This is a genomic window from Mycobacterium sp. IDUB_28 (genome assembly GCF_055419285.1).
Genome location: NZ_JBVAXK010000001.1, coordinates 60,513 through 269,887, shown reverse-complemented (window position 1 = coordinate 269,887; position 209,375 = coordinate 60,513). Strand labels below are relative to the sequence as shown.

The 209,375-nt window shown below is 66.4% G+C and carries 184 protein-coding genes and 3 pseudogenes; 108 read left to right on the top strand and 79 right to left on the bottom strand.

Annotated elements, in window-relative coordinates:
- Positions 1–93: 93 nt before the first annotated feature.
- The 3 genes from mshC to ACZYZ9_RS01245 are packed head-to-tail and all read left to right on the top strand — an operon-like array spanning position 94 to position 3,439.
- The gene (gene mshC, locus ACZYZ9_RS01255) at positions 94–1,329 is read left to right on the top strand and encodes a cysteine--1-D-myo-inosityl 2-amino-2-deoxy-alpha-D-glucopyranoside ligase (protein ID WP_463824427.1); all 1,236 of its coding nucleotides are present in this window, start codon (positions 94–96) and stop codon (positions 1,327–1,329) included.
- Between the two features lie 24 nt (positions 1,330–1,353).
- On the top strand, positions 1,354–2,256 hold the full coding sequence (locus ACZYZ9_RS01250) for an SDR family oxidoreductase (protein WP_463824426.1): 903 nt from the start codon (positions 1,354–1,356) through the stop codon (positions 2,254–2,256).
- Positions 2,257–2,260: 4 nt separating this feature from the next.
- Positions 2,261–3,439: an FAD-dependent monooxygenase gene (locus tag ACZYZ9_RS01245; protein ID WP_463824425.1), complete on the top strand. Its 1,179-nt coding sequence runs from the start codon at positions 2,261–2,263 to the stop codon at positions 3,437–3,439.
- A gap of 2 nt (positions 3,440–3,441) precedes the next feature.
- Here ACZYZ9_RS01245 and ACZYZ9_RS01240 read toward each other — a convergent pair whose 3' ends face one another.
- The gene (locus tag ACZYZ9_RS01240; protein WP_463824424.1) at positions 3,442–4,332 is read right to left on the bottom strand and encodes a PAC2 family protein; all 891 of its coding nucleotides are present in this window, start codon (positions 4,330–4,332) and stop codon (positions 3,442–3,444) included.
- 350 nt (positions 4,333–4,682) lie between these two features.
- Here ACZYZ9_RS01240 and metH point away from each other — a divergent pair, with 350 nt between their 5' ends.
- The 5 genes from metH (at position 4,683) to ACZYZ9_RS01215 (ending at position 11,633) form a co-directional block, all read left to right on the top strand.
- Positions 4,683–8,474 (top strand): methionine synthase, encoded by a 3,792-nt coding sequence (metH, locus tag ACZYZ9_RS01235; RefSeq protein WP_463824423.1) that lies wholly within the window; start codon positions 4,683–4,685, stop codon positions 8,472–8,474.
- Between the two features lie 73 nt (positions 8,475–8,547).
- Positions 8,548–8,829, top strand: a complete 282-nt coding sequence (locus tag ACZYZ9_RS01230; RefSeq protein WP_463824908.1) for a phosphoribosyl-ATP diphosphatase — start codon at positions 8,548–8,550, stop codon at positions 8,827–8,829.
- A 2-nt stretch (positions 8,830–8,831) separates the two neighbouring features.
- The gene (gene hisG / locus ACZYZ9_RS01225; RefSeq protein ID WP_463824422.1) at positions 8,832–9,677 is read left to right on the top strand and encodes an ATP phosphoribosyltransferase; all 846 of its coding nucleotides are present in this window, start codon (positions 8,832–8,834) and stop codon (positions 9,675–9,677) included.
- A gap of 106 nt (positions 9,678–9,783) precedes the next feature.
- Positions 9,784–10,266 carry a DUF4126 domain-containing protein gene (locus tag ACZYZ9_RS01220; RefSeq protein ID WP_463824421.1) on the top strand — a complete coding sequence of 161 codons (483 nt, stop codon included), beginning with the start codon at positions 9,784–9,786 and terminating at the stop codon, positions 10,264–10,266.
- Complete coding sequence (locus ACZYZ9_RS01215; RefSeq protein WP_463824420.1) at positions 10,263–11,633, top strand: FAD-containing oxidoreductase; 1,371 nt, start codon at positions 10,263–10,265, stop codon at positions 11,631–11,633. The genes ACZYZ9_RS01220 and ACZYZ9_RS01215 overlap by 4 nt, the downstream gene beginning before the upstream one ends.
- Positions 11,634–11,712: 79 nt before the next feature.
- Here the strand turns inward: ACZYZ9_RS01215 and ACZYZ9_RS01210 are convergent, their stop codons facing one another.
- Both ACZYZ9_RS01210 and ACZYZ9_RS01205 read right to left on the bottom strand, forming a co-directional pair.
- The gene (locus ACZYZ9_RS01210) at positions 11,713–12,510 is read right to left on the bottom strand and encodes a thioesterase family protein (RefSeq protein ID WP_463824419.1); all 798 of its coding nucleotides are present in this window, start codon (positions 12,508–12,510) and stop codon (positions 11,713–11,715) included.
- The gene (locus tag ACZYZ9_RS01205) at positions 12,507–13,358 is read right to left on the bottom strand and encodes a RecB family exonuclease (protein ID WP_463824418.1); all 852 of its coding nucleotides are present in this window, start codon (positions 13,356–13,358) and stop codon (positions 12,507–12,509) included. The genes ACZYZ9_RS01210 and ACZYZ9_RS01205 overlap by 4 nt, the downstream gene beginning before the upstream one ends.
- A gap of 84 nt (positions 13,359–13,442) precedes the next feature.
- Here ACZYZ9_RS01205 and trmI point away from each other — a divergent pair, with 84 nt between their 5' ends.
- The gene (trmI, locus tag ACZYZ9_RS01200) at positions 13,443–14,285 is read left to right on the top strand and encodes a tRNA (adenine(58)-N(1))-methyltransferase TrmI (RefSeq protein ID WP_463824417.1); all 843 of its coding nucleotides are present in this window, start codon (positions 13,443–13,445) and stop codon (positions 14,283–14,285) included.
- A gap of 21 nt (positions 14,286–14,306) precedes the next feature.
- Here the strand turns inward: trmI and ACZYZ9_RS01195 are convergent, their stop codons facing one another.
- Positions 14,307–14,603 (bottom strand): DUF503 domain-containing protein, encoded by a 297-nt coding sequence (locus ACZYZ9_RS01195; RefSeq protein ID WP_463824416.1) that lies wholly within the window; start codon positions 14,601–14,603, stop codon positions 14,307–14,309.
- Positions 14,604–14,609: 6 nt separating this feature from the next.
- Complete coding sequence (gene lppK, locus ACZYZ9_RS01190) at positions 14,610–15,224, bottom strand: lipoprotein LppK (protein ID WP_463824415.1); 615 nt, start codon at positions 15,222–15,224, stop codon at positions 14,610–14,612.
- Between the two features lie 283 nt (positions 15,225–15,507).
- Here lppK and arc point away from each other — a divergent pair, with 283 nt between their 5' ends.
- On the top strand, positions 15,508–17,337 hold the full coding sequence (arc, locus tag ACZYZ9_RS01185; protein WP_463824414.1) for a proteasome ATPase: 1,830 nt from the start codon (positions 15,508–15,510) through the stop codon (positions 17,335–17,337).
- 17 nt (positions 17,338–17,354) lie between these two features.
- Here arc and ACZYZ9_RS01180 read toward each other — a convergent pair whose 3' ends face one another.
- A complete protein-coding gene (locus ACZYZ9_RS01180; protein ID WP_463824413.1) occupies positions 17,355–17,996 on the bottom strand; it encodes a hypothetical protein in 642 nt (213 codons plus the stop codon).
- A gap of 9 nt (positions 17,997–18,005) precedes the next feature.
- Positions 18,006–19,166: a hypothetical protein gene (locus tag ACZYZ9_RS01175; RefSeq protein ID WP_463824412.1), complete on the bottom strand. Its 1,161-nt coding sequence runs from the start codon at positions 19,164–19,166 to the stop codon at positions 18,006–18,008.
- A gap of 191 nt (positions 19,167–19,357) precedes the next feature.
- On the opposite strand from ACZYZ9_RS01175, the gene dop reads away from it, so the two are divergent.
- The 11 genes from dop to ACZYZ9_RS01120 all read left to right on the top strand — a co-directional run bounded on the left by dop (position 19,358) and on the right by ACZYZ9_RS01120 (position 31,299).
- On the top strand, positions 19,358–20,854 hold the full coding sequence (dop, locus tag ACZYZ9_RS01170) for a pup deamidase/depupylase (RefSeq protein WP_463824411.1): 1,497 nt from the start codon (positions 19,358–19,360) through the stop codon (positions 20,852–20,854).
- Between the two features lie 115 nt (positions 20,855–20,969).
- Complete coding sequence (locus tag ACZYZ9_RS01165; RefSeq protein WP_065049939.1) at positions 20,970–21,164, top strand: ubiquitin-like protein Pup; 195 nt, start codon at positions 20,970–20,972, stop codon at positions 21,162–21,164.
- Positions 21,161–22,027: a proteasome subunit beta gene (gene prcB / locus ACZYZ9_RS01160; protein ID WP_463824410.1), complete on the top strand. Its 867-nt coding sequence runs from the start codon at positions 21,161–21,163 to the stop codon at positions 22,025–22,027. The genes ACZYZ9_RS01165 and prcB overlap by 4 nt, the downstream gene beginning before the upstream one ends.
- Positions 22,024–22,785, top strand: a complete 762-nt coding sequence (prcA, locus tag ACZYZ9_RS01155; RefSeq protein ID WP_463824409.1) for a proteasome subunit alpha — start codon at positions 22,024–22,026, stop codon at positions 22,783–22,785. The genes prcB and prcA overlap by 4 nt, the downstream gene beginning before the upstream one ends.
- Positions 22,786–22,904: 119 nt before the next feature.
- A complete protein-coding gene (gene pafA, locus ACZYZ9_RS01150) occupies positions 22,905–24,263 on the top strand; it encodes a Pup--protein ligase (RefSeq protein WP_463824408.1) in 1,359 nt (452 codons plus the stop codon).
- A gap of 80 nt (positions 24,264–24,343) precedes the next feature.
- Entirely contained in the window at positions 24,344–25,342 is a 999-nt protein-coding gene (locus ACZYZ9_RS01145; RefSeq protein WP_463824407.1) for a helix-turn-helix transcriptional regulator, read from the top strand.
- Positions 25,339–26,307 (top strand): helix-turn-helix transcriptional regulator, encoded by a 969-nt coding sequence (locus ACZYZ9_RS01140; protein WP_463824406.1) that lies wholly within the window; start codon positions 25,339–25,341, stop codon positions 26,305–26,307. Before ACZYZ9_RS01145 ends, ACZYZ9_RS01140 begins: the two co-directional genes overlap by 4 nt.
- Positions 26,308–26,398: 91 nt before the next feature.
- Positions 26,399–26,650 carry a Sec-independent protein translocase subunit TatA gene (gene tatA, locus ACZYZ9_RS01135; protein ID WP_463824405.1) on the top strand — a complete coding sequence of 84 codons (252 nt, stop codon included), beginning with the start codon at positions 26,399–26,401 and terminating at the stop codon, positions 26,648–26,650.
- 118 nt (positions 26,651–26,768) lie between these two features.
- Positions 26,769–27,629: a twin-arginine translocase subunit TatC gene (gene tatC, locus ACZYZ9_RS01130; protein ID WP_463824907.1), complete on the top strand. Its 861-nt coding sequence runs from the start codon at positions 26,769–26,771 to the stop codon at positions 27,627–27,629.
- A gap of 107 nt (positions 27,630–27,736) precedes the next feature.
- Entirely contained in the window at positions 27,737–30,478 is a 2,742-nt protein-coding gene (locus ACZYZ9_RS01125; RefSeq protein ID WP_463824404.1) for a DEAD/DEAH box helicase, read from the top strand.
- Between the two features lie 92 nt (positions 30,479–30,570).
- Positions 30,571–31,299 carry a DUF4333 domain-containing protein gene (locus tag ACZYZ9_RS01120; protein ID WP_463824403.1) on the top strand — a complete coding sequence of 243 codons (729 nt, stop codon included), beginning with the start codon at positions 30,571–30,573 and terminating at the stop codon, positions 31,297–31,299.
- 3 nt (positions 31,300–31,302) lie between these two features.
- Here ACZYZ9_RS01120 and ACZYZ9_RS01115 read toward each other — a convergent pair whose 3' ends face one another.
- Complete coding sequence (locus ACZYZ9_RS01115) at positions 31,303–32,259, bottom strand: 5'-3' exonuclease (protein WP_463824402.1); 957 nt, start codon at positions 32,257–32,259, stop codon at positions 31,303–31,305.
- A 41-nt stretch (positions 32,260–32,300) separates the two neighbouring features.
- Between ACZYZ9_RS01115 and ACZYZ9_RS01110 the strand changes: the two genes are divergently transcribed.
- Positions 32,301–33,428: a M24 family metallopeptidase gene (locus ACZYZ9_RS01110; RefSeq protein WP_463824401.1), complete on the top strand. Its 1,128-nt coding sequence runs from the start codon at positions 32,301–32,303 to the stop codon at positions 33,426–33,428.
- A gap of 156 nt (positions 33,429–33,584) precedes the next feature.
- Here the strand turns inward: ACZYZ9_RS01110 and ACZYZ9_RS01105 are convergent, their stop codons facing one another.
- The 4 genes from ACZYZ9_RS01105 to ACZYZ9_RS01090 form a co-directional block, all read right to left on the bottom strand.
- On the bottom strand, positions 33,585–34,367 hold the full coding sequence (locus ACZYZ9_RS01105; RefSeq protein WP_463824400.1) for a DUF5631 domain-containing protein: 783 nt from the start codon (positions 34,365–34,367) through the stop codon (positions 33,585–33,587).
- A 2,062-nt stretch (positions 34,368–36,429) separates the two neighbouring features.
- The gene (locus ACZYZ9_RS01100) at positions 36,430–37,389 is read right to left on the bottom strand and encodes a hypothetical protein (protein ID WP_463824399.1); all 960 of its coding nucleotides are present in this window, start codon (positions 37,387–37,389) and stop codon (positions 36,430–36,432) included.
- A gap of 115 nt (positions 37,390–37,504) precedes the next feature.
- Positions 37,505–39,808 (bottom strand): putative alpha/beta hydrolase, encoded by a 2,304-nt coding sequence (locus ACZYZ9_RS01095; RefSeq protein ID WP_463824398.1) that lies wholly within the window; start codon positions 39,806–39,808, stop codon positions 37,505–37,507.
- Positions 39,809–39,819: 11 nt separating this feature from the next.
- Entirely contained in the window at positions 39,820–40,134 is a 315-nt protein-coding gene (locus ACZYZ9_RS01090) for a DUF2563 family protein (RefSeq protein WP_463824397.1), read from the bottom strand.
- Between the two features lie 202 nt (positions 40,135–40,336).
- Here ACZYZ9_RS01090 and ACZYZ9_RS01085 point away from each other — a divergent pair, with 202 nt between their 5' ends.
- Positions 40,337–41,791, top strand: a complete 1,455-nt coding sequence (locus tag ACZYZ9_RS01085; RefSeq protein ID WP_463824396.1) for a PI-PLC domain-containing protein — start codon at positions 40,337–40,339, stop codon at positions 41,789–41,791.
- A 12-nt stretch (positions 41,792–41,803) separates the two neighbouring features.
- Here ACZYZ9_RS01085 and ACZYZ9_RS01080 read toward each other — a convergent pair whose 3' ends face one another.
- On the bottom strand, positions 41,804–42,214 hold the full coding sequence (locus ACZYZ9_RS01080; RefSeq protein WP_463824395.1) for a F420-dependent biliverdin reductase: 411 nt from the start codon (positions 42,212–42,214) through the stop codon (positions 41,804–41,806).
- Positions 42,215–42,249: 35 nt separating this feature from the next.
- Between ACZYZ9_RS01080 and ACZYZ9_RS01075 the strand changes: the two genes are divergently transcribed.
- Genes ACZYZ9_RS01075 through ACZYZ9_RS01060 form a run of 4 tightly spaced genes read left to right on the top strand, consistent with a single transcriptional unit; the run spans position 42,250 to position 45,651 of the window.
- The gene (locus ACZYZ9_RS01075) at positions 42,250–42,999 is read left to right on the top strand and encodes an SDR family NAD(P)-dependent oxidoreductase (protein ID WP_463824394.1); all 750 of its coding nucleotides are present in this window, start codon (positions 42,250–42,252) and stop codon (positions 42,997–42,999) included.
- Positions 42,996–44,168 carry a precorrin-6y C5,15-methyltransferase (decarboxylating) subunit CbiE gene (cbiE, locus tag ACZYZ9_RS01070; RefSeq protein WP_463824393.1) on the top strand — a complete coding sequence of 391 codons (1,173 nt, stop codon included), beginning with the start codon at positions 42,996–42,998 and terminating at the stop codon, positions 44,166–44,168. Before ACZYZ9_RS01075 ends, cbiE begins: the two co-directional genes overlap by 4 nt.
- A complete protein-coding gene (cobM, locus tag ACZYZ9_RS01065) occupies positions 44,165–44,914 on the top strand; it encodes a precorrin-4 C(11)-methyltransferase (RefSeq protein ID WP_463824392.1) in 750 nt (249 codons plus the stop codon). Before cbiE ends, cobM begins: the two co-directional genes overlap by 4 nt.
- Positions 44,914–45,651 carry a cobalt-precorrin-6A reductase gene (locus ACZYZ9_RS01060; protein ID WP_463824391.1) on the top strand — a complete coding sequence of 246 codons (738 nt, stop codon included), beginning with the start codon at positions 44,914–44,916 and terminating at the stop codon, positions 45,649–45,651. Before cobM ends, ACZYZ9_RS01060 begins: the two co-directional genes overlap by 1 nt.
- Here the strand turns inward: ACZYZ9_RS01060 and ACZYZ9_RS01055 are convergent.
- The 3 genes from ACZYZ9_RS01055 to cobG are packed head-to-tail and all read right to left on the bottom strand — an operon-like array spanning position 45,648 to position 48,844.
- Positions 45,648–47,120 carry a precorrin-2 C(20)-methyltransferase gene (locus ACZYZ9_RS01055; RefSeq protein ID WP_463824390.1) on the bottom strand — a complete coding sequence of 491 codons (1,473 nt, stop codon included), beginning with the start codon at positions 47,118–47,120 and terminating at the stop codon, positions 45,648–45,650. The two genes, ACZYZ9_RS01060 and ACZYZ9_RS01055, sit on opposite strands and share 4 nt — an antisense overlap.
- Entirely contained in the window at positions 47,117–47,743 is a 627-nt protein-coding gene (locus ACZYZ9_RS01050; protein ID WP_463824389.1) for a precorrin-8X methylmutase, read from the bottom strand. Before ACZYZ9_RS01050 ends, ACZYZ9_RS01055 begins: the two co-directional genes overlap by 4 nt.
- Before the next feature lie 9 nt (positions 47,744–47,752).
- Entirely contained in the window at positions 47,753–48,844 is a 1,092-nt protein-coding gene (gene cobG / locus ACZYZ9_RS01045) for a precorrin-3B synthase (RefSeq protein ID WP_463824388.1), read from the bottom strand.
- 71 nt (positions 48,845–48,915) lie between these two features.
- Between cobG and ACZYZ9_RS01040 the strand changes: the two genes are divergently transcribed.
- Positions 48,916–49,590, top strand: a complete 675-nt coding sequence (locus ACZYZ9_RS01040; protein ID WP_463824387.1) for an alpha/beta hydrolase — start codon at positions 48,916–48,918, stop codon at positions 49,588–49,590.
- Positions 49,591–49,672: 82 nt separating this feature from the next.
- On the top strand, positions 49,673–51,064 hold the full coding sequence (locus tag ACZYZ9_RS01035; protein WP_463824386.1) for an FAD-dependent oxidoreductase: 1,392 nt from the start codon (positions 49,673–49,675) through the stop codon (positions 51,062–51,064).
- Between the two features lie 33 nt (positions 51,065–51,097).
- Here ACZYZ9_RS01035 and ACZYZ9_RS01030 read toward each other — a convergent pair whose 3' ends face one another.
- Complete coding sequence (locus ACZYZ9_RS01030) at positions 51,098–51,931, bottom strand: SDR family oxidoreductase (protein ID WP_463824385.1); 834 nt, start codon at positions 51,929–51,931, stop codon at positions 51,098–51,100.
- A gap of 354 nt (positions 51,932–52,285) precedes the next feature.
- On the opposite strand from ACZYZ9_RS01030, the gene ACZYZ9_RS01025 reads away from it, so the two are divergent.
- Positions 52,286–52,609, top strand: a complete 324-nt coding sequence (locus ACZYZ9_RS01025) for a hypothetical protein (RefSeq protein WP_463824384.1) — start codon at positions 52,286–52,288, stop codon at positions 52,607–52,609.
- A 257-nt stretch (positions 52,610–52,866) separates the two neighbouring features.
- Here the strand turns inward: ACZYZ9_RS01025 and ACZYZ9_RS01020 are convergent, their stop codons facing one another.
- The gene (locus ACZYZ9_RS01020; protein ID WP_463824383.1) at positions 52,867–53,163 is read right to left on the bottom strand and encodes a CDGP domain-containing protein; all 297 of its coding nucleotides are present in this window, start codon (positions 53,161–53,163) and stop codon (positions 52,867–52,869) included.
- A gap of 111 nt (positions 53,164–53,274) precedes the next feature.
- On the opposite strand from ACZYZ9_RS01020, the gene cobN reads away from it, so the two are divergent.
- The gene (cobN, locus tag ACZYZ9_RS01015; protein WP_463824382.1) at positions 53,275–56,850 is read left to right on the top strand and encodes a cobaltochelatase subunit CobN; all 3,576 of its coding nucleotides are present in this window, start codon (positions 53,275–53,277) and stop codon (positions 56,848–56,850) included.
- Between the two features lie 18 nt (positions 56,851–56,868).
- Here cobN and ACZYZ9_RS01010 read toward each other — a convergent pair whose 3' ends face one another.
- Genes ACZYZ9_RS01010 through ACZYZ9_RS00995 form a run of 4 tightly spaced genes read right to left on the bottom strand, consistent with a single transcriptional unit; the run spans position 56,869 to position 60,657 of the window.
- Positions 56,869–57,672: an SDR family NAD(P)-dependent oxidoreductase gene (locus ACZYZ9_RS01010; RefSeq protein ID WP_463824381.1), complete on the bottom strand. Its 804-nt coding sequence runs from the start codon at positions 57,670–57,672 to the stop codon at positions 56,869–56,871.
- Between the two features lie 15 nt (positions 57,673–57,687).
- Complete coding sequence (locus ACZYZ9_RS01005) at positions 57,688–58,329, bottom strand: TetR/AcrR family transcriptional regulator (RefSeq protein WP_463824380.1); 642 nt, start codon at positions 58,327–58,329, stop codon at positions 57,688–57,690.
- Entirely contained in the window at positions 58,313–59,458 is a 1,146-nt protein-coding gene (locus ACZYZ9_RS01000; protein ID WP_463824379.1) for a sulfotransferase family protein, read from the bottom strand. Before ACZYZ9_RS01000 ends, ACZYZ9_RS01005 begins: the two co-directional genes overlap by 17 nt.
- Positions 59,455–60,657, bottom strand: coding sequence for a DUF1214 domain-containing protein (locus ACZYZ9_RS00995; RefSeq protein ID WP_463824378.1), 1,203 nt, complete (start codon positions 60,655–60,657; stop codon positions 59,455–59,457). Before ACZYZ9_RS00995 ends, ACZYZ9_RS01000 begins: the two co-directional genes overlap by 4 nt.
- Positions 60,658–60,780: 123 nt before the next feature.
- On the opposite strand from ACZYZ9_RS00995, the gene ACZYZ9_RS00990 reads away from it, so the two are divergent.
- On the top strand, positions 60,781–61,170 hold the full coding sequence (locus ACZYZ9_RS00990) for a PPOX class F420-dependent oxidoreductase (RefSeq protein ID WP_463824377.1): 390 nt from the start codon (positions 60,781–60,783) through the stop codon (positions 61,168–61,170).
- A gap of 15 nt (positions 61,171–61,185) precedes the next feature.
- On the opposite strand, the gene ACZYZ9_RS00985 is transcribed toward ACZYZ9_RS00990, so the two are convergent.
- On the bottom strand, positions 61,186–61,878 hold the full coding sequence (locus ACZYZ9_RS00985; protein WP_463824376.1) for a dienelactone hydrolase family protein: 693 nt from the start codon (positions 61,876–61,878) through the stop codon (positions 61,186–61,188).
- A 73-nt stretch (positions 61,879–61,951) separates the two neighbouring features.
- Here ACZYZ9_RS00985 and ACZYZ9_RS00980 point away from each other — a divergent pair, with 73 nt between their 5' ends.
- From ACZYZ9_RS00980 to lnt, 3 genes and pseudogenes are all read left to right on the top strand, one after another.
- On the top strand, positions 61,952–62,437 hold the full coding sequence (locus ACZYZ9_RS00980) for an FxsA family protein (protein WP_463824375.1): 486 nt from the start codon (positions 61,952–61,954) through the stop codon (positions 62,435–62,437).
- 9 nt (positions 62,438–62,446) lie between these two features.
- The gene (locus ACZYZ9_RS00975) at positions 62,447–64,051 is read left to right on the top strand and encodes an amidohydrolase (RefSeq protein ID WP_463824374.1); all 1,605 of its coding nucleotides are present in this window, start codon (positions 62,447–62,449) and stop codon (positions 64,049–64,051) included.
- 184 nt (positions 64,052–64,235) lie between these two features.
- A pseudogene (lnt, locus tag ACZYZ9_RS00970) lies at positions 64,236–66,739 on the top strand (apolipoprotein N-acyltransferase); the annotation flags it as partial.
- Between the two features lie 16 nt (positions 66,740–66,755).
- Here lnt and rbpA read toward each other — a convergent pair.
- Positions 66,756–67,091 (bottom strand): RNA polymerase-binding protein RbpA, encoded by a 336-nt coding sequence (gene rbpA, locus ACZYZ9_RS00965; protein ID WP_149655556.1) that lies wholly within the window; start codon positions 67,089–67,091, stop codon positions 66,756–66,758.
- Positions 67,092–67,260: 169 nt separating this feature from the next.
- Here rbpA and ACZYZ9_RS00960 point away from each other — a divergent pair, with 169 nt between their 5' ends.
- From ACZYZ9_RS00960 to ACZYZ9_RS00945, 4 genes are all read left to right on the top strand, one after another.
- The gene (locus ACZYZ9_RS00960; protein WP_463824373.1) at positions 67,261–67,611 is read left to right on the top strand and encodes a hypothetical protein; all 351 of its coding nucleotides are present in this window, start codon (positions 67,261–67,263) and stop codon (positions 67,609–67,611) included.
- 355 nt (positions 67,612–67,966) lie between these two features.
- Positions 67,967–80,407 carry a type I polyketide synthase gene (locus tag ACZYZ9_RS00955; RefSeq protein ID WP_463824372.1) on the top strand — a complete coding sequence of 4,147 codons (12,441 nt, stop codon included), beginning with the start codon at positions 67,967–67,969 and terminating at the stop codon, positions 80,405–80,407.
- Between the two features lie 10 nt (positions 80,408–80,417).
- Positions 80,418–82,961: a PEP-utilizing enzyme gene (locus ACZYZ9_RS00950; protein ID WP_463824371.1), complete on the top strand. Its 2,544-nt coding sequence runs from the start codon at positions 80,418–80,420 to the stop codon at positions 82,959–82,961.
- A 49-nt stretch (positions 82,962–83,010) separates the two neighbouring features.
- Positions 83,011–84,585, top strand: a complete 1,575-nt coding sequence (locus tag ACZYZ9_RS00945; protein WP_463824370.1) for a PE family protein — start codon at positions 83,011–83,013, stop codon at positions 84,583–84,585.
- A gap of 4 nt (positions 84,586–84,589) precedes the next feature.
- Here the strand turns inward: ACZYZ9_RS00945 and ACZYZ9_RS00940 are convergent, their stop codons facing one another.
- Entirely contained in the window at positions 84,590–85,222 is a 633-nt protein-coding gene (locus ACZYZ9_RS00940) for a TetR/AcrR family transcriptional regulator (protein WP_463824369.1), read from the bottom strand.
- 93 nt (positions 85,223–85,315) lie between these two features.
- Between ACZYZ9_RS00940 and ACZYZ9_RS00935 the strand changes: the two genes are divergently transcribed.
- Positions 85,316–86,527 (top strand): cytochrome P450, encoded by a 1,212-nt coding sequence (locus ACZYZ9_RS00935; RefSeq protein WP_463824368.1) that lies wholly within the window; start codon positions 85,316–85,318, stop codon positions 86,525–86,527.
- Positions 86,528–86,530: 3 nt separating this feature from the next.
- Here ACZYZ9_RS00935 and ACZYZ9_RS00930 read toward each other — a convergent pair whose 3' ends face one another.
- Positions 86,531–87,181: a hypothetical protein gene (locus tag ACZYZ9_RS00930; protein ID WP_463824367.1), complete on the bottom strand. Its 651-nt coding sequence runs from the start codon at positions 87,179–87,181 to the stop codon at positions 86,531–86,533.
- Positions 87,182–87,259: 78 nt separating this feature from the next.
- Between ACZYZ9_RS00930 and ACZYZ9_RS00925 the strand changes: the two genes are divergently transcribed.
- Genes ACZYZ9_RS00925 through ACZYZ9_RS00915 form a run of 3 tightly spaced genes read left to right on the top strand, consistent with a single transcriptional unit; the run spans position 87,260 to position 91,304 of the window.
- Positions 87,260–88,765, top strand: a complete 1,506-nt coding sequence (locus ACZYZ9_RS00925) for a carboxylesterase/lipase family protein (RefSeq protein ID WP_463824366.1) — start codon at positions 87,260–87,262, stop codon at positions 88,763–88,765.
- 5 nt (positions 88,766–88,770) lie between these two features.
- Positions 88,771–90,789: a DUF7064 domain-containing protein gene (locus ACZYZ9_RS00920; RefSeq protein ID WP_463824365.1), complete on the top strand. Its 2,019-nt coding sequence runs from the start codon at positions 88,771–88,773 to the stop codon at positions 90,787–90,789.
- A 26-nt stretch (positions 90,790–90,815) separates the two neighbouring features.
- Positions 90,816–91,304, top strand: a complete 489-nt coding sequence (locus ACZYZ9_RS00915) for a gluconokinase (RefSeq protein ID WP_463824364.1) — start codon at positions 90,816–90,818, stop codon at positions 91,302–91,304.
- Here ACZYZ9_RS00915 and ACZYZ9_RS00910 read toward each other — a convergent pair.
- The gene (locus ACZYZ9_RS00910; RefSeq protein ID WP_463824363.1) at positions 91,273–92,352 is read right to left on the bottom strand and encodes a DoxX family protein; all 1,080 of its coding nucleotides are present in this window, start codon (positions 92,350–92,352) and stop codon (positions 91,273–91,275) included. The genes ACZYZ9_RS00915 and ACZYZ9_RS00910 overlap by 32 nt on opposite strands.
- 109 nt (positions 92,353–92,461) lie before the next feature.
- Between ACZYZ9_RS00910 and pncA the strand changes: the two genes are divergently transcribed.
- From pncA to ACZYZ9_RS00855, 11 genes are all read left to right on the top strand, one after another.
- Positions 92,462–93,022 carry a pyrazinamidase PncA gene (pncA, locus tag ACZYZ9_RS00905; RefSeq protein ID WP_463824362.1) on the top strand — a complete coding sequence of 187 codons (561 nt, stop codon included), beginning with the start codon at positions 92,462–92,464 and terminating at the stop codon, positions 93,020–93,022.
- Positions 93,022–93,819, top strand: coding sequence for a nuclear transport factor 2 family protein (locus ACZYZ9_RS00900; RefSeq protein WP_463824361.1), 798 nt, complete (start codon positions 93,022–93,024; stop codon positions 93,817–93,819). The genes pncA and ACZYZ9_RS00900 overlap by 1 nt, the downstream gene beginning before the upstream one ends.
- Before the next feature lie 127 nt (positions 93,820–93,946).
- Positions 93,947–94,771, top strand: a complete 825-nt coding sequence (locus ACZYZ9_RS00895; protein WP_463824906.1) for a DUF3097 domain-containing protein — start codon at positions 93,947–93,949, stop codon at positions 94,769–94,771.
- Between the two features lie 75 nt (positions 94,772–94,846).
- Positions 94,847–95,371, top strand: coding sequence for an OsmC family protein (locus ACZYZ9_RS00890; RefSeq protein WP_463824360.1), 525 nt, complete (start codon positions 94,847–94,849; stop codon positions 95,369–95,371).
- A gap of 9 nt (positions 95,372–95,380) precedes the next feature.
- Positions 95,381–96,448 (top strand): acyl-CoA dehydrogenase family protein, encoded by a 1,068-nt coding sequence (locus ACZYZ9_RS00885; RefSeq protein ID WP_463824359.1) that lies wholly within the window; start codon positions 95,381–95,383, stop codon positions 96,446–96,448.
- Position 96,449: 1 nt separating this feature from the next.
- Positions 96,450–97,037 (top strand): RNA polymerase sigma factor, encoded by a 588-nt coding sequence (locus ACZYZ9_RS00880; protein WP_463824358.1) that lies wholly within the window; start codon positions 96,450–96,452, stop codon positions 97,035–97,037.
- Positions 97,034–97,291 (top strand): hypothetical protein, encoded by a 258-nt coding sequence (locus ACZYZ9_RS00875; RefSeq protein WP_463824357.1) that lies wholly within the window; start codon positions 97,034–97,036, stop codon positions 97,289–97,291. Before ACZYZ9_RS00880 ends, ACZYZ9_RS00875 begins: the two co-directional genes overlap by 4 nt.
- A 66-nt stretch (positions 97,292–97,357) precedes the next feature.
- The gene (locus ACZYZ9_RS00870) at positions 97,358–98,224 is read left to right on the top strand and encodes a universal stress protein (RefSeq protein ID WP_463824356.1); all 867 of its coding nucleotides are present in this window, start codon (positions 97,358–97,360) and stop codon (positions 98,222–98,224) included.
- 76 nt (positions 98,225–98,300) lie between these two features.
- A complete protein-coding gene (gene fdxA, locus ACZYZ9_RS00865; protein ID WP_463824355.1) occupies positions 98,301–98,645 on the top strand; it encodes a ferredoxin in 345 nt (114 codons plus the stop codon).
- Positions 98,646–98,660: 15 nt separating this feature from the next.
- A complete protein-coding gene (locus tag ACZYZ9_RS00860; RefSeq protein ID WP_463824354.1) occupies positions 98,661–99,548 on the top strand; it encodes a universal stress protein in 888 nt (295 codons plus the stop codon).
- 41 nt (positions 99,549–99,589) lie between these two features.
- Positions 99,590–99,778, top strand: a complete 189-nt coding sequence (locus ACZYZ9_RS00855; protein WP_463824353.1) for a hypothetical protein — start codon at positions 99,590–99,592, stop codon at positions 99,776–99,778.
- Positions 99,779–99,790: 12 nt separating this feature from the next.
- Here ACZYZ9_RS00855 and ACZYZ9_RS00850 read toward each other — a convergent pair whose 3' ends face one another.
- Positions 99,791–100,468, bottom strand: a complete 678-nt coding sequence (locus ACZYZ9_RS00850; RefSeq protein WP_463824352.1) for a PAS and ANTAR domain-containing protein — start codon at positions 100,466–100,468, stop codon at positions 99,791–99,793.
- A gap of 115 nt (positions 100,469–100,583) precedes the next feature.
- Entirely contained in the window at positions 100,584–101,030 is a 447-nt protein-coding gene (locus ACZYZ9_RS00845; protein WP_463824905.1) for an Hsp20/alpha crystallin family protein, read from the bottom strand.
- A gap of 140 nt (positions 101,031–101,170) precedes the next feature.
- Here ACZYZ9_RS00845 and ACZYZ9_RS00840 point away from each other — a divergent pair, with 140 nt between their 5' ends.
- Positions 101,171–101,494, top strand: coding sequence for a MerR family transcriptional regulator (locus tag ACZYZ9_RS00840; protein WP_463824351.1), 324 nt, complete (start codon positions 101,171–101,173; stop codon positions 101,492–101,494).
- A gap of 5 nt (positions 101,495–101,499) precedes the next feature.
- Here ACZYZ9_RS00840 and ACZYZ9_RS00835 read toward each other — a convergent pair whose 3' ends face one another.
- Complete coding sequence (locus tag ACZYZ9_RS00835; RefSeq protein ID WP_463824350.1) at positions 101,500–102,960, bottom strand: aminotransferase class I/II-fold pyridoxal phosphate-dependent enzyme; 1,461 nt, start codon at positions 102,958–102,960, stop codon at positions 101,500–101,502.
- A gap of 74 nt (positions 102,961–103,034) precedes the next feature.
- Between ACZYZ9_RS00835 and ACZYZ9_RS00830 the strand changes: the two genes are divergently transcribed.
- The 5 genes from ACZYZ9_RS00830 to ACZYZ9_RS00810 all read left to right on the top strand — a co-directional run bounded on the left by ACZYZ9_RS00830 (position 103,035) and on the right by ACZYZ9_RS00810 (position 105,880).
- Positions 103,035–103,661, top strand: coding sequence for a flavodoxin family protein (locus ACZYZ9_RS00830; protein WP_463824349.1), 627 nt, complete (start codon positions 103,035–103,037; stop codon positions 103,659–103,661).
- 40 nt (positions 103,662–103,701) lie between these two features.
- A complete protein-coding gene (locus ACZYZ9_RS00825) occupies positions 103,702–104,241 on the top strand; it encodes a DUF1360 domain-containing protein (protein WP_463824348.1) in 540 nt (179 codons plus the stop codon).
- Positions 104,242–104,266: 25 nt separating this feature from the next.
- Positions 104,267–104,683 (top strand): ChaB family protein, encoded by a 417-nt coding sequence (locus ACZYZ9_RS00820; RefSeq protein WP_463824347.1) that lies wholly within the window; start codon positions 104,267–104,269, stop codon positions 104,681–104,683.
- Between the two features lie 124 nt (positions 104,684–104,807).
- Positions 104,808–105,179: a hypothetical protein gene (locus tag ACZYZ9_RS00815; protein WP_463824346.1), complete on the top strand. Its 372-nt coding sequence runs from the start codon at positions 104,808–104,810 to the stop codon at positions 105,177–105,179.
- A 5-nt stretch (positions 105,180–105,184) separates the two neighbouring features.
- Positions 105,185–105,880, top strand: a complete 696-nt coding sequence (locus ACZYZ9_RS00810) for an HAD family hydrolase (RefSeq protein ID WP_463824345.1) — start codon at positions 105,185–105,187, stop codon at positions 105,878–105,880.
- Between the two features lie 67 nt (positions 105,881–105,947).
- Here ACZYZ9_RS00810 and mbp1 read toward each other — a convergent pair whose 3' ends face one another.
- Complete coding sequence (gene mbp1 / locus ACZYZ9_RS00805) at positions 105,948–106,181, bottom strand: microaggregate-binding protein 1 (RefSeq protein WP_463824344.1); 234 nt, start codon at positions 106,179–106,181, stop codon at positions 105,948–105,950.
- 292 nt (positions 106,182–106,473) lie between these two features.
- On the bottom strand, positions 106,474–108,276 hold the full coding sequence (locus ACZYZ9_RS00800) for a thiamine pyrophosphate-requiring protein (protein WP_463824343.1): 1,803 nt from the start codon (positions 108,274–108,276) through the stop codon (positions 106,474–106,476).
- Between the two features lie 130 nt (positions 108,277–108,406).
- On the opposite strand from ACZYZ9_RS00800, the gene ACZYZ9_RS00795 reads away from it, so the two are divergent.
- On the top strand, positions 108,407–108,580 hold the full coding sequence (locus ACZYZ9_RS00795; protein ID WP_463824342.1) for a DUF3349 domain-containing protein: 174 nt from the start codon (positions 108,407–108,409) through the stop codon (positions 108,578–108,580).
- Between the two features lie 34 nt (positions 108,581–108,614).
- Here the strand turns inward: ACZYZ9_RS00795 and ACZYZ9_RS00790 are convergent, their stop codons facing one another.
- From ACZYZ9_RS00790 to ACZYZ9_RS00780, 3 genes are all read right to left on the bottom strand, one after another.
- The gene (locus ACZYZ9_RS00790; protein ID WP_463824341.1) at positions 108,615–109,952 is read right to left on the bottom strand and encodes an acyltransferase family protein; all 1,338 of its coding nucleotides are present in this window, start codon (positions 109,950–109,952) and stop codon (positions 108,615–108,617) included.
- 83 nt (positions 109,953–110,035) lie between these two features.
- On the bottom strand, positions 110,036–110,809 hold the full coding sequence (locus ACZYZ9_RS00785) for an acyl-[acyl-carrier-protein] thioesterase (protein WP_463824340.1): 774 nt from the start codon (positions 110,807–110,809) through the stop codon (positions 110,036–110,038).
- On the bottom strand, positions 110,802–112,193 hold the full coding sequence (locus tag ACZYZ9_RS00780) for an NAD(P)-binding protein (RefSeq protein ID WP_463824339.1): 1,392 nt from the start codon (positions 112,191–112,193) through the stop codon (positions 110,802–110,804). Before ACZYZ9_RS00780 ends, ACZYZ9_RS00785 begins: the two co-directional genes overlap by 8 nt.
- 94 nt (positions 112,194–112,287) lie before the next feature.
- Between ACZYZ9_RS00780 and ACZYZ9_RS00775 the strand changes: the two genes are divergently transcribed.
- From ACZYZ9_RS00775 to ACZYZ9_RS00765, 3 genes are read left to right on the top strand one after another with little or no spacing between them, the layout of a single operon-like run.
- Positions 112,288–113,121, top strand: a complete 834-nt coding sequence (locus tag ACZYZ9_RS00775) for an enoyl-CoA hydratase-related protein (RefSeq protein ID WP_463824338.1) — start codon at positions 112,288–112,290, stop codon at positions 113,119–113,121.
- Positions 113,118–114,014 (top strand): alpha/beta hydrolase, encoded by an 897-nt coding sequence (locus ACZYZ9_RS00770; RefSeq protein ID WP_463824337.1) that lies wholly within the window; start codon positions 113,118–113,120, stop codon positions 114,012–114,014. Before ACZYZ9_RS00775 ends, ACZYZ9_RS00770 begins: the two co-directional genes overlap by 4 nt.
- Positions 114,011–115,693, top strand: a complete 1,683-nt coding sequence (locus ACZYZ9_RS00765) for a tetratricopeptide repeat protein (RefSeq protein WP_463824336.1) — start codon at positions 114,011–114,013, stop codon at positions 115,691–115,693. The genes ACZYZ9_RS00770 and ACZYZ9_RS00765 overlap by 4 nt, the downstream gene beginning before the upstream one ends.
- On the opposite strand, the gene ACZYZ9_RS00760 is transcribed toward ACZYZ9_RS00765, so the two are convergent.
- Positions 115,694–117,943 (bottom strand): molybdopterin-containing oxidoreductase family protein, encoded by a 2,250-nt coding sequence (locus ACZYZ9_RS00760; protein ID WP_463824335.1) that lies wholly within the window; start codon positions 117,941–117,943, stop codon positions 115,694–115,696.
- A gap of 99 nt (positions 117,944–118,042) precedes the next feature.
- On the opposite strand from ACZYZ9_RS00760, the gene ACZYZ9_RS00755 reads away from it, so the two are divergent.
- Together ACZYZ9_RS00755 and ACZYZ9_RS00750 are read left to right on the top strand one after the other, a co-directional pair.
- A complete protein-coding gene (locus ACZYZ9_RS00755) occupies positions 118,043–118,945 on the top strand; it encodes a hypothetical protein (RefSeq protein ID WP_463824334.1) in 903 nt (300 codons plus the stop codon).
- A 79-nt stretch (positions 118,946–119,024) separates the two neighbouring features.
- Positions 119,025–120,674: a PPE family protein gene (locus ACZYZ9_RS00750; RefSeq protein ID WP_463824333.1), complete on the top strand. Its 1,650-nt coding sequence runs from the start codon at positions 119,025–119,027 to the stop codon at positions 120,672–120,674.
- Between the two features lie 11 nt (positions 120,675–120,685).
- Here the strand turns inward: ACZYZ9_RS00750 and ACZYZ9_RS00745 are convergent, their stop codons facing one another.
- The 5 genes from ACZYZ9_RS00745 to ACZYZ9_RS00725 form a co-directional block, all read right to left on the bottom strand.
- The gene (locus tag ACZYZ9_RS00745; RefSeq protein WP_463824332.1) at positions 120,686–123,592 is read right to left on the bottom strand and encodes an MMPL/RND family transporter; all 2,907 of its coding nucleotides are present in this window, start codon (positions 123,590–123,592) and stop codon (positions 120,686–120,688) included.
- Positions 123,589–124,017 carry an MmpS family transport accessory protein gene (locus ACZYZ9_RS00740; RefSeq protein WP_463824331.1) on the bottom strand — a complete coding sequence of 143 codons (429 nt, stop codon included), beginning with the start codon at positions 124,015–124,017 and terminating at the stop codon, positions 123,589–123,591. Before ACZYZ9_RS00740 ends, ACZYZ9_RS00745 begins: the two co-directional genes overlap by 4 nt.
- A gap of 185 nt (positions 124,018–124,202) precedes the next feature.
- On the bottom strand, positions 124,203–124,811 hold the full coding sequence (locus ACZYZ9_RS00735; RefSeq protein ID WP_463824330.1) for a TetR family transcriptional regulator: 609 nt from the start codon (positions 124,809–124,811) through the stop codon (positions 124,203–124,205).
- A gap of 52 nt (positions 124,812–124,863) precedes the next feature.
- Positions 124,864–126,015 carry an AAA family ATPase gene (locus ACZYZ9_RS00730; protein ID WP_463824329.1) on the bottom strand — a complete coding sequence of 384 codons (1,152 nt, stop codon included), beginning with the start codon at positions 126,013–126,015 and terminating at the stop codon, positions 124,864–124,866.
- Positions 126,016–126,078: 63 nt separating this feature from the next.
- On the bottom strand, positions 126,079–127,752 hold the full coding sequence (locus ACZYZ9_RS00725; protein ID WP_463824328.1) for a PecA family PE domain-processing aspartic protease: 1,674 nt from the start codon (positions 127,750–127,752) through the stop codon (positions 126,079–126,081).
- Between the two features lie 309 nt (positions 127,753–128,061).
- On the opposite strand from ACZYZ9_RS00725, the gene ACZYZ9_RS00720 reads away from it, so the two are divergent.
- The 6 genes from ACZYZ9_RS00720 to ACZYZ9_RS00695 all read left to right on the top strand — a co-directional run bounded on the left by ACZYZ9_RS00720 (position 128,062) and on the right by ACZYZ9_RS00695 (position 136,049).
- The gene (locus ACZYZ9_RS00720) at positions 128,062–129,087 is read left to right on the top strand and encodes an AbrB family transcriptional regulator (protein ID WP_463824327.1); all 1,026 of its coding nucleotides are present in this window, start codon (positions 128,062–128,064) and stop codon (positions 129,085–129,087) included.
- Between the two features lie 150 nt (positions 129,088–129,237).
- Complete coding sequence (locus ACZYZ9_RS00715) at positions 129,238–130,260, top strand: TauD/TfdA family dioxygenase (protein WP_463824326.1); 1,023 nt, start codon at positions 129,238–129,240, stop codon at positions 130,258–130,260.
- 121 nt (positions 130,261–130,381) lie between these two features.
- Positions 130,382–133,672, top strand: coding sequence for an MMPL family transporter (locus ACZYZ9_RS00710; protein WP_463824325.1), 3,291 nt, complete (start codon positions 130,382–130,384; stop codon positions 133,670–133,672).
- Positions 133,673–133,811: 139 nt separating this feature from the next.
- Positions 133,812–134,174, top strand: a complete 363-nt coding sequence (locus ACZYZ9_RS00705; protein ID WP_463824324.1) for a hypothetical protein — start codon at positions 133,812–133,814, stop codon at positions 134,172–134,174.
- A gap of 24 nt (positions 134,175–134,198) precedes the next feature.
- Positions 134,199–135,215 (top strand): CobW family GTP-binding protein, encoded by a 1,017-nt coding sequence (locus ACZYZ9_RS00700; protein WP_463824323.1) that lies wholly within the window; start codon positions 134,199–134,201, stop codon positions 135,213–135,215.
- 12 nt (positions 135,216–135,227) lie between these two features.
- The gene (locus ACZYZ9_RS00695; RefSeq protein ID WP_463824322.1) at positions 135,228–136,049 is read left to right on the top strand and encodes an acyl-CoA thioesterase; all 822 of its coding nucleotides are present in this window, start codon (positions 135,228–135,230) and stop codon (positions 136,047–136,049) included.
- Between the two features lie 61 nt (positions 136,050–136,110).
- Here ACZYZ9_RS00695 and ACZYZ9_RS00690 read toward each other — a convergent pair whose 3' ends face one another.
- Entirely contained in the window at positions 136,111–136,890 is a 780-nt protein-coding gene (locus ACZYZ9_RS00690; RefSeq protein WP_463824321.1) for a hypothetical protein, read from the bottom strand.
- 979 nt (positions 136,891–137,869) lie between these two features.
- On the opposite strand from ACZYZ9_RS00690, the gene ACZYZ9_RS00685 reads away from it, so the two are divergent.
- From ACZYZ9_RS00685 to ACZYZ9_RS00675, 3 genes are read left to right on the top strand one after another with little or no spacing between them, the layout of a single operon-like run.
- Positions 137,870–138,199 (top strand): AAA family ATPase, encoded by a 330-nt coding sequence (locus ACZYZ9_RS00685; RefSeq protein WP_463824320.1) that lies wholly within the window; start codon positions 137,870–137,872, stop codon positions 138,197–138,199.
- On the top strand, positions 138,141–139,736 hold the full coding sequence (locus ACZYZ9_RS00680) for an ATP-dependent nuclease (protein ID WP_463824319.1): 1,596 nt from the start codon (positions 138,141–138,143) through the stop codon (positions 139,734–139,736). The genes ACZYZ9_RS00685 and ACZYZ9_RS00680 overlap by 59 nt, the downstream gene beginning before the upstream one ends.
- Positions 139,720–141,507 (top strand): UvrD-helicase domain-containing protein, encoded by a 1,788-nt coding sequence (locus ACZYZ9_RS00675; protein WP_463824318.1) that lies wholly within the window; start codon positions 139,720–139,722, stop codon positions 141,505–141,507. The genes ACZYZ9_RS00680 and ACZYZ9_RS00675 overlap by 17 nt, the downstream gene beginning before the upstream one ends.
- Positions 141,508–141,865: 358 nt before the next feature.
- Here the strand turns inward: ACZYZ9_RS00675 and ACZYZ9_RS00670 are convergent, their stop codons facing one another.
- Positions 141,866–142,276, bottom strand: coding sequence for a PIN domain-containing protein (locus ACZYZ9_RS00670; RefSeq protein WP_463824317.1), 411 nt, complete (start codon positions 142,274–142,276; stop codon positions 141,866–141,868).
- Positions 142,273–142,500, bottom strand: coding sequence for a FitA-like ribbon-helix-helix domain-containing protein (locus ACZYZ9_RS00665; RefSeq protein ID WP_463824316.1), 228 nt, complete (start codon positions 142,498–142,500; stop codon positions 142,273–142,275). Before ACZYZ9_RS00665 ends, ACZYZ9_RS00670 begins: the two co-directional genes overlap by 4 nt.
- Positions 142,501–142,846: 346 nt before the next feature.
- On the opposite strand from ACZYZ9_RS00665, the gene ACZYZ9_RS00660 reads away from it, so the two are divergent.
- Entirely contained in the window at positions 142,847–143,086 is a 240-nt protein-coding gene (locus tag ACZYZ9_RS00660) for a hypothetical protein (protein ID WP_463824315.1), read from the top strand.
- Positions 143,087–143,956: 870 nt separating this feature from the next.
- Here the strand turns inward: ACZYZ9_RS00660 and ACZYZ9_RS00655 are convergent.
- The 6 genes from ACZYZ9_RS00655 to ACZYZ9_RS00630 form a co-directional block, all read right to left on the bottom strand.
- Complete coding sequence (locus ACZYZ9_RS00655; RefSeq protein ID WP_463824314.1) at positions 143,957–144,382, bottom strand: PIN domain-containing protein; 426 nt, start codon at positions 144,380–144,382, stop codon at positions 143,957–143,959.
- A 310-nt stretch (positions 144,383–144,692) separates the two neighbouring features.
- Complete coding sequence (locus tag ACZYZ9_RS00650) at positions 144,693–144,893, bottom strand: hypothetical protein (RefSeq protein WP_463824313.1); 201 nt, start codon at positions 144,891–144,893, stop codon at positions 144,693–144,695.
- Between the two features lie 259 nt (positions 144,894–145,152).
- On the bottom strand, positions 145,153–145,464 hold the full coding sequence (locus ACZYZ9_RS00645) for a type II toxin-antitoxin system PemK/MazF family toxin (RefSeq protein ID WP_463824312.1): 312 nt from the start codon (positions 145,462–145,464) through the stop codon (positions 145,153–145,155).
- The gene (locus tag ACZYZ9_RS00640; RefSeq protein WP_463824311.1) at positions 145,454–145,687 is read right to left on the bottom strand and encodes a hypothetical protein; all 234 of its coding nucleotides are present in this window, start codon (positions 145,685–145,687) and stop codon (positions 145,454–145,456) included. The genes ACZYZ9_RS00645 and ACZYZ9_RS00640 overlap by 11 nt, the downstream gene beginning before the upstream one ends.
- A gap of 352 nt (positions 145,688–146,039) precedes the next feature.
- On the bottom strand, positions 146,040–146,504 hold the full coding sequence (locus tag ACZYZ9_RS00635) for an SRPBCC family protein (protein WP_463824310.1): 465 nt from the start codon (positions 146,502–146,504) through the stop codon (positions 146,040–146,042).
- Positions 146,505–146,585: 81 nt separating this feature from the next.
- Positions 146,586–147,410, bottom strand: coding sequence for an alpha/beta fold hydrolase (locus ACZYZ9_RS00630; protein ID WP_463824309.1), 825 nt, complete (start codon positions 147,408–147,410; stop codon positions 146,586–146,588).
- Between the two features lie 76 nt (positions 147,411–147,486).
- Between ACZYZ9_RS00630 and ACZYZ9_RS00625 the strand changes: the two genes are divergently transcribed.
- The gene (locus tag ACZYZ9_RS00625; RefSeq protein WP_463824308.1) at positions 147,487–148,074 is read left to right on the top strand and encodes a TetR/AcrR family transcriptional regulator; all 588 of its coding nucleotides are present in this window, start codon (positions 147,487–147,489) and stop codon (positions 148,072–148,074) included.
- A gap of 1 nt (position 148,075) precedes the next feature.
- Here the strand turns inward: ACZYZ9_RS00625 and ACZYZ9_RS00620 are convergent, their stop codons facing one another.
- Positions 148,076–148,369, bottom strand: a complete 294-nt coding sequence (locus ACZYZ9_RS00620) for a hypothetical protein (RefSeq protein ID WP_463824307.1) — start codon at positions 148,367–148,369, stop codon at positions 148,076–148,078.
- Between the two features lie 159 nt (positions 148,370–148,528).
- Here ACZYZ9_RS00620 and ACZYZ9_RS00615 point away from each other — a divergent pair, with 159 nt between their 5' ends.
- Positions 148,529–149,992 carry a biotin carboxylase gene (locus ACZYZ9_RS00615; RefSeq protein WP_463824306.1) on the top strand — a complete coding sequence of 488 codons (1,464 nt, stop codon included), beginning with the start codon at positions 148,529–148,531 and terminating at the stop codon, positions 149,990–149,992.
- An 11-nt stretch (positions 149,993–150,003) separates the two neighbouring features.
- Positions 150,004–151,170, top strand: a complete 1,167-nt coding sequence (locus ACZYZ9_RS00610) for a serine hydrolase domain-containing protein (RefSeq protein ID WP_463824305.1) — start codon at positions 150,004–150,006, stop codon at positions 151,168–151,170.
- Positions 151,171–151,217: 47 nt separating this feature from the next.
- Here the strand turns inward: ACZYZ9_RS00610 and ACZYZ9_RS00605 are convergent, their stop codons facing one another.
- Positions 151,218–153,218 (bottom strand): PE domain-containing protein, encoded by a 2,001-nt coding sequence (locus ACZYZ9_RS00605; protein ID WP_463824304.1) that lies wholly within the window; start codon positions 153,216–153,218, stop codon positions 151,218–151,220.
- Between the two features lie 243 nt (positions 153,219–153,461).
- On the opposite strand from ACZYZ9_RS00605, the gene ACZYZ9_RS00600 reads away from it, so the two are divergent.
- On the top strand, positions 153,462–154,025 hold the full coding sequence (locus ACZYZ9_RS00600) for an FKBP-type peptidyl-prolyl cis-trans isomerase (RefSeq protein ID WP_463824303.1): 564 nt from the start codon (positions 153,462–153,464) through the stop codon (positions 154,023–154,025).
- Here the strand turns inward: ACZYZ9_RS00600 and ACZYZ9_RS00595 are convergent.
- Positions 153,984–154,463 carry an SRPBCC family protein gene (locus ACZYZ9_RS00595; RefSeq protein WP_463824302.1) on the bottom strand — a complete coding sequence of 160 codons (480 nt, stop codon included), beginning with the start codon at positions 154,461–154,463 and terminating at the stop codon, positions 153,984–153,986. The two genes, ACZYZ9_RS00600 and ACZYZ9_RS00595, sit on opposite strands and share 42 nt — an antisense overlap.
- Before the next feature lie 91 nt (positions 154,464–154,554).
- Here ACZYZ9_RS00595 and ACZYZ9_RS00590 point away from each other — a divergent pair, with 91 nt between their 5' ends.
- From ACZYZ9_RS00590 to ACZYZ9_RS00580, 3 genes are all read left to right on the top strand, one after another.
- On the top strand, positions 154,555–155,508 hold the full coding sequence (locus ACZYZ9_RS00590) for a GGDEF domain-containing protein (protein WP_463824301.1): 954 nt from the start codon (positions 154,555–154,557) through the stop codon (positions 155,506–155,508).
- Between the two features lie 65 nt (positions 155,509–155,573).
- Positions 155,574–156,497 carry a class I SAM-dependent methyltransferase gene (locus ACZYZ9_RS00585; protein ID WP_463824300.1) on the top strand — a complete coding sequence of 308 codons (924 nt, stop codon included), beginning with the start codon at positions 155,574–155,576 and terminating at the stop codon, positions 156,495–156,497.
- 81 nt (positions 156,498–156,578) lie between these two features.
- The gene (locus ACZYZ9_RS00580) at positions 156,579–157,427 is read left to right on the top strand and encodes an aldo/keto reductase (RefSeq protein WP_463824299.1); all 849 of its coding nucleotides are present in this window, start codon (positions 156,579–156,581) and stop codon (positions 157,425–157,427) included.
- A gap of 16 nt (positions 157,428–157,443) precedes the next feature.
- On the opposite strand, the gene ACZYZ9_RS00575 is transcribed toward ACZYZ9_RS00580, so the two are convergent.
- The 5 genes from ACZYZ9_RS00575 to ACZYZ9_RS00555 all read right to left on the bottom strand — a co-directional run bounded on the left by ACZYZ9_RS00575 (position 157,444) and on the right by ACZYZ9_RS00555 (position 165,675).
- On the bottom strand, positions 157,444–158,679 hold the full coding sequence (locus ACZYZ9_RS00575; RefSeq protein WP_463824298.1) for an osmoprotectant NAGGN system M42 family peptidase: 1,236 nt from the start codon (positions 158,677–158,679) through the stop codon (positions 157,444–157,446).
- Between the two features lie 102 nt (positions 158,680–158,781).
- A complete protein-coding gene (locus ACZYZ9_RS00570; RefSeq protein WP_463824297.1) occupies positions 158,782–159,858 on the bottom strand; it encodes a M42 family metallopeptidase in 1,077 nt (358 codons plus the stop codon).
- Positions 159,859–161,361 (bottom strand): glucose-6-phosphate dehydrogenase, encoded by a 1,503-nt coding sequence (gene zwf / locus ACZYZ9_RS00565; RefSeq protein ID WP_463824296.1) that lies wholly within the window; start codon positions 161,359–161,361, stop codon positions 159,859–159,861.
- A 44-nt stretch (positions 161,362–161,405) separates the two neighbouring features.
- Positions 161,406–165,332, bottom strand: coding sequence for an ATP-dependent RNA helicase HrpA (gene hrpA, locus ACZYZ9_RS00560; RefSeq protein WP_463824295.1), 3,927 nt, complete (start codon positions 165,330–165,332; stop codon positions 161,406–161,408).
- A 28-nt stretch (positions 165,333–165,360) separates the two neighbouring features.
- Positions 165,361–165,675, bottom strand: a complete 315-nt coding sequence (locus tag ACZYZ9_RS00555) for a hypothetical protein (protein ID WP_463824294.1) — start codon at positions 165,673–165,675, stop codon at positions 165,361–165,363.
- A 117-nt stretch (positions 165,676–165,792) separates the two neighbouring features.
- Here ACZYZ9_RS00555 and ACZYZ9_RS00550 point away from each other — a divergent pair, with 117 nt between their 5' ends.
- Positions 165,793–166,434, top strand: a complete 642-nt coding sequence (locus tag ACZYZ9_RS00550; RefSeq protein WP_463824293.1) for a cutinase family protein — start codon at positions 165,793–165,795, stop codon at positions 166,432–166,434.
- A gap of 7 nt (positions 166,435–166,441) precedes the next feature.
- Here the strand turns inward: ACZYZ9_RS00550 and ACZYZ9_RS00545 are convergent, their stop codons facing one another.
- The 3 genes from ACZYZ9_RS00545 to ACZYZ9_RS00535 all read right to left on the bottom strand — a co-directional run bounded on the left by ACZYZ9_RS00545 (position 166,442) and on the right by ACZYZ9_RS00535 (position 169,246).
- Positions 166,442–167,794 carry a PPE family protein, SVP subgroup gene (locus ACZYZ9_RS00545; protein WP_463824292.1) on the bottom strand — a complete coding sequence of 451 codons (1,353 nt, stop codon included), beginning with the start codon at positions 167,792–167,794 and terminating at the stop codon, positions 166,442–166,444.
- Positions 167,795–168,000: 206 nt separating this feature from the next.
- On the bottom strand, positions 168,001–168,435 hold the full coding sequence (locus ACZYZ9_RS00540; protein ID WP_463824291.1) for a hypothetical protein: 435 nt from the start codon (positions 168,433–168,435) through the stop codon (positions 168,001–168,003).
- A 1-nt stretch (position 168,436) separates the two neighbouring features.
- The gene (locus ACZYZ9_RS00535; protein ID WP_463824290.1) at positions 168,437–169,246 is read right to left on the bottom strand and encodes a 1-acyl-sn-glycerol-3-phosphate acyltransferase; all 810 of its coding nucleotides are present in this window, start codon (positions 169,244–169,246) and stop codon (positions 168,437–168,439) included.
- 310 nt (positions 169,247–169,556) lie between these two features.
- On the opposite strand from ACZYZ9_RS00535, the gene ACZYZ9_RS00530 reads away from it, so the two are divergent.
- The 3 genes from ACZYZ9_RS00530 to ACZYZ9_RS00520 are packed head-to-tail and all read left to right on the top strand — an operon-like array spanning position 169,557 to position 172,622.
- The gene (locus tag ACZYZ9_RS00530) at positions 169,557–170,813 is read left to right on the top strand and encodes a glycosyltransferase family 4 protein (protein ID WP_463824289.1); all 1,257 of its coding nucleotides are present in this window, start codon (positions 169,557–169,559) and stop codon (positions 170,811–170,813) included.
- Positions 170,807–171,565: a class I SAM-dependent methyltransferase gene (locus ACZYZ9_RS00525; RefSeq protein WP_463824288.1), complete on the top strand. Its 759-nt coding sequence runs from the start codon at positions 170,807–170,809 to the stop codon at positions 171,563–171,565. The genes ACZYZ9_RS00530 and ACZYZ9_RS00525 overlap by 7 nt, the downstream gene beginning before the upstream one ends.
- Complete coding sequence (locus ACZYZ9_RS00520) at positions 171,552–172,622, top strand: prenyltransferase (protein ID WP_463824287.1); 1,071 nt, start codon at positions 171,552–171,554, stop codon at positions 172,620–172,622. The genes ACZYZ9_RS00525 and ACZYZ9_RS00520 overlap by 14 nt, the downstream gene beginning before the upstream one ends.
- Here the strand turns inward: ACZYZ9_RS00520 and ACZYZ9_RS00515 are convergent, their stop codons facing one another.
- The 3 genes from ACZYZ9_RS00515 to ACZYZ9_RS00505 all read right to left on the bottom strand — a co-directional run bounded on the left by ACZYZ9_RS00515 (position 172,623) and on the right by ACZYZ9_RS00505 (position 174,622).
- Positions 172,623–173,279, bottom strand: coding sequence for a class I SAM-dependent methyltransferase (locus ACZYZ9_RS00515; RefSeq protein ID WP_463824286.1), 657 nt, complete (start codon positions 173,277–173,279; stop codon positions 172,623–172,625).
- A gap of 94 nt (positions 173,280–173,373) precedes the next feature.
- The gene (locus ACZYZ9_RS00510; protein WP_463824285.1) at positions 173,374–173,652 is read right to left on the bottom strand and encodes a hypothetical protein; all 279 of its coding nucleotides are present in this window, start codon (positions 173,650–173,652) and stop codon (positions 173,374–173,376) included.
- Positions 173,653–173,758: 106 nt separating this feature from the next.
- Positions 173,759–174,622, bottom strand: coding sequence for a cyclopropane mycolic acid synthase family methyltransferase (locus ACZYZ9_RS00505; RefSeq protein WP_463824284.1), 864 nt, complete (start codon positions 174,620–174,622; stop codon positions 173,759–173,761).
- 233 nt (positions 174,623–174,855) lie between these two features.
- Here ACZYZ9_RS00505 and ACZYZ9_RS00500 point away from each other — a divergent pair, with 233 nt between their 5' ends.
- Both ACZYZ9_RS00500 and katG read left to right on the top strand, forming a co-directional pair.
- Positions 174,856–175,290 carry a Fur family transcriptional regulator gene (locus ACZYZ9_RS00500; RefSeq protein WP_463824903.1) on the top strand — a complete coding sequence of 145 codons (435 nt, stop codon included), beginning with the start codon at positions 174,856–174,858 and terminating at the stop codon, positions 175,288–175,290.
- Between the two features lie 35 nt (positions 175,291–175,325).
- Positions 175,326–177,563 carry a catalase/peroxidase HPI gene (gene katG / locus ACZYZ9_RS00495; RefSeq protein WP_463824283.1) on the top strand — a complete coding sequence of 746 codons (2,238 nt, stop codon included), beginning with the start codon at positions 175,326–175,328 and terminating at the stop codon, positions 177,561–177,563.
- 62 nt (positions 177,564–177,625) lie between these two features.
- Here katG and ACZYZ9_RS00490 read toward each other — a convergent pair whose 3' ends face one another.
- The gene (locus tag ACZYZ9_RS00490) at positions 177,626–178,408 is read right to left on the bottom strand and encodes a DUF1906 domain-containing protein (protein WP_463824282.1); all 783 of its coding nucleotides are present in this window, start codon (positions 178,406–178,408) and stop codon (positions 177,626–177,628) included.
- A gap of 37 nt (positions 178,409–178,445) precedes the next feature.
- Positions 178,446–179,249: an enoyl-CoA hydratase-related protein gene (locus ACZYZ9_RS00485; RefSeq protein WP_463824281.1), complete on the bottom strand. Its 804-nt coding sequence runs from the start codon at positions 179,247–179,249 to the stop codon at positions 178,446–178,448.
- A 222-nt stretch (positions 179,250–179,471) separates the two neighbouring features.
- Between ACZYZ9_RS00485 and ACZYZ9_RS00480 the strand changes: the two genes are divergently transcribed.
- From ACZYZ9_RS00480 to ACZYZ9_RS00460, 5 genes are all read left to right on the top strand, one after another.
- The gene (locus ACZYZ9_RS00480; RefSeq protein WP_463824280.1) at positions 179,472–180,167 is read left to right on the top strand and encodes a cutinase family protein; all 696 of its coding nucleotides are present in this window, start codon (positions 179,472–179,474) and stop codon (positions 180,165–180,167) included.
- Between the two features lie 1,022 nt (positions 180,168–181,189).
- A complete protein-coding gene (locus ACZYZ9_RS00475) occupies positions 181,190–181,489 on the top strand; it encodes a PE family protein (RefSeq protein ID WP_463824279.1) in 300 nt (99 codons plus the stop codon).
- 30 nt (positions 181,490–181,519) lie between these two features.
- A complete protein-coding gene (locus ACZYZ9_RS00470) occupies positions 181,520–182,710 on the top strand; it encodes a PPE family protein (RefSeq protein WP_463824278.1) in 1,191 nt (396 codons plus the stop codon).
- A 24-nt stretch (positions 182,711–182,734) separates the two neighbouring features.
- Positions 182,735–183,919: a PPE family protein gene (locus tag ACZYZ9_RS00465; protein ID WP_463824277.1), complete on the top strand. Its 1,185-nt coding sequence runs from the start codon at positions 182,735–182,737 to the stop codon at positions 183,917–183,919.
- A 63-nt stretch (positions 183,920–183,982) separates the two neighbouring features.
- On the top strand, positions 183,983–184,786 hold the full coding sequence (locus ACZYZ9_RS00460) for a glycoside hydrolase family 16 protein (protein ID WP_463824276.1): 804 nt from the start codon (positions 183,983–183,985) through the stop codon (positions 184,784–184,786).
- An 11-nt stretch (positions 184,787–184,797) separates the two neighbouring features.
- Here ACZYZ9_RS00460 and ACZYZ9_RS00455 read toward each other — a convergent pair whose 3' ends face one another.
- Both ACZYZ9_RS00455 and ACZYZ9_RS00450 read right to left on the bottom strand, forming a co-directional pair.
- Entirely contained in the window at positions 184,798–185,847 is a 1,050-nt protein-coding gene (locus ACZYZ9_RS00455; RefSeq protein WP_463824275.1) for a M48 family metallopeptidase, read from the bottom strand.
- Positions 185,848–186,000: 153 nt separating this feature from the next.
- The gene (locus ACZYZ9_RS00450; RefSeq protein WP_463824274.1) at positions 186,001–186,207 is read right to left on the bottom strand and encodes a hypothetical protein; all 207 of its coding nucleotides are present in this window, start codon (positions 186,205–186,207) and stop codon (positions 186,001–186,003) included.
- A gap of 257 nt (positions 186,208–186,464) precedes the next feature.
- Here ACZYZ9_RS00450 and ACZYZ9_RS00445 point away from each other — a divergent pair, with 257 nt between their 5' ends.
- From ACZYZ9_RS00445 to ACZYZ9_RS00435, 3 genes are read left to right on the top strand one after another with little or no spacing between them, the layout of a single operon-like run.
- A complete protein-coding gene (locus ACZYZ9_RS00445; RefSeq protein WP_463824273.1) occupies positions 186,465–187,469 on the top strand; it encodes an NADP-dependent oxidoreductase in 1,005 nt (334 codons plus the stop codon).
- An 11-nt stretch (positions 187,470–187,480) separates the two neighbouring features.
- The gene (locus ACZYZ9_RS00440) at positions 187,481–188,377 is read left to right on the top strand and encodes a haloalkane dehalogenase (protein WP_463824272.1); all 897 of its coding nucleotides are present in this window, start codon (positions 187,481–187,483) and stop codon (positions 188,375–188,377) included.
- A gap of 14 nt (positions 188,378–188,391) precedes the next feature.
- Complete coding sequence (locus ACZYZ9_RS00435) at positions 188,392–188,811, top strand: nitroreductase family deazaflavin-dependent oxidoreductase (protein ID WP_463824271.1); 420 nt, start codon at positions 188,392–188,394, stop codon at positions 188,809–188,811.
- Between the two features lie 156 nt (positions 188,812–188,967).
- Here ACZYZ9_RS00435 and ACZYZ9_RS00430 read toward each other — a convergent pair whose 3' ends face one another.
- The gene (locus ACZYZ9_RS00430) at positions 188,968–189,873 is read right to left on the bottom strand and encodes an NAD-dependent epimerase/dehydratase family protein (RefSeq protein ID WP_463824270.1); all 906 of its coding nucleotides are present in this window, start codon (positions 189,871–189,873) and stop codon (positions 188,968–188,970) included.
- Between the two features lie 137 nt (positions 189,874–190,010).
- Here ACZYZ9_RS00430 and ACZYZ9_RS00425 point away from each other — a divergent pair, with 137 nt between their 5' ends.
- Together ACZYZ9_RS00425 and ACZYZ9_RS00420 are read left to right on the top strand one after the other, a co-directional pair.
- On the top strand, positions 190,011–191,714 hold the full coding sequence (locus tag ACZYZ9_RS00425; RefSeq protein ID WP_463824269.1) for a sensor histidine kinase: 1,704 nt from the start codon (positions 190,011–190,013) through the stop codon (positions 191,712–191,714).
- Positions 191,696–192,379 carry a response regulator gene (locus tag ACZYZ9_RS00420; protein ID WP_463824268.1) on the top strand — a complete coding sequence of 228 codons (684 nt, stop codon included), beginning with the start codon at positions 191,696–191,698 and terminating at the stop codon, positions 192,377–192,379. Before ACZYZ9_RS00425 ends, ACZYZ9_RS00420 begins: the two co-directional genes overlap by 19 nt.
- Before the next feature lie 31 nt (positions 192,380–192,410).
- Here ACZYZ9_RS00420 and ACZYZ9_RS00415 read toward each other — a convergent pair whose 3' ends face one another.
- The gene (locus ACZYZ9_RS00415) at positions 192,411–192,737 is read right to left on the bottom strand and encodes a PE family protein (protein ID WP_463824267.1); all 327 of its coding nucleotides are present in this window, start codon (positions 192,735–192,737) and stop codon (positions 192,411–192,413) included.
- 342 nt (positions 192,738–193,079) lie between these two features.
- Between ACZYZ9_RS00415 and ACZYZ9_RS00410 the strand changes: the two genes are divergently transcribed.
- The 4 genes and pseudogenes from ACZYZ9_RS00410 to ACZYZ9_RS00395 all read left to right on the top strand — a co-directional run bounded on the left by ACZYZ9_RS00410 (position 193,080) and on the right by ACZYZ9_RS00395 (position 195,406).
- On the top strand, positions 193,080–193,721 hold the full coding sequence (locus ACZYZ9_RS00410) for a PE family protein (protein ID WP_463824266.1): 642 nt from the start codon (positions 193,080–193,082) through the stop codon (positions 193,719–193,721).
- A gap of 58 nt (positions 193,722–193,779) precedes the next feature.
- Positions 193,780–194,040 carry a hypothetical protein gene (locus tag ACZYZ9_RS00405; RefSeq protein ID WP_463824265.1) on the top strand — a complete coding sequence of 87 codons (261 nt, stop codon included), beginning with the start codon at positions 193,780–193,782 and terminating at the stop codon, positions 194,038–194,040.
- A 19-nt stretch (positions 194,041–194,059) separates the two neighbouring features.
- Positions 194,060–194,458, top strand: coding sequence for an NYN domain-containing protein (locus ACZYZ9_RS00400; protein WP_463824264.1), 399 nt, complete (start codon positions 194,060–194,062; stop codon positions 194,456–194,458).
- Positions 194,459–194,525: 67 nt separating this feature from the next.
- Positions 194,526–195,406 (top strand): annotated as a pseudogene (locus tag ACZYZ9_RS00395) (NAD(P)H-dependent flavin oxidoreductase).
- A 6-nt stretch (positions 195,407–195,412) separates the two neighbouring features.
- On the opposite strand, the gene tpx reads toward ACZYZ9_RS00395, so the two are convergent.
- Positions 195,413–195,910 (bottom strand): thiol peroxidase, encoded by a 498-nt coding sequence (gene tpx / locus ACZYZ9_RS00390; protein WP_463824263.1) that lies wholly within the window; start codon positions 195,908–195,910, stop codon positions 195,413–195,415.
- Between the two features lie 109 nt (positions 195,911–196,019).
- Here tpx and ACZYZ9_RS00385 point away from each other — a divergent pair, with 109 nt between their 5' ends.
- Both ACZYZ9_RS00385 and ACZYZ9_RS00380 read left to right on the top strand, forming a co-directional pair.
- Positions 196,020–196,970 (top strand): GlxA family transcriptional regulator, encoded by a 951-nt coding sequence (locus ACZYZ9_RS00385; protein WP_463824262.1) that lies wholly within the window; start codon positions 196,020–196,022, stop codon positions 196,968–196,970.
- A gap of 28 nt (positions 196,971–196,998) precedes the next feature.
- Complete coding sequence (locus tag ACZYZ9_RS00380) at positions 196,999–197,736, top strand: DJ-1/PfpI family protein (protein ID WP_463824261.1); 738 nt, start codon at positions 196,999–197,001, stop codon at positions 197,734–197,736.
- Here the strand turns inward: ACZYZ9_RS00380 and ACZYZ9_RS00375 are convergent.
- Positions 197,733–198,209, bottom strand: coding sequence for a nuclear transport factor 2 family protein (locus ACZYZ9_RS00375; RefSeq protein ID WP_463824260.1), 477 nt, complete (start codon positions 198,207–198,209; stop codon positions 197,733–197,735). The genes ACZYZ9_RS00380 and ACZYZ9_RS00375 overlap by 4 nt on opposite strands.
- Positions 198,210–198,228: 19 nt before the next feature.
- On the opposite strand from ACZYZ9_RS00375, the gene ACZYZ9_RS00370 reads away from it, so the two are divergent.
- Positions 198,229–198,996, top strand: coding sequence for an SDR family oxidoreductase (locus ACZYZ9_RS00370; protein ID WP_463824259.1), 768 nt, complete (start codon positions 198,229–198,231; stop codon positions 198,994–198,996).
- A gap of 9 nt (positions 198,997–199,005) precedes the next feature.
- Here the strand turns inward: ACZYZ9_RS00370 and ACZYZ9_RS00365 are convergent, their stop codons facing one another.
- The 5 genes and pseudogenes from ACZYZ9_RS00365 to ACZYZ9_RS00345 all read right to left on the bottom strand — a co-directional run.
- The gene (locus ACZYZ9_RS00365) at positions 199,006–199,773 is read right to left on the bottom strand and encodes a YqjF family protein (protein WP_463824258.1); all 768 of its coding nucleotides are present in this window, start codon (positions 199,771–199,773) and stop codon (positions 199,006–199,008) included.
- Between the two features lie 4 nt (positions 199,774–199,777).
- The gene (locus ACZYZ9_RS00360) at positions 199,778–201,631 is read right to left on the bottom strand and encodes a fatty acyl-AMP ligase (RefSeq protein WP_463824257.1); all 1,854 of its coding nucleotides are present in this window, start codon (positions 201,629–201,631) and stop codon (positions 199,778–199,780) included.
- Between the two features lie 47 nt (positions 201,632–201,678).
- Positions 201,679–202,956 carry a lipase LipD gene (lipD, locus tag ACZYZ9_RS00355; RefSeq protein WP_463824256.1) on the bottom strand — a complete coding sequence of 426 codons (1,278 nt, stop codon included), beginning with the start codon at positions 202,954–202,956 and terminating at the stop codon, positions 201,679–201,681.
- 62 nt (positions 202,957–203,018) lie between these two features.
- On the bottom strand, positions 203,019–204,140 hold the full coding sequence (locus ACZYZ9_RS00350) for a serine hydrolase domain-containing protein (RefSeq protein WP_463824255.1): 1,122 nt from the start codon (positions 204,138–204,140) through the stop codon (positions 203,019–203,021).
- 35 nt (positions 204,141–204,175) lie between these two features.
- A pseudogene (locus ACZYZ9_RS00345) lies at positions 204,176–204,328 on the bottom strand (lysophospholipid acyltransferase family protein); the annotation flags it as partial.
- Between the two features lie 233 nt (positions 204,329–204,561).
- Here ACZYZ9_RS00345 and ACZYZ9_RS00340 point away from each other — a divergent pair.
- Entirely contained in the window at positions 204,562–205,026 is a 465-nt protein-coding gene (locus tag ACZYZ9_RS00340) for an SRPBCC family protein (RefSeq protein WP_463824254.1), read from the top strand.
- Between the two features lie 92 nt (positions 205,027–205,118).
- On the opposite strand, the gene ACZYZ9_RS00335 is transcribed toward ACZYZ9_RS00340, so the two are convergent.
- Together ACZYZ9_RS00335 and ACZYZ9_RS00330 are read right to left on the bottom strand one after the other, a co-directional pair.
- Complete coding sequence (locus ACZYZ9_RS00335; RefSeq protein WP_463824253.1) at positions 205,119–206,276, bottom strand: LLM class flavin-dependent oxidoreductase; 1,158 nt, start codon at positions 206,274–206,276, stop codon at positions 205,119–205,121.
- 266 nt (positions 206,277–206,542) lie between these two features.
- Complete coding sequence (locus ACZYZ9_RS00330) at positions 206,543–206,986, bottom strand: hypothetical protein (protein WP_463824252.1); 444 nt, start codon at positions 206,984–206,986, stop codon at positions 206,543–206,545.
- Between the two features lie 676 nt (positions 206,987–207,662).
- On the opposite strand from ACZYZ9_RS00330, the gene ACZYZ9_RS00325 reads away from it, so the two are divergent.
- The coding region (locus tag ACZYZ9_RS00325; RefSeq protein ID WP_463824251.1) for a PPE domain-containing protein at positions 207,663–209,375 on the top strand (1,713 nt) is incomplete at its 3' end.

Genomic DNA, 209,375 nt, shown 5'->3' with positions numbered 1-209,375 from the left:
TGGGCTGCATCGTCGCCACGCGGGGTCTGATTGCGCGCCTCCTTCTCAGCCCGCTGCGCGGGCTGCATCGTCGCCACGCCTAAAGTACGAGCCATGCGGTCGTGGTCTTCTCCGCCGGTCCCGGCCCTGCCGGGACGCGGCCCCGAGCTGCGGCTCTATGACACCGCCGACCGTCAGGTCCGACCGGTAACCCCCGGCCCGAAAGCGTCCATGTACGTGTGCGGCATCACGCCCTATGACGCCACGCATCTGGGCCACGCCGCCACCTACCTCTCCTTCGACCTGATCCACCGGCTGTGGCTCGACCTGGGCCACGATGTGCACTACGTCCAGAACATCACCGACGTCGACGACCCGCTGTTCGAGCGCGCCGACCGCGACGGCGTCAACTGGCGCGATCTCGGCGACCGGGAGACCGAGCTGTTCCGGCAGGACATGACCGCGCTACGGGTCCTGCCGCCGCACGACTATGTCGCAGCCACCGAAGCGGTCGCCGAGGTCGTGAAACTCGTCGAGAAGATGGTGGCAGCCGGCGCAGCCTACGTCGTGGACGGCGAGTACCCCGACGTCTACTACCGCGCCGACGCCACCCTGCAGTTCGGCTACGAGTCCGGCTACGACCGCGACACCATGCTGGAGCTGTTCGAACAGCGTGGTGGCGACCCGCACCGCCCCGGCAAGACCGACGAACTCGACGCGCTGCTGTGGCGCGCGGTGAGGCCCGGCGAGCCGTCCTGGCCCTCGCCGTTCGGGCCGGGCCGCCCGGGCTGGCACGTCGAGTGCGCGGCGATCGCCCTGAGCCGCATCGGCAGCGAACTCGACATCCAGGGTGGCGGCAGCGATCTGATCTTCCCGCACCACGAGTTCACCGCCGCGCACGCCGAATGCGTCACCGGTGAACGCAGATTCGCGCGCCACTACGTGCACGCCGGGATGATCGGCTGGGACGGGCACAAGATGTCCAAGAGCCGCGGCAACCTGGTGCTGGTCTCGAAGCTGCGAACCCAGGGGGTCAACCCCTCTGCGGTGCGGTTGGGCCTGCTGGCCGGCCATTACCGTGCCGACCGATATTGGAGCCAGGCGGTGCTCGACGAAGCAGAGAGTCGCCTGAACCGTTGGCGCTCGGCGACCGTGCTGCCCGCCGGGCCCGACGCCGCCGACGTGCTGGCCCGGGTGCGCCGCTACCTGGCCGACGACCTCGACACCCCCAAAGCGGTTGCCGCACTTGATGGTTGGACCACCGACGCGCTCGACTACGGCGGCCACGACGAGGCGGCGCCAGGATTGGTGGCGACCGCGGTGGACGCCCTGCTGGGAGTGGACCTGTAAGTCCGCGATGGTACGTTTTCGGCCATGACTCGGGTGCAGGGCACAGTGCAGGACAAAGTCGTTCTCATCACGGGCGCCGGGCGGGGGATCGGCGCGGAAGTCGCCCGTCGCCTGCACCGCAAAGGCGCCAAGCTCGTGCTCACCGATCTGGGTGAAGAAGAGCTGACGACGATCGCGAGCGAACTCGGCGGGGACGAGCGGGTGCTGACCGTGGTCGCCGACGTGCGGGACCTGCCGGCGATGCAGGCGGCCGTCGCTCAGGGAGTCGAGAAGTTCGGCGGCATCGACGTGGTCATGGCCAACGCCGGCATCGCCAGCTACGGGTCGGTGCTCAACATCGACCCCGAGGCCTTCAAGCGGGTGATCGACGTCAACCTGCTCGGCGTCTTCTACACCGTGCGCGCCGCCCTGCCGGCCATCATCGACCGCCGCGGGTACGTGCTGGTCGTCTCGTCGCTGGCGGCGTTCGCCGCCGCGCCGGGGATGGCCGCCTATGACATGTCCAAGGCCGGCAACGAACATCTGGCCAACGCGTTGCGCTTGGAGGTCGCGCCGCTCGGCGTCGCCGTCGGTTCGGCGCATATGTCGTGGATCGACACCGCGCTGGTCCGCGACACCAAGGGCGATCTGCCCGCGTTCGGCGAACTGCTCGCCAAATTGCCGTTCCCGCTGAACAAGACGACCTCGGTCGACAAGTGCGCCTCGGCGTTCGTCAAAGGCATCGAAGGCCGCAAGGACCACATCTACTGCCCGGAATGGGTCGCGGGATTCCGGTGGCTCAAGCCGGTGTTGACCACCCGGCTCGGCACCCTGCCGACCAGCCGGGCCGCGGTCGAGGTGGTGCCCAAGATGGACGAGCAGGTCGCCGCGCTCGGGCGTTACACCAGCGCCTACACGCAGGGTCTGGAGAAACCGCCGAATCCATGACGCCGTGAAGGTCATCATTTGCGGTGCCGGCATCGCCGGGCTGGCCGCGGCAGAGCGCATGTCGAGCCTGGGCGCCGACGTCGTCGTGCTGGAACGAACGCCCGAGCCTGACGAGCGGGGCTACCTGATCGACTTCTATGGCGCCGGATACGAGGCTGCCGAGGCGATCGGCGTGCTGCCCGCCGTCAAAGACGTCTCCTACCGCATCGACGAGGCCACGCTGGTCGATGAGCAGGGTCGCCGGCGGGCCGACCTGCCGTACAACCAGATCGCCAAGGCGCTCGGCGGCCGAGTGTCCAGCATGTTGCGGGCCGACTTGACCAGCGTGTTGCGCGGCAATCTGCCCGAGGCCGTCGAGGTGCGTTTGGGCACCTCGCTGTCCGCGGTGACCGACAACGACGACGGCATCTCGGTGACGCTGGACAGCGGGGAGCAGCTGGTGGCCGATCTGCTGATCGGCGCCGACGGCATTCACTCGACGGTGCGGGCGATGGTGTTCGGGGCCGAGTCGGATTACCTGCGCTATCTCGGATTTCACTGCGCCGCTTTCGTGTGCGACGCCACCGACATCGGCCGTCAGGCCGATGTCGAGCAGATCGTCCTGACCGACACCCTCGAACGCCAGCTGGATACCTTCTTTCTTCCGGACGGTCGCGCCGCAGTGTGCGGGACATTCGCCGCTGCCGACCCGACGCTGGCCGACGACCCGCGCGGCGTCGTCCGGGAGAAGTTTGCCGGGATGGGGTGGTTGGTGCCGGCGATTCTGGACCGTTGCCCACCGTCGGAGCAGATCTACTACCAGGCGGCCGCTCAGGTCATCATGCCCCGCTGGAGCAAGGGCCGCGTGGTGCTGATCGGTGATGCTGCCGCCGCGGTCTCACCGCTTGCCCCGCACGGCCCGTCGCTGGCGGTGGCCGGGGCCTACGTGCTGGCCGAGCAGCTGCGCACCACCTCCACGGTGGAGCGGGCGCTGGACTTCTACGAGAAGCTGTGGCGGTGGGTGGTTGAGGATAAACAGAAGGTCACCCGCGATACCGGCTGCTGGACGCTGCCGACCTCGCGTCGCGTTGCGTTGCGGTTCACCGCACGCCCACTGATCAACCGGTTCATCTCCACAGCGCTGGCCGGCGAACCGACGACCGTCGTCGCGATGCTGCGCCGGGGCACGACTGAGCCCGACTGAGGCTAGCGCCCGAATCCCGGCCGGCGCCGCTTCAGATACCGCTCGAATTCGGCGGCCAGCGCGTCGCCGTCGATCTGGCCGAGCGCCTCGTTGACGTCCACGGCGGCGTCGCCGTGCTGTTCGAGCGACTGCACGTATTCGGCCAGTTCCTGGTCGTCGGAGGCCATCTCGGTGATCTCCCGCTCCCACGCCTCGGCCTGCGCGGGCAGGTCGGCCAGTGGCACCTCGACGTCGAGCACCTCCTCGACGCGGTGCAGCAGCGCCACCGTCGCTTTCGGATTGGGCGGGTGGGACACGTAGTGCGGCACCGCCGCCCAGAACGTGACGGCCGGGATACCGGCCGCGACGCAGGCGTACTGGAAGACGCCGGCGATGCCGGTGGGCCCCTCGTAGCGGGTTTCCTCCAAGCCGAACAGCCGCGCCGACTCCGACGAATATGCCGCCCCCGAGACCGGCACCGGCCGGGTGTGCGGCGTGTCGGCCAGTAGGGCGCCGAGGATCACCACGGTGTCGACGTTGAGCTTGTCGATCACCGCCAGCAGTTCGTCGCAGAAGGTGCGCCACCGCATGTTCGGCTCGACCCCGGACATCAGCACGACGTCGCGGTCGCTGTCAGGGGGGCGGCAGTGCGAAATCCGCATCGCCGGCCATTCCAGCTCCCGGGTGACGCCGTCGACCTGGCGGATCACCGGCCGGTTGACCTGGTAGTCGTAGTAGGCCTCGTCGTCGATCTCGACGATGGGAGCGGCGTCCCAGATGTCGAACAGGTGAGCCACCGCGTCGCTGGCCGCGTCACCGGCGTCGTTCCAGCCTTCGAACGCCGCCACCACGACGGTGTTCTGCAGGCGCGGCAGCGTGTCGCCGCCGTCCTGGTCACCGTCGGGAAGTGTCATCCAGTCAGCCTAACGGCGTTGCGGGTGCCATACCGATCCGGACGTGCGGTGCGCCGGGACCGATCGCCTTAAGCGAGGATGGTCCTGCTGCGCTGAGCGCCTCCACATGTGCGGCAAATCAGCCCTCAGACCGGCATTGTGAGGACGCTCGTGGCGGAAATAGCTGCGACGGTGAGCTGGTTGACCCTGGTGACAACGACATTGCCGATAAGATCCGGGTCGGGTCTAGCTGGGCGTCCAGATGTCGGAAGACCGACGTAGACTTGCCGGGTCGAGAGGCGTTGCAACGGAGTCCGGGGTCAGCACCGGCCATCCGCCACGCTCGGCAGATCTCAAGGACGCCTTCCGCTGTGGAAGGAACGTACGTGAACGCCGCTCAGTCGAACAACGCCGCGTCGAACATTTTCGAGCCGAACATCCGCCCGGACTGCACCGACGAGCTGGCGGCCGCCCTGCGCCAGCGGATCCTGGTGATCGACGGCGCGATGGGCACGGCGATTCAGCGCGACCGCCCGGACGAGGCCGGATATCGCGGCGACCGGTTCACCGAGTGGCCGACCGCTCTGCAGGGCAATAACGACCTGCTCACGCTGACCCAACCGCAGATCATCGAGGGCATCCACCGCGAGTACCTCGATGCGGGCGCCGACATCCTGGAGACCAACACCTTCAACGCGAACGCGATCTCGCTCGCCGACTATGACATGGCGGACCTGAGTTATGAGCTGAACTACGCCGGTGCGGCGCTGGCCCGCAAAGCCGCTGACGAGTTCAGCACGCCGGACAAGCCCCGCTACGTGGCTGGTGCCATCGGCCCGACGACGCGCACCGCGTCGATCTCGCCGGACGTCAACGACCCCGGCGCCCGCAACGTCTCCTACGACGAGCTGGTGGCCGCCTACCTCGAATCGGCCAACGGCCTGGTCGACGGCGGTGCCGACCTGCTCATGATCGAGACGATCTTCGACTCGCTGAACGCCAAGGCGGCGGTGTTCGCGGTCGAGACACTGTTCGAGGAACGTGGTCGCCGCTGGCCGCTGATCATCTCGGGCACCATCACCGATGCCTCTGGGCGGACCTTATCCGGGCAGGTCACCGAGGCGTTCTGGAACGCGATCAGGCACGCCAGGCCCATCGCGGTCGGCCTCAACTGCGCCCTGGGTGCGCCGGAGATGCGGCCCTACATCGCCGAGGTGTCGCGGATCGCGGACACGTTCGTCTCCTGTTACCCGAACGCCGGCCTGCCCAACGCCTTCGGCGAATACGACGAGTCCCCGGAGCGCCAGGCCTCCTACATCGCCGAGTTCGCCGAGGCCGGGCTGGTCAACCTGGTCGGTGGCTGCTGTGGGACGGCGCCGCCGCACATCGCCGAGATCGCCAAGGTGGTCGAGGGGAAATCCCCGCGTGAGGTGCCGCAGATCCCGGTGGCCACGAGGCTGTCCGGGTTGGAGCCGCTCAACATCACCGACGATTCCCTGTTCGTCAACATCGGTGAGCGCACCAACATCACCGGCTCGGCCCGGTTCCGCAACCTGATCAAGGCCGAGGACTACGACACCGCCCTGTCGGTCGCCCTGCAGCAGGTCGAGGTCGGTGCGCAGGTCATCGACATCAACATGGACGAGGGCATGATCGACGGCGTCGCCGCGATGGACCGGTTCACCAAGCTGATCGCCGCCGAACCAGACATCAGCCGCGTGCCGGTGATGATCGACTCCTCCAAGTGGGAGGTCATCGAGGCCGGCCTGAAAAACGTGCAGGGCAAGCCAATCGTCAACTCGATCTCCATGAAGGAGGGCGAGGAGAAGTTCATCCGCGAGGCACGGTTGTGCCGCAAGTACGGCGCGGCCGTCGTCGTGATGGCCTTCGACGAACAGGGGCAGGCCGACAACCTCGAGCGTCGCAAGGAAATCTGCGGGCGCGCCTACCGGATCCTGACCGAAGAGGTCGGCTTCCCGGCCGAAGACATCATCTTCGACCCGAACTGCTTCGCGCTGGCCACCGGCATCGAGGAGCACGCGACCTACGGCATCGACTTCATCGAGGCATGCGCCTGGATCAAAGAGAACCTGCCCGGGGTGCACATCTCCGGCGGCATCTCGAACGTGTCGTTCTCGTTCCGCGGCAACAACCCCGTGCGCGAGGCGATCCACGCGGTGTTCCTGTTCCACGCCATCAAGGCCGGCCTGGACATGGGCATCGTCAACGCCGGCGCCCTGGTGCCGTATGACTCGATCGATCCCGAGCTGCGGGACCGGATCGAAGACGTCGTGCTGAACCGTCGCGAGGACGCCGCCGAGCGGCTGCTGGAGATCGCCGAGCGGTTCAACAAGACGGAGAAGTCCGAAGACCCGAAGGCCGCTGAATGGCGCAGCCTGCCGGTGCGCGAGCGGATCACGCACGCCCTGGTCAAAGGTATCGACGCCAACGTCGACGACGACACCGAAGAGCTGCGTGCCGAGATCGCCGCGGCAGGTGGTCGCCCGATCGAGGTGATCGAGGGCCCGCTGATGGACGGCATGAACGTCGTCGGCGACCTGTTCGGCGCAGGCAAGATGTTTCTGCCCCAGGTGGTGAAGTCGGCCCGGGTGATGAAGAAGGCCGTGGCCTACCTGCTGCCGTTCATCGAGCAGGAGAAAGCGGACTCCGGGGCCGCCCAGGATGGAAAAGCCGGCAAGGATACCAACGGCACCATCGTGATGGCGACCGTCAAGGGTGACGTGCACGACATCGGTAAGAACATCGTCGGAGTCGTGTTGCAGTGCAACAACTTCGAAGTGATCGACCTCGGGGTGATGGTGCCCGCCGAGAAGATCCTGGCCGCGGCGAAGGAGCACGACGCCGACATCATCGGGCTGTCCGGATTGATCACCCCGTCGCTGGACGAGATGGTCAACTTCGCCGTCGAGATGGAACGCGAGGGGCTGGAGATCCCGCTGCTGATCGGTGGTGCGACCACCTCGCGCGCGCACACGGCAGTCAAGGTCTCACCGCGTCGCAGTGGACCGGTGGTCTGGGTCAAGGACGCCTCCCGGTCGGTGCCGGTCGCCGCCGCGCTGCTCGACGACAAGCAGCGACCGGCCCTGTTGGAAGCCACCGAAAAGGACTACGCATCGCTGCGCGAACGGCACGCTCAGAAGAACGAGCGCCCGACGCTGACCCTGGAGAAGGCCCGCGCCAACCGGACGCCGATCGACTGGGACGGTTACACGCCGCCGGTACCCGCCGCGGGCCTCGGGGTCCGCGAGTTTCTCGATTACGACCTCGCCGAGCTGCGCGAATACATCGACTGGCAGCCGTTCTTCAACGCCTGGGAGATGAAGGGCCGGTTCCCCGACATCCTCAACAACCCGGCCTCGGGTGAGGCGGCCCGCAAGCTCTACGACGATGCGCAACAGATGCTCGACACCCTGATCAAGGAGAAGTGGCTGACCGCCAACGGGGTGATCGGCTTTTTCCCGGCGAATGCAGTCGGGGACGACGTCGAGGTCTACACCGACGACACCCGTACCGAGGTGCTGACCACGTTGCACAATCTGCGTCAGCAGGGTGAGCACCGCGACGGCATCCCCAACCGGTCGCTGGGCGACTTCATCGCCCCGAAGGAAACGGGTCTGCGCGACTACGTCGGCGCCTTCGCCGTCACCTCCGGGCTGGGCGGCCAGGAAAAGATCATGGAGTTCAAAGAGGCTCTCGACGACTACAGCGCAATCCTGCTGGAGTCGATCGCCGACCGCCTCGCCGAGGCGTTCGCCGAACGGATGCACCAGCGGGTCCGCGAGGAATTCTGGGGATACCAGCCGGATGAGCACCTGGACAACGAGGCGCTCATCAGCGAGAAGTACCAGGGCATTCGGCCCGCCCCCGGTTACCCGGCCTGCCCGGAGCACACCGAGAAGGTGACGCTGTGGAAGCTGATGGACGTCAAAGAACGCACCGGCATCGAACTCACCGAGTCGATGGCGATGTGGCCCGGTGCCGCGGTCAGCGGCTGGTATTTCTCCCACCCGCAGTCGCAGTATTTCGTGGTCGGCCGGATGGCCCAGGACCAGGTCGCCGACTACGCCAAGCGCAAGGGTTGGACCCTGCGGGAAGCCGAGCGCTGGCTGGCCCCCAATCTCGGCTACAACCCGGAGGACTGAACTTGGGCGAGCAGACGCAAAAGCGCCCTTAAACCCGGCGTATCGGGTGCTTTTGCGTCTGTTCGGCACGGACGTGGAACAATCGCTGGCCGTGAAGACCTTCGAAGATCTGTTCGCCGAACTCGGCGAACGCGCCCGCACCCGGCCGGCGGGCAGCGCCACCGTGGCAGCGCTGGACGCCGGCGTGCACGCGCTGGGCAAAAAGATCTTGGAGGAGGCCGGCGAGGTGTGGCTGGCTGCCGAGCACGAACCCGACGCGGCGCTGGCCGAAGAGATCAGCCAGTTGCTGTACTGGACGCAGGTATTGATGATCGCCCGCGGCCTGTCCCTCGATGACGTCTACCGGAAGCTGTGAGCATGCTGCGCGTGGCGGTACCCAACAAGGGCGCGTTGAGCGAACCGGCCGCCGAGATCCTGTCTGAGGCCGGCTACCGCCGACGCACCGATCCCAAAGACCTGACCGTCATCGATCCCGCCAACAACGTCGAATTTTTCTTCCTGCGGCCCAAGGACATCGCCATCTACGTCGGTTCCGGGGAACTCGACTTCGGCATCACCGGACGCGATTTGGCGCTGGACTCCGACGCGCCGGTGCGGGAACGGCTGGCGCTGGGCTTCGGGTCGTCGAGGTTCCGCTATGCCGGCCCGGCCGGGCTGGACTGGACGACGGCGGATCTGGCGGGCAAGCGCATCGCTACCGCCTACCCCAATTTGGTGCGAAAAGATCTGGCCGACAAAGGCATTGATGCCACTGTCATCAGACTCGATGGCGCCGTGGAGATTTCCGTGCAACTGGGAGTTGCCGACGCCATCGCCGATGTGGTGGGCTCCGGACGCACCCTGAGCCTGCATGATCTGGTGGCTTTCGGTGAGCCGCTGTGCGATTCGGAAGCGGTGCTGATCGAACGCGCAGACAGCCAATCCGGCGCTGCCAGTGACCAATTGATCGCCCGGGTGCAGGGCGTGGTGTTCGGTCAGCAGTACCTGATGCTCGACTACGACTGCCCGCGCTCGGTGCTGGACAAGGCGACCGCGATCACCCCGGGTCTGGAGTCGCCGACCATCGCCCCGCTGGCCGACCCGCAGTGGGTCGCGGTCCGCGCGCTGGTGCCGCGCCGCGACGTCAACGGAATCATGGACCAGCTGGCCGTGATCGGGGCCAAGGCGATCCTGGCCTCAGACATCAGGTTCTGCAGATTCTGACCCGCTGCCCGGACATTAGCTGTGCTAGCGTCCCGCTGGAACCCGTGCATCCACGGAAGTCCGGCCGCCGTATCCAGGCGCTACGTCTGTCCCAGGAGGGATTGCTGTGACGCAAGTTACTGTCCTGCTGCTGGCCATGCTCATCGGTGTCGTGGCGGGTCTGCGATCCCTGACGGCGCCTGCTGCGGTCAGCTGGGCGGTGGCGCTGAGCTGGCTCAACCTGACCGGAACCTGGGCTGCCTGGGTCGGCAACCTGGTGACCGTGGTGATCCTGAGCCTGCTGGCAGTCGCTGAGCTGGTCAACGACAAACTGCCCAAGACGCCGCCACGCACCGCGACACCGGTGTTCGCGGTCCGGCTGATCACCGGCGGGTTCGCCGGCGCGGTCCTCGGCACCGCGTGGGGGCACAAGTGGGCGGCTCTGGGGGCCGGCATCGTCGGGGCCGTGCTCGGCACCATCGGCGGCTACCAGGCCCGGCGCGCGCTGGTGGCCAAGAACGGCGGCCACGACCTGCCGATCGCCCTGCTCGAAGACGCGGTTGCCGTGCTGGGCGCGTTCGCCATCGTCGCCGTCGCGGCAGCTTTGTGACGCAGACGTTCGACGCGATCGTCATCGGCGCCGGCCAGGCCGGACCGCCGTTGGCCGGGCGGCTGACCGCCGCCGGACAGCGGGTCGCAGTCATCGAGCGCCAGCACGTCGGCGGCACCTGCGTCAACTACGGCTGCATCCCTACCAAGACCCTGGTGGCCAGCGCCCATGCCGCGCACCTGGCGCGGCGTGGCGCGGAATACGGAGTCGGGACCGGACCGGTCACCATCGACATGGGCAAGGTCAAGGCCCGCAAAGACGACATCATGCTCAAGGACCGCCACGGCGTCGAATCCTGGTTGGACGGCATGAAGGGCTGCACCGTCTTCCGCGGACACGCACGATTCGAGGATCCGCACACCGTGCGGGTCGGGAACGAACTGCTGCGCGCCGACCGGATCTACCTCAACGTCGGCGGCCGCGCGGTGGTGCCGGACATCCCCGGCCTGGCGGAAGTCGACTACCTGACCAATGTTTCGGTGCTCGATCTCGACACGGTGCCCGAGCATCTCGTGATCGTCGGCGGTAGTTACATCGCGCTGGAGTTCGCGCAGATGTACCGCCGCTTCGGTGCCCGGGTGACCGTCGTCGAGCGGGGGCCGCGGTTGGCCGCCCGTGAGGACGAAGACGTGTCGGCGACCATCCGCGAGATCCTGGAAGCTGAAGGCATCATCGTCGTCACCGGCGCCGACGGTGTACGAGTCAGTAAGCGCGACAACGGATTTGAACTCACGTCGAGTGCCGGTGCCGATGCGATCGCGGGGACTCATCTACTGATTGCGGTGGGCCGCCAGCCCAACACCGACGAACTCGGCCTAGACGCGGCCGGTGTGCAGACCGACGCGCGCGGCTACATCGAAGTCGACGACCAACTCAAGACCAACATCGACCACATCTGGGCGCTGGGGGACTGCAACGGCAAGGGTGCTTTCACCCACACCTCCTACAACGACTTCGAGATCGTAGCCGCCAACCTGCTCGATGACGACTCCCGCAAGGTCAGCGATCGCATCACCACCTACGCCCTCTACATCGACCCGCCGCTGGGGCGCGCCGGTATGACCGTCCGGCAGGCCCGCGACTCGGGCCGCACGGTGCTGGTCGGCAAGCGGCCGATGACGCGGGTCGGCCGGGCCGTGGAAAAGGGTGAGACACAGGGGTTCATGAAGATCGTGGTCGACGCCGACACCGACGAGATCTTGGGCGCGGCGATCTTCGGTGTCGGCGGCGACGAGGCCGTGCACTGCGTCTTGGACGTCATGTCAGCCAAAGCGCCGTACACCACGCTGTCGCGCACCATGCACATCCATCCGACGGTCAGCGAACTGATTCCCACGGTGCTGCAGGAGTTGACGGCGCTGGACTAGGGGCCCTGCAGGTCAGATCCCGGCACCGCACGGCCCGCGCCGCCGGTGGCTGAGAGAGGCCAGCGCCTGCGCCGCTGCGCTATCGCCGTTGGATCAACAGCGTCTGCGCGGAGGTGCCGATGAATCCCGCGATATCGAAGATCTCGCCCGTGGTCACCCCGGCGCCGTCCGGGCCGACGGACGCGCGGGCACGCAGCGCGAAGTCGTTGCCGACGGGCAGTCGATGCAGATGCACCACGGTGTCGGTGTTCATGAACGCGAATTCGCCTGGATCCAGAATTTTGCCGACCCCGTTCGCGCAGTCCACCACGGCGGCGAGGCGCTGCAGGGCCGTCGTCTCCTCGGCGTCGACGATGCGCACGATCGGACTGAACCAGGACAGCGCCTCGGCGCCGTCGTCCACGCGCTGCGGGCGCCAGGTGATCGCATCGAAATAGCCCCCGGCATCGGCGAATACGTCCGGGACGGGCTGGGCGGGACCTTCTGGTACCGGCGGATAGCGGTCCGAGGCGGCGTCGGCGGTGTCGGATACCGCGATCAACCACGCGGACAGGCGCGCGACGGCGCGGGTGGAGCCATCCGTCCGGTCGACGTGCATCTCAGCCGACATCATCGCCACCCGCGATCCCGGCCGCTGCATCCAGGCGCGGGCACGCACCGGGGCGACCGGGATTGCGCCCAGAATGTCCAGGCTGAGTCGGCCGATTCGCAAGCCTGATCCCGCCGAGAGTTCTTCCACCAGCTTGGTCAGCAGCGCCATCGGCGGAGACCCGTGCTGCAGATCCGGCCCCCAGTTGCTGCGCGTGAATTCCGTCGATTCAAACCGTTCATCGCCGTCGCCGAGTCGGGGTAGACGGCGGTAAAAGCTGCCGCTCATGCCGCCGGTTCGGTCGGCCAGCCCGGGTAGGGCGGCGGGGTGCCACCGAAGGCTGGGCAGTGCACCTGGTGGGCACACCAGTTGCACAACCGCGATGGGCTGGGCCGGAAATCGCCTGTCTGGCCGGCAGCTTGGATCGCGCGCCACATCGCCATCAGTGTCTTCTCGAATCGCAGCAGTTCGTCACGGTCCGGCGTGTAGTCCAGCAGTTGACCGTCGGCGAGGTAGATCAGCCGCAGCCGGGTAGGCAGCACGCCACGCGAGCGAAACAACGCCACCGCATAGAACTTCATCTGGAACATGGCCTTGAATTCGGCCAGGGCGCGCGCTTCCGGCGGCGCCTTGCCGGTTTTGTAGTCGACCACGCGCAGCTCACCGGTGGCAGCGACGTCGATCCGGTCGATGTAGCCGCGCAGCAAGGTGCCGTCGGCCAGTTCGACCTCGACCCGCTGCTCGCAGCACTGCGGGTCGAAACGGGTCGGGTCCTCGAGCCGGTAGTAACCCGCCAGCAGCGCCCGCGCCTCGTCGAGCAGCTGGGTCCGCTGATCGGGTTCCAGTCCGGCGAGCAGGTCTGGCTCGCGGGCCAGCACCTGCTCCCACGCCGGCTCGACCAGAGCGCTGGCGGTCTGCGGATCGCGCTGCCCGGCGGGCAAGCCGTACAGCCGCTCCAAGGCGGCGTGCACCAAGGACCCGCGCAGCTGGGGTGTGGACGGCGCCTCCGGTAGCCGGTCGATCGCCCGGAACCGGTACAGCAGCGGGCACTGCTTGAAGTCCGCAGCCCGCGACGGGGACAACGCCGGCCGCGAGCTGTGCGCAACCGGCGGGGCAGCCGCCAGCTGATTGGTCATATTCGCAGCTTATGACCGGCCTACGACAAATCGTGGTCAACCCCGATAAACGTGGTCGGCGAGTCGACTGGCACGCTGGACGGCGTGTCAGCCACCGGTCCGTTCACTGTCGGCGAGCGCGTCCAGCTCACCGACGCCAAGGGCCGCCACTACACCATCACGCTCACGCCGGGCAGCGAATTCCACACTCATCGCGGCCGCATCGCCCACGACACGATCATCGGCCTGGAGCAGGGCAGCGTGGTCAAGTCCAGCAACGGCGCGCTGTTCCTGGTGCTCCGTCCGCTGCTGGTCGACTACGTCATGTCCATGCCGCGCGGACCGCAGGTGATCTACCCCAAAGACGCCGCCCAGATCGTGCACGAGGGCGACATCTTTCCCGGCGCGCGGGTGCTGGAAGCCGGCGCCGGTTCCGGTGCCCTCACCCTGTCGCTGCTGCGGGCGGTCGGCCCCCGAGGGCAGGTCGTGTCCTACGAGCAGCGCGCCGACCACGCCGAACACGCCCGGCGCAATGTCGGCAGCTACTACGGCGAGCTGCCGGACAACTGGCAATTAATCCTCGGTGACCTCGCCGATTCCGACTTGCCCGACGGATCCTTCGACCGCGCGGTGCTGGACATGCTGGCGCCGTGGGACGTGCTCGATGCGGTGTCGCGACTGGTGGTCGCCGGCGGCGTGCTGGTGATCTACGTCGCCACCGTCACCCAGCTCTCTAAGACGGTGGAGGCGGTGCGCGCCCAACAGTGCTGGACCGAACCGCGGTCCTGGGAGACGTTGCAGCGCGGCTGGAATGTGGTCGGGTTGGCGGTGCGGCCACAACACACGATGCGCGGGCACACCGCCTTCCTGATCGCGATGCGCCGCTTGGCGCCCGGCACGGTTGCGCCGATGCCGCTGGGTCGCAAGCGCGAGGGTCGCGACGGCTGATCGGCAACAGACCGAGCTGGCCTAGTCGTCGTCGCTGCGGTGCAATCCTCTGCGCGCCGAGAGCAGCTCGAATTCCGGGTGTGCCGCGACCAGCCGTTCGGCCCGGTCGAGAACGTCGAGCGCATGCGCCCGATCGGCCGACACCACCGCCAACCCGATCCCCGCGCGACGATGCAGATCCTGTGACCCGGTCTCGGCGGCGGACACGCTGAACTTGCGGTGCAGTTCGGCGACGACCGGGCGGATCACCGAGCGTTTCTGCTTGAGGGAGTGCACATCACCCAACAGCAGATCGAATTCCAGCCAGCCGATCCACACGGTGCGCTACGGCGTCGGCGACGGGCTGGCGGGCGGCGCGGGTGCCGGGCTGGGGTCTGAGCCGGGTACCGGGGGAGGCCCGGGCGGCGGCGGCGATGTCGGGGGCAGCGTTCCCGCATTCTGCATGGCCAACAGCATCTCCGCGGTCTTGCGTGACAGCTGCCATCCGCCCTGGAACGGGGTGAACTCCATCGGGAAGGTGAACTCGCGGTGCTGCGGGTTGGCGGTGGTGACCACGACGGTGGCCATCGCGTTCGACGGGTTCTGACTTGACCAGGCGATGTTGTTGGCGACGAACGTCATCGGCAGGTAGCCGCCGTCACGTGCGGCGGTGGTGAAACGGTCCAAGGCGCCGACGGTATCCGGACCGGAGCCCTGAACAAGATTCAACTTCTCGGCACCAGGCACGGCTGGATCGGCAAGCCGAACCAGGATGTCGCTGAGAGCTTCGGGCGCGGGCAGGGGAGCGGTCGGCGGGGCGGCCGGTGCGCTCGACGAGGCAGCAGGCAGCGACGAATCGTTGGCGCCCATATTCTTTGCGGTGTCATGCGAACAGCCGGCTATCGCGACCGCCGCTGTGACGAGGGCGGCGCTCAGTGTTACGCGGACGTTGCGGGACATTCGTTTGCGGGCGCGGTTATCGCCGATAAGTGGGTAACCACCGGAATGAAACGTAAGTCACATCCGGGCTTGCGCAGCCTGTCGTCGCATCGATAAGAATGCCTGTGGCTAGGGATTTCGTCGTCACAGAAGTCCTTTCGCGCGGCCCGAGTAGAACCCGAGATTACCAGCGTGACCCAACTTGTAACTTTTCAAGGGCATTTGACTGCGCACATCATTCGCGGTTGGCCGGTAGCTTGGATGTATCCGCCACGCCATTCCTGGTGCGGGAAAGGAGCGCAACATGGGTGACTCAGAGCGTTCTGAAGCATTCAAGAACCCCCGCGATATCCCCCTGTCCAGCGAAGATGCTGCCGAGTTGGAACAGTTGCGTCGTGAAGCAGCAGTGCTGCGCGAGCAACTGGACAACGTAGCGGCCCATCAGAGCTCCACGCGCACGGCCCGCGACGTCCATCAACTCGAAGCCCGTATCGACTCACTCGCCGCGCGCAATTCCAAATTAATGGAAACTCTTAAAGAGGCTCGCCAACAACTGCTGGCGCTGCGCGAAGAAGTGGACCGGTTGGGGCAGCCGCCCAGCGGTTACGGCGTGCTACTCGGCACGCACGAGGACGAGACCGTCGACGTGTTCACCTCGGGTCGCAAGATGCGTCTGACGTGCTCGCCGAACATCGACACCTCGTCGATGCGGAAGGGCCAGACCGTCCGGCTCAACGAGGCACTGACCGTGGTCGAGGTCGGGACGTTCGAATCGGTCGGTGAGATCTCCACGCTGCGTGAGGTGCTCAACGACGGGCACCGGGCGTTGGTGGTCGGCCACGCTGACGAGGAGCGCATCGTCTGGCTGGCCGAACCGCTGGTCGCTGAGGACCTGCCCGAAGGGCATCCCGACGCCCTCAACGACGACAGCCGGCCCCGCAAACTGCGGCCGGGTGACTCGCTGCTGGTCGACACCAAAGCCGGCTACGCGTTCGAGCGCATCCCGAAGGCCGAGGTCGAGGACCTGGTGCTCGAAGAGGTGCCGGATGTCAGCTACTCCGACATTGGTGGTCTGACCCGTCAGATCGAGCAGATCCGTGACGCCGTCGAGTTGCCGTTCCTGCACAAGGATCTGTACCGCGAGTACGCGTTGCGTCCGCCCAAGGGTGTGCTGCTCTATGGCCCGCCCGGTTGCGGTAAGACCCTGATCGCCAAGGCGGTGGCAAACTCGCTGGCGAAGAAGATGGCGGACCTGCGTGGGGACGACGCCCGCGAGGCCAAGTCCTACTTCCTCAACATCAAGGGCCCCGAACTGCTCAACAAGTTCGTCGGCGAGACCGAGCGGCACATCCGGCTGATCTTCCAGCGGGCCCGGGAAAAGGCCTCCGAGGGCACCCCGGTGATCGTGTTCTTCGACGAGATGGACTCGATCTTCCGCACCCGCGGCACCGGCGTCTCCTCGGACGTCGAGACCACCGTGGTGCCGCAGTTGCTGTCCGAGATCGACGGTGTCGAGGGACTCGAGAACGTCATCGTGATCGGCGCCTCCAACCGCGAGGACATGATCGACCCGGCCATCCTGCGGCCCGGCCGTCTGGACGTGAAGATCAAGATCGAGCGCCCGGATGCCGAAGCGGCACAGGACATCTTCTCCAAGTACCTGGTGGACACGCTGCCGGTGCACGCCGACGACCTCGCCGAGTTCGAGGGCGACCGCGGTGCCTGCATCCGGGCGATGATCGAGAAGGTCGTCGAGCGGATGTACGCCGAGATCGACGACAACCGGTTCCTGGAGGTCACCTACGCCAACGGTGACAAGGAAGTCATGTACTTCAAGGACTTCAACTCCGGGGCAATGATCCAGAACGTCGTCGACCGGGCAAAGAAGAACGCGATCAAGTCGGTGTTGGAGACAGGCCAGCCGGGTCTGCGCATCCAGCACCTGCTCGACTCGATCGTCGACGAGTTCGCCGAGAACGAGGACTTGCCCAACACCACCAATCCCGATGACTGGGCGCGGATTTCGGGCAAGAAGGGTGAACGGATCGTCTATATCCGCACCCTGGTCACCGGCAAGTCGTCGAGCGCGTCGCGGGCCATCGATACCGAGTCGAACCTGGGTCAGTACCTGTAGCCCAGGCGCGTTCAGACTCAGGTCACCAGCGAATAGCTGTTGGTCAGGTCATCCTGCAGTACCTGAGCGGCTTGGGTGGTGGTGTCGACGCGCAACTCGTCGGAGAGCACACGCGAGTGATACGCCCAGCCCGTCGGCAGGTTGAGTCGCTCGCCAAGCTTGGGCAGATCCGCCCGCGACAGGTTGGGGTCGGCCACCTGGCTCCAGGTTTGCATCACCCACTGCCGGCCGTGCGGGTCCTGAAGTTCATAGATCTCCTGGCCAGCGTCGAAGACGAACACTGTGTTGCGGCTCACCTGGTTGACGGTGTACGGCGACGGGTTCATCGACGAGAGCAGCACAGTGGCCTGCAGCAACATGTCGATGCCCCCGAAGGTCTTGATGATCTGCATTCCCGCAGAGGGCTTCTCGATGCTGTTCATCAACCAGTAGCGCGGACCGTTGAGTAGCGCAGTGGCCGCACCGTTTTCGGTTGCGATGGCGTGAGCGTCCAGAGCCGACCAGAGCTCGGCCGGACAGTCGTTGAGCGGGAAGCTGTTGTAGACGGTGGCTTGCGGACCCGCCTCGCCGGGGGTTACGAGAAGTACTTCGCCGTAACGCTTCCCGGACAGGTCACCCGCGGCATGGCGGGATGTGGAACTCGATTGTGGGGCTGACACAGGGTGAACCTAATCACCCAGCTCACCAGCGTCAATCATCGGCGTAGTCGCTACCGGACCGCGATACCGGCCACGCGCCACCAGGGCGGCACGCAGGTCGGCGATCAGCGGGTCGACGAACGTCGCGCGGTAGTCGTCGTCGCCGGCCGCGCGGGCGCTGACGTACATGAAGGTCAACGCCCCCAGGAATAAGCACAAATGAGTCAGCGAATCAGGCACGGGAACCGTCAGGTTCAGAATCGTCGAGTTGGCCTCGGTGGTGCGGGCCCACTCTTTGAGCAGGGCCGGAGTCAGCACGATCAAACCGAGGACCACATAGATCCCGCTAGTGAGCGCCGCGACCACCGTGATCTGGGTCAGTTGCGAGGCGACCAGCACGAAAACTACGTTGACGCGCTCAATCCTGCTCAACGCGGGTGCGTTCGGCGGGTCCGGCATCGCCGCAAAGGGCGTGTCGGCTAGGCGTTCTGCCTCGTCGGTGACCCCGGTTGGCGAGCGCAGCATTGGCCGGATACGTTCTGCGGTCGCAGAGACCACGAACGCGGCGGAGATGCCGACCAAGAACACCACTGCGAGCGCCAATCGGCCGCCGGTGATGGTCGCCGACATCAGCCAGACATTGCCATTGAAGAAGACCAGGGTGGTCAGCAGAACTACCGGCAGCGCCCGAACTGCGAGGCCGCCGATCGTGGTGAGGTGCGACAGCGTCATGCGGGCCGACCAACCGGCGACGGACCCGACCCCGAGTCCGGTCAACAGCATCAACACCGCGGCGGTGCCCGCAGCGTTGCCGAGATGCTGCGGTCCGTTCTGGAGAGCAATCACGATCCCCACCAGCGCTGTAGACACCGTCGAGGCCGTCGCGCGTCTACGACGGTCCGCCATCCGCGACACCAGCCAACCGACGACCGCCATCGCCACCGGGGCCAGTCCGAGGAGCGCCAGTAGGAAGAAGTCCCGAGGGGTGAGCTGTCCTTCGATCACGATGTGCTCCGGGTCCGCGACGAACAGGATCGGCAGAGTCCAACAGTGCAGCGTGGCGTAGGCCGCCAACATCGGCGCCGACCGCGACCAGAGTCGTCGCCACCGCCCGCGTGTCGTCAGCACCGACGGCAGACCGCGCTGCAAGAACCAGCTTTCCGCCTGGTCCGTGGCCGATGATGGGCTCATGGCGGGTCACAGTAGCCGTTCACTCTGCGCGCAGGGTGCGGCTTACTCGCACTTTGTCGCCCTAGACGCAGAGCCAACGGCGGGGGAGCAGCCCCCGCAGGGGCTGCATCGTCGGCGGGCTCGGCTTGATTGCCCGCCTCCTCACCAGCCCCCGCAGGGGCTGCATCGTCGGCGGGCCTAGGCTTCAAGGCATGCAACGGATTATCGGGACGGAGGTCGAGTACGGCATCTCCTCGCCGTCGGACCCGACCGCCAACCCGATCCTCACCTCGACCCAAGCCGTTCTGGCCTATGCCGCGGCCGCCGGCATCCAGCGCGCCAAACGTACCCGCTGGGATTACGAGGTCGAATCGCCGCTGCGCGACGCGCGTGGGTTCGATCTGAGCCGCTCGGCCGGACCGCCACCCGTCGTCGATGCCGACGAGGTCGGCGCGGCCAACATGATCCTGACCAATGGGGCCCGGCTCTACGTCGACCACGCCCACCCGGAGTATTCGGCGCCGGAATGCACCGACCCGATGGACGCGGTGATCTGGGACAAGGCCGGCGAACGGGTGATGGAGGCGGCCGCACGGCATGTCGCCAGCGTGCCCGGTGCCGCGAAACTGCAGCTCTACAAGAACAACGTCGACGGCAAGGGTGCGTCCTACGGGTCGCACGAGAATTACCTGATGTCGCGGCAGACGCCGTTCTCGGCCATCATCGCCGGCCTGACGCCGTTCCTGGTGTCGCGACAGGTGGTGACCGGATCCGGGCGCGTCGGCATCGGCGCCTCCGGTGATGAGGCCGGCTTCCAGTTGTCGCAACGGTCGGACTACATCGAGGTCGAAGTCGGCCTGGAGACCACCCTCAAGCGCGGCATCATCAACACCCGCGACGAACCGCACGCCGACGCCGACCGGTACCGACGGCTGCACGTCATCATCGGTGACGCCAACCTCGCCGAGACCTCGACCTACCTGAAGCTGGGCACCACCGCCCTAGCGCTGGACCTGATCGAGGAAGGGGTCGACCTCAGTGACCTGGCCCTGGCGCGCCCGGTGCACGCCGTGCACGCGGTCAGCCGCGACCCGTCGCTGCGTCAGACCGTCGCGCTGGTCGACGGTCGCGAGTTGACGGCCCTTGCGCTGCAACGGATCTACCTCGATAGGGTCGCCAAGCTGGTCGACAGCCGCGACCCGGATCCCCGTGCCTCGCACGTCGTGGAAACCTGGGCACACGCACTCGATCTGCTCGAACGGGACCCGATGGAGTGTGCCGAGCTGCTGGACTGGCCGGCCAAGCTGCGGCTGCTGGAAGGGTTTCGCCAGCGCGAGAACCTGAGCTGGTCGGCGCCGCGGCTGCACCTGGTGGATCTGCAGTACTCCGACGTGCGATTGGACAAAGGCCTGTACAACCGCCTGGTGGCGCGCGGATCGATGAAGCGCCTGGTTAGCGAGCATCAGGTGCTCGAGGCGGTGGACAACCCCCCGACGGACACCCGCGCATACTTCCGCGGCGAGTGCCTACGCCGGTTCGGGGCCGACATCGCCGCGGCCAGTTGGGACTCGGTGATTTTCGACCTCGGCGGTGACTCGCTGGTACGGATCCCGACGCTGGAGCCGCTGCGTGGCAGCAAAGCACATGTGGGGGAGTTGCTGGATTCGGTGGACAGCGCCGTGGAGCTGGTGGAACAGCTGACGCGGTGACCGGTTGACGGCGTGGTCAGACCGACGAAATGTCGGGGCCGACCGGTAGGGTAGAGAAAAGTCAACGGGCGAATGGACACCCGCCCGAAGGGCGTATGACGAGCAGGAGGCGGCGATGGCGCAGGAGCAGACCAAACGCGGCGGTGGCGGCGGCGATGACGACGACGTCACCGGTGCGGCGGCCGCTGGCCAGGAACGCCGCGAGAAGCTGACCGAGGACACCGACGATCTGCTCGACGAGATCGACGACGTCCTGGAGGAGAACGCCGAGGACTTCGTGCGGGCATACGTCCAAAAGGGCGGCCAGTGACCTGGCAGTCGCCCGATCGCCTACCCATCAACTCAGCACTTCCCGGATCCTCAGGCATAGACCTGTCGTCGTTTGCTGACTTCCTGCGCCGCCAGGCACCGGAGTTGCTGCCCGTCGGGATCACTGGTGCCTCGCTCGGCGACCAGCTGCCGCACGGCACCACCATCGTCGCGCTGAAGTATCCGGGCGGAGTCCTGATCGCCGGAGACCGGCGATCCACGCAGGGCAACATGATCGCCGGGCGCGACGTGCGCAAGGTCTACATCACCGACGACTACACCGCCACCGGCATCGCAGGCACCGCGGCGATCGCGGTCGAATTCGCCCGCCTCTACGCGGTCGAACTCGAGCACTACGAGAAGCTCGAAGGCGTGCCGCTGACGTTCGCCGGCAAGGTGAACCGGCTGGCGATCATGGTGCGCGGCAACCTGCCCGCCGCCATGCAGGGCCTGGTGGCGCTGCCGCTGCTGGTCGGTTACGACATCCATGCCGCCGACCCGGAGTCAGCGGGTCGCATCGTGTCCTTCGACGCCGCCGGCGGCTGGAACATCGAAGAGGAGGGCTACCAGTCGGTGGGCTCGGGCTCGATCTTCGCCAAGTCGTCCATCAAGAAGCTGTATTCCCAAGTCGCCGACGCGGATTCGGCCCTGCGGGTCGCGGTCGAAGCGCTCTACGACGCTGCCGACGACGACTCCGCGACGGGCGGTCCGGACCTGGTCCGCGGCATCTATCCCACCGCGGTCACCATCGACGCCGACGGCGCGATGGAGATCCCGGAGCGCCGGATCGCTGAACTCGCGCGCGGTGTCATCGAAAGTCGTTCGCGCGCTGATACTTTCGGCCCCGATGGCGGTGAGAAGTGAGCTTCCCGTATTTCATCTCGCCCGAACAGGCGATGCGCGAGCGCAGCGAGCTCGCCCGCAAGGGCATTGCCCGCGGACGCAGCGTGGTGGCTCTGGCCTACGCCGGTGGCGTGCTGTTCGTCGCGGAGAATCCCTCGCGATCGCTGCAGAAGATCAGCGAGCTGTACGACCGGGTCGGTTTCGCCGCGGCCGGCAAGTTCAACGAGTTCGACAACCTGCGCCGCGGCGGCATCCAATTTGCCGACACCCGCGGCTACGCGTACGACCGTCGCGATGTCACCGGCAGGCAGCTCGCCAACGTCTACGCCCAGACGCTGGGCAGCATCTTCACCGAGCAGGCCAAGCCCTACGAAGTGGAACTGTGCGTGGCTGAAGTCGCCCACTACGGCGAGACGAAGGCCCCGGAGCTCTACCGGATCACCTACGACGGGTCGATCGCCGACGAGCCGCATTTCGTGGTGATGGGCGGCACCACCGAACCGATCATCAACGCACTCAAGGAGTCGTTCGCCGAGGAAGCCGAGCTGCCCGACGCCCTGCGGATGGCGGTGGAAGCGCTGCGCGCCGGCAGTGCCGACTCCAGTAGCAACGGCCAGGCCAGCGTAGGTGTGGCCAGCCTGGAAGTCGCGATCCTCGACGCCAACCGGCCGCGGCGGGCGTTCAAACGCCTCACCCGGTCGACGGTGGAAAGCCTGCTGCAGGACGGCGAGCCGGAATCGGACAGCGCTGCAGAGTCCGAAGGCGAGTCCCCCGAGTAGGCGCGGCATCGGAGTGCGCCGCGGGTCTGCCGGAAACAGGTCCGACGCGTCCGGTCACAGTTGCGGCACAGGCGCGGCTTGCTGACTGCAGCGGTAGGACAGCAAGTACCCTCGATAACGTGCAGCGACGAATCATGGGCATCGAGACCGAGTTCGGTGTCACCTGCACCTTCCACGGGCATCGTCGACTCAGCCCGGACGAGGTGGCCCGCTATCTGTTCCGCCGCGTGGTGTCGTGGGGACGCAGCTCCAACGTGTTCCTGCGCAACGGCGCCCGGCTCTACCTCGACGTGGGCAGTCACCCCGAGTACGCCACCGCCGAATGCGACAGCCTGGTGCAACTAGTCACCCACGACCGCGCCGGCGAATGGGTGCTGGAAGACCTGCTGGTCGACGCCGAACAGCGGCTCGCCGACGAGGGCATCGGCGGCGACATCTACCTGTTCAAGAACAACACCGACTCCGCGGGCAACTCCTACGGCTGCCACGAGAACTACCTGATCGTGCGCGCCGGCGAATTCTCCCGCATCTCCGACGTGCTGCTGCCGTTCCTGGTCACCCGCCAGCTGATCTGCGGGGCCGGCAAGGTGCTGCAGACCCCCAAAGCCGCGACGTTCTGCCTGTCCCAGCGCGCCGAACACATCTGGGAAGGTGTGTCCAGCGCGACCACCCGCAGCCGGCCCATCATCAACACCCGCGACGAACCGCACGCCGACGCCGAGAAGTACCGCCGTCTGCACGTCATCGTGGGTGACTCCAACATGTCCGAGACCACCACCATGCTCAAGGTCGGCACCGCCGCGCTGGTGCTGGAGATGATCGAGGCGGGGGTGGCGTTCCGGGACTTCTCCTTGGACAACCCGATTCGCGCCATCCGCGAAGTCAGCCACGACGTCACCGGTCGCCGCCCGGTCCGGCTGGCCGGCGGCCGTCAGGCCAGCGCGCTGGACATCCAGCGGGAGTACTACAGTCGCGCGGTCGAGCACCTGCAGAACCGTGAACCCAACGCGCAGATCGAGCAGGTCGTCGACCTGTGGGGCCGCCAGCTCGACGCCGTGGAGAGCCAGGACTTCGCCAAGGTGGACACCGAGATCGACTGGGTCATCAAGCGCAAGCTCTTCCAGCGCTACCAGGACCGCTACAACATGGAGTTGTCCGACCCCAAGATCGCGCAGCTCGACCTGGCCTACCACGACATCAAGCGCGGCCGCGGTGTCTTCGACCTGCTGCAACGCAAGGGTCTGGCCACCCGGGTCACCACCGACGAGGAGATCGCCGACGCGGTGGACCACCCGCCGCAAACCACCCGCGCCCGGCTGCGCGGGGAGTTCATCAGCGCAGCCCAGGCTGCCGGTCGTGACTTCACCGTCGACTGGGTGCACCTGAAGCTCAATGACCAGGCGCAGCGCACGGTGCTGTGCAAAGACCCGTTCCGGGCGGTCGACGAGCGGGTGAAACGACTCATCGCGAGTATGTGACCGAACCCGGCGCTACTCGAACCTGCGCATAAGCTCGCGCCCGCGCATGAAAAGGAGTCGAGGCATCTAACCTAGGACGGATGCCCACTTCGAAAGTCGAACGGCTGGTCAACCTCGTGATCGCCCTGCTGTCCACGCGCGGCTACATCACCGCCGAGAAGATCAGGTCCAACGTCGCCGGCTACTCCGAAAGCCCCACCGCCGAAGCGTTCTCGCGGATGTTCGAGCGGGACAAGAACGAGTTGCGCGACTTGGGCATCCCGCTCGAGGTCGGCAGAGTGTCCAATCTGGACCCCACCGAGGGCTACCGCATCAACCGCGAGGCCTACGCGCTGCCGGAGGTCGAGTTGACTGCCGCCGAGGCGGCGGCGGTCGCGGTCGCCACCCAGTTGTGGGAATCGCCGGAGCTGATCACCGCCACTCAGGGCGCCCTGCTCAAGCTGCGCGCGGCCGGTGTGGAGGTCGATTCCGGTGCCCCGGTGGCCATCGCCTCACCGCCCGGTGTTCCCGGCCTGCGGGGCTCGGAAGACATCCTGGGAATCCTGTTGGCGGCCATCCAATCTCGGCAGGCCGTCCAGTTTCCGCACCGCCCGTCGCGCGCCGAACCGTTCACCACCCGCACGGTCGAACCGTGGGGCGTCGTCACCGAGAAAGGCCGCTGGTATCTCGTCGGGCATGACCGGGACCGCAACGCCACCCGCACGTTCCGACTCTCGCGGATCGGTCCCGGCGTCACGCCCATCGGGCAGCCCGGCGCGGTCACCGTGCCCGAGGATGTTGATCTTCCCGGGATCGTGGCCGCCGCCGTCGCCGAAGCGCCGACCGGCGCGCAGGCCAGCGTCTGGGTGGCCGACGGACGCGGCACCGCATTGCGGCGCACCGGCAGGCCGGTCGGCCCGCAGCGACTGGCCGGCCGCGACGGCGACGTGATCGAGATCGACATCGGATTCAGCGACCGACTGGCCCGTGAGATCGCCGGTTATGGCGCCGACGCGATCGTGTTGCAGCCGCAATCGCTGCGCGAGGATGTCCTGGCGCGGCTCCGGGCGGCGGCCGCTGTGGCGGAGGCGCCGGCGTGACCCAACTGTCCAACCGGCTGGTGCGACTGCTGAACATGGTGCCCTACCTGATGTCGAATCCGGCGATCACCAAAGCCGAGGCGGCCGCCGAACTCGGCGTGTCCGACAAGCAGTTCGAAGCCGACCTCAACCAGCTCTGGATGTGCGGTCTGCCGGGCTATTACCCCGGCGACCTGATCGACTTCGAGTTCTCCGGCGACACCGTCAAGGTGACGTTCTCGGCGGGAATCGACCGGCCGCTCAAACTGACGTCGCCGGAGGCAACCGGGCTGTTGGTGGCATTGCGCGCGCTGGCCGACATTCCCGGCGTCGTCGATCCGCAGGCAGCGCGCAGCGCGATCGCCAAGATCGCCGCGGCGGCCGGCGCCGTCGGACATGAGGACACCGTGTCCGCGGTGGAAAAACCAGCGCCGGTGGAGAGCCGCGCCGCAGCGGTCGTACGTGCGGCCATCCGCGACGGACATGCGCTGACCCTCGACTATTACGCCGCCTCGCACGACTCGCTGACCCAGCGGACCGTCGACCCGATCCGGGTGCTGCTGATCGGCGGCCACAGCTACCTGGAAGCGTGGTCGCGCGAGGCCGAGGGGGTCCGACTGTTCCGGTTCGACCGCATCGTCGACGCCACCGACCTGGGTGAACCCGCCTCGCCGCCGGAACCGGCACGGCAATCGCCGCCGGACACCTCGCTGTTCGACGGCGACCCGTCCTTGCCGTCGGCGACGCTGCTGGTGGCGCCGTCCGCGTCGTGGATGTTCGAGTACTACCCGTTGCGGGAGGTACGCGAACACTCCGACGGCTCCTGCGAGGCGACGATGACCTATGCCTCCGACGACTGGATGGCGCGGCTGGTGCTGGGCTTCGGATCCGAGGTCAAGGTGCTGGCGCCAGAGTCGCTCGCGTCCCGGGTCCGATCCGCCGCGGAGGCGGCCATCGCGGCCTACCAGGCCGCTGAACTCGGCTGATGCCGGTCGCGCCGACGGCGCGCAGCGCGCGTGTCCCGGTGCGGCAGCCGTACTGCGGTAACATCAGGGCCAACGTCTGGAGGTAATCAAAGTGGGCAGTCTTCAACCGTGGCACTGGCTAATCCTGGCCGTTGTGGTGATCGTGCTGTTCGGTGCCAAGCGGCTCCCCGATGCAGCGCGCTCGCTGGGCAAGTCGCTGCGGATCTTCAAGTCCGAGGTCCGCGAGATGCAGAGCGAGAACAAGACCGACGCCGCCATCGAAAACCCCACGCCGGTGCAGTCGCAGCGCGTCGAACACCCCGCGCCCGCGGAGCAGGGTCACACCGAGGCGCGGCCGGCCTAGCCCGGCGGCATTCTGACCGAATGTGGTGAAAGGTGCCAGGGCCTCAGCGCGCGCTCTCGGTCCGCTGAGACGGCTGAACCCGCGTAACCGGCGCAGCCGGGTCAATCCCGACGCGACCATGTCGCTGGTCGACCACCTCACCGAACTGCGGGCCCGGCTGCTGGTTTCGCTGGGCGCGATCGTGGTTACCACGGCGTTCGGATTCATCTGGTACTCCCACCCGATCTTCGGGGTGGAGAGCCTGGGCGAATGGCTGCGCCAGCCGTACTGCGCACTGCCGCAATCGGCGCGCGCCAGTATCAGCGCCGACGGGCAATGCCGGCTGCTGGCCACCGCGCCGTTCGACCAGTTCATGCTGCGGCTCAAGGTCGGGATGACGGCCGGAATCGTGGCCGCCTGCCCGGTGTGGTTCTACGAGCTCTGGGCGTTCATCACGCCCGGCCTGTACAAGAAGGAACGCCGGTTCGCGGTGGCGTTCGTGATCCCGGCAGCGTTTCTGTTCGTCGCCGGCGCGTTTCTGGCCTATCTGGTGTTGTCCAAAGCGCTCAGCTTCCTGCTGACGGTCGGCAGCGACGTGCAGGTGACCGCGCTGTCGGGCGACCGGTACTTCGGCTTCCTGATCAATCTGTTGGTCGTATTCGGGGTCAGCTTCGAATTTCCGCTGCTGATCGTGATGCTCAACTTCGCCGGTGTGCTCACTTATGAACGGCTCAAATCCTGGCGGCGCGGCCTGATCTTCACCATGTTCCTGTTCGCCGCGGTGTTCACCCCGGGCTCCGACCCGTTCTCGATGACCGCGCTCGGACTGGCGCTGACCGTGCTGCTGGAGTTCGCCATCCAGATCGCCAGACTGCACGACCGGCGTAAAGCCAAACGCGAAGCCGCCGCCATTCCCGACGACGAGGCATCGCCAATCGACAAGCCCGAGCCGATACCCGCGCCGTCGGTGATCGGCGGAAGTCATGACGACGTCACTTAAGCACCCACGCGCCACCGTTGCGGCGCCCAGCGCCCCTAAATGTGCGACAAAAGGGCATTTTGACCGCCAATTTGGGGACGCTCGCGCAAGCCCGGCAAGGTGGTGGGGTGACTGATCTGCCCGAGTTGGCCCGATTCAGCGCCGAACTGCCCTTTGCCCTCGACGATTTTCAGCGGCGGGCCTGTGGCGCGCTGGAGGGCGGCCACGGCGTGCTGGTCTGCGCGCCGACCGGCGCCGGAAAAACAGTGGTCGGGGAGTTCGCCGTGCACCTGGCGCTGGCCGCCGGCGGCAAATGCTTCTACACCACCCCGCTCAAGGCGCTGAGCAACCAAAAACACTCGGACCTGACGGCCCGCTACGGCAAGGATCGGATCGGGTTGTTGACCGGCGACGTGTCGGTCAACGCCGATGCCCCGGTCGTCATCATGACCACCGAGGTGCTGCGCAACATGCTCTACGCCGATTCGGCTGCGCTGCAGGGGCTTTCCCACGTGGTGATGGACGAGGTGCACTTCCTGGCCGACCGGATGCGCGGGCCGGTGTGGGAGGAAGTCATCCTGCATCTGCCCGACGAGGTGCGGGTGGTGAGCCTCTCCGCGACGGTCAGCAACGCCGAGGAGTTCGGCGGCTGGATTCAGACGGTGCGCGGTGACACCACCGTGGTCGTCGACGAGCACCGGCCGGTCCCGCTGTGGCAGCACGTCCTGGTGGGCAAACGGCTGTTCGACCTGTTCGATTACCGGTCGCAGGGCCCCAAGGACAAGCCGCACGTCAACCCCGAGCTGTTGCAACACATCGCGCATCGCCGCGAGGCCGACCGGATGTCGGACTGGCAGCCGCGCCGGGGCCCACGCGGTGGCCCGGCGCGCGGTGGGGGACGACCCAGGTTCTACCGCCCTCCCGCGCGGCCGGATGTGATCGCGTCCCTGGACTCCGCCGGGCTGCTGCCCGCCATCACTTTTGTCTTCTCCCGGGTCGGCTGCGACGCCGCCGTCCAGCAGTGCCTGCGATCACCGCTCAAGCTGACCACCGAAGCCGAACGGGCCCGCATCGCCGAGGTCATCGACCACCGCTGTGGCGACCTGGCCGACGCCGACCTGGCCGTCCTGGGCTATTACGAGTGGCGCGAAGGTCTGCTGCGCGGCCTGGCCGCCCATCATGCGGGGATGTTGCCCGCCTTCCGCCACACGGTGGAGGAGCTGTTCACCGCTGGCCTGGTCCGGGCCGTCTTCGCGACCGAGACCTTGGCGCTGGGCATCAACATGCCGGCCCGCACGGTCGTGCTGGAGAAACTGGTCAAGTTCAACGGTGAGCAGCACGTACCGCTGACGCCGGGGGAGTACACGCAGCTGACCGGCCGGGCTGGCCGCCGCGGCATCGACGTGGAAGGCCACGCGGTGGTGCTGTGGCACCCGGATGTGGAACCGTCGGAGGTCGCGGGGTTGGCCTCGACCCGTACCTTCCCGCTGCGCAGCTCGTTCGTGCCGTCGTACAACATGACGATCAACCTGGTGCGTCAGCTCGGGCCCGACGAGGCGCATCGGCTGCTGGAGCAGTCGTTCGCCCAGTATCAGGCCGACCGATCGGTGGTCAGCGTGGTGCGCGGCATCGAACGCGGCAAGAGCATGCTCGACGAGATCGCTGCCGAGATCGGCGGTCACGATTCAGCAGTCCTGGATTACGCCCGGTTGCGCGCCCAGATCAGCGAGCTGGAACGTACGGCGGCGCGGGCTTCTCGGCTGCACCGCAGGCAGGCGGCCAGTGATGCGCTGGCCGCGCTGCGTCGCGGCGACATCATCACCATCAACCACGGCCGCCGGGGCGGGCTGGCCGTGGTGCTGGAGTCCGCTCGTGACACCTCCGACCCGCGGCCGCTGGTCCTGACCGAACACCGTTGGGCGGGGCGGATCTCGTCGGCCGACTACACCGGGGCCACGCCCCCGGTCGGTTCCATGACGTTGCCCAAGCGGGTCGAGCACCGCCAGCCGCGGGTACGACGGGATCTTGCGTCCGCGCTGCGGGCCGCCGCCGAGGGGCTGACGGCTCCTTCGGGGCGCCGCGCGAAGGAGAACGCGCATTACGATCCGGAGCTGACGGCGCTGCGCGAGCAGTTGCGCCGCCACCCGCTGCACAGTTCTGCAGGTCTCGAGGAGCAGGTCCGCCAGGCCGAGCGCTACCTCCGGATCGAACGCGACAATGCGCAGTTGCAGCGCAAGGTGGCCGCCGCCACCAATTCGCTGGCCCGCACGTTCGACCGGATTGTCGGACTGCTCACCGAGCGGGAGTTCATCCGCGGCCCGGCAACCGATCCCCAGGTGACCGACGACGGCCGGCTGCTGGCCCGGATCTACAGCGAGAGCGACCTGCTGGTGGCCGAGTGCCTGCGCACGGGTGCCTGGGCCGGCCTGAAGCCGCCCGAGCTCGCTGCGGTGGTGTCGGCAGTGCTGTTTGAAACCCGCGGCGGGGACGGTCCTGGCGCGCCGTTCGGCACGGATGTACCGACCCCGGCGTTGCGCCAGGCGTTGATGCAGACTGCTCGGTTGTCGACGGCGTTGCGGGCCGATGAGCAGACCCACCGGATCGCCCAGAGCCGCGAACCCGACGACGGTTTTGTGCGGGTGATCTACCGCTGGGCGCGCACCGGCGACCTGGCCGCGGCACTGGCCGCCGCCGACGCCGCGGATGCTGGAACACCGTTGTCAGCAGGGGATTTCGTGCGCTGGTGCCGTCAGGTGCTCGACCTGCTGGACCAGGTTCGCAATGCGGCCCCGGACCCCGATGTGCGTGCCGCCGCCAAGCGCGCTATCAATGACGTTCGGCGCGGCGTCGTCGCAGTTGACGCCGGGTAGGCTAGGCCGAGCTACGGTTACATCCGGACGTGATCGACACAGGACTGGACGGCCCAACGCGTGGCCAGGACAAACCGGACTGAGGAGTAACGATGAGTGGACCAGACCCGAGGTGGCAGCAGCCCGGCCAGGGCTCCTCGGACCCGACGGTGGCCGGGTCGCCCTGGCAGCAGCAGCCGGGTCAGGACGCGACCTGGCACGCGCAGTCCTACCCTGCCGCCGAATATCCCGCCGGATACCAGCAGCCGGCCGAGCAGGCCTACCCCCAGCAGCAGTACGCCCAACCCGGGTACGATCCCAACTCGCAGGCCACCCAGTTCGGCGGGACTCCGCAGTACGACCAATCCCAGTACGGGCAGCCCCAGTACGGGCAGGCTGCTCCGTACGGTCAGCCCCAGTACGGCCAGCCGGGTCAGCCCGGCCAATACGGACAACCCGGCCAGTACCCGGGCCAGCCCTCGCCCTACGGCCAGCCCGGCCCCAAGCGTTCCAAAGGCCTCATTTTCGGTGTGGTCGGCGGCATCTTGGCGCTGCTGATCGTGGTCGTCGGCATCCTCGGGTTTGTCGCGCCCGGTTTCTTCGTCACCACCACACTGGACGTCAACAAAGCCAACACTGGCGTGCAGACGATTTTGACCGACGAAACCAATGGTTATGGCGCCAAGAACGTCAAAGACGTCAAGTGCAACGGCGGATCCAACCCGACCGTGAAGAAGGGCGGTACCTTCGACTGCACGGTCAGCATCGACGGCGCATCCAAGCGCGTCACGGTGACCTTCCAGGACGACAAGGGCACCTACGAGGTTGGCCGGCCGCAGTAGCGGCTACGACGGCAGCCCGTCGAGCGCTTTCTGCAACCGGCCCACCGAGGAACCGACGCGGTATTCGGTCGCCAGCTCAGCAGTGCGTTTGGGATCGGCTGCGTGCAGGGGCAGCTTGTCGTTGCGCGTCGACAGTGTGATCGGGGCGTCGGTAGCGACCCGCACCACCTTTTCTGCTGCCGTGATGTAGTCGGTGGCGTCGCGCAGTTTGGTGCGCACTCCCTTGGCCATCTTGGACTTGGGGTCCGCCGCGGCAGCCATGAGTCGCTCAAGTGACCCGTACTGGGCCAGCAGGGTGGCGGCAGTTTTCTCGCCCACCCCGGGCACACCCGGCAGGCCGTCGGATGGGTCCCCACGCAGCAGCGCGAACTCGGCGTAAGCGGGCCCGGCCCGGTCCACCGGAACGCCGTACTGGTCTGCGACCTGTTCGGGCCCGAACAGGGTGGCGTTCTTCAGGCCGCGACCGAGGTAGAGCACCCGCACCGGCACCGGCTCCTCGGACACCACCTGAAGCAGGTCCCGGTCCCCGCTGACCACCACCACTGGATCATTGCGTTCCTTGGCGGCCAAGGTGCCCAGCACGTCGTCGGCCTCGAACCCGGGCGCGCCCGCCGTCGCGATCCCGAACGCGTCCAGCAACTCCATGATCATGTCGACCTGCGGAGTCAGTTCGTCGGGCACTTCCTCGACGTCGGGTTCACCCGCCGGCTCCTCCTGAGCCACCCGATGAGATTTGTACGACGGGATCAAATCCACCCGGAACTGGGGGCGCCAGTCCAGATCGAGGCACACCGCGAGCCGACTCGGCTTCTGTTGGGCGATCACCGCAGCCATCGAATCGATGAAGCCGCGAACGGCGTTGACTGGGCGGCCGTCCGGGGCTTTGATCGACGACGGCAACCCGTAGAAGGAACGAAACCACATGCTGGCGCCGTCCAGCAGCGCTAGGGGGGCGGGCATGCGGATCATCCTGCCAGGTTGCCCGGTTAGCCTGACTGACCATGGACTCTCACCGATTCGACGCCGGGGTGTATGCCCGTCGGCTGGAGGCCGCCGCCGGGTTGGCCGCCCGGGCAGGTCTGGCCGGCCTGGTGATCACTCCGGGTTACGACCTGAGGTATCTGCTGGGCTCGCGCGCAGAGACATTCGAGCGGCTCACCGCCTTGGTGCTGCCCGCGCTCGGTGACCCGACGGTGGTGTTGCCGCGGTTGGAGCTTGCAACGCTGAAGGATTCCGCAGTGCTGGAAATGGGCTTGCGGGTCCAGGACTGGGTCGACGGCGACGACCCGTATCGGTTGGTGAGCGAGGTATTCAACGTCGCTCCCGCCGCGGTGGCGGTCACCGATTCGATGCCCGCATTGCATCTGCTGCCGCTGGCCGGTGCGCTGGGCGTGATGCCGGTGCTGGCCACCGATGTGTTGCGCGAGCTCCGAATGGTCAAGGAAGAGGCCGAGATTGACGCGTTGCGCAAGGCCGGCGCGGCGATCGACCGGGTGCATGCCCGGGTGCCCGACTTCCTGATACCCGGCCGGACCGAAGCCGACGTCGCCGCCGATATTTCCAAAGCGATTGTCGCCGAGGGGCATTCAGATGTGGCGTTTGTCATCGTCGGGTCCGGGCCGCACGGCGCCGATCCCCATCACCGGTATTCGGATCGCGAGTTGGCGGTCGGAGACATCGTGGTCGTCGATATCGGTGGCACCTACGAGCCGGGATACCACTCCGATTCGACGCGAACCTACAGCATCGGAGAGCCCACTTCGGAAGTGGCGGAGCAATATTCGTTGCTCCAGCGAGCTCAGCGTGCGGCTTTCGACGTTGTCCGGCCAGGGGTGACCGCAGCGCAGGTCGATGCGGCAGCGCGTGATGTGCTGGCTGAGGCCGGACTCGCGGAGTATTTCGTGCACCGCACCGGGCACGGTATCGGGCTGTGCGTGCACGAGGAGCCCTACATCGTCGCCGGCAACGATCTGCCGTTGGCCGCGGGGATGGCGTTCTCCATCGAGCCGGGCATCTACTTTCCGGGTCGGTGGGGTGCGCGGGTGGAGGACATCGTGGTGGTCACCGACGACGGTGCGATGTCGGTCAACAACCGTCCGCATGAGTTGATCGTGGTGCCGGTGGACTGACTCGGCGCCCCGGTCGGGCGGTCAACGTCCCTGCGTCGGTGCAGGATTGGCACGGCGGCGCTGATTTTCGCCGGCTAGCCAGGTAGCACAGCAGGGCGAACTTGCGATAGCCGGGACGGAACTCGTCACGGGTCCGACCGGTCCGTGGTTTGGCTGCTAACTGTCGGCGGTCGGTCTGCCGGCCAGGAACCAGGCGAGGTGGTAGTTCGCGATGGTCTTGTTGTCGCTGATGAGCGCTTCGATTGCCGCCAGCAGTTGCCAGTTGCCGACGGCGTGGGCATCGATCTTGTCGGGGTAGCCGTCGAGCACTTGGGAGCTGATGGTGTTCAGGTGCTGGTGTAGCAGGTCAACCTCGGAATCAAGCACACCTGTGCCCGCCGAAGCCGCCTTGGCCAGTGTGTGAGCAAGTCGCGGCAGCCCGTCGCGCCATTGCGTGGCCTGGCACAACTCCCAGCCGAGATCGGTGATGTCGGGCGCAGATCGGGGCCGCGTCGACGTTGCTGGGGGATCGCCGTCGTCGCATGCAACATGATGGATCGGTGTGTAGCTGGCGACGACGGTGACGTCACCGAGCAGGGCTTCCAGGTTGCGGCGGCGCCGGGCCGGAGTCAGCAGCGTCACCGCGGAAGGCAGGTCGATACTCGGCGGGACCCATCCGCTGGCCAAATCCGTTGTCAGCACAGTGGTTTGGTCGGCGCGGTCGCCGGCAGCCCAGGCCAGGCGAGGTTGTTGACGCGCGACCGAGTTGACCAGGCGCTGCAGTCTGGCTCGGGCGGCGGCGTCGGCTGACGCCGCGCCGACGGCAGCTCCGGTGGCGGTGGCAGCGACAGCGTGGGCCGCGACCCCGGTTCCCGGCGACGGCGGGGGAGTCGCTGGGCTGGTGCTTTGGCGTACGACCGCAGGCTGGCCCGCGCCAGACTGGCCCGCCGATGGGTTCACCGGCGCCGAGCTCGGCGTCGCCGGCAACGGTGGCGGCACGCTCGAAGGCGCGGGCGGGGCGAGGTTAGTCGTGACCGGGGGCCGTAGGTCAGCACCGTAGGAGGGAAGTGGCCCGACGGGCTGCGGCGTGACGGCGGGTGCCACCGCAGGTGCGGCGGCGACTATCTGCGGGGCCGGCGAGGGTCCTTCGGAGACGGTCGGGTGGTGAACCGGTGGGGGCGAATCCGTCACTGGAACATGTACCGGCGCGTTGGAGACTGCTGCGGGAGTCGTTGACACGGGATGGGTGAAATGCGACTCCGCTGACGTGGTTGGAGTCGACGGCATCGCGTGTACCGGTGGGGAAATCGGTGCGCCAGTTTCGAGACCCCTATTGAAGCTTTGGGCGAGTTCGGAGGGGGAGAGAGCTGGTGACGGAGTAACGCTGGGCATACGAGAATCGATGACGGCGCTTGGGGTCGGTGTTGAAAGGGGCTGACCCACTAGCAATGGTGTTGAAGACGTAGACGCACGGGGCGCGGGCGTCGCGGCACCACCTGTTGGTCCTGCAGTGGCAGCCGGCGAAGGGGTTGCGAGCCGACCCGATACGGGACTGAACTGGGGTTGCGTCCGAAGGTTTCCGGGCACATTTGTGTGCTCGCTATGCAGCGGTGGGTGGGCGCCGCTGGGAAGATGGCTATCCGCGAGATGACCCGGTAGCCGGACTTCCTCTCGAATCCCGGTCTCGAAAGACGATCCGGGCGGCGCCGTCGGATGGTCTGAAGCATTGCCGGGCAAATTGGAATGGCCGGGTTGTTTGTTAAGCATAGCCCGTACTTGGTCCTCAACCTCTCGATGATCAGTAGGTTGTCGGAACATTTGGCTAACGTCGATTCCTTGAGTTGATGCGAATGCGCGGGCTGATTGATTGGAAGCATCTGCATCTAAGATATGCTGGATTCCCTCCAGTAAGTTGCTACCATATTTGGCTGCTGAGAGATTTGCCTGCTCGCGATATTGCTCAATGATTGCGACGATCGAAGCGAGTTTAATGCCAGTTGGTTCTTTGGACTCTTGGACCTGTTTGATTTCTTTGTTGCCTTCTTCTGCCAAGGTAATTAAAGACTGACGAAGGCTCTGCATACTGTTGTAAGCTGTGCTATACGCCCTTTCCTTCACGGCATTCTTTTCTTCGATGCACCGAGCGTGCATCTCTCCGAGGCGAAATTCTTCGCGTAGGTAATCAATAGTTAAACCGCTTTGCTGCGCTAATGATTCCAGTTGGGCCTTGCGCATCCTATTAGCAAAGTCGGAAAAATTGTTCTTGAGTGTCTGCCGATTAGATCTTGCATTTTGCAACGTTAACATTTCGTGTTCACTAGGCCACTGGTCGCCGACGAGAAGATAAGACCATTCCCCCGGTGGCAAGTCGGTCACTTGCAGAGTCCATCGATCTTCGACGAAAGCCGGTCTACTGATTGGCGCGTCGGCTCGACATCGGAATCGCGAGCGTCTGCAAGATAGCTAATCGCGAGTTCTTGATAAGCCTCCGCAATCGAGTGCATCGCCTCTGCTAGCTCTGCATCTGTGGCGGGCTCTGCTGCGAGCTTCGAAAGGAGGTAGCGACTGCCCACCTCGAGTGCCTGTCGGGAGCTAGTAGCAACCGCGAGGCCAGCGGTAGGGTCATCACCCCCATCGCGTGCACCTACTACCGCAAAAGCTTGATGCACCTTCGCATACGCAGCGCATACCTTCCCCTTCGCATCCGCTACCTGTTGACTCGAATACGTCGGCGCCGGAGGCGGCTTATACGGAGCAGGAATAGGACGCAACCAGGCTGCAATAGCGACCCCGATCGCAACCAGTGCGATCACGAGTGACACCAACGCGGGCCACCGCGACGGCGGACGAAGTGGAGAGGCGACCACGGGCCACGGCGGTGGCACTGGCTGCGGAGGAGGCACATTCGACACGCGTGGATCGTATCGTCCATCAGAAATTCCGCCAGTCAGACTTTGCCCGACCAGACAAAATAAGCCTGTGAACACCGAATCAAGGACCCCGCAGCATTTGCTGAAGAATCTCAGCGGCCGGAATCGGCGCCGTCGTTGCGCTTGTCGTCGGGCAGCAGGATGCGTCGAGTCGGCACCGGCTTGCCTTCGACATGCTTGACCACCGCTGGTCTCGGTGGCGGCGCGGTGATGCGTCCCTGCACGGGCGCCCCGTTTTTCACCGTCGGCCCTACGATGCGTTTGGTATCGGGCTTGGCGTCACTGCCGCTGTTGGCGGCGCCCTGCATGGCGCCCGGCGGCATCATCGGCATCGCGCCCATCCCCCCACGCGGACTTGCCGCAGGTTCGGCCGGGGGCGTCGCCACCGGCGACGCGGCGTGGGAGGACGCCGGCACGGTACCGGCCGACGGTGTTGGCGGTGGGCCGAGCATCGCCGTCGGCGTGGTTCCCTCAAGACCTGCGCCGCCACCTCCGCTGGCGCCACCACCGGCCCCGGCGGATCCACCACTGCCACCGCCGAATTCACCGTCGGCGTCCAGCATGTCGGCGGGCTCGGTCTCGCCCAGATGCGAACCTTGCTGCTGCATCATCCCCATTCCGGCTTGCATGGCCTGCTGGCCAGCCTGGGCGAGCTGGGAGGGAATCTGGCTGAACGGTTGCAGCAAGCCTCCCAGCGCGCCTGCTATACCGCCGGCGATACCGGATGCCATCTGCGGCATCTGCTGCAACATCTGCGACATCTCGCCCTGACCGCCGACGCCGGCCAGCTGCGCAGCCGCCTGTTCTTCATTGGCTGGGAACTTGGCCAGTGCTTCAGATGTCTTTGCCTCGCGCTCGGCGTGCCCGGCCAGAGCTTCACCATTGTCTTCGGCATCACCGGCGTTGGCCGCTGCACCCAATGCGCGTAACAACTGGCTGATTTTCGAGCTCCCACTCGCCAACTGGTCAGGCGTGATCATGGGCGGAGCCGGTATCCCCAGCAGCTGGGAAAGCTGCTCGAGGATGATCCGCAGCTGGTCGTCCCCGCTCATCACGTCCTCCCATTCATGACGCGTCCCTGCGCGACCGGTCCAGCGAGCCGGCCAGGCGACCGGCTCCCGGAGATCGGGTGATGGTATCGCCTGACAGCACGTCGAGTTAGTCAGCTCAGCGTGGAGCTAGCGGGGTCGGTTCGGCGACGACGGCGTTGTAGCGGTTCATCATGTGCTGGTCAGGTACGACGGGCGCGGGCGCCGCCGGGTCGTGACCGAAGCTCTGGTTGAACAAGTTCACCAATGCCTGATTGAGCACGTGGTCGTACTCGTCGGCGCTCAAACCGCCTATCACGCCGGCCAATTCGTCCGGTGTGCCGATATGTCCGTTCACCAGGTATGCGTCTGGAACGGGGACGTGTTGTCCAGAAGCGATGAGAGCGTTGAGAATTTCTCGGTCAGCCCTCCCAATGGACATCAACGGCACCGACGGATTATATGAACTCGATGGCTGGGGTGCCTCACCCAACACATCACCTTCGACTATCCCGCCCAGGATGTTTACCGCAGCACCACCAATCGTTCCGGCGGGCGTCAAACCCACTGCGGTACTCGCAACTTTGAGTCCGGCTTCGTACGCGGTCTTTCTAAAGTTATACTCGGTCCGCTGGGCGGCGTCCTCCGCGATTTGATGATTAACTACTTGGGCCTGAACCGCGTTGTGAATGCCGGTATCCACCAGTCCGCGCAACGCCATCGCCGAGCCCAATTGAGTGTTGTAGCTGTTCATATTCGGTGCATGGCTGACGAGATCTCTGGCGTAGGCAGCTTCGGCCAGCAGCGCGTGCTGTTCGGCGGCACCGTTGAAATAGTTGGAAGCTGTTTGGTCGGTGCTCAACACGGAGAAGATTCCTTTTGCGATCGGCATCCGTCCGTTCTCGATGTCACCGATCGCATCGACAGAATTGCCGAATTCGACCAAACTGCCCGGAATTCCGGCGATATTGTTCACGTAGGGTGCCAGCCCGTGCGCCATGCTCTGCACCAAGTCCGGATTGATCTCGCCGACAGTGTGCCCACCGGCAAGGTGGAGCAAGTCCGTTGAGTGGGTCCCGATATACACGCCGTACGCCCGCGCCGTCTCGCCCGCAAGTCGGGCTTCTGGTCCCTGTGCGGCGCCTTGCACCCATTCGAACAGAGATGCAGCACTTTTGCCGCGGTCCAGCCAGGGGTGGCTGGTGAGGTTGTCGAGAAACACGTTGCCCTCAGGGCTGACCACCATGTTGTGCACTATTTGATGATCCGGCGCGACCAAGGCAAGGATTTTGGTGACGACGACGTCTTCATATTTGTCTAAGCCGTCTCTCATCACCGACGCGGCGTGCTGCAGCATGATTGCGTCAAAGCCCGTGTTCGCCCGTAACTTGGGGTCTCCCGCGCTGGCTATCTTGGTTATCCGCTCCAGCACGAAAGGGTTCCATCGGCCGCGAAGCAGAACGTCAGACGGTAACAGAGCGGTCGGCAGGAGGTCCGTATTGCCTTCGACTATTTCGGTACCCTGCACCGCGCCAGGTTTTAGTTCGGTTCGCGGAAACTTCAACCCAGGCGTGCTCATGAGTTGCCAGGAGTTGGCAATCAGTTTCCCCTGGTCACCGAGGTGGCAGAAGGCAGCGTGAAATGCCTCGATCGTCATCCCATTCTGCTGAGCCTGCAATTGACTGAGCACAGACGCCTGCTCGGGCGTGAGCGGCGCCTTGCCGGCCCGTTGTTCTTCTGTGATCGAGTCCAGGATGTCGTTAATCCGCGTCGCGGCCTGGAGGTCACCGGCTAGGGCGGCGTGAACGTCGCGCTCAGCCTGCTCGGGCGTCTCGATGTCGTGCCCATCCCATGCCGCTACGGGTGCCGCATCGTAGCCATCTTCGGACCGCATCTTGTGGGTCAAGTGTCGCAACACATCTGAGTACCGATCCCGGATGAAGTTAATTTCACGCAGCGCGTTGTTGATGCCGCAGACGGCTTGCCCTATGAGGTCGTTGATGGCGTCAGTAGGCAGCCGCAAATCCCACGGGGGCCAGCGGCCGGTCAACGCATGATTGAGTGTTTCACCAAACTTGGGGTCAATTCTTTCCAACTGCTGCTCCAGTGCGGCGATCCGCGCGGCGGATGCACGCTGCGCTTGAGCTAGAACGGCCGCCAGCTGCTCGAGGTCGACGGCAATCTTGGGTAGTTGCGACGCCTGCAACTTGAGTGACTTGGTGACACGCCGGACCTCGTCCGCGTCGTTGATCGGGTGCTCACCGTTCTTGCGGTTCCAGGCCTCTTCAAAACGTCGCCGCGCTTCTTCGAATGCGGCGTCCGCCTCTTTAGTCGATTGGCCCGCCTCGTGAAATGCCTTTGCCAGATCCGAAATCTGTGCCGGACTACCGCGCTGCAGGGTTTGATCGACCGCCCAGGGATCACCATCGGCTCTGGCAATCAATCCTTGAACGTCTAGGTATCGTAAGTGCACCGCACTGCCCTGATCCGGCTGGCATTGTCGCTATCCATCTCGGCGAACCGGGTCGCGGCGACTCGTGCATTCGTGCCGACTGATGCCAGAGTCTCCCGATGGTTCAACAGCATTCGGCCATGACGATCCTGCGCCGAGGACGCGACGTGATGAAATGCATCCGCAGCGGCAAAATCACCGAACATCAGTGCCGTCAGCGACCCCTGCGCCAGGTGGTTTCCGGCGCGGTGTGCATGCTGACCGGCATGCTGAGATTGGTCGCCCCCGGAGTGCAGTAACCCGTTGTCGACGAACACAGATTCTCCTCTCGGTCCGGTCAGTAGTTCGATATCGCCACGGCAACAACAGATCCGCCTCAGATGCTCGCGACGTTAATGTCGGGCCGACCGGCTCGCAATTCACCTCGGGTCGCTGCCTCGTCACGAGGCGGTTGCAACACTCACACGACTCGACAACATTTCTCGTCCCCTCCAACGCCACCGTGCAAAGGTTGCGCGCATGCCCAGCGCCCCGTGGCTGAAATGTGCGGTCGTGTTGAGTGCGTTGGTGTTGACGTGGGCAAGCACTCCCGCGGTGACAGCTGACGTCAACGACGTCCCTAATCCGCCGTCACCGACTGCACCGTGCAACGCCATCAGCCCGGTTGCGTTTCCGTGCGTGGGGACCGGAAAGTTCGCTGACGCCGTTGCCGCCGAATGCCGTCGCATCGGGGTGTCCGACAATTTGTGCCGAGTTCCGCTCGCCCACAAGGTGACTCAAGCCGCAACGCTCGCCTACCTGCAGTCCTGGGTCCATCGCACCGCGCAGTTTCAGTATGCGTTGGGTGACTCGGTCCCGTTCGGTAGCGCACAGTGGATCGGCACCCACAATTCCTTCAACAGCCTCGCAGATCAGTTCACCCCGTCGCACGCCGACTCCAATCAGCAGCTGTCGATGCCCCAACAGCTCGACATCGACGTCCGGGCAATCGAATTGGACCTGCACTACATCCCCCAGATCAATCAACTCGGCGGTCGTGGCGTGGCCGTCTGCCACGGTCGTCCGGCAAGTCAAGCAAACCTGGGTTGCACCACCGAACCGTTGCTGACCCAGGTGTTGCCAAGCATCACGGCCTGGCTCAATGCCCACCCGAACGAGGTCGTCCTGATCATCGTCGAGGACCAGTTGCAGGACCCGACGGCGTACGCGTCGGCCTTCGACACCCTGGACCGAGAGTTGCGCCGTCCCAACGGAACAAGCCTCATCTATCCGCCGAACCCCGCCGACATCGGTCCCACCGGCTGCGCGCTGCTTCCCCGCTCGATCTCGCGCAACGATGTGCGCGCCGCGGGTGCGCAGGTAGTGCTGGTCAGCGGCGGGGTCTGCGCGCCGGCGCTGGGCACCGTTGTCTTCAACTGGCAAGGCGAAGAGGTCGAGAGCGGCAAGACCTCTCTCTACCAGCCCTACCCGGCGTGCGATGGCACCTATGGGCCGTCGGTCTATGCGAGCAACATCGTGCGCTACTACGAGGACTCGACCTTCATCTCGGCGCTGGTCAACCCGACCACACCGCCTAACAATCCGGAGACGATCACCCCGCTGAAGGCGCAGTCGATGACCAATTGCGGTGTCAACTTATTCGGTTTCGACCAGCTGTTGCCCGAGGACGGACGCATCCAGGCGACGCTGTGGAGCTGGGCCCACGAAGAGCCGCGTGTCGGTGCCGGCCAGTGCACGCTGCAAAGAGCTGACGGGCGCTGGGTTGCAGCACCCTGTACGGACCCGCATCCCGCGGCATGTCGATCCGCAGCGGGCAGTTGGTCGGTGACGGCGACAGTGCCGTTCACCGGTGCCGCGGCAGCCTGCTCCGGGATGAGTTCGACGTTTGCGCTCCCGCGAACCGGAGTGCAGAACTCCCGGCTGCATGCCATAGCCGGATCCGGCGGTGGAGCGTGGGTGAACTACAGCTTCTGAGACTCGCGAGGGCTATTCGCTTCGGTCCAGCAATTCTGAGGAGCCGAGCACTCGCTCCACCTGAACCTCGATGACGACCCGTCGCGGATTGGCCCGCGGGGTGCGATAACGCTGCGCGTAGCGCAACTCGGCGTCGCGAATGGCGTCGATGTCCTTGTTCACGACGGACCGGCCCTCCAAGGACAGCCACCGGGCCCCGTCGACCTGGCTGAGCACGGCTACGCCGCCGCGCTCAGCGTTGACGGCCTTCTGCGAGCCGCCGGTGGTGATGACCCGCGCGATGTGGGTCTTGGGGTCGAACGTGAAGCCCACCGCGACCACATGCGGGGAGTTGTCCGCTCGCAGGGTGGTCAGCATGGCCAGATGACGTTCGGTGAGAAACGCCAGCGCATCATCGGTGAGGCGGGTCGTGGTCTTGGCCATCGCCCTTCACGCTAGCGCAGGCCATAATCACAGCCGTGGACGACACGGGCGTTGGGCCGATAGTAATTTTCGGCGGTCGCAGCGAGATCGGCGCTGAACTCGCGCGGCTGTTGGCCTCCGGCAAGCCCGTAGTGCTGGCCGCTCGCCACGCTGACCAGCTCGCTGAGCAGGTCGCCGCGCTGCGCGACGCCGGCGCCACCGCCGTGCACACCACAGAGTTCGACGCCGACGACCTGACCGCACATGGCCCGCTCGTCGACTCGATCGTCACCGAACACGGCCCCATTGGCACCGCGGTGCTGGCCTTCGGCATCCTCGGGGACCAGTCCCGCGCCGAAATCGACGCGGCGCATGCGGTCGCGATCGCGCACACCGATTACGTCGCCCAGCTCAGTCTGCTCACCCATCTGGCGGTGGCGATGCGTCGCGCCCAGCGCGGGGAGCTGGTGGTGTTCTCCTCGGTGGCCGGGGTGCGGGTCCGGCGCGCCAATTACGTGTACGGGTCGGCCAAGGCCGGCCTGGACGGCTTCGCCAACGGCTTGGCCGACGCCCTGCACGGCACGGGGGTGCGGTTGTTGATCGCGCGGCCGGGCTTCGTCATCGGGCGGATGACGCGGGGGATGACGCCGGCGCCGCTGTCCAGCACCCCCGAACAGGTTGCCGCCGCCACGGCGAAGGCTCTGGCCAAAGGTCGCCGCAGCGTCTGGATCCCGTGGGCGTTGCGTCCGATGTTCTTTGTGATGAAGCTGCTTCCGCAGTCCGTGTGGCGACGGATGCCCCGATGATCACGGTGGTCGGCATCGGCGCCGACGGCATGTCCGGCCTCTCGGCAGCTGCTAAAGCTGAATTGACAAGGGCCACAGTTATTTACGGATCGAAGCGGCAGCTCGATCTGCTCGACGACACCATTGCCGCGGCGCGCCGCGAGTGGCCGTCCCCGATGCTGCCCGCGCTGCGGAGTCTGCCCGTGACCGGACCAGACATTCACGTTGTGGCCAGCGGCGATCCGCTGCTGCACGGCATCGGCGGCACCCTGGTCCGCGTGTTCGGCACCGGCGCAGTCCGCGTGCTGCCGCATGTGTCGTCGGTGACCCTGGCGTGTGCGCGGATGGGTTGGAACGTGCACGAGACGGAAGTGATCAGTCTGGTCACCGCGAAGGCCCACACCGCGGTGCGGCGCGGGGGACAGGCGATCGTGCTGTCCAGCAACCGCGACACTCCCCACGCGCTGGCGGTGCTGCTCGACGTGCACGGGCGCGGCGACTCGCAATTCACTGTGCTGCAACAACTCGGCGCACCGCACGAACACCGCCACGACGGCACCGCCCGGGACTGGGCCCGCAACGCACCCCCCGACGTCGACGATCTCAACGTGATAGCCATCCGCTACCTGCCCGACGAACGGACCGCACTGCTGGCCGATGACGCCTTCACCCATGACGGCCAGATCACCAAGCACGGAATCCGGGTGGTGACCCTGGCTGCGCTGGCCCCGGGCCCGGGACAGCGTCTGTGGGACGTCGGGGCGGGATCGGGGAGCATCGCCGTCGAGTGGTGCCGCAGTGGGCCGGGATGCACCGCGGTAGCCTTCGAACTCGACCAGCAGCGCTGCCGCAACATCGAAGCCAACGTCGCGGCCCACGGCGTGCAGGTCGAGGTACGAGGTGAAGCGCCGGCCGCTTTCGGCGGCGCCCCCGAACCGTCGGCGATCTTCGTCGGCGGCGGGGTGACCCGGCCCGGGCTGCTGAACAGCTGCCTGGACCACCTGCCGGTAGGTGGACGTCTGGTCGCCAACGCCGTCACGGTCGAGTCCGAATCCGCGCTGGCGCAGGCACATTCGCAGCGCGGCGGGGAACTGCGCCGCTTCCAGCACTACCACGGCGAACCGCTGGGCGGTTTCACCGGCTGGCGCCCGCAGTATCCGGTCACCCAGTGGTCGGTGGTCAAACGATGACGGTGTATTTCATCGGCGCCGGCCCGGGCGCCGCCGACCTGATCACGGTCCGTGGCCAACGGCTCCTGCAGCGCTGCCCGGTGTGCCTCTATGCCGGATCGATCATGCCCAAAGACCTACTGGGACACTGTCCTGCGGGTGCCAACGTCATCGATACCGGCCCGCTGACGCTCGATCAGATCATCGGCGAACTCGCCGGGGCCGATGCCGCGGGTCACGATGTGGCCCGGCTGCACTCCGGTGACCCGTCGCTGTACAGCGCGCTGGCCGAGCAGTGCCGCCGTCTCGACGCGCTCGGCATCGATTACGAAATCGTGCCAGGAGTACCAGCTTTCGCCGCTGCCGCCGCCGTGCTCAAACGCGAGTTCACCGTCCCCGGCGTCGCCCAGACCGTGATACTGACCCGGGTGTCCACCCTTTCCACCGCCATGCCACCCGGGGAAGACCTGGCCGGCCTGGCCCGATCCGGTGCCACCCTGGTGCTGCACCTGGCCGCCGCGCAGATCGACGTCATCGTTCCCCAGCTGCTCGACGGCGGATATCGACCTCAAACACCGGTAGCGGTGGTGGCTTTCGCCAGCTGGCCGAAGCAGACCGTGTTGCGCGGCACCCTCGCCGGCATCGCCGGGCAGATGCATCAGGTCGGCATCACCAAGACGGCTGTCATCGTCGTCGGCGACGTCCTGGCGGCCGAAGGGTTCACCGACAGCTACCTGTACTCCCTAGCCCGGCGCGAGACCCATTGATGCGGGTGTTGTTACTCGGCGGCACCGCCGAAGGGCGGGCATTGGCGAAGACGCTGCACCCGCAGGTCGACACCATCAGCTCACTGGCCGGACGGGTGCCCGATCCCGCCCTGCCCGTGGGCCCGGTGCGCATCGGTGGATTCGGCGGCACGGACGGGCTGCGCGCGTGGTTGCGCGAGCAGCGCATCGACGCCGTCGTGGATGCGACTCATCCGTTCGCAGCCACCATGACCGCGCACGCCGCCGCCGTGTGCGACGATCTGGGCGTCCCCCTGCTGGTGCTGGCCCGCCCGCCGTGGGACACCGGTGCAGCCACCGTCGTCAATTCCGATGCCGAAGCAGCTGAAGAGGTTGCTCGACAACGGTATTCGCGGGTCTTCCTGACCAGCGGTCGGTCGGCCATCAACGCCTTCGTCAACAGCGACGCGTGGTTCCTGATCCGCGTGGTCACCGCGCCGGACGCGCTGCCGCGTCACCATCAGCTGCTGCTGTCCCGCGGCCCGTATCATCGCGACGACGAACTCGAGTTGATGACCCGCCACCGCATCGATGCGCTGGTGACCAAGAACAGTGGCGGCGAGATGACCCGCGGCAAAGTCGATGCCGCTGCCGCACTTGATATTCCGGTGGTGATGGTGGCCCGGCCGCCGTTGCCCGACGGGGTGACGACGGTCGCGACCGTCGATGCGGCCGCACACTGGGTGACCGACCTGGCCTCGGCTCTCGGCGCCGGCTAACCCGGGTACCGTCGCAGCGTGAAAACTCGGTCACCGTAATCGGTTGATTGCCAACGTGTTTGCGACGACCCGATGATCAGCAGGCAGCGCATGTCGACATCGGCGGGGTCGAGGTCGGCCAGCCGCACCACGCGCACCTGCTCATCGGCCCCAGCCACGTTGCGGCCGATCACCACTGGCGTGCACGGTTGCCGATGTTCGAGCAACAGGTCCCGCATCGCACCGACCTGCCAGGTCCGCGATTTCGAGGCTGGATTGTAGATCGCCAGCACCAGGTCGGCGGCGGCCGCGGCGCGCAACCGCGCGGCGATCACCTCCCACGGTTTGAGCCGGTCTGACAACGAGATCACCGCATAGTCGTGACCCAGCGGAGCACCCACCCGGCTCGCGACCGCCTGCGCGGCCGTCATCGCCGGAATCACCCGGACGTGCACTCCCGGCCAGTTCTCGGCCTCTTCCAGCACCGCGGTGGCCATCGCGAACACACCCGGATCGCCGGAGGACACCACCGCCACCGCGTGACCCTGCTCCGCCAGCGAGCAGGCCAGCCGGGCGCGCGCGGGTTCGTCGGTGTTGTCGCTGGAGTGGTGGCGCTGCCCGTCGCGGACCGGCACCCGATCCAGATAGGTGCGGTAGCCGATCACGTCGCTCGCCGCGGCCAGTTCGCGGCGGCTCTGCGGCGTCATCCAGTCGGTGTCACCGGGTCCCAGGCCCACCACCGCTACGGAGCCGACGGGGCTGCTACGCCGTCGGCCGCCCGGCAGCATGGCCAGCGAGAAGTACGGCACGCTGGTCTCGTCGACCTCAGCGGCGGGCAGCACGCGTTGCCCCGCGGTGCTGGCTCGCTCCACATAGAACGTGTCGCCGAGCTGACCGGAGGCCGAAAGTGCTTCGCGCACATTGTGATACGAACGTCCGAGCTTCAGAATCACCGCAGCGTCGGCATCGGCGAGACGGCGGGTCAGCTCGCCGACCGGCAACGTGCCCGGCAGGATCGAGAGCACTTCGTCCCCGGCCACCAGCGGCGTCGCGACCGCCGCGGAGGCGGCGCTCACCGACGTCACCCCCGGCACGATCACGGCGTCGAACCGTTGGGTCAGCCGGGTGTGCAGATGCATGTAGGAGCTGTAGAACAGCGGGTCGCCCTCGGCCAGCAGCGCGACGTTGCGGCCGGCGGTCAGGTGCGCGGCGATCCGCTCGGTGGCCGCGACGTAGAAGTCCTCCAGCGCGCCCGCATAACCGCCCGGGTGATCGGTGGTCTCGACGGTCACCGGGTAGACCAGGTGTTCCTCGATCTGGCCCGGCCGCAGATAGGGCTCGGCGATGCCGCGCGCGATGCTGCGACCGTGCCGGGCGCTGTGATAGGCGACCACGTCGGCCGCGCCGATCACCCGGGCCGCTTTGACCGTCACCAGTTCCGGATCGCCCGGACCCAGCCCGACACCCCACAGCGTGCCCCGGCCGGTCATTCGCGTTCGGTCGCGATCGCATTGACCGCAGCAGCGGCCATGGCGCTGCCGCCGCGGCGCCCCCGCACCACCAGATACGACATGCCGCGCGGGTTGTCGATCAGCTCTTGTTTGGACTGTGCGGAGCCGACGAAGCCAACCGGCCCGCCGAGCACCGCGGCGGGAGCGGCGACACCGTCGTCGATCAGCTCGAGCAGCCGGAACAGCGCCGTAGGGGCGTTGCCGATCGCGACGACCGCGCCGGGCAACCGATCGGCCCACAGCTGCACCCCGGCCGCCGATCGCGTGGTCTGTGCCGACGCGGCCAGCCCGCTCGCGCGCGGGTCGGCGACCAGCGAAACCACCTCGTTGCCCGCCGGCAGCCGCGCCCCGGTGATGCCGGCGGCCACCATGGAGGAATCGCACAGCACCGGAGCACCGGCGCGCAGCGCGGCGCCGGCCCGCACCACGACATCGTCGGTGAACGCCACGTGCTCAGCGACGTCGACCTGCCCGCAGGTGTGGATCAGCCGCACCACCACCCGCTCGACGTCGGCGGGAAAACGGGTCAGGTCGGCTTCGGCGCGGATGGTCGCGAACGACTGCCGGTAGATCTCCGCGCCGTCGCGGATGTAGTCGAGCACCCGCTCACCTTAAGACCTCAGGACGCGGTAGCCCGTGCCGGTGGCGACCAGCACCTCACCAGCCGGCGGACTGCCGCAGGCTCGTTCGCATCCGACGAAGTGCCGGTGCACGGTGCACGCCTCGTTCAGCGATCCCGCGGCGTCGGCCCGAACATCAACAGAGGAGTGCGCGCAGCCCGGGCTGCCGGTGCACGCGCTGACATTCAGCCACGGGGAGTGCTCATCGAACACCAGGCCCAGCGGAGCCAGCACGCGAACGGCTACCTCTGCCATATCTTCGCTGAGGTCACACACCAGCACCGACCGCCACGGCGTGATCACCAGGGGCGCCTCGATCGCTCCGAGAAACTCCGCCACCCGGGCGGGCAGCGTCCCGAGCGGCACCCCGGCGCCGAGAGCGACCCGGCCGTCGTCCTGGGGTAGCCAACCCACCGGTGGTCTGGTGACCGGCGCGTGTCCCGCCCCCAGCACGACGCCCGGAACCAGATCGGTGAGGTCATCGAGTTCCGTTACACGCCAAGCTTTTTGGCGGATCTGCACAAATCTCAAAGCCACCTCGATCAGCGCCGCGGTGACATCGTCGACGTACATCCCGGTGTCGCGCCCGGCGACCAGCAGCACCGGTCCGTCCTGGGTGACATGCACGCCGACGTCCGCACGCAGCCCGGACACGTCACCGCGGCCATCGTCGAGGCTGAACAGGAAACGCCCACCCAGCCCGGAGAGCCGCGGCTCAGCGCAGATCGCCGCGTCCAGTTCGGCCACCCATGGGCGCACGTCCGCAGCACCACCGAGCCGTCCCGACAACGGCGACGCCACGATATTGCGGACCCGCTCGTGGGATTCCGACGGCAACAGCCCCACATCGGCCACGGCGCGGGCAACCGCGTCAACGTCGGCGATCGCACGCAACTGCACATTGCCGCGCGCGGTCAACTCCAGCATTCCGGAACCGTGTGCACTCGACAGGGCCGCCAGCGTCGTCAATTGATCGGCGGTGATCATGCCGCCGGGCAACCGCACCCGCACCAGCGCGCCGTCGGCTGCCTGGTGCACCTGCAGCGCACCGGGACAGGCGTCGAAGTCGCGCGACCTGGCCACCCGTCTACGGTACGACTCCGGCCGGACTGCGCTGTGGTTTGGAGTCGATCTTTGCGGGCACCCCGCTTCCTGTGCGAACGGTCGAATACGCCCCCGGACGGCTGGCCGACGTGTTCGGTGATCCAGACCAACCCCTCGTCCTGCTGTGGCACGGCATGCAGACCGACGCCAGGGTGGCGGTCCGGCCGCTGGCGGAACTGATCGCCGGCCATGACGCCGCGGTGGTGGCGCCCGACTGGAACTCACACGCAGCGGACGGCGGCCGCACCGATCTGCTGGGATCACTGGATTTCGCGCGCAATCACGGCAACGACGCCAACGGCATCGTGCTCGTCGGGTGGTCGCTGGGCGGCGCTGCCGCGGCCGGTCTGACGATCGACGCGGAGCGCCACGAAGTCGTTATCGCACATACGGTTTGTCTCGCAGGCGCTTTCATCGCCCGGGATCCGATCACCGGCCGGCGGGCCACCGAGGACTTGCCGACCGACCACGTCGGTGCGCCATTCACGTTGCTGCACGGGCGGTCGGACGACGCGGTGCCGGTGACCGCGAGCCGCGAGTTCGCCGCAGCGCTGCAGCAGATCGGCTGGCCAGTGGAACTGGTGGAGATGGACGCCGATCACGGCTCGATCGCCGGGGCCGAATACGACAGCGCCGCCGACCGTTACGTGCCCGGACACGGCGCAGCGACCCGAGCCACGGCCGCGGAGGTCGCGGCTCGCATCGCGGCGACGTTGCGAATATAGGTAGTCGGCTACTCTACGGCCCGCGTCGGGCGCGGCGGACACTTCGAACAGTCCAGCAACGTTCGAGGGTCAGGGGAAGGCGATGGCACATCGGAGTGGTCATGCGGTGGTGTTGGGCGCCAGCATGGGTGGATTGTTGGCGGCGCGGGTACTGGCCGACTGCTACGACCGGGTGACGGTTGTCGAGCGCGACGTGTTGCCGACGGGTCCGCAGAACCGGCGAGGTGTCCCGCAGGGCAAACAGATTCACGCCTGCCTGGCCCGGCTCACGCAGATCCTCGACGAGCTGTTCCCCGGATTCACCGACGAGTTGGTGGCCGCCGGCGTCAGCTACTGGGACGACGGCGACTTCTCCCGCCTCGACACATCGTTCGGGGGACATCGAATGGTCCGATCGGGCATCGTACCGGATGCACCCCGCATTCTGTCCCCGAGCCGGCCGGTGCTGGAACATCATGTGCGACAACGGGTCCGGGGTATCGGCAACATCGTCTTCCAAGAGGCCCACGACGTCATCGGACTGATCGCAACGCCGGACCGGCGCCGGATCACCGGGGTGCGCGTGGTGGACCGCGCCAGCGATCGCGCGACGACGGTGAGCGCTGACCTCGTCGTCGATGCCACCGGCCGCGGCTCGCGAACGCCGGTCTTCCTCGAGCAACTCGGTTACGGACGTCCCATCGAGGACGAGGTGAAAGTGCATCTGGCCTACGCGGGTCAGCGGCTGCGCATCCCGCCCGGATTGCTGACCGCGAACATGATCATGAGGTTCCCCGAGCCGGGGCAACCGCGGATGTTCGGTCTGGTCAAGTACGAGGACGACACCTGGATGATCGGCGCTGGCACCATGACGGGAGTCGAACCTCCGCGCGATCGCGCCGAGATACTGTGTCTCGTAGCGGAATTGGCGCCGACAACAGTGGTCCAGGCGCTGCACGCCGCGGAGCCGCTCGACGGTGTGGTGCACCACCGGGTCCCGTCCAACCGCTGGCGGCGCTACGACAAGATGCGCCGGCTGCCCGAGGCCCTGCTGGTCGTCGGCGATGCGGTATGCAGTTTCAACCCCATCTACGGTCAGGGCATGACGGTGGCAGCGATCGAGGCGACGGTACTGCGGGATTGCCTGCGCCGCAACAACCGTGGGCTCACGCGGCGCTTCACCCGGCTGTCGGCCAAGACGGTCCGGGTGGCCTGGCAGACTGCCGTCGCCTCCGACTTGGCGCTGCCCGAAGTGCCCGGGCCGCGCCCGCTGTCGATGCGGATCAGCAACGCGTGCTTCGAGCCGGTGATGATTGCGATGGAGACCGATGCTGTGGTCGCCGCGCAGTTCATGCGGATCACCGGGATGCTGGACTCACCGCTTCAGCTGCTGCGGCCGGCCATGATGCGCCGTATCGTGCGGGCCCAGCGCCGCCGGCCGACGAAACAGACGCTGCTGCCCGAACCTGTCGACGCGGCGATTCAACCGGCCTGACGCGCCACCTGATGTCTGCGGGCTGGTCGGGGGTCAGGACGTCCCGGTCCGCTGCGCGTAGCCGGCACGTTTGTCCGGTTGCAGGTCGGTGGTGAAGACCCGTCCGGTACCCAGCAGACGCCCCAACGCTTCGGCCCACTGACGCGGCATGAAGCGCTGCTGCAGCGAGACCGTGGTGCCCAGCGAGGACGGCACGATCACCCGAGACCGCGGCTTGCCCAGCACGTCAACCACTGCCGCCGCGACGTCCTCCGGCTCGGCGTTGTTGAATCCCTTCGCGTGACCGACGCCCAGGACCATGTCGGTGTTCGTCAGGGTCGGCATGATGGCGGTGAAGTGGACACCATTGCCGCGGTTCTCCAGTCGCACCGAATCGGTGTAGCCCAGAACGGCGTGCTTGGTGGCGCAATAGGTGGCGATTCCCTCGGTGGGCAGGATGGAACCGAGGGAGGCGATGTTGATCACGTGACCGCGGCGGCGGCCCCGCATCCGCTGCGTGGCCAGCTTGGTGCCCAGCATCACGCCGAAGACATTGACGTCCAGCAGTCGTCGGGTGACGGCGTCGTCCTCGTCGGCGGCGTCGCCCACCGCGATCACCCCGGCGTTGTTGACCAGGACGTCCACCGGTCCCAGCTCGTTCTCCACCGCATCGAGAAACTCGATGAACGACGCACGGTCGGTGACGTCCAGCGCGCGCGCAATCGCCAACCCCAGACGCTCACCCGATGCCTTGACGGCGGTTTCGTCGATGTCCCCGATGGCCACCTTGGCGCCCAGCCGGTGCAGGGCCGTGGCGATGGCCAGCCCGATTCCGCGGGCACCGCCGGTGATGGCTACGACTTTTTCGGCCACATTCTGAGCAGTCATTGCTACACGGTACGACCTCGCGACGATCCCTCGGTGAAAGACTTGATGCGACATCGGAAGTGGTGATGTGCTGTGGGTAAGCAGTTGTGCCGGATTGGTGATCCGGTGGTGGCTGGTGTTCGGGTGCGCACCCGTCTGCACCTGACCGATCGATGCCGTCAATCAGGAGGATGCGTGCAAGAAGCCACGACGGAGCCATCCGGTGACGACGAGGCTGGCGGCGTCGAACGCAAGGGGCAGCGCCACCGACCGTCTCATTCCGGTCTTCGAGGTTCAGATCACCGGGTGAGCGAGGGAAAGGCAGACGTGGAAGGCGACAACCCGAGCCGTCGGCCCGGATTCACCCGGCGATAGATGATCGTCGGTGGCGCCGCGGCAACAGTCGCGGCCACCTGGTGGGCGAGCAGCCCGGTAGCGCGCGCGGACGACCTCGGCGGGCTGCGATCAGCTGTGCGGGGACGGGTGTGGCTACCGTCGGACCCCGAATTCGAACGCGCGAAGACACCGTGGCTGCTCACCGCGGACCAATCGGTGCGCGCGGTGGTCCACGTCGCAGACGACCAGGACGCGGCGGCGCTCGTCGGCTTCGCGGCCGACCACGGGTTCGCGCTGTCCTGCTTTTGGATCGAAAGCCGGGGCGCAGCTTGCGTGCCGACGTCGACGATCAGCGGGGCATAGGGTCGAGCAGGTCGCGCAGGCGCGCCGTGTCGTTATAGACCCGGCGCGGACCGACCCGGCGAACCGGCAACTCATCGCGAGCGAGCCCAACAACGGTGCCGCGTCGGCAACAGGCAGCAGCGGCAGCGCCTCCCATCGGCGTTCCGCACCGCCGGCAGCCCAGGCTGGCCGGGCTGCTCTCACCCGAACACCCTCGAAACGATGTCCGGTTGTGCGCCAACGCTTTACGGTGAGACCCTCCGGCCCCGACCGCCGGCTCAGTCGTCGATGTGCGACGGCGGGTCTGCCAAGGCGGGATCTCCCGGACGCTGGTCCGGACCCAACACGTCACAGCGTTTGTCCGGCACCAGGTGGGAGCTGGCGCCGTTGGGCACGTAGGACATGAAACCCACGCAACGTTGCCAGGTGCCGTCCGGCTGAATGGGACCGTCGCACCTGCTGATGATCCCCGGACCGCCGTACTGGCAGCCCGCGTTGGCCGGAGGCGACGCAACGATGAGGCCTCCGGCAAGCAGCACCGCGGCGAATCCTGCTCCGACGAGGGAATGCTTCATGGTGATCTCTCCTCGATGGCCGCCGTCTAGCTGGGGGCTACTGGAATACCCAAGTTCGCTGCTCGTCACCCGCGATTCGGCGGCACTGCGACCCTGCGGTACGAATGGGGAGTGGCCGAACCGACCGTCCTGCTGTTGTCGACGTCCGACACCGACCTGATCAGCGCCCGCTCCACCGGAAAGAACTACCGGTGGGCCAACCCCGCGCGGCTGGCGGACGTGGAGCTGCCCGACCTGCTCGTCGGCGCCTCGATTGTGGTGGTGCGGATCCTCGGCGGCTACCGCGCTTGGGAGGACGGCATCGACGCGGTGCTGGCCAGCGGCGTGCCGGTGGTGCTGGTCAGCGGTGAGCAGGCCGCCGATGCCGAGTTGACCGGACTGTCTACGGTCGCCGCGGGGATTGCGGTGCAGACCCACATCTATCTGGCCCACGGCGGCGTCGAGAACCTGCGCCAACTGCACGCCTTCCTGTCCGACACCGTGTTGATGACAGGCTTCGGGTTCACGCCACCGGAGCAGACCCCGACCTGGGGAGTGCTCCAGCGTCGAGACGCCGGCACCGTAACCGGCCCGACGATCGCGGTGCTCTATTACCGTGCCCAGCAGCTGGCCGGCAACACCGCATACGTCGAGGCGTTGTGCGCGGCGATCGAAGAAGCCGGTGGGCGGGCACTGCCGGTGTACTGCGCCTCGTTGCGCACCGCCGAGGCGGAGTTGCTCGACACGCTCGGCACCGCCGACGCCATGGTGGTCACCGTGCTGGCCGCGGGTGGGGCCAAGCCCGCCGCGGCGTCCGCTGGCGGCGACGACGACAGCTGGAATGTGGAACACCTTGCCGCCCTTGATATTCCGATACTGCAGGGGCTGTGTCTGACCAGTCCGCGCGCGCAGTGGTGCGCCAACGACGACGGGCTGTCCCCGCTGGACGTGGCCACCCAGGTCGCGGTGCCCGAGTTCGACGGCCGCATCATCACGGTCCCGTTCTCGTTCAAGGAAATTGACGACGACGGGTTGATCTCCTATGTCGCCGACCGCGAACGGTGCGCACGGGTCGCAGGTCTGGCGATCCGGCACGCGCACCTGCGCCGGGTCGCGCCGGCCGACAAGCGGGTGGCGCTGGTGTTCTCGGCCTATCCCACTAAGCACGCCCGCATCGGCAACGCGGTCGGTCTGGACACTCCGGCCAGCGCGGTGGCCCTGGTGCGGGCCATGGACGAGGCCGGTTATCAGGTGGGCGAACTGCCCGGATTGGCAGCCGGCGACGGCGACGCGCTGATTCACGCGCTGATCGAACGCGGCGGCCAGGACCCGGACTGGCTCACCCGGGGCCAGCTGGAAGGCAACCCGATTCGGGTGTCCGCCAAGGACTATCGCGCCTGGTTCGCCACCCTGCCCGCCGATCTGACCGACGCCGTCGTCCAGCACTGGGGTCCGCCACCCGGCGACCTGTTCGTCGACCGCAGCAACAATCGTGACGGTGAAATCGTCATCGCCGCAATCCAATCCGGCAACCTGGTGTTGATGGTCCAGCCGCCGCGCGGGTTCGGCGAGAAACCGGTGGCGATCTATCACGATCCCGACCTGCCGCCCAGCCACCACTACCTGGCCGCCTACCACTGGCTGGACTCCGGCTTCGGGGCGCACGCCGTCGTACACCTGGGCAAGCACGGCAACCTGGAATGGCTGCCCGGCAAGACACTCGGCATGTCGGCTGCCTGCGGACCCGATGCCGCGCTGGGCAATCTGCCGCTGATCTACCCGTTCCTGGTCAATGACCCCGGCGAGGGCACTCAGGCCAAGCGACGCGCGCACGCAGTGCTCGTCGACCATCTCATCCCGCCGATGGCTCGCGCCGAAACCTACGGCGACATCGCCCGGCTGGAGCAGTTGCTCGACGAACACGCCAACGTCGCCGCCCTGGACCCCGGCAAGCTGCCGGCTATCCGCCAGCAGATCTGGACCCTGATCCGGGCCGCCAAGATGGACCATGATCTGGGTCTGACCGAACGGCCCGAAGAGGACACCTTCGACGACATGCTGCTGCACGTCGACGGCTGGCTGTGTGAGATCAAGGATGTGCAGATCCGCGACGGCCTGCACATTCTCGGCCAGAAACCAACGGGTGCAGGCGAACTCGACTTGGTGCTGGCCATTCTGCGGGCCCGTCAACTCTTCGCCGGACAACAGGCGCTCCCGGGGCTGCGGCAGGCGCTCGGCCTGTCCGAAGACGGCACCGACGAACGCACCTCGGTGGATGCGGCCGAGGCGGCGGCCCGCGAACTGGTCGCCGCGCTGCAGCAGGCCGACTGGGACCCCGCCGTCGTCGAGCGCATCACCGACAACGCCGACGTTGCCGCGGTGTTGCGGTTCGCCGCCACCGAGGTGGTGCCGCGGTTGGCCGGCACCGCCACCGAGATCGAGCAGGTGCTGCGGGCGCTGGACGGCCGGTTCATCGCTGCCGGGCCATCGGGGTCGCCGCTGCGCGGCCTGGTCAACGTGTTGCCCACCGGACGCAACTTCTACTCCGTCGATCCCAAAGCGGTGCCGTCGCGGCTGGCCTGGGAAGCCGGTGTGGCACTGGCGGATTCGTTGCTGGCCCGGTATCGCGCCGACCATGGGGTGTGGCCGCCGTCGGTGGGGTTGTCGGTGTGGGGCACCTCGGCGATGCGCACCGCCGGCGACGACATCGCCGAAGTGCTTGCGCTGCTGGGTGTGCGGCCGGTCTGGGACGACGCGTCGCGCCGCGTCGTGGACCTCACCGCCATCGAGGTGTCCGAACTTGGCCGGCCCCGCATCGACGTGACAGTGCGGATCAGCGGATTCTTCCGCGACGCCTTCCCGCATGTCGTGACGATGCTCGACGACGCGGTCCGCCTGGTCGCCGACCTCGACGAATCCGACGATGACAACTATGTGCGCGCACACGCCAACGCCGATTTCGCCCAGCACGGCGACCAGCGACGCGCCACCACAAGGATTTTCGGGTCCAAGCCGGGGACCTACGGCGCCGGACTGCTGCAGCTGATCGACAGCCGCAACTGGCGGGACGACGCCGACCTGGCTCAGGTGTACACCGCATGGGGCGGATTCGCCTACGGGCGCAACTTGGATGGCTGCGAAGCCGTGGACGACATGAACCGTCAGTACCGGCGGATCGCGGTGGCGGCCAAGAACACCGATACCCGGGAACACGACATCGCCGACTCCGACGACTATTTCCAGTACCACGGCGGCATGGTGGCCACTGTGCGCGCGCTCACGGGACAGGAGCCGGCCGCCTACATCGGCGACAACACCCGGCCCGACGCCATCCGTACCCGCACCCTGTCCGAGGAGACCACCCGGGTGTTCCGGGCCCGGGTGGTCAACCCGCGGTGGATGGCCGCGATGCGTCGTCACGGCTACAAGGGCGCCTTCGAAATGGCCGCGACCGTCGATTATCTGTTCGGCTACGACGCCACCGCCGGTGTGATGGCGGACTGGATGTACGAGCAACTCACCGAGCGCTACGTGATGGACCCGGAGAACCGCAAGTTCATGACCGAGTCCAATCCCTGGGCGCTGCACGGCATGGCCGAGCGGTTGTTGGAGGCCGCCGGCCGGGGGATGTGGGCCGAGCCGCAGCCCGACACCCTCGACGGGTTGCGCCAGACGCTGCTGGAAACCGAGGGTGACCTGGAGGGCTAGGCCCTTTCGCGGCGGTCCTCAGACGAAGTCGCTGCCGCCGTCCACGTTCACCGTGGCGCCAGTGACGTAGCCGTTGCGCTTCGATGCCAGGTACGCGGTGATCGAGGCGATCTCCTCCGGCAAACCCGCGCGACCCAGATCGCAGGGTTGGTGAAAGTTGTTGTCAATCCAGGTCATGACATCGCGCGGATCGGTGGCGTCCAATCCGTCGGCGGCCAGGATGTCCCTGAGGTTTTCGGTGAAACTGGCGGTCACGATGGTGCCCGGGCAGATGCAGTTGACCAGGATATCGTCCTTGGCAAGGCTTTTGGCCAGATTCTTGGTGAGGCTGGCCAGCGCCGCCTTCGAGGCCGTGTAGGCCACGATGCGCGGGTTCTGCCGCTGGATCGAGTGCGCCGCGAACGTCACAACCCGAGCCCATTCCGCTGACCGCAGCATCGGCAGCGCAGCCCGGATCGACCGCACCGCCGCCATGGTGCCCAGCGCGAAAGCGTTGTCCCAGTCGGTATCTGACATCTGCTCGAAGTAGCCGTCGCCCGGGCCGATGGTGTGCACCAGGCTGTTGAGGGCTCCCCACCGTTCCTGCACCGCGGCGAATCCGGCAGCGATCGATTCGGCGTCGGTCATATCCACGCTGACCCCGAGGGCGTCCGGTGCGCCCGCCGACCGTAATGAGCGCACAGCGGCGTCCAGCGCCTCTTGTCCTCTGGCCATCACCGCCACCTTCGCGCCCTCAGCGGCAAGCGTTTCGGCGACGGCCAGTCCCATTCCTTTGCTGCCGCCGGTGACCACCGCTGTAGCGCCGGCATATCCCAGATCCATCGACCATCTCCCTCGTTAGACGTCCACACCCAATGCGCGCAAACAGAACCGCAGAATGTTCTCGCGAAGCTCTGCGCGGTCACAGTCACCGATTGTCCAGTGCCGCTCGATGCCCGCCCACACCACGCCGTGGATGAACTGTGCGTCGGTCGACGGGTCAATGCCTCGGAATGCGCCGCGTTGCAGCCCACGCGTCAGGGTCTCGTGCAGCGGCAACAGCATTTCAGCGTACGCGGGCTGAATCAGGCTGGGGGAGGCCGAAGTCTGGGACTGTGCCTCCAGCGACAGCCGCCGCAGGTCCGAGCGCACGCCGTCGTCGAACGCCAAATCGAGTCGCCCGTCGATCCAGGCCACCACTGCGTCGATTTCCGTTGCAGCACTCAGCATTCGGCGACGCAGACGGCGTGTCTCGGATCGGGCTGATTCCAGGAACACTTCGGCCACCAGTTCATCCTTGGACGCGAAATGCCGGTAGAACGCACGGGTGCCCAGGCCGGCGCGGTCCAGCACCGCGGCGATGCTCAGCCCCCCGACGCCCTGGGCCTGCAGTACCGCCGTTGCCGCCGCCAGGATTTCGCGCCGGACGTCGGGGTCTGGCGCGAGCTTCGCGCGTCGGCGGGTGCGCGGACCGATCGTCTGGTCAGGCTGTTGCGTCATAGGTGGCGAGATAGTCCGCGAACCGTTCCCGAACTCCGTCGGGAGTCAGGCCGTAGTCGGACAGGTCATAGTCGTGCGCGCCGCGGGAGCCCGGCTTGTGCTCCTGCGCCCAGGCTTGCACCGAACCCAGCGTGGCATCGGTGAACGTCAAACCCAGCGTGTCGTAACTCTTCGTCAGCGTGCCCACCGGGTCGGATTGCAGATCGGCGAACGAGACGTCAGCGAAGCGGTCGCTGCCGACCCGGCTGCGGAAATCCATGGCCCGACGCACGCCTTCGGCCCAGCTGTCGACCTGCTCGGCGCCGAGTTCATGGGCGTCGTCGCGGTCGCTGCTCCAGCTGCGCACGTACCGGATCAGACTGCACACCGATCCCATCACCTTGGCCGGATCACGGTGACTCCACAGGAATTTGGCGTTCGGATACGCCTCGACCAGAGCATCCAGAGCGAAGATGTGCACGGGTGTCTTGAGGTGCCACAGGGTGGGCGGGCAGTGCCATTGCAGCAGCTTGAGCACCCGCCGGTGGTAGGTGTAGGTCTCGCGCATGTCGCAGTCCATCAACCAGGCCAGATACTCCGGCGCGCGTACCGCGCCGTCGAAGTGGAACGTCCGGAAGCTCATGCCCATCAAGTCCTGGCACTCGGTGGGCGCCGTCGCCTCGGAGTTATAGAGCGTCTTCATCAACGGAAACATGTCGTCGAGCATCTTCAGACCCGCTTCGGCCTGGGCGATGCGCGGATCGTTGTGCTGCGTGGCGGCTTCGGGCGGCGGCACCGGCGCCTGGGACTCCCACATCCGCAACGAACGAAACTGCGGATCGGCCGCCACCAACTGGCTCAATGCGGTGGTACCGGTGCGGGGCAAACCGATCACGAACACCGGGCCGCCCACCACCTCGTCATCGATCTCGGGATGGCGAGCGTAGGTGTCCTCGACTTTGAGGCGCTGGATCAATGCATTGCTGATGGTGGCGTGCTGGATCACGCTGCCCAGTTCGTTCAGATCGGCGGCCGTGTTCAGCGCGTCGACGATCCGTTCCAGGCCCTCCCGGTAATACGTCGAACCGAAGTCCTCGAGACCTGTTGCGGCGCAGGCGCCTTGCTCCAATTCATCGGCGTTGAACGTCATCGTCGGAACCTTTCGCGTACGGCGCTGCGGCGCGCAGCCAATATCGATGCCCGCTGCTGCGGGGTAACCCAGATGGTGTCGGCCGGCAGTGCCGACTCGATTTCGCCGAAGGACACCACCCGTGTCGTCGGCGTCGGGGCGGTCTCGGTGCGCACGCAGCGCAGAATGATCGGACCGTTGCTGTGGCCTGCGGTGTCCAGCCAGTTCGCTACCCCGGGGTCATCGGCGCTGAGCACCACCCGCACCAGTCCGTCCGAATCCACCACTGCCTGATGGGCGTTCAGGCTGGACTGATGACGGCCATAGTGGATGGTCTCCCACCACGGGTTGCCGATCGAGTAGCTCCAGTAAACTCCTCCGGGCGGCTGGACTTCCACGATCAATGCCTCATCGGGTGCCAGCTCCCAGCGCCCTATCACCGGACGATTCTCTGCGGCGGCTCCCATATCGCTGCGATCGATGGGGGGCAGGAACCCGTTCACCGGCGCCGCGGCCCCGAACTGCATGAAGAACTTGAGGTTTTCTTCGACGAAGTCCCCGAGCGCGACCAGCTGCCGTGCCAACGCGCCGCCCGCATCGGATGGTCCGTCGCCGGCGGCCACCGGGTCGCCGATCCGTTCGATGCGCAGCGAGGACGCCACCTCGGTATCCCAGTCGTAGAAGAAGTGTCGCACCGTCAGCGTCGGATGCTCGCCTTCGATTCGCATCCAGTTTCCGGGCCGCTCGTCACCGGACAGCATCACTTCGAAATTCCCGTCGGCGTCCACCTCCAACTCGTCGACGAGCGCATTGGCTGTGGCCGCAGCGCCATTCATCGTCTGCAGCCCGACGTAGCGTGCCGTACCACGGTTTCCGAACAGCCGGTAGCTTTCACCGCCCCGCAAGACCGCGCGGGTGTAAATGCAGTCCGGGCATTCCATGCCCCAGGTGATCACGTCGTCGGTGCTGGTGGGCTGTACCCGCAGCGGCGGCTCCGGATCGAATCGCAGCACCTCGTCAATGCCCGTGGTCAACAGCACGAGCAGATGGCGCATGCCGGCCGTCAGGTCGGCGCGATTCCGATTGGCCGGGTCGGCTTCCACGGCTTGGGCGGCGGAGCCGAGCCGCTCCAGGAGGTGGGTCCAGGCCTGTCCGAGACCGGGCGTCTGGCTGCTTTCCGACGATGCGGCTTCGGCGATGGAGAACGGCAACCAGGACAACAGCCAACCCCTTAAATGAAAATAGTGTTTTCATTTAACTCCGCTCCGCGAGCAGACGCAAACTCGCACCACAACGGGCCTGCGCGTGCGAGTCTGCGTCTGCTCGGCGAGTAGGTTGGCACCGTGACGCCCTCGTTCGCCGACCTGGCCAAAGCGCAATACCTCCTGCTCACCACGTTCACCAAGGACGGCCGACCCAAGCCCACTCCGATCTGGGCGGCGGCCCAGGGCGACCGGTTGCTGGTCGTCACCCAGGAAAAGTCGTGGAAGGTCAAGCGGATTCGCAACACGCCGCGGGTCACGCTGGCCATCTGCGACATGCGTGGCAATCCGAAGAGCGAGGCGGTCGAGGGCACGGCAGCGCTGCTCGACAAATCGCAGACCGGGGCCGTCTACGACGCGATCGGCAAGCGGTACGGCATCGTCGGCAAGGTCTTCAACGTGTTCAGCAAGCTGCGCGGTGGCATGGCGAACAACATTGGCCTCGAACTCAGGGTCGCCGCAGACAGCTGAGCCGCGCCCGCGCCATCAGCTCAGGTGTTCACCGAAGAACGCGAAGACCCGCTTCCAGGCGTCTTCGGCCACCGCTTCGTCGTACCCGAATCCGGTGATGCGCAGCAGCGGTTGCCCGGGTAGCTGGTTGGCGAAGCTGTGCCCGGCACCGGGGTAGGACTTGATGTCGGCGGTGATCTGTTTGGCATCGGTCACCTTGCGCAGCCGCTTAGGTGCGCCGATGCCCAGCGGGTCCCGGCTGCCGAAGCTGGCCACGATGGGGCAGGCACCGTCCAGGGTCTCGCTGAGGTTGCGTGGCAACGGGGTGCCGTAGAACGGTGCCGAAGCACCAAAACCTCTGGGCGACAGCACAAGTGCGAACTGCCCACCCATGCAGAAACCGGCGATGCCGACCTGTCCGGAGCACTCGGGCATGGCCAGCAGATGTTCGCGGGCGGCAAGCACGTCGTCGATGGAACGGCCCCGCTTGGTCAGCACTTCGCGCATCACTCTGGTGATGCAGCGCGCGCGGCCACCGCGCGCGTACAGGTTGGGTGTGATCGCCAGATAGCCCGCGCGGGCGATTCGCTGCGACACCGCCTCGTTGTCGGGTGCGTAACCGATCGCGTCGTGCACCACGACCACACCCGGCCACGGCCCGTCACCGGCGGGGACATTCAGTAGTGCATCGATCGGTCCGGCCGGGGTGTCGAGTTCAATCGTCGTCATAGCGTCATCTAACTGCAGCCCCGGCGCGACCGTGCGCGGAACTCACACCACACCCGTAGACGTTGAGCTTCACGTGATTGGACGGCTGCTTCTCGGATATGCCGTCGTCGAGCTCGTGGTGACTGTCGGGCTGGCGGCAGCAATCGGTGTCGGTTGGACAGCGGTGGCGTTGACAGCCACGTTCGTCCTGGGTTTGGTGCTGTGGGCGCCGATGGGTGGGGTGCAGCTCAGCCGCCAGTTCAGGCAGCTGCGGACCGGGACCCAAGAGCCGCGTCGCGCGCTGACCGATGGCGCGCTGACCACTCTGGCCACCGCCCTGGTCGTCGTTCCCGGCCTGGCCAGTACCGCGCTGGGCCTGCTGCTGCTCACCCCGCCCATCCGGGCGGCCGCCCGCCCCGCGCTGGCGTCAATCGCCGGGCGGCTGTTCGACCGGCGGACTCCGCTGATCACCACTGTTACCCGGAGTTGCGATTACATCGACGGCGAGGTGATCGACGTCATCGACGCCGAGCCGCCCGCTCTGCCTGTCGCCTACCGGCGGACCGCCCGGCACCCGTAGCTTTGCCGTGTGAGGCAGATCCCGACCCGGTTGCTGCTCAATGGCCGGGTGCACAGCCCGACCCACCCGGATGCCACCGCCCTGGCGGTGCGCGACGGCGTCATCGCATGGCTGGGCAGCGACGACGTCGGTCGCAACCAATTCCCGGACGCCGAGGTGCAGGATCTTGACGGCGCGTTCGTGGCTCCCGGATTCGTCGACAGCCACATCCATCTCAGCGCGACCGGGCTGTCCCTGAGCGGGCTGGACCTGCGCGCGGCCGGATCGAAGGCGCAATGTCTACAGCTGGTGGCCGCCTACGCGGCTGCCCACCCCGGGCGCCCGGTGTGGGGACACGGGTGGGATGAGTCGGCGTGGCCGGAGAACACCCCGCCCAGCACCGCCGACCTGGATGCGGTGCTTGGTGATCGACCTGCCTACCTGGCCCGGGTCGACGTGCACTCGGCGCTGGCGTCCGCTGGTCTGCGACGGCTGCTGCCGGACCTGGCCGCGGCCCCCGGTTTCTCCGCCCAGCAGCCCCTGACCGGCGATGCGCATCACGCGGCCCGAGCGACGGCCCGTGACCTGCTCACCGACGGTCAGCTGGCCGAAGCGCGTGAGGCCGCGTTGGCGGCACTGGCCGCGGCGGGCATCGTCGCGGTGCACGAATGCGCCGGTCCACAGATCGGCGGGCTCGACGACTGGTTGCAGCTGGCGGCGCTGCGCCCGGGTGTCGAGGTGGTCGGTTACTGGGGCGAGGCAGTGACCAGCGCACAGCAGGCCCGCGCGCTGCTGGCCGAGACCGGGGCTCGCGGCCTGGCCGGAGATCTGTTCGTCGACGGTGCGCTGGGGTCGCGCACCGCGTGGCTGCACGAGCCATACGCTGATGCGCCCGGTTGCACCGGCACCCGCCACCTCGAGCCCGCCGCCCTGGAAGCGCATCTGCGGGCCTGCAGCGAGGCCGAGATCACCGCCGGGTTCCACGTGATCGGCGATGCCGCGGTGTCGGCGGTGGTCGACGCCCTGGAACGGGTCGTCGACGACATGGGAGTGGCTGCCGTCGCCCGCTGCGGGCACCGGCTCGAGCACCTTGAAATGGTCACCGCCGAGCAGGCCGGCAAGCTCGGATCGTGGGGAGTCATAGCCAGCGTCCAGCCCAATTTCGACGCGCTGTGGGGCGGTAGCGACGGCATGTACGCGCGGCGACTCGGTGCGAATCGAGGTGGCCGGCTCAACCCGCTGGCGCTGTTAGCATCCCAAGGCGTGCCCCTCGCCCTCGGTTCTGACACGCCTGTCACCGCCTTCGAGCCGTGGGCCGGCGTGCGCGCCGCGATGCATCACCGGACACCGGGCAGCGAGTTGTCGGCGCGCGCGGCATTCGCTGCCGCGACCCGCGGCGGCTGGCGGGCGGCTGGTGTGCGCGACGGGGTGAGCGGCACCCTGGTGCCGGGTGCGCCGGCGTCGTACGCGGTGTGGGAGGCCGGGATTCTGGACGTCAGCGCACCCCGCGACAGCGTCCAGCGCTGGTCCACCGACCCCCGCTCGCGGGTCCCGGCGCTGCCGCGGCTCGATGTGACGGACGCGCTGCCGCGGTGTCGGCAAACCGTGCATCGAGGTGCGGTTATCTATGGCTGAGCAGCCACCCGAAGAGGCCCCGGCGGCGGCCCCAGAGCACACGTCCGCTGATTTGCCGGCAGACGCTGCCGATAGTTTGCCAGCTGATTCCGCGCCGGGTCGGACCCCGGTGCTGTCCCGGCTGCGCAGCGCACTGCGGCCCCGGTTGGCCCGGTTGGTCGCTGCATTGATCGCCGGCAGCCTGATGTACGCCAGTTTCCCGCCGCTGGGCTGGTGGTGGGCCGCGGTCGCCGCCGTCGCGCTGCTGGTGTGGGTGCTGACCCGGCCCGGTACCACTCCCGCCGGCGGTTTCGGCTACGGCTTCCTGTTCGGGCTGGCGTTCTACGTGCCGTTGCTGCCCTGGATCAGCACGCTTGTCGGGCCGATGCCCTGGTTGGTGCTGGCGGCGGTATGCGCGCTGTATCCCGGCCTGTTCGGACTGTGCGCGGTCGTGGTGCGACGGCTCCCGGGTTGGCCGGTGTGGTTCGCGGTGGTGTGGGGCGCGGTGGAGTGGCTGAAATGCAGCTTTCCGTTCGGCGGGTTTCCGTGGGGCGCGGTGGCGTTCGGTCAGACCGGCGGTCCGCTGTTGCCGCTGGTCCAGTGGGGCGGCGTCGCGTTGTTGTCGACCTCGGTGGTGCTCTTAGGTGCCAGCTTGACCGCGATGGTGCTCGAGATCGTGCGCTGGTTGCGAGCCGGGGTGCGGGCCACTGACGGGACCACGCCGCCGGCAGTGCTGTTGCCCGGCGTCGCCATCTGCGTGGTGTTGTTGGCCGCCATCCTCGTCTGGCCGCAGGTGCGCAAAGCGGGCGTCGGGTCGGGCGGGGAGCCCAGCGTCACGGTCGCCGTCGTGCAGGGCAACGTGCCCCGGCTGGGTCTGGGTTTCAACGCGCAACGCCGGGCGGTGCTGGACAACCACGTCAGCGAAACGCTGCAACTGGCCGAGGACGTGCGTCTGGGAACCGCGCCGCAACCTCAGTTCGTCATCTGGCCCGAGGACTCCTCAGACATCGACCCGCTGGTCAACCCGGATGCCGCCCAAGGTATCTCCCGGGCCGCCGACGCTATCGGGGCGCCGATCCTGATCGGCACGGTGATGGAGGTGCCCGGTCGGATGCGGGATACCCCGGCCTACACCAACACGATGATCGTGTGGAATCCAGGCACCGGACCGGCAGAGCGCCACGACAAGGCGATCGTGCAGCCGTTCGGCGAGTACCTGCCGATGGCGTGGCTGTTCCGGCACCTGTCCGGATATGCCGACCAAGCCGGGCATTTCGTCCCGGTCTCCGGCACCGGCGTGGTCCGCCTGGCCGGAGTTCCGGTCGGCGTCGCCACCTGCTGGGAGGTGGTCTTCGATCGGGCACCGCGCAACGCCGTGCGCAACGGCGCACAGCTGCTGACGGTGCCCAGCAACAACGCCACCTTCACCAAGACCATGAGTGAACAACAGCTGGCCTTCGCCAAGGTCCGCGCCGTCGAACACGACCGCTACGTGCTGGTCGCGGGCACCACCGGAATCAGCGCGGTGATCGCACCCGACGGCGGGGAGTTGCTGCGCACCGACTTCTTCGTGCCCGCCTACCTGGATACTGCGGTACGTCTCAAGACGAGGCTGACCCCGGCGACCCGCTGGGCACCGATCGTGCAGTGGACGCTGGTCGGAGCGGCCGTAGTGCTCATTCTCGCCGCGATACGGCAGAATGGTCGGTTCGCGAGCCGTCTCCCGGGTTCGTTTCCGCGGCCGACGCGTCGGCGCTCCGGATCAGTCGATGACGTTGCGGATCCCGCTACGCCCTCGGCTGAACGGGACGACTCGGAAGCTGAGAACGAATCACCTTCGGCACACGTTGAGATTGCGAACGACGCCGCGTCCTCCGACGATGAAGACAGCGGGCGCACCCCTATCGGGCGAAATGAAGGAGCTACATGACCACCGGCCAACCTGTCCCTGCGGTACCGGGCGACAGTCCCAGCCAGCGTGTCCTGGTGATCATCCCCACCTACAACGAACTGGAGAACCTGCCGCTGATCCATCGGCGGGTCAAGGACGCGTGCCCTGACGTACACATCCTGGTCGTCGACGACAACAGTCCGGACGGCACCGGCCGGCTTGCCGACGAGCTGTCCGCCGCAGACGCCGGCCGCACCCACGTCCTGCATCGCACCGCCAAGAACGGCTTGGGCGCCGCATACCTGGAAGGCTTCGGCTGGGGACTGAGCCGGGACTACGCGGTCCTGGTCGAGATGGACGCCGACGGCAGTCACGCGCCCGAGCAATTGCACCGCCTGCTGGAGGCGGTCGACGCCGGCGCGGACCTCGCGATCGGTTCGCGCTACGTGCATGGCGGCACTGTGCGGAACTGGCCGTGGCGCCGTCTGGCGTTGTCCAAGACGGCGAATACCTATTCGCGGCTGGCCCTGGGCGTCGGTGTGCACGACATCACTGCCGGGTACCGCGCCTACCGTCGCGAGGTTCTCGAGACGATCGATCTGGACACCGTCGACTCCAAGGGCTATTGCTTTCAGATCGAGATGACCTGGCGCACCGTCAACGCGGGTTTCGATGTGGCCGAGGTGCCGATCACGTTCACCGAACGCGAGATCGGCGTGTCGAAAATGAGCGGATCCAACATTCGCGAGGCGCTGTTCAAGGTCACGCGGTGGGGCGTGCAGGGTCGCCGAGAGGGCCGCAAGACCAGCCGCGCCCGCAGCCGCGCCTGACGGGTCAGCCGCGCCGGCGCGAGCGGATCAGCTCGAGGCGTTCTTTGAGCAGTTCTTCGAGCTCTTCGACCGAACGCCGCTCCAAGAGCATGTCCCAGTGCGTACGAGGCGGCTTGACCTTCTTCGGCTCCGGCAGGTCGCCCTCGATGAGGGTGCCCTCCATGCCGTTGCGGCACAGCCAGGTGCCGGGGATCTCGGCATCGTCGGCGAACGGCACTTCGAACTCTTCGCCGTTGTCGGTGCGGTACCGCGCAATCTGTCGGGGGGCGAGGTCATGGTTGCGGTCCGTCTCGTAGCTCACGGCGCCGAGGCGACTGCCTCGCAGGACACGATCAGCCATTGCTGCTCCTTTGGGTCCGGTGCGCTTGTGACGCTCCCGTAATGAGATTCTCTCTAAGCAAACGTTAAGACCGTTCACGTAGTTCCCGGCTGTCAGCCGCGGCATATCGCGCGACTCGGCACCCCATGATACCGGGATCGACGGGCGGACCGGACTAAAGTCGGCAGGCGTGAGTCGCCGCACCCGACCCCAGCCCTGTCGGTGGTGTGGTCGTGACGTGACAGAGGTCGGAATGGGACGCCGTCGCCAGTACTGCCGGCAGTCGTGCCGGCAGCGCGCCTACGAGCAGCGGACCATGATCACTCGTGGCGACGCCGCGGCTCTTCCTGCCGATGCGGTGGTGTTGTCGGCCGAGGAGGCCATGGACCTTTCGGATCGCGTCTATCAGGTGCGGTGCGCGGCCGAGGACGTCGCGACTGCCCTGGATGAAGGCGCCGCCGGCGCTGAGTTGCGCGAACTCTGCGACCAGCTGTTGCAGGCTGCCAGAGCGGCCGACGGATGGCGGCGCGTCGGCGTCTAGCTTCGCTTCACCGACGGTCTTGCGGTGGTGCTGAGCGGGGCCGCGGGACGGCGGTGCCCTGACAACGACGCCCGCACAACTATTGGCGGTACAGTTCGCGCCATGGGCCGCGGGCCGGGTGCACAAGGGAGTGCAAGCCTGTCGGTCGATGTGCGGCACGGGCGCCCGAGTGCTTATCGGTGAAGTCGGGAGTGCCCGACGTTTTTGAGATACTGCTGGAGTTGGCGATACTCACCAGCGACATTCTTGGTCGGAGGTCAGCCCGAAGTCGCCGCTTCGTGCAGCCACCTCGATGACTCGGCAGCAGCCGCAACCGACGGTCAACGACGACCAAATTAGGCGAGGGGTTCAGGTAATGGTTGATCAACTCCAGCATGCAACCGAAGCGTTGCGAAAGGCGCTGGTGCAGGTTGAACGCCTGAAGCGCACCAACCGCACGCTGCTGGAGCGGTCGAGCGAGCCGATCGCCATCATCGGAATGTCCTGCCGATTCCCCGGCGGCGTGGATTCCCCGGAGAAGCTGTGGCAGATGGTGGCCGATGGCCGCGACGTGATCTCCGAATTTCCCACCGACCGCGGGTGGGACGTCGGCGCGCTGTTCGACCCTGACCCCGACGCGGCCCACAAGACCTACGCGAACACCGGCGGCTTCGTCGAAGGCGTCGCCGACTTCGATCCCGCCTTCTTCGGAATCGCACCCAGCGAGGCGCTCGCGATGGATCCCCAGCACCGGATGCTGCTAGAGCTGTCCTGGGAGGCTCTCGAACGAGCCGGCATGGATCCGAGCGGACTACGCGGAACCGCGACCGGAGTGTTTGCCGGGATCATCGCACAGGGTTACGGCATGTTTGCCGAGGAGATCGAGGGCTACCGACTGACCGGCATGACATCCAGTGTCGCCTCGGGGCGGGTGTCGTATGTGCTGGGTCTGGAAGGTCCGGCGGTGTCGGTGGATACGGCGTGTTCGTCGTCGTTGGTGGCGTTGCACATGGCGGTGCAGTCGTTGCGGTCGGGGGAGTGCGATCTGGCCCTGGCCGGCGGCGCGACCGTCAACGCCACCCCGACCGTGTTCGTGGAGTTCAGCCGACACCGCGGCCTGGCTCCGGACGGACGCTGCAAGGCCTACGCGGGCGCGGCTGACGGGGTCGGATGGTCCGAGGGCGGCGCCATGCTCGTGGTGGAGCGGCTTTCGGATGCGCGGCGGTTGGGGCATCCGGTGTTGGCGGTGGTGCGGGGTTCGGCGGTCAATCAGGATGGTGCGTCGAATGGTTTGACGGCGCCGAATGGTCCGTCGCAGCAGCGGGTGGTGCGTGCGGCGTTGGCCAATGCGGGGTTGTCGACTGCTGATGTGGATGTGGTGGAGGGTCACGGTACCGGTACCACGTTGGGTGATCCGATCGAGGCGCAGGCGTTGCTGGCGACTTACGGTCAGGGTCGGTCCGGTCAGCCGCTGTGGCTGGGTTCGGTCAAGTCGAATATGGGTCATACGCAGGCTGCTGCCGGGGTGGCCGGTGTGATCAAGATGGTGCAGGCGTTGCGTCATGAGGTGCTGCCGGCGACGTTGCATGTCGATGAGCCGAGCCCGCACGTGGACTGGACGGCGGGATCGGTCGCGCTGCTCAGCGAGCCGCAGCCGTGGCCGGAGCGTGAGCAGGCCCGCCGTGCGGCGGTCTCGTCGTTCGGGATCAGTGGCACCAACGCGCACGTCATCGTCGAATCGGTACCGCCGGCCCCACCCCGGGAGCCCGATCCGGTGCGATCCGCGGTGCCGTGGGCACTGTCGGCCAAATCGGCGGCGGCCCTGCGGGCGCAGGCCGCCCGGCTGGCCGAGCACGTAACCGCCCACTCCGAACTGGATGTCGCCGACATCGGCTGGACGCTGGCGGGACGGACGTCCTTCGAGCACCGGGCGGTGGTGGTCGCCGATGACCGCGCTGGGCTGCTGAGCGGGCTGGCGGAAGTGGTGCAGGGGGACCTGGCCGGCACCGTCACCCAGGGTGTGGCCCGACCCGCCGGCAAGACCGTTTTCGTCTTCCCCGGCCAAGGCTCCCAGTGGGTGGGGATGGGTGTCGACTTACTCGATACGGCACCAGCTTTCGCCCGCCAGATCGAAGCATGCGCCGAGGTTTTCGCCGAATTCGTGGACTGGTCGTTGATCGACGTCCTGCGGGGCGCACCCGGTGCGCCCGGACTGGACCGGGTCGACGTCGTGCAGCCGGTGCTGTTCGCGGTGATGGTGTCATTGGCCGAGCTGTGGAAATCGCTCGGCGTCCGGCCCGACGCCGTGATCGGTCACTCGCAGGGCGAGATCGCCGCGGCCTGCGTTGCGGGCGCATTGTCATTACGGGACGCCGCCCGGGTGGTCACGCTGCGCAGCAAGCTGCTCACCGGTCTGACCGGTCCCAGCGGCATGGTGTCCATCGCGTGCGACCTGGATCAGGTGCGGGAGTTGTTGGCGCCGTTCGGTGATCGAGTCGACGTCGCGGCGGTCAACGGGCCGGCGGCCGTGGTGGTGTCCGGGGACGCCGCCGCGCTCGAGGACCTGATTGCGCTCTGCACGGATCGCGAGCTGCGGGTGCGACGCATCGACGTCGACTACGCGTCGCATTCGGCCGAGGTCGAGGCGATCCGCGAGGAACTCACCACCGCGCTGGCCGGGATCGAGCCTGCCTCGTCGCGCACCACGTTCTTCTCCACCGTCACCGGAAACCGGCTGGACACAGCCGAGTTGGATGCCGACTACTGGTACCGCAACATTCGCCAACCCGTCCAGCTGGACCAAGCGGTACGCAGCGCATCCGAACACGGGTTCCGGGTGTTCATCGAGTCCAGCCCGCACCCGGCGCTGATCGCCGGCATCGAAGGCACCCTCGACGACTGTCTGGCCGGCGACGCGGAGCCGACCGTGGTGCCCACCTTGGGGCGCGAAGACGGTGGGTTGCGGCGGTTCCTGTCCTCGGCGGCGTCCGCCTACGTCGCGGGGGTGGCGGTGGACTGGCGCGGCGCGCTGGACGGTGCCGGTTTCGTGGAGTTGCCGACGTATGCCTTTGACAGGCGGCGGTTCTGGCTGTCCAGCGAGGCCTTTGACGCCGACGCTTCCGGTTTGGGACTGGTCGCCAGCGAACACCCGCTGATGCGCGCGGTGGTCGAGTTGCCGGCCTCGGGTGGGGTGGTCCTGACAGGTCGCCTGTCGCTGACCTCCCAGAGTTGGCTCGCCGATCACGCCGTGTCCGGGATGGTGGTGTTTCCCGGGACCGGATTTGTGGAGTTGGCGATCCGCGCCGGCGACGAAGTCGGCTGTTCGGTGGTCGACGAGCTGACCCTGCGATCGCCGTTGGTGATCCCCGCCGCCAATCCCATTGCGGTGCAGGTGGTTGTGGGTGCCGCCGCCGAAGAAGGCGGGCGGCGCAGCGTCTCGATCTACTCCCACGGCGACGTCGACGGTGCCTGGGTGTGCCACGCCGAGGGAACGCTGAGCGCCGGCGACGCCGAGCCGGGGGCCGATCTGTCGGTGTGGCCGCCGGCGGGTGCCGTCCCGATCGACGTCGCAGACGGCTACGAGCGGCTGGCCGAGCACGGTTACGGCTACGGTCCGGCGTTTCGCGGGTTGACCGCGTTGTGGGCCCGGGGCGAGGAGTTGTTCGCCGAGGTGAGTCTGCCGGAAACGGCGGGTGGTTCAACGGGTTTCGGGGTGCATCCGGCGTTGCTGGACGCCGCCCTGCACGCGGCGGTGCTGGCCAACCCGGCCGCCGAGGTCCTGCTGCCGTTCTCCTGGCAGGGCGTGTCGTTGCACGCCGCGGGTGCTTCTGCGGTGCGGGCCCGGATCGCGCCGGTCGGGCCATCGGCGGTGTCGGTCGAGCTGGCTGACGGGTTGGGTCTACCGGTGTTGTCGGTCGCGGCCATGGCGGCCCGTCCGATCACCGAGCAGCGGCTGCGGGCGGCGGTCGCCGGGGCCGGACCGGACCGGCTGTTCGAAATGGTCTGGGCGCCGGCCGCCTCTGTGGGTGCCGAGGTGCCGACCTTCGAGATCTTTGAATCCATTGCCGAATCCGTTGGCGCAGAAGACGACCCGGTGACTGCAAGCTACGAACGCACCCATCGCGCGTTGGCTGCGGTCCAGGCTTGGCTGACCGACCAAGAATCCGGAACGCTGGTGGTCGCGACCCGACGCGCTGTGGCGTTGCCGGGAGAAGACATCACCGACCTGGCGGGCGCGGCGGTGTGGGGTCTGGTGCGCTCTGCGCAGACGGAGAACCCCGGGCGGCTGGTCTTGGTTGATTCCGATGCGCCGCTTGACGATTCGACGATAGTCACGGCATTGACGGTCGGTGAGCCCCAGGTGGTGCTGCGCGAGGCGCAGGCCTACACGCCGCGGGTGCGCGCCAGTCGTGCCGTCGACGGCATCTTGGAACCGCCCAACGACGGCCCGTGGCGGCTGGGACTCAGCAGTGCCGGCACCTTCGAGAACCTGCGTCTGGAACCGGTGCCGAACGCCGACGCGCCGTTGCAGCCCGGTCACGTCCGGGTCGCCCTGCGCGCCATCGCGGCCAACTTCCGCGACATCATGATCACGTTGGGCATGTTCACCCATGAAGCGCTGCTCGGTGGCGAGGGCGCGGGCGTCGTCGTCGAAATCGGGCCCGGCGTCACCGATTTCGCGGTCGGCGACTCGGTGTACGGATTCTTCCCCGACACCAGTGGCACCCTGGTTCCCGGCGACGTCCGACTCCTGCTGCCGATGCCTTCGGATTGGACATACGCCGAAGCGGCCGCCATCTCCGCCGTCTTCACCACCGCGTGGTTCGCGTTCGTGGACCTCGCCGCTGCCAAGCCCGGGCAGCGGGTCCTGATCCATGCCGCCGCCGGTGGGGTGGGCATGGCTGCCACCCAGCTGGCTCGGCACCTGGGCCTGGAGGTGTTCGGCACCGCCAGCAAGGGCAAGTGGGACACGCTGCGGGCCATGGGTTTTGACGATGATCACATTGGCGATTCGCGCAGCCTGGAGTTCGAGGAGAAGTTCCGCAGCATCACCGGTGCGGCCGGATTCGACATCGTGCTGGACTCGCTGGCCGGCGAATTCGTCGACGCGTCCCTGCGATTGGTGGCCCCCGGCGGTATCTTCCTGGAGATGGGCAAGACCGACATCCGCGACCCGGGTGCGATCGCACAGCAGTATCCGGGTGTGCGCTACCGGGCCTTCGACCTATTCGAGCCCGGCCGTCCTCGTATGCACCAGTACATGCTCGAACTCGCCGAACTCTTCGACGCCGGCGTGCTGCGGCCACTGCCGGTGACGACGTTCGACGTGCGCCGTGCCCCGGCGGCACTGCGTTATCTGAGCCAGGCGCGCCACATCGGCAAGGTCGTCATGATGCTGCCCGATGTGTGGGCGCAGGGCACCGTGCTGATCACCGGCGGCACCGGGATGGCCGGTTCGGCCCTGGCGCGCCACGTCGTGACCCGGCACGGGGTGCGCCATCTGGTGCTGCTCAGCCGGCGCGGCCCGGATGCACCGGGCGCCGCGGAACTCACAGCCGAACTGGAGGCTGCGGGTGCCCAGGTGCAGGTGGTGGCCTGCGATGCTGCCGACCGGCCGGCGCTGGCCAAGGTGATCGCCGACATTCCGGTGCAACGGCCGCTGTCCGCGGTGATCCACGCGACCGGCGTGCTCGACGACGCCGTCGTCACCTCCCTGACACCCGAGCGGATCGATCCGGTGCTGCGTGCCAAGATCGACGCTGCCTGGAACCTGCACGAGCTGACGCGCGACCTCAATGTGGGGGCGTTCGTGATGTTTTCGTCGATGGCGGGCCTGGTGGGCTCGTCGGGGCAGGCCAACTATTCGGCGGCCAACTGCTTCCTGGACGCGTTGGCCGCCCACCGCCGCGCGCACGGACTGCCCGCCATGTCGCTGGGGTGGGGGTTGTGGGAGCAGGCCAGCGCCATGACCGGCGGGCTGGACGCTGCCGACCGGGCGCGCCTGGGCCGCGAAGGCGTGCTGGCGCTGTCCTCCGAGGAGGCGCTGGAGCTGTTCGACACCGCGCTGATCGTCGACGAGCCATTCCTGGCGCCCGCCCGGCTGGATCTGTCCGCACTGCGGGCACACGCGACCGCGGTCCCACCCATGTTCCGCGATCTGGTGCATGCATCGTCCCGCCGTCAGGTCGACGACTCACTGGCCGCCGCCAGGTCGAAATCCGCACTCGCGCAACGGTTGCAAAGCCTGCCCGAGTCTGAACAGCATGCCCTGCTGCTGGACCTGGTGCGATCGCACATCGCCACCGTGCTGGGAAATGTGACCGCCGAGGCCGTCGACCCCGACAAGGCGTTCCAGGAGTTGGGTTTCGACTCACTGACCGCGGTGGAAATGCGCAACCGGCTGAAAACCGCCACCGGGCTCTCGCTGTCGCCCACCCTGATCTTCGACTACCCCACGCCCAACGGCTTGGCCACCTATATCCGCACCGAACTCGCCGGTATGCCCCAGGAAGTCAAACACGTGCCCGCGGTGCGTGCGACGGGGGAGGATCAGATCGCGATCGTGGGCATGTCCTGCCGCTACCCGGGTGGAGTGGCTTCGCCAGAAGAGCTGTGGGACATGCTGATCCAGGGCCGCGACGTGCTCACCGACTTCCCGACCGACCGCGGCTGGGATCTGGCCGGTCTGTACAACCCGGACCCCGACGTCGCGGGCACCTGTTACACCCGCACCGGTGGTTTCGTGGACGGTGTCGCCGACTTCGATCCGGTCTTCTTCGGCATCGGGCCCAGCGAGGCGCTGGCGATGGACCCCCAACAGCGGCTGTTCCTGGAGCTGTCGTGGGAAGCGTTGGAGCGCACCGGGATTGATCCGGCGAAATTGCGGGGCAGCGCTACGGGCGTGTTCGCCGGGGTATACACCCAGGGCTACGGGATCGGCGCGACGCAGACCGCCGAGGGTTTCCGGCTGACCGGCCAGTCTTCCAGTGTCGCCTCGGGGCGGGTGTCGTATGTGCTGGGTCTGGAAGGTCCGGCGGTGTCGGTGGATACGGCGTGTTCGTCGTCGTTGGTGGCGTTGCACATGGCGGTGCAGTCGTTGCGGTCGGGGGAGTGCGATCTGGCCCTGGCCGGCGGGGTCACGGTGAACGCCACACCGGACATCTTCGTCGAGTTCAGCCGGATGCGCGGGTTGTCCGCCGACGGCCGGTGCAAGGCGTTCGCCGGGGCCGCCGATGGCACGGGTTTCTCCGAGGGCGGCGGCATGCTGGTGGTGGAGCGGCTTTCGGATGCGCGGCGGTTGGGGCATCCGGTGTTGGCGGTGGTGCGGGGTTCGGCGGTCAATCAGGATGGTGCGTCGAATGGTTTGACGGCGCCGAATGGTCCGTCGCAGCAGCGGGTGGTGCGTGCGGCGTTGGCCAATGCGGGGTTGTCGGCTGCTGATGTGGATGTGGTGGAGGGTCACGGTACCGGTACCACGTTGGGTGATCCGATCGAGGCGCAGGCGTTGCTGGCGACTTACGGTCAGGGTCGGGCGGGTCGACCGCTGTGGCTGGGTTCGGTCAAGTCGAATATGGGTCATACGCAGGCTGCTGCCGGGGTGGCCGGTGTGATCAAGATGGTGCAGGCGTTGCGTCATGAGGTGCTGCCGGCGACGTTGCATGTCGATGAGCCGAGCCCGCACGTGGACTGGACGGCGGGTTCGGTCGAACTGGTGACCCAGGCGCGGCCGTGGCCGGCCGAACCGGCATCGGGCCGGGTGCGGCGTGCAGGTGTGTCCTCGTTCGGGATCAGTGGCACCAACGCGCACGTGATCATCGAGTCCGCGCCGGCTGTGGAAGTGGTCGACGCGGACGGGCCCAAACCGGCGGTGGTGCCATGGGTGGTGTCGGCGAAGTCGGCCCTAGCGCTGCAGGCGCAGGCCGCTCGCGTGGCCGATTACGTCACCGCCCACGCCGAGCTGGATGTCGCCGACATCGGCTGGAGCCTGGCGGGACGGTCGTCCTTCAAGCACCGGGCGGTGGTGGTCGGCGCCGACCGCGCAACGCTGCTGAACGGGCTCGCCGAGGTAGCGCACGGCGACCCGGCCGGCACTGCCATCCAGGGTGTGGCCCAACCCGGCGGCAAGACCGTCTTCGTCTTCCCCGGCCAAGGCGCCCAGATCCTGGGCATGGGCCGGGAATTGCACGCCACCTACCCGGTGTTCGCCGCGGCGTTCGACACCGTCGTCACCGAGCTGGATCGCCACCTGCTGCGCCCGCTGCGCGAGGTGATGTGGGGCACTGACGAAAACCTGCTGAATACCACGGAATTCGCGCAACCGGCGTTGTTCGCCGTCGAGGTCGCACTGTTCCGGCTGCTGGAATCCTGGGGTGTGCGAGCCGATTTCGTGATGGGCCACTCCGTCGGTGAGCTCTCGGCCGCCCATGTCGCCGAGGTGCTGGCACTGGAGAACGCCGCGGTCCTGGTCGCCGCACGCGGCCGGTTCATGCAGCGCCTCGACGCCGGCGGTGCCATGGTGGCGATCCAGGCCACGGAGGACGAAGTCCGTCCGCGCCTCAGCCCGGAGGTCAGCATCGCCGCCGTCAACGGCCCCGCCTCGGTGGTCGTCTCCGGCGCCGCGGCAGGGGTGGCCGCGGTCACCGAACACTTCCGCGCCGAGGGCCGCCGCGTGCACCAACTCGCGGTGTCGCACGCCTTCCATTCCCCGCTGATGGACCCGATGATCGACGAGTTCGGTGCGGTCGCGGCCGGACTTCCGGTCGGGCCGGCCAAGATCGCGGTCATCTCGAACCTGACCGGAGAACTCGTCGGAGACGACTTCGGCTCCGCTGCCTACTGGAAACGGCATGTCCGCGAATCGGTTCGCTTCGCCGACAGCGTCCGCTTCGCCCAATCGTCCGGCGCGACAAGGTTCCTCGAAGTCGGTCCCACCGGCGGTTTGACGGCCGCCATCCAGGAGTCACTGCCCGACGTCCCCGTCACCACCGTCTGTGCGCTGCGCAAGGACCGGCCCGAGCCGGTGACGCTGACCACTGCGGTGGCACAGGCTTTCGTCGCGGGCTCCCAGGTGGACTGGCAGGCCGTGCTGGGCCGTGCCCACTTCGTCGAACTGCCGACGTACGCTTTCGAGCGGCGCCGATTCTGGTTGTCCAACGGGACCGCCAACGTCGACGCGGCCGGTCTTGGGTTGACCGCCGGTGAACACGCGTTGCTCGGCGCCGTGGTCGACCTGCCGTCGTCGGGCGGAGTGGTGCTCACCGGTCGGCTGTCGTCGGCCACGCACGGCTGGTTGAAAGACCACGCCGTGGGTGGCGTGGTGATCTTCCCCGGCGCCGGTTTCGTGGAGCTGGTCATCCGCGCCGGCGATCAGGTCGGCTGCTCGATGGTCGACGAACTCACTTTGGCCGCACCGCTGCTCGTGCCGGAGGCAGGTTCGGTGGCGGTGCAGGTCGTCGTCGATGCCGCCACCGACACCGGCTCGCGTGCGGTATCGGTGTTCTCCCGCGCGGAGGGATCGGGATGGCTGCTGCACGCTGAGGGAACGGTCAGTTCAACACCCGCGCAGGGCGGTACCGATGTGACGGCGTGGCCGCCGGCCGGGGCCCAGCCGGTGGACATCGCAGGAACCTACGAGCGGCTCGCCGAATGCGGGTACGGCTATGGTCCGGGCTTTCAGGGCCTGACCGCGATGTGGCGTCGCGGTGAGGACCTGTTCGCGGAGGTGACGTTGCCGGACGCGGCCGGGGTGTCGCCGGCAGGCTTCGGGGTGCACCCGGTGCTGCTGGACGCGGCGCTGCACGCGCTGATCGCCGGCGACGACGCCGCACTCGAGCGCAGCGACGGAGTCCTGGTGCCGTTCGCCTGGCAGGGCGTATCCCTGCACGCCGCCGGTGCGTCAGCGGTGCGGGCCCGCATCATACCCACCGGGCCGTCGTCGGTGTCGCTGGAACTGACTGACGCGCTGGGGTTGCCGGTGTTGTCGGTGGCCTCGATGGTGGCCCGCCCGGTGACCGAGCAACAGCTCAAGGCGGCGCTGACGGGTGCCGGCGGCGACCGGCTCTTCGAGGTGGTCTGGTCACCGTCGCCGACGGTCGCGGCGACGAGCATTCCGCCGTACCAGGTCTACGAATCCACCCCCGCCGTTGGTGCCGGCCTCGCCGGTGTCTACCGCGCCACCCACGCGGCGCTGCGCGCCGTCCAATCGTGGCTGGCCGAGCACGAATCGGGGGTGCTGCTCGTGGTCACCCGCGGTGCGGTGGCGGCGCCCGGCGCGGATGTCGAGGATCTGGCCGGTGCCGCCGTCTGGGGCCTGGTGCGTTCGGCCCAGACCGAGAACCCGGGCCGGATCGTGTTGGTGGACACCGATGTACCCATCGGTGACGACGAGGCAGCTGCCGTCCTGGCGGTCGGAGAGCCGCAGGTGTTGCTGCGTGACGGCGTCACCCACATCGCGCGGGTGCACGGCAGTCGCGCGGTGCGCGCGCTGCTGACACCACCTGCCGACGGGCCGTGGCGGTTGGCCATGAGCACCGCGGGCACCTTCGATAACCTGCGCGCCGAACCGCTTCCCGACGTCGGCGACCCGTTGCCGCCGCGTCAGGTGCGGATCGCCACCAGCGCAATGGCCGCCAACTTCCGCGACGTGATGATCGCGCTGGGGCTCTACCCTGACCCGGATGCGGCGATGGGCGTCGAAGCCTCCGGCACGGTGATCGAAACAGGTTCGGATGCAAGCTGTTTCGCTGTCGGTGACCGGGTCGCCGGACTGTTCCCGGAGGGGACCGGAACCGTGGCCACCACCGACGAGCGGCTGTTGATCGGCATACCGGCAGGTTGGTCGGATGTCGAGGCGGCCACCGCCCCGGTCGTCTTCGCGACCGCGTACTACGCACTCAGAGTGCTGGCCGACGTGCAACCCGGCCAGCGGCTGCTGGTGCACGCCGCCGCGGGCGGCGTGGGCATGGCCGCGGTGCAGCTGGCCCGGCACTGGGGCGTGGAGGTCTTCGCCACCGCCAGCCGGGGCAAGTGGGACACCCTGCGCGCGTTGGGCTTCGACGACGATCACATCGCCGATTCGCGCAGCCTGGAGTTCGAGGGCAAGTTCAGTGCTGTCGCTGCCGCGAATGGCAGGGCCGCGGGATTCGACGTCGTGCTGGATTCGCTGTCCGGTGAATTCGTCGACGCCTCCCTGCGACTGGTCGCGGCGGGCGGGATCTTCCTGGAGATGGGCAAGACCGACATCCGCGATGCCGCCACCGTCGCCGAACAGCACCCGGGAGTGCGCTACCGCGCCTTCGACCTGTTCGAAGCCGGACCCGACCACATCCAGCAGCTGCTGGCCCAGCTGGCCGCGCTGTTCCGAGCGGGCGTGCTGAAGCCGTTGCCGGCCACCACGTTCGACGTGCGACGCGCACCCGCGGCGTTGCGCTACCTCAGCCAGGCCCGCCACGTCGGCAAGGTCGTGATGACCATGCAGTCGACCCTGGCAGAAGGCACCATCCTGATCACCGGCGGGACCGGTATGGCGGGTGCTGCGCTGGCCCGCCATCTGGTGCACCGCCACCGCGCAGGTCACCTGCTGTTGGTGAGTCGGCGCGGGCCGGACGCTCCGGGCGCGCTGGAATTGACCGCCGAGTTGACCGCCGCCGGCGCCGACGTGCAGGTAGTGGCCTGCGACGCCGCCGATCGGGACGCGCTGGCCCGGGTCATCGGCGACATCCCGGCACAGCATCCGCTGTCGACGGTGATCCATGCGGCGGGAACATTGGACGATGCGGTGATGACGTCGCTGACACCGGAGCGGGTGGACGCGGCGCTGCGGGCCAAGGTGGACGCGGCCTGGAACCTGCACGAATTGACCCGCGACCTGAAATTGTCGGCGTTCGTGATGTTTTCCTCGATCGCCGGCCTGGCGGGCGCATCCGGGCAGGCCAATTACGCGGCCGGCAATTCGTTCCTGGACGCGCTCGCTGCCCACCGGCACGCGCAGGGCCTGCCCGCCGTCTCCCTCGGCTGGGGGTTGTGGGAACAGTCCGGCGGTTTGGCTGCGGGGTTGGGGCAGGCCGATCTGGCCCGCTTCGCCCGGGACGGAATCGTGGCGATGTCGTCGCAGGAAGCGCTGGAATTGTTCGACACCGCAGTCATTGTCGACGAGCCGTTCCTGCTGCCCGCCCACATCGACCTGGTGGCGCTACGGGCCAAGTTCGATGCGGGAACGCTGCCGCCGATGTTCGTCGACCTGATCAATGCGCCGGCGCGCCGCCAGGTCGACGACTCGCTGGCCGCCGCGAAGTCGAAATCCGCGCTGCTGCAACGGCTGGAGGGACTGGCCGAGGATGAGCAGCATGCCTTACTGCTGGATCTGGTGCGTTCACATATCGCCACCGTGCTCGGTAGCGGCACACCTGAGTCCATCCACCCGGACCGGGCCTTCCAGGAACTGGGCTTCGATTCGCTGACCGCGGTCGAGATGCGCAACCGACTCAAAGCTGCCACCGGTCTGCCGCTTTCGCCGACGCTGATTTTCGACTACCCGAACTCGGCGGCCCTGGCCGGCTACTTCCACCGCGAGCTGCTCGGCACCGACGGGCAGGAGGACCGGGCGACAGCAGCGCCCGGCGAAGAGGAGCTGCAGCGGGTCGTCGCGTCCATCCCCGTCAAACGGCTGCGCCAGGCCGGCGTGTTGGATCTGTTGCTGGCGCTGGCCGACGAAACCGCGAGCGCCGGCAACGGCGCGGTTCAATCCGGCCAGAAGGACATCGCCGAGATGGACCTCGACGACCTGGTCAACGCGGCATTCATGGACGACGACGAATAGTGGCGATTAAGTGAGGATTGCCGTCACCGGGGCCGGCGGAGTGCTGGGCCGCGGCCTGGTGACCGGGTTGCTGAACCAGGGTCACCAGGTCATCGGTATCGACCGCCGGCGGCCCGAGAGCTGGCCCGCCGCAGCTGAATTCGTTACCGCTGAGAGCCGCGACGCCACGGTGCTGCGGCGTGCCGCCGCGGGAGCGGATGTCGTCGTGCTGCTCGAGCTGGCGCCCGAAGGCATCGTCGATGTGGTCGCGGCCGGAGCCCAGCGCATCGTGTTCGTCTCCTCGGCGCAGGTCTACGGCGATGCGACCGGACCGGTGACCGAGGACGCCGCGGTCAATCCGGTAACTCTGGCCGGTTGGCGATCGGCGCAGACCGAGGCGGTGCTTGCCGCGTCCGGCACGCCGTGGGTGGCGATCCGACTGCCGCTGGTGGTGGGCCGCGGCGTCGACGATGAACTGCGCCGGCTCGCCGCGCGCCCGGTGCTGCCCGTCGCCTCGACCGACCGGCGAGTGCAGGTGGTGCACACCGATGATGTGCTGCGGCTGCTGACGCTCGCCGTACTGGGCGACGAAAAGTGCTCCGGCGCAATCCATCTGGCCGCAGTCGGTTCGCTGACGTGGCGTCAGTTCGCGGCGGCGCTGGGACGTCCGGTCCTGCCCGTCGGCGCCAGGCTCGCCGCCCTCGGGCGTCGGGCCATGCTGCCGGACGCGGCGCTGCTGGACACCTCGCGGTTACATGACGCCTGGGGATTCACCCCGGCTTGGACCGCCGAAGAATGCCTGCAGGATTTCGCGCTGGCGGTGCGAGGCCGAGTCGCGGTGGGCCGGCGGGTGTTCGCGCTACCGTGGCGGCTGGCCCCCGTCCAGGACCTGCCCGCCGTCGACACCCCCGCCGACGACGGCGTGGTGCCCCGGCTGGCCGGCCCCGCCGGTGACAACGGCGAATTCGACACCCCGATCGACCCGCGGTTCCCGACCTTCCTGGCCACCAATTTGTCCGAGGCGCTACCCGGTCCGTTCTCGCCGTCGTCGGCATCGGTGACGGTGCGGGGATTGCGTGCCGGCGGGGTGGGCATCGCCGAACGGCTGCGGCCCGGTGGGGTGGTGCAGAAGGAAATCGCGATGCGCACCGTCGCGGTGTTCGCGCACCGGCTGTACGGGGCCATCACGTCGGCGCACTTCATGGCCGAAACAGTGCCGTTCGCCAAGCCCGCCACAATCGTCAGTAACAGCGGATTCTTCGGTCCCAGCATGGCGTCGCTGCCGATCTTCGGTGACGAACGTCCGCCGTCGGAGACGAATCCGGTGCGCCGGCAGCTGCGCACCGTGCGCAATATCGGCGTGTTCGGCGTCAACCTGGTGGGACTGAGCGCCGGTTCGCAGCTGGACACCGATGACTACCTCGCCGACGTGCAGCGACTGGAGCAACTGGTCGGCGACGACGTGACCCGGCTCGGTGATCGCCGGCTGCGCAGCCTGATCCTGCTGGCCCGCGACCACGTGGTGCACGGCTGGCTGCTGGCCTCCGGGTCGTTCATGCTGTGCGCCGCGTTCAACGTCCTGTTGCGGGGGCTGTGCGGTCGGGAGGCCGCGCCGACCGCCGGACCGGAGCTGGTCAGCGCCCGATCCGTCGAAGCGGTGCAGCGGCTGGTGGCGGCCGCGCGGCGTGACCCGACGGTGCTTCGGGTGCTCGCCGAACCCGGTGCGCGGCTGGGCAAGCTGGCCGTCGAGGCGCCGGAGTTTCATGCCGCGGTGTTCGCCGAGCTGGCACTGATGGGCCACCGTGGCCCGGCCGAGGTCGAGATGCTCTCCACGAGCTACGCCGACGATCCCGAGTTGCTGGTCAGGATGGTGACCAAGGCCCTCGACGCCCCGCCCGCTCCCACGCCCGAGCATGCGTCGATCCCGTTGCACGCCAAGCCCGTTGCGGTGTTGGCAGCCCGCCAGCTGCGTGACCGCGAGGTACGGCGGGACAGGATGGTGCGCGCCATCTGGGTCCTTCGTGGGCTGCTGCGCGAGTACGGACGCCGGATGGTCGAGGAGGGTGTGTTCGGATCCGTGGACGATGTGTTCTACCTGTTGGTGGACGAACTCGACGCGTTGCCCGCGAATGTGGGTGATTTGGTGGCCAGGCGCCGCGCCGAGCAACGCCGGCTGGTGGCCGTCGTCCCGCCGACCGTGTTCAGCGGAACCTGGCAGCCCACCACCTCGTCGGCGGCGATGCTGGCCGGCGGGGACACGCTGCGCGGCGTCGGCGTCTGTGGTGGCCGGGTGCGCGGCCGGGTGCGCATCGTCCGTCCGGAGACCATCGACGACCTGCAACCGGGTGAGATCCTGGTCGCCGAGGTCACCGACGTCGGTTACACCGCCGCGTTCTGCTACGCCGCCGCGGTGGTCACCGAGCTCGGCGGCCCCATGTCGCACGCAGCCGTCGTGGCCCGCGAGTTCGGGTTCCCGTGTGTGGTCGACGTGCGGGACGCCACCCGGGTGTTGCCGGCCGGGGCGCTCGTCGAGGTCGACGGCACGACGGGCGAAATCCACCTGCTCGAACTCTGATAGCGCTACTCTGTGCTGCACGTCCGCCGGGATCCGGGGAGGTGCGCCGATGTCGTCCGTGGTTACCATGCCTGAGACGATGGCTGCCGCCGCGGCGCAGTTGACGCGGCTGGGGTCAATGGTCAACGCGGCCAACGCAATTGCCGCGTCCCCGACACTGGAGGTGCTCGCGGCGGGCGCCGATGAGGTGTCTGCCGCCATTGCGGCGGTGTTCGGCCGCCACGCGCTGGGATACCAGTTGGTGAGTGCGCAGGCCGCAGCTTTCCACACCGAGTTCGCGGCGGCGCTCGCCGGGGGTGCCGCGGCGTATGCGGGGGCCGAGGCGGCCGCCGCGGCGCCGCTGACCGACCTGCTGAACCTGATCAACGCGCCGTTCCAGTTGATTTTGGGCCGCCCGTTGATCGGCAACGGCGCCGACGGCGCGGCCGGGACCGGCGCCGACGGTGGGGCCGGCGGATTGTTGTTCGGCAACGGCGGCGCCGGCGGGTCGGGCGGCGGGGTTCATCCCGCCGGTGGCCGGGGTGGTGCGGCGGGTTTGCTCGGCAACGGCGGCACCGGGGGTGCGGGGGCGGTCGGCGCTGTCGGTGGTTCCGGCGGAAACGGTGGCTGGTTGTTCGGTAACGGCGCGACCGGGGGCGCCGGCGGGGACGCTCCCGCCGGGATCGGTGGGCTCGGCGGCGCCGGCGGCCAGGCGATGCTGTTCGGGGCGGGCGGCACCGGCGGTGCCGGCGGCTTGGGTGCCAACGGCGGCGGCAACGGTGGAGCCGGCGGTTGGGGTGGTCTGCTCGTCGGCAACGGAGGCGCCGGCGGCCCGGGCGGACTGGCGACGGCGGCAGGTAACGGCGGGGTGGGCGGCGCCGGCGGCAGCGCCTGGTTGATCGGTGACGGCGGCGCCGGTGGGCACGGCGCCGCGGTCACGGCAGCCGCGGACACCGGCGGGCTCGGTGGTTTCGGCGGCGCCGGCGGTAACGGCGGATTGTTGCTGGGCAACGGCGGCAGTGGAGGCGGCGGCGGGACCAGTGCAGCGGGCGGCGTCGGCGGCGCCGGCGGGCTGGGTGGCAGTGCCGGGTTGATCGGCGCGGGTGGTGCCGGTGGCGGCGGCGGACTGGGCGGCGGGCACTTCAGCGAAAACGGCGGCATCGGGGGCAGCGGCGGTGCCGGTGGCTGGTTGTTCGGCAACGGTGGTGCCGGGGGGTCCGGTGGCGACGCGTTGACCCAGGCGATCGGGGTCGGCGGCAACGGCGGTGCCGGCGGTGCGGGTGGTGCCGCCAGGCTGCTCGGCGAGGGCGGGATCGGCGGGGTGGGCGGTGCCGGCGCGCCCGCTGACAGCACGGGCGGTGCCGGTGCGCGCGGTGGTCGCGGTGGTTCCGGCGGCTGGTTGTTCGGCAATGGTGGGGGCGGTGGCCGCGGCGGTGCCGGGGGGTCGGCCGGTGCCGGTACCGGTGGGCCGGGCGGCAGCGGCGGCGACGGCGGATCCACCACGTTGATCGGTGACGGTGGCGACGGGGGAGCCGGTGCCGGCGGCGGCCCGGGTACGACCGTCGGCGCCAACGGGACCGGCGGGAACGGTGGCGTGGGCGGGTTGCTGTTCGGCAGCGACGGAACCCCCGGCGCATCCGGGTGACGGGTTAGATCGACCAGGTGTTCGGGTCGGGCGCAAAACAGAAGGCGGGGGCAGGCGGCAACGGTCGCCTCGGGTCATTGGAGATCGCGTCGATGACGAGCGCGAGATAGCGTCGCCACCCGTCGCTGGCTGGTTCCATCGTCGACAGCACGCCGTAGAGCATCGCGATCAACCGCGGCAAATCGTCGGCGACGACGTCGGACCGGATGCGGCCGACTCGTTGGCCGCGCCGGACCAGCTCGCCGAGTGCCTCGTTCAGGGTGTCAGAGACGTCCGGTGTCAGTGAGCCGGCCCGCCGCGCTGCGATCAACAGAGATTGTTCGCGGGCGCCGAGGGTGACCGCCGCCTCGATCAGCTGTGTCAGACCGCGCACTGGATCGGCACTGCGAACGGCGGCCTCGATGGCCGGGCCCAGGTTCTCGACGATGCTGTGGTCCAGGGCGGCCCGGACCAATTCGCCCTTGGTGGGAAATCGGCGGTACAGGGTGCGCTCGCCGACGCCAGCTCGACGCGCGACCGCCTCCACCGGCGCGTCCGGCCCGATCTCGCCGTAGACCTCCCGCGCGGCGCGCAGGATCCGCTCGACGTTGCGCGCGGCATCGGCCCGCAGCGTCGGCCGGTCCTGAACGGCTGTCACCGCTACAGGGTAACGGGCTGTTGACTGCCGGTGCGGGCAGCTCTACGCTCGGATAACTGACAGTCAACTGACACTTGTTGGGAATCATCGTTCATGGCAACAACTTCCGATGTCCGATCCGAACCGGACCTTCCGGTCATCCCGGTCCCGCGCTCGCCGCAGTGCCCGCTCACGCCGCCCGCCGAATTCGGCACCTGGCGAGACGAGGCCGGGCTACGCAAAGTCATGTGGCACGGTCAAGAGGCCTGGATGGTCAACCGGTACCAGGACATCCGGGCGGCGCTGGTCGATCCGCGGTTGTCAGCCGACACCATCCCCGATTTCCTCAAACCGCAGCACACCGAGAACGCGCCGATCATGTTCGCCCGGATCGATGATCCCGAGCACCATCGGCTGCGCCGGATGCTGACCAGCAATTTCACCTTCCGGCGCACCGAGGCGATGCGGTCACAGATTCAGCAACTGGTGGACCATTACCTCGACCGGATGATCAGCAACGGACCCCCGGCGGACCTGGTCCGCGACTTCGGGCTGCCGGTCCCCTCGCTGGTGATCGCGCTGCTGCTCGGCGTGCCGCCGGAAGACCTCGAACTGTTCCATCACCACACCACGGTCGGCCTGGACGTCAAGTCCTCCGACGAGGAAAAGGCACAGGCCTTCATGGCCATGTACGCCTACATTCAGGAACTCGTGGACCGCAAGGAACACGAACCCGGTGACGACCTGATCAGCCGCCTGGTCACCGACTACGTCATGACCGGACAGCTCACCCGCGAGACGGCGGGGATGAGCAGCGTCATCATGATGCAGGCCGGTCACGAAACCACGGCCAACATGATTTCGCTGGGAACGGTTGCGCTACTCGAGCATCCCGATGTCTATCGTCGCCTGGGGGAGACCGACGATAAGGCGGTGATCGCCAACATCGTCGAGGAACTCATGCGCTACCTGTCCATCGTGCACAGCCAGGTGGATCGGATCGCGACCGAAGACTTCGAGCTCGGTGGTCAGCTGATCCGCGCCGGAGATGCGTTGCTGATGAACCTGCCCGCCGGGAACTGGGACGAGACGTTCGTCGACCATCCAGACGATCTCGATGTCGATCGAAATACCCGCGGCCACTTGGGCTTTGGTTACGGTGCGCACCAGTGCATCGGAGCGAACCTGGCCCGGGTCGAGATGCAGGTCGCGTTCGCGACGTTGGCGCGCCGACTGCCCGACCTGAAACTTGCGGTGCCGGCAGCAGAACTGCGGTTCAAGGAATCCGACATCTACGGCATGAAAGAGCTACCGGTCAGCTGGTGACGGTCAGGGGCAGTTGAAGGCAACCCCGACACCCTCGGGCGCCGGCACCGAACTCAGGCACCCGAACGGTTCGATCCCCGCGGCGCTGAACCGAGCCGCGGACTGATGGGCGTAGTTCACGCAGAACAAGCCGACTTGGTCTGCGCGGCAACGAAAGTCGTCAAACGCCACCGAGGCTCCGTTGGCCAGTTCGGCTCCGGTACCGTTGAGGAAAGGTCCCGGATCGGCGCGGGCGGAGCCGACCTGCAGGTGGCTGCCGTCGAAATCGACCCAGCCGCCTTTCCACTCACCGTAGGCGGTCTCGGGTCGGGGCGGGGGGTTGGTGAGCTCGACCAGACAGGACAGCAGACCGGCGGTGTGCTTGGCGTCGGTCGTGCATTTCGCTTTGCCCCCCGAGGCACTGAACGCGGTGTCCGCACCGATCTTGTAGCCCGTGGCTTCGGCGGGGCGACCAGCTTCGATCCAGGCGATCACGGCAGCGACCGGAGCGCCGGCAGCAGGTACCGCCGCCGACGGCGGGTTGGCTTGTGACGGAATCTTGGTCACGGTCGAACTGGCCGCGCTGCTGGTCTGCGAAGGACCGGCATGGTCCCCACCGGTCTGCGAGCAGCCGGCAACCAGCAGTGTCACTGCCACCAGCACGGCGTTGCGCATTCCGACAGGTTATCCGCCGCGCCCAGAGATTCGGGCTTCGGTGCGCACTATGTACGTAGTGTCGGATACCGTCGGTCTATGCATGAGCGCACTGTCCGCGCCCGCACCACCGCCGGCACCGTCGAAGGCTTCACCCGCAACGGCGTCAACCGGTGGCGATCCATTCCCTACGCCCGGCCACCGGTAGGCCCGCTGCGCTACCGCGCGCCCCAGCCCGCGCAGCCCTGGTCCGGGGTCCGGCACTGTCACGGGTTCACCAACTGCGCACCGCAGCAGCGTCGCTATACCCTGCTTGGTGTCGGCAGGTACCAGCCGATGAGCGAAGACTGCCTCACCCTCAATGTCGTCACTCCCGAACAGGGGCACGACGAACCGTTGCCGGTCATGGTCTTCGTGCACGGCGGCGGCTACATCCTGGGCAGTTCGGCTACCCCGATCTACGACGGGGCCGCGCTGGCCCGGCGCGGCTGCGTCTACGTGTCGGTCAACTACCGGTTGGGCGCCCTCGGTTGTCTGGACCTGTCGGCGTTGTCCACCGCGGATGTCACCATCGACAGCAACCTCTACCTGCGCGACCTGGTGCTGGCGTTGCGCTGGGTCAAGGACAACATCGCCGGGTTCGGGGGTGACCCGGACAACGTGACGATCTTCGGGGAGAGCGCCGGCGCGCACATCACTGCGACACTGCTAGCCGTTCCCGCCGCCGCGGGACTGTTCCAGCGGGCGATCTCGGAGAGCCCGGCAGCCGGTATGACGCGTTCGCAGGAGGTCGCCGCCGAGTTCGCCGACCGTTTCGCCCAGCTGCTCGGCGCGAACCGCCAGAATGCGGCCGAGGCGGTGATGCGGGCGTCGGCAGCCGAGTTGATCGACACGCAGCACCGGCTCATCGATCAGGGCATGCAACAGCGGCTGGGTGCCTTCCCGATCGGTCCGGTCTTCGGCGACGACGTTGTGCCGGTCGATCCGATCGAGGCGATGCGGTCCGGCCAGGCGCACCAGGTCCCGCTGATCGTGGGCACCAACGCCGACGAGGGACGCCTGTTCACCCGCTTCCTCGGCATGTTGCCGACCAATAAGGCGATGGTCGAAGCGCTGCTCGCCGACTTGGAACCCGCTGCGCGCGAACGCATTACCGCCGCCTACCCCAGGTATCCACATTCCTCGGCCTGCATCCAGCTGGGTGGTGATTTCGCGTTCAGTTCCGCGGCCTGGCAGATCGCCGAGGCGCACGGCGCGCACGCGCCCACGTATCTGTACCGGTACGACTACGCGCCCCGGACGCTGCAGTGGTCGGGGTTCGGCGCCACGCACGCCACCGAACTGTTCGCCGTCTTCGACATCTACCGGACCCGGTTCGGCGCGCTGCTGACCGCCACCGGCGATCGGCGTCCCGCACTCAAAGTCAGCAACCAGGTACAACGGCGCTGGCGGGCGTTCAGCCGTACCGGGGTACCGGGGGACGACTGGCCGGTCTACACCCACGCCGACCGTGCCGTGCTGGTGATCGACCGGAAAACCCGCGTCGAGTTCGATCCGCATCAGCACCGCAGACTGGCCTGGGACGGCTTCTCCCTGGCACGCTGACCGGTATGGCGTCTCCCTACACAGACCAGGCTCTCGAGCGACCCGGCGACCTCACTGCCGAGTGGCTGACCGCGACGCTGCGCGCCGGTACCGTCACCGACTTCACCGTCGAACGCATCGGCACCGGCCAGATGAGCGAGTGCTACCGCATCGCGCTGACGTACGCCACCGACGCCACCCCCGATGTCGACCGCCCGCAATCGGTGGTGCTCAAAGTCGCCGCCACCGACCCGGTGAGCCGGCAGACCGGCCTGGCGATGGGACTCTACGAGCGCGAAGTCCGGTTCTATCGCAGCATCGCACCGCGCCTGGGTGGGGCGATCGCGCCGTGCTACCACGCCGCTGTCGACGTCTCGACCGGGATCTTCGATCTGTTGCTCGACGATGCTGGTCCCGCCACTGCGGGTGATGAAACCGCCGGTGCCACAACCGATCAGGCGTTGCTGGGGGTCACTGAGCTGGGCCGGTTGCAGGGCCCCCTGCTGGGGGATGCGACCCTGGCTGACGCGCAGTGGCTCGACCGGGATTCGCCGCTCAACCAGGCCATGGTCAGCGCGTTGTACGCCGACTTCGTCACCCGGTACGGCGACCAGATCGCACCGGAACATCGTGAGGTCTGCGAGCGCCTGGTGGGATCGTTCGACGGATATGTGGCCGAAGAAGCCGCCCGCGGCGGAATTCAGGGCCTGGTGCACGGTGACTACCGGCTGGACAACATGCTGTTCGGCGCCCCGGGCGCCAACCGGGCGCTCACTGTCGTCGACTGGCAGACCGTCTCCTGGGGTCCGGCGCAGACCGATCTGGCCTACTTCCTGGGCTGCGCCCTGCCGGTGGCGGACCGTCGCGCCCAGTATGAGGACCTGCTGCAGGCCTACCATCAGGCGCTGGGGCCGCAGTCACCCATCACCTTGGCAGAAGTCCGGGAAGGTGTGCGCCGGCAGAGTTTCTTCGGCGTGATGATGGCGATCGTCTCGTCCATGCTGGTCGTGCAGACCGAACGCGGCGACCGCATGTTCATGACGCTGCTGCAGCGGCACTGCCAGCACGTGTTGGATACCGACGCGCTGGCCACCCTGCCCGCCGCGGCGGTGCCGGAACCGCTACGACCTTCGCCGCAGGACGAACTCGCCCACGCCCCCACCGACGAACCGTTGTGGAGCGAGAGCTGGTACGCCGATTTCGTCTGCGCGGCAGAAGGATTGGGGGGCTGGTTTCGTCTCGGCCGGATAGCCAACGAACAGCAGGCCTGGATACAGGCACTGCTGTGTGGGCCTGAGCTGCCTACCGTCGCCGTCGACTGCACAGTACCGCTACCGCAAGACCCGTGGCGGGCGCGAACCGAGACCCTCGAACTCACCCACGCAGCCGACGAGCACCTGCAGACCTACCGGGTCGACCTGCGTGCACAAGGGCAGTCCTATGCCGACCCGTCGGCGTTGCTGCGCGGCGAGCCGGGCGAGCCGGTCGAGGTCGCGATGGACCTGGTCTGGACGACCGTCGGAATCCCCTACCAATACCGGCTGACCGCCCGATATGAGATCCCGTGCACCGTCACAGGTGCCGTCACCGTCAAACATGCTCGCTACCAGCTGGATTCGGTGCCAGGACAACGCGACCACTCCTGGGGGGTGCGCGATTGGTGGAGCATGGACTGGATGTGGAGCGCGATACACCTGCAGGACGGCACCCACCTGCACGGCTTGAGTCTGCAGATACCGAACACGCCGCACATCAGTATCGGCTACGCCCAGGACGCAGCGGGCGGCATTGTCGAGCTGAGCACCGTGACAATTCGAGAAGCGTTCGGCGTCAACGGTTTACCGGAGGACACCACGTTGACGCTGGAACCGGTTGGGATCACCGCGGCCGTTTCGGTGCGCGCGCACGCACCGGTACGGCTGACCGCCGTCAACGGACGAGTGAGCCAGTTCCCGCGGGCCTGGGTCGAGGTCACCACCGCCGACGGCCGCAGCGGCGTCGGCTGGATGGAATGGAACCGCAGCCGCGTCGAACCGGCTCCGTGAGCCGCGTACGCGGTCCGATAGTCGTGATGGGCGTATCCGGATCGGGCAAGACGACCGTGGGCGCCGCGCTGGCGCAGCGAATGGCGGTGCCGTTCCTGGACGCCGACACCCTGCACCCGCCGGCCAACATCGCGAAGATGCGTGCGGGTGAACCGCTGACCGACGCCGACCGGCACCCCTGGCTGGAACGCGTCGGCGCCTGGCTCGCCGAACACGGCGACGGCGTGGCCGGCTGCTCGTCGCTCAAACGCAGCTACCGCGACCAACTACGCAAACACAACGACACGGCACGGTTTCTGCACCTGCACGGCACACCCGAGCTGATCGCCGCACGCCTGCAGGCCCGGTCCGCCCACTTCATGCCGGCCGCATTACTGCAGTCGCAATTCGACGCCCTGGAGCCGCTGGCCCCGGACGAAAGCGGTGTCGTGGTGGAACTCAGCGAGCACCAGGACGTCGAGACGATCGTGACTGCGTTCCTTGCTAACGACGCCAGCGCTTGCGACGACTGCTGAGCTCGTCGTCGATCCGGTCCCGCGCCGTCTCTGCGAGTTCGTTGCCGCGCGCGACCGCCCGATCGGCGAGTTCGCTGCCCCGGTGCGCGGCACGGTCGGCGAGTTCGCTGCCCCGGTGCGCGGCGCGGTCGGCGAGTTCGCTGCTGCGTGCCGCCGCCCGGTCGGCGATCTCGGCACCGCGGTGCCGGGCGGTCTCGGCGAGCTCGAGACTGCGCGCCTGCGCGGTGTCGGCCAGTTTCTTGCTGCGCTTGCGGGCCTTCTTGGCATACGGCGCGCTCTTCTCGACCGCAGTGCTGGCCAGCTCTTCACTTCGTTTGCGCGCTTTCTTCGCATACGGTGCGCTCTTCTCGGCGGCGGTGCTGGCCAGTTCGCGGCTGCGCTCCAGCGCGGCTTCGGCGAGCGGTGCGCTCTTCTCCGCGGCGGTGCTGGCCAGTTCGCGGCCCCGCTCCAATGCGGCTTCGGCGTACGGTGCGCTCTTCTCGGCGGCGGTGCTGGCCAGTTCGCGGCTGCGCTCCGCCCCGACCTGCAGGCCGTGCACGATGCGCTCGGCCACGTCGGAGTCGAGCAGCGAGTCACTCGACCCGGACACCCGCTCGGAGAGTCGCTCGGCCGCCCGTCGGCCCCGCCAACCCAACGACGGCTTACCCGCGGTGTCGGCGGAGGCGATGATCAGCCCGCCCAGCAGGCTCACGTCGCCCAGGAAGGCACGCCGCTTCTCGGCCTTGCGCTCGGGGTCGGTTTCGGTCCAGAACTGGTGTGTCCCAAGGTTGCCCGGAATGACTGTCAGAGCCAGCGCCGCCGACGCCAACCGCGGCAGCCGACCTGCGGCGAGCAGCACCCCGCCGCCGATCTGTACCGCCGCGTTGATCTGAGCGAACGTCTCGGGGTCAGACGGGATGTTGGCACTCACTGACTCGGGCAGCGCCTGCAAACCGTCGACGGTCGGTTGTGCGGCTTGAGCTGCGGGTTTCGGGTTAAGCAACGCCTCCACCCCTTGGCCGATGAAGACAGCTGACAACATGGGTCGCGCGATTCGTCGGATCAACATGGCCGCTGTGTTCCCCGGCCGGACAGCCCACAAACCGCCGGATTCATGCCAATCCACCCCGACTCCCGAGCACCTACCAGCACCAGTCCGACGACGCTAAGGTTTACTCGTGCGGGCGCTCATCATCGTCGACATGCAGAACGATTTCTGCGAGGGCGGAGCTGTTGCGGTCACCGGTGCACATGCGCTGAGCCTGGCGATCAACGAGTACCTCACCGCCCATTGCGATTACGACCACGTCGTCGCCACCAAGGACTTTCACATCGACCCCGGCGACCATTTCTCCGACCATCCTGATTACGCCTCGTCCTGGCCGCCGCACTGCCGCGCGGGCAGCCTGGGCGCGGAATTCGACGCCGCCCTCGACACCGGCCCCATCGAGGCGGTCTTCCGCAAAGGCGCCTACGCGGCGGCGTACAGCGGATTCGAAGGCGTCGACGAAATCGGGACCGCACTGCTGGATTGGCTGCGCCTGCGCGACGTCGACGCGGTCGACGTGGTCGGTGTCGCCACCGATCACTGTGTGCGGCACACCGCCTGCGACGCGGCCAGGTCCGGCTTGACCACCACGGTGCTGCTGGGTCTGACTGCCGGCGTATCGGCGGACGCCACCGCCCGCGCGCTGGCCGAGATGCGCACTGCCAGCATCGAGTTGGTCGGGAGCCGCTGATGGCCACGCCGGACCGAGCTGAACTGCTGGCCACTGTCGAGCGGTCGCCGCAGGCGGTGGCTGCGCACGACCGCGCCTCCTGGGTGCAGGTTTTCGCCGCCGACGGTCGCATCGAGGACCCGGTGGGATCGACTCCGCACGTCGGGCACGACCAGATCTATCGTTTCTACGACACCTTCATCGGTCCGCGGGACATCACGTTTCATCGCGACCTGGACATCGTGGTGGGCCACACCGTTCTGCGCGATCTCGAACTCGAAGTCGGGATGGGACCGGCGGTCACCATGCGCATTCCGGCCTTCCTGCGTTACGACCTGCGCAAGGTCGGCGATCAGTGGCAGGTGGCCCGGCTGCGGGCGTACTGGGAGTTGCCGGCAATGATGCTGCAGTTCCTCAAGTCAGGGACGCGCGCCCTGCCACCGGGTGTGAACCTGGCCCGGGGATTGCTCGGCAATCAGGGTCCGCTCGGCACCGTCGGCTTCATGGCGGGTTTCCGTCGGGTCGGCGCGCGGCACAAGAAGTTGCTGGAGAACTTCCTCGGTGCGCTGGCACGGGGTGAGCAGGGCGTCGCGTCCCGGGCGTTGGCGGCCACGGCCACCATCACGCTGGGTGACGAGGAGGGCATCGACCTCGCCCAACTCGTCGACCAACTGCGGGATGCCAAGTGGACCAAGGTGATCGGGGCCGGGCCAACCGTGGCGGTGTCGATCGACACCCGCCGCGGACGCGGCATCTTGTTCGCCGACGTGGCATGGCGCGGCGACCGGATCAATCAGATCCGTTACTTTGCAGCTTGATTCACCGTGTCCGGCCACTCATTCGCGCGGCGCCGACTGTCGACACCTCTGCCGCGAGGGTGAAAGCGGCGACGCGCCCACGGCGTGTCCCGTCGTGAAATTCACGATCGGCAAGAACTATTGCCGGGTGATGGATCGCTATGGAACCGATGTCCTGGCCGGAGGTGCGCGGCGCAAACCCCGCTCTGTAGAACACCCCGTCGAGACGGGCATGGTCGTCGAGGACGCCCAGACCGGCTACGTCGGCGCGGTGGTCCGCGTCGAGTACGGCCGCGTCGACCTCGAGGACCGGCACGGCAAGACCCGCGGTTTCCCACTGGGTCCGGGTTTCCTGCTGGACGGCCAACCGGTGATCCTCACCGCACCGCGCCGGGCAGCACCGGCCCCGCCTGCGCGGACGGCGTCCGGGTCGGTCGCCGTGCCGGGCGCGCGGGCCCGGGTGGCGCGTGCCAGCCGCATCTACGTGGAAGGCCGCCACGACGCGGAGCTGGTCGCCCAGGTGTGGGGTGCGGACCTGAAACTCGAAGGTGTGGTCGTCGAATATCTGGGCGGGGTCGACGATTTGGTAGGGGTCGTAGCCAAGTTCCGGCCAGGTCCCGGGCGCCGGTTGGGGGTGCTGGTCGATCACCTGGTCGCCGGGTCGAAAGAGTCGCGCATCGCCGAGGCTGTGCGACAAGGCCCCGGCGGCGCCGACACCCTGGTGGTCGGGCATCCCTTCGTTGACATCTGGCAGGCCGTCAAACCGCAGCGGCTGGGCCTGGAGTCCTGGCCGACGGTGCCGCGGACCATCGAGTGGAAGTGCGGGGTCTGTCAGGCGCTCGGCTGGCCGCACGCCAACCAGGCCGACATTGCCCGGGCCTGGCAGCGGATCAGGTCCAGGGTGCGCGACTGGAACGACTTGGAGCCGGCGCTGATCGGCCGCGTCGAAGAGCTCATCGACTTTGTGACGTAGCTCACCGTCACGTTCTCCGGTCGGGCCGGCACTAACGCTTCGAACAGCACATCGCCTGCAGAAGTGGAGGACGTCATGACCAACGCGCTCGTCATCGATGCTCAAGGTCTGGACCGCCTGTCGTGCAACGCCAAGGCCGACCCCAGCACGGGCCGAAAGACCCTGAAAGCCAAGACGGTCTGCGAGTCCGGGTTCCGCAACATGACCTACGTGCGCGATCTGGCGCCGATGCTGGTCGGCGAACCGCCGGCGCTGCTGGGCGACGATTCGGCGCCCAACCCGTCCGAGGCCTGCCTGGCGGCGCTCGGCTCGTGCATCTCGGTCGGATTGCTGGCCAATGCCACCCACCGCGGGGTGACCCTGACCAAGATCGAGGTCGAGATGGAGGGCGACATCGACATCTCCGCCGTGTGGGGCGTCGGTGACACTCCGGACGGCAAAGTGCTGGGCATCACCGACGTGCGCTGCACGGTGACATTGGCCGGCGACGCCGACGATGCAACGCTGCAAGAGATCCACGACAACGCCATCGCCTGGTCGCCCGTGGTGAATACATTCAGGCGTCCCGTAACTGTCGACTCGGAACTTTCGATCGGCTAGGCAGACAGAGTGACAACCACGATCGACGCCACGACCGGCCTGCTCGACCCCGATCTGTTGGCAGACATCCGTGCCCGGGCCGACGCATTGGACCGCGGTGCGGACACTGCGCGCCGCAGCTTCGCCGGCCTGGGTGCCGCGGGTCTGCTCGGGGCGGGAGCACCGGGCAATGCGGACGGCAAGCTGGGCCGGATGGCCGAGGTGATCAAGGCGATCTCCGGGGAGTGCATGAGCACCGGGTTCTCGGTGTGGGCCAACCGCATGACGGTGGAGTACCTGCTTACGGCGGCAACGCCATTCAGCCTCGCAGCGGTGCAGCCGCTGCTGGCCGGCACCGCACTGGGGGTGACCGGCATGGCCGCCGCCTTCAAGGAGTCGGCCGGGTGCGGCAACCTCGAACTCACCGCCACAGCGGTCGACGGCGGCTACCGGGTGAGCGGTCCGATCCGGTGGGCGTCGAACTTGTACGAGGACTCGCTGCTGGTGACCGCGGCACGTACCGACCGAGGCGAGCAACTGATCGTTGCGCTGCCGCTGCGGACCGCAGGTGTCACGGTAGGAGACCGGTTCACGTTGCTGGCGATGGACAGCACGGCGTCGTCGTATCTCAACTTGTCCGACGTGCACGTCCCCGCCGAACAGGTGTTGTCCACCGATTTCGAGGAGTTCCTTGCCGCGGTGCGGCCGACCTTCCTGGTGCTGCAGTCCGCCATGTGCATCGGTTTGGCGAAAACCGCTGTGGCCCAAGCCAGGTCGGGGTTGTCCGGGGTGAATGCGGTATACACCGACGAGGTCGACACGCTGGGTCACCAGCTCGTTGCAGCAGAGACGCGGCTGACCGAAATGGCCGATGCGGTCGGGGGAGAACGGGCGCCCGGCAAGAGGGAACTGCTGAAATTGCGCCTCGATTCTGCCCAAATGGCCAGTGCCGGAGCAGCTTTGGAGGTCCGCACTGCCGGCGGCAAAGGCTACGCGAGCAGGACGCCCGCCAGCCGCCGCTACCGGGAGGCCGCGTTCATCCCGGTGCAGTCGCCGTCGGAGGCTCAGTTGCGCTGGGAACTGGGCCGCTGCCCTTGAGATGGCGCTGAGCGAGCACTCGGTCGGCGGATTCTCGCTGGCCGGCCTGGTACGCGACTATCACCGGCCGATGGTGAAGTTCGCCTGCACGATGGTCAGTTCACCCGCGATGGCCGAAGAGGTGGTGCAGGAGGCCTGGATCCAGGTGCTCAGGTCAGCGGAGTCGTTCGAGGGCCGCTCCTCGATCGCCACCTGGTTGTTCGGAATCGTCAAGCACACCGCGTTGCGGCACCGTCGTCGGGAAACCCGGATCCGCGAACACGAGGTGCTCTCCGAGGACGACGATCCGCTGTCGGGCCGGATGCACCCGGCGGGTCACCCCGACGCCGGGCACTGGAGCCTGCCGCCGTCGAGACGGTTCCTGCCGGAAGACCGGACCGTGCAACGCGAACTCGTCGGATTCGTGCGGGCGGCACTGGACACGCTGCCGGTGCGGCAGCGCCAGCTGATCATCCTGCGCGACCTGGTCGGCACGTCGTCGGAGGAAGCCGCCGAGATCCTGGAACTGTCGGCCGACGCGCAGCGCGCGCTGCTGTATCGCGCCCGAGGGAACCTTCGCAACGAACTGGAAAGGCGGTATCAACGATGACCGTCTACGACGACTCCGTGCCCGCCATCGACTGCGTCGAACTCGTCCGGCTCGTCGACGACCTGGTCGACTCCGACCCGCGCCAGTGGGACGCGATCGTGGCCAGGCATCTGGCCGACTGCCCACCGTGCCTGGTCTATCTGCAGCAGATGCTGGACCTCAAGGCGCTGCTCAGAATCGTCTCGGACGGTCAGCACCTGAGCGACACCGACGTGCTGGGCATCATCGACACACTGCTTCGCGACGGCCGCTAGAACCCGAGTCTCAACGTCAGCCCAGGCCCAACGCCCGGCGGCAGGGGTCTCGTAGTATCGGGCCTTGTGGCGAAATACGGGATCCTGGTCGCGGTCGACGGTTCGGCCGAGTCCGACGCGGCCCTGGCATGGGCGACCCGCGAAGCCGCCCTGCGCGATGTGCAGCTCACCCTGCTGCACGCGGTCGCACCCGTCGTCGTCGGCTGGCCGGTGGGTCAGCTCTATACCGAGATGCCGGCGTGGCAGAAGGACAACGCCGACGAGGTCGTCGCGCACGCTCGCAAGACAGTGTCCGAAACCGGGACCGAACCGCCCGAAGTCCACGTGGAGGTGGTCTACGCCAACGCGGTTCCGTCGCTGATCGAAGCATCCGAACAGGCCCAGCTGGTGGTGGTGGGCAGCCAGGGGATGGGTGCGTTGGGCCGGATGCTGCTGGGTTCGGTCACGGCGGCGCTGCTCCAGCACGCGCATTGCCCGGTCGCGGTCATTCGGTGCGGCGACGGCATCGTTGCCCCGGACCCGCACGCACCCGTGCTGGTGGGTATCGACGGTTCGCCGGCGTCGGAGGCCGCGACGGCGTTCGCGTTCGACGAAGCCTCCCGCCGCGGCGTCGACCTGGTCGCGCTGCACGCGTGGAGCGATGTCGGGGTCTTCCCGGCGCTGGGCATGGATTGGCACGAGCGCGAGGGCGAGGGACAACAGGTGCTCGCCGAACGATTGGCCGGCTGGCAGGAGCGGTATCCCGACGTCCACGTGCAGCGATCGCTGGTCTGCGACACGCCCGCGAAGTGGCTGCTGGATGCGGCCGAGCGGGCCCAGTTGGTCGTCGTCGGAAGCCGCGGCCGCGGCGGATTCACCGGGATGCTGCTGGGCTCGGTCAGTTCGAGGGTCGCGCACGCCGCGCGGGTGCCAGTGGTTGTGGTCCCCTCCTGAAAAGGGGTCTTTGGTCCTTCTCGTTGAGGGCCTTGGATAGGCGCGGGGGCTGACGGTTGCCGCATACCGTGACACCATGACCTATGTAATCGGCAAGGAATGCCTGGACGTGGCCGAGAAGTCCTGCGTGCAGGAATGCCCCGTTGACTGCATCTATGAAGGCGCCCGAACGATGTACATCAATCCCGACGAGTGTGTCGACTGCGGAGCCTGTAAGCCGGCCTGCCGGGTGGATGCCATCTATTGGGAAGGCGATCTTCCGGAGGACGAGTTGATCCACCTCGACGACAACGCGGCGTTCTTCCGCCAGATCCTGCCCGGTCGCAGCGCCGCGCTCGGATCACCAGGCGGTAGCGCGGTGGTGGGTCGGGTGGGTGTCGACACGCCACTGATCGCAGCCATGCCGGCCAACAACACCTGATCGGAGGGCCGCGAGATGACGGCAGCCGGGAACATCAAGGCCGACGGGGTCGTGGTCGGCGCCGACGGTTCGCCTGCATCGAACGCGGCTGTCGTATGGGCGGCCCGCGATGCGGCCCTCAAGAACATCCCGTTGACCGTCGTGCACGTGGTCAACACCGACGTGTCGACCTGGCCGCCGATGCCCTACCCGGATACCTGGACGGTCTGGCAGGAAGACGGCGGACGCAAGATCGTCGCCGAGGCGGTCCAGCTCGCCGAGAAATCCGTCCCACCGGACCGCAAGCTGACCGTCAACAGCGAACTGATCTTTGCCACCCCGGTGGCCACGATGATCGAAATCTCAACACACGCAAATCTTTTGGTGGTGGGATCGTCTGGTCGGGGAGCCGTGGCCCGGTTGTTGCTCGGTTCGGTCAGTTCCAGCGTGGTGCGGCACGCCAAGTGCCCGGTCGCTGTCATCCACGACGAAGATCCGCTGATGCCCAATCCGCTCGGTGCGCCGGTGCTGCTGGGTATCGACGGGTCGCCGGCATCGGAAGCGGCGACCGCGCTGGCTTTCGACCAGGCCTCGCGCCGGGGCGTCGAACTCATCGCGCTGCACGCCTGGAGCGACCGGGAAGTGATCGAGCTGCCGGGACTGGACTGGTCGCAGGTCAAGGTTGAAGCCGAGCTCAGTCTGGCCGAACGGCTGGCCGGTTGGCGGGAGCGGTATCCAGACGTCACCGTTTCCCCGGTCGTGGTGTCCGATCGTCCGGCCCACCAACTCGTCGCGCGATCGGAATCGGCTCAACTCGTCGTCGTGGGCAGTCACGGGCGAGGTGCCATCGCCGGGGCGTTGCTGGGTTCGGTGAGCAACGCGGTGGTGCACTCAGCGCGGATGCCGGTGATCGTCGCCCGGTGATCACCCGGGTTGAAACCCGGCCCCGTGGGAACCCCTGTGGCATGGCTGAATTCAGAGTTATGGACCCGCACGGTGAAGTCGTCGCGACCAAGGAGATCGAAAGCGCCGAAGATGCCCACGCCTGGTTCGTCGACCAGGTCGCCGACAACTCCGAGCTGGGCTGGCGTCTGGAGGTCAACGCAGACGGAGAATGGTCGTTCTTCGACGACACCGAGGGCGCATCGAACTGAAGGGCTGAAACCTCAGGTAGTGGTGCGGCCGACCCGCCGGTGTGCGGTCAGCAGCAGCTGGTCGAAGTCATTCTTCGGGGCAACTGCGGGCGTTACGGTGCGGAAGTCCCTGACGATCTGTTCGGCCAGCGCCCGCAGCTTGATGTTGGATTCCTGGGACAGCCACTTCAGTAGATCGAACGCCGCATCGTCGTCGATGCCGTAGATCAGCATCAACATGCCTTTGGCTTGTTCGATGGCGGCGCGGTTCTCGGCGATCTCCGCCAACTTCGCGGTGACCAGTGCTTCTTGCGCCCGGCCGGCGATGGGGGAGACGTCGACATAGAAGCCATGGGTGCCGATCACCTCTCCGTGATCGTCGAGGAGCTGGTCGCTCACCACGACGACGTGGTGCACCTGTCCGGTGGCGTCGATGATGCGGTGACGCGTGCGCCACGCTCTGCCGGTTTTCACCGTGTCCGCGATGGCTGCGGCGACCTTGTCGCGATCGTCGGGATGTTTGTGCGACAGCACCAGTTCGGTGGTGGGTTTGATGCTGCCCGGTTGGTAGCCGTGCATCAGCTGCAGTTGGTCTGACCATTCCCAGCGCTGGTCGGCGATGAAGAACCGAAACGAACCCTGTCGCTGGGACGCCCCCTCGGACGCGGCCTGTCCCGGTGGTGTCGTCGGACCCTCGAGATCTCTGGACATCGCGGACGCCGCCTTCCCTAGATTCAGTTGCACAGCTGCACCGGCCGGTGCCGCTTGACGCGGTGCGGGCGCGGCCGTAGCGCCGGCCACGGCCGCGGCCCGAACCAGTGCGTAATCAGGCGTTTATCACCTCCCGGCTGTTCTCCTCGGCGATCGACTTGTGGCCATTGCGGAGACCGACGGAAATCTTGCGCGGTTTTGCCCGCTCGGCGACCGGAATGCGCAGCCGCAGCACACCTCCGTCGTAGGAGGCCTCGATCTTTTCGGTGTCGAGGTTGTCACCAAGGACCAGTTGGCGGCTGAAAACTCCGCGCGGCCGCTCGGTGGCGAGCATTTCGCGGTCGGGGTCGAGGCTGGGACGTTCCGCACGCACGGTCACCACGTTGCGTTCGATGTCGATGTCGAGCGAGTCGGCGCTGACGCCGGGAAGGTCGAACTCGACGACGAACTCCTCACCCTCGCGCCAGGCGTCCATCGGCATCACTGCTGGTCGCGCCGCTGTTCCTAGCACCTGCTGGGCGAATCGGTCCAGTTCACGGAACGGGTCAGTACGCATCAGCATGGCGGTCACTCCTTACTCCTGTCTGCTCTGAGCGACTTCACTATCTATGCCAACTGGCATAGATTTTTTATAACACTCTCGATAGTTGTTCGCAAGTATGGTAAACAGGTTTTCTGTGGCGCATGTGAGGGGGATTGTGAATGGCCGATCGTGTCGACGTACCGGCACCCGATCACGGTGTATACGGGATATCGGTCGCCGCGGAACTGTCCGGTATCGCCGTGCAGTCGCTGCGCCTCTACGAGCGGTATGGGCTGGTCACGCCCGCCCGCAGCGAGGGCGGAACCCGTCGGTACAGCGGCGCGGACCTGGCCCGACTCAAGCGGATCAGTGCGCTGGTCGAGGCCGGTGTCAATCTGGCCGGTATTGCGCGGATCCTGAGTCTGGAGGACCACAACGCCGAATTGACTGCCGCCAACACGGACTTGCGGTCGGCCAACCGCACGTTGGGCGGCACCGAGTAGAGCGCTCAGGCGACCACACGGAACTCCTTGGCGCTTGAATCGGTGGCATCAGGCAGGTTCATGCCGGCCGCGGCGCCCGAACGCAGGTAGTCGACAACGGCTTCGTTGAGACGTTCGCCGGGCACGACCGCCGGAATGCCCGGCGGGTAAGGGGTGATCTGCTCGGCGGCGATCCGCCCGGCCGCTCTGGCCGCCGGTACCATCTCGGCCGGGCCGAAGAATGCGTCGCGCGGCAGGTGGACCGACTCCAGCTGCAGCTCGTCCGGTGCGGGCAGCCGAATCTGCGGCGGTTCGTCGAAATCAGCTGCGGCGCTGCGCCATTGGGTCATCGCCTGCACAAGTCGCGCAACGGTCCGGTGGTCGTCGGCAAAAGACATGGTGGCCAGAATCCGACGGTGATCGCTCATCCCGACGTCGAGGTGGCAGTTTTCCCGCAGCCAGTCGGCGGCCTGATATCCCGATGTCCGAGTTGCGGACACGTCCATCAGCACCTGGGTGGTGTCCAGGTCGTGGGACGCCTCCTTGCCCAGCAACTCGTCCTGGAGCACAGCGAGGTCGGCAATTTCCGACAGCCTGGTCCGCAACACCCGGGCCAGTTCGAGCTCCGCGCTCAACAACTCATGGCCGTGCTCCACCATCTGGCGGCGCCAGCCGTCCAGGGCGGCGTAGACCATCACATTCGGGCTGGTGGTCATCAGCAGGTCGGCGCAGGCCGACAGATGTTTGGCGTCCACCAGGTCGCCCTGCACATGAAAGACCGACCCCTGTTCGAATCCCGCTCCCATCTTGTGCACGCTGACCACACAGACGTCGGCACCGGCGTCCATCGCCCAGGTCGGCAGGTCCTCGTGAAACGGCAGATGAGCCCCCCACGCCTCGTCAACGATCAGCGGCTTGCCGCGGCTGTGGCAGACCTCGGCGATACCGGCGATGTCGGCACAGGTGCCGTACGGACTGGGGCTGACGATCAGCGCGCCGGCGGCATCAGGATGCTGGTCCCAGGCTTCCCGCACCTGTTCCGGCGACGGCGGATGGGACAAGTGGTGGTCGCTGTCCCACCGCGGCGCGATCCACTGCGGCCGGACACCGGAGAAGATCAGGCCCGCAACGATCGACTTGTGACTGTCCCGGGCCACCAGCAAGCCACCGTCGGCACCCCCGGCCACCGCCAGCATCGCCGCCTTCACCGACAGTGAACTGCCGCACGTCGAGAAGAACGCCGAGTCGGCACCCACCGCATCGGCCATCAATTCTTCTGCGCGGCTGAGGTATTTCCCGCGGCTCAGCCGATCGTCGAGGCCGCCGCTGGCCAGGACGTCGTTGCGGAACGGGTCTTTGCCCATGATCGCCAACACCCGGTCGTCGGCGCCGGCGCCCTGCCGGTGGCCCGGCGGGGTGAAGCCGTAGCGGTGGTAGCGGTGGTAATCATTCAGCGCTTCGAGCAACGGCGCCTGCGACTGATCCATCCCGGCCGGTTACCCGGTGGCGACGATGGCAACTCATCGCGTTTTGCCACCCGACTAGCGGGTATCTGCCCAGGGTGACTGACTCCTTGCCGCCGCTGCGCGCCCTGGGTCTGGTATGCAGCCTCAAACCCAGTCCGGCGGCCTCGAGCAGCGAACTCATCGCCGAACATGTCAGCACGGAATTGGGCGGTGCCGGGGTCGAATGTGAGCTCATTCGTTGTGTCGACCACAACATCGCACCCGGTGTCGAAAGCGACATGGGCGACGGTGACGAGTGGCCGGACATCCGCAAAAAAATTCTGGCCGCCGACATCCTGCTCATCAGCACACCGGTCTGGCTGGGGCATCCGTCAAGCATCACGCAACGCGTGCTGGAGCGGCTCGACGCCGAACTGTCCAATACTGACGACGACGGGACGCCGGCGATGGTCGGCAAAGTGGCGCTGGTCAGCGTGGTCGGCAACGAGGACGGGGCCCACAAGGTCATCGCCGATGTGTTCCAGGGGCTCAACGACATTGGCTTCAGCTTGCCGGCGCAGGCCAGCACCTATTGGAACGGTCGCGCGATGGAAACCGTCGATTACAACGATCTCGACGAGGTGCCCGAAGCGGTGGCGTCGGCCACCGCAGCAGCGGCGCGCAATGCAGTTCATCTGGCGCGGATCCTGAAGCAGCACAACTATCCGTCGTACGGTTCATGACTGGAATGGGTGACGCGGCGGAAGCGTCAAAGGGAGCGAAATGGCTGAGATAACCGAGGCAGGCGTTGCCGTCGTCGACAAGGTGCGCCAGGAAGCCGATGCCTATCGTGGCGCCGAATCCCGGCCGATGGCCGGGTACGTCGCATCGATGGCGCTGTACTGCCTGGTGGTGAGCGTGGCGACGGTGGCGGCCAGGGTGACTGGCCGGGGGTTGCCGAAGCGTTGGCATCCGCAAGACCTGGTGCTGGTGACGATCGGTACCCACAAGCTGTCCAGGACAATCGCCAAAGACGCGGTGACGAGCCCGCTCCGGGCGCCGTTCACCCGCTACCAGGGCGCCGCAGGCCCGGCTGAGGTGAAAGAAGAAGCGCGGCACGACAGCACTTTTCGGCACACCATGGGCGAATTGCTGACCTGCCCGTTCTGCCTCGACATGTGGGTCGCCACCGGCTTCGCGTTCGGTCTGGTGTTTGCGCCCAGGTTCACCCGCCTGATGGCCGGCACGTTCACCGCGCTGGCGGGAGCCGATTTTCTGCAGCTTGGCTACGCTGCCGCCCAGCAGCGTGCTGAGAGTTCTTGAGCCGGAACAGATTTGGAGCGCTGAGATGCCGAAGACCACCAAGGGCGGCGCGGCGAAGAAAGACGAACTGCCCGCGACGTTGCGCCGGTCGAGCGCGAAGGCGCAGCGCACCTTCGCCAAGGCCCACGACGCGGCCGCCGAACAGTACGACAGCGCTGAGCGAGCCCACCGGGTCGCCTACGCCGCGGTCAAGCACAGCTACGAAAAGGTCGGCGACCATTGGGAAGCCAAAGATCAACGGGGTCCGTCCGACGACCGCGCCGAGCGCGGGGGGCTCGACAACCCGCTGCCCTCAGACGAGGGTGTGGACGCCAACGCCAGCAAGAAGCACCTGCTCGATATCGCCCGTCGTCTCGACGTGCCCGGCCGGTCCCGGATGACGAAAGCCGAACTGGTGGAAGCGATCAAGAAGGCGAATCGCCGCGCCACTTCGCGCCGGTGAGGCCGCCGGACGATGGCGGCGCCGGCTGCGTCGGGCGGCCGAGCTGGCGTGCCGGGTCTGAGCGCGCAGGTTTCGGTCCAACCAGCCTGGGTAGTCGAAAAATGTGACCCACCAAGGAGCGCCCATGAGTCTGCAACAACGCGAGGCGACCCACCACGTCGCTGACCCGCCCGTTTCTCCGTCGGACGGCAACCGTTCGCGTCGCGGGTTGGTGAACTGGGTGCTGGCGTTGCTGACCGTGCCCGCGGCGGCTCTGATCATGATCTTCGCGGTCGGTGCGGCAATGAGCGTGGCCGCCTGCAGCGCGGCGCACTGCCCGAATCTGGGACCCAGCGGACTGCTGTACGGCGTGCTGTTCTACGGCGCGCCGGTGGTGGCCGCGCTGACGGTCGTCGTCTCCTTCTTCACCGCATTCCGCCGGCGTGGCCACCTGGTTCCGCTGGCCGGACTCGCGTTGCTACTCATCGACTTCGCCGCCATCGCGATCATCTTCTGATCACCTTGTCCAGCAACGAGAATCAGGCAAATCCCGCCGTCCTGTTCGATATCGACGGCACCCTGGTGGACTCCAACTACCTGCATGTACAAGCCTGGCAGCGGGCTTTCGCCGAACTCGGCGTCGATGCCGAGATGTGGCGCGTGCACCGGTCCATCGGGATGGACGGCACGACTCTGGTGAAGTCGTTCTCCGAGGGCGAGTCAGATGATGTGCAGTCGAAATTGAAGGATCTCCACTCTCAGTACTACAAAGAGTCTGCATCACTGCTGCAGCCACTACCGGGGGCCCGCGAACTGCTACAACGGGTGGCTGACCTGGGCTTGCAAGTGGTTCTGGCGACGTCAGCGCCGCCGGACGAGCTGTCGCTACTCCGCGAGGTGCTCGACTGCGACGACGTGGTCGCCGCAGTCACCTCCGCAGATGATGTCGACACCGCCAAACCCAAACCCGACATTGTCAACGTGGCACTCGACAAGGCCGGCGTTACCGCCGAACGCGCTGTCTTCGTCGGAGACGCCGTCTGGGATGCCGAGGCGTGCGTACGCGCCGAAGTGCCGATCATCGGCGTACTCAGCGGGGGTGTGTCCCGAGGCGAGCTTGAAAATGCCGGTGCGATAGCAGTTTTCGAGAATGCTGCCGAGCTGCTGGAACATCTCGACGACACTCCGATAGGACGGCTCGGCACACGCCGGTCCTAGCGGTCCCGGGAATGATCATACGAGAATGGGCCCAGTCGTGGACTGGGCCCATTCCCGTAAGAGAAAACTACTGGTTGGCCTTCTGGCGCTGCTCTGCAGCCTCGGCACCACCGCGGGCGGCTTCGGCCTCGGCCTCTTTCTTCGCGGCGTCGCGCTGGGCGTCGGCTTTGTCCTGCTGAGCCTGGCCTTCACGCTTGACGTCGTCGCGGCCGGTGACGGCGCCGATGACTTCCTTCGCCTTGCCCTTTACGCCCTCGACGACACCCTCGACGGCCTCTTGGGGTCCACTCTTCTCGGCCATGTATTCCTCCTGTTGCTCACTTGCGTGCATGGCGACTTCGCGCTGATCGTCGATTGCGCTCGGTCAACAGGTTCCGGACCGCGTGCTCTCCCGCACTTGTCTGTCCGATTTCTTCCCCTGCATCAAGGGGTGTTTCCGCGTGCCGGAGGTATCAAACCTGTGGCCTGTGTCACCCACGCGTGCAACGCGTCGCAGGACCGCAGGTCCACGCGCTCCGTGCGGGCCTGACCAGGCGGTGTCGGCCAGGCGCGCGTCTGCGCGAATTACTCTCTGCCTGAGCGGAATATACGCGTCACTGTTTCCGAGTGCTCCGGTGTGGCAGGAACTCCTGTGCTTTGATCTTGATGCCTTCTTTGATGATGCCGATGGCGTCCTCGTCGCCGCGCAACACCGCGCCGGCGGCGCTCTTCATCTGCTCGAAGGTCGCGTGCGGCGGCACCGGCGGGATGTCCGGGTCGCAGTGCACGTCCAGTACGGTAGGGCGGTCGGAGTGCAGCGCCCTATCCCAAGCGGCGGAAATCTGCTCCGGATCGGTCAGGGTGGCATGGCCCAACCCCAGACTCGCGGCGAAGCCGGCATAGTCGACGTCGGGAAGTGTCTGGGATTCCGGGAACTTCGGCGCGCCGCCCATGGCGCGCATCTCCCAGGTCACCTGGTTCAGGTCGTTGTTGTGCAGCACCGCGATCACCAGTCGCGGGTCCTGCCACTGGCGCCAGTAGTGCGCGATCGTGATCAGTTCGCCCATCCCGTTCATCTGCATGGCGCCGTCGCCGGCGAACGCAATCACCGGCCGGTCCGGCTGACAGAATTTTGCACCGATGGCGTAGGGGACCGCCGGGCCCATGGTGGCTAGTGTGCCGGACAACGATCCACGCATCGTGCCGCGCAACTTCAGTTGGCGCGCATACCAATTCGCTGCGGAGCCGGAGTCCGCGGTGACGATCGCATCGTCGGGCAGCAGCGGGGACAGCTCGGCGAACAGCCGCATCGGGTTGATCGGATCGGCGGCGACATCGGCTTCCATCGCCATGGTTTCCCACCACCGCGCCACATTGCGCTCGATCGTGTCCCGCCAGGTCCGGTCGGATTTGCGTCGCAGCAGCGGCAACAGCGCGCGGACCGTGGCGGCGGCGTCACCGACCAGGTTCACCTCGTTGGGATAGCGCATTCCGATCAACGTCGGATCGATGTCGATCTGCACGCCACGCGCTTTGCCGTACTCCGGCAGGAACTGCGAGTAGGGGAAGCTCGACCCGATGGTGATCAGGGTGTCGCAGTCCCGCATCATCTCATAGCTCGGGCGGGTGCCCAGCAGGCCGATCGCCCCAGTCACCCAAGGCAATTCGTCGGAAAGTACGTCCTTGCCCAGCAGTGCCTTAGCAACCCCGGCGCCCAGCACGTCGGCGAGCTCGGTGACCTCTGCCACCGCATCGCGTGCACCGCAACCGATCAACATCGCCACCCGCTCGCCCGCGTTCAACACGTCGGCAGCTTGCCGCAGGCCCTCGTGCGACGGTTCGACCACGGGTTGCTCGAATCCCAGACTGGACGGCACCATCTTGAACTCGTGGGTCGGCGCCGAATACTCGAGCTCCTGCACGTCGGCGGGAATGATCAGCGCGGTCGGCGTCCGGCGGGTCAGGGCGGTACGGATAGCGCGGTCCAGCACGTTGGGCAATTGCTCGGGCACCGTGACCATCTGCACGTAATCACTGGCAACGTCCTTGAAGAGGCTCATCAAGTCAACCTCTTGCTGATAAGAACCCCCGATCGCCGAGCGGTTGGTCTGACCGACGATGGCCAGCACCGGCACCCGGTCGAGCTTCGCGTCGTAGAGGCCGTTGAGCAGGTGGATCGCGCCGGGCCCGGAGGTGGCCGCGCACACCCCCAGCCCACCACCGAATTTCGCGTACCCGACCGCCTCGAACGCGGCCATCTCCTCATGTCGGGCCTGGATGAAAGCCGGATCGTTCTTGGCGCGCCCCCAGGCCGCGAGCAGACCGTTGATGCCGTCACCGGGGTAGCCGAAGACCTTGGTGACACCCCATTCCCGCAGACGCTGCAGCAGATAATCGCCTACTTCCGTGGCAGCCATCGACGGCCCTCCCTCGTTCGCATTGTGGTCGCGGTTACCCACTTGGCGACGTTGTAGACGCGCCCGGGTTGTTTCGACCCACGGATTGGCGGGAAATCACTGGCCTCTCCGGGCCACGAAAGTGAAGAACATGGTTGTAATCGACGCCGTCGCGAAGTTCGTGAATTTCTTGCGGGCCGGCTACCCCACAGGAGTGCCGGCAACCGACACGTTCCCGGTATTGGCGGTACTGCCGCACCGACCGGCCTATCCGGAGTTGGCGCGACTCGGCTCAGCAGATCGCACCACCGCGGCCACCGCATAGGGACGCCACCCCGCGCCGGTCGGCGATCGAGCTGTCAGCGGTCGCCGGCAGACTCGTTCTGCAGACCTGAATCCTGAGGCACGGCCGCGCGACTCGCCGTCGCCGGACACAACGCGACCAGGGTCAACCCGCAGGCGAATACGAGCACGGTCAGCCCGGGGAGATGGCCGTCGGGTGCAAAGCCCAAGGCGGCCAGGAACGCCAGGGCGTACGCCGCGGCCGCGGTGCCGGTGAACATCGTCGCTTCGGTCCACCGTGGCGCGACCGGCAGCCCGAAGCTGGGCAACGGCGCGGCGAAAACCTGCCGGCCCCACCACAACACGAGCAGCTCTAGGGCGGTGACCAGGCCGAGCACGGCCCACCATTCCAGCCGCGCCAACCACCACCCGGCGGTTCCTTCAGGCGGCTGGGGCAACAACCCCGCCGGGTAGGCGATGACCGCCACGATCACCACGGGCAGCATGTGCCACAGGTACAGGGCCATCACGTTGGTGTTGGCCACCGCCAGGGCGCGGTGTACGAACCGTCCCCCCAGCACGCGGTTCAGCGCCGGCGCCACCGCCACCGCGATCCCGGCCTGCATGCACCCGAACGCCAGCATCGCCATCGATGGGGGTGTGGTGTTCTGGATGGCCTGACCCGGAACGCCGATCATGCTCACCGGGTACGGGCCGGGCCAGATCAGCAACATCAGCGCCACCGCCGACCCGACGGCCAGCAGTATCGCGCGGCGGCCGCTCAATGACCTGGCACGCCAAGCTATTCCGAGCTGGTACAGCGCGGCCCAGCACAGCAGGTAATTCAGCCAGCCCAGCCAGGACACCTGCCCGGCGAGCGAGATCACGTCGACGAGCACCACCGCTACGCCCAGGATGGCCGGGGCCCACAGGCCGCAACGTCGCTGGGCGGCAATCGCAATCGGCGTCAGCGACACCACCACCACGTAGACCGCGAGGAACCACAGGTGCATGGCCACCGCCCAGCCGGCGTACTCCAGCACCGCCCCGGCGACACCGGTGTAATCCAGGATCGCCACCGCGGTGGACACCAGCGCGACGTACACGGCGGTCGGTCCGAGGACGCGCGCCAGCCGACGCCGCAGCCACACCTGACGCGACATGCTGTCCCCGTCGTAACGGTGTTTCCAGGACACCGCGCCGGCGTAACCGGCCACCAGGAAGAACACCGGGACCGCCTGGAAGATCCAGGTCAGCCATTGCGTCCAGGGCAGGTCGAGAAGTGGATTCTGCCGACCGAACTGGCCGTCGTGGTAGGTGATCGCCGCGGCGAGCCAGTGCCCCAGCACGATGAGGACCACACCGGACACGCGGTAGTAGTCCACTGCCAGGTCGCGCGCTTTGTCGTCGTGCATTAGCGCGAGAGTACGCGTCTGGGGTTGCCGCAACGGCACGCAGCCAACGATCGCGCGGCACAGCTGAAGTGCTTCGGCGGCGACTAGATTCTGCGCACCAGAGCCGCTGCGCGCACGTCGTCACCCACGGTGAAATGCATGCGCACGGTGTCGCCGCTGGGCTGCCAGCGGATGATCAAGTTCTCGCCGTACTTGATGGGGCGGCGGTATTCGAGCACCGCGCGGTAAGGTCGCTGCTCCAGTTCGGGTACGCGGCCGAGTATTTCGTGTACGCCGTGCCAGTAGACTGTGTTGTTGACGTGCTCGAAGAGGTCGATGTCGGTGCGGCGCAACGGAAACGGGACTTCCCGCGCATCCTCGATCGGTGCGGTGAGCCACGGCCGCCACTTGAGTCGGTGCTCATCTGTGGTGCTGCCGAACCGCTGAACGGCGCCGTCGCTGAGCCGCGAGGGGGTCAGAGTGTCCTTGTTCATGCAGATCCAGAAGCCCGTGGTCTCGATGCGACCGCGCTCGGCGCCCAGCAGCTGCACCCGCATGTCGCACCATCTGCTGGAGAGTCCCGCACACCACCGGCGGAAGGTGATGTCGCTGGGTATCTCGAAGGGCTCGAACACGTCGATCACCGTGCGCAGCACGATCCAGTGCGGGTGGACTTCGGCCAGCTGCGCATCGGCGAGATGCTCGGCACCGACCTCCTGGATGTAGCGCGCGACGCCGTCCAGACGCAGCCTGCGGTGCTCGTCGATGTCGGATGTGCCCAGCCGCCAGCCGGTGCGATACACGTATCCCTGTTCGGGCACGTCGACCAGCGGTGCGTCCAGCTCGGCGTTGTCGGGCACGGCTGCTCCGCTAGGCATCGCTGAGCAGCTTCTCCAACTGCTCAGCGGCCGTGTTGAGTTTCGACTGGAACATCGACACCACCCGATCGCGTACCCGTGGCTTGTGCGACAACGGCGGCAGCAGCTCGGCGAGCAGATTCAGTCGCGCGGCACTCAGCCAATCGGTCAGGTCCGGATCGTCGAGCCAGCGGGCGAAATTACGCAGATCGGAACGGGTCAGACGCAGCCAGTCCACATCGCGGTCCGGATGCGGAATCGGTTCGCACAGCTCGTTTTTCACCGCATCCTCGGCGTAGGCGACCTCGACATGGGCGGTGAACGCGGCACTGAACACCTGCTGGCACCCGCGCACCGCCTGCAGCGTCACCTGACTGCCGTCGAAAACCGCGGTGGCGGGCCGCTCGGGCGCACCGTCGGCCGTGCAGTCGATGTAGAGCGTCGACGGTGTCGAGGTGACGGAACCCTGGTCCAGCACGATTTCGGTCGGCTCGATGCGTTGGACGTGCCCCAGCCTGACCACGTCCTCGATCCGGCGGAGTTGCTCGAACTCCGGCTGCGACACCGTCGCGCAGCGGTACATCCGCGGGCGTACCGCAGCGTCGAGTCGCAGCAGGGTACCGGCCGCCTCCAGCCTGTCGAACAGATCCTCGATCGATGTCGCGGCCTCGATCGCTTCCAGTTGTGCGCCGTAGTTGTCCCGGAACTGCTTGATGAACGACGGTCCCGGTTGCAGCGTGGCCCGGTCCATCAGCCAGGAGTCGCGGGGCTTGATCCAGGTCAGCCGCTCGGCGCCGATACCGTGCCGCAGCAGCCACAAACAGACGTCCATGCCGGTCTTGCCGGCGCCGACGATCACGTACCGGTCCCGGGCGCCGAACCGGGGCAACTCGTTGGGCGGCACACAGTCGATGCCCGGAGCCACGGCGTAGGGCGCCGGGCGCATGGATGGCACCACCGCGCGCAGGTAGGTGGCATCCACGACACGCCGCGTCACGTTGACGCTGTACTCAACACCCGCCAGGGTGCGGAAACGGTTGTCGCCCAGATATTCGCTCATCGGGAAGTACTCGACCCGCCCGGTAGGCAGGAACTGCTGTTGCATCACGGCATCGAAATACGCGCAGACTTCGCCAACGGGGGCAAGCTCATTAAGTCCCTGATTCCACCCGACACCGTCGATGGTGTTGTTGCCCAACGTCCTTGAATTCACCCCGTAGTAGGCCGACGGCTGGTGCAGGCGCACGAAGGGATACGCGGTAGTCCAGTGCCCGCCCGGCTGGTGTGCTTTGTCGACGATGACCACGCGGGCCTGCGACTCGTTGATCAGCGTGTCGGTGAACGCCATTCCCATAGCTCCGGCACCGATCACCAGGTAGTCGGTGTCCAGAGTCTGGACAGTCACTGGGTGCCTTCTTCTCTCATCGGTTCTCCTGTTGCCGCACGGTCAAGATGGCCGTTGCGCCACGATAGCGTGGCCACCGGGTAGGTTTGCGCAGATGGGCGCCGATCTCACCGTCGCAATCGCAGACGGCGTCGCGCTGCTGACCCTGAACCGACCGGAACGCCGCAACGCCTATACCGCGGAGATGGGTGCATTGCTCAACCAGGCGTACCGGCAGTGCGACGACGACGACGCGGTACGCGCGATCGTGCTGACCGGGGCCGGGGAGGCCTTTTGCGCCGGTGCCGACTTCGCCGCCGAAGCAGATCCGTTCAACGCGCCGTCCGGCCAGGCGTTCACCGCGTCACCGACCGACCCCGCCGCCTTCGAACTGCGCACCCCGGTGATCGCTGCGGTCAACGGGCACGCGATCGGAATCGGCCTCACCATTGCGCTGCAGACCGACATCCGGATCGTGGCCGAAGACGCCAAATATGCTGTGGCACAGGTACGTCGCGGCGTCATACCGGATTGCATGGCGCACTGGACACTGCCGCACCTGGTGGGTGGGGCAGTGGCGGCGGATCTGTTGCTGACCGGACGGAGCTTCGGCGGGGCCGAGGCGGTGGCGATGGGACTCGCCGTACGCGCGCTGCCGAGCGAACAGGTGCTCGACAATGCCATGGCGGTGGCCTATGACATCGCCGTCAATGTGGCGCCGATGTCGGCCGCGCTGAGCAAGCGACTGCTGTGGGACACCATGATCAACGGCTATCCACCCCGCCGGGTGGCGGACCTGGAAACGCGCCTGCATCACCGGGTGATGGGCAGCGCGGACTCCCGCGAGGGCGTAGCGGCGTTTCTGGGACGCCGCGCCCCGCACTGGACGACTTCGGTAGCGGGGCAGTGGCAGCCGTTGCCGGCGGAGGGCGAAGGGATGAACCGTTGACAAGTCTGCGGAGTCGGGCGCTGCCGGCGCTGCTTCGCTGGACGGGTCGGACGCGCGCCTATGCGAGCGTGGCGGCGGCGCACGCGCATATCGAACACTGCGCCCAGCACCGGCAGCTCTTCGGTCCGCCGCCGCGGTTGCGGCGCGATGTGGCGTTGGCGTTCGAGCGTGGGACGGGTTGGCCGATCTACACGCTGACGCCCAAGAAGCGCAAGACCGGCCCGCCCGAACGGACCGTCGTCTATCTGCACGGTGGCGCCTGGGTGAACGAAATCGCAAGCCAGCATTGGCGATTGGCCGCACAGATCGCCGCCGAATCCGAGGCGGAAGTGATCGTTCCCATCTACCCGCTGGTGCCGTTCGCCACCGCCGGCGACGTGGTACCAGTGATTGTGGACATGGTGCGCACGAGTGTTGCGCGGGGACGGAGCGTAGGGCTGGCCGGCGACTCCGCGGGCGGGCAGATCGCGTTGTCGACGGCGCTGTCACTGCGTGACGATCACGATGTCGTCGTCCCGCAGACGGTGCTGATCTCACCGGTGGTCGACCTGTCACTGTCCAATCCGCTCATCGATTCGGTCGACGACCCGTGGTTGCGTCGCGATGCCCTGCACGTGTTCGCTGAGCGGTGGCGTGGCGAGCTGCCGGTGGATGATCCGCGGGTCAGTCCGCTGGCGGCCGACCTCAGCGGACTGGGACCGCTGACGATTTTCAGCGGCACCCGCGACATCCTGCACCCCGACGCCCGAGCTTTGGTCGACAAGGCCACCGCCGCAGGCATATCCGTCGACTACCACGAACAAGACGGGTTACTGCACGTCTACCCGCTGACACCGACGCCCGAAGGTCGCACCGCGCGGGCCGTCATCGTGGAGCGGCTGGGGCGAACGTGAGCGCCGACGAGCAGTACTACGACCTCGGTTCCTACCGCCGCCCGGTCGAGACCGCATCTCCGTCCGCGCAGCTCTGGTTCGATCGTGGCCTGGTGTGGGCCTACGCGTTCAACCATGAGGAGGCCATTGCCTGCTTCGAACGCGCCCTGCACGCAGACCCGGATCTGGCCATCGCCCGGTGGGGCATCGCCTACGCGGTGGGCCCCAACTACAACAAAGCTTGGGCGGCTTTCGATCCCGTCGATCTGACCTCCTCGCTGGCCCGCGCCCGCGCTGAACTTGCGCTGGCCGCCGCCGGTCGCGGCAGCCCCGTCGAGCAGGACCTGATCGCCGCACTGCGGACCCGATTTCCCGTCGAGGACCACGCGGACACCGCACTGCTGGACGCTGCTCTCGATGCGTACGCCGATGCGATGACAGCGCTGGCCGCGAGCTACCCCGACGACCTCGACGTGCAGGCCCTCGCCGCCGACGCACTGCTCAACGTCACTGCATGGGCGTTATGGGACACCGCTTCCGGTGAGCCGGCCGCCGGTTCGCGGGTGGTCGAGGCCCGAGCGATCCTCGAACGGGCAATGGCCGAGCCGGCAGGCCGTACCCACCCCGGCATCCTGCACCTGTATCTGCACGCGATGGAGATGTCGGCGACGCCGGAGGTGGCGCTGCCGGCCGCCGACGCGTTGCGCGGCCTGGTGCCCGATGCCGGACATCTGCAGCACATGCCCAGCCACATCGACGTGCTGTGCGGTGACTACGGCAGTTCGATCGACGCCAACCGTGCTGCGGTGCAGGCGGATCGACGTTTCCTCGACCGCGCGGGCCCGCTGAATTTCTACTCGTTGTACCGTGCGCACGATCTGCACTTCATCGTGTATTCCGCGATGTTCCAGGGACAGTCGCGCATCGCGCTGCAAGCCGCCGACGAGCTCGCCGGGCAGCTGACACCCGAGCTGCTGTCGATCCAGTCCCCGCCGATGGCCGACTGGCTGGAGGCATTCGTGCCGCTGCGCACTCATGTCCTGGTCCGATTCGGTCGCTGGGCGGAGTTGGCCGCGCAGCCGCTACCGCCGGACCCGCAGCTGTACTGCACCACCGCCGCAACCGTGCACTACGGTCGCGGTGTCGCGCTGGCCGCCACCGGCCAGATCGCACAGGCCGAGAAGGCGCGCGTGGCCTTCGCCGATGCGTATCAGCGCATACCGGAAACGCGGTACTTGTTCAACAACACCAGCCGCGACATCCTCGCGGTGGCCGCCGCCATGCTTGACGGTGAAATCGCCTATCGGGCAGGCTCTTTCGACGAGGCTTTCGCACACCTGAGACGCGCCGTCGAACTCGATGACGCACTACCCTACGACGAGCCGTGGGGCTGGATGCAGCCCACCCGGCACGCCTATGGGGCACTGCTGTTGGAGCAGGACCACGTGGCCGAGGCGGCCGCGGTGTACGCCGCTGATCTGGGCTTCGACCCGACGTTGGCCCGGTGTTGTCAGCATCCCGGCAACGTGTGGAGCCTGCACGGTTACCACGAATGCCTGAAACGGTTGGGGCGCAACGACGAAGCCGTCATCGTCGGTCAGCAACTCAGGCTCGCCGCGGCGCGCGCCGACGTACCGATTCGCGCGTCGTGCGCGTGCCGACTCGACACTAGCAGCGTGACAGGGCGACACCGTCGTTGATCATGGATCGCGCACCCGTGCCGACGGTTGCCGGCCCAACGTCGTGTGGTTCTGGATGTCGCCGACGCAGCGTTCCACGCCCACGTAGGTAGAACTCATCGCCGGGGTCTGCGAAAGCGGATCGACCGGTTCGCCGTCGATCAGCAGGTTGCGGTTCACCCCGAATGATTGCGGCGCGTCGCGGCCGTGCGGGTCGAAGACCCGCGAACCCCAGCCGTGGTCTAGCACAATCAGGCCGCGCCGCGGCCGATCGCTCAGCGACGCGGTGGCCCGCACCTCGCCGACCGGCGAATACACCCGCACCAGGTCGCCGTCGCGGACACCGAGGACGGCCGCGTCGGCCGGGTGGATGAGCACTGCGCTGCCCTTGCCGCCGGGATGCAGGCCGGGCAGGTCGTTGAGAAACGAGTTCATGGAGTGCCGGTGCCGGCGGTTACCCAGCTGGAACGGGTAGTCGGACGGCGCCTCGGGTGGCGGACTGGCCAGCAACTCGCGGGTGCGGGTTACGAACTCCGGTGGCGCCACCTGGACACGGTTGTCGGCGGTGCGCAAGGCAGCCGAGAAGTGGCCGTACTCCCGCGGACCGAGCACCATGCCATGCGGGTGAGCCAGCAAGTCGCGCCATTTCAGCTTGCGGCCGTTCACCTTTCGCGACATCGCGACGATCAGCCGGTTGATCCAGTGCGGGGAGAAGGCCAGCGTGGGCCGTCGGACGGTGCGGGCCAGCCGTCGGCTGGTCTTGACGAACGCGTTGACGCCCTTGACGCCGAACAGGGGGACGTCCATGGCCAGCGCCAGGTCGACGAAGACGCGCCACTCCTCCCGTGCGGCCGGGGGCGGATCGACCGCACGCACGCCGTACTGCACGTAGGGCTCGTCGTGCAGATTGCTGGTCAACGCCAGCAGGTCGTCGCGCTCCAGCCAGTGCACCGCGGGCAGTAACCAGTGCGCGTGCCGGTGACTTTCGCGCTGCACAAAGTCGATCGCCACCAAGAGGTCGAGTTGAGCCAGCGCCTGGTCGAGCGCCGCACCGTCGGGACCGGAGACCACCGGATTGCCCGAATTGATCACCAGGGCGCGGATCTGCCCGGGCCCCGGGGTGGTGATCTCGGCCGGCAGTTCGCTCAGCGCGTGCGCCCCGGCCACCATGGCGCGACCGGCCAGTCGACTGCGGTGCCCCGAGGGTTTGGCGGTGGCGGCCAGCTGCAACGCGTCGATGTAACCCGGTTCGAAACGCCGGCCACCCGGCCGGTCCATCCGCCCGGTGATCACGTTGAGCACCTGGCCCAGCCATTCACCGACGGTGCCGGACACGTGCAGCGAGATCCCGGTGCGCGTCACCGCCATCGCCGCGGCGGCTCCCGCGAATTCCCTTGCCGTGCACTCGATCTGCATGCGCGGTATGCCGCAGCGTTGAGCCAGGTCGTCGAGGTCTGCCTCAGTCACCAGTGCCCGCAGCGCGGGCAACCCGCTGGTGATTCGTGCGCAGTCGAGGCAGTGGTGCAGATCCTCCTCCAGGATCACCTTCACCATGCCCAGCAGCAGTGCCCAGTCCTGGCCGGGACGCACGGCGAGATGGACGTCGGCCTTATCGGCGGACTCGGTGCGCAACGGATCGACGACGACGATCTTGGCGCCCGACCGTTGGCGTGCCAGCGCGCGCTTCCAGCCGCCGGGGGCGCTTTCCACCCAATTCCACGCGCTCACTGCGGGATTGGCGCCGACGAGCAGGAAGTAGTCGCAGTGGTCGATATCGGAGACCGGCACCATGATCGACGAGCCGTACATCGCCTCGGCCACCACGTGCAGCGCATTCTGGTCGACCGAGCCCACCGCGTAGCGATTCTGGGTGCCGACGGCGTCCAGCCAGCCGTTCATGAAGATCAGATTCGACGACGAGTATCCGGCGGGGTTGCCGTAGTACGCGCCGATGGCGTCGGGTCCGTCGGCGTCGATCAGCGCGGTCATCCGGGTCGCGATGTCGGCGATGGCCTCGTCCCAGGAGGCCGCCACATATCGGTCGCCCACGCGTCGCATCGGAGCGAGGATCCGGCGCGGGTGTTCGACGAGTTGGGCGGCGTTGCGACCCTTGGCGCAGAAGTCCTGCCAACTATGCGGATTCTGCTTGTCGGCCGCGATCTTGACCACCCGGTTGTCCTCGACGCTGACCTCGATCCCGCACGAGGCCAGGCAATACCGGCAGAAGGTGAAGACGGTCCGCGTACCGGCAGTTCGGTCGGGCGGATCCATCGTTTGAGCGTGACACTTCAGCCCGATTTTGTATAGTTCGGCGCTGTACAGTCGCTCAGCATTGCTGTTACAGTCCGCAGCCAGGAGAGGCGGAAGACCATGACTGAGCGACTACGGGACATCCGGGAGCTGGCCGACGACTCCGACGCTTACCGCGACGAGCTGTACCGGCGCTGGACCGGCCTGCTCAGTTACCGCTACATCGGGCGCAAGCACTCCTCCATGGACCTCGGCGAGGTCGACAACACGGTCACCATCCGCCGCGACATGCGCAATGAGGCGGGCGGCATTCTCGTTGCGCCGCTTGCTATCTCGTCGCCGGAGGGGTGTCAGACCGACATGGTGGCGGTGCCCAACCCAGTGATCGCCTCGGTGCAGATCGTCGATCCCGGCTTCGATGTGTCCCGCATCGAGATCGTCGATTCGGGCATCGTGCACCAGGGGCGCACCATGGGTTACGGCCGGTGCAAAATCGTCGATGCCGACAACCCCGACCGGGTGATCGCGTTCAACGAGGGGCAGGGCGCGATCATCGGTATTCCGCCGAAAGGCCTTGACCGGATGGATGTTTCGGGCACCGAGTTGGTTATCGAGGACTCACCCGACCTGCCGCCGCTGTGGGATGCGTTCGGCGCCGGCAAGCGTCCCGACGGTCACTGGGTGCTTCCCGCCCTCAGCGCCGAATTCGCCTCGCCCGATGCGGCGCTGCACATCGGGCCTCAACATGTCGTCCTCGAGACCGCAGCGACCGACCTCGCTGCCGAGGTTGCCGGTACGCGGAGACTTCAGGTCGTCAGCTGGCACGTGATGTTCATGTCGCGGGGCAAAGTAGGGCCATTCCGGGTCGACGGCAGCGCGCACCCGGGCGGACCCGGACGAGTCGGTGTGCGGATGTTGCTGCACGACGAGGGGAACGGGGATAGGGCCGTCACCTCGGCCGCAGCGGTCTTCGACGTACTCGGCTGTGCCGATTCCGCGGAAACGAGCCGCATAGCTCCGTGATGTTCTAGGGTCCGGTGATGCCGCGCGAAGGTGACCTACCGAGCGCCGACCACGAACTGTCATTGGGGGAGACGACCTGATGGACTTTCCGATGTTGCCACCGGAAGTCAACTCGCTGCGCATGTTTCTCGGAGCCGGGTCCGAGCCGCTGCTGGCCGCGGCGGCGGCTTGGGACGGTCTGGCCGAGGAGCTCAGCGCTGCGGCCACGTCGTTCGGTTCGGTGACTGCCGGACTCGTCGATTCGGCGTGGCAAGGTCCGGCCGCCGCGGCGATGACGGCTGCGGCGTCGCCGTATGCAGGATGGCTGAGCGCGGCGGCGGCCCATGCGCAGGGTGCGGGCGGACAGGCCAGGGCGATCGCCACCGCGTTCGAGGCCGCTCGGTCGGCCATTGTGCATCCGGCGGAGATCGCGCTCAACCGCTCGCAGCTGGTGGCGCTGGTGCGCTCAAACCTGTTCGGCCTCAACGCTCCTGCGATTGCGGCGGCCGAGGCGGTCTATGAGCAGATGTGGGCTCGCGACGTCAGCGCCATGGTGAGCTACTACGGCGGAGCGGCGTCGGCAGCGGCGCAGTTGACCCCCTGGCAGCTGCTCCAAGAGGCCCCGGCCATCAATCTCGGCATCGGCAACCTCGGCAAACTCAACCTCGGCAACGGCAACAACGGTTTGGCCAACCTCGGCAACGGCAACCTCGGCAACCAAAACGTCGGCAGCGGCAACTACGGAGATTCCAACCTCGGCGGCGGCAACAGCGGCGATCAGAACATCGGCGGCGGCAACCTCGGCAACCAGAATTTCGGCGTCGGAAACCGCGGCAACGCCAACCTCGGCGCGGGGAACTACGGTAACGAAAACCTCGGAAACGGCAACCGCGGCATCGGAAATCACGGGCTGGCCAACATCGGCAACCACAATGTGGGGTTGGCGAACACCGGCAGCGGCAACCAGGGCCTGGCGAACACCGGGAATGGCAACGTGGGGCTGTGGAACACCGGTAACGGCAACATCGGCATCGGGCTCACCGGTGACAACCAGATCGGCATCGGCGGATTGAACTCCGGCAGCGGCAATGTCGGATTGTTCAGTTCGGGCACGTCGAACGCGGGGTTCTTCAATTCGGGCACCGAGAACGCCGGTTTGTTCAACGCCGGTTCCAAGAACTGGGGCCTGGCCAACAGCGGCGAGGTGAACACCGGCTTCGGCAACTCCGGCGCGTCATCGACCGGCTTTTTCAATTCCGCCACCTCGAACACCGGCTTCGCAAACTCCGACAATTTCAACACCGGGAACTTCAATTCCGGCATCGGCAACACCGGAAGCTTCAACGCGGGCAGCTATAACACGGGTAGCTCCAACGCCGCCGGCTTCAACACCGGCTTCGGCAACTCCGGTGCCAGCAACACCGGGCTGTGGAACTCGGGCAGTGTGCAGACCGGCGTCGGATCGACGGTGGCCGGCACCGGCTCCAGCTCCGGCTGGTTCAACAGCGGGGTCGGCAGCTCCGGCTTCTACAACTCCGGCAACGGTGCCTCAGGGTTCCAGAACACCGACTCCAATGCATCGGGAGTGCGCAACACGGCCCCGGCGTCGGGCTACCAGAACGACAGCGGTTCGTCCTCGGGTGTGTTGAACACCGGCTTCCTGTTCATGTCCGGCTTGGGCAATTCGGGCTTCGGCAACTCCGGTGTCTACAACGTGGGTACCTTCGTGGCCGGTTTGTTCCGCCGGTAGCTCCCGTCCGATCAGACGCCCGCCAAGGCGTCCTGTTCGGTCCGCTCTCCAGACTTCTTTGGCCAGGGCGCGGGCACCGGGCGCTGGCGGACTCGTTGCGGCCACCAGAACCATTTGCCCAGCAGCGCAGCGATCGACGGGGTCATCAGCGACCGAACGATCAACGTGTCGAACAACAAACCGAGCCCGATGGTCGTGCCGACCTGGCCGATCACCGTGAGCTCGCTGACCGCCATCGTCATCATCGTGAACGCGAACACCAACCCCGCCGAGGTGACCACCGAACCGGTGCCGCCCATCGCCCGGATGATCCCGGTGTTCAGACCGGCATGGATCTCTTCTTTGAAACGCGACACCAGCAGCAGGTTGTAGTCGGCTCCCACGGCCAGCAGGATGATCACCGACATCGCCAGCACCATCCAGTGCAGTTCGATGCCGAGCAGGTGCTGCCAGATGAGCACTGACAGCCCGAACGACGCGCCGAGAGAAAGCAATACGGTGCCCACGATGACCGCTGAGGCCACCACGCTGCGGGTCAGGATCAGCATGATGATGAAAATCAGGCACATGGACGCGATTCCGGCGATCAGCAGGTCGTAGTTGCTGCCGTCCCGCATGTCCTTGAAGGTGGCCGCGGTGCCACCGAGCATGATCTTGGAGCCCTCCATCGGGGTGCCCTTGAGCGCCTCGTAGGCGGCCTTCTTGATCGTGTCGATGTGCGAAATGCCTTCCGCGGACATCGGATCGCCGTCGTGACTGATGATGAAGCGCACGGCGTGGCCGTCGGGGGAGATGAAGTTCTTCATGCCCTTCTTGAACTCGGGGTTGTCGAACGTCTCCGGCGGCAGGTAGAAGGAGTCGTCGTTCTTCGACGCATCGAAGGCCCGGCCCATGGCGGACGAGTCGCGCTGTGCCCGCTGCTGCTGCTCCAGCAGACCTTTCTGGGTCGAATACATGGTCAGCATCATGGTTTTCATGTTCTTCATGTTCTGGATCATCTCGGGCATCAGCGCGTTCATCCGCGGCATCAGTGTGTCCAGATGTTCCATGACCGGGATCAGGCTCTGGATGTCATCGGTCATCGTGTCGATGCCGTCCAGGGCGTCGAACACCGACCGCAACGAGAAGCACACCGGAATGTCGTAGCAGTGTTTCTCCCAGTAGAAGTACGAGCGGATGGGTCGGAAGAAGTCCTCGAAATTGGCCATGTGGTCGCGTAATTCGGCGACGTCCATGGTCATGCTCTTCATCTTGGCGACCATCACGTGCATGTCGTTGGTCATCTGCTGGGTGATGTCCTGCATCTGCACCATGCTGTTGATGGTCGTCTGCATCTCCTCGGACTGCTTGAGCATGTCCGCGATCTGATCTTCTTGGTACTTCTGGGTCATCTGCTGGCTGACGCCCTGCATGCTGATCTGGAACGGGATCGAGGTGTGCTCGATCGGGGTTCCCTCGGGGCGGGTAATGGCCTGGACCCGGCTGATGCCGGGTACCCGGAAGATCGACTTGGCGATCTTGTCGATGACCAGGAAGTCCGCGGAATTGCGCAGATCGTGGTCACTTTCGATCATCAGCAACTCGGGATTCATCCGGGCCTTGGAGAAGTGCCGATCGGCGGCCGCATAGCCCGCATTCGCCGGCAGGTCGGCGGGCAGGTAATTGCGGTCGTTGTAGTTGGTCCGGTAGCCGGGCAGGGTGAGCAGACCGACCAGCGCGACGCCGATCGTCACGACCAGGACCGGGCCGGGCCAGCGGACGACGAGCGCGCCGATCTTGCGCCAACCGCGAATACGCTGGGCGCGTTTGGGTTCCAGGGTCTGCCGGAAGCGCGACGCCACCGATATGACGGCGGGACCCAGGGTCAACGCCGCCAACACCACCACGACCATGCCGATGGCCAGCGGGACGCCCAGGGTCTGGAAGTAGGGCAGATTGGTGAAGTGCAGGCAGAACGTCGCGCCGGCAATGGTCAGGCCGGAGCCGAGCACCACGTGTGCGGTGCCGTGAAACATGGTGTAGTAGGCGTCTTCTCGTGATTCACCGACTGCTCTGGCTTCTTGATATCGCCCGATCAGGAAGATCGCATAGTCAGTGGCCGCCGCGATCGCCAACGTCACCAGCAGGTTGCACGCGAATGTGGACAGCCCGATGATCTTGTAGTAGCCCAAAAATGCGACCGCGCCGCGAGCGGCGGCCAACTCGAAGACCACCATCATCAACGTGAGCAGAACCGTGACGATGGAGCGGTAGACCATCAACAGCATGGCGATGATGACGACGAAGGTCGCCATGGTGATCACCTGCAGGCTGCGGTCGCCGGCGAGGTGTTGGTCGGCTTCCAACGCCGATGGCCCGGTCACGTAGGCCTTGACCCCCTGGGGTGGGGTGGTGTGCTTGACGATGGTCTGGACGGCCTCGACGGAGTCGTTGGCCTTGGTCTCACCCATGTTCCCGACGAGGTAGACCTGGACGTAGGCGGCCTTCCCGTCGTTGCTCTGTGCGCCGGCACCGGTGAGCGGATCGCTCCAGAAGTCTTGAACGTGCTCGACGTGCGCGGTGTCGGCCTCGAGCTTTTTGACTATCTGGTCGTAGTAGGCGTGCGCTTCGGCGCCCAGCGCGTTCTGGCCCTCCAGGACGATCATCACCGAACTGTTGGACTTGTACTCCTTGAACACCTCGCCGACGCGCTTGGTCGCGATCACCGATTGCGCGTCGTCCGGGCTCATCGAGACCGAACGCAGCTTGCCGACCTCGTCGAGCTGGGGGACGACGACGTTGAGCAGCGCGATCAGCGCGATCCACCCCAGGATGATCAGCACGGCGAATTTGCGGATGAAGTGCGGAATCGCCTCGCGGGCCGCGTGTTTGGCGACGGGGAACGAATCGGTGGGCGCGTCTTGCAGAGTAGTGCTCATGCTGATTTCACCAAGCAGGAAGTCAGGGCGTGCACGCCGTTGGATGTTTGTTCGTCTTTGACTTCGTCGTCGACGGTGATACGACAGCCCAGGAAATCACCGTCACTTTGCGCCGAGATGTTCGGAAAGACCGAGGGTGCGGTGGTGCTGAGCACCAGTGTCCAGGGCAGGGGAGCGCCGTCCAGCCGCTGCGGCTCGGCGCTGAGATCGAGGTAGTTGACGTTGGCGCGGGTCGCCGAGCCGAAGATCTCGTACTTGACGACCTTGGGCTTGAAGGGCTTGGAGTCGTCAACCTTTGCGCTGGTCAGGTCATTTTGCTGGTCGGCGGTGTAGAACGACTTGACCCGGGTCACCGCGAAGCCCCCGATGGCCACGACTGCCACGATCAGCAGCGGCAACCAGGCGTTGCGCACGATCTTTGCCATCTGCACCTACGTGAGCCTTTCCTGGTCGCACGACGAATTGCCTTGCATCACAAGCGATTATGGGTCGCGCGAGTTACGCAGCCCGAGGTGGCCCGATGCGATAGTAAGACGAGCTAACCGGACCACCTGTACATCATCTGCATATTTTGCAGAGTATGCAACTTTCTGTAATCCCGGTCACGCTCTCACTGCGTGAAGATGCTGTTGACCAGCGCGGCAGCACGTTCGACATAGGGCATCGGCGTGTCACCGGCGTCCTCGGGTTCGCTGCTCGACCACCTCTCGATGCCCGAGCGCACCGCCGTCAACGCTAGCGCGGAGATCAGGGCGGAGACTTCGTCGTCGGAGGGCATGCCTTGGCGTTTGGCGACGATCTCGGTCAATTGCGTCTGGAAACGCTCCAGGTCGGCAAGGAACGCCGCCAGCACCGCGGGGGTGGTTTTTGCCAGGTCGAGCATGCAGACGGCCTGCTCACGCTCCGGTGGCATGTCGCGAAGATGGTGGGCCGCCAGAGTGATCAGTTCGGCCAGCACCACGTGGAGGGGCGCGGGTCCGGCTGCGACGAACTCGTCGGCCAATTCCGGCGGCAGGTCGGACGGGCCGTAGGCGATCGCGGCTTCCTTATTGGGGAAGTAGTTGAAGAAGGTGCGGGTGGAAATTCCGGCCTGAGTGCAGATTTCCTCGATGGTGACCCGGTCCCAGCCGCGGACCTGCGCCAAGCGCACCGCAGCACCGCGGATGTCCGCGCTGGTCTGTCGGCGTCGTCGCTCGCGGAGGCTCAACTGATTGGCCATAACTTCCAATAGTTGCACGTTCTGCACACTTTGCACACTCGACGCCGCGGGCTCACCGCTTGCCCCAATCCCACGGCGGCGTCGTCAGCAGGCTCTGACCGGCGATGCGGGTCTCGCCGAAATCCTTGTGCAGTTCGATTTCGACTCCGCTGTCGAGGGCGTCGAGCAGCGAACGGGAATGGGTGACCACCACCACCTGCGTGTGGGTGGCTGCCGTGTGAATCAGTGCCGCCAATGGGCCGATGAGACTGGGGTGCAGCGAGGTCTCTGGTTCGTTGAGCACCATCAGCGAGGGTGGTTGCGGGCTCAGCAGTGCCGCGGCCCACAGCACGAATCGTAAAGTGCCGTCCGACAATTCGGCTGTGCGCAGCGGTCGCAGCATCCCGCGCTGCTGCAGGCGAAGATCGAAAAGGCCGTTGCTGACGTCGACGTCGAGGGTGGCGCCGTCGAATGCGTCGGCGACCGCGCGGGCCAAGTCGTCCAAGCCGGCCTCGATGATCGTCTGGACCGCTGCCGCAAGGTCTCTGCCGTCGTCGGAGAGCACCGGAGTGCGCGTGCCCACCTGCGGCTGTCGGGCGGGAGCGGCGGCATCGACCCGGAAGCCGTCGTAGAAGCGCCAACTGCGCAGCCGTTCGCGCACCGCCGCGAGCTCGGGAAGTGCTTGCGGATAGGCGTATTCGGTCAACACGCTGCGGTAGGGCGGCAGGTTTCGGGACAATTCGTCGAATCCGTCTGCATCGCCGCTGATTTCAGCTAGTTGACGGGTACGGCGCACCAAAGTGGTCGCGCGGCGCAGTACCGGCCCGGCGAACAACGCCTCGCGTTTGATCTCCGGGTCGCGTGCGAACGCACTACGGTGGCCGGCCATCTGCGGAATGCCGAGATCGACGAAATAACCGAAATCATCTGCGGCAAAGCCGAGTTCGAGTGACAACGGTCGGGTGCGGGTGGTGCCCTGGGCGTTGCCTTCCCGACGGGCGCCACGGAGCTGCTCGGGTCCGGCCCACAGCACCGATTCCAATCCACCTTCGCGGGCGAGCGAGCCGATCACCTCACCACGGCCGCAGTCGGCCAGCAGGCGAAGCGCCCGGTACACCGACGACTTACCAGTTCCGTTGGCGCCGGTGACAATTGACAGCCGGCTCAGCGGCAGGACCACCTCGCGCAGCGAGCGGTAGCCGCGGACAGCGATCGTTTGAAGCATGAAGGCGACTCTAGCGTCGGGCGCCGACAGCGTCGGAACACTCAGCCCAACACAGTGATTCGACTAGGGCACAGGATAAAGGATTGTCGTCCCGACTCCGGCCGGGTTGTAGTCGACGTGCACCGGGCCCAGACTGAACGGCAGGTAACCCGTGTTCATCAGGCCAGAGGAGATAACGGTGGGCGCGTAGTCGTTCGTGTTGAACGAGTACAGCTTCGTCATGCCACCTGAATCGGCGTACACCGTGATCATGGTGCCCGCCGGCAATGTCGAGGAGCCGATCACCGAGGAGGGCATGGTCCCATAGACGCCCCCGGAGTCCACGATGGACGGCACCATCTGGAGGGGTCCGCTACCTACCCTGACGTAAAGGTTGGTGATGGGGGACCCGTTCAGCGAGACAGTCGGGCCGCCCAGATCGTTGGGGCCGAAACGCAACTCCTGCGCCGGCATGTTGATGGTGACGCCCTGGTTGAGATCACCCGGCAGCGCCTGCGTCGGGATACTCGGTCCCGGCCCCACCGCGTTAGGTCCCAGGCCCAGCACGCCGTCAACGCCTGCCGAGGCGAAATACGCGTCGAACGGGGTGACGAACGGGTTCCTGATGACATTGGACAGGTATGCCTGGATCGCGAACGGCGAGGTCGGTAGCGACAACAGGACGACATTGACACTGGTGGGCGCGGTGACGATGCCGTTGCCGAAGTCCACCGTGGTGGGGAAGGTGGCGTAGAGATACGTCAGGCCACCGCTGTACGCGCTGATGTTGAGGCCCGTGGGCAGGCCCATCTTGAGCAGGCCGGGCAGTCCGCCGATGTCCTTGATCTGCATGACCAGACCTTCGGACCCGGTGTCCACGAGGATCGGCGCGTTGCCGCCGCCGTTCACTGAAATGTTCACCACCGGCTCGGTATTGGCGACGGTGGGCATGGGGATCGTTCTGCCGTCCAGACCCGCACCGCTGACGCCGGCCCCACCCCAGACCATGCCACCAACGCCGCCGGTGCCGCCCATCCCACGGATGGCGTGCGACGGATCGCTGGGGCTGTTGAATCCACCCGCACCACCGTTTGCGCCCGACCCCAGCAGGTAAGCTCGCCCGCCGGCTCCACCGGCTCCGCCGAAGGCCACCGTAGGCGAAGCGCCACCGGTTCCCCCCGCGCCGCCATTGCCGTACAGCCAGCCGCCGTTGCCGCCCGCCCCGCCCGCGGCGTTGAGGCCGCCGTTACCGCCGGCGCCGCCGTTGCCGATCAGGCCTGCCGAGCCGCCGTTACCGCCGGCCAGACCGCCTGTGGTCTGCGAATATCCGGCGCCGCCGTTGCCCCACAGGATGCCGCCGGCCCCGCCGTTCGGGCTGGCGGCAGTGCCGTTGGCCCCGTCGCCGATCAGGGGCCGCCCCAGCAGGAGCTGGGTCGGTGCGTTGATCGCGTTGACGAACGGGTCCAGCACAGTGGCCGCGGTCGCCTCGGCCGAGGCGTAGGACCCGGCCGCTGCCCCCAGCGTCTGCAAGAACTGCGCGTGATAGGCGCTGACCTGCGAATTTATCGCCTGAAACTCGTCGCCGAAATCGGCGAACAGCGCCGCTACTGCGGCCGACACCTCGTCCGCGGCGGCAGCGGCCACTCCGGTGGTGGGGAGGGCGGCGGCCGCGCTCGCCGAGTGCAGCGACGTGCCGATGTTTTCCAGATCGGCTGCCGCAGCGGTCAGCCAGTCTGGCGACACGGTTAGCAACGACACGTCGCCCCCTTAACGTCCATCTCCGGTGTGAGCGCTAAGCCTATCCAGATCCCGCCGAGACATCGCGGCTTTGCGCAACACCGGCCGCGGCTCATCCGATACTCACACAAATAACCTGTCGGGGCCTGTCGAAAGGCCGACGGGGTCCGTCGTCCCTGCCACCCGCCTGCGGCCGAGTCAGTCCAACGACGGGACACGGGTCGCAGTCGGCAGGTGAGAGACCCGTCCGAGATCCGGACACTGGGTTGACAAGTGCGCTCCACCTGCGCATTAAGAATTCGTCAAGGGCGATGTTGGACCTTCTACGGCATGAACACCATCGACCTTGCCGTTGTAGGCATCGGCTGTGGAATCTTCGCTTGGGCCTTGGCGCGGTACGCCCCGAGAACAGTGTCGGGCGCAGGCCTGGCCGCTCAGGGCGTGCTCGGCGTCTACACCGGGCTCATGGTCCGCAACGTATCGTTCGCCGCCCTGGGTTCGCACTGGCCGATCGTCATCGCCATCACCGTCAGCACCCTGATCGTCAGCGTCGCGGGCGGCGCGCTGCTCGGTCTGCACAAGGACGTCAGTCCGCTGACCGGGGGTCTGGCCCTGGTGGCCGGCGGCTCGTGCGGCCTCGTCGCCATCGCACGCGACCTCGGCGGCGATGACCGGGTGGTCGCGGCCGTTCAATACCTGCGCGTGGCGCTCATCACCGCGTCCATGCCCGTCGTCGTCGCAGTCTTCTTCCACGGCACCGCCGCCGAGGGCGCACATGCCGACGACACGTCTTCCCGATCGATGATCGTCACGCTGCCGCTGATCGCGGCTATCGTGCTGGTGGGCAGCTTCGCCGGTCGGTCGATGCGGCTGCCCGGCGCGGGATTGCTGGGACCGATGGCCATCACGATTGCGCTGGAGTTCTCCGGGCTGGTACAGGGTTTCGCCGTTCCGATGCTGCTGGTCCAGGCCGGGATCATGATGATCGTCTGGCAGACGCTGCTGTCGTTCGACCGGCAATCGCTGCGCGCCATCCGACGGATCCTGCCCGGCGCGTTCGCGCTGATCGTGATCCTGAACCTCGCCGCGGCCGGCTTGGGTGTGGTGCTGGCCGACGAGGCCGGCCTGAGCTCGCTGGATGGTTACCTGGCGACGAGCCCCGGCGGTATCTACGCCGTACTCGGCACCGCCGCGGGATCGGGTTCCAACGTCACGTTCGTGATGGCGGCCCAAGTGATCCGGGTGGTCCTGATGCTGTTCGCCGCGCCGTTCATCGCGAAAATGTTCATCCGGTTCAGTGCCCCCGCCGCGGCGCCGCACTCGTCGCGCCGGGAACTGATCCCCGTCGCCGCGTAACTCACCCGCCGGACCTCGTTGTGGCTGATCAGTGCCCCGCTGATCGGCCACGACTGGTTTTAGCGGCCGTCCAGAAATCGTCAAGAATCCGCCAAGTGCAGCAAGCCAAACTCATAGAAAGCGCCAAAGTTTCAGAAAGGGGATGAGATCATGGGGGCTGTCACCGACACTCGCACCAGGGACGAACTCTTGGGCAAGAACGCGGCACACCCATCCCGGGGCACTCGGCGCCGGCCGATTTCCGGACCGTCGGTGTGGAACCGCGACAGCTTGCACGCATGGGACTACCTGATCGGGGTGGGACCACGCCAGGTGGCGGCATGCCTGCGCATCCGCGACAACCTGCGCCGCCGCGGCCGCAGGCTGGAGACGATCGTGGCAGCGGACTTCCGGGAGCCCGAGCTCGTCGAGATCGCCCGCGCCATGCGGCACTGCCTGCGGCTGGGGCCCGGATTCTGTGTGCTGCGCGGCCTGCCGCTGGACGGCTGGACGGACGAGGAAGCCTCGATGTTGTACTGGGGCCTGGGTACCTACCTGGGTGAGCCGCAGCCGCAGAACAAGCAGGGCGACCGTGTGTACCTGGTTCAGGACACCGGGCAATCGGTGGCCGAGGCCCGCGGCTCCAAGACCAACTCCGCGCTGATCTACCACACGGATTCGGCCTGCGCCTACGCCGGCAGCCGGCCCGACATCCTGGGGCTGCTGTGTCTGCGCAAGGCAGTGTCCGGCGGTGAGTCGCTGATGGTCAGTGCGCACACCGCCTACAACGCGATGCTGGCCGCCCACCCCGAGTTGGTCGACGAGCTCTACGGGCAGTTCTGCTTCGACCGTTCGCACGAGACCGAGCCGGGCGAAAACCCGTTCACCGATGGCGCTATCTTCACCGACACCACCGACGGTGTCCGGATCCGCTACAACCGGTTGCACATCGAACTCGGCCACTACCGCAGCGGTCGGCCGCTCACCGACCGGCAGCGCCAGGCACTCGACGCCTTCGACCGTGCACTGGGCGACGCCGCCAGTGCCGTCGAGTTCACGCTGCACCCGGGTGACGTGCTGTTCGCCGACAACTACACGACCCTGCACAATCGCCGCGCTTTCATCGATTCGCCCGACGTGCACGCCCGACGCTGCCTGGTGCGCCTGTGGCTCGCCGGCGAGCCGCGTAACTGACCGTCGACACGACTGTCGGTGCGGGCCTAGATTTCACGCTGACATCCCAATTCGGAGAGCGCCCAGGCCCGCACGACAAAGCCACCGCGAGCAGCACGAAGTTCACTGGGGAGAGGCAGACATGTTGAGGCGACTGGCCGCGTTCACCGTCAAGCGCCCGAAATCGGTGCTGGCGGCCGTTCTGGTCCTGCTGGGGATCAGTGTCGTGCTCGGCGGATCGGTGTCGGACAAGCTGGGCACCGGCGGAAACACCGACCCGGCATCGGAATCCTCGAAGGCCGACGAGTTTCTGGACCAGCACTTCGGCACCACCGCGAATCTCGTCGTTCAACTGCTGCCGCGGGACGGCACCATCGACAGTCCCGAGGTCGCGGCCATCCGGGATCGAGTGCTCAAAGTCGTCGCGGCCGAGCCCAAGGCCAAGATCACCAGATCCTTCGGCGACGAGGGAGCCGCCGACCTACGCAGCAAGGACAGTCGTTCCGGCCTGATGCTCGTCCACGTCGGGGGAACCGCCGACGAAGCCGCCGAGACGGCCAAGCGGATCATCGCGAATCTGCCCCACGACACCAGCGTCACGGTGCGTGCGGGTGGCGCGCTCGGCGTGCAGCAGGAGATTCGCGACAAGGTCAAAGGCGACCTCAAGACCAGTGAGAGCATTGCGGTGCCTATCTCGTTGGCGGTGCTGGTCATCGTGTTCGGCGGACTGATAGCGGCCGTACTGCCGGTGGTGGTCGGAGTCGTGTCCATCGTGTCCACCCTGTCGGTGTTGCTGCTGATGACAGCGGTCACCGATGTGTCAGTGCACGCCCTGACCGTCACGACGGCATTCGGCCTCGGGTTGTCCATCGACTTCGGCCTATTGATGGTGTCGCGGTTCCGGGAGGAACTGGCCAACGGCAAAGACCACCACCCGGCCGTCATCGCCACGGTCAACACCGCCGGGCGCACCATCTTGTTCAGCGCGGCGACTGTCACCTTGGCGATGACCAGCCTGTTGGTGTTTCCCACCTATTTCCTGCGGTCGGTCGGTCTCGCTGCGACGGCCACCGTGCTGCTCTCGGCGTTCGCCGCGATCATCGTCCTGCCCGCACTGCTGGCGTTGCTCGGCAAGCGCGTGGACTCGCTCTCCGTCATCCGCCGTAAGGTGCCACCCTCGGCCGACTCCCTGTTCTGGCGGCGGTTCGCCGAGGTGGTCACGCACCGGCCGCTGCTCTACGCACTGCCCGTGGTGGTCCTGCTGTTGGGTTTGGGCATTCCATTTCTCAACGTCCAATTCGCCACGCCCGATGAGCGAGCCCTGCCGACGGACTCCAGTGCGCGGCTGGTAGCCGAATCGCTGCAGCGGGACTTCACGCTGGATCCGTCGCAGGCGATCACCCTGGTGACCCGCAACGATGCCACCGTGCTGCAGAACCTGGCCCCGGACATCTCGCGCATGAACGGCGTCGTGCTGGTCACGGGCCCCATCGGCCGGTTCGAGAACGGTCAGGCGGCCGGGCCGACGCCCGCGGTGTCGGGTTCCAGCTACGCGATCGTCTACCTCTCGGTTCAGGCCGACTCCGATACCGCCCAACACATCGTCCGCGACATCCGGGCCAAGATCACCAACCGCCAGGTGGAAGTGGGCGGACCGACCGCCACGCTCATCGACAGTCAAGCCGCGATCGGGGGCAAGCTCCCGTTGGCGATCGGGCTCATCGCCGGCGCCACCTTCATCCTGTTGTTCCTGTTCACCGGCAGTGTCGTGGTGCCGGTCAAGGCACTCGTGCTCAACCTCCTGGTTCTGAGCGGGGTGCTGGGCATCATGGTGTGGGTATTCCAGGAGGGCCATCTCGCCGGCCTGCTGGGCATCACGCCTGCGCCGCTGAATCTCTCGATGGTGGTGCTGTTGTGTGCCATCGCCTTCAGCTTGTCCGTCGATTACGAGATCTTCCTGCTCAGCCGCATCAAGGAGGCCCGCGACTCCGGTCTGTCGAACACCGCGTCGACGGTCATCGGGCTGGGGCGCGTGGGCCGGATCGTCACCAGCGCGGCGCTGTTGCTGACGATCACGTTGATCTCGTTCGCCAACGGTCTGTCATTCATGAAGATGTTCGGCATCGGCACCGCGCTGGCCGTCGTGATCGACGCCTCTATCATCCGCGGCATCGTGGTCCCCGCCTTCTTGCAGCTTGCCGGCGACTGGAACTGGTGGGCGCCAAAGCCGTTGCGGTGGCTGCACTCTCGAGTCGGTATCAGTGAAGCGCCGGCCGACGAGGTGCCGGAGGTTCCGGTCGCGGCAGCACCGGCTGCCCCGATGCCCGAGGAGACGCCGGTGCCGGTCGCCGTCCCCCCGGTCCCCGTGGCCGTCGACCACGCCCCGGTCCGGCCGCCGAGCGATGTCGAGGTCATCCCCGGACACCACCTGGTGGCCAACGTCAACGGCACCGTGATCGTGGTGGCCCACCGCGAGCGCTCGGAGTTGTCGGCGCACTCGCTGGCGGCGCAGCAGATGACTGCCCTGTCCGACATGGTCCGGCGCTCCAGCCCGCAGAAGCTCGTCGCCGCCTTCCAGCAGCTCGCGCGCGAGCCGTGGGATCGCACGCTGGTCGACATCGGCATCGTCATGCCGACACCGACGGGCCTGGAGATTCTGCTGTGCGGCAGCGTCACCGTTGCTCTCGACGAGGGCACCGGGCAGACCATGTTGCGCGGCCGCGGACGTTTGGTCCACCGGTCGCTGCCGGCGCCGGCCGTCGCGGCGGTCATCACCGTCGACGAGTTCGACCCGCGGCCGCGGCCGGTGGCCCAGGGCCAAGGCGTGTACCGGCTCTCCGACGGAACCGTGCCGGGCCAGGGCGCCGTCATCTGGTCGACCCGCACACCGTCGTCGCGCGGGCAGGCGCCGGCGATGTCGGGAGACCAGCCGCTGTACCGGTCGGAACCCGCAGGCAGCGGGAGGATTGCCGCTGCGCCGCCGGCTGGTGCGCCGCAGCCCAAGCGCTGGGTTTCCCTGGACGACGGGTCGCGGATCGAGCTCGAACGCGACTGCGTCATCGGCCGGGATCCGAACGGATCCGATGCGGCCCAACAGGGTCTTCGTCCCGTGCGCATCGATGACCATTCCGGTGAAATGTCCCGGGCCCACGCCGAAGTCCGCATCGTCGATGCGTCGGTGGTCATCATCGACCGCAACTCGACCAACGGCGTGTTCGTGCGCGAACCGCACCAGCTGCGCTGGTCCAGGCTCACTGCCTGGGAGCCGGCGGTGTGGCGGCCCAATGCCTATGTCCAGATCGGCGGGCGGATTCTGCGGCTGCACGAGACGACCGCCGACGCGTTGCAGCGCGGTCCACGGGTCAATGTGCACCACGGCGTACCGCGCTACCCGCACCCGGGACCGGGCCACGCCGCCGATATCGAGAGATAGTCGGGCGGGCAATTAACTGGACGCGCCTCGAAGCGGGTGCGCGTGGGCCGCCCGCGCGGCACTGTCTCGGCAACCACAGTTGAGCTAACGTCTAGTGCGGCAGGCATGCCGCTGTCGTCGGAGAAAGAGGGTGAGCGCGTTGGCCATCCGCATGATCGCCGCCTCGACCATGGTGATGGCGTCCTGTGCATTGCCCCTCGCGCCGACGGCGAGCGGGGACATCGGTCGCCTTCCCATCCCGCAGCTTCCCTGCAACCTGCCTTCGGCGCGAAGCTTCATCATCTGGCATCACGCGCCGAGAGCCGAGGACACCGCCGAATTCGCCCCGGAGTCCGACATGTACAGCTGCAAAATCACGCTCGAAACGTGGCGTGCGGGCCAGCCGGCAGGACCTGGTTACTGTTCCAAGATCGCGTGGGCGATCGACAATCCCAATTACACCCCCAATGTCTACCCCGCCCCGCCGTTGAAGAAGGTCATCGACCAGGTAGGCGACTGCTGACTTGGCACATCCGGAGCCACCGCGTTGACCGCGATACCGGTCATCGCGCTCACCGGCCACCTGGGTGCGGGCAAGACGACACTACTCAACCATCTGCTCCGTAGTCCCGATACACGAATCGGCGTGGTGGTCAACGACTTTGGCGACCTGAACGTCGACGCCGCGCTGGTGGCCGGCCAGGTCGACGAGCCGGCGTCAATCGCTGGAGGCTGCATCTGCTGCCTGCCCGACGACGGCGGTCTCGACGAGGCGCTGGTCAAACTCGCCGACCCGGCGCGCCGCCTGGATGCCATCGTCGTCGAGGCCAGTGGCCTGGCGGATCCGGTGGCGATCGCCCGGATTATCGGCTTTTCCAAGTTGTCGCGAGTGCGCCCCGGTGGTCTTGTCGACGTCGTCGACGCGGTGAACCATTTCGACACCGTCGACTGCAGCGTGTTGCCGCCGGTGCGTTACGGCGTCGCTTCACTGATCGTGGTCAACAAGCTCGACCAGATTCGGGACAGCGAGCGCCCGGTGCTGCTGCGGCGCATCGAAGAGCGGGTGGCACAACGTAATCCCAGAGTCCAGGTGGTGGGCACCACGGGCGGACGGATCGATCCCGCATTGCTGTTCGACCCCGCCGAAGGACCCGGCGAGCAGTCGGGGCAGCTGTCGTTTCGGGAGTTGTGGGCCGACTCCGCGCATGCGCACGACCATGTTCATGCCGACGCTGTCACTGTCCGCAGCACCGGTTGTGTCAATCCCGACGCACTCTTCGATCTGCTCGAACTGCCGCCCTCCGGGGTCTTCCGGCTCAAAGGAATTGTCGCCGTGCGGCATTCCGCCGCTGTCAGAACCTACGTCGTCAACGTCGTGGGTAGCGCAGTTCACGTGAGAAAGGCACCGCCGCGGGCCGTCGGGAATTGTCTGGTCGCCATCGGGATGGATTTCGACGTCGGCACTGTCCGCGCCCGACTCGACGAGGCGGTGCAACCCGTTGCCGGGACGGCGTCGGCGACGGGGCGGCGGCGGCTGCAACGCTATCTGCGACTCAGTGTGTGAAGATACGTCCCGATGTCATCCTCGCTCACCGACGTGCTGCTCACCATGGATCTGCGCCGGGTCGGCGAATGGTCTTTCGTCGGACAGCAGTTGCCCGCGCCGGCCCATCACATTCTCGGTGGGCACATCTCGGCCCAAGCTCTGTTGGCGGCGAGTCACACGGCGCCGGGACGGGCGCCGCACAGTGTGCACACCTATTTTCTGCGCCCGGGTGATTCCCGGCGGCCGGTGGACTTCGAGGTCGTCAACCTGCAAGAGGGACGGACCTTTTCAGCACGCCGGGTCACCGCCCGTCAGGACGACAGAATCCTGATGGAAGCGATGTCGTCGTTCAAAATCACCGGCCGCACAGCCGCGCGGTTCGAGTACCAGCCGCCGATTCCCCAGGTGCCCGCACCCGAGACGCTGCCGTGGGTGCCACCGCACCTGGCCGAGGCCGAGTCGGGCACCGGGCGGTATGCAAGCCTGTGCTGGTTCGAGCGCCGCATCGTCGACGTATCCACCGAGCCCCCGGCTCGGTCGGCGATGTGGTGGCGACCGGACGGGGAGGTCCCTGACGATCCGGTACTCACCGCCGGTCTGGTGGCCTATCTGTCGGCGGTGACGTTGACCGAGCCGGCGTTCGCCGCGCGCGGGGGAGTAGGTGAATCGGCGCAGCGTGACCATTCGGTGTGGTTCCACGCTCCTGCGGTGTTGTCGGAATGGCTTCTTTACCGACGGTCTTCGCCGAGCAGCGCGGATTCACTGGCGCTGGCCAGTGGGACGATGTTCAACCGCAACGGCGATCTGGTGTGCAGCGTGCGTCAAGAGATGTATTTCCCGCCCGCCCGCTGAATGCGCCCAACCAGTGGGATCCGAACAGCGTCAACCGGTTACGCCTCCGGCGCGGATCGCTTCAGTAGGCGAGACCAGCGAGCAGCGGCACCAGCGTCAACGCGAGCGAGCGGGGCGAATCGTCACCAAATACCGCGCTGTATTGGGTGACCCGTCGAATACCGAGATGCAACCCCCGGTTGTAGGTGGCTTCAGACATCGCCCACTGCGGATCCACCCAGGTGTACCAGCGGGGCGACAGGGATGGCCCGGGCGCGCCAGCGAGCAGTTCTCCGACGGCTTCGCCGGCTTTGTTTCGGAGCTGCCAGGGGCTGTCGGCCTCGCAGTCGATCTCGGCGCACACGCGATCATCGGCATCATGGACGGTGAGTTTGTCCGGATGCTTGACCCTCAGCAGAGCCGTCTTGGGACGTGCGCTTCGCGCGAGCTGACCGCCGGTGACACCGGTGACCGTGACTTCCGCGGGCGCGTCGTTGCTCGAACTGATCTTCGCGAGCAGCCGGCCGTCGGCGCCGAGTAGTTCGACGTGGATGTCGTTGCCCGCGTCCATTCCGGTGGCAGACACCAACTTCCACATCCGTTGTGCCATTCGACCGCCGCTGTGCACACGCCTGGTGACGGCAAGCACGTCACCGCCGGACGTTCGCAGCTCCCATCGATGATCATTGGTGGTGAGTCCGGCGACGAACGCCGCCGAGATCTCGCCGCAGCGGCTGATGTCATCCAATGACTGGGCGATGGGATGCTTGGGCACTACGTCCATCGCCGAATTGTCGCGTGCGTTGTTCTGGCCGTGGCGGCCGGTACCTCCGACTCGTTGCGGCGACTCGGAAATTGACACCGGACCTGTGCCGATGGACGGGCACCGGATGTGCTGCGCGAAGGTTCGCCGCACTGACGCGGACAGCCATCTGCTTGCTCCTACGAAATGCCGTGCACAGCAACATAATTCGTCACCGTGACGAATCGTGCTGGGTTAAGCCACCCCAGGCGCCCAGCTCATCGGGCAGTCGCTGACCAGTGGTGATCAGCCACGCTGAACTTCCCGGGCTGAACTCTCCGGCACGGGAAAGTCGGGTATCGGGGACAACAGGCGGACCCTAGGTCTGTACTGAGGGTCACGCGCGGTTAGCCGAGAATTTGCGGAGGCGAGCATGACGACGTCGGGCGGTCCGGCGGGTCAACTTATGACGCTCGAAGAGCGAGCGCAGGCCGGACCGGGCGCTGACCTTGTTTCGAGGGCGGGGGAGTCAAGGGGATCGGCCTCGTCGGAGCCGCAGCTAGCTCCTGCCCCGACGCCAACAGCTTGTTGCCCTCGGCCAGCTTGCGGATGATCTGATCCGGCGTATGCCGCCGGCGCTTGTTCGATGCCAGGTCGTTGGTAATTCTTCCTAGCCCACAAGCCGGGCCACAGAGTCCCACAACGACTGGACCACTACGACGGGCTCACCTCACCCCAGCTTCCTACTCGGCGACGGAGCTGGCGGTGACATGCACAATGCCGAAGCCGGTGCCTTCGCTCGACCGATGAGCCCATAGCTAGTAGCGCCCCGCGGCGAGAAGACGGGCGGGCGGTAGGGTGTCGGTCCCAATCAATAACCTGTTTCCGGTGTGAGATACCGAGAGCTCGAAAGGTGCGGGTTTATGTCCTATAGCGATTCCCGAGACAGGTATGCGAGGCCGAGTGCGGCTAGGTATGTCAGCAGCGTAGGAAGCATCCACGATCGCGAGGGGGTGGCCGTCGCGGCCCATCGGCGAACGCGCACGCTGCGGAGAACTCCCTTTCGGCGTGCAGTCCCTGCGGAGCCCGTGGACGGATTATGAGACTGGAGCACATGTCGTTAGCAAATTTCCGCAGTTGCGAGGATGTCGAAGTGGAATTTGCCGATGACCTCACCGTGTTTGCCGGAGAAAATGCAGCGGGCAAGAGCGCCGTGATCGACGCACTCAGGTTGGCGACCACTCCGGCAATCGAGGGAAGTGGGCTAAGTTTCATCGCCGAGTCAGACCCGACTCGCGGCACTGACGAGACCACTGAGGTCAGGATTGCGGCTTCTTACAGTGGACTCACCAGCAGCGAAAAAGCGATCTTTGGCCGAACTGGTCGATGGCGACGATACGTTGACTTACGGCACCTCATATTCGCGTGACCCCGATCTCCCCTACTGGCGATCTGCCCGGCACTCGGTGGGGCGACTTGGCGTCGATGATCCGGAGCCCATCAATCGAAAACGGATCGCCCACGTCTATCTGCCACCGCTACGTGACGCGATCCGCGAATTGGACTCCCGAGGGGAACGCATAGCCGAGGTCTTGAAGGTTTTGACGTCAAGCACAGAAGAAAAGCCAAAGCGCGAGAGATTTACGGCCGATGCCAACGCAGCGCTGAGTTCAATCGCGTCGATGGATCTACCGAAGGCAGCGCGTGACCGGATCGCCGACCATATGGACCGGATCACCCCGCCGTCGCGACACCACGATGTGCAGCTTGTAGGCAAAGACCAGGACCTCCGCCGGCTTGCTGGGCTGCTCCGTGTACAGCTCGCCGACGAGCACATTGATCCGATCCGGTTGGCTTCGTCCGGCCTTGGTTACGCGAACCTGGCTTATATCGCCACCATCATCGTGCAATTGGTCAACGCCAAGGATTACGACTTGACCTTACTTCTGGTGGAAGAGCCTGAGGCGCATCTGCATCCACAGCTGCAGGCCGTATTGCTGAAGTACCTTGAGGATCAAGCCGCACAGTCGCGGCGCAGGGCTGAAGCTGACCACACGCTTGAACCCGCTGGACGTGTGCAGGTGGTGGTGTCTACGCACTCACCCAACATAGCCAGCGCGGTGTCGGTGGCCAAACTCGTTGTCACCTCACGCGCCAGAGCCGTCGAAGCGACGCCTAGCGGCGGGTGGCGAACGGAGGCCACGGCGTTGAAGAAGCTCGGCTTGTCACCTCCAGAGGTACGCAAGCTCGATCGCTATCTGTCGGTGACTCGGTCAGCACTGTTGTTTGCCCGACACGCTGTGCTGGTCGAGGGCATCGCCGAAGCGATTATCATTCCCGAACTCGCCCGTCTCGCGTGCGCCGGCGATGAGGTGAAGCTGCGCCACCTAGCAGCCACGTCGTTCATCGCCATAGACGGGGTGGACTTCGAGCCGTACCTGAACCTTCTGCTCAAGGGTTCAGCACACCGCGTCGACCAGGTCATCGTTGTCACCGACGGTGACCCGGTTGACAAGCCGGCGCCGTGCAAGCTTGGAGAACAGCGCCGGCAACGGTACCTGACAGCGTTCCCCGACGAGCCCCGCCTCGAAATATTCGTTGGCGGAACAACTCTGGAGGCCGAACTGTTCTCGATGGTCGCTAATGAGGCCCTGCTCAAACAGGCCTACCTCGCGATGCACCCGCGATCGGAGGACAAGTGGGAGCAGTTGTTCAGTAAGCTCGGCGAAGATCCCGCAATCCGGGCGAAGGCCTTCGCCGACGCGATCAAGACCAAAACCGGTGAGATCGACTTAGGCAAAGGCGATTTCGCCCAGCTAGTATGCGAGGCCATCGCACAAAGCCGCGGGGAGGACGCTGAGGCAACCTTCACCCCGCCTTCCTACCTCGCGAGCGTCATCAGCGCATTAATGAATGGCGTCGCCGACACGCCCGGTCCCGGAGACTCGGATGCCGACGGAACTTAGCGGTGCGCAACAAGCCGTGCTAAACCCCGAGATTCATCTCGTGGAAGCATGCCCCGGCGCGGGCAAAACACGAGCGATCGTGGCGCGGTACATCGCGAGAGCAACGTCGAAAGGCACAGCTGCCGCACTGCTTTCGTTCACCAACGCCGCAGTCGATGAAGCAGCGCGCCGTTGCGCAAACGTTCCCCAAGCGACTCAAGCACCAAACTTCATGGGCACTTTCGACAGTTTTCTTCGCCGATACCTCGTCACACCGGTTTTCACCCGCCAAAATGAGAAGCCGCCCCGTTACGTCGACACATGGAATGACCTGCCTGCCAACGTGTTTGGCACCCGCCTGCGATTCGCAGGCGTGAACGGAACAGGACTTGCTCTGGCACACTTCCACACCGACATTAGCGGCAGCTTGCACTATCCATCCGGGGACGCCGCCGCGGCACCCGCGGACGATCGCCCATACGCGATCGAGCTTGCCAAGGCCGGCTACAAACCCTCGGATCTGCGCAAACTTGCTGAAGCCAAAGTCAGACAGCTCACCTCATCAGGTATCTACGACTGCGAGCAGACACGCCTCAAGGCTCTTAGCGTGCTGCGCGAACCAGGCATGGCATGGCTACATGACCGGCTGGCTTCCCGGTTCAGCGAAATAATCGTTGACGAATTTCAAGACTGCTCGGTGATCGAACACGAGATCTTGCGATCACTGCGCTCGTTAGGCATCGGTGTCGTCACTGTCGCGGACCCCGACCAGGCCATTTATGAGTTCCGCCAAGCCGAGCCAAGCAGCTACGTCGACTATAGGAGCGCTCTCGACGTCGATCAGGTGGTCTACTTGGACGAAAATTGGCGATCATCGCCCGCGATCTGCGCTCTAGCCTCAAGCCTGCGGTCCATCAGTAATCGACCGATTGTCTCGCGCCGCGACGCATCCCAATCACCGCACGCCGACATGATCTACGTGACGGTAGGAAGGCCGAAGTTTGCTCGCGCTGAATTCAACAGGCTCGCTGATGAATTGGACGTCGAGGCCGGGCAGAGGCTCATCCTGGCGGCTACCCGCAGAGCAGCCGCCACCTTGTCGGGACGGATCGATAACGTTGGCACCGCGACTACCAAGACCGGCCGAGTCATCAGAAGTGTAGCCACTTTACGGTATTCACGGAGCGCCCGCGAGCGCCTCAGCGCTATGTCCACGATCGAAGACGAGCTCCTGAAACTCATCAAACTGCCGGACAACCTGCAGGGGTCCGTCCGCCAAGAGCAACTCGACGCCGCAGCACTGAGCCAGTCGCAGTTACGGGTCATGGTCTCGCGACTCGTCGACGCTTCCGCACAGTGGACCGACGCCGACGCCGCAACAGAATCGATCCGTGCGACAATCACCGTGCTACTTGCCAACATCGCCCTCGGCCATAAGCCGGTCAAGCAACAGTTCAAATCGGCGAAGTCCGCGGACTTCAAGGCTTACACGAAGGCAGCATCGACTACCGGACCGCAGACCGAAGTGGCTGGTGCACATATCCATTCGGTCAAGGGCGGTGAACGGGATGCCATCCTGCTGCACATCGAGGACGAGCCGGTCGGCACCCGTCCGCATATCCTAGATTTGTGGGCGTCGGACAATACTCACGAGGCGCGACGTGTACTTTATGTCGGAGCGAGCCGGGCGCGCAGGCTCCTTGTCCTGGCGGTTAGCCCGCAACACTTGGATGCTCTTCGAGCCGTACTAAGAAGCACCGGAGTCGCCACGGTATATCTTGAGGAGGTTTAACGCCGCCCCCGTCGCACGCCGCCAGCCGTATCCGAGGTGCTATCTGCGATGTGCGCGAAATCCTCGATAGATGCCGCATACGAGGCCCGTCGGGTGAATACCTACGGCCTGTTGGCCCAAAAGGCACAAGACCACTGCGCCCGCACGAGATTCCGTTTGCCGCGGCGACCCGGCCGAGGCAGCAGGCGGATTGTTCATGCATAATATCAGTTATGCATGAACGGTATGCATCTGGATTGCGTCGGGATGCTTTGACGTTGATTTGCCACCGTGGGGCGGCCCCTATCTGCCATTCGGGGCGTAAATAGATTGCGAGGCAACATGTCTCGCAGTCACCGGCCCCCCGCCGTGCTTGGCGTTACTCCCACGGGTCCAGACATCGCACTCCGAGTGGTTCGAAGTGTCGGGTGTTGCGGGTGATGACAATCTTGTTGGTGGCCGCAGCGACGGCCGCGATCAACGCATCGTCGTAGGGTGCGTGCTCTGGCACACGGTAGGTGGCCAGGATGCGGGCCGCGGCGAAGTCGAAAGCCAGTGTCCGGGAGGCAAATACGGGCAGCACCTTGCCGTCGAACCAGCGCCGCAGGTGTTGTGCCTGGATCGGGTCGGTGCGTTCCTTGACGATTACGCCGCGTTCAATCTCGGCCAGTGTCGTAGCCGCGATGAACTGTTCGGAGACTTCTACCGAGTCTGCCCATGCTGCCACGGCCGGGTTGCGTCCCGGCACGCGCAACGCCGACACCACGTTGGTGTCGAGCAGGTAGGTCACAGTTCTGGGGTGCGGGCGCGCAGTCCCAGACGTTCGGGTTCGAACTCGATCTCAGCGCCGGAATCGGCGGCCAGCAGCACTGACATGGGGACCTCTTCACCCGACAGTCCCGCGGCGAGGATCGCGCGGGCTTCTGCCTCGACGGAGTGGTGATGACGAGCAGCGCGGACTCGCAGCGCCGCCTTGGTCCCCTCGGGAAGGTTGCGAATAACTATCTGCTCCATAGCTCGATGATATCAGCTATTTGATATCATCACGGTTACTTCTCATTGGCTGCGCGACTGCAGGAACGGGTCAAATTCCCGCGGCGGAAGCCGCGGTTGATGAACGCGGCGTCACGGCCGGAGCCGGAGGAAGTGCTCGTGATCAAATCACCCGATCTTGTCGGGGGCAGGAGACGCGGCCTTTATGAAGGTTGCGTGTGGCGCTCGATCGCAGCGCCGAGCGACACCGTCGACATCGTCGATGAGTGCAGCTGGACTGAGGCGGACCGGCTCACCACCGGTCAGCAGATTGGCAATGGCGGCGATAGGCCTTCATCGTGTGCGCCGAAGGTTTACTCGCCTGCCGATGATCCAAGAACTGCTGGAACTACTCGGGGATCTCACCGACGGCCGGCACGACGGCAGCAGCTTCAACAACGCCTTCGGCGACGGAGTAGCCAAGATCGGTCTCGTTCGGCGCAGCAGCAGCCCGACAGACAAACGATGGATAATCAACGTTACCCATATTATTGGGCTCTGCGCAGCTCAGGACCTGTGCGAACAGGAGACGCGGCATCACCTACATAACGTCACAGTGACGAATTAAGCAGTCACGCCGGACTTCGAAGGCGCGGAGCGTCCGCCGCTGTTAAGTATTTCTGGACTGTCGATGGCCATGTCCGGCGCTGTCAGATAGTCCTGGATTCAGACTCAGCGCCGCCGGCCGAAGATCCGCAGGCATGGGCAGGGACCTGGGCGGGTGTCACTGCCAGACATTTCTGGAACGGAGGGAGAGAAATCGGACAGCTACCAGGAATGCCCGGATTACTCCCAGGTAGTTCCGGATGGGACAGTTAGACCGAAAGAACCGCCCTCTTCCCAAAAGCGGTCCCACGGTATTGCCGATAAGCGACATTATGTCAAGTAAACCACTGCATTTTCATCGGATGAATCATGCAACGTTTGTGTGATCCTCACCCGTCGAGGCGGTGCCGATCGTCGTAACTCCTGGACGCCAGGGGTTTTCGGTTGATTGCACTGAAGGGGCGCACTGATCAGATCAACTGTAAGCGTGCGCATCTACGAACTGTTCACACTCCACGACACAATTCGACCAGACTTGATACCGCAGGTATCCAGTAAACCAGTGCATATTGCATCAGATGAATCATCGCGCTCCTCCCATCGTCTTCGGCTGCGGTGCAGGACTTTCCGCCCGTCATGCCTACGGTGCAGACTCGCGCGCTCGTAGAGACGAATGCATCCGCGCGCCCTTCCCCGCGTGGATCGCCGAGAAATCGGCTGCCGTGCGGCAAGGCTCCGTAACACCCGTGAAGGTGCGCGTAGATGGCGGCACCAAGCCCACGCAGAAGCCGACCTTGCCCTCGGCGGCGACGCGGCGCCTGAGTAATGCTGCATATTGCGATATCCCGCTTCGGGACAACGGTTTCAATCGCCCTCCACGCCCTGCCCGGGCCTAACTGATGGCGCCCCGTTCCAACGCCCACCGATGCTGGAAGGTCAATACTTCGGCAGCGATCTCGAAATCGGCGTCGTAGTGGAGCAGTGTCACATCATGGGCATTGGCAAGGGTGGCGACCAGGAGGTCGGCCATGCCGACGGCGCGATGGCGACCCTTGCTGGCCAGCGACCGCTGCGCATCCAGCGCCACCTGCCAGTGCTCATCGTTTGTCGGCAGGTACTCGTATGCGAGGCGGCGATCTGACCACAGCTGTGTGTACTCCGCGGCGGTCCGGGCGCTGTAAAGCGCTTCGGCATCGAGCTGGGCGGTGGTTGCGACCAATCCTGCCTCGATGAGCGGGGCAAGTCGGTCGGCGACGGTGGGGTGTGTCATGCGCGCCGCAGCACTGGTGTCGATGAGATACCGAGCTACTACCGCCACACATCACCTCGTTGACCAGGGTCAGCCATCTCCCTCATACCGCCAGCCTTCAGCCATGCGACTTGGCGTGCGCGAGCAGACGCCGCCGCAGCCTGCTGCAAGGCGATCCGGACCGTATCTGATACGCCGGACGTCTTTAGTTCCTTCTGCGCGGCCGCCAACAGGTCATCATCGAGGTCAATCAAGCGCTTTGTCATCTGGCTGCCCCACCTGGATATATACGAAACCTTGATCAAGTATATACACCTGCGGCGTCGGGCGGCTACACCATGCCGCGGACGGAGAATATGCAGCAATCGAATACGCAGGGTTACCAGTAAATGTCGCTGTGTTCATCCTGCGCGAGCGGGCGCGGCACCTCAACAGCAGCGGCCTGTTCTCCCTCACACGCCTTCGCCACTTCAGCCATCACAGGGGGTTCGATAAGCAGCCGCAACTCCACCAATTCGTCGAGTTCGGTACCAGACAGCTGCGTCACCCGGAAGCCGGTGTTGGGAACCACTTCCACCATGCCCTTGCACCAGATCCAGCATCGCCTCACGCACGAGAGTGGCCGAAACTCCAAGCAAGTCGGCGAGATACGGTGCCGGATAGACGTGTCCGGGCTGCATCTGACCGGTGATCAGGGCCGACCGTAGCACCTCGGTGACCGGACCGCGAAGGGTAGTCGGAGGTGGAGACGGCGGGGGTGTTCATGTGAAATGTCCTCTGCTCGGTGGTGTCTTAGAACCGGACGGCGTCGACGAAGTTGGTCCGAGGCTGTCCGACGCTCATAGATCGAGGACGATGCGTAGTGCCGCATCAACACGGCGCATCTCATCGAAGGTTAGGAACCCGACGCTCTTGCCGAGTCGGCCCGGGTCGACTGCGGCCGCCTGTTCGGCAAGCACGCGGGTGTTCCCGCCGCCGATTTCAACTTCGGGACGAAAGCTGGCGGCACGAGCCGACGTGGATGTTGGTGCAACCAGCCACGTCGACAGGGGCAGTTGATCTGACTGGACTACTACGGCGTAGCGGGAACCGGACTGCTCGTGACCGCGACTCCCCCGCGGGGCACGCAGCTGAAAGACCTCACCACGCACGCAACGTCTCCATGTCGCGCAGCACCTGGATGGCCTCAGCGCGGTCGGACTCGTCTTCGGCAAGCCTTTCCGCCTCGGCACGAATCGCCGCGCCGGCCTTCCGTCGTGCGGCATCGATAAGAGCAGATCGAACGGCTACGGACACGGCGGTTCCGTCTTTGGTCAAGACCTCCAGCGCCATCAATGTGTCTTCGTCGGGCCTGAAGGTGATTGTGTCAGCCATTACAACAGTGTACGACGTTTTGTAAGACGACCGCTGGATCCAAATGAGCGCTTTTTCACCCAGCAGCGGCAACTCCAGCAGCGCTTATTCGCCGACAACCGGTGTGGCCGGTAGCAGACAGAACATGCACGTCTAGATCGTCTCGGCCATTGCTATCCAGCAGCCCCCGCCCCGGGGCTTCCGTCACAGCGACGGGTCGATCAGGTTGTCGAGGTTGCGCCGGGTTTACCTGCGAGAGATTCTTACGGCGACGAATCAGCTCCGCTGGGCCGATGCCGGAACGAGGCAGCGGTCGAAGCTCTGCCACCGGCGTGCCGTCCCGGTTCTCACTCGTTCGTTCGGTGCCTGCGTTTCAGGTGGAAGCTTCGGCATCCAAGCGAGCGAGGGTGTCGCTCAGCTGATCTTTCGTCACCAGCGGGAACTTCACTTTTTCCAGCAATTTCTTGTCAGTGACCTTCGACCAGTCATAGGTGTGCCGGACCAGGGTCTCGTTGGGCCCCTGCGCCTCCAACTCCCACAGCCACTCCCAGCCGGGCGGCTCAGTGCCCGCCGGCGCGGTCTTCCACGCCACCAATTTGTCCTTCACATAACCGGATACGTGGTTGTCCGTTTTGTATTCGCCGCCCATGTGGTCGCCCTGCATGTTCATGGTGAACACGTCGCCGACGCGCTGGATCCGGTCGGCCTGGTCCACGCTGCGGACGAACCCAGACCCATCGAGAGCCGGGTGTCGATTGGGGTTGGTGAGGACGTCGAAGACCGCATCGACGGGCGCGGCGATTGTTCTTTCGACGGTGACCATCTCGTTATTGCTCATACCCTGACACTGCCCAAACTTTCTCGGGGTGAAACGTTGCCGCGTCCGTGTCACACCGTGGCCCGCTCCCCAGTCTCTCGATCATTTGGCGAAATCGCGCAGCACCTCTGCCATCGCCTGCGGCTGATCCTCGGGGATCAGCGTCCAGGAGTCGTCGATAATCACCTTCCTCGCGTCGGGATAGAGCTCGACGAGGCGGTCGGCATGTGACAGCGGCATCATCCTGTCTTCCCTGGCCCAAACCACCAGCACCGGCCGGTGGAAACTGTTCATTCGGTCGGACAGTTCGATCAGCCGCCGGCGCGACGGCGCCCCGGTGGCGAACTTCACCAGATCCCTTCGCACAGCCCGGTTTTCGACGGCGGGGCGAAACCACTCGTCGAACAGCGCGTCGGGTATCGGTGATTTGCTCAGAGCGCCGTAGGCCCGAGTGCTGTGGCGGAAGAACTGGGTTCCCAGCATCTTGCTGAGGATCCAGCCACCGCCCGGCAATCGGCACAACATCGCTGCGGGCCTGGCGGGTTTGGGCGGGTAGTTGTCGAACGCGGTGCACGATGCCAGCACCATCCGTCCGATGCGTGTGTCCCGACCTTCGGTAATGACGAATTGTCCACCGCCCCAGTCGTTGAGGACGAGAGTCACGTCATCGAGTGCGAGAGCGTCGAGGAAATCGGCAAGGATTGCGGCCACACCCATTTCGGAGAGATCCGCGTCGTGGTTCATCGGTGTGGTGTGGGCGCCCAGCGGAAGTGTCGGCGTGATACAGCGGTACTCCGGCAGCAGTGGCAGGACTTTGCGCCACTGCCGGCCGTCCATCAGCAGACCGTGGCCGAATACCAGGATCGGGCCGTCGCCGCCGGTGTCGTCGTAGTAGATCCGGCCGGACGGCAGCTCGACAGACGGCACATCTGCTCCTAGATAGATCGTTCTAATCAGACTCAGGATATGATGCCGACGAGCAGCGCGCAAGAAGGGAAGCGTCATGGCGGATGCCAACACTCGCAGCCGGATTCTGGCCGCGACGGCCGAGCTCTACCGACGCCAGGGCATGCCCGCCACCGGCCTCAAACAGATTTCGGCAGCCGCGGGCGCTCCCTTCGGCTCGATCTACCACCACTTCCCAGGCGGCAAAGAGGAGATCAGCGTCGAAGTCATACGGCTCGAAGGGATCCGCTACGGCGAGTTCGTCGGCGCGCAGTTGGCGGAGACCGACCCACTAGACGGCATCCCGACGTTGTTCGAACACGCCGGCAAACTGCTGGAGTCCCAGGACTACAGCGAAGCGTGCTCCATCGAAACCATCGCCCTGGAAGTCGCCAGCACCAACGAGCGGTTACGACTCGAGGCCGCTGAAGTCTTCGATAATTGGCTGACCCGCCTTGCCGAGTGGTTCAACCAGCTCGACATCACCGACGAGGACAGCCGGCGCTTGGCGACGATCACCCTGACTGCCCTCGAAGGCGCCTTCGTCCTCTGCCGTACCATGCGCTCGATCGAACCAATCATGTTCGCAGGGTACGGAGTTCAAGCGGCAGTGCGAGCGGCTGTCCACTCCGGCCCGGCCACCTGAGCTAGGTTGGTTCTGACACCTCAGCCTGCCACCGACCGCGCCGTTGCTCGTCGGTCTGCTCCCACCACGGCGGCGAACCACGTTCACCCAGAGCGACTTTCGCGGCCTGCACACCCGCCCGGGAAGCCGATTCCTGCGGTGTTCCCTTGGTGCGGCGCACTTCTCGACGCCAAGCCATCAATATCCGGACCAGCTCGACCCGGCGCTCCTCGGGAATTGACGGATCGGTGGCCCGCCAGCGCCGACCGTCGACCATGATGTAGCGTCCGTCGTCGGTCGTCTCCGGTCCGTCCACCAAACGATGATATTCGCGCCACATGTCGATCCGATACGAATGGCCCGGCGCCATGCCGCACACTGAGGAGATGAACGTGAGTCTCCCGAGCCCGGCTGCGCCGAGCGCAGCGCCCTCGCCCGCACCGCGAATCCAGGTGCCGACGTCACTGCGGCCGGCATGAGCGGGCCCGCACCGCGCCGATTGGATGGCCTGTCCGACGTACGCGCGTTTTTCCACAACAATGTCGTGCCGCTGTACTTCATCTCGCCGACCCCATTCAATCTGCTGGGGATCGACCGCTGGATCCGAAATTTCTTCTACCTGACCTACTTTGATTCGTTCGAAGGCACGCATTCGCGCGTGTTCGTCCCCCGCCGCCGCGACCGCCGCGACTTCGATTCCATGGGCGACGTCTGCAACCATCTGCTGTCCGATCCCGAGACGCTGGAGTTCATCGCCGGCCGCGGCCCCGGCGGCAAGTCCTGCTTCGTGATGATGGACAGCGAAACCCAGTCCCTGGCACGCCAAGCGGGCCTGGAGATCATGCATCCGCCGGTGGAGCTGCGCGAGCGCCTGGGATCGAAGATCGTCATGACGCGTCTGGCGAACGAGGCTGGCGTGCCGAGTGTGCCGCACGCCATCGGGCGGGTTGGCTCCTTCGACGAACTGCAGGCGCTCGCCCAGAACGCTGGCCTGGGAGATGACCTGGTCATCTCCATCGCGTACGGCGCCGCCGGCAGCGGGACATTTTTCGTGCACGGTCAGCGTGACTGGGATCAGCACGCGGCCAACCTGATCGGTCAACAAGAAGTCAAGGTCATGAAGCGCATCCGCAACGTGGAGGTGTGCATCGAAGGAGCCGTGACCCGTCACGGCACGGTGATCGGTCCCGCGATGACGAGTCTCGTCGGTTATTCGGAGCTGACTCCCACCCGCGGCAGCTGGTGCGGCAACGACATCTGGCGCGAAGTGCTGCCGCCCGACCAGACCCACGCCGCCCGCGAGATGGTGCGAAAGCTGGGTGACGTCCTGAGCCACGAAGGCTACCGCGGCTACTTCGAGGTGGACCTCCTGCATGACCTGGACTCCGGCGAGCTCTACCTCGGCGAGGTGAACCCGCGGCTCAGTGGCGCAAGCCCGATGACGAACCTGACGACAGAGGCCTACGCCGACATGCCCCTGTTCCTGTTCCACTTGCTCGAATACATGGACGTGGAGTATGACCTCGACATCGAGGAGATCAACACGCGCTGGGAGCGGGGCTACGGCGAGAACGAGGTCTGGGGTCAGGTGATCCTCACCGAGACCTCACCGGACGTCGAGATTTTCACCGCGACGCCGCGCACCGGCGTGTGGCGGATCGACGACGACGGTCGCGTCTCGTTTGCGCGGTCGGCCAACGACTGGGCCACGCTGCTCGACGGGTCCGAGGCCTTCTACATGCGGGTCGCGTCGCCGGGCGACTTGCGTTCGGAGGGTGCACAACTCGGCGTGCTGGTCACCCGCGGGCATCTGCAGACCGACGATTATCAGCTCACCGAACGCTGCAAGCGCTGGGTCAAGGGCATGAAGGCCAAGTTCGTCTCCACTCCCCTGGCCCCGGCCTCGCCCATCGTCTCGCGCCTGGTCGCGCGGGCCTGAGCAACGCCTCCATGAGTCGCGTCCCGGCCGGGGTGTCGTTGGCAAACTGGCTGTCAGCGCCCTACGCGCAGTGGTCTTTTCAGCACGTCGAGGACATGGTGCCGACCGTGGCGATATCGCGCGGCAACGGGCCGGTCGCGTCGTTGCCGGTATCCCGCACAGCGGTGGCGGACATTGAGGTGACCAGAACCGGTGGGACCGCAACAACTGTCGGCGCGGTGATGGCAGCCACCGCTACCGACGGATGGGCTGTGTGCCACCGCGGGATGATGCTGGCCGAGGAATATTGCACCGACCTGAAACCCGAGACCAGACACCTGTTGTTCTCGGTGAGCAAGTCTCTGGTGGCAACCGTCGTCGGGGTGCTGCAGGAATCGGGCGCCATCGAAATCGACGCGCCAGTGACGACATATGTTCCCGCCCTGTCGAATTGCGGTTACCAGGGTGCGACGGTGCGCAATCTGCTGGACATGAGATCAGGTATCGCGTTTTCCGAGAACTACGACGACCCGGACGCCGAGATACACCTGCTCGACCAGGCGATCGGGTGGGCGCCCAGAAGCAGTCCGGCCGCCGTCCCCACACTCAAAGAATTCCTGCTGACCCTGCGGCGGAAAACCGTGCACGGCGGCGCCTTTCAATATCGCTCGTGTGAAACCGACGTACTCGGCTGGATCTGCGAAGTGGCCGGGACCCAACGCATGCCCGAACTCATGTCAGAGTTGTTATGGAGCCGTATCGGTGCGCAGAGTGATGCCACCATCGGCGTAGACAGTTCAGGCACCGGCTTTTTCGACGGTGGCATCAACGCCACTCTCACTGACATGATCCGGTTCGGCTCGCTGTTCCTGCGCGACGGTGTCTCGTTGACGGGGCAACAGGTGGTGCCTTCAGCCTGGATCGCCGACACCCTCAACGGCGGACCCGACTCCCGCCATGCGTTCGCCACCAGCCCCGACGACAACGAAATGCCCGGCGGGATGTATCGCAACCAGATGTGGTTTCCCTACCCGGGCAACAACGTCGTGTTGTGTCAGGGCATGTGCGGCCAGATGATCTACATCAACCGCAGCGCAGAAGTGGTCGCGGCCAAGCTGTCCGCGCAGTCGAACTCCCACGAGCCGCACATGGTGGATACGCTGCGCGCGTTCGACGCGGTCGCCCGCGAATTGGTCTGAACGCCTGAGCCGTTGGCGTCGGCCCGGATGAACAGGGTCGAGAAGCCTTAGATGAACGGGTTCAATATCGGCGGGATGATCTGGTTACCGGTCACCCCGGTGAACCGGACGTAGATCTGGGCGGGGATGTTCAGCGTCTGATAGACGCCGGCACCGACCCATGACACCGGTAGCCGTAGGAAGTCGGGTACCGAATCGACGATCCCTTGAATCGGGTCGTACACGTAGTACGGAATCGTGGCTGCGACGGTTCGCGAGCCGAGACTCAAGTTCGTCAAGACGTCCGGGTAACCCTGGGCGGCGAAGTCGGCGCTGATCACGCTGTACAGGTTGGTCTCAAACGGAGTGGTGCTGATAGTGGGATTCACATAGGTGCCATCGAAGACGCTCGACGTCAGAGGCGCGCCCTGCATGTATGCCGGCGGCGCAATGTTGAAGGTATCCATGACTGTCGGCGTGGTGCTGACGATCTGCCAGGAATTATTGATCCACCCGTCGTGGACATCGTTGTACGCCTGGTCCCACATGAGGAAAGACGCTGTCTCCACGGGAGATTGGAAGCCGTGACCGATGCCGGCGATGTTCGTATCGGTGTGACCGTGATCGGTGACGATGAGGACGTTCCATTCCTCGCCACCGTTGGCTGGGTTAGCCTCCCACGCGCTGACTGCCCCGAGCAGGCCAGTGCCAGTGCCGGGTCCAGTGGTGTCGTAATGACCCAGAAGGCTGTCCATCTGTCGAACGGCCGCGGCGTACTCCGGGGAGGCACCACCGTATGCGTGCCCCATTTCATCGACACCGACGTAGTACGAGAAGATAAGATTGCCCTGATCGCTATCGGCGGCCTGAATTGCGGCAATCGTCTTGCTTTGGACTTCTGCCTGCGACGCCGTCCAGTACGGGTCATTGGCACCCTGCGGAACAAATGTGATGTTGTCCGCGCGGATCGAGCCGGCGCCCGCGATATCGGTGATCACCGGCCAGTTCCCGATGACCGTGGTTTCGATACCTTCCCCATAGGCACCCTCGAGCTGGTTGTAAATGGTCGGCCAGTTGTCGTAGGTCCAGGGGGTGAAGACATTGTTGGTCACACCCGCGGTCTCGCTCCACACGCCGGTGTTAATGGTCGTCCACGACGGGTTGGAGACGCTGGTATGCCCGACGACAGTGGAGGCGGAAGTAGTGCTGTTCAGCATGAACTGGCGGAAGTTCACGTTCGCCGGGTCGGCCAGGATTCTGGCCAGGTTGGTGCCGTCCGTGCCGATCAACAGGAAGTTCGCATCGGGTGTCGCCATAGCGAATTCCTTGGCGGTTTGGAGATCGAAAACGGTGATCACGGACCCCGGGTTGCCGGTCGCGCCCGGCGAGCCGAACAAGAAAGATCCGCTGCCGCCGGGTCCACCGGCGCCGGGGGAAATGGTTGTCGGAGTTGCCGAGCCGAAAACGGCGCCGCCGAACCCGCCCGTACCGCCCGCTCCACCATTGCCCCAGAACAACCCGCCGGTCCCGCCGGCGCCGCCCACACCGCCGCGCAATCCACCGGTGCCGCCCGCTCCCCCGTTACCAAAGAACCCGGCATTGCCGCCGCGACCGCCGGCCTGCCCCGGCGTACCTGACCCGCCCCGTCCCCCGTTTCCCCAGAGGATCCCGCCGTCTCCACCGGCTTGCCCGGTGCCGTTGACACCGTTGTAGCCGTCACCGATCAACGGGCGGCCCAGGAAGAAGTTCGTCGGCCCGTTGATCACGTCGAGTGCCATCTGCCCGACGTTGGCGGCCTCGGCGGTGGCGTAGGCGTTGGCGCTGGTGGTCAGCGTCCGCAGGAACTGCTCGCCGAATGCCGCCGCCTGGGCGTTGATGGCCTGGTACGCCTGCCCGTGCGTCGAGAACAACGCCGCGATCGACTCGGACACTTCATCGCCGGCGGCGCTCAGCAGCTGTGTGGTGGAGGCCGCCGCCGCCTGGTTCGCGGTCTGAACGGCCGATCCGACCCCGGCCAAATTAGTGACTGCGGTGGCAAACAGGTCTGGTGATGCGAAGACATAGGACACCGGCGTGTCTCCCTCTCGGTACAAAACGCTGCGTTGCTGAGTCGTCCGACTTCCGGAGCGTATCGCTGCTCTGCACCGAACGGGACGTTTTGTTGACATTTGACCTACGTGTCATGGCGGACATCGAATAACGCCGAATTGGGCTCTGCGTCAGCCGCTTTTGACACAGCGGGGTCAGGTCGCGGACTGCTGAGCGGGCCGCAGCGACTCGTCGCGCAGGACCACGGTGACCGAGGCGGTAACGTGACCGCCGTGAAATCCTCCCCGGCGTATTACGCCGTCGCGCTCGCAATCGCATGCTTCCTCGCAGCTGTTGTCCTGCCCTCAGGCACGGCGACCGCCGCCGACTCCTGCCCCACCGCAGCCCCACCGGCCGGAGCGGCGCCCGACTGGACGCTGGCCGGAACCACCGGCAGCATCGCCGTCACCGGACCGACGGATGCGACTGCTCCGCGGGTGACCGTGACCGGGCCGTTCAGCGTCGCCCAAACCCAGGTGCACACCCTGCGGGCCGGGGACGGACCGGTGGCCTCGGCCACCGCGCGGGTCTCAGTCTGCTACCTGGGCGTCAACGGACGTGACGGATCGGTCTTCGACAGCAGCTACGACCGGGGCGCCCCGGTCAGCTTCTCGCTGCTAGGAGTCATCCCCGGCTTTCAGAAGGCCATTACCGGACAGAAGGTCGGTTCCACCGTCGCCGTCGCAGCGACCCCGGCGGACGGCTACCCCGAGGGTCAGCCCAGCGCTGGAATCCGTCCGGGCGACTCACTCATCTTCGTCATCAAGATCCTCAGCGCCGCCGGCTGAGCCGCGGGCGACCGCGAGCACCCGCTTGCGCACACCTCCGGTCGCCGATTGCATCAACCAATTGGTTCCTTTGCGGACCAGAAAACCCGGCACCGGCGCCGAAAGATCGACCATGAGCTCCAAGCGCAGTCGAGTGGAGTCACCTTCGGGCGTCAGGACGTAGCGGCCTTCTTGGGCGCGTAAGTAGTTGCCGCTCAACAATGTCCAGCTCAAACCGTCGTCGTGAAAGCGGTAGGCCATCACGTGCTCGTCACTGGCACCCAACACCTTGACGGTCTGACGGACCTTGCTGGGCAGGCCTTTCTCGTCCCGCTCCAGGATCTCGACCTTGTCGTGCAGTGCCGACCAGGACGGCAACGCCTCGAGATCCATCAACACGTCCATGACCTGATTCGGCGACGCTGGAATTACGACTTCGCGGGATTCGGTGATTGCCATCGGCACAGCCTGTCATCTCACCGGATGAGCGTCAGCGTAGCTCGGCGCGCTGATGGTGAATGCCCCGCGCGTCGGCATTTATTCTTGACCGGTGTCCTGGCAAGCGGACCCGCAGCCGTCAGCGCGACGATGGCATCTGATCGGCCTGGCCGGCTACCTCGGCATGCTCGGTATCTATGCTGCCGCGGCGTCGCGGGTCACCGCGGACCACAACGACGATCGTTTGCACTGGCTGCTGGGCGCCGCAGCGTTGATGGGCATCGCCGGTGCGCTGCTCGGCTGGCTGCGGGGGTGGCAGGAGCGACGAACGATGCTGGTGGCATGGCCGGTGGCGGGGATGATTGTCACCATTCTGGCCGGCTGGTTGGAGCCGCACGCCACCCGTGATTTTCCGGGCACCATCACGATTGCATTCGCCTATATCGGCCTGACCCGGCCGCGTTGGACCTCGTTGAAAATTGTCCCGCTCGGCATTGTGGCGTTCCTCGCTGGGGGCGGCAAAGCCTTCCCCGGCGCGCTGCCCGCAGCGATCCCCCCGGCGATCATGTGGATGCTGGTCGCCGAGGTCCCGGCCTGGCTCATCGACCGGCTGGAACAACAGAGCAAACTGCTGCGCAAGATCGCGCAGACCGATGCCCTCACCCAACTACTCGATCGCAGCACGCTGGGACCCCGGTTGTCGATGCACGCCAGCGAATCGGCGGTGGTCCTGCTCGACCTCGACAACTTCAAGCGCTACAACGACCGTCACGGCCACGAAGCCGGCGACGAACTTCTGGTGTCCTTCGCCGACGCGCTGCGCTGGTCGGTGCGCAAGGACGACGTCGTCTTCCGCATCGGCGGCGACGAATTCCTGATCATGCTCCTCGGGGCCGATCGTGCCCAGGCTGAGCAGGTCGTTGACCGGCTTCGCAGCCATTGGTCCGAGGTGGGCGGCCAGGTCGGGTTCAGCGCCGGGATCGCTGCTGGGGAGCAGGATCTGCTGCGACTGGCCGACGAGCACATGTACGCTGCCAAACGCTCCCGCGGCCTGCCCACGGAGTGAGCGGCGGGCGCCCGACGGCGATTAGGCTGGCGAAGTATTCCATAGCCCGCGACGGGAGAAAACGTATGTCGTCTATTGGTTCGGCACGCTCTGATGGGGACAGTTGGGACCTGGCTTCCAGTGTCGGCGCGACTGCGACGATGGTGGCCGCCGCCCGCGCGCTGGCTTCCGCCGACCCGGATCCGCTGCTCGACGATCGCTTCGCCGAGCCGCTGGTGCGTGCGGTCGGGCACCCTTTCTTCACCCGGATGTTGGACGGTGAGATCCCGCTCGACGACGTCGACATGCCGATGGACTTTCAGCAGCGGCGCGAGCAGATGACGGTGCGGACCAGGTTCTTCGACGACTTCTTCAGCGCCGCAACCGCTGCCGGCATCCGTCAGGCGGTGATTCTGGCGGCTGGGCTTGACGCCCGGGCCTACCGGTTGTCCTGGCCGATGGGAACAGTGGTTTTCGAAGTCGACCAGCCCGATGTCATCACCTTCAAGAGCGTCACCCTGGCTCAGATCGGCGCTGAACCAACGGTGGAACGCCGTCCGGTGGGGATCGATCTGCGCGAAGACTGGCCTACCGCATTGGCGGACAACATGTTCGACGCCTCTCAGCCGACAGCCTGGATCGCCGAGGGGCTGCTCCCCTACTTGCCGCCCGACGCTCAGGACCGGCTACTGGACAACATCACCGCGCTCAGCGCCCCCGGCAGCCGGCTGGCGACCGAAAACATCAAAGACATGAGCGTTTTCACCGACGAGCGGGCCCGCGCCATGCGCAGCAGCTGGCGCAAACACGGACTCGACATCGACGTCGCCGAATTGGTGTGGCTCGGCCCGCGACGGCAGGCCGGTGAGCATCTGGCGGCCACCGGTTGGACGGTCACCCACCACTCCACCGAGCAGGTGTATGCCGAATACGGTTTCGTGGTGCCGGACAACGAGATTCTTGCGGAGTTCCGTCAGGCCGTTGGTTATGTCAGCGCGGAGTTGGGCTGACGGGTGCTCGTCGCACGCCGGTGTTGTGATTCGCGCTGAAGTGGGCATCCCGTCCTCAACCGCACTAGGAGGATCCAGCACATGAGCCATGTCCCGTCCATCAACCTCAACGACGGGCACACGATCCCGCAACTGGGTTTCGGCGTCTTCCAGATCGAGCCGCAGGAGACGGCGGCCGCGGTCCGCTCCGCCCTGGAGGTGGGATACCGCCACATCGACACCGCGCAGATGTACGGCAACGAAAAAGAAGTGGGCCAAGGCATTCGCGATGCGGGCCTGGACCGCAGCGAGGTGTTCGTCACGAGCAAACTCAACAACGGCTATCACCGACCCGACGACGCACGCCGCGCCTTCGACGAAACGCTGTTGGCACTGGGCTCGGACTACGTCGATCTGTTCCTCATCCACTGGCCGCTGCCGATGCTGTACGACGGTGATTTCCTGGCCACCTGGACCACGCTCGAAGAGTTCGCCCGGGACGGGCGCGCCCGTAGCATCGGTGTGTCGAACTTCCAGCCGAATCATCTGGACCAGTTGGCCGCCGGATCGCAGACCGTACCCGCGGTGAACCAGATCGAGGTGCACCCCTACTTCACCAACGACCAGGTCCGCGCCTACGACCTGGAGCACGAGATCGCCACTGAGGCCTGGTCACCGATTGCTCAGGGCAAGGTCCTCGACGATCAGGCGATCGTCGGAGTCGCTCGCGCAGTTGGCAAATCGCCCGCGCAGGTGGTGTTGCGCTGGCACATCCAGCGCGGCGACATCGTATTCCCGAAGTCGGTCAACATCGACCGGATGAAGTCGAACTTCGACATCTTCGACTTCGAACTGAGCGGTGACGACATGACCGTGATCAGCGGGCTGGATCGCGGCGAGGACGGCCGCACCGGGGCGCACCCCGACGAGTTCGACTACATCCCGGACTGAGCGGTTCCCGGACGCCTCAGCTCTGCGGGCCCACCGAGGGCGGCCAGTGCGTGCCCGGCGAGGCGTCGCCGGGTTCGGCGTGCTCACCCCGCGACAAGGGCACCCACTGCTCGCTCGGCGCAGGTTGCTTCGACGACGGGAAGTCGCGCAGTTTGCCCGACGGCTTGGCGTCCCACTGGGCGAAGGTCAACGGCGTCTGCAGCCAGGCGTGCAGCAGGTTGTACACCGCCTCCAGGGAGTCCATGTGGGTTCGCTCCCAGCCGTGGCTGCCGTCCAGGCCGAAGCCGACGAGCGCGGCCCGGGTGCCGGCTCCCGCCTCGATCGCCGCGGCGGCGTCTGATCGGTAGTAGCGGAACACGTCTCGCGCGTACGGTATCTCGCAGCTCTCGGCGAGCCGGCACAGTTTGCGGGTCAGGTGATAGTCGAACGGTCCGTGCATGTCGGCCATCGGGATCGTCACGCCGTCCTCGAGGGAATGCTGGCCGGGCGCGCACACCGCGTTGTCGACGGACACCAGTTCGGCGGCGTCGGCGGGCAGGCCGTGACTGGCGCCGTGGCCGACCTCCTCGGTGATGGTGACCATGATGGTGGTGCGGTGCGGCAGCACCACCTCGTTCTCAGCGAAGTTCTTGGCCAGCGCGAGCGCGACTGCGACGCCCGCCTTCCCGTCGAGGTGACGGGACACGATGAAGCCGTCGGCGGTGAGTTCGGGACTGGTGATCATGGCGACGAAATCGCCGACGTGCAGGCCGAGCCGGACCAGGTCTTCGCGCGAGGACACCTTGCGATCCACGCGGACCTCGACGTGCTCCCAGTCGGTCGGCTGGGTGTCGATCTCGTCGCCGAACGCGTGCCCGCTGGCTTTCAACGGCAGCACCGTGCCGGTGATGAACTCGTCGGGATCGTCGATGAAGATGCGGACCCGGGCACCGGCGGCGAACCGCGCGGAGAACGTGCCGACCGGGACCAGCTCCAGGCGACCGTTGTCCTTGAGCCTGCGGACCATGCAGCCGATGGTGTCGGCGTGCACCACCAACGCCCGGTCGGTGGTCTTGGACTTCCCGGCCAGTTCCGCGGTGAGCGCTCCGCGCCGCGTCAGGGAGAAGGGCACCCCGAATTCGTCGAGGATGCCGCCGATCAGTTGCATCACCGCGTCGGTACGTCCCGACGGGCTCGGTGTCTGCAGCAGCGCGAGCAGCGTGTCGATCATCCACGCGCGATCGGCTTCGGCCATGGCCGCCTTGTGGACCACGCCGCCTCCTTCCAGATTGTTTGGACTCGTGTTCAACCTAGCGGTGTTTCGCATCGGCCGATTGCCGAGGGCGGGCACCGCGACTCGGCGCGGCGTGCCGCGCTACGTCTGTGCGCGGGTTGGTGGCCGCGGCTCCACCAGAAAGTCCACGACGATGGCGGCCATGTCTTCAATTGCGTTGCGCGCCATGACTTCGAAGCCGTGAGTGCTCAGCGTGGGCAGGCACAGCAGCCCGGCGCGCGGAGTCAGGCCGTAGGCCTTGGCGTGGGAGGCGTCGGACTCGAACGCCCCGAGCGCGGCCGCCTGGGGCGTCAATCCGTGGTCGGCGGCGATCGCCATCAGCCGGTCGGCGACGTCCTTGTCGTAGACGCACAGCGCGTCGCTGTAGCCGACAATCGGGCCGCCGGTGACGCTGGTCCCGTATTCCGCTTCGGTGGGTCCGACCTCCAGCGCGAGGGTGAGCGTGCCAGGCAGTGTGGCGCTGGCGTAGGACCCGCCCACGCCGCCGATCTCCTCGTTGGTGGTGAATACCAGATAGACGTCCGCAGCGGGCCGTTGCCCGTCGGAGTCGAGTCGGCGCGCGGCGAGCAGGAGCGCGGTCACCGCCGCGCGGTCGTCGAGGAAATAGGAGCCGAGGTAATCGCCGACGTCGACCAGGGTTCGCTTGCTGCGGTCGACGCAGATCCGGGTGCCGGGGTGTACGCCGGCGTCGGCGAGTTCGGCCGGACTTCGGCCGGTGAAGACATAAACGTGCTGCCAGTCCAGCGCCCGGTCGCCCTGATCGGGTTTGGTCTCCCAGATTCGCCGGCTTTCCTTGGTGGTGTGCTCGGAACCGAGGGTGAGCACCGCGGTGAACGTCTCGTTGTCGCCGAGCACCGCGACCGGACCGAGCCCGAAGTTGCCCGGATACATCGTCCCTAACTGCGTCAGGTGCAGGGAGCCGTCGGGTTCGACGCGCTTGACCAGCATGGAGAGTTCGTCCATGTGGGCCATCACCTTCGTGGCGGGTGCCCCGCCTCCGGCGAGGTAGCCGACCAGGTTGCCGGCGTCGTCGGTCCACATGTCGTCGACGTGGGGTTGCAGCTCACGGGCACAGATCGTCCGTACTGCTTCTTCCTGACCGCACGGCCCGTACGCCCACAGGAGTTCCTGCAGCAGTTCGGCGGTCGAGTCGGGCACCTACGTCCCCTTGCGTTCGCGCCATTCCCGTTCGAACGGCAACCGCCACGCGTTGGGTGCGATCAACTGGTGAATGGCGTTTGGTCCCCACGTGCCGGCCTGGTACATCTTTGCCGGCGGTGGGTCGTCGAGCAGATCCTGCGAACGCTCCCACAACGATTCGATGCCTTCGGCGGTGGTGAACAAGGTGTGATCGCCGCGCATCGCGTCGAGGATCAGCCGCTCGTAGGCCTCCAGCACGTCCACCACGGTGTCCACCTCCTGGGAGGAGAATTGCATGGACAGCTTGTCCAGCTTCATCCCCGGCCCGGGCCGCTTGCCGTAGAAGGACAGCGAGACCTTGGAGTTGTCGGCCAGATCGAAGGTCAGGTGATCGGGACCCTGGGTTCCCACGCCCGAGCCGGGCGGGAACATGGTGCGGGGAGCTTCTTTGAAGGCGATCGAGATGATGCGGATGCCTTCGGCCAGCTTCTTGCCGGTCCGCAAATAGATCGGCACCCCGGCCCAGCGCCAGTTGTCGATGCCGACCTTGAGGGCGATGAACGTCTCGGTGTCGGAGTCCTTGGCCACCCCCTTCTCTTTGCGGTAACCCGCGTACTGCCCGCGGACCACGTTGGACGTCTTGACCGGCAGCATCGACCGGAACACCTTGTTCTTCTCTTCGCTGATCGCGTACGGTTCCAGCGCCGTCGGCGGTTCCATCACCACGAACGCCATCACCTGGAACAGGTGGGTGACGACCATGTCCTTGTAGGCGCCGGTGTTCTCGTAGAAATTCGCGCGCTCATCCAACCCGAGGGTTTCGGGGATGTCGATCTGGATGTGGTCGATGAAGTTGCGGTTCCAGATCGGCTCGAACAGGCCGTTGGCGAAGCGGAACGCCAGAATGTTCTGTGCGGCCTCCTTGCCCAGGAAGTGGTCGATCCGGAAGATCTGCGATTCCTCGAACGTCTCGTGCACGAAGTCGTTGAGGGCTACGGCGCTGGCCAGGTCGGTGCCGAACGGTTTTTCCATCACCACCCGGGACCGGTCGACGAGATCGGCTTCCCGCAGCGTCGAGATAACGTCGCGCGCCGCCTTCGGCGGGACCGACAGATAGTGCAACCGGCGCACGCCTGCACCCAGGTTCTGTTCGGCACGCGCTACTGCGTCGGCGAGCGCCTCGGCGCCCGCACCCTGCGGCACATACGTGACGATGCGGGCGAAGTCCTCCCACTGTTCGGTGTTGAGTTTGTGGGTACCGAACGAGTCGATCGCGTCCTTGGCGATCTTGCGAAACTCGTCGTCGGTGAGGTCCTCCATGGACGTGGCGACGATCTGGATGTCCGGTGCGAGGTCGGACTGGTCCAGGTAGGCCAGGCCGGGCAACAGCTTGCGCTTGGCCAGATCCCCTGTAGCGCCGAACAACACGATGACATGCGGGTCCAGCGGGTCGGATTCGTGGCGGTGTGGGCGTGCGTCGGCCGCCGGATAGGAGATCGTCTGCGGTTTCTTGGTGGACACCATGGCGATACTTCCATCGCCGCGCTGGCTGCGCAGCAAGCAGGTCAAAAATGGTCCCGCGCGGCGTCGATCGCCCGCAGGATGCGCTGTTCGCTCACCGGGCGGGGCGTGCCGAGTTGCTGGGCCCACAGGCTCACCCGGAGTTCCTCGATCTGGTAGGCGATGTCGCGGACGTCGGCCGCCGCGGCGCGCTCCGGCGGCAGCGTGTGCAGCAGGTCGTCATAGGCGTCTTGCACGGTATGCACCCGTCGCATCCGCTCCTGGTCGGCCTGCACGGCGTGTGGCAACCGGTCGAGACGACGGCTCACCGCGGTCAGGTAGCGAGTCAGGGCACCAAGACGCGAGCGCCCGGTTGCGGTGACGAATCCGGGCGGCAGCAATCGGTCGAGCTGGGCTCGCACGTCGGTGATGGCCGCGGCCTGGGTTGCCGGTGGTTCAGCGGGCAGCGCGAGTTCGACCTGTCGCGCCGCGGACAGGACCGTCTCCACCTCCCGGACGACATCGAGGGTGGCCGTGGCGAGAGTCTGGGAAAGCCGGTCACGCAGTGCCGCGAACGCGGTGCGCGTCCACACCGGCTGGGTGGCCAGTGCGTCGGTGGCGGCGTCGGCGCAGTCGTCGAGCAGTGCGCTCAGCGAACCGTCGGGATTGCTGCCCAGGGTCAGCCGAGTACGTGGATTCAGTTGTCGTTCAACAGTTTTCGCTGGCGATGGGATGCTCAGCCGCAACAGTCGACGTACTCCGGGGCCCAGTGCGGCGCGTTGTTCGACGGCGGTCGGGAAGACGCGTAGCTCGACCGTCGTGCCGGCGTCGACGAACGCAGGAAAGCCTCGCACGGTCCGGCCGCTCACCGCCCGTTCGACGACGGACGGCAATTCGTCGAGGTCGTCGGGCCAGGTACGCAACGCGGTCCGTTCCAACTCGCCTGCGACGGCCCGGGCGACAGCCTGTCGCGCCGGGGCCGCCAACTTGTCCTGCAGCGCCTGGAGGTCCTTGCCGCGGGCCACCTCGGAACCGTCTGCGGACTCGACGGCGAACGTCACCCGCAGGTGCGACGGCAGCGAGCCCACATCGAAGGCATCCACAGGTACCACCACCCCGGTGCGACGACGAAGTTCGCGCTGCAACGCCGGCAGCAGCGGCTCGGTGCCGGCCTCGATACCGGCCAGCACCGCCCGCGCGGTGTCGGGTACCGGGACGAAGTTGCGCCGCAGGTCTTTCGGCAGCGAACGGATCAGTGCGGTGACGAGCTCTTCGCGCAGGGCCGGCACCTGCCAGGCGAACTCGTCGCCACCCAGGCGGGCCAGCACGTCGATCGGCACGTGCACGGTGACACCGTCATCGGCGGCGCCGGGCTCGAACCGGTAGGTCAGCGGCAGCGTCGCATCGCCGGTCCGCCAGGTGCCGGGCCGATCGGCGTCGGCATCGGTCTTGTCGGCGTGCAGCAATTCGTCGCGGGTGAAGGTCAGCAGCTCCGGGGTGCGGTGGCGCTGCTTTTTCCACCACCCGTCGAAATGCCGCGCCGAGACGACGTCGGCGGGAATGCGAGCGTCATACAGCGCGTAGATGTCGTCGTCGCCGACCAGCAGGTCGCGACGGCGTGCGCGCTCCTCGAGCTCCGCCAGCTCAGCCCGCAGCCGGGCGTTGTTGGCGAAGAAGTGATGGCGGGTCTGCCAGTCCCCCTCTACCAGCGCGTGACGGATGAACATTTCGCGTGCCACCGCCGGTTCGACCCGCGCATAGCCGACTCGACGGCGAGCGACGAGCGGCAGCCCATACAGCGTCACCCGCTCGAAGGCCAGCACCTCTCCGCGCTGGGCGTCCCAATGCGGTTCGCTGTAGGTGCGCTGCACCAGATCGCCCGCGACCCGCTCGACCATCTCGGGCTGGATCCGCGCGGCGGTCCGCCCGTACAGGCGGCTGGTCTCGACCAGCTCGGCCACCACCACCCAACGCGGCGGCCGTTTGGCAAGCATCGAACCGGGGGCGAGGACGAACCGGGCGTTGCGCGCGCCCAGATATTCGCGTGCGTCCTCCCGGCGCATCCCCACATGGGACAGCAGACCGGCGAGCAGGGCCGCGTGGATCTGTGCCGACTCCGCCGGCTCGTCGGATTCGGTGATGCCCAGGTCGCGGGCGATGCTGCGCAGCTGCCCGGTCAGATCCTGCCACTCCCGGATCCGCAGGTAGTGCAGGAAATCCTCGCGGCACATGCGTCGGAAAGCATTGCCGGACAGTGTTTTTCGTTGGGCACGCAGATGGTTCCAGAGGTTCAGGTAGGCCATGAAGTCCGAGTGTTCGTCGGCGAACCGGGCGTGCTTCTGACGGGCGGCCTCCGCGCGGTCCGCGGGTCGCTCCCGTGGGTCGGGAATGGTCAGTGCCGCAGCCAGCACCAGCACCTCCCGCACGCACCCCTCGGTCTGAGCCTGCAGAATCATCCGGCCCAGCCGCGGATCGACGGGCAACCGTGCCAGGCGCCGGCCCAGTTCGGTGATCGCACCCTGCTGATCGAACGCGCCGAGTTCCTGCAGCAACTGCACGCCGTCGCGGACACTGCGCCGGTCCGGCGGGTCCAGAAAGGGGAAGTTCTCCACGTCCCCGAGTTGCAGCGCCGCCATCTGCAGGATCACCGCGGCAAGGTTGGTCCGCAGGATCTCCGGTTCGGTGTAGCGGGGGCGGGCCTGGAAATCCTGCTCGGAGTAGAGGCGGATACACACCCCGGGCGCCACCCGGCCGCACCGGCCGGCGCGTTGCGCCGCCGAAGCCTGCGAGATCGGCTCGATCGGTAGCCGCTGTACCTTCAGCCGGCGGCTGTAGCGCGAGATGCGGGCGTTGCCAGGGTCCACGACGTAGCGGATCCCCGGGACGGTCAACGAGGTCTCGGCGACATTGGTGGCCAACACCACCCGCCGACCGGTGTGGGGTGCGAACACCTTGTGCTGTTCGGCGGTGGGCAGCCGTGCGTACAGCGGCAGCACCTCGGTATGACGCAGTCCACCCAAAGCCTCTGCGGTGTCGCGGATTTCGCGCTCACCGGAGAGGAACACCAGCACATCCCCCGGTGGCTCGGTCGCAAGTTCGTCGATCGCATCGAGGATCGCCTCGACCTCGTCGCGGGTCTCGGTCCGCACGATCTCCTGGTCAGGATCATCCGGATCAGCGGCATCTTCGGCGGGCGCTGCGGCGATCTCCAACGGGCGGTAGCGGATCTGCACCGGATAGGTCCGCCCGGACACCTCGACAATCGGCGCAGCGCCACGGGCATCGCCGGCCACGCTGAAATGCGCGGCGAAGCGCTGCGGTTCGATGGTCGCCGAGGTGACGATCACTTTCAGATCAGGCCGGCGCGGCAGCAGCTCACGCAGGTATCCCAGCAGGAAGTCGATGTTGAGGCTGCGCTCGTGGGCTTCGTCGAGGATCAGGGTGTCGTAGCGCAGTAGGCGCCGGTCGCGCTGGATCTCCGCCAGCAGGATGCCGTCGGTCATCACCTTCACCAGAGTGCGGTCGCTGACCTGATCGGTGAACCGGACGGTATAGCCGACCACATCGCCGAGCGGGCTGTGCAGTTCATCGGCGATGCGCTGTGCGACAGTGCGCGCGGCCAACCGTCGGGGCTGGGTGTGTCCGACCGTGCCGCGGACGCCGCGGCCGAGTTCCAGGCAGATCTTGGGTAGCTGAGTGGTCTTGCCGGAGCCGGTCTCGCCGGCGACGACCACCACCTGGTGCTGCCGAATCGCCTCGGAGATTTCCTGGCGCCGGTCACTGACCGGCAGGTCGGGATAGGTGATCGCGGGGACCGCATCCCGACGGGCCGCCACCAGCGCTTCCGCCGCGACCACCTGACTGGCCAGCGCTCGCAGCGCTGCGGGGTTCGCGCCGCGCGAGTTCCGTAACCGTCTGCCCAGGCGCGCCGCGTCGCGGATGGTCAACTCGTCGATTCGGCGGCGTAACTCCGCGGACGTCGGGTCGGCCACTCCGCAGAGGATAGGCCGTCCGGCTCCCCTAGCCCTCCGGCAGCACCGGCCGGCACATATTCATGCCCGGATCCCACCACTCCCCGCTGGCGCACGCGAGCGGCTGCGGTCCCACGCCCAAAGGCCGACACACATTGGCCGTGGGGTCCCACCACTCGCCGTCCGCGCAGGCCAGGGGCTGTGGTCCCACGCCCAGGGGTCGGCACACCTTGCCGGTGGGATCGAACCATTCACCGTCGGCGCACTGCGCCGAGCTGACCGCCGGTGACACGACAGTTACCACCGCCCACGGCGCTGCCACCATGGCGGCGACGGCGACCAGACGACCGAGATTTGTCCACATTGCGCACCTCACATCGCGCTGTTCAGGGTGAATGACGGGATTTTTCCCGTCGCTGCCGAATTCCAAACTCTGCAGCCGCCGACAACTCCTGCGTCGGCGGTATGCCAGGATCGTGGCATGACTGCACGCAGCCTCGCCCGCATCCTCGGTGTCTTCGTCATGGCGACGTGGGCGTTGCTGAGCGTGCCGATCGCCGACCCGACCGCCACCGCCGACCCTTGCGCCGACGTCTCGATCGTCTTCGCCCGCGGAACGCACCAGGAGCCCGGCCTGGGCAACATCGGACAGGCCTTCACCGACTCGCTGACCACGCAGATCGCGGGACGTTCGGTCGAGGTCTACCCGGTGAACTACCCGGCCAATGACGACTACCACACCAGCGCACCGGCCGGCGCCGACGACGCGAGCGCCCACATCCAGGGCACCGTCGACAGCTGCCCGAATACCAAAATCGTGCTGGGTGGTTACTCCCAGGGCGCCACCGTGATCAATCTGGCCAGCAACCAACTGCCGCCCGCGGCGGCGAATCGGGTGGCGGCGATCGCCTACTTCGGCGAGCCGTCCAGCGGATTCTCGTCGGCGTTGTGGGGCGGCCCGTTGCCCACCCTCAACCCCGCCTACAGCGGCAAGTTGATCAGCCTGTGCGCCGCCGACGATCCGATCTGCACCGGGGGCGGCAACATCATCGCCCATGTCTCCTACATCGAGAACGGCATGACCAACCAGGCCGCCACGTTCGCCGCCAACCGGGTGAAGTAACCGGTCCTCAGTGCGCCAGCAGGCGCCGCTTCTGGTCGGTGAATTCGTCGTCGGTCAGAATTCCCGCGTCACGCAGCGACGCCAGCTCGCGCAGCTCGGCGGCGATGCTGGTGATCGGGCCGCCCGCCGGCACCGGCGCCGCGGTCCCCTCCGTCGCGTCCTGGGCTGACACCGCCCCGACCCGCTTGGTCACGCCGCCGACCCGCTCCCGGACGCGCGTTCCCGTCCCGCCCCCGGATCCGGTGGTGGCGGCCATCGCTCGCCCGGCCATCCCGGCCAGGGCCATCTGGCTGAACAAACTTCCGGCGCCGCCGGCCGCCCCCTCGGCCGCCGCGGCGGTCGCCGGTATCGACAGCGTGGCCAGGCGGATTGCCGGCGCGGCCGTGGTCCAGCCCGCCGGCACCGTCAACGCTCCGACCGTCGATGCCTCGCCGATCCCCGCCGCGATGGTCGAACCTGCGACGGGCGGCAGCGGCACCGGGCCCGAGTAGCTCGGTATCCGCGCCGCGCTGCTGACCACGTCGTCGGTGTGCAAACCGACGTAGTAGCCGTCGATGTCGTACGGCAACGCAGCGCCCCCCAGGATTCCGTCCAGGGTCAGACCCGACAGACCGATTTCGGGGTCCACGAAGATGCCACTGAGATCACCGAGGAGGTCGAGCACATCGAGCAGCGACGTCGGGTCGGCGGCCGCGGCGGGACTGGCCAGGCCGGTCAACGCATTGGGCACGGCGGAGAATGCCTGGGCCGCGTTGGACACCGTGTTCTGCACGTTGCCGGCCGAGATTCCGCCGGCCTGGGTGACCGCGGCGGCCTGGGCCGGTAACCCGCCGGGACTGGTGCTGGACTCCGGCCCGCTGAAGGGCTCCAGCATGGTCGCTGCCGCGGCGGCTGCCGCATACCCGAGCATGGCGCCGGTGTCCTGCGCCCACATCTCGGCGTACGCGATTTCGGTGGCGGCGATGGCGGGCAGGTTCTGTCCGAAGAAGTTGGTCGCGATCAGCGACGTCAGCTGGGTGCGGTTGGCGGTGACCACCGGTGGTGGCACCGTCTCGGCAAATGCCGTTTCGTAGGCGACGGCTGCTGCCGTGGCCTGGTTGGCCGTTTGCTCCGCCTGCCGCGCGGTGACCTGTAGCCAGGCCAGGTAGGGGGCGGCCGCGGCCGTCATCGACGCCGACGCCTGCCCCACCCAGGGTCCGGCAGTCAGGCTGGTGAGCACCGACTGGTAGGCGCTCGCCGTCGACTGCAGACCGGCCGCCAAATCGTCCCAGGCCGCGGCGGCTCCCAGCAGCGATCCCGAACCTGGACCGGCGTACATCAGCGCGGAGTTGATCTCCGGCGGCAGCAAGGCGAAATACATGGCGTCCTCCCGGTCGGTGCCGTCGGGTGCCCGCTGAGTGCTTGAGCCGGCGCAAGAATGCAACCACTCAGCGTGTTGTCCGAACACCCAGCAGGTCGCCTGTTGGTCGCACAGGCTTCACCAATAAACCACACAATTGTCCGCCAGCTACTATTGCCAGCGGAAAGTGTTTATTCTCACCTGGGCCGCTGCTCAGGGCCCCTCAGCTATCTGTCGAACTCGAGATGGTGCCGAATCTCCTCGGCCGCGGCCTCCAGATTCCGGTTGACCAGTCCCCGGCCCAGCCACTCGCTGATCCGGGCCACGCCCAATCCGGTGGCGGAGAAGGTCAGGGTCAGAGTCAAGCGGCTCCCGTCGTCTTCCGGCTCGACCAGCGCTGCGAAGGTATGCCGCGTCCCCTGCACCGATCGCCACTTGAGCAGACTGCCCTGGGGCGGGGTGATGAGCACCCGCCCGCCGAGCTGGATGGTGCCGCCGTCCATGAAGACGTCCCACAGTTCGCCGTCGTCGCGCGACTTGATGAAGCTGCAACGGCTGAACGTAGACACTTCCGGGAACAGGCGGCGCGGGTCGGTGACGAAAGCTCCGCTTTCCTCCAGCGGGCACCGGACATGGCGGGCAACCGTGATCGTCTGCGTCATGTCAGCGGACTAACGGCACGATGGTCTTGCTGGCCAATTTGGACAGACCCACCTGCATGACGCTGGTGACGTAGTCGTAGGCGCGGTCCCAATCCGGCTCCTCCCCGAACCGCTTGCGAAGGTCGATCGGGTCCAGCGCCTGCATCCGGATTTTTGCCGGCAGCGGGAAGTGCGGCAGCGGCAGCGGCGACAAACCCCATGGGATGCTCAGCGTCAGTGGCAAGCTCTTCACGCGGGCCAACTTGTCCAGCCGCAGCAGCTGAGCGGTGCGGCGTCCGTCATTGAGTACGAACAACGTGTCGTGGCCGCCCGTCGCGATCACCGGCACGATTTTGACGTTGCACTTGTGCGCCAACCGCAGGAAGCCCTTGCGTCCGGAAAAGACGATCTTGTTGCGATCACGCCAGGGGCGCAGCGCCTCGACGTCGCCGCCGGGATAGACCAGCGCGGAGCCGCCGCTGGTGAAGACCTGCTCGGCGAAAGAGTTGGCCGCCGGAACCACGCCGAGCTTGCGGGTCAGTCCCCCGATGCCGGGGGCGCCGGCGACCGTGTCGTGCGCCAGCGCATAGAGCGGGCGGCCCTCGATGGTGAAGTAGGTGTTGTAGGCGAGCAGGAAGACGAAGGTGTCCGGCGTCGCGCCGCCGCCGCTGTGATTGCCGACGAACAACACCGGCTCGTCGGGGACCTTGTCGAAGCCATGCACCTCGGCGCGGAACCACACCGTCGCGGCCAGCCACAGCGGCGGTAGCACGGCACGGATGAACTCCGGGTCGCGGTGGCGGAGTTCCTCGGGAAGGCGTGGCCGGCTCATCTCGATGAGATTAACCGCGGCGACGGATTCCACGCCCGGTGGTCACCAGTTCCCGGTGCGATGTTCGCACGTCGACGTGGAATGCTGGAAGCGACGCGTGGCATGGCCGCCCTGTGGCCACCCCGCCATGTGATGACATGCGTACGGGACGGCGGATTCCGGAAGGTGGGCAGGTGCGTTTGCGTCGTTTAGCTGACCGAACTATCATCTGGACACATGTCCAGTTTGCTGTCGTGCCGGCCGCGGGTTCGTTGACTGCAATGGGACTGGTGCCCTTCCGTGGCTGGTCGTTGACGGTGAAGGGTTGAGTATGCGAATTGCTCTATTGTCCTACCGCAGTAAGGATCACTGCGGCGGACAAGGCGTCTATGTGCGGCACCTCAGCCGCGGCCTGGTAGACCTCGGCCATCAGGTCGAGGTGTTCTCCGGCCAGCCCTATCCGGAACTGCTGGATCCCCGGGTGCGGTTGACCAAGGTGCCGAGCCTGGATCTGTATCGCGAACCCGATCCGTTCCGGGTGCCGCGGCCCAGCGAGATTCGCGACTCGATCGACCTGCTAGAACTGGCCACCATGTGGACCGCGGGCTTCCCCGAACCCCGGACGTTCACGCTGCGGGTGGCCCGGTTACTGGCCGAGCGGGCCGGCGAATTCGACGTCGTCCACGACAATCAGAGCCTGGGCACCGGTCTGCTCACCATCGCCGAGACGGGGATGCCGGTGGTGGCGACCGTGCACCATCCCATCACCCGCGATCGGGTACTGGATCTCAACGCCGCCAAATGGTGGCGAAAACCGTTGGTGCACAGGTGGTATGGCTTCTCAAGCATGCAGAAGCAGGTAGCGGCCCAGATCCCGGACCTGCTGACCGTGTCGTCGTCGTCGGCGCAGGACATCGTCACCGATTTCGGTGTCTCCCCGGATCAACTGCACGTGGTGCCGCTGGGTGTGAATACCGACCTGTTCAAACCGGTTTCGCTACCACGCCAACCTGGCCGGGTGATGGCGATCGCAAGTGCTGACACCCCGCTGAAAGGTGTCAGCACGCTGCTGCACGCGGTCGCGAAGTTGCGGACGAGTCGCGACCTCGAGTTGCGGCTGGTCGCCAAGGTGGAAACCAACGGCCCGACCCACAAACTGATCGCCGAGTTGGGGATCTCCGATATCGTCCACATCGCCAGTGGGCTGTCCGACGCCGACCTCGCGGCGTTGTTCGCCTCGGCTGAGGTGGCGTGTATTCCCTCGCTCTACGAAGGGTTTTCGCTGCCAGCCGTGGAAGCGATGGCAAGCGGCACTCCGATCGTGGCCAGCCGGGTCGGGGCGTTGCCTGAGGTGCTCGGGACCGACGGCGCGTGCGCGGAGTTGGTGGCTCCGGCCGACGTCGATGCGCTGACTCACGCACTGGGTAGGCTGCTCGATTCACCGGAGCGGCGCCGCGAACTCGGACGAGCGGGACGGGCGCGCGCGGTCAGCGTGTTCAGCTGGGAGGCGGTCGCCGCCCAGACCGTGCGGATCTACGAGCGGGCGATCGCGCGCTCAGCGGTCGCCGGAGGCAGCCCGCAATGCTGACGGTGGATTTCGACCGCCTGGGCATCGGGCCCGCGACGAAGGTCATCGACGTGGGTTGCGGTGCCGGACGGCACGCGTTCGAGGCGTACCGGCGGGGCGCTGACGTGGTGGCCTTCGACCAGAACGAAAACGACCTCCGCGATGTGGACACCATCCTGCGTGCGATGGAGGCGAACGGCGAAGTGCCCGAAGGCGCCTCAGCCAAGGTGGTGCGCGGCGACGCGCTGCACCTGCCGTACGCCGACGGCACGTTCGACTGCGTCATCGCCTCAGAGATCCTGGAACACATTCCCGAGGACGACGGTGCGATCTCCGAACTGGTCCGGGTGCTCAAAGTCGGCGGCACGTTGGCGGTCAGCGTGCCGCGGTGGCTCCCCGAGCAGGTCTGCTGGTGGTTGTCGACGGAATACCACAGCAACGAAGGCGGCCATATTCGGATCTACCGGGCAAGTGCGCTGCGCGACAAGATCATTGGCCGCGGACTGAAGTTGACACATGCACACCACGCGCACGCCTTACACGCGCCGTTCTGGTGGCTCAAATGTGCAGTCGGCGTCTCGAATACCGATCACCCCGCGGTGTCGGCGTACCACAAACTGCTGGTGTGGGACTTGATGCAACGGCCCAAGGTCACCCAGCTGGCCGAAACGGTGCTCAACCCGCTGGTCGGCAAGAGTGTCGCCATGTATTTCAGCAAGCCGCCGGAAGCGGAAAGCGAAGCAGCGCCGAGGTATTCAATTGCGTCGGGATAATCCGCCGGCCGTCGCCGGAATCCTCACCGCCGAGCAGTGCCTGCAGACGGCTGCCTCGATCGCGGCCGCGCAGGAACCCTCAGGCGCCATCCCGTGGTTCGCCGGCGGCCACACCGATCCGTGGGACCACGTGGAGAACGCTATGGCGCTCACCGTGGCCGGACTGCTGGAACCGGCCCGCGCGGCGTTCGACTGGTGTGGTCGCATGCAGCGCCCGGACGGGTCGTGGCCTATTCAGATTCGATCGGGTCACATCGAAGATGCCAACAGCGACAGCAATTTCTGTGCCTATGTCGCCACGGGTGTCTGGCACCACGTGCTGGTCACCGGCGACGAGAAGTTCGCCGCGACGATGTGGCCGGTCGTGCGGAAAGCGATTGACTTCGTCATCGACCTTCAAATCGGGTACGGCGAAATCTGTTGGGCCCGAAGTGAAAACGGTCCCATCCCGGAAGCTCTGCTGACCGGTTGCGCAAGTATCTACCACAGCATCCGCTGCGCGCTGGCACTTGCGGGTTTCATCGGCGACCCGCAACCGGAATGGGAACTCGCGGTCGGCCGGCTGGGACACGCGATCACCGCGCATCCCGAGGCGTTCACTGAGAAAGACCGCTACTCGATGGACTGGTACTACCCCATCCTCGGCGGTGCGTTGCGGGGTCCGGCAGCCGCCCTTCGAATCAGACAACGCTGGGACGACTTCGTGGTGGGGGGCCTGGGAATCCGCTGCGTGCTGGACCGCCCGTGGGTCACCGGCGCCGAGACGTGCGAACTGGTCATGGCCCTGGATGCCATCGGCCACCGGTCGGCGGCGCACCGCCAATTCGGCGCGATGCAACACCTGCGCGAAGCAGACGGCTCCTACTGGACCGGCCTGGTTTTCGCCGACGGCAAGCGGTGGCCCGAGGAGCGGACCACCTGGACGGGTGCGGCGATGATCCTTGCCGCCGATGCGCTTTCCGACACCACACCGGGCAGCGGGATCTTCCGCGGCGATGCCCTGCCGATGGGTTTGCAGACCGATTTCGACTGCGAGTGCGTCGCGACCGGACGGTAGTCAGACCTGCTCGCCGGCTCGACCGCCGATCCGCTCGAGCACCCGCAGCGAGCCCAGCGCACTGATCTCCTTGAACTGGCCGGAATCCAAAGCACGGCAATAGATCTGGTAAGGAGCGCGACCTCCGTCGTTGGGGTCGGGAAATACGTCGTGGATGACCAGGGCCCCACCGGGAGCCACCCACCTGGCCCAACCGTCGAAGTCGCGGGCCGCGGCGGCTTCGGTGTGCCCGCCGTCGATGAACAGTAACTGCACCGGGGCGCGCCACCCGCGCGCGACCACCGGGGATTTGCCGACTACGGCAACCACGTGGTCGTCGAGCCCGGCCGCGTCCAGGGTGCGGCGGAAGGTGGGCAGGGTGTCGAACAGTCCGGTGACCTCGTCGACCAGCGAGGCGTCGTGGTACTCCCAGCCGGCTTGGTGCTCTTCCGATCCGTGGTGATGGTCGATCGTGTAGAGCACGCTGTCCGTCTGTAGGGCCGCTGCGCCCAGCAGCAGCGCGGACTTGCCGCAGTAGGTGCCGATCTCCACGCCCACACCGCCGTCGAGGTAACGCAGAGCGGCGTCGTACAGGGCGCGGCCCTCGTCGGCGGGCATGAAGCCCGGCACCTGGTCGGCAAGGGCGAACAACCGCTGGCGTGCGTCGTCATCACTCATCAGCTGAACCTATCGGTCGCCGGCCGAGTGCTGACGTCGTGGTCGCTTGCTGGCGTGCCGCTATCGGCGCATCGCCTGGACAGCAGTCCGGCGATCAGCCGTGCGGGGCCTCGGAGATCTTGCTGTCCGGCTTGCCCAGCGTCTGGCACCAGGCCTGCGCCGCGGTGCGGGTGGCGGTGATCTCGATGGAGGCCGGCTCGGTGCCGTTCTTGTCCTTCAGCATCTTGCTGACCTCTTCGCTCTGCTTCTTCTCGTCCTGGGAGACGAAGTCCTTGCACTTGGTGTCGCCACCGGTGTTGATCACTTGCGAGGGCGAACAACCGCTGAACATAAGCGCGGCGATGACGAACACAGCAGGTGCGAAGCGCTTCATCTCTGGCCTCTCCGGAGTCGGGGTCGTAGCTACCTATTACACCGGCGCATCCATTTCCAAACGCCGCCCGGTGGTCGCGTCCGCGCGGCAGCGGCCGCGCCGGGCGCTACTTCTCCAGCGTGAACTGGTTGACGTCGATGTAGCCGGTGCGGAAGTTGTCGGCGCAGCCGGTCAGGTACTTCATGTACCGGTCGTAGACCTCTTGGGACTGGATGGCGATTGCCTCGTCCCGGCGTGCCTGCAGTGCCTGTGCCCAGACGTCGAGAGTCTTGGCGTAGTGCTGTTGCAGGGACTGCTGGCGGGTCAGCTGGAATCCCGCCTTGGCCGAATGATCGGCCACCTTGTCGGTGGACGGCAACCGCCCGCCGGGAAATATCTCGGTCACGATGAACTTGGCGAACCGGACGATGTCCATCGTGACGGGCAGGCCGGTGCTGTCGAACTGCTCTTTGTTCAGCGCGGTGATCGTGTGCAGCAGCATCACCCCGTCGCTGGGCAGCAGTTTGTACGCGGTGCTGAAGAAGTCGTCGTAGCGGTCGTAGCCGAAATGCTCGAACGCGCCGATGGATACGATGCGGTCGATGGGCTCGGTGAATTCTTCCCAGCCCTGCAGCAACACCCGCCGGGTGCGCGGCGAATCCATCTCGTCGAATTTCTGCTGCACGTACGCGGCCTGATTCTTGGACAGCGTGAGTCCGACGACGTCGACGTCGTACTTCTCGATGGCGCGGCGCATGGTGGCACCCCAGCCGCACCCGACGTCCAGCAGCGTCATGCCGGGTTGCAGACCGAGCTTGCCCAGCGAAAGGTCGATCTTGGCGATCTGCGCTTCTTCCAGCGTCATGTCGTCGCGTTCGAAATACGCGCAGCTGTAGGTCCGCGTCGAATCGAGGAACAGCTGGAAGAACTCGTCGGACAGGTCGTAGTGTGCCTGCACGTCGTCGAAGTGGGGCGTCAATCGATCGGTCATGGAATCGGGATGCCTTTCAGGCCTGTGCATCGCTCGTGAGGCCGGCAGAGCCCACCGCCGGCTGGCAAAGTGTTCCCACTCGCCATCTGGTCAAACCGGACTCCCTGCCTCGTTTCAATCAGTCACCCTACCGCGCATCGTCGGCCACCGGACTTGACGCGCTGGCCCGACCCGTCGCGACAGCAGCCGACAAACTCTTGACTCAATCCAGATGAGCGCGAAATATGGGCGCTGTGTCCTCAGCCCAGGATTACGCCGAGCAGTTGCGGCGGGCGGATCTGCGCGTGACACGACCCCGTATCGCGGTACTCGAGGCGGTGCGTGACCGTCCGCATGCCGACACCGAAACCATTTTCGCGGCGGTGCGGCGGGGTCTGCCCGATGTTTCCCGGCAAGCGGTGTACGACGTCCTTGGTGCGCTGACCGACGCGGGTTTGGTGCGCAAGATTCAGCCGTCGGGTTTGGTGGCCCGATACGAGTCCCGCGTCGGCGACAACCACCACCACGTGGTCTGCCGGTCCTGCGGGGTGATTGCCGACATCGACTGCGCGGTGGGTCAAGCCCCGTGTCTGACACCGGCTGAGGACAAAGTCTTGGATGGTTTCGTTCTCGACGAGGCCGAAGTCATCTATTGGGGCCTGTGCCCCGACTGTTCGAGTAATTCCTGATCGCAGCCCGATTTATCTAACACGGAAGGAATGTTGTGTCATCCGATACGTCCGATAGCCGTCCACCCCACGCCAGCGACAGCGCCAGCAACAGCGAGAGCGAAAACCCGGCGATCCCCTCGCCCACGCCCAAGTCGGACGCGCCCCGCACCAATCAGGACTGGTGGCCCAACCAGATAGACGTGTCGCGGCTGCACCCGCACTCGCCGCAGGCCAACCCGCTGGGTGAGGATTTCGACTACGCCGCGGAGTTCGCCAAGCTCGACGTCGAGCAGCTCAAGGCGGACCTGATCTCGGTGATGACCACCTCGCAGGACTGGTGGCCCGCCGACTACGGCCACTACGGCGGCTTCTTCATCCGGATGAGTTGGCACGCGGCGGGCACCTACCGCATCTATGACGGCCGCGGCGGCGGCGGTCAGGGACTGCAGCGGTTCGCTCCGCTGAACAGCTGGCCCGACAATGCCAGCCTGGACAAGGCGCGCAGGCTGCTGTGGCCGGTCAAGAAGAAGCACGGCAACAAGATCTCCTGGGCCGACCTGCTGGTCTTCGCCGGCAATGTGGCGCTGGAGTCGATGGGATTCCAGACCTTCGGCTTCGGGTTCGGTCGTCCGGACGTGTGGGAGCCCGAAGAAGTGCTCTTCGGCGAAGAGGACGAATGGTTGGGAACCAACAAGCGCTACTCGGGTGAGCGCAAGCTCGCAGAGCCCTACGGCGCGACGACCATGGGTCTGATCTACGTCAACCCGGAAGGCCCGGAGGGCAAGCCGGATCCGATCGCCGCGGCGCACGACATCCGCGAAACGTTCGGCCGCATGGCGATGAACGACGAAGAGACCGCGGCACTCATCGTCGGTGGGCACAGTTTCGGCAAGACGCACGGTGCCGGCGACGCAGCGCTGGTCGGCCCCGAGCCCGAAGCCGCCCCGATCGAGCAACAGGGCTTGGGCTGGGCCAGCTCCTACGGTAGCGGCGTCGGTAAGGACGCGATCACCAGCGGCCTGGAGGTGGTCTGGACGCCCACCCCGACCAAATGGGACAACAGTTTCCTCGAGACGCTGTACGGCTTCGAGTGGGAGCTGACCAAGAGCCCGGCCGGCGCATGGCAGTTCACCGCCAAGGACGGCGCCGGCGCGGGCACCATCCCCGACCCGTTCGGCGGTCCCGGGCGCAACCCGACGATGCTGGTCACCGACGTTTCGCTGCGCGAGGACCCGATCTACCGGGAGATCACCCAACGGTGGCTGAAGAACCCAGACCAGCTGTCTGAGGCATTCGCCAAGGCGTGGTACAAGCTGCTACACCGTGACCTGGGACCGATCTCGCGCTATCTCGGTCCATGGGTCGCCGAACCGCAGCTCTGGCAGGACCCCGTCCCAGCCGTCGACCATGAACTGGTCGACGAGGATGACATCGCTGCGTTGAAGAGCAAGGTGCTCGGATCTGGACTGTCGGTCCCGCAACTGGTGAAGGCGGCCTGGTCGGCGGCGGGCAGTTACCGCAACACCGACAAGCGCGGGGGCGCCAACGGCGCACGGATCCGACTGGAACCGCAGAAGAGTTGGCAGGTCAACGAGCCGTCCGAGCTGAACGGGACATTGTCCGTCCTCGAACAGATTCAGCAGGACTTCAACTCCTCCGCCACCGGCGGCAAGAAGATTTCGTTGGCCGACCTGATCGTGCTGGCCGGCTCCGCCGCGGTGGAGAAGGCGGCCAAGGACGGCGGTTACGAGATCTCGGTGCACTTCACCCCGGGCCGCACCGACGCCACCCAGGAGGACACCGACGTGGAGTCCTTCGCGGTGCTGGAGCCGCGAGCCGACGGGTTCCGCAACTACGCACGTCCCGGTGAGAAGGTGCCGCTCGAGCAACTCCTCTTGGACCGCGCCTATCTGTTGGGGGTGACCGCACCGGAACTGACGGTGCTCATCGGCGGTCTGCGTGCGCTCGGCGCCAACCACGGCGGCAACAAGCACGGCGTGTTCACCGATAAAACGGGCGTGTTGACCAACGACTTCTTCGTGAACCTGCTCGACATGGGCACCGTGTGGAAGCCGTCGGAAGCCACCGAGAACGTCTACGAGGGGCGCGACCGGTCGACCGGGGAGCTGAAGTGGACGGCGACCGCGAACGACCTGGTGTTCGGCTCGAACTCGATATTGCGTGCGCTCGTCGAGGTCTACGCGCAGGACGACAACGAGGGCAAGTTCGTCGAGGACTTCGTCGCGGCCTGGGTCAAGGTGATGAACAACGATCGGTTCGACGTGAAGTAGCGTCCCCGTTCGGCAACGCAGTGCGGCACCCCGCGGAAAGTCCGCGGGGTGCCGTATTGCGCTCAGCGGTTCATGTCCCATTGCCCGTAGTCGGCCGCCAGGATGTCGTCCACGTCGACCTTGATTCCGCCCATCACCGGTCCATCGAGGATCCGCTGATACAGCACCGCCGCGGGCTCGCGTTGTCCGTGCGACCAGCCGATCGTCTGCCATGCCCATTTGTGGCCCGGGGTGGACGAGTTCCCGATGACGCCGTCGGCGATGGCCCATCCGCAGGTCTGGTAACTGCCGTAGATGCCGCTGCGGCCGACGCCGAGAACGGAGTTGATCCCCCGGAACCACTGCAGTGCAACGGTATTCCAGGTGTTCTGGTCGATGTCCTCGTCCACGCTGAAGAAGATCGGGGCCGACGGCGGGCCGCCCGCGGCGGCATGCAGGCTCTGCGCCGTCTTGGCGTCCGCCACGCCGCCGTCGTACCCGCGGGTGTAGTCCGAAGGCGAGTCGGGCCAGCCCGGCTTGCCGTATTGGTAGTTGCTGACGATGTGCAGGCCGGCCGCCCGCAGCGAGTCGGCGTATTGGCGGGTGATCGGTTTGGCCTCGAAGTGCGCGCCCGGCCGCTCCATGGAGACGTAGTTGACCACTCCCTCGTAGCCGGCCGCTTTGATCTCCTCCGGCGGGACCCGGCGCTCGGCGAAGTCGATCAATTGACCGCCCGCGGCCGACGCTTCGGGTATCCCTTGCGCGGCGGCCCACGTGCTCAGGCCGACGAGGACCGGTGCGGCTGCGTACTTGAAGGCGTCGCGGCGGGTGAGGTGTCTACCAGGTGATTCAGCCGACTCGTGCACCGCGCGATGGTAACAAAACGCGCCGCGCGCGCGGCCTTCATTGTCCGGTGAAATTTGGCCGCCTCTTGGCGGCGAAGGCCGACAAGCCCTCCTGCGCGTCGTGCGAACGCATCACCTCCCGGACGAAGCGTCGTTCGATCCGTCGGGCATCCGCGTCGTCGATCCATCCGCTGGCCAGGATGGAGGCTTTGGCGTTGCGCACCGCCAGCGGGCCGTTGGCGGCAATCCGGGCGGCGATCGCGCGGGCTTTGGCCAGCGACTGCCCAGTCGGCACGACGTGCCCCACCAGGCCGAAATGGTAGGCCTCGTCGGCGCTGAGCGGGTCGCCGGTCAGGATCATTTCCATCGCCTTGGTGTAGGGGATCTGGCGCTTGAGTCGGACGGTGGAACCAGCGCCCGCGATCATCCCGAATTTGGCTTCGGGCAACCCGAACACGGCGTGCCGTTCGGCGATTCGGATATCGGTCTGCTGCAACATCTCGCATCCGCCACCCAGACAGGGGCCGTTGACTGCGGCGATCAGCGGCTTGGCCAGCGATCGGCTCAGCAGCAGACCTTCGCTGATGATTGTTCCGGCCTCTTTGCGAGGCGCCGAGTCCGGATCGGACGGCTTGGCCGCGTTGACCATCCACCCGTCGGCCAAATCGCCGCCGACACAGTAGGAGTCACCGGCCCCGGTGAGGATCGCCGCCCGCACGCCGTCGTCAGCGTCGATCTCGTCCCAGGCCTGGGCCATCAAGGTGAGCATCGACGGCGTGAGGGCGTTCTTGCGCCGCGGATTGTTCATGGTCAGGATCACGACATCGCCGTCGCGTTCGTAGATCAGCTGCGGTTCGGTCATCGCGATGCCTTTCTTCCGTCGCCAGAGTTGGCCGACGGACCCGCTACACATGTGAAATCGGTTGTGGCGGTTGGATTTCGCCCGTCAGCACCCAGGCCATCCGCATCGGGTGTGCCGTTGTCGACCATCAGCCAAGTATCGTCCCCCGTCCCGGAAACACCAGTGCGTCCGGTTTGTCGACTAGTCGCGCGCCACCCGCGGGTGAGTCGCTACCATCTTGCTGTGCGCCGTCTATTTGCTCGCGAACCCTTTGCTAGGGCCTTGGCCGTTGTCGCGGTCGCGGTCGGGCTGCTGGTGGCGGGTGCCGTTCTGCCGGTCGGTACCCCGGGAGCGCCGCGATCCGCGTTTGCCGCGAATTGTTCGCAGGTGGAGGTGGTCTTCGCCCGCGGCCGACTCGAATCGCCGGGTCCCGGCGTCCTTGGCAACGCCTTCATCAACTCGCTCCGTTCCAAGATCGGAGGCCGCAGCATGGGCACCTATGCCGTCAGGTACCCGGCGGATACCGAAATCGACATCGGCGCCAACGACATGAGTCGCCATATTCAGAACACGATCAGCACTTGTCCGAACACGCGGGTGGTGCTGGGCGGCTACTCGCTGGGCGCTGCGGTCACCGACATCGTGCTCGCGGTGCCGATGAGCGCCTTCGGCTTCGACAGTCCCCTGCCGCCCGGCGCCGACGAGCACATTGCGGCGGTGGCCCTGTTCGGTAATGGCAGCCAGTGGGCCGGGCCGATCACGAACTTCAACCCGATCTACAACGACCGCACCATCGAGTTGTGCCACGGAGCGGATCCGATCTGCAACCCGGCCGACCCCAACACCTGGCAACAGAACTGGCCCGCGCACCTTGCAAGCGCGTACGTGGCGGACGGCATGGCCAACCAGGCCGCCGATTTCGTCGCCGGCAAGCTGTAGCCCGGCGGGGATGTCTGCGGCGCTACCGGCGTGCGGTGCGTCGTCGGGGCAAGGCGTCCCACCCACCGATGACTGCCCGCCGGAGACTAGTGCTCTGTTGGACTCGGCGGGCCAGGACTAGCACCGCAAGACCCGCCGCCGCCCTGCCCAGGGCCAATCGGCTGGTGCGCTTGTGCCAGGGCCGTTTCCCTCGCGTGCCGGCGCGCCGGCCGAACCGGTACCCGGTACCCAGCGCCGTCATCAGCGCGAAGCCAATCAGGAGCGCCGCCATGTTGATAGAGCGTCCACGGTTGCGATCGCGGCCTGATCTCAAACCAGGCACGCCTCGGCCACCAATTTCGTGGCGTCCAGCTAACGCAAAGCCACACGCCCGTGGGAGCTTTTAATAAAATCAGCCTGAGATAAAGATCCCGGTCGGCCGACTACGCTGGCGACCACGCTATACATAAACTCCTACTGAATTTATCCCTTGCGGATGCTATTTCATATGCGCGTGCTGCGCACTTCTATTAACATTTCGCGATTGCTGTGGTAAAACCTGGCGCGGCTGCGACAGGGAGCAGCCCAGTTCACTTTTCCGCCGCGCCGATGTCGCCAATCTGCCGCGAGCATGCGCACCGCGACAATCTTTCATGCCTGACGAGTTGTCCTGCGCGGGCCTAGTTACGACACCAAAACCGATGTAGGACAAGGTGACTGATCGAGCCGTTGCGCGGGCGTCGGCTGCGGGTTTGCGAGTGCCCCGGCAGCGGCCCGAGCAGCCCGGCACCCGCTGGGGCGCCCACTGGGGCTGCGCCCCGCGATTCTGCCATGCGAAACCGAGTATCGGCCGGACGAATCCTATGAAGTGTCTGTGACTAAAAATCAACATGAATGCTAGCTAAACGACAAGATCAGCGTCCGATTTCGAAATGGATACGTAGCTCCGGTCGGCACCAAGTCAATAGCGTGTCGTTTAACGACGCGACGACACACAGGCGTGTTTGCGTTCGATTTTTCCCAATGCCAGTTGGAGGAATTCTATGTCTTTCGTTCGCACTTATCCAGAGCACCTGACCGCTGCGGCCAGCAACCTGCAGTCGCTCGGCGCGGCATTGAACGTGGGCACCGCAGCGGCTGCGGCTCCCACCACGGGGGTGGTGCCCGCGGCCGCCGACGAGGTGTCGATCTTGACCGCAGCTCAATTCGCCACCCACGGTCAGCGATTCCAGGAGCTCAGTGCACAAGCAGCCCGGATCCAGGCGGCACTGGCTGCGACGCTGGGCACCAGCGGAAATTCCTACGCCGAGACCGAAGCGGCCAATGCCGCTGCGGCTGGCTGAGCGCGCCGAAGCACCAGGGGGTTACTGACGATGTTCGACTACGGATTGTTGCCGCCCGAGATCAACTCCGGGCGCATCTACGCAGGCCCGGGCGCGGGTTCGTTGGCCGCGGCCGCGGTGGCCTGGAGCGACTTGGCCGCCGACCTGCAGGCTGCGGCTACCGGGCATCGCTCGGTGATCGAAAGTCTGACCAGCGGCCCGTGGCTCGGGCCCGCCGCAGCGCACCTCGCGTCCGCCGTCTCGCCGTTCATCGCGTGGTTGAGCAACAGTGCTGATCAGGCGGCTGAGGCGGCAAGCCAGGCGAGCGCCGCCGTGGCCTCCTACGAGGCGGCATTCGCAGCCAGCGTCCCGCCACCATTGATCACGGCAAATCGCACCCTGGTCCAGGAGTTGATCACCTCGAACCTGCTGGGTCAGAACAGCGCCGCGATTTCGCAACTCGAAGCCCAGTACGCCGAGTTCTGGGCGCAGGATTCCCAGGCGATGTACTCCTATGCCACCAGGGCGGCCGCGGCCACGCAGTTGACCGAGTTGGCTGCGCCGGCCGAAGTCGCTGACCCGACCGGCCTCGTCGACCAGGCCATCGCGGTATTGAAAGCCGAGGGTCAAGCGGTCCAAACCCAGCTCAACGAGGTGGGCTCGTATGTGAGTCCACGTGTCGGCGACATCCTGAAGACACTGTCGGCACCGCTGAACGGCAACGGCGCCGCGATCGATCAGTGGTTGGTGGCCAATACGCCTCTCGATGACATACTCACGATTTTCAACAAGTATCTGCAGCCGTACGTCAGTTCGCTGGCTGCGATGATTCAGTCGACGCAGTCCTTCGGTCAGGTCAGCAACGGCCTGACCGCGATGGCGAACTTTGCCAAACCCGCGGCATCGGCGGCCAAGGCAGCCGAAGGCGCAGCCTCCGCAGCCGGCGCCGCCGCATCCGGAGCCGGTCAGGCCGCCGCCAGCGCCGCGGGCAACGCCGCCGGGGTGGCCGCGGGTCTGGGCAAGGCGATTCCGATCGGGGGGCTCTCCGCGCCGGCCAACTGGGTGCCGTGGCATGCCACCACCAACCCGGGGGTCGCCTCGGCGATCCCGGCTGCCGCCGAAGGCAACAGCTTTCCGATGGCTCCGCCATTCGGGCAGTTCGTCAACGGCGGCTACGGCCGGAACCAGCCGACCTACGGGTTCAAGCCGTCGGTCATGGCCAAGCCCCCCGCCGCCGGCTGACGCCCGGATTCACCGGACGAAGCCATGTTCGACTTTGGCCTTTTGCCGCCCGAAATCAATTCCGGGCGCATCTATACCGGGCCGGGCTCCGGCCCGTTGCTGGCCGCCGCGGCGGCGTGGAGTGGTCTGTCCGCTGACCTGCAAAGCGCCGCGGCGGGTCATCGGGCTGTCATCACCGGGCTGACCAGCAGCCCGTGGTTGGGGCCGGCCTCCGAGGCGCTGGTTGCGGCGGTGACGCCGTTCATCGCCTGGCTGGATCTGAGCGCCGACGAGTCCGCGCTGGCCGCCAGCCAGTCCTATGCCGCCGCAGCGGCATACGAAGCGGCGTTCACCGCGTCGGTGCCGCCGCCGGTCATCGCGGCCAACCGCGCGTTACTCGCTCTGTTGGTGGCGACGAATTTCTTCGGGCAGAACACCCCGGCGATCGCGGCGACCGAGGCGCTCTACCTGGAATTCTGGGCGCAGGATGCGGCGGCGATGTACACCTACGCCGGCAGCTCGGCGGCGGCGACCGAGTTGGCGGAGCTACCGGCACCTGCTGAAGTGGTGGACCCCACGGGGTTGGTCGACCAGGCCATCGCGGTCGTCAAGTCCGAGGGACAACTGATTCAGACTCAACTCGACAACCTGGGATCGCAGTTGAGCCCGCGGGTCGCCGACGTGCTCAAGACGCTTTCGGCGCCCCTGAACGGCAACGGCACCACCATCGACCAGTGGCTGATAGCCAACACGCCGTTGGACGACATCGTCCCGCTGTATTCCAAGTACGTCACCCCGTACGTCTCGTCGATCACCGCGGTTTTCCAGTCCGGTCAGGCCCTCGGCCAGGCCAGCAGCGGTTCTATCGCGATCACCAATTTCCTGGGCCCCGCGGCCAAGGCAGCCGAAGGTGCCGCCAAGGCCGCGGGTGCAGCCGCTGCGAATATCGGTACGAAGGTCAGCAGCGTGACGGCAAGTCTGGGCAGGTCGGTTCCGCTCAGCGGGTTGTCGGTGCCGGCGAGCTGGACCACCGCCACCGGCGCTTCGGGTGCGACGGCTGCCGGGAACGCAGTCCCGGCCGCCTTGGAGACGACGCCCGTGGGTGCCGCCGTCGGCAGCGGTCCGATGGCGCCGCCGTTCGGCCAGTTCTTCAATGCCGGCAACGGCCGCAAGACGCCGACATACGGGCACCGATTGACGTTCATGACCCGGCCGCCGGCGGCCGGCTGACGATCCGGTGGGCTGCCCGTGAACTTTCACCACGCTCGTCGTGGCTGCTAGGGTGCCTTGCTAATGCCTGGAATGGATCGTCGCCACATGCTCAAGATGGCGGGCCTGCTGACCGGTGCCGCGCTGAGCGCGGTACCCGCTCCGAAGGTCGCGGCAGCGCCCAGCGGTGCCGGGACCTACCTCTTCCACGACGAGTTCGACGGTCCGGCCGGCTCAGCTCCCGATCCGGCCAAGTGGACGGTGTCCAAAGCTCGCGAGACGATGAAGGACCCGACGTACTGGGAGTTGCCCGAGCATGTCGGGCAATACCGCGATGACCGACAGAACGTATTCATCGACGGCAACTCCAATCTCGTCATTCGTGCGGCCAAGGACGGCAATACCTACTACGGCGGCAAGATCTTCAGCCCCTGGCAGGGCGGCATCGGGCACACCTGGGAAGCCCGGATCAAATTCGACTGCCTGACTCCTGGTGCGTGGCCCGCGTTCTGGCTGTCCAGTGACGCCGAGGGTGAGATCGACATCGTCGAGTGGTACGGCAACGGCAAGTGGCCGGCGGCTACCACCGTGCACGCGAAAGCGAACGGCTCGGAGTGGAAAACGCACAATCTCGCGCTGGACAGCGCATGGCACACCTGGCGAGTCCAGTGGGACGACACCGGAATGCGGTTCTGGCAGGACTACAGCGATGGTGCGGCGCCGTACTTCACGGTGCCGGCGAACTCCCTGGCTGACTGGCCGTTCAACAACCCCGGCTACCAGGTGTTCCCGATCCTGAACCTGGCTGTCGCCGGTTCGGGTGGTGGCGATCCGGGGCCGGGCACCTACCCCGCGCAGATGCTCGTCGACTACGTGCGCGTCTGGTAGCTGTCGGCGGTTCAGGTGCCTGGTTTCTGCCGCCACTCGTTGATCTTGCGGCCCAAGGAATCAGCCGCGCTGGTCGCAGCCCGGCCCACGCCGTCGACGATGCCGCCGAGACCGTCGCGGATGCCTTTGATCAGCGGGTCGTCGGACTGGTCGAAACCGTCCTTGTATTGGCGGGCCGCCTCGCCGAGGTCCTCAGCGAACGAGGCGTTGTCGTCGTCGACCCTGCGGGGATAGTCGCCGGCCAGTATCTTGGCGTAGCCGCCGGTGTCGACCCACTGAGTCAAGGCGGCGGCGCGCAGTACCGAGAACGGGTGGGTCTGCAACTCCAAGTTGAGCAGTTTGAGCACCCCGTCGCGCATCTCGCCGGCCTTTTCGTACTCGCGTGCCTGGGCCAGGAAAGCCTGCGAGTCCAGTTTGTCCAGTCGATTTCCGCCGGCGAGCTTCATTTGGACGCGGATCGCGGTGTCCAGGTCCTGGCTGCACAACAGCCCGGCACGGTCGCCGGACAGCTCGGACTTGCGCTGCCATTCCAGTAGCGCCGCGACGATCGCCCTTAGCGCCCAACCGCCGATCGGCATGAAGCCGAAGGACCGCGTCAGCCGCATCAGATGCATCATCATCGTGCGGTACACCGCGTGACCGGACAATGCGTGGCCGAGTTCGTGGCCGATGACGAAGCGCAGCTCGTCGTGGGTCATCAACTCGTACAGCCCAGAGGTGAGCACGATGAACGGCTCGTCCATCCCGATCGTGTAGGCGTTGGCCTCGGGTGACTGGATCACGAATAGCTCCGGCTTGCCGGGCGCGTCGAGGACGTCAGTGCACTGTTCGAGCAATACGTCGAGGTCGGCGAACTGGCGGGATTCCACTCGGGCGGCGCTGGCCAGGTACAACAGCCGGTGTTGTCGTTCCCTCAGCGCGCTGGACAGCAGCTTGAGTATCTGGTCGAAACCCTTGAGCCGTCGCAGCGCCGACAAGGCAGCTCGGTCGGCGGGATGCTCCCAGGCCCGGGAACTGATCCCGGTAAATGCGGCGCGCATGGTGGCCGGCGTATCGGGCATGCTGGTCTCCCCTGGTTGTCCGCAACAGGATAGAGGGGTGACGCGCTGCGAATTCCGCAGCAAATCCGTATGTGCGGCGGTGAGCCGTCCCGCCGAAGGAGATACAGTTCGTCAGATGGTGCGCAGAAGTGCGCGCGATGTCGAGCGCGGGTACTAAGCGGGCTCGTTGGCGGTGCGGTAGCGCCGAGCGCCGTGGCCGTCGGCCTGTGGAATCTGCCCCGCGGCGAGCGCGCGCTGCCTGCCGATATAAGCCGGGTGGCGACGCATCGCGTCTTGGAGCTGGCGCTCCCGACGCTGAGCTGCAGTCCAGAGCGGGTGCGATTGGAGGTCGATCACCGTCGCACCTGATGCATTCGCCACGATTGTCAACTCCTTCTAGATTCCCCGAGCGATGATTTGACTTGCCTCTTGTTGCTCTGCTACGCAAGCATGCCCAGCAAAGCTGTGACCTAACCGTGTCAGAAGATGAGAATTTGCCGTGAATTTGCAATCGGGCAGTTATCTGCATCACTCATGGCACGTTGCCGTGCGCTGATTTGAGCCGGTTTCTGACATAGCTCACGTTGTAGCACTCACCGGTGACAAGTCCCCGAGCTGCGATGGGTACCGTTTCGCTCATGGCCAACCGACGTTTTCTGCTGCGCGAACGCCCCACCGGACGCATCGGACCGGACACCTTCGAGCTCAGTGAGCAACCGGTCCCCGACATCACCGACGGGGAGGCGCTGGTCCGGGTCGACTGGATTTCACTCGACCCGACCAACCGCATGTGGATCACTGACACTCCGACCTACCTTCCTCCGGTCGGCATCGGCGAAGTCATGCGGGCCGGCGGCATCGGCGAGGTCGTCGCGTCGAACAACCCCAACTATTCGGTCGGCCAGATCGTGCAGGGGCTGGTCGGCTGGCAGGAGTACGTGGTCGCGTCCGACACCACGCCGTTGATGCCGGTCGAGGTTGCCGACGGCGTCTCCCCCAGCGCCTACATGGGCGCGCTCGGGATGACCGGGCTGACCGCCTGGATCGGCATCCGGGACATCGGCAAGCCGAAGCCCGGTGAGACGGTGGTGGTATCGGCGGCCGCCGGTGCGGTGGGTTCGGTGGCCGGCCAACTCGCCAAGGCGGACGGTGCTCGCGTCGTCGGGATTGCCGGCGGCCCGGAGAAGTGCGCGCTGTTGACCGACCAACTGGGCTTCGACGCCGCTGTCGACTACAAAGCCGACGACTGGAACGCCCAGTTGGCCGCGGCGACGCCCGACGGCATCGACATCGACTTCGAGAATGTCGGCGGCGACATCATGGACGCCATCTTCGCGCGCCTGAATATCGGTGCGCGGGTTGCGTTGTGCGGCCTGATATCGGGGTATAACGATGCCTCACCACCGCCCGGGCCGCGTGCGTTCGGCAACTTGCTCATCCAGCGCGCGACCGTGCAGGGTTTCATCGTCCTGGACCACTTCGGCCGCGCACCCGAGGCGATCAGTGAGATCGCCGGATTGATCGCCGATGGCAAACTCACCCCGCTGGAGACGGTGGTGGAAGGCTTCGAGCAGTTGCCGACAGCGATCAACATGCTCTTCGACGGCAAGAACGTCGGCAAGCTTATGGTGAAAATCACCTAGAGGCGTCCTGGATGCCCATTTCCGAGGTGTACCGCACCCCCGACGCGAGGTTTGAGGGCCTGCCCGGATACGACTTCGCGCCGAACTACTGCGATGTCGACGGTCTGCGGTTGCACTATCTCGACGAAGGTCCGCGCGACGGGTCGCCGATCGTGTGCTTCCACGGCGAGCCGAGTTGGGCGTTCCTGTATCGCACGATGCTTCCGCCGCTGGTCGCTGCCGGGCACCGGGTGATCGTGCCCGATCTCGTCGGATTCGGACGCTCCGACAAGCCCACCGACCGCCGTTGGTATACCTACGACCGGCACAGCGAGTGCATCGCCACAGTGCTCGGCGCACTTGATATCGACGATGCCACCGTGGTCGTTCAGGACTGGGGCGGTCCGATCGGGTTGCGGTGGGCGGTGCAGAACGCGGCCAGGGTCCGCGCGCTCATGATCATGAACACCGGCCTGTTCACCGGCCGGGTCTCGAAAGGATTCATGGCCTGGCGCGACTTTGCCGAGAAGAACTCGGATCTGCCGGTCGGCTTCGTCATTCAGACCGGCACCACAACCGAGTTGCCCGACGATGTGGTTGCCGCATATGACGCGCCGTTTCCGACCGTCGAGTCGAAAGCGGGTGCCGCCCAGTTCCCGCTGCTGGTCCCAATTACTGACGATGCGCCCGGCGTCGAGCAGATGCGGATGGTCACCGACGAGCTGTCGCGCTGGAATAAGCCTGCACTGGTAGCGTTTTCGGATACCGACCCGGTCTTCCCCTACCCCAGATCGGGACAACTGTTCTGCGATCTGATTCCTAGTGTTGACGAACAGGTACGCATCGAGGGTGCGGCGCACTTCCTGCAGGAGGACCGCGGGGAGCAACTCGCCGACGTTCTGTCGAGCTTCATCGTTGAAAACGGTTGATCAAGCAGATCGAGATGGCAGATAAGCCCGAGGTGTCAGGAAACGCTGACATCATCAAGGAGTTCCGCGCAAACGGGGGCAAGGTCGGCGGGCCGTTCGAAGGAGCCACGTTGCTACTTCTGCACACCACCGGGGCCAAATCCGGCGCGGAGCGCGTCAACCCGGTGATGACGTTCGACATCGACGGCAAACGCTTCATCGTCGGCTCGTACGCCGGCGCCGACGTGGATCCCGCCTGGCTACACAACCTGCGGGCACACCCGCAGGCGCACATCGAAATCGGCACCGACGCCTACGACGTGCAGGCCCGCGAATTGCCGCGTGACGAGCGTGACGACATCTACCCGCGCATCGTCGAGCAGGCGCCGGGCTTCGGCGGGTACCAGCACCAGACCGACCGCGTCATCCCGGTCATCGAATTGCAGCGGATCTGACTCTCCGTGGGATCGGCTCATTCTGCACCCAACCCTGGGCTGCTTCGATCTACTGACGAAAGCGGGCCTGCATTGCCGATGAGCGACGCGCGAACAGCCGAATACGTTCGGCTGCAGCGGAGTCGGAGTCCCACACTCGGTACAGGTACGAGTCCCCTATGCCTCAACGAGATCCGGATGGAACTTGGCCGCCATGCGACGCAAGCCGTCGTGCCAGTCCACCGTGCTGCCGGTGCCGGTCAGCTCGTGCAGGAAGGTCACGTCCACGGGGTTGCCGCGGAGTGCCTGGTCGCTCTCGTGGAACGTCGGCTCGCGACCGACGAGCGTGCCGAGGTAGCCGCACCAGTCCTGGATGCTGACCATCTGGTCGCCGGCCCAGTTCACCGTGATGGCCGGAACCGATGCCGCAGCAAGCAGTTTCGGGATGGTGGCGATGATGTCATCCTGGTGGATCGGGTTGTAGAGTGCCGGGCCGCCGGGCGGGACCGGGATCGGGATGCCGCCCAGCATCATCTCCATGTGGTAGAACGGCCAGCCACCGTTGTCGCCGTACGGAACGTTGAGGCGGGCGATCGTGGTCGGCACTCCGAGGATGCGCGCGGTGGTGCGCGCGACGGCCTCACCGGCGATCTTGGAGATCGAATAGGTGGGGAACAGAGGTTTGTGGTTGTCGCCCAGGGCCGCGCGCTCGGTGCGTACTTCGTCGTCGGGCGGGTCGTAGACAGCCGCAGAAGAGCAGTGCAGGAACGCTTTTGCGGTGCGGCAGTGGGCCATCAACAGGCCGACGGATTCAGCGTTGGCGCCCAGATCCTTATCCCACCGTCCGCTCTTGGCCACCGCCAGATTGAGCACATAGTCGAAGTCTGAGGGCAGCGCGGTGAAATCTCCGGCGGCCAGATTGACTGTCTCGCAGCGCACGCCGGCCTGCTCGAGGCGGGTGCGCGCGACCGGGTCGGTGAACCGGGCGATGCCCCACACCTCGTTGTCGGCCGCCAGGGCCTGGGCGATCGGGGCGGCAACCTGGCCGGTGGCCCCGGTGATCAGGATCTTCGAGTCACGCATGGGCCGATCGTAGGGCAGCCGCCGGTATCGAATTCATGGACGCCCGCCGGGACCAGACCTATCCCGAAGGGTCCTGACATCTCTAGCAGCCAGCGACTTTTGCGCATTCTGCTCAGCTAACGTGGTAGCGTCCCCTCATGCCCACCCGGGGGCGCATCGACCTGCGGCTCGCCAGCCGCATCCTGCTGCTGCAACTGGTCCTGGTCACCCTGACCCTGATCGTCGCGTTCGTGTTGTTCGCTCAGTTCAACCGGCACCGCCTGGACCTTCAATACGGGGTTCACGCAATGGATATCGCCCGCGTCGTGGCGTCATCCCCGACCGTGCTGAATACGATCTCGCGCTACGACGCCACCCCGGTGTCCGCCGACCCTGCGACCGTCGACGAACTCGCAGCCGGTCCGCTGCAGACCGTCGCTTCCCGGGTCCAGCAGCGCACCCACGTCTTGTTCGTCGTCATCAGCAACGCCGACGGCATCCGGCTGGCGCACCCCCACCGCGACGAACTGGCCCGCCGGGTCAGCACAGATCCCGGCCAGGCGCTCGCGGGACACGAACAGGTTGTTCATGAGTCAGGCACGCTCGGACGTTCCATCGTCGCCAAAGTGCCGGTGGTGGAACCGGGCAGCACTCGAGTGCTGGGCATGGTCAGCGTCGGTATCTCCACCAAGGCTTTCGACGAGCAGTTTTCCAAGAACCTGCGCGTACTCGCGCCGCTGGGCGGCGCGGCCCTGCTGATCGGCGTCGTCGGCTCGGTGGCCCTGGCGCGGCGATGGCGTGGGCTCACCCTGGGTCTGCGGCCGGCGGAAATGGCGGAGCTGGTCCGTACCCAGGCGGCCGTGTTGCACGGCATCGGTGAGGGGGTGCTGGCCACCGACCAGGGCGGCAGCATCACGTTCGTCAATGACGAGGCCTGCCGACTGCTGCAGATCGGGAACGAACTCGGGAGGAATATCGTCGAAATCGGTTTGACACCACGTGTTCTCGACGTGTTCAAAGCTGCCTCGGAGCAGGCCGCGACCGCGCCGACTCTGGCCACCGTCGGTCAGCGCATCGTCGTTGTCTCGGCGCGGAAGGTGCAGCGCGATGGCCGCGAGTTGGGAACCGTGCTGGTGGTACGCGACCGCACCGATGTCGAGTCGCTCACCCGGCAACTCGACGCGGTGCAGGTGATGAGCACCGCGTTGCGGGCACAGCGCCACGAATTCGCCAACCGGCTCCATCTGCTGAACGGACTGCTGCACACCGGCCATGTCCAGGAGGGTCTGCAATATTTGGAGGAATTGCTCGGTTCTGGTCCGCTCGGTTCGGCGGTTCCCGGCCTCGAAGCGATTCACGACACGCATCTGCAGGCATTTCTGGCGGCGAAGGCGGCGACCGCGCGCGAGGCCGGTGTCACGCTGGTGATCGGCGAGAACACCTGGGTATCGGGCCGGCTGGAACTGCCGGTGGACGTGACCACCGTGGTGGGCAACCTGGTGGACAACGCCATCGACGCTGCCCGTGCCGGCAACAACGCCCGCAAGGAAGTGGAAGTCGAGCTGCTGCAGGAAGATTCGACGCTGCACATTACGGTCGCCGATAGCGGTGACGGGGTGGCCGGCGACTTCGTCGAACAGCTTTTCACCGAGGGCACCTCAACGAAGCCGGACTCCGGGATACCGGGTGGGCGCGGCATCGGACTGGCGTTGTCGCGGCAGATCAGCCGCGCGCTGGGTGGCGACCTGTGGCTGGCGAGTCCGGGGAATCCGGTTGCCGGACAACGGCTCAACGGGGCCGAGTTCATCGCCCGGCTTCCGGGTGTGATGACTGAGGAGGAGCAGTGGGCAGCGCAGACCTGACCGTGTTGGTGGTCGACGACGACTTCCGGGTCGCCAACATGCATGCCGGAATCGTCGATGCCATGCCAGGTTTCACGGTGGTCGCCAGTGCCAACACGCTCGCGGCGGCTCGCGAGGCGGCAGCCGTCGACCTGGCACTGGTCGATGTGTACCTGCCTGACGGCTCCGGCGTCGACTTCGTGCGCGAATTGAGCAGCGACGCAATGATGTTGACGGCGGCTACCGAGGCCAAGACGATCCGCGCCGCGTTGGCCGCCGGCGCGCTGACGTATCTGGTCAAGCCGTTCCCTACCACTGAATTGGCCGCCCGGCTCGCCGGCTATGCCCGCTACCGGAAGATCCTGTCCAGCCCCAATCTGGGTGCCAGTGACGTCGATGCCGCGCTGGAGGCGTTGCGGCCCAGGGTTGCCGCGGTCCAGTCGTCCACCGCTGTGGCCTCCCCCACCAAGAAACTGGTGGTGCAAGCGCTGCAAGCTGCGTCCACGCCGATGTCGGCGGCCGAGGTGTCCGCGGCGATCGGCATCTCGAGGGCTACCGCCCAGCGGTACCTGGCCTCGCTGGCCACCACCGGGGAGGTCTCCGTCGGGCTGCGCTACGGAACCACCGGTCGTCCCGAGCAGGAATTCTCTGCGAATGCCAACCGCGCGGCTCGGATTCCGCACTGAGAATTGCGGGCAGTCACCACCGGCTCGGCAATTATTCGCCGATCCAGGGATTCGACATCGGAATGGCCACAGAATTGGCGGCCATTTGGTCGACGGCGGTGTAGGTCTGCGCGATCTGGGTCAATGCCGCACCGGCCCGGATGAGTTCTTGCTGGGCCGCCCGGTGCAAGTCCAACATCGCAGCGGCCTCGGCGTGAAATGCCATGACTGCCTGCACCGACACCTCGTCGGCGCCGGCCGGGGCGAGCCCGGTCACCGACATGCCCGCCCGGTCCCCGGCCTGCAGGGAACTGATGCCGATCTGGACCACCTGGCCGCCAATGTCGCCGACGACCGGATGAAATGTCATGGTCTGCATGTGTGTACTCCTGATTTCCTGCAGTGCAGAATTTCCTCCGCGTTTTGAAATCGGCGACTCTGCCATTCGGCACCGCGACAATTGCGATGCGTGCTGAGATCGAAACTAGGGGGCCGATACCGACATGTCCCGCTTGTGGGCGATAGTCGGAATAAGCGACGATTCTGCGGTTTTGCGCATTGTGCTCATGGTCTCGAAAAGGTGCATCCGGGTGGCCAGGAGCACCTTAGAATTGATGTGTTATAGCGCGGTGACCTGATGAGGGTGACCCGTCACGCGCGGCCCCGCCGCGCTTGCGATCACCATGTCGGAGTCGCCTACAGAACACAGGAGCAGCACGCAATGGCAATGGATTCCCTGTCCCACAATCCTGCCGCCGGTGATATCGGTTCGCAGCTGGTCGACATCGGTAGCCAGGGCATCAGCGCCGCCTCGACCGCAGCCATGTCGGTGCTGAGCGGGCTCATCCCCGCCGGCGGTGAAGAGGTGTCAGCGCAAGCGGTGCTCGCCTTCGCGCAGGAAGCTGCCACCATGCTGGCCTCCAACACCGCCGCTCAGGAAGAGTTGATGCGCACCGGGACTGCGCTGACCGATATCGCGCGCATGTACGGCGAGTCCGACGACGTCGCTGCGGGCGCGCTGGCGTTCAGTTCGACGCCGATGTCCAGGTTGGCCTCGATGAGCGGTGTGAGCGGCAGCGGAGTGGCCAGCGCAGCGGCGTTGCAGAGCCCGCTGAGCGCGGCCGCCGGGAGCCCGGTGGTTGCCGGCGTCGCTGAAGCAGCGTCGTCGCCGATGACATCGGCGGTGGCCGGCGCGGGCTCGTCGGCGATGGGTGGGGGTGCCCCCCTGGGAAGCGGAATGGGTGCCGGCGCACCCGCCGGTGGCGCCTCGAAAGCGGGATTGGCGTCCGCCAACGGGCCGAATGAGAATCAGGACGACGACCGTCGGGAGGTTACCGACGACGCCGCTGAGCGCCTGCTCTGAGCGTGACGGCGGTCTCCTACGCTGGGGGGCTGACACTCGATCGCGAAGGAGCGATGTTGTGACCGACGAACCTGACATGGTTTCCATCCTGCGGAACATGAAGGTCCCCGAGCGGATGACCGGCAGCCAGGCGTTGCGCAACTTTCTGCTTGTCTACGTCGACGACGAAGAGTCGATCGAAAACAACCCGGAACGACTCAAACAGCTCAACGGACTGATGATTCTGTCTCAACTGGAAGTCATCAATGCCTTGGGCGTCATGGAGGAGAACGTCCAGGCTCAAGTCGCCCAGCGGTCCCGCAAACGCAGGTGGTTATAAGCGTCTCGTACCGTGAGGTGTGCGCTGGATCATCGACGGGATGAATGTGATCGGCTGTCGCCCCGACGGATGGTGGAAAGACCGCCAGCGCGCCATGACCGTGCTGGTGCAGCGACTCGAGAAGTGGGCGCCGCCGGCAGACCGGGTGACGGTGGTCTTCGAACGCCCGCCGGCCACCGCGATCGGGTCCTCGGTGATCGATGTGGCGCATGCACCCAGGGCGGCGAACTCAGCCGACGACGAGATAGTCCGGCTGGTGCAGGCAGCCGCCCGACCCGGCGAGATTCGTGTCGTGACATCGGACAAGGGGCTGGCCGACCGCGTCCGCAGTCTCGGTGCGTCCGTGCACCGAGCGGAGAGTTTTCGCGACCTCATCGATCCACGCGGCGCCGAATCCGGAGGCTCACATCGTGATTGACAGGGCCCGGACTACGAACCGGGTCGCGGCGCTCGCGCGGATCGCTATCCCGATCATGCAGGCGCCGATGACCTACATCGCCGGTGCGCAACTGGCCGCGGCGGTGTCCAACGCCGGTGGTCTCGGCATCATCGAGACCACCTCCGAGCAGGGCCGGGCCGATCTGCGCCGGGTGCGCGACCTCACCGACCGGCCGGTCGGGGCCAACATCGCGCTGCTGTTCAACCGCGACCCGGCCATGGTAGATCTGTTGGTAGACAACGGAATCGCTTCGTGACCACTTCAGCCGGGGGCCCCGCGCTGTTCACTGCTCGCCTGCACGACGCGGGTATCACCGTCTTTCACGTGGTGGGTACCCTGGCTGCCGCCCGGAAAGCCGTCGACGCCGGCGTGGACGGCCTCATCGTCGAAGGTGTCGAGGGCGGTGGCTTCAAGAACCGGTTCGGCGCCTCGACCATGGTGCTGTTGCCGTTGGTCGCGGCCCACGTCGACATCCCGATCGTGGCGGCGGGAGGCATCTGCGATGCGCGGTCGATGGCCGCCGCGCTCGTCCTCGGGGCGGAAGGCGTGCAGATGGGCACCCGGTTACTGGCCTCGGCGGACTCGCCGGTGCACGGCAACCTCAAGGAGGCGGTGGTGCGCGCCGACGAGACGGGCACCGTGCTGCTCCCCCTGGACGGCAGAAGAATGATGCGGGTCATCCGCACCGCTGCTGCCGAAAAGCTGGACGCTTCAGCGTCTTTGGCCGAGGGCAGTGCCGCCCTGCAGCGGGTGCAACGGCTTTACTTCGACGGCGACATGGACGCCAGTGTCGCCAACACCGGTCAGGTCGCCGGCCGTATCGAGGATCTGCCGTCGGCCGCCGACATCATCACCGCGATGTGGGCCGGCTGCCGGGAGGTGCTGACCGCGACCGCAGACCGGCTGGACAGGTCCTCGCGGGGTTAGGCCGGATTACCCGCCCAACGCGGCCAGCGCCGCGTCGTAGTCGGGCTCCTGCGCGATCTCAGGCACCAACTCGGTGTAGGCGACCTTGCCGTCGGCACCGATCACCACGACGGCGCGGGCCAGCAGTCCGGCCATCGGACCATCGGCGATGGTGACGCCGTAGTCCTCGCCGAAACTGTCCCGGAACGCCGATCCTGTCGTCACGTTCTCGGTGCCCTCGGCACCGCAGAACCGCTTCTGCGCGAACGGCAGGTCCTTGGATACGCACACCACCGATGCCCCGGTGGCGCCGGCGCGCTCATTGAACGTCTTCACGCTCTTGGCGCAGACCGGTGTGTCGACCGAGGGAAAGATGTTGAGCAGCACGGATTTACCGTTGAACTGATCGCTGCTGACCGGGCCCAGATCGCCACCGGTCAGGGTGAAGTCAGGTGCCGGGGACCCGACGGCGGGAAGCTCGCCGACGGTGTTGATCGCATTTCCGCGCAAGGTTATCTGTGCCATGCCCACAGTCTGCCAAGGTGCCGGCCCGGGGCTGTGCCCGGGTCCGCATGTCTTATTTTGTTGGCACCATGGCGTAGACGACATGGTTTTGTTGGCCAAGACTGAGGCCATGGCACGAAAAATCGTGATCGTCGGCTTCCCGGGGGTGCAGGCGCTCGATGTGATCGGGCCCTACGAAGTGTTCACCGGCGCTTCGTTGCTGACCGAAGGCGGATACGACGTCGTGGTGGCCGCGGCCAATGGACAACCGGTCACCACGGCCACCGGGCTGGGCTTCACCGCCGCGCCCCTTCCCGCCCCGCGCGAACGCATCGACACCGTGGTGCTGCCCGGTGGTGGCGGCGTCGACGCCGCACGGGCCGACGCCGGATTCGTGGACTGGATCAAAGCAGTGGCCCGGACCGCACGACGCGTCGTCACCGTCTGCACGGGAGCATTCCTGGCCGCCGAAGCCGGATTGTTGGACGGGCATCGGGCCACCACACACTGGGCGTTCGCCGACCGGTTGGCCACAGAGTTCCCGAACATCGAGGTCGATCCCGACCCGATCTTCGTGCGCAGCAGCGAACGGATATGGACAGCCGCCGGTGTCGCCGCGGGCATCGACCTGGCGCTGTCGCTGGTCGAGGACGACCACGGCACCGAGATTGCGCAGACGGTGGCCCGCTGGCTGGTGCTCTATCTGCGCCGGCCCGGGGGCCAGACCCAGTTCGCCGCACCGGTGTGGATGCCGCGCGCGAAACGGACGTCGATCCGCGACGTGCAGGAGGCCATCGAGTCCGAGCCCGGCGCATCGCACAGCGTCGAGGATCTGGCCCGGCGGGCGGCGATGAGCCCTCGGCATTTCACCCGGGTGTTCACCGAGGAAATCGGTGAGGCGCCCGGGCAGTACGTCGAGCGGATCCGCACCGAGGCCGCGCGTCGTCAGTTGGAGGAGACCGACGACACCGTCGTGGCAATCGCTTCGCGCTGCGGATTCGGGACGGCGGAAACCATGCGGCGCAACTTCATTCGCCGGGTCGGCATCCCGCCCGACCAGTACCGCAAAGCGTTTGTCTGACCCGTAACCACACGCTAGGAGAATCCCGATGACCCAGATCGCCTTCGTGGCCTACCCGGATTTCACCGCACTCGACATGATCGGGCCCTACGAGATCCTGCGCCAGCTGCCGCACACCGAGGTGCGCTTCGTCTGGCACGACGTCGGGCCGGTCACCGCCGACTCCGGAGTGCTGGTGATCGGCGCCACGCACTCGCTGGCCGAAACGCCCTCCCCCGACGTGATTCTGGTGCCGGGCGGGCCCGGGACACCGGTGCACGCCCGCGATGAGAAGCTGCTCGAGTGGCTGCGCCAAGCACATCGGACGGCGAGCTGGACCACGTCGGTGTGCTCTGGATCGGTGATTCTGGCGGCCGCCGGCCTGCTCAAGGGCCGGCGCGCGACGTCGCACTGGCTGACCATCCCGGCACTGAAAGCGTTTGGCGCGATTCCCGTCACCGATGAACGAATTGTGCACGAGGACAACATCATCACCAGCGCGGGAGTTTCCGCGGGTCTCGACCTCGGCCTGTGGCTGGCCGGTCAGATGGGCGGGGAAGGCCGCGCCAAGGCGATCCAGCTGGCCCTCGAGTACGACCCGCAGCCACCGTTCGACAGCGGCCATCTGTCCAAGGCATCGGCCACCACCAAAGCCGCCGCCACCGCGCTGCTGTCCAGGGACAGCGCCCGGCCGGCCATGCTCAAAGCCGCGACAATGTTGGCCTGGCAGCAGGCGCTGAACGCTGCCCGCTCGCGCCGGCGCAAGCGGTCGTCGGCCTCGAGCTAGGCCTTGGGTTCGGGGAACTTCGTGGACGCGAACCGGCCGCCGGCCTCCAGCCAGGCGCCGACGACGCCGGGCGCGTCACGGTTGGGGTTGTAGATGTCCTCTTCGCTGCTGAACAGACCGTCGCCGGCGTAGACCAGCCGGGTCCAGTTCGGGAACCAGAACGGCTCTCCGTCGGGGTCGGTGGGGTGATCGAGCAGGTTCCTGATCATGATCACCACGGCATCGTTGTCTTCGTCGTAGGCGGTCCAGTCCGAGGGAAACCGCATGTGCGGGAACGGCGCCATCACGGAGACGATCCATTCGCGCACCTCCTCGCGACCGTGGAAGGTCCCGTAGTGATGCTCGGTGTAGACCACGTCCTCGGTGAACAGATCCGCGAAGGGACGCCAATCGCCCGACGCGGAGCATCCTTCGACGACGGTCGTGTAGTGGCGGACGGCTTCCTCGATCTCTGCTTTGGCGAACTTGCCCATACCGGACAGACTAGATCCCATGACGGTGTTGGATCTGTTCGACTTGCACGGCAAGACGGCTTTGGTGACCGGAGCCTCCAGCGGTATCGGTAAGCAGGTGGCTCTGGCCTACGTCGAAGCCGGAGCCGAAGTGGCGATTGCCGCAAGGCATTTGGATGCTCTGACGGAGTTGGCCGAGCAGATCGCCGCGATGGGAGGCCGGGCGGTGCCCATCGTGTGCGACGTGACCCGGCAAGATCAGGTGACCGCCATGGTGGATCAGCTCACTGAGCACCTGGGCGGCATCGACATCGCGGTGTGCAATGCCGGCATCGTCTCGGACACCCCGATGCTGGAGATGTCGCTGCAGGAGTTTCAACGGATCCAGGACACCAACGTGACCGGGGTCTTCCTCACCGCCCAGGCCGCCGCCAAGGCAATGGTGCGGCAGGGCCGCGGCGGGTCCATCATCACCACCGCGTCGATGTCAGGTCATATCATCAACGTCCCGCAGCAGGTGGGTCACTACTGCACCACCAAGGCGGCGGTCATCCACCTCACCAAAGCGATGGCGGTCGAATTCGCGCCATACGAGATCCGGGTCAACAGCATCAGTCCCGGGTACATCCGTACCGAGCTGGTCGAGCCGCTCGCCGACTATCACCGCGTGTGGGAGCCGAAGATCCCGATGGGACGGATCGGCCGGCCCGAAGAACTCACCGGCCTGTACCTCTACCTGGCCAGCGCGGCTTCCAGCTATATGACCGGATCCGACCTGATCATCGACGGCGGATACACCTGTCCGTGAGCCGGATTGCTACGCAACCAGGCAGGGCCGGCCGAACTGGGTCCGTACCCCTGGGGAGAACAGCGCGCGCAGCCGGTCGCCGCTGGGCGTGATTCCGGCAGCCGCCACCAGCTCGTCGTGCAGTTCCACGATCTCGGCGGCCTGCACCGTCCATTCCGCGTGTTGGTTCGGAACCCACCAGGTGCGTCCGGCCTTGCGGGTGTGCGCGCCCCAGCGGGCGGTGAGCCACACCTCGAGCGGTGTCGGGGTGATCGGCTCGCCGACGGTGACTGTCACCAGGCTGCGCAGCCCGCGCCGCGGCCAGCGCCGAACGCTGTGATAACTGATCTGGTTGCCGGACCGGGCGATGCGCATCTTGGCCCAGGTGTAGGGGACGCCCAGACCGATCCGGGTGACCGGCACGACTGCTAGACGCGCTGTCTCCAGCGACCGGAACAGCACTCCGTGGCGTCCGGCATCGTCGACCGAGTACAGCCGCACATTGGTCTCGTGGAACGTACCGAAGTATGGAAGTGGCAGCGCTGCAACAAGTTTGGTGCTGGTCATGGTGAACGGCACCAGCCCGACGTAGGTCAGGCCGTCGGCGAAGACGTCGGGCCGGGTGCCGGGCGGGTACAGATGCGCGATGCTGGCAGGCGTCACCGGCCAGTGCAGGAACGTCAGATCGGCCCAGTGCTGGTCGAAGGTGACCGGACGGATCAGGGGCGGCGGTCTCACCGGGAACCCCGCCAGCTCCGGGACCCGATCGGATCCCTCGGCCGACGGGTCGGTGGTCATCGGATCATGGTGACACGGCGTCGTGCCCGCCGAACGCGCCGCTCAGATACTGGACGCGGCAGGCCACCCGCGCGAGCTTGCCGCTGGTGGTACGCGGGATGGCCCCGGCCGGCAGGAACCGCACATCGGCGACCGACAACCGGTGGCGGGCCGCCACGGCCGCGCGGATCGCGTCGAGCGCAGGTGCCGGGTCAGCCCGCCCGGTGCCGGTGGCGCGCTCGGCGATGATGACCAGAGCGTGGCGGCCCTCGCGGGGCACCGTGAACGCCGTCGCGTAGCCCCGGCGCACCATCGGCGATGCTTCCGCGACGGTCGCCTCGATGTCCTGCGGGTAGTGGTGTGTGTCGTCGATGGTGATCAGATCGGCGATCCGGCCGGTGACGTAGAGTTCGCCGTCGACGTACACGGCCAGATCCCCGGTCCGCAGCCAGTCACCACCGATATCTGATCCGGCGGCGTGGCTACCCGTTCGGAGGGTGGCCCCCAGTTTGGCTCCGAAGGTCAGCCGCGTCTGTTCCGGCCGACGCCAGTAACCGCGGCCGACGTTGTCACCTTGCAGCCACGGTTCGCCGACCTGGCCATCCGGCAGTTCTGCTCCGGTCTCCGGATCCACGATCACCGCCCACAGGCTGCGGGCCACCTGCCCGCAGGACACCTGTGCGACGGCGGTGGGAGCGTCGGCAGCTACCTGGACCGCCCGGCCCGCACCGAGCTGCTCGCGGTCCAGATAGATCACCGACGTCTCGGCGGCGTGGTCGATGGTCGCGATCATCAGGGTCGCCTCGGCGATACCGTAGGACGGTTTGAATGCCTTGCGCGGCAACCCATATGAGGAGAACGCCTTATTGAATGCGGTCACCGCCTCGATGCTGACCGGTTCGGAACCGATGATCAGCACGACGTTGGCGAGGTCGATATCTTCACCGGGTGCGGGAAGTCCGCGCTGCGCGGCCCATTCGTAGGCGAAGTTCGGCGCCGCGGTGACGACGCGACCGGTGCGTGATCCCGCCGAGAGAGCCTGGATCCAGCGCTGCGGCCGGCGCACGAACGCCGTCGGGGACATCAGGGTGGTGTGGCCTCCGTAGACGGTGGGGAAGCCGATCATCGACAGGCCCATGTCGTGATACAGCGGCAGCCAGCTCACGCCGTGGGTGTTGCGGTTGAGCAGGTCGATCGACAGGATCATCTGCACCAGGTTGGTGGCCACCGCGCGGTGGGTGATCTCCACGCCGACAGGGGCCCGGGTGGCACCTGAGGTGTATTGCAGGTATGAGACCGCGTCCATGTCCAGCGCGACCGGAGCAAACCGGTCCTGGTCCGAGTCGGGAATTTCGTCGATGACCAGCACGCGCGGTGCCTGCAACCGGCTGACGTTTGCCAGAAACTGCTGCACCCCGTCGCGCGCCGCGGTCGTGGTGAGCACGACTTTCGGGGTCGAATCCAGTAGGGCTGTTTCCAGCCGCTCGGCGTGGCCCGGCAGTTCCGGTGCGAACAGTGGCACCGCGATGGTTCCCGCTTTGATTGCGGCGTAGTAGCCGGCGACCCAGTCGATGCTCTGGGGTGCCAGGATCGCGACCCGGTCGCCGGGTCCCGCGTGCTGCTGGATGTGCGCGCTGATGGCGCGCAGGCGCACCCCGAACTGAGTCCAGGTCACTTCCAGCGCGCGCCCGGCGCCCAGGCCGCTGTGGTCGAGGTAGCGGTATGCGATCTCGTCGCCGACGTACCTGATGTTGCGGTCGATCAACGAGATCAGCGTGGTGTCCGGCGGAAGGGCGATGTTGCCGTCCGTGGCCAGGCAATCCTCGATCTGCAGTAGCCCATCACGCACTGCAGGCTCCGGTCGGACACCGCCATCCATAACCGAAGTCTATAAATCGTCCTTGGCGCCCTCGGGCGGTGCGGGCGCTACTGCCCCGCGGCCGGCTCGTGCTCGCCGGGATCGTGATACGTCGCACCGAGACGCGGCACCTCCAACGGTCCGTCTTTGCGCGCCGCATCGACGGCGTTGGTGAGCAGCGGGGCCAACCCCGCGAACGAACCCACGTCGAACAGCAGCAGCGTCAGCAGACGGTTGTGCACGTATCCGAACGAGCTGCCCGTCTCCGGATCGGCCCATCCCACGGTGCCGCCCAGACCGATGTGGCCGTAACCTTCCAAAAAGCCTGGGACAGGCGATGATTGATAACCCTGGTGATAGGTGAAGGGCAGTCCCAGATTCAGGTCCGGCCACAACTCGGCTTTGCCTTTCATGCCTGATACCGCCTCGGACGACAACAGTCGCGTGCCGTCGATGACACCGTCGTTGGCCAGCACCGCGTACGTTTTTGCCAGGGCACGCGCGGTCACCACACCGTTGACCGCGGGCAGCTCGCCGTCCAGGAACGGCATGTCGTCCTGCAGCATCGACATGATGCCCGGGAAGTAGATCGAGCCCAGCAACCCGGAAAAGGACAGTCCGGCAACCTTGGGTGCGATGAAGTCCAGCAGCGGCGTCGGGATCTTGGCCTGGGGCAACAACGTCTGCGCCGCTTTGGTCGGGCAGTCCGCGGGTGGCCGGCCGAGGTGCAGGCCGTCGGTGTCCAGCGGTCGGGCGAGTTCCTCGCGGAACAGTTCCCGCATGCCCTTGCCGGTCACCGCACGGGCCAGGCCCGACAACAGCCAGCCGTAGGTGATCGCGTGGTAGGCCATCTTGCCGTGCGCACGGTCCACCGGCGCGGCGGCCAGCCGCTCCTCCATCAACAGGTGATCCATGATCGTGTCCTTGTCCACACCCTTCAGGTGTGACAGTCCGGCGCGGTGTCGCAGCATGTCGCTCACGGTGATCTCGGATTTGCCGTTCGCGCCGAACTCGGGCCAGTAGTCGGCGACCGGTGCGTCATAGCACAACAGGCCGCGGTCGACGAGGAGATGAATAATGGTGGCGGCTAACCCTTTTGTCGCGGAGAACACCATGGCCCCGGTGTCGGCGGTCCACGGTTCGTTGCCCTTGCGGTCCGAGTAGCCTGTCCAGACATCGACCACCTGCCGGCCGTCGATGAAGACCGAGAGCGCACCGCCGCCGAATATGCGCCCGGGATACAACCCGGCGAATGCCCGGATGACATTGAGAAAGCGGGAGTCGCAGGCACCCTGCACGCTCGACGGTAAGCCGTTGTCGGTGGTGAGAATCGACGGTTGCGCCATACCGTGAATCATGGCAGCCGCGCCGCGCGCCGTATAGGAATTGCGCGCTGTCGCGAACGGACTTATGACCCCGGCATCCAGATGCTTCCCAGCGACTCGACCATGGCGCCCGGATCCTGACTGTCGACGTTGCAGCTGACGGCGATCGCAGTGCGACGGTCGCTGCTGACCCGGAATGCCGTGAGGAAACCGGCCCAGGTGCCCGGGTGGTCGAGCATGCCGTTGGCGAGCGACTGGATTCCGGCGCCGTAGCGGTCGCCGCCGCCGGGGTCGGTTTCCACGGCTCCGGCCAGCTGTGCGTCGAGTAGAGTCGGGCCGCCGACCTTACCGGTGCGGTAGTTGTCGGCCCACCGGACCAACTGGCTCATGGTGGTCTGGATTCCGCGGTCGCCTACTTGTTCCCACTTGAAATCTGTGGCCTGAAAGTCGTTGTCGCCCTTGCTGTATGCCACTGCTTTATTGGGAACGCCCGCCACCGGTTCGAGCACCATGGTCAGGCCGAGCGGACGGAAGATCTCCGTGCTGAGGAAGTCCGCGAGGGACCGGCCGGAGACGCGGTGCACAATCTCGCCGAGCAACAGGTAGTTGGAATTGACGTACTCGTAGCGCGCGCCGGGCTTAGAGGTCAACTCCGGTACCGCGACCAGGGTCTGCAGGGCCTGGGCCTCGGTGGTGCGGTCGCTGAAGTTCAACCCCTGCTCTTGAAGCAGGCTGGTGTATTCGGGGATCCCACTGGTGTGATGCATCAGTTGCGCGAGGCTGACGTTTGCGGCCCACGGCGGCATTTCAGTGATGTACTTGGACAGCGGATCGTCCAAGGTCAGCTTGCCTGCCTGAACCAGGAGCAGGATTGCGGTGGCGGTGAATTGCTTTGAGACCGAAGCGATATCGAAAACCGTGTCCGCGGTGATCTTGGCTTTGTTGCTCAGGTTGGCAAGTCCGGCAACCCCGGTCCACGCCACCCGGCCCTCGATCCCGACGGCCGCCGAGCAGCCTGGCCCGTCGGCCTTGACCGCAGAGTCCAGCACATTCTGGCTAGCACCCGCCTGGGCGCCGGAGGCTGCCGCGGTGCTGCCGGTGCTGGATTGAGTGGCGGGCGTGCGGGCTGGGCTGCTGCACCCGCCGAGAAGCAGCGCTGCCACCAGCAACGCGCCGCTGCGGCGATAAGGTAGTGAGGATCTCATATGTTGTCCCGCAATCTCATTGGCCATATTCCCGGTCAGGTGTCGGTTTGGAGAAGCCGTCCGACAACCGATCGGGTCGGGTCGGCTTCGCGCTCGGCGATCATCAATTCGATGCCGGTTTCAATCGCCGCCGCGGTGCGTTCACGGACCTTGCGCGCTGCGTGGCCGTCGGCTTCCCGGCCCTTGAACGTTCAGCCTGCGCAGCGGCTTCAGCAACGTGAGCATCGCAGCGATGTCGGCCTGGTGTGGGTGCCATCTCAACGGCATCGGCGTTCGGCACACCGTGAGTATGCCCCGGCAGCGGCGCCGCGTGGACGATTCCGCGACCTGCGGTACGTGACCCGCCCGGATCGGTGGTGCGCGGGTGCGCGATAGGGTACGCGGCAGCATCATTCCAGGTCGGATACCTCAGGAGTCAGCCATGTCGGGTCGGAAGTTCACGTTCGAGGTCAACAAGACCACCAGCGCGCCCCCCGCGACGGTATTCCAGCTGGTGGCCGACGGTGGCAACTGGTCCAGCTGGGCGAAACCGATCGTCGTGTCGTCGAGCTGGGTCCGCCAGGGCGACCCGGCTCCCGGGGGCGTAGGGGCGGTCCGCAAGCTGGGGATGTGGCCGGTGTTCGTGCAGGAGGAAACCACTGCCTATGAGCAGGATCGGCGGCACGCCTACAAGCTGGTGGGTCCGCGGCAGCCGGTCACCGACTATGTCGCCGAAGTGGTCCTCACACCGAACTCGTCGGGTGGCACCGACATCCGTTGGAGTGGCTCGTTCATCGAGAAGGCCCGGGGTACCGGACCAGCCGCCCGCGCGGCGATGGGCGGCGCAGTCAAATTCTTCGCAGGCCAGCTGGTAAAGGCTGCCGAGCGGCAATCTGGCGCTCAGTAGTCCTGCCGCGCAACACTTTTCGCCGTTCCTGGACGGTTTGGCCAAGGTAGCGGGTGGCGGCGAAATCCGTCCGGCGGCTGCCGTCCTGGCGGCTATCCGACCTCGTCCTGGTACTTCTTGGTCATGTGCTCGATGGCCTGCAACTGCGTCTGAGCCAGGCTGTCGCGCATCTGTCCGGCTCGCGCGGCGGCGTCTAAGGTGGGTTGGGCCTGTCCCTGGAAGTGCGGCATCACTTCGGCGGCGAACAACTCGGCTGACCGCCTGGTCGCTGCCGGGTTGGCCCACTCATGACCCATCTGCAGCATGCAGCCGAATCCGCCCGATTGGTCCCATAACCGCTGGATCTGTTCGCGGGCGCGTTCGGGCGTGCCGATCACGCCGGCGCCGTTGCCGTTGATCATGTCGATCATCTCGTCGAGCCGGTCGCCCGGCATCGTCATCTGCGGGAATGCGGCGACCTTCTGGAAGTAGCGGAACCAGGGCTCGATGCCGAATTTTACGTCGGCACGGGCCTGTTCGTCGGTCTCGGCGATGTGCATCGGTCCGACCAGGCTCCAGTTGCTGCGGTCGACGTGGGCACCGAATTTGGCGGCGCGCTCCTCGACGATGCCCCAGTGGTAGGCCAGCGCGTCGAACCCTTCGATGGTCAGGGTCGCTCCGATCGACAACAGCCCGATGCCGTGCTTGCCGGCCAACCGCGCTCCCGTCGGCGACGCGACCGCGGCCACCGCCAAGGGAATCCCGCTGGCCGAGTAGGGAGCGAGCTGCAATTTGGCGTCGAACAATTGGTGGGTGGCGGTCTTGGCGGTCACCGTCTCCCCCGCCAGCAGACGCACCACGATGTCGAGATTGGACTCGAGTAGCTCGCGTGTGTCTGTCGGGGTCAGCCCGATCATGGCGGAGTCGGTCGGCAGTGATCCGGGGCCAACTCCGCCGATGATGCGTCCGTGGGTGAGATGGTCGAGCAGCATCAGCCGGTCCGCGACCCACAGCGGGTTGTGATAGGACAGCGAAATCACTCCGGTGCCGAATCGTATCCGCTTGGCGCGCTGAGCCGCTGCTCCGATGAAAACCTCTGGCGAGCTGATGATCTCGCTGCCTGCCGAGTGGTGTTCGCCGATCCACGCCTCGTCGAAACCGAGGGAGTCGAGGTGCTCGACGAACTCCAAGTCACGTTGCAGCGCAAGCGTGGGATTGGTGCCGGCGCGGTGGAATGGCGCGATGAAGTATCCGAACCTGAGCTTCTCCATCGGGGCTCCCTTGCGATCGGCCTGGACGAACTTTAGCCCGACGACAATGCCCGCCGGGATGGCGGGTTGAGGAGTCGGGCGGTCGGGTCGGGCCGACGACAATGCCCGCCGGGATGGCGGGTTGAGGGTCGGGCAGTCGGGTCGGGCCGACGACGATGCCCGCCGGGATGGCGGGTTGAGGGTCGGGCAGTCGGGTCGGGCCGACAACGCAAACGAGGACCGGTAGTTACCGGTCCTCGTTCGTCTCCGTCAACGACGTCGGATGATCACGGGAAGCCCCCGCAGAGGTTGCCGACGCAACCGCCGCCGCCACCCGGTCCGCCGCCGCCACCGCCGACCCCGGGAATGGTGCCGCTACCGCCGCCCGGCCCGCCGCCACCGGTCGGCCCGCCAGGCACGCTGCCGCCGCCGCCGTCGGGTCCACCACCGCCGCCGGGGCCGCCGGGTACCGTGCCGCCGCCACCGCCGGGCCCGCCGCCACCGGTGGGGCCGCCCGGGACGCTGCCGCCGCCACCGCCGGGACCACCGGTACCACCGGGCGAAGTTTCGGTCGGTGCGCCGGACGGGGCCGTGGTGCTGGTGGCCGGGGTTGTCGTCGGCGTAGTGCTGCTACTCGGGGACTTGTTGTCGCCGCCACCGCAGGCCACTGCCATAAGAAGCATGGCGCCACCGCCGAAGGCGGCAAACGCCGTCTTGACTTGAGATCTCATCAGACTCACCAATCTTCACTCTTGTCGCGCATGTGCCGGGGTCGCATACCCCCTAATCTGACGCCGGAAACTCGGGGGCGGCGCCCTCGGTTTCCGGCCTGCCTGCCGTGGTCGTATGAGTCACATTGTCTGGACTTGGGTTTCGGCGCGGGTCGTGAGCTGCGCGTGCGCAGGTCCGTTGCCACGGGTTTCTGCGGGAAATTCGGCGCTCACGTGGCTTGACGCAAGTCAATTCGGTTCACACCGGCGCGGTGTCCATTAAGCGCAATTAATCGCATTTTTCCATTGTGTCAATTTGCAGTGTATTTGAGTCACATATGTGGCGCTATGTTGCGTAGCCCTGCCCACTTCGCGGCACACGCAGGGTGACTGCTGGTGGCTGAGTTCCGTTGGGGTGCTTGAAGGCCCACCGCACGCGGCAGCTCTCGCCGTTGACATCAGGGGGTGGAACTTCTGCTCCAATGTCGATTTGTAAAGCAGATTGTCACTGAGACCGTAAGATAATCACATTTAGATAACGGTTGAATAGCGATTTGATAAATAAGACTCCTCGGCCTGGGGGTCGCCCGTAGCTTGTCGGCTACGACACAGCTTGCTGGCGACTGTGGGTCGGGGGGCCCGTATCCGGTTGTCACAAACTGCGATTGGCGCTTGTCCCCTGAGAGAGGTTGAGACGATGAACTATTCAGTGCTGCCGCCCGAGGTCAACTCGGCACTGATATTCGCCGGCGCGGGAACCGAGCCGATGCTGGCGGCTGCGGCAGCCTGGGAGGGTCTTGCAGATGAATTGTCCTCTGCCGCAGCGACCTTCGAATCAGTAACGGCCGGATTGGTCGATGGAGCTTGGCAGGGATCGGCGGCCGCGGCGATGATGGCTGCCGCAGCCCCCTATGCCGGCTGGCTCAGTGCCACGGCATCGCATGCCGGACAAGCCGCGGCGCAGGCAGGTGCCATGGCGGCCGAGTTCGAGGCCGTCGCGTCGGCGATCGTGCATCCGGAGCTGATTGCAGCTAATCGCAACGCCTTTGTGTCACTGGTGTTGTCCAACATCTTCGGACAGAACGCTCCCGCGATCGCGTCCGCGGAAGCGCTCTACGAGGAGATGTGGGCGCTGGACGTCTCGGTGATGTCCGCCTACCACGTCGGCGCCTCCGCTGCGGTATCCGCGCTGACGCCGTTCGTGCAACCGCTACAGAGTCTGGTCGGAGGCATGAGCGCTGGAGCGGCAATGGTAGGTCCACTGGCAGCCGCCGCGGTACCGGAGCGATCCCTCAATCTGAGCCTGATCCCGCCCATCGCAGGCATTGGAAATCTCGGTTTCGGGAATGTCGGACTGACTAATTTCGGCAACGCAAACTTCGGCGACTTCAACCTCGGTTCCGGGAACCTCGGTAGCTCGAACTTCGGCTGGGGAAACCTGGGCGGCAATAACTTCGGGCTCGGCAACCTCGGTAGCGGCAATATCGGCTTCGGCAACATCGGCGTCGGTAACTTCGGCTTCGGAAACACGGGTAACGGCAACATCGGTATCGGGCTGGCCGGCAACGGTCAGATCGGCATCGGCGGTCTCAACTCCGGCTCTGGCAACTTCGGGTTGTTCAACTCGGGGAACGGCAATATCGGCTTCTTCAACTCCGGAAGCGGCAACTTCGGCATCGGCAACTCCGGCGACTTCAACACCGGTTTGTGGAACTCCGGCCGGGCCAACACCGGCTTTTTGAATGCGGGATCGTTCAACACCGGGTTCCTGGACGTCGGCAACGCGAATACCGGCACCTACAACGTCGGCAACTTCAACATGGGGGACTTCAACACCGCCTCCTCGAACACAGGTTCCTTCAACAACGGTGCGTCTAACACCGGCTTCTTCAACCAAGGAAACCTGAACACCGGGTTCCTGAACCTCGGGGACATGAACAACGGCCTGTTCAACACCGGCCAATTGAACAACGGCGTCTTCTACCAGGGCACCGGCCAGGGCAACCTGTTCTTCTCGATCGCAACTCCCGACATCACGTTGCCGCCGTTGGAGATACAGGCGATCACCGTCCCCGCCTTTGAGCTGCCGGCACTGCACATTCCGGGAATTTACGTTCCGCCCTTTGTCATCCCCGCCGGCACGACGTTGGCCGCATTCAATCTCCCGCGGTTGACCATCCCGGATTTGACTATTCCGCCGATTTCGATTGCGGCGGGTACGACGTTGGCCGCCTTCAATCTGCCTAGTTTGACGATTCCGGATTTGACTATTCCGCCGATTTCGATTGCGCCGGGTACGGCGTTGGGTGCGTTTGATCTGCCGAGTTTGACCATTCCGGATTTGACTATTCCGCCGATTTCGATTGCGGCGGGTACGACGTTGGCCGCCTTCAATCTGCCTAGTTTGACG

Excerpts from the sequence above, each read along its gene's own strand:
- ACZYZ9_RS00435 (WP_463824271.1), top strand. The coding sequence starts at position 188,392 with ATGGCAGATAAGCCCGAGGTGTCAGGAAACGCTGACATCATCAAGGAG.
- ACZYZ9_RS01165 (WP_065049939.1), top strand. The coding sequence starts at position 20,970 with ATGGCGCAGGAGCAGACCAAACGCGGCGGTGGCGGCGGCGATGACGAC.
- ACZYZ9_RS00755 (WP_463824334.1), top strand. The coding sequence starts at position 118,043 with ATGACTGAGCGACTACGGGACATCCGGGAGCTGGCCGACGACTCCGAC.
- ACZYZ9_RS00840 (WP_463824351.1), top strand. The coding sequence starts at position 101,171 with ATGGCCGATCGTGTCGACGTACCGGCACCCGATCACGGTGTATACGGG.
- ACZYZ9_RS01085 (WP_463824396.1), top strand. The coding sequence starts at position 40,337 with ATGCCCAGCGCCCCGTGGCTGAAATGTGCGGTCGTGTTGAGTGCGTTG.
- ACZYZ9_RS00815 (WP_463824346.1), top strand. The coding sequence starts at position 104,808 with ATGAGTCTGCAACAACGCGAGGCGACCCACCACGTCGCTGACCCGCCC.
- ACZYZ9_RS00710 (WP_463824325.1), top strand. The coding sequence starts at position 130,382 with ATGTTGAGGCGACTGGCCGCGTTCACCGTCAAGCGCCCGAAATCGGTG.
- ACZYZ9_RS01240 (WP_463824424.1), bottom strand. The coding sequence starts at position 4,332 with ATGACACTTCCCGACGGTGACCAGGACGGCGGCGACACGCTGCCGCGC.
- ACZYZ9_RS00915 (WP_463824364.1), top strand. The coding sequence starts at position 90,816 with ATGGGCGTATCCGGATCGGGCAAGACGACCGTGGGCGCCGCGCTGGCG.
- ACZYZ9_RS01145 (WP_463824407.1), top strand. The coding sequence starts at position 24,344 with ATGCCCACTTCGAAAGTCGAACGGCTGGTCAACCTCGTGATCGCCCTG.
- cobM (WP_463824392.1), top strand. The coding sequence starts at position 44,165 with ATGACGGTGTATTTCATCGGCGCCGGCCCGGGCGCCGCCGACCTGATC.
- ACZYZ9_RS00350 (WP_463824255.1), bottom strand. The coding sequence starts at position 204,140 with ATGAGATCCTCACTACCTTATCGCCGCAGCGGCGCGTTGCTGGTGGCA.
- ACZYZ9_RS00475 (WP_463824279.1), top strand. The coding sequence starts at position 181,190 with ATGTCTTTCGTTCGCACTTATCCAGAGCACCTGACCGCTGCGGCCAGC.
- ACZYZ9_RS00555 (WP_463824294.1), bottom strand. The coding sequence starts at position 165,675 with ATGTGGACAAATCTCGGTCGTCTGGTCGCCGTCGCCGCCATGGTGGCA.
- ACZYZ9_RS00550 (WP_463824293.1), top strand. The coding sequence starts at position 165,793 with ATGACTGCACGCAGCCTCGCCCGCATCCTCGGTGTCTTCGTCATGGCG.
- ACZYZ9_RS00925 (WP_463824366.1), top strand. The coding sequence starts at position 87,260 with ATGCATGAGCGCACTGTCCGCGCCCGCACCACCGCCGGCACCGTCGAA.
- ACZYZ9_RS00650 (WP_463824313.1), bottom strand. The coding sequence starts at position 144,893 with ATGGTGGAAGTGGTTCCCAACACCGGCTTCCGGGTGACGCAGCTGTCT.
- ACZYZ9_RS00660 (WP_463824315.1), top strand. The coding sequence starts at position 142,847 with ATGATCCAAGAACTGCTGGAACTACTCGGGGATCTCACCGACGGCCGG.
- ACZYZ9_RS00880 (WP_463824358.1), top strand. The coding sequence starts at position 96,450 with ATGGCGCTGAGCGAGCACTCGGTCGGCGGATTCTCGCTGGCCGGCCTG.
- ACZYZ9_RS00540 (WP_463824291.1), bottom strand. The coding sequence starts at position 168,435 with ATGACGCAGACGATCACGGTTGCCCGCCATGTCCGGTGCCCGCTGGAG.
- ACZYZ9_RS00340 (WP_463824254.1), top strand. The coding sequence starts at position 204,562 with ATGTCGGGTCGGAAGTTCACGTTCGAGGTCAACAAGACCACCAGCGCG.
- cbiE (WP_463824393.1), top strand. The coding sequence starts at position 42,996 with ATGATCACGGTGGTCGGCATCGGCGCCGACGGCATGTCCGGCCTCTCG.
- ACZYZ9_RS00470 (WP_463824278.1), top strand. The coding sequence starts at position 181,520 with ATGTTCGACTACGGATTGTTGCCGCCCGAGATCAACTCCGGGCGCATC.
- ACZYZ9_RS01060 (WP_463824391.1), top strand. The coding sequence starts at position 44,914 with ATGCGGGTGTTGTTACTCGGCGGCACCGCCGAAGGGCGGGCATTGGCG.
- ACZYZ9_RS00730 (WP_463824329.1), bottom strand. The coding sequence starts at position 126,015 with ATGCTTCAAACGATCGCTGTCCGCGGCTACCGCTCGCTGCGCGAGGTG.
- ACZYZ9_RS00820 (WP_463824347.1), top strand. The coding sequence starts at position 104,267 with ATGCCGAAGACCACCAAGGGCGGCGCGGCGAAGAAAGACGAACTGCCC.
- ACZYZ9_RS01055 (WP_463824390.1), bottom strand. The coding sequence starts at position 47,120 with ATGACCGGCCGGGGCACGCTGTGGGGTGTCGGGCTGGGTCCGGGCGAT.
- ACZYZ9_RS00800 (WP_463824343.1), bottom strand. The coding sequence starts at position 108,276 with ATGGCTGCCACGGAAGTAGGCGATTATCTGCTGCAGCGTCTGCGGGAA.
- ACZYZ9_RS00760 (WP_463824335.1), bottom strand. The coding sequence starts at position 117,943 with ATGGATCCGCCCGACCGAACTGCCGGTACGCGGACCGTCTTCACCTTC.
- ACZYZ9_RS00485 (WP_463824281.1), bottom strand. The coding sequence starts at position 179,249 with ATGACCGAACCGCAGCTGATCTACGAACGCGACGGCGATGTCGTGATC.
- ACZYZ9_RS00720 (WP_463824327.1), top strand. The coding sequence starts at position 128,062 with ATGAACACCATCGACCTTGCCGTTGTAGGCATCGGCTGTGGAATCTTC.
- ACZYZ9_RS01110 (WP_463824401.1), top strand. The coding sequence starts at position 32,301 with ATGGACTCTCACCGATTCGACGCCGGGGTGTATGCCCGTCGGCTGGAG.
- rbpA (WP_149655556.1), bottom strand. The coding sequence starts at position 67,091 with ATGGCTGATCGTGTCCTGCGAGGCAGTCGCCTCGGCGCCGTGAGCTAC.
- ACZYZ9_RS01020 (WP_463824383.1), bottom strand. The coding sequence starts at position 53,163 with ATGAAGCATTCCCTCGTCGGAGCAGGATTCGCCGCGGTGCTGCTTGCC.
- ACZYZ9_RS00445 (WP_463824273.1), top strand. The coding sequence starts at position 186,465 with ATGGCCAACCGACGTTTTCTGCTGCGCGAACGCCCCACCGGACGCATC.
- ACZYZ9_RS00635 (WP_463824310.1), bottom strand. The coding sequence starts at position 146,504 with ATGAGCAATAACGAGATGGTCACCGTCGAAAGAACAATCGCCGCGCCC.
- ACZYZ9_RS00415 (WP_463824267.1), bottom strand. The coding sequence starts at position 192,737 with ATGCAGACCATGACATTTCATCCGGTCGTCGGCGACATTGGCGGCCAG.
- ACZYZ9_RS00535 (WP_463824290.1), bottom strand. The coding sequence starts at position 169,246 with ATGAGCCGGCCACGCCTTCCCGAGGAACTCCGCCACCGCGACCCGGAG.
- ACZYZ9_RS01250 (WP_463824426.1), top strand. The coding sequence starts at position 1,354 with ATGACTCGGGTGCAGGGCACAGTGCAGGACAAAGTCGTTCTCATCACG.
- ACZYZ9_RS01120 (WP_463824403.1), top strand. The coding sequence starts at position 30,571 with ATGAGTGGACCAGACCCGAGGTGGCAGCAGCCCGGCCAGGGCTCCTCG.
- ACZYZ9_RS00920 (WP_463824365.1), top strand. The coding sequence starts at position 88,771 with ATGGCGTCTCCCTACACAGACCAGGCTCTCGAGCGACCCGGCGACCTC.
- ACZYZ9_RS00740 (WP_463824331.1), bottom strand. The coding sequence starts at position 124,017 with ATGGCAAAGATCGTGCGCAACGCCTGGTTGCCGCTGCTGATCGTGGCA.
- ACZYZ9_RS00510 (WP_463824285.1), bottom strand. The coding sequence starts at position 173,652 with ATGAAGCGCTTCGCACCTGCTGTGTTCGTCATCGCCGCGCTTATGTTC.
- ACZYZ9_RS01030 (WP_463824385.1), bottom strand. The coding sequence starts at position 51,931 with ATGACTGCTCAGAATGTGGCCGAAAAAGTCGTAGCCATCACCGGCGGT.
- ACZYZ9_RS00455 (WP_463824275.1), bottom strand. The coding sequence starts at position 185,847 with ATGCCCGATACGCCGGCCACCATGCGCGCCGCATTTACCGGGATCAGT.
- ACZYZ9_RS00850 (WP_463824352.1), bottom strand. The coding sequence starts at position 100,468 with ATGTCCAGAGATCTCGAGGGTCCGACGACACCACCGGGACAGGCCGCG.
- ACZYZ9_RS00360 (WP_463824257.1), bottom strand. The coding sequence starts at position 201,631 with ATGGATGGCGGTGTCCGACCGGAGCCTGCAGTGCGTGATGGGCTACTG.
- ACZYZ9_RS01010 (WP_463824381.1), bottom strand. The coding sequence starts at position 57,672 with ATGGATCTGGGATATGCCGGCGCTACAGCGGTGGTCACCGGCGGCAGC.
- ACZYZ9_RS01175 (WP_463824412.1), bottom strand. The coding sequence starts at position 19,166 with ATGAGCCCATCATCGGCCACGGACCAGGCGGAAAGCTGGTTCTTGCAG.
- ACZYZ9_RS00410 (WP_463824266.1), top strand. The coding sequence starts at position 193,080 with ATGGCAATGGATTCCCTGTCCCACAATCCTGCCGCCGGTGATATCGGT.
- ACZYZ9_RS00625 (WP_463824308.1), top strand. The coding sequence starts at position 147,487 with ATGGCGGATGCCAACACTCGCAGCCGGATTCTGGCCGCGACGGCCGAG.
- ACZYZ9_RS00790 (WP_463824341.1), bottom strand. The coding sequence starts at position 109,952 with ATGCACGACGACAAAGCGCGCGACCTGGCAGTGGACTACTACCGCGTG.
- lipD (WP_463824256.1), bottom strand. The coding sequence starts at position 202,956 with ATGGCGCAACCGTCGATTCTCACCACCGACAACGGCTTACCGTCGAGC.
- ACZYZ9_RS00825 (WP_463824348.1), top strand. The coding sequence starts at position 103,702 with ATGGCTGAGATAACCGAGGCAGGCGTTGCCGTCGTCGACAAGGTGCGC.
- ACZYZ9_RS00930 (WP_463824367.1), bottom strand. The coding sequence starts at position 87,181 with ATGCGCAACGCCGTGCTGGTGGCAGTGACACTGCTGGTTGCCGGCTGC.
- ACZYZ9_RS00335 (WP_463824253.1), bottom strand. The coding sequence starts at position 206,276 with ATGGAGAAGCTCAGGTTCGGATACTTCATCGCGCCATTCCACCGCGCC.
- ACZYZ9_RS00380 (WP_463824261.1), top strand. The coding sequence starts at position 196,999 with ATGACCCAGATCGCCTTCGTGGCCTACCCGGATTTCACCGCACTCGAC.
- ACZYZ9_RS00460 (WP_463824276.1), top strand. The coding sequence starts at position 183,983 with ATGCCTGGAATGGATCGTCGCCACATGCTCAAGATGGCGGGCCTGCTG.
- ACZYZ9_RS00685 (WP_463824320.1), top strand. The coding sequence starts at position 137,870 with ATGAGACTGGAGCACATGTCGTTAGCAAATTTCCGCAGTTGCGAGGAT.
- ACZYZ9_RS01210 (WP_463824419.1), bottom strand. The coding sequence starts at position 12,510 with ATGAGCGGCAGCTTTTACCGCCGTCTACCCCGACTCGGCGACGGCGAT.
- ACZYZ9_RS00835 (WP_463824350.1), bottom strand. The coding sequence starts at position 102,960 with ATGGATCAGTCGCAGGCGCCGTTGCTCGAAGCGCTGAATGATTACCAC.
- fdxA (WP_463824355.1), top strand. The coding sequence starts at position 98,301 with ATGACCTATGTAATCGGCAAGGAATGCCTGGACGTGGCCGAGAAGTCC.
- ACZYZ9_RS00715 (WP_463824326.1), top strand. The coding sequence starts at position 129,238 with ATGGGGGCTGTCACCGACACTCGCACCAGGGACGAACTCTTGGGCAAG.
- tatC (WP_463824907.1), top strand. The coding sequence starts at position 26,769 with ATGTCGCTGGTCGACCACCTCACCGAACTGCGGGCCCGGCTGCTGGTT.
- ACZYZ9_RS00525 (WP_463824288.1), top strand. The coding sequence starts at position 170,807 with ATGCTGACGGTGGATTTCGACCGCCTGGGCATCGGGCCCGCGACGAAG.
- ACZYZ9_RS00935 (WP_463824368.1), top strand. The coding sequence starts at position 85,316 with ATGGCAACAACTTCCGATGTCCGATCCGAACCGGACCTTCCGGTCATC.
- ACZYZ9_RS00515 (WP_463824286.1), bottom strand. The coding sequence starts at position 173,279 with ATGAGTGATGACGACGCACGCCAGCGGTTGTTCGCCCTTGCCGACCAG.
- ACZYZ9_RS00785 (WP_463824340.1), bottom strand. The coding sequence starts at position 110,809 with ATGCCTAGCGGAGCAGCCGTGCCCGACAACGCCGAGCTGGACGCACCG.
- ACZYZ9_RS01000 (WP_463824379.1), bottom strand. The coding sequence starts at position 59,458 with ATGACGTTCAACGCCGATGAATTGGAGCAAGGCGCCTGCGCCGCAACA.
- ACZYZ9_RS00860 (WP_463824354.1), top strand. The coding sequence starts at position 98,661 with ATGACGGCAGCCGGGAACATCAAGGCCGACGGGGTCGTGGTCGGCGCC.
- ACZYZ9_RS00855 (WP_463824353.1), top strand. The coding sequence starts at position 99,590 with ATGGCTGAATTCAGAGTTATGGACCCGCACGGTGAAGTCGTCGCGACC.
- ACZYZ9_RS00795 (WP_463824342.1), top strand. The coding sequence starts at position 108,407 with ATGGTTGTAATCGACGCCGTCGCGAAGTTCGTGAATTTCTTGCGGGCC.
- ACZYZ9_RS00465 (WP_463824277.1), top strand. The coding sequence starts at position 182,735 with ATGTTCGACTTTGGCCTTTTGCCGCCCGAAATCAATTCCGGGCGCATC.
- ACZYZ9_RS01025 (WP_463824384.1), top strand. The coding sequence starts at position 52,286 with ATGATCGTCGGTGGCGCCGCGGCAACAGTCGCGGCCACCTGGTGGGCG.
- ACZYZ9_RS00365 (WP_463824258.1), bottom strand. The coding sequence starts at position 199,773 with ATGACCACCGACCCGTCGGCCGAGGGATCCGATCGGGTCCCGGAGCTG.
- ACZYZ9_RS00900 (WP_463824361.1), top strand. The coding sequence starts at position 93,022 with ATGGCCACGCCGGACCGAGCTGAACTGCTGGCCACTGTCGAGCGGTCG.
- ACZYZ9_RS00875 (WP_463824357.1), top strand. The coding sequence starts at position 97,034 with ATGACCGTCTACGACGACTCCGTGCCCGCCATCGACTGCGTCGAACTC.
- ACZYZ9_RS00955 (WP_463824372.1), top strand. The coding sequence starts at position 67,967 with ATGGTTGATCAACTCCAGCATGCAACCGAAGCGTTGCGAAAGGCGCTG.
- ACZYZ9_RS00675 (WP_463824318.1), top strand. The coding sequence starts at position 139,720 with ATGCCGACGGAACTTAGCGGTGCGCAACAAGCCGTGCTAAACCCCGAG.
- ACZYZ9_RS00985 (WP_463824376.1), bottom strand. The coding sequence starts at position 61,878 with ATGACGACGATTGAACTCGACACCCCGGCCGGACCGATCGATGCACTA.
- ACZYZ9_RS00845 (WP_463824905.1), bottom strand. The coding sequence starts at position 101,030 with ATGCTGATGCGTACTGACCCGTTCCGTGAACTGGACCGATTCGCCCAG.
- dop (WP_463824411.1), top strand. The coding sequence starts at position 19,358 with ATGCAACGGATTATCGGGACGGAGGTCGAGTACGGCATCTCCTCGCCG.
- ACZYZ9_RS00890 (WP_463824360.1), top strand. The coding sequence starts at position 94,847 with ATGACCAACGCGCTCGTCATCGATGCTCAAGGTCTGGACCGCCTGTCG.
- ACZYZ9_RS01035 (WP_463824386.1), top strand. The coding sequence starts at position 49,673 with ATGGCACATCGGAGTGGTCATGCGGTGGTGTTGGGCGCCAGCATGGGT.
- ACZYZ9_RS00750 (WP_463824333.1), top strand. The coding sequence starts at position 119,025 with ATGGACTTTCCGATGTTGCCACCGGAAGTCAACTCGCTGCGCATGTTT.
- ACZYZ9_RS00505 (WP_463824284.1), bottom strand. The coding sequence starts at position 174,622 with ATGACCGATCGATTGACGCCCCACTTCGACGACGTGCAGGCACACTAC.
- ACZYZ9_RS00910 (WP_463824363.1), bottom strand. The coding sequence starts at position 92,352 with ATGTTGATCCGACGAATCGCGCGACCCATGTTGTCAGCTGTCTTCATC.
- ACZYZ9_RS00545 (WP_463824292.1), bottom strand. The coding sequence starts at position 167,794 with ATGTATTTCGCCTTGCTGCCGCCGGAGATCAACTCCGCGCTGATGTAC.
- mshC (WP_463824427.1), top strand. The coding sequence starts at position 94 with ATGCGGTCGTGGTCTTCTCCGCCGGTCCCGGCCCTGCCGGGACGCGGC.
- ACZYZ9_RS00735 (WP_463824330.1), bottom strand. The coding sequence starts at position 124,811 with ATGGCCAATCAGTTGAGCCTCCGCGAGCGACGACGCCGACAGACCAGC.
- ACZYZ9_RS00945 (WP_463824370.1), top strand. The coding sequence starts at position 83,011 with ATGTCGTCCGTGGTTACCATGCCTGAGACGATGGCTGCCGCCGCGGCG.
- ACZYZ9_RS00440 (WP_463824272.1), top strand. The coding sequence starts at position 187,481 with ATGCCCATTTCCGAGGTGTACCGCACCCCCGACGCGAGGTTTGAGGGC.
- ACZYZ9_RS00370 (WP_463824259.1), top strand. The coding sequence starts at position 198,229 with ATGACGGTGTTGGATCTGTTCGACTTGCACGGCAAGACGGCTTTGGTG.
- hisG (WP_463824422.1), top strand. The coding sequence starts at position 8,832 with ATGCTGCGCGTGGCGGTACCCAACAAGGGCGCGTTGAGCGAACCGGCC.
- ACZYZ9_RS00615 (WP_463824306.1), top strand. The coding sequence starts at position 148,529 with ATGAGCGGGCCCGCACCGCGCCGATTGGATGGCCTGTCCGACGTACGC.
- ACZYZ9_RS00430 (WP_463824270.1), bottom strand. The coding sequence starts at position 189,873 with ATGCGTGACTCGAAGATCCTGATCACCGGGGCCACCGGCCAGGTTGCC.
- ACZYZ9_RS00610 (WP_463824305.1), top strand. The coding sequence starts at position 150,004 with ATGAGTCGCGTCCCGGCCGGGGTGTCGTTGGCAAACTGGCTGTCAGCG.
- ACZYZ9_RS01205 (WP_463824418.1), bottom strand. The coding sequence starts at position 13,358 with ATGACCAATCAGCTGGCGGCTGCCCCGCCGGTTGCGCACAGCTCGCGG.
- ACZYZ9_RS00585 (WP_463824300.1), top strand. The coding sequence starts at position 155,574 with ATGTCGTCTATTGGTTCGGCACGCTCTGATGGGGACAGTTGGGACCTG.
- ACZYZ9_RS00775 (WP_463824338.1), top strand. The coding sequence starts at position 112,288 with ATGGGCGCCGATCTCACCGTCGCAATCGCAGACGGCGTCGCGCTGCTG.
- ACZYZ9_RS00425 (WP_463824269.1), top strand. The coding sequence starts at position 190,011 with ATGCCCACCCGGGGGCGCATCGACCTGCGGCTCGCCAGCCGCATCCTG.
- ACZYZ9_RS00595 (WP_463824302.1), bottom strand. The coding sequence starts at position 154,463 with ATGGCAATCACCGAATCCCGCGAAGTCGTAATTCCAGCGTCGCCGAAT.
- tpx (WP_463824263.1), bottom strand. The coding sequence starts at position 195,910 with ATGGCACAGATAACCTTGCGCGGAAATGCGATCAACACCGTCGGCGAG.
- ACZYZ9_RS01115 (WP_463824402.1), bottom strand. The coding sequence starts at position 32,259 with ATGCCCGCCCCCCTAGCGCTGCTGGACGGCGCCAGCATGTGGTTTCGT.
- ACZYZ9_RS00665 (WP_463824316.1), bottom strand. The coding sequence starts at position 142,500 with ATGGAGCAGATAGTTATTCGCAACCTTCCCGAGGGGACCAAGGCGGCG.
- ACZYZ9_RS01005 (WP_463824380.1), bottom strand. The coding sequence starts at position 58,329 with ATGACGCAACAGCCTGACCAGACGATCGGTCCGCGCACCCGCCGACGC.
- ACZYZ9_RS01100 (WP_463824399.1), bottom strand. The coding sequence starts at position 37,389 with ATGAGCGGGGACGACCAGCTGCGGATCATCCTCGAGCAGCTTTCCCAG.
- lppK (WP_463824415.1), bottom strand. The coding sequence starts at position 15,224 with ATGTCCCGCAACGTCCGCGTAACACTGAGCGCCGCCCTCGTCACAGCG.
- ACZYZ9_RS01080 (WP_463824395.1), bottom strand. The coding sequence starts at position 42,214 with ATGGCCAAGACCACGACCCGCCTCACCGATGATGCGCTGGCGTTTCTC.
- mbp1 (WP_463824344.1), bottom strand. The coding sequence starts at position 106,181 with ATGGCCGAGAAGAGTGGACCCCAAGAGGCCGTCGAGGGTGTCGTCGAG.
- ACZYZ9_RS00330 (WP_463824252.1), bottom strand. The coding sequence starts at position 206,986 with ATGAGATCTCAAGTCAAGACGGCGTTTGCCGCCTTCGGCGGTGGCGCC.
- ACZYZ9_RS00695 (WP_463824322.1), top strand. The coding sequence starts at position 135,228 with ATGTCATCCTCGCTCACCGACGTGCTGCTCACCATGGATCTGCGCCGG.
- ACZYZ9_RS00375 (WP_463824260.1), bottom strand. The coding sequence starts at position 198,209 with ATGGGCAAGTTCGCCAAAGCAGAGATCGAGGAAGCCGTCCGCCACTAC.
- ACZYZ9_RS00530 (WP_463824289.1), top strand. The coding sequence starts at position 169,557 with ATGCGAATTGCTCTATTGTCCTACCGCAGTAAGGATCACTGCGGCGGA.
- ACZYZ9_RS00640 (WP_463824311.1), bottom strand. The coding sequence starts at position 145,687 with ATGGCTGACACAATCACCTTCAGGCCCGACGAAGACACATTGATGGCG.
- ACZYZ9_RS00745 (WP_463824332.1), bottom strand. The coding sequence starts at position 123,592 with ATGAGCACTACTCTGCAAGACGCGCCCACCGATTCGTTCCCCGTCGCC.
- ACZYZ9_RS00580 (WP_463824299.1), top strand. The coding sequence starts at position 156,579 with ATGAGCCATGTCCCGTCCATCAACCTCAACGACGGGCACACGATCCCG.
- arc (WP_463824414.1), top strand. The coding sequence starts at position 15,508 with ATGGGTGACTCAGAGCGTTCTGAAGCATTCAAGAACCCCCGCGATATC.
- ACZYZ9_RS00385 (WP_463824262.1), top strand. The coding sequence starts at position 196,020 with ATGGCACGAAAAATCGTGATCGTCGGCTTCCCGGGGGTGCAGGCGCTC.